This is a genomic window from Streptomyces sp. NPDC033180, assembly GCF_055577645.1.
In genome coordinates this window covers 334,091-537,446 of record NZ_JBVIPU010000001.1, presented here as the reverse complement: position 1 = coordinate 537,446, position 203,356 = coordinate 334,091, and the positions used below count along the sequence as shown (strand labels likewise).

Genomic DNA, 203,356 nt, shown 5'->3' with positions numbered 1-203,356 from the left:
GTATGTCTGCCCGGAGCACGGTTCCCGGCGCTCCGGAGCCGAAGCACCCCCGCGGCCACCGGACGATAGCGAGGACGGACATACCGGCGCGGCCCCGCACCCACACACGCAGCAACCCCGCAGCAACACACGACGCCCCGCAGTCGGCAGCGAGACGCGAGGGGACGTGCCGGTATGTCTGCCCGGAGCACGGTTCCCGGCGCTCCGGAGCCGAAGCACCCCCGCGGCCACCGGACGATAGCGAGGACGGACATACCGGCGCGGCCCCGCCCCCCCCGGAAGGCCAGCCCCGCTCCGGCACCGGAAACGGGGCCCCGCCTCCAGGACGGACCCGCACCGAACCCCGCTCCAGCCCCGCAGGGAACCCGCAGGGAACCCGCCCTCAAGACGGACCCGCACCGAACCCCGCCCCAGCCCCGCAGGGAACCCGCAGGGAACCCGCCCCCAAGACGGACCCGCACCGAACCCCGCCCCAGCCCCGCAGGGAACCCGCAGGGAACCCGCCCCCAAGACGGACCCGCACCGAACCCCGCTCCAGCCCCGCAGGGAACCCGCAGGGAACCCGCAGGGAACCCTCAGGACACCCCCCACCCGCTGAACTCCACCGTCCCCCGCCCCCCGTCGCCCCCATTGGTCGCGCTCATGAACAGCCCCACGTCCTGCGTCGCCGCAACCCCCGGCACCGGCACGCTCGCCACGACCCGCCAGTTGGCCCCGGCGTCCGTCGAGAACGAACCCGTGATCGCCTCGCCCTCCCGCGCCAAGCGCAACAGCACCGGCGCCTTGATCCCCGTGATGCGCTTGTACGTGTCCAGGGTTCCGTCGCCGTTCGTGTCGTACGACAGGACCACCCCGTTCGCCGGAGTGACCGCCAAGTTGACGAAGCCCGGGGACCCGGCCACCCCCATCGCGTTGCGTGCGACGAGTCCCGCCCTGGCCCAAGGGCCCGTCACCGCCTGGGAATCGACCCTGACCGTCACCGTGACCCCGTCCCGCAGCGCGCCCTCCCGGTACAGCGTTCCGAACTCCGTCGTGCCCTTCCACAGGTCCGCGCCCGCACCGTTGATCGCGTAGCGGCTGTCCAACTCCCCGAAGACCGCCGCGTTGTTGGTGTAGCGGCGCCAGCCCGCCCCCACCGGGCCCGCCTCGAACAGCACCCCCTCGTGGACGGTCTCGATCCTCCGCTCGCCCGCAGGGCCGTACCGCACCGCGATCTCGTACGGAAGCGGCCGCAACGGACGGTCCAGTGGCGTTCCCGGCGCGCTCGCACGCCACGCCACCTTCCCCGTGCCCGCGGGAGCGACCCGGGGCAGCGACACCGGGCCGGAAGGCTCCGCGTCGATCCCCGTCAGCCGGAAGTCGACGCGGCCCGTGGCCCGCAGCCCGTTGACGTTGCGGAAGACCGCCTCCAGACGTGCGTGCCCGCCGGGCGGCAGCGACGGCGGGTCGGCGACGACCTCCAGGGAGCCCTGGTAGGGCGCTCGGGCCAGCACGTCCCGTACCCGTGAAGCCGTTCGGTACGGGTCGCCGATTCCCCGCAGGGGGTAGTCCTTGCGCTCCCGGGTCCACGGCTCCTCCACCGCGAACCAGTCCACCGCCCGCGGCTCACGCCCCGCGGCCAACGCGTCGGCCAGTTCGTCGAGCCACTTCTGCCAGCGGGGCACGTAGAAGTCGGCCACCAGGCCGGACCACTCACGGTTCCCGTACTCGTGCAGCTTCCCGCCGTCGGACGTCGCCCGGTCGCCCCACACCGTGATCAGCACCTTGGCGGTCCGTTCGAACTCCGCCCGTTCGGCCTCACTGGTGCCCATCCGCCTCGCCGACTCCACCCAAGGGCCCAGCAGGAAGGCGGAGTTGGTCGCCGTCAGCTCGTCCGAGAGCCGCATCAGCCGCAGCCACAGTGTCGACAGCGCGCGGAACGTGCTCGCGTCCCCCCGCCCGTACGCCGCCCGAAGCTGCGGCAGCAGCTGTCTGCTCCGGTGGGCCAGCGCCTGCCGGGCCACGTCCACCAGGTCGTACCGGTACGCGGCACTGCCCCGCAGCGCCCCCCGCACCCCGAGCAGCCCGGCGAACGCCGCGTCGAAGCGGCCCGGGTCGTACGTCAGGGCGCTCGGCGCGTACTCGGCGGCGCGGTTGGCCGCCAGGTCGGGGCGGGCCGCGAAAAGGGAGTCGTGCGGGTCGCTCCGCTCGATGGCGGTGTGCCGATAGGCGGTGTCGTGCAACGCCCGCCACGCGCCGCGCGCGTCGGAGTCACGGCCGCCGTAGCGGAAGGTCGCATAGCCATCGAACCATGACTTCAGGTTCAACTTCTGCTCCGACCAGGCGAGTTCGGAGAAGAGCTCGAACGCCGCCGGGTCCCGGTCCGTCGCCTCCGGCATGAACGCCGTGCCCGAGAGCGCGCTGCCGCCCTTGTCCCGCCACGCGAAGAACTTCTCGTTCCAGATGTGCGCGCGGGCGCCGATCGTCGTACGGCCCCCGAAGTTCGGGATGGTCCCGAACGCGTAGGGCGTGCCGCCCCAGTCCTTCTCGCGGTCGGTGACGCTCGTGTACCGGTCGGAGACCCCGTCCACAATCAGCATCCGCCGCCGGTCGATCGCGTCGAGCAGCTCGGGCAGCGGATTCTCCTGCCAGCCGAGGATCACCCAGGTCGCACCGGGCCGCGCCTTGCGCAGGGCGGCTTCCACCCCGCGCGCCGCGTCCGGCACCGGGACGTCCCCCGCGGTGCCGCCCTCGTGCAGGAGGTCCATCTTGAAGTTGTCCGCCGCCCCGAAGAGCTGCTCCTGGTGCCGGTAGAAGGAAGCGGCGACCTTCGCGAAGGACGAGGTCCTCGGGTCGAGCCAGTCGGGCCGCTTGAACCCGTGCCAGGTGCCCTGCGGCACCACCCGCGCGTCCCCGCCGTTGCGCGCCACGAACCCGTCGGGCACGTGCCCGTAGTAGCCGGGGAGTACCGGTGCCATCCCCAGCGATCGCAGCCGGTTGATGATTTTGCGCCCCAACTCCGCCCGGTCGGCGATGACTTCGGGCGAGAGCGGCCCTCCGTAACCGGACAGGTTCTGCAGCAGCCACCACGCCTGGTGCGAGGGGGCGGGCAACCACGCACGCGCCTCCGCGTCGCTGTAGCCGAAGTCCTGGAGCACCCGGTGGTAGACGGCCTCCGCCCCCGCGATCACCAGGACCTCGTTGCAGCCGTGCAGGGCGAGAATGTCGATCATCCGCTCCCAGTACGCCCAGTCGGCGTGCGGCGCGGTGTACCCGTCGTTCGTGTCGTTCAGGGCGAACCGGTGCGGAAGCGAGGTGGACCGCTCCAGCGGGCGCGAGGGTGCGGGCAGCCTGCGCGGCAGATCCAACTGGCTGCCGTTCCACGCGACATGGGCCCCGCAGACGTACTTCAGATACCAGTGGACCCCGGTGAGCAGCACGGCGGGCGTCGTACCGGACACATCGACGCGCCCCGTCGAGCCCGAAACCCGGAAACGGTCCGCGCCGCCCTTCGCCGGGACGAGTCTGAGACGGAACTGTTCCGCGTGATGCGGCAGGAGTCTGTTGAGTGCTGAGCGCGCGGAATCCGTATCGAGGGCGAAGGCGGGGCCCTGGACGGGCCCCTCGGCGGCGTGGGACGGAACCGCCACCCCGCCGACGGCGGCACCGAGGCCGATGGCCCCGGCGGTGCCGAGCACGGAACGTCGGGACGGGTCGGTCATGTGTACCCCCTGGGTCGAATGGTGCGGCGCACGGTATCCGCGCGGCGTGCCGCGCTCAACGGTGCATACGGAGATGGCGAGTTCACCTCGCCTGAAGGGACTGGTGGGACGATGAAGACAGCGCGAAAGCCGCTTGCGGGCGCAGGCAGGGGCATGCGCGGGCGCAGGCCGGCGGGCAGGGGTGTGTGCGTGGGTGTGGGACTGCTGATGATGTTGGTGGGATGCGGCTCCGACGGCGACGACGCGCCGCCGGACACGGCGAGCGGCAGCCTGGAGCAGCTGGCGGCCAAGGCGCGATGCAAGCCGGACATCCAGACGGACGCGGCCGAACTGCGGCAGGCCACCTGTGACAAAGGTGCCCGCCGCTACGTCCTAGTAACCTTTACAAATGCCCGTGGCCAGGCCGAATGGTTCGACGAGGCGACCGATTACGGCGGTACGTACCTCGTCGGCAGGAAGTGGATCGCGGTCGGCGACGAGAAAGTGGTCATGCGGCTGCGCGGCCGGCTCGGTGGGACGGTGGAGAAGTCCTCGCACCACTCGGGGAGTAGCGGTGGTGGGGATCACGAGGACAAGAGCCCGGGGCACTCGGGCCACTCCGGTCACCACACGAGCTGACCGCGCAGCGGTACGGGGGTCAGCCGGCGTTCTGGTCGCGGGTTGCGTACTGGGTCGATCAGCTCGGCTCAGTTGCAGCGCTGACCGCTGTTGATGCACTTGGCCATGCGGTTCATCAGCCCTTCGTCGAAGACGTTGATGAAGTCACCGTGGTCGGTGATGGGCTTGTGCAGCTGCTCGGGGAACGAGTCGACGGCGAACCCCGGGCCCGGCGGCACGTCGTACACGATGCGCTGGACCAGCTGCGGAATGGCCCTGAACCCCTGCGGACAGGCGCCGGTTTCCTCGTCGGCGAAGGCCACATGCGTACGGTGGTTGGCGCTGTCGGTGTTCTGACCGTCCCAGCAGCTCTGGAAGTTGAACGTCCGGACGACCTGGCTGCCCTCGGGGCAGATCGGGTACTTGTCCTTCAGCTGCCGGTCCTCGAAGCCGGTGCAGCTCCAGGACGCGTTGGCGTTCGCGTCGCCGTTGGTCAGCGCCTTGGCGTCACCGGTGATGATGCGCAGGAAGCGCGGCATCGCGACGACCTTGCCCGTCGGGTTCCCGGCGAATTTCAGCGTGACCGACGACGGTGTCTGGATCTGGCCGACGTTCTGGTCCTTGCCGCCGCCGTCCGCGTCGGCGTCGTTCTCGTCCTCTCCGTTCTGCAGCCTCAGGACCGGCCAGTAATAGGTGGACTTGTCCCCCTGGTTCTGGCACGTGGTGTCGCCGTTCGCGAGATCGTCGTCACCGGAGAAAGCGTCCGTGGCCTGATTTCCGACGTAATCGTGCATATGGTGAGCGCCATTGCTCACGCCGGGCGCCGCGATGACATTGTCCGGATTGAACTTGCCGTTCTCGTTCGTCCCGCATTCCGTGGTGAAGCTGCCGCGCGAGGCGCCGCGCTGTTTGTCGGGGCGGTTGACGTTGGGCTGGACGGAGTTGATGTCGACGAAGTCACCGGCCTCGGGGCCGTTGCCGTTCTGCTGGCCAGGCGGCTGCTGCTGGTCGCCGCCGTCACCCGGAGGCTGCTCCTGGTCCCCGCCGTCACCCGGCTGCTGCTGGTCGCCCCCGTCCTGCGGAGGCTGCTGCCCGCCGTCCCCGTTCTGCCCGGGCTGCTGCCTGGCCGAGTCATCGGCCCGCATGGTGCACGGCGCCATGCCGTCGATCCCCTGGGGCGGCTGTCCGCCGGCCTGGTCGATCGACGAGCCGATGCCCTCGATGGTCGGCCGCCGCTGCTCCTCGAGGGGGTCGAGCACGGCCTCGGCCTGCTCGGTGTTCCGCGCGTCGGCGAACTTCTCGTACGCGGCGGTGATCTGGGTGTCCAGCTCCGCGAGCCGCCGGTCCACGTCCTCGCGGGCGCCGTCCGGCACGTCCGAAAGCTGGGTGCCGACATCCGGGCAACTGATGGTGGCCATTCCCACCCCCGGACCGCCGCCCTGCTCGCCGGCCTGGGTTCTGGCGGACGGCGAACCGGAGCTTTCCCCGGCGTTCGCGTAGACATTCACCGCGACCATTCCGCCGCCGCCCAGGATTAGCGCCGCCGAGGCGGCGATCGCGCGCCCGGCGAGTTTTGATCGTTTTCGTGATGTGCGTCGTGGTGTGCGTCCCATGAGACTACGTACGCAACAGGAGTCGGCCCCGTTCAATCACGCGCGGAATTCCCCGGCAATGTCTCCGGTGATCTTTCCGGTGATCTCGAGGGCGGTCTCTTCGACGATCTTCGGAGTTCCGCTCAGCGCCCCTGATCCAGATAGGCGAGTACGGCGAGAACGCGCCGGTTGTCGTCGTCCGAGACCGATAGGTCCAGTTTCCCGAAGATGTTGGACGTGTGCTTGGCGATCGCCCGCTCCGTCACGACGAGTTCCGCGGCGATCGCCGCGTTGGACCTTCCCTGCGCCATGAGTTCGAGCACCTCGCGCTCGCGCGGCGTCAGCTTGCCGAGCGGCTGGTCCGCCGAGCGCCGCGACAGGAGCTGCTGGATCACCTGCGGGTCCATCGCGGTGCCGCCCGCCGCGACCCGGCGTACGGCGTCGATGAACTGGTCGGCGTCGAAGACCCGGTCCTTCAGGAGATAGCCGACCCCGCCGTTCCCGTCGGCGAGCAGCTCGCGCGCGTACAGCTGCTCCACGTGCTGCGAGAGCACGAGCACGGGCAGTCCCGGCCGCGCCCGTCGCGCGGCCAGCGCGCACTGGAGTCCCTCGTCCGTGTGGGACGGCGGAAGCCGGACGTCCACGACGGCGACGTCCGGCTCCAACTCGGCCAGGGCCTTGGTGAGTTCGGGCCCGGTCTCGACCGCGGCGGCGATCTCGAAGTCGAATGCCTCCAGCATCCGGACCAGGCCGTCACGCAGCAGGAAGAGATCTTCGGCTAGGACAACTCGCAAGGGATCTCCATGGTCACCATGGTCGGGCCGCCCGCGGGACTGCTGACGGCCAGTACGCCGTCGAATGTACCGAGTCGGCGTTCGATCCCGCTCAGCCCGGACCCCGCCCCGATGGCCGCGCCGCCCTTGCCGTTGTCGGTGACCGCGATGCGCAGCATGCCCTCCGCGTGGTGGATGTCCACCCAGACGCGGTCCGCGCCCGCGTGCTTGATGGTGTTGGTCAGCGACTCGCTCACCGCGAAGTACGCCGCCGACTCCACCGGTTCGTCGGCCCGGCCGAACAGCTCCACGTCCACATCGGTCTGCACCGGAAGCCGCAGTGCCAGGGCCTTCACCGCGTCGCCGAGTCCGCGTTCGGCGAGCACCGGCGGGTGGATGCCGCGGACCAGGTCACGCAGCTCGGTCAGCGCCTCGCCGGAGTTCTGCCGGGCCTTGGCGATCATCTCCTTGGCCTTCGCCGGGTCCTTCTCGATCATCGCCTCGATGGTGCCGAGGTCCATGCCCATCGCGACCAGGCGGGCCTGCGCCCCGTCGTGCAGGTCGCGCTCGATGCGGCGCAGTTCGGCAGCGGAGGAGTCCACGGCGTCGTGCCGGGTCTCGGTCAACCGGTCGACGCGCTGGGTCAGTTCACGCTCCCGCATGGAGGCGGTGGGCGCGAGCAGCGTCCGGGCGAGGAGGAAGTGGCCGCGCACGATGGAGGGGTTGGCGAAGATGCCGATGACGCCGAGCGCGGTGCCGAGCAGGGCCGCCATGTTGGCGTCGCTCTGCGAGGTCACGTGGATGAAGCCGTACCACTCGCCGCCGCCCGCGTCGTAGATCGGCTTCCAGACGCCGAGCGCGAGGACGTAGCCGTACAGCGGGTAGAGCAGCAGCGCGGGCGCGAAGATCACCGTCACGTAGCCGGCGGTCATGTCGACGAGGAGCCACTGCAGATCCCGCCAGGTCGCCGGGTCCTTCAGCATCAGCGAGGTGCGCTCCACCTGCCCGGTGACACCACCGCGCAGGTCCGCGGGGAGGGGGCGGTAGGGACGCGGGATGTGTACGTCCGACCAGGCGCCGGCCTGGGCGCGGCGCAGGTCGGCCCACTTGCGTACGCCGGTCAGGACCACCGGGGTCGTGAAGACGCCGATGCCCAGCGTGATGAAGGCGATGGACAGGACCGACAGCACGAAGAGGGTGATCGAACCGGCGAGCATGATGACCGACAGGAAGAGCCCCCGGGCTCCCGCGATCACGGATTCACGGACCCTCGTCATTTTCTGTTCCCCATCTCTTGCAGCGGCATGAACACATTCTCGCCGCTGGGATCGGCGCCGGTCATTGGGTTCGGCACCCGAGCCGGGGGTGTACCTGACGACACCCCCGCACCTCGCCCTGTGCTTCGGACAGTGGGGGCTTCGGCGGCTGGGTGGGCGGGCGCCGGATTTCTAGCGTTGTCCACGTCATCAACCGGCTTATCCAACGCTTACTTATGGGGGCGAAGCGCCATGAGGCCAAACCTCGCGGCTCGACTCGGGGTGTGGAGCGCACACCACCGCAAGACGGCCATCCTCGGCTGGCTGCTGTTCGTCGTGCTCGCCACGACCATCGGCGGGGCCTCGGGCATGGTCACCGCGTCCGACGAAGAAATGGAGGTCGGCGACTCGGGCCGGGCCGCGACGATCCTCAAGGACGCGGGTGTCGAGGAACCCGCGGGCGAGCTGGTCATGGTCAGTTCCAAGTCGGCGGACGGCTGGCGGGACGCGGCGAGCGACCTCTCCAAGGCGCTGACCGCGACCGGCGAGACACGCGAGATGCAGGCGCCGCTGCCCTCCGAGGACGGCAAGGACGCGCTGCTCCGATTCGAGATGAAGGGCGCGTCCGACGACGCGGCCGACCGCGTTCAGCCGGTGCTCGACGCGGTGCAGAAGGCGAAGGACGAGGGTGCGGGGAAGGGCATCTCCGTCTACCAGTTCGGTGACGCGAGCTCCGAGAAGCACCTCAGCGACCTGCTCTCCGACGACCTCACCAGGGCCGAGTTCACCGCGGTGCCGCTGGCCCTCGGCATTCTCCTGGTCGCCTTCGGCGCCGTGGTCGCGGCGCTCCTTCCGGTCGGGCTCGCGCTGACCGCGTGCGTGGCGGCCTTCGGCCTGCTCTCGCTCGCCAGCCACCAGCTGCACCTCTTCGAGACGACGTACTCGGTGATGTTCCTGATGGGGCTCGCGGTCGGCGTCGACTACTGCCTGTTCTACCTGCGGCGCGAACGGGACGAGCGGGCGGCGGGACGCGACGCCGAGACCGCGCTGCGGATCGCGGCGGCCACCAGCGGACGGGCCGTCCTTGTCTCGGGCCTCACGGTGATGGTCGCGATGGCGGGCATGTTCCTGTCCGGGCTGCTGCTCTTCAAGGGCTTCGCGGTCGCCACGATCCTGGTGGTGTGCGTGGCGATGCTGGGCTCGGTGACCGTGCTTCCCGCGCTGCTCTCCGCGCTCGGCGACCGGATCAACGCGGGGCGCATCCCGTTCCTGAACCGCAAGGGCAAGAAGGGCGCGCACGCCAGCGGCGGCATCGCGGGCAAGCTGCTTCGCCCCGTGCTCGCCAGGCCGAAGTTCTTCGCCGTCGGCTCCGCCGTCCTGCTCCTCGCACTCGCGGCGCCCGCGCTCGGCATGAAGACCGAACAGCTGGGCCTGGAGAAGCAGTTCGGTTCGGACGCCCCGCTGTCGGTGTCGTTCCGGGAGATCACCCACGAGTTCCCGGGCGGCCCCGCGCCGGCCCAGGTGGTCGTCAAGACGGACGACGCGGACGACATCGAGTCGAAGGAGATGCGCGACGCGCTGGCCGCGGTGGTGCGGGACGCGGGCAAGGGCGCCGAACTCACCGTCCACAAGGGTGCGGGCGTGGCCGAGATCGACGTACCGCTGCCCGGGGACGGCAGTGACGCCGAGTCGAAGAAGGCGCTCGGCGAGCTCAGGGACGACGTGGTGCCCGCGGCCTTCGACGGCCTGGACGCGGACGCGTACGTCGGCGGAGACCTCGCGTCGTCCGAGGACTTCAGCGACCAGCTCAGCAAGGGCATCGTGCCGGTGTTCGCCTTCATCGCGGCGGTGACGTTCCTGCTGATGCTCTTCAGCTTCCGCTCGGTGGTCATCGCCGTGACGTCCATCGCCCTCAACCTCCTCTCGGTGGGCGCCGCTTACGGCGTGATGACCGCGGTCTTCCAGCACGGCTGGGGCGCGGAACTGATCGGCTCCGAGCAGGTGGGAGCGATCGAGAACTGGATGCCGCTGTTCGTCCTCGTGGTCCTCTTCGGCCTGTCGATGGACTACCACGTGTTCGTGGTCTCGCGGATCAGTGAGGCGCGGGAGCGTGGCCTGGACAACCGCGCGGCGATCCGCGAGGGCATCACGCGGACCGCGGGCGCGGTGACCGGCGCGGCCGTGATCATGGTGGCGGTCTTCGCTGTCTTCGGCACCCTGTCCATGCAGGACATGCAGCAGATGGGCGTGGGCCTCGGCGTGGCGGTCCTGCTGGACGCGACGGTCGTACGGATGGTGCTGCTGCCGTCCCTGATGACGCTCCTGGGCGAGCGGAACTGGCGTACGCCGCGGTATCTCTCTTGGCTGCCGGAGATCTCGCACGAGGGGCCTGCGGCGGCGGTTGCGGGTCCGGTGCCAGTGGCTTCCGGGCGCCGTTGATCACCGGCTTCGCCGAGTTCGCCCTCAAACGCCGGACGGGCTGGACATCCAGCCCGTCCGGCGTTTGAGGACATCTTGTACGGGGAGCGAGGGCCGTCAGGCCCCCACCACCTTCGCCTCCACCTCGGGGTCCAACCCCTTCGCCCCCCGCTCGGGCCGCTCGGGGGCCGCTCCGCCGAGTGACTGGATCCAGGCCCAGGTGTCGGCGACCGTCTCCGCCACGGGCCGCGCCCGGAGACCCGCGGCCACCGCCTTCTCCGTCGACGTGCGGTGCATCGTGTCGTGCAGTTCGCCCGGCGGGAGCCACACCGGGAGCTGCGACCACGGTTCGATGCCGTGCTCGGCGATCACCGAGGGGTCGGTCCACCGCAGCTCCGCGTCGGCCGCGCCCGCCACCGCCACGCATGCCTCAAGGAACTCCCCCATCGTGGTGTGCGCGATGGGGGAGACGATGTTGTACGGGCCGTGGAGACCCGCGAGGGCGGCGTCGATGACCCACTCCGCGAGGTCCCGCACGTCGATGTACTGAAGGTCCAACTCCTTCGGCCCCGGGGCCAGTACGGGCCCACCCCGCGCGACCCGGTTCAGCCACCACGGCAGCCGCCCGACGTTCTCGTACGGGCCGAGGATGAGACCCGCACGGGCGAGGACCGTACGCTCGGCCCCGAACTCCGCGACCGCCGCGAGCTCTCCGCCCCGCTTGTCCTCCGCGTACGCCACCGAATCCGCGTCGGGATCTCCCTCGACCAGGGGGAAGCTCTCGTCCGAGCCCGCCTCGCCGGGATACCGGTACACGGACCCGCTCGACACGTACACATAGCGCCCGGCCCGCCCCGCGAGCAGCCGCGCCGTCTCCCGCACGGCACGCGGCGCCCCCGACCAGGTGTCGACGACGACGTCCCACTCGCCGTCGTAGGAGGCGAGCGCGTCGAGACCGCCCTCCGCCGTCCGGTCACCGAGCAGCGAAACCGCACCGGCGGGTGCCTCACGGCTCCCGCGATGGAAGACGGTCACCTCCCAGCCACGCGCGAGCGCCGCCTCGACGACGCCCCGCCCCACGAACTGCGTACCACCCAGCATCAGAAGTCTCATGCCGACGACTCTGCATGCCGTGCCCCGCCGGGGGAACCGGGTTCTGCTACCGGCAGAGACCGGCCCCGGCCGGGAACCCGGAGGTCAGCGGGGCGCAGGAGGCCGGCGGACGCCTCAGGTCAGCGGACGCCTCAGGTCAGCGGGACGACGGCGGTGCGTACTTGTAGCCCACCCGCCGCACCGTCTGGATGGCCTGGCGGTGCTCGGCTCCCAGCTTGCGCCTGAGCCGTGCGATGTGGACGTCCACGGTGCGCCCGTCTCCCACGTGCCCGTACCCCCACACCGTCGTCACCAACTGGTCGCGCGTGTGCACCCGGTGAGGGTGGGCGACGAGATGCGCGAGCAGCTCGAACTCCAGATACGTGAGGTCCAGCGGGCGCCCGTCGACCTGCGCCGCGCGCTGCACGGTGTCGATCCGCACGGGCCCGGCGGAGGCCGGCGCGGGCGCGGGCTCGGGCTCGGGTGCGGCACTGGCCACCGGCTCCTGCCCGGCCGGTACGAGTACCAGGTAGCCGATCATCGGCGGCTGACCCGGCAGCGTGGGCAGCGTGTGCGGGGGCGCCGGCAGCCAGGTCGCGCCGGGCGGCAGGAAGTCGGTGAGCTGCGCCACTTCGTCGGGGGCGACGGCTCGCAGCCGCCCCCGGCCGGGCATGGCAGGCGGCGCCACGGTGGCGGTGGAAGCGGTGGATGCCGAGAAGGAACGGGAGTTCGCCATGAAAGTCAGCTCTTTCGCGCGGAGGAGTCGTCAGTCGTCGAGGACGTACGTACGTCGTGCGCGTCAGGCGAAGGCCGGGTGAACGGCTTTAGAGGGCCCGCGCGTTCATCGCGCGGCAACACACCCGGTCGAAGTCGTGGTGCTGACGGGAAGGCCAGAACGGCTCGAGGTCGTGGTGACGACCTGTCGCGGTGTTCCCGTAGCTGCTCATGACCATGACCCCATTGAAGCAGATGGGAGTGACCTCCGGGCGGGCAAGCCGAAGGGGGCGCCCACCGGTTCGGCGGGCGCCCCCTTCAGGGACGTGTCGATGCGCGGGATCAGACCTGGCCGGCCTTCTCCAGGGCGGCGCAGCAGGTGTCGACGATCAGCCGCGTCACGACGTACGGGTCGACGTTCGCGTTCGGGCGGCGGTCCTCGATGTAGCCCTTCTGCTCCACCTCGACCTGCCACGGGATGCGGACCGACGCGCCGCGGTCGGAGACGCCGTAGCTGTACTCGTTCCACGGGGCGGTCTCGTGCAGGCCGGTGAGGCGGTCGTCGATGCCCGCGCCGTAGTTCTTGACGTGGTCCATCGGCTTGGAGCCCTCACCGAGGGACTCGGCGGCGGTGATGATCGCGTCGTAGCCCTCGCGCATCGCCTTTGTCGAGAAGTTCGTGTGCGCGCCGGCGCCGTTCCAGTCGCCCTTCACCGGCTTCGGGTCGAGCGTGGCCGACACGTTGAAGTCCTCGGCGGTGCGGTAGAGCAGCCAACGGGCGATCCACAGCTGGTCGGAGACCTCGAGCGGCGCGAGCGGGCCGACCTGGAACTCCCACTGGCCCGGCATGACCTCGGCGTTGATGCCGGAGATCCCGAGGCCGGCCTTGAGGCAGTTCTCCAGGTGCGCCTCGACGACGTCGCGGCCGAAGATCTCGTCCGCGCCGACGCCGCAGTAGTAGCCGCCCTGCGCTGCGGGGAAGCCGCCGACGGGGAAGCCGAGCGGGCGGTCGCCCTCGAAGAAGGTGTACTCCTGCTCGATGCCGAAGATGGGCTCCTGCGAGCCGAAGCGCTCCTCGATCTCGGCCAGCGCGGCACGGGTGTTGGACTCGTGCGGCGTCATGTCCGTGTTGAGGACCTCGCACAGCACGAGTACGTCGTCGCCGCCGCGGATCGGGTCCGGGCAGGTGAAGACCGGCTTGAGTACGCGGTCGGATGCGTGACCCTTGGCCTGGTTGGTGCTGGATCCGTCGAAGCCCCAGTTCGGGAGCTCGGCGCCGTCCGTCATGATCTTCGTCTTCGAACGGAGCTTGGCGGTCGGCTCGGTGCCGTCGATCCAGATGTACTCAGCCTTGAAGGTCACGGGGGCCCATCCTTAAAACGCTCGGTACGGCGCAGAACGTGCGGGTGCTGCGGTGCCGTGGTGATGCCGCGCAGCTTGCCAACGCGCGATTTCCCATCCATTGCTCGAATGTGAACCCCGTGTTACCTGCGGTGTATGTGGCCCACTTCACGCTCCGGGGTTCTCACTTGATGACGGCGTTGGCGGCCGCGATGAGCAGCCCGATCGCCGCGTCCGCCAGGCCGAGCAGCACGGCCGAGCGCCGCCGGTAGCCGGCCCGGAGTGCGGCGAAGGTGCCCCAGCCGAGGAGGAGCGCCGCGTTCAGCAGGAGCGCGGAGTATGTGACGGGCGCCTCGGGCCAGCCGAAGGTGCCGGCGAGGACGAGCAGCGCCACGGTGGGCCAGCAGGCGACGATCACCGGCCACTCGTCCATGAGCTCCCAGGCCAGCTGCCGCCACCGGTGCAGGCCGGAACCCGGCCGGTGCGTGGACATGTGGTGCGCGTATCCGTGCGCGAGAGCAGCCGTGCCCGCGGTCACCATGATCCAGGCGGCGTCGTAGTAGGGCGTGTAGGCCTGCTGCTCCGAGTGCAGTGCCGCGACGAGCGCACTGGCGAGGATGGTGCCGTACACGCCTCCGAACATCAGGTTCCGCACGGGGCACTCCTTTCCGTTCCCCGGATCCTTCGTCCGGCCGGCGGTCCTGTGGAGTGCCCAACGCTATGGAGGCATATGTAACGTTTCGCCGGAGATAACCCATCGTTCGACCGTCATCTGAAGCGCCGCGCCCCGTACCTACCGGGACATCGCGTCCCGCACCGCCTCCTCCGTGCGCCCCACCACCGCGGTGCCGTCGTCGGCGGTGATGATGGGCCGCTGGATGAGTTTGGGGTGCTGGGCGAGCGCCGTGATCCAGCGGTCACGGCCGGAGGCATCGCGCGGCCAGGCCTCGCGGTCCTTCAGGCCCAGCTCCTTGGCGGCGTCCTCCTGGCTGCGCGTGATGTCCCACGGCTCGAGTCCGAGCCGCTCCAGGACGGCCCGGATCTCGTCCTCGGTGGGGACGTCCTCGAGGTAGCGGCGGACGGTGTAGTCGGCGCCCTCCGCATCGAGCAGCGTGAGCGCGCTGCGGCACTTCGAGCAGGCGGGATTGATCCAGATCTCCATACCGCACACGCTACCCGCGCCCCACCTCCCCACAGACTGCCTGACCAGCGGCGATTGCCCGCAGGTAGGCGCAGAGCGGCACCCGTACGAGGGATGCGGTCGTTCCCGCTCTGGCAGCCCCGTTCCGTGAATGAGTCTGTTCGAATATTCCTCCGTCCCACAGGTACCTCGCAGACCTGGCGTGACATGGCGACAACCCCCCTTCTCACCAGGCCATTTGGCGAGCGCTTCGGGCTCCCGGGATGTCAGTGCCGGGCAGTAAACTAGAAGCAGTGTTCGAGGGTTCCCGACGGGGGTTCCTGACCGCGACAGGAGGATGCCTGTGCCCGCTGCCGCACTCACATCGAAGTCGAAGCGCAACGCTTCCCGGCCCGTGTTCATCGACCCGACGTACGCACCACTGGAGAAGCGACCGCTCCCGGCCGGACGGCCGCGTGAGTGGTACATCACGCACAACCGGCGCCTGAAGGCCATGCGCCTGGCGATAGCCCTGCTCGACTCGGGCGTCTATCTGCCGAACCAAGCCAACAACACCAGGATCCGGAGCATGGCGGAGGACGTGGGCATTCATCCGCCGTCGGACATCACCTGCCATATGGTGCGCGCCCTGATGCGGTACAGCCGCTGAGCTGTCGCGCGGACGTGTACGGGTGGGGGCCCAGCGGCCTCCGCCCGTACGCGTGGTTCATGCTGGGCGCATGACTCAGCCGGAATCCGCCCCCGCCCAGCAGGAGCCCGCGGACGAGCTGCCGCTGCTCGTCACCGCCCAACTCCCGGACGGGGCAAGGTTTCCCGTGCGTGGGCTGAGGGGGAGCGAGGCCTCGCCCCGTCCCGCGCCGGCCTTCCTGATGCTTCCCGCCATGGGCACCCCCGCCCGCTACTACCGCGCGTTCGCACGCCAGTTGCACGCGGAGGGGCTCACCGCCCTGACCGTGGACCTGCGGGGGCAGGGGGAGAGCACCCCGCGGGTGACGGACGCGGACGCCGTCGACCACGGCTACCGCACCATCGTGGAGCAGGACCTCGTCGCGGTCATCGAGGCGATACGCACCGAACTGGGCCCGCAGGCCCCGCTGTACCTCATCGGCCACAGCCTGGGCGGCCAACTCGGTCTCGTGCACGCCTCTTTGGGTATCGGGCCCGGCGTCGACGGAGTCGTCCTCGTCGCCTCCGGCTCCGTCTGGTTCAGGGCGTACGGCCCCCTGCGCGGGCCCCTGCTGCTCATCGGCGAGCTGTTCGCCGCGGCCACGTCGACGCTGCTCGGCCGGTGGCCCGGCACCCGCCTCGGCTTCGGCGGCAACCAGCCCAGGGGCGTCATGCGGGACTGGGCACGCCAGGGCCGTACGGGTCGCTACTCGTCCCCCGGCTCCCCGCACGACTACGAGGCGACCCTGCGCACCCTCGGTCTGCCCGTTCTCGCGGTTTCCGTCGAGGGCGACACCTGGGCCCCGGCAGCCGCTCTCGACCACCTCGTCGGCAAGGTGCCCAAGGCCCGCGTCACCCGCCTGCGGTACTCCGTGCGGGAAGCGGGCGCCCGCCTCGACCACTTCGTGTGGACGCGGGCGGGCGGAGCGCTGGCCAAGAGGGTGGCGGCGTGGGCGGTGGCGGGCGGAAGCTGAGGTCCCCCGGCGCCACCGGTACGCCTCGTGCCGGGGAGCCGAGGGTCACCCGTTCGGCGTACCCGGCATGCGTACGCGCCAGCGGCGGCATTGGCTGCTCCTGAGGGGAGGCTGTTGCCGGGAGCCGCCGACGGAGAGGGGCGAGGGCGATGACCACTCCGGACGAGCGCGCCCGCCGCGGCAGGGACGCCCGCAAGCGCGCCTCCCGCTCCTCGCACGGCGCGTGGATACCCTCCGCCGACCGCGCCGATCCGGTGGCCGTCCTCGAGCGGCAGGGCACGGACCGCGTCCAGGAGCTGCTGCCCGTCCGGTACGCCCGCATGGCAGCCTCACCCTCGGCCTTCCTGCGGGGCGCCGCCGCCGTCATGGCGGGGGACCTCGCCGTCCAGTGGCACACCGGCCTCACCGTCCAACTCTGCGGCGACGCCCACCTGTTGAACTTCGTCCTGTTCGCCTCCCCGGAACGCGCCCCGCTCTTCGACCTGGACGACTTCGACGAGACCTGCCCCGGGCCCTTCGAATGGGACGTCAAACGCCTGGCCGCGAGCATCGCCGTGGCGTCCCGCGACAACGGCCACCCGGAGCGCGGGACACGCGAGGCGTGCCTCGCGGCGGTGGCGGCGTACCGCGCGTCGATGAGACGTCTGGCCGGCCGCGGTGAACTGGCCGTCTGGTACGAACGGACCGACGCGCACGACCTGTTGCCCCTCATCCGCTCCACCCGCCGCCGCAAGGGCGAGGCGACCGCCCTGGACCGCGCCCGCGGGCGTACGAGCCTGCGGGCGCTCGGCAAGCTGACAGAAGAAGTGGACGGCGTCCGCCGCATCATCCACGACCCGCCGCTCCTCGAACCCGCGGGCGCCCCGGACCTCGCGGCGGTGCGCAAGATCTTCGGCGACTACCGCTCCACGCTCTCCGAGGAACGCCGACTCCTCCTGGACCGCTACCACTTCGTGGACGCGGCGCGGAAAGTGGTGGGAGTGGGCGGCGTCGGCACCCGCTGCTTCATCGTGCTCCTCGCCGGGCGCGACGCCGACGACCCGCTCTTCCTCCAGATCAAGGAGGCGGTCCGCTCGGTCCTGGAGGAGCACCTCCCGGCAGGGCCGTACGTCCACCCCGGCCACCGTGTGGTCGCGGGGCAGCGCCTCCTCCAGGCGGCGAGCGACATCTTCCTCGGCTGGATGACGGGCCCCCAGGGCCGTGCCTACTACTGGCGCCAACTGCGCGACACGAAGGACTCCGCGGACGTGGAGGTCATGTCCCCCGCGGAGCTGTCCTCCTACGCCCGGCTCTGCGGCACGGCCCTGGCCCGCGCCCACGCCCGTTCGGGCGACCGCATAGCCATAGCCGCCTATCTGGGCGGCTCCGACACCTTCGACCGGGCGATCGCGGACTTCGCACTGCGCTACGCGGCGCAGAACGCCCGGGACCACGCGGCACTGACCGATGCGATCGCCTCGGGGCTCGTGAACGCCTCCGCCGGGAACGCCTCCGCCGGGACCGACTAGCGGATCTCGTCCGGGACCACCGTCAGCCACCGCTTGTCCGCGGTGACCTTCTGGCCGAGCTCCCGCTGCCGGTCGGCGTTCTTCTTCTTCATCCCGTCCAGCTGCTTCATGTAGTCGTCCTTGCGGTTGACCCAGACCCGCGCCCCGCCGTGCTCGACGTCCGCCGAGTGGAACAGCATCGGGCCGTCGCTCGCCGGAGTGTCGCCCGCCACCAGGATGGGCTTCTTCCACTCGTCGATGTACGTGCTGATGGCCGCGGGCTTGCCCTGGTACCAGGTCAACGGCGCCCACAGGTTCGGCGTCAGCTCATGCCCCGCGAGCTTCTTCTCGTCGAAGCGGCCCTCCGCGATCTCCTTGCGGGAGCTGGTGACCTCGCCCGTCTTGCGGTCCTTGAGCTGCAGGCCGACACCGATGACGTTCTCGGGCTTCACGTTGTAGCCGTACTTGGGGTCGGAGAGGACCATGCGTACGAGGTCCTCGCTGGCCGCGCTGACGACGTGGACCTCGATGCCGTGTGCCCGCAACGACTTGTGGAGCTCCTGCATGCCGGTGAAGAACTCGGGCGTCTTGACCTCGGTCTTGGTCAACTTCCCGTCCTCGTAGTACTCGGCGGGGATCGGCTTGTCGTGGGCGAGGAGTTCGTCGACGTACCCCTTGAGCTCCTTCAGCGTGAAGCCCGAGAAGATCTGCGCGGCCCACGGATAGCAGACCTGGTCGTCGACCTCGCAGAGCCGGTTGTAGTAGCTGTAGAGGCTCTCCTTGTGCTTCGCCGTGTCCTTGAAGGGGATGATCTTCAGGGACGGGTCCATCGACTTGCGGGTCAGCACCCCCTTCATCTCCAGGAAGGGCAGGAGGGACTCCTCCAGGTCGTTGCGGTACGTCGTGTTGTCCGCGTCGAAGACGGCGTACGCGCCCTTGTCCTCGTTCTTCGCGATGACCTTGCCCAGCTTCGCCGCGACCGGCTTGGGCCAGTGCTTCAGCTCGGCCGCGGCCTTGGCCGCCGTCCTGGCCGACCTCGCGGAGGCGTCCGCCGCCGTCGCGTCCGTGCTCGGCCAGAACGCCGTGCCCGCGAGTACGGCCGCGGTGAGCGCGCCCGCCGTGCCGATGACGGCCAGCTTGCCTTTTGCCTTTACTGCCATGGTTGTGTGCCCCCTGAGAGCGGTCTGCGCCCCGTCCGGAGCGGCGGGTCATCGTATGAGGTCAGGCGGCGGATTCCCATGATCGGCATCACTGGACGGAACGGGCATGGGACGCCCGTGCGCGGGTAGGCGAGTCGGACGCCCGGCAGGCTTTCGGGCCTGCCTTCGGACCTGCTTCGGAGCGGCGTCCATCGCATACTGGAAGGCATGGAGAGCGTCTCCCGGGAGTTCGTCCGGGCCGCACCGCGGCTCGACGGCATGGTGGTGTCCGCCGTCGGCTACCGCACGAAGGGCGAGCTGCCCGGCCTGCACCGCGGCCTGCCGTCCCCGTACCTGACGCTGATCTTCTCGCTGGACGGCCCCGTCGTCACCGGCCTCACCCCCGAGCAGGCGGGCGGCCGCGACGCCACCCGCACGGACATCGTCCTCGGCGGCCTGCACCAGTCCCCGGCGTACGTCGTCAGGCCCGAGCACGAGGCGGGCATCCAGCTCGCCGTGCACCCGCTCGCCGCCCGCGCCCTGTTCGGCGTACCGGCCGCGGAACTGGCCGGCGACCTGCTGACCCCCGGCGCGGAGGTGATGGGACGCCGCGCCGTCGACGTACGGGAGCTGTTGTGCGAGCAGGGCAGCTGGGAGGAGCGGTTCGCCTCCCTGTCCGCCTACTTGAGGCAGCGCGCGGCCGATGACCGGACCGCGGGATCCGTACGCCCCGAGGTCGCCGAGGCCTGGGCCTGGCTCGCCCGGCACCGGGGCGTCGGCACCCTGCGCGGACTCTCCCGGCACGTCGCGCTCAGCGAACGCCGCCTCACCACGCTCTTCCGCGCCGAGACGGGCCTGACCCCCAAGCAGGCAGGACGCCTGATGCGCTTCCAGCGCGCACGCAACGCCGTCGTACGCCCTGTCGCGGCGGGCGCAGCCCCCGACCTGGCCCGCGTCGCCGCGGACTGCGGTTACTACGACCACTCCCACCTGGTGCGGGACTTCCAGCAGTACACCGGCGTGAGCCCCAGCGGCTGGCTGGCCGAGGAGTGCCGGAATATCCAAGCCGGGAGCCATGGCGGGGGCGAAGAGTAGGTCCCATGAACACCACCGAGAACCAGCCGCAGCCCCAGCCGAGCACCACCTCAACCTCGACGTCCGCCTCCGCCTCCGCCGGGCGTGCCCCCGACGTCTGGCCGACGCTCCAGGCCCACGACGCCCCCGCCCTGATCGACTTCCTGGTCGGCACGGTCGGCTTCCTGCGCACCGCCGTCTACGAGGACGGCGACCGCGTGGCCCACGCCGAGCTCGACTGGCCCGAAGGCGGCGCCATCATGCTCGGCTCGTACGACGAGAAGTCCCAGGAGTGGTGCCTGCAGCCGGGCACCTTCGGCGCGTACGTCGTCACCGACCACGTGGACGACCTCTACCAGCGGCTCACCGCCGCGGGGGTGAAGATCATCCGTGAGATCGAGGACCAGCCCTACGGCAGCAGGGAGTTCGGGATCGCCGACCCCGAGGGCAACAAGTGGTCCTTCGGCACCTACCGCGGCGCACCGAGGCCCGAGAAGGCGTCCTGACCTCGCGTGATGGCAGGCGGCGTGACCCCGCGTGATAGCTTGCGAGCGCCAGTCAACCCACACCAGGGCCAGGGAATCCGGTGCGAATCCGGAACTGACGCGCAGCGGTGAGGGGGAACGGGCGGGGCCACGGCCACTGGGCGTCCACGGACGCCTGGGAAGGCGCCCCGCCCGGCCGATCCCCGAGTCCGAAGACCTGCTGGCACCTTCGCCCGCGCACCGGGCGGCGGAGGTGACGAAGCAGGCCAGGCTCCGCGTATGAGCCGTGAGACTCAAGGGATCGTGTGTCCTCCACCGCCCGTCGTGTACGTAGTTCGGCCCGTCGTGTACGAGTGCCCGTCCTCCTCGCCGCGGCCCTGGCCGTCACGCTGACCTCGTGCGGAGGCGGCTCTTCGACCACCTCCGGCGGGGGCGGGAAGGCCGAGGGCTACCCACTGACCCTCACCTCCTGCGGCAAGAAGGCGGAGATCAAGGCGCCGCCGCGGCGGGCGGTCTCCCTCGACCAGGGCTCCACGGAAATCCTGCTCTCGCTCGGCCTCGCGGACCGCATGGCCGGCACCGGCACCTGGACGGATCCGGTGCTCAAGGGTCTGGAGAAGGACAACGCCAAGGTCGACCGGCTCGCCGACAGCTACCCCTCCTTCGAGAAGGTCCTCGCCCAGGAACCGGACTTCGTGACCGCTTCCTTCCTGGCGACGGTCAGCAAGGGCGGCGTCGCCGACCGCGCCAAGTTCACCGAACTCGGCGTACCCGCCTATGTCTCGCCCTCGGACTGCGCGGGCAAGGACAACAGCGGCGACGGCGACGGCCGCCGCGTCGAGACGCTGACCATGGGCACGGTGTACGGCGAAGTGCGGGACCTGGCCAAGGCGTTCGGGGTCGAGAAGCGCGGGGAACGGCTGATCGCGGACCTGAAGGGCAGGGTGGCGAAGGCGAGTAGGGCGATCAAGAAGGCTGACGCGTCCGACACGACGCTCCTCTACTGGTTCGCCAACTCCGACGCGCCCTACATCGCGGGCTGCTGCGGAGCCCCGGGCATCATCACGCGTGAACTCGGCGTGAAGAACGTCTTCGACGACACCCGGGACGAGTGGCCCCAGATCAACTGGGAGACGGTGGCGGACCGCGACCCGGACGTCCTGGTCATCGGCGACCTCACCCGCAAGTCGCAGACGGCCGAGAGCGCGAAGAAGAAGATCGAGTTCCTGGAATCCAACCCGGTCACCAAGAACCTGACCGCCGTGAAGAAGAAGCGGTACGTGCTGCTGAGCGGCCAGGCCATGAACCCGACGATCCGCACGGTGGACGGCATGGAGCAAGTCGCCGACGCGTTGCGCGAGTTCGGTCTCGCCAAGTGACGGGTGCCGCGGGCGCCCCGGGCGGCATACGCCACAAGCTGCTCCGGCGTCGCGTGGTGCTCCGGCGTCGCGTGGTGCTCCGGCGTCACATGGTGCTCCGGCGTCACATGGTGTTCTGGCGTCACGTGGTGCTCTGGACGGCAGGCCTTGCCGCCCTCCCCCTCTCCGTGGCGGTGGCCGTCACCATCGGCCCCGCGGACATCTCCGTACCGGACGTGTGGTCGGCGGTCGCGGCCCACCTCGGCTGGGGAGAGGCGCGGCTGACGCCCATCCGGGACGGCATCGTCTGGAACCTGCGCATGCCGCGCACGCTCCTCGCGGCGGTCTGCGGCGCGGGCCTCGCCGTCTGCGGCACGGTCCTCCAGTCCGTCCTGCGCAATCCACTCGCCGATCCCTTCGTGCTCGGCGTCTCCTCGGGGGCGTCCACGGGCGCGGTCGCGATCGTCGTCCTGGGGGTGGGCGGGGGAGTGGTTTCGGTCTCGGCGGGCGCCTTCGTCGGAGCCGTCTGCTCCTTCGCACTGGTCCTGCTGCTCAGCCACACCCTGGGCGCGAGCGCCGACAGGGTGGTGCTGTCCGGTGTGGCGGCGATGCAGTTGTTCTCGGCGCTCACCTCGTTCGTGATCCTGACGTCGGGCGACGCGGAGACGACGCGGAGTGTCCTGTTCTGGCTGCTCGGTTCGTTGAGCGGGGTGGGCTGGACGGAGGTCTGGCTGTGCGCGGCGGTGCTCTTGATCGCCCTCGCGATCTGCCTGACGCAGGCCCGCACCCTGGATGCCTTTGTCTTCGGCCAGGACGCGGCGGCGACGCTGGGCGTCCACGTGGCCCGTATCCGGCTGATCCTCCTGTCCACCACGGCCCTGCTGACGGCGGCGCTGGTCAGCAGCGCGGGCGCCATCGGTTTCGTGGGCCTGGTCCTGCCGCACGCGGCCCGCGCCCTGGTCGGCTCCGGGCACGCGCGCCTGCTCCCGGTCACGGCGCTCGCGGGCGCCGTGTTCCTGGTGTGGGTGGACACGCTGGCCCGCACGGTCCTCGACCCCCAGGAGGTCCCCGTGGGGGTGGTGACGTCCCTGATCGGAGTCCCGGCATTCGTCCTGGTCCTCTACCGCACGAGGAAGACGACATGACCCCGCGCACCGAATCCGGTCTACGGGCGGACCGGGTCACCAGAACAACAGCGGGCCACCTCATCATCGACGGCGTGACCCTGGCCCCGCCCCCCGGAGCCACGGTCGGCCTGCTGGGCCCGAACGGCTCGGGCAAATCAACCCTCCTTCGCATCCTGGCGGGCGTCCTGGCCCCGACGTCGGGGGTGGTCACCCTGGACGGCAGCCCGCTGCGGGACATCGGCCGCCGCACGGTGGCACGCAGGGTGGCGGTGGTGGACCAGGACGCCACCACGCAGGTCGAGCTGTCGGTGGAGGAGGTGGTACGCCTCGGGCGCATCCCGCACCGCAGGGCGTGGTCAATCCCGACTCCCGAGGACGAGGAGTCGGTACGGGACGCACTGGCGCGCACAGGCCTGTCCGACCGGGCGGCCCAGTCCTGGCACACACTCTCCGGCGGCGAACGCCAACGGGTCCAGATAGCAAGGGCGTTGGCGCAAACGCCCCAAGAGCTCCTCCTGGACGAACCGACCAACCACCTGGACATCCACCACCAACTGGACCTCCTGTCCTTGGTGGCGAACCTCCCCCTGACCAGCGTGATAGCCCTCCACGACCTGAACCTGGCAGCCATGTTCTGCGACCAGGTCCTGGTCCTGCGAGAGGGAGTGGCCCACGCGTCGGGCACACCATCAGAGGTGATCACGGAGGAACTGATCGCGAAGGTGTACGGGGTGAGGGCGGTGGTGACGACGACGAAGGACGGTCCGGGGCCCCACCGCCCGTCGATCCGCTTCCTACGGGGGTGAGTCCGGGCTTCTACGGTGGTGAGTTCGCGTCTACGGGGGCGAGTTGGGGCTGAGTTCCCCCGTCAGGCCAGTCGCAGACGCTCGGCGAGGCCCGCGGCGGCGAAGGCGGAGACCAGATCGTCCCGCCCCTCCGTGAAGTGGGCCCAGCTGTCGAAGTGGACGGGAACGACCCTGCGCGCCCCGAGGATCTTCGCGGCCTCGGCGGCCCGGGTGCTGTCGAGGACGATCGGAGCGCCGTCGAACAGGAACGAGAAGCGCGGGGCGCCGGCGAAGAGGACGGCTGTGTCCACCGGACCGAACCGCGCGGCGGTCTCCTGGACCGCTTCGAGCGAGGCGTTGTCGCCGCTGACGTAGACCGTGGGAAGCCCGTCGCCGGTCAGGACGAAACCGACGACCTCGCCGAGGACCGGTTCGACGTCCTCGCGCCTGCCTGGACCGTGAACGGCCGGTACGCCTGTCACGGTCACCCGCCCGCCGCCGGGCCGGTCGAGCTCGACGGACTCCCAGTCCTCGAGGCCCTTCACCCTGTCACCCAGGCTGTCGCGCAGGCGGCGCCCGCCGCCGGGAGTGGTGAGGGTGAGCGGTATGCCGGCGAGCAGGGCGCGGCCGGAGGTGTCGAGGTTGTCGGGGTGTTCGTCGTGCGAGAGCAGGACGACGTCGACGGGGCCGAGTTCGGCGGGGGAGACGGAGGCGGCCGCGGTCTTGGTCAGGCCACCGCCGGGCGCCGGGTAGTCACCGGGTGCGTCGAAGGTGGGGTCGGTGAGGAACTTCAGACCGCCGTACTCGAAGAGGGCGGTCGGGCCGCCGAAGACGCGTACGGGGATCTGCTGGTCGGTCGTGCGGGAAGCAGCCATGAAAGAAGCACACACCTCACGGATGGAGTTTCACTTATCCGTGAGAGACGATACGCACTTCTCACGGATAAAGGCAAGGCGTACCATGAGACCTGTGAAGGAGCCCGCAACCGCCGCGACCGCGGCAGCCGCCGTGACCGCGACAACTTTCGTGACCGCGGCAACCGCCGCGACCGCGACAACTTTCGTGACCGCCGAGCCGGCACCACCCCCCGCACCGGGCTCGGAGCAGTACCCCGCCCTGGACTTCGCCAACAGCGCCATCTCCCTGCCCGGCGGTCAGTTCACCGACCTCCTGGGCACGCCGGCGGCCACGAACCAGTGGCTCACCGAGCGCGACCTGGCCCCGGCCGACGCGGACCTCCAGGAGATGTGCACCGCCCAACTGCGAACCCTGCGGGAGCAGATCCGGGCCCTGCTCGCCGCCCGACTCGGCGGTTGCGCACCCCCGGCCGGCGCACTGGCCGCCCTCAACGAAGCCCTGACCAGGGCACCCGCGGCCGCCCTCCTCCACTGGGACCCGGCCCGCGGCGGCCTGTACCGCGCCGCCTCCCACCCCACGACACAGATCGTCGAGCACGCCCTGGCCACCCTCGCCGCCGACGCCGCCGCCCTGCTCACCGGCCCCGACGCCGACCGCCTCACCGCCTGCGGCTCCCCACCCTGCAACCGCTACCTCCTGCGCCACGGCCGCCGCCACTGGTGCTCCACCCGCTGCGGCGACAGGGCCCGAGCGGCACGCGCGTACGCCCGGCGCACACAGCCGGAGCCGGAACAGGGCTGACCGGCACGGAGCGAAAACGAAACAGCGAGGGCCGCCACCTCCCAGGGGAGGCAGCGGCCCTCAAACTGCCCGAGTTCTCCGTCGTCCGAGATGCCGTTTCTCAGGGCCGTGGCTCGTCGAGGTACTGGTCGGCCCAGGCGCTGATGATGTGAGCGGCCCGTTGCGCTTGCCCTCGCGCGGTCAACAGATGGTCCGCGCCTTCGAGCGAGATGAAGCTGCGCGGATGCCGTGCCTCCTGGAAGATCTCCGCGGCATTGGAGATGTCGACGGTGGAGTCGGTGGGCGAATGCGCCACGAGGAGCGGAACGTCCACCTCGCTGATCCGGTCGCGCAGGTGAGCCCGGCGCACGTCCTCGACGAAGGCGCGCTTGAGGACCAGGGTCCGCCCGCCGACGAACCACTCGTGCGCCCCGTCACTGAGGACGCGATCCAGGACCGAGTCGTACTGCCGCTCGACATGACTGGGATCGACGGGCGCCGCGATGGTGGCCAGCGCGCGGAGGCCGTCGATCTCGCACGCGGCCGCGATGGCGGCGGCGCCTCCCCACGAGTGCCCCACCAGCAAATCCACCGGAGTCCCTCGCTCCGCCATGAAGGCCGCGGCGCGGACCGTGTCCTGCACCTTGACCGTGAAGGAACCGTCCCCCCAGTCGCCCTCGGAGTCCCCGATCCCGAGATTGTCGAAGCGCAGCGTGCCGATCCCCTCGCGCGCCAGCTGCTTGCTGACGCGCGCGGCGGCCGGCGATTCCTTGCCCAGGGTGAATCCATGCGCGAAGAGCCCCCAGCCTCGGACCTCGCCCTCCGGCAGGTCGATCACCCCGGCCAGTGCGGGGCCGACGACGCTCGGGAATGTCACTTTTTCGTTCATGTGGGGCGCTCACCTAGGCAGGGGCTGATCGTGGGGGGAGAGGAGGGAGACGAGAGCGACACTAGCCGGTGTCGGCGCGAGAACCGCCGAACAGACACAACAGTGGGCCGCCTCCCCGTTCCGAGAGACGGCCCACTGGCCCACTGTCCATGCTGACGCGGCGTCGGGCTCACCCGACCCCGGCGATTTAGATGTCGAAGTACAGCTCGAACTCGTGCGGGTGCGGCCGCAGCTGGATCGGGGCGATCTCGTTCGTGCGCTTGTAGTCGATCCACGTCTCGATCAGGTCGGACGTGAAGACGCCGCCCGCCTGCAGGTACTCGTTGTCCGCCTCGAGGGCGTCGAGGACCGCGGGGAGGGAGGTGGGGACCTGGGCGACGCCCGCGTGCTCCTCGGGGGCCAGCTCGTAGAGGTCCTTGTCGATCGGCTCCGGCGGCTCGATCTTGTTCTTGACGCCGTCCAGACCGGCCATCAGGAGCGCCGAGAACGCCAGGTACGGGTTCGAGGACGGGTCCGGCGCGCGGAACTCGACGCGCTTGGCCTTCGGGTTCGAGCCCGTGATCGGGATACGCATGGCCGCCGAGCGGTTGCGCTGCGAGTACACCATGTTGACCGGGGCCTCGAAGCCCGGGACCAGGCGGTGGTAGGAGTTCACCGTCGGGTTGGTGAAGGCGAGCAGCGACGGGGCGTGCTTGAGGATGCCGCCGATGTAGTAGCGAGCGATGTCCGAGAGGCCCGCGTAGCCCTGCTCGTCGTAGAACAGCGGGTCGCCGCCCGCCCACAGCGACTGGTGGACGTGCATGCCCGAGCCGTTGTCACCGAAGATCGGCTTCGGCATGAAGGTCGCGGTCTTCTGGTTGCGCCAGGCGACGTTCTTCACGATGTACTTGAAGAGCATCAGGTCGTCGGCCGCGGCGAGCAGCGTGTTGAACTTGTAGTTGATCTCCGCCTGTCCTGCCGTGCCGACCTCGTGGTGCTGGCGCTCGACCTGGAGGCCGTTCTTGTCCAGTTCCAGGGAGATCTCCGCGCGGAGGTCCGCGAAGTGGTCGACCGGCGGGGCGGGGAAGTAGCCGCCCTTGTAGCGGACCTTGTAGCCGCGGTTGTTCTCGACCGCACCGGTGTTCCAGGCGCCTGCCTCGGAGTCGATGTGGTAGAAGCTCTCGTTCGCCGACGTCTGGAAGCGGACGTTGTCGAAGACGTAGAACTCGGCCTCGGGACCGAAGTACGCGGTGTCCGCGATGCCGGTGGACGCGAGGTAGGCCTCGGCCTTCTTGGCGATGTTCCGCGGGTCACGGCTGTACTGCTCACCCGTGATCGGGTCGTGGATGAAGAAGTTGATGTTGATGGTCTTGTCGCGGCGGAAGGGGTCGACCCGGGCGGTCGACAGGTCCGCGCGCAGCGCCATGTCGGACTCGTGGATGGCCTGGAAGCCGCGGATCGACGAACCGTCGAAGGCGAGCTCCTCGTTCGGGTCGAACGCCGCTGCCGGGATCGTGAAGTGCTGCATCACTCCGGGCAGGTCGCAGAACCGGACATCTACGAACTTCACGTCCTCGTCCGCGATGAACTTCTTTGCGTCGTCGGCGTTCTGGAACATCCAACTCCTCCTACTCCCGACCCCCAGGCGGGGACGGGGTTGCAGCTCGTTGTGCGGCCAGTGCGGTGGCACACGCTGGGACCCGACCATAGGGACGGGGGATTTCTCAAGCATGACCCATTTGTTTCGCCGAAGTTAACCGAGCCGGGTTCGAGCGAGGTGTCATTCGCCCTACCCCGCCCGTCCTCGTACGAAATCGGGCGCAGTACCGTGGACGGGTGGACAACAGGCAAGCAATCGGATCGTGGCTCTCCGGCCCTCGTGCGGCGGCAGAGGAAGCGGGCGTCGACTTCGGGTACCGCGGCGAGCAGCTCGGCCTGCCGGAGGAGGGGCCGGGTTCGATCGCGCGGCCCGGGCGGCGCATGGGCGCCGTCGTCGTCGACTGGGCCCTGTGCATGCTCATCGCATACGGCCTGTTCGCTCGCGGTGACCAGCAGGCGATGGGCAACTGGGCGCTCGGCATCTTCTTCGTCATGACCGTCCTGACGGTCGGCACGGTCGGCTGCACCCCCGGCAAGGCCCTCTTCCGACTGCGCGTCATCGCCGAGGGCGGCGGCCGGCTCGGCATCGGCCGCGTCCTGGTCCGCAGCGTGCTGCTCTGCGTCGCCGTCCCGGCCCTCATCTGGGACCGCGACGGCCGCGGCCTGCACGACCGCCTCGGCCGCGCCGTCCAGGTGCGCATCTGAGATCTCCGATTCCCCGACGTACGTACGACGAAGGCCCCGGAACCGATCGGTTCCGGGGCCTTCGTCCATGTAGGAGTTCGCCCAGCGTAGGAAAGTTCGCTCAGCCTCGCGGCATGCGAGGCGTGCGACCGCGTCCCGCGCCCTTCGGCATCGGGCCCTTCGGCAGCGGCATGTTGCTCATCAGGTCGCCCATCGCGCGCAGCCGGTCGTTCGTCGACGTGACCTGCGGGCCCTGGAGGACGCGGGGCAGCTTCAGAAGCGTCGTACGCAGCTTCTTCAGCGGGACCTGGCCCTCGCCGGTGCCGACGATGACGTCATGGACCGGAACATCCGAGACGACGCGCGCCATCCGCCTCTTCTCGGCGGCCAGCAGGCTCTTCACCCGGTTCGGGTTGCCCTCGGCGACGAGCACGATGCCGGCCTTGCCGACCGTGCGGTGCACGACGTCCTGGCTGCGGTTCATCGCCACCGCCGGAGTCGTCGTCCAGCCGCGGCCGATCTTGTCGAGCACCGCGGCCGCCGCACCGGGCTGGCCCTCCATCTGCCCGAAGGCGGCACGCTCAGCCCTGCGCCCGAAGACGATCGCCATCGCGAGGAAGGCGAGCACAAAGCCGAGAATGCCGAGATAGATCGGGTGACCGATCAAGAAGCCGATCGCGAGGAAGACACCAAAGGTGACGATTCCCACAGCCGCGATGATGAGACCGATCCGCGGATCGGCCCTGCGGGTCATCTTGTAGGTCTGGGCAATCTGCTTGAGTCGCCCGGGGTTCGCGGCGTCCGCCGCGGTTTCCTTCCTCGCCATGCCGTGAAGTCTACGTGTCCCTGGAGGTGACTACGACGTGCGGGTTGTCATCGCCTCTTCGAGCACGCGCAGCGCCTCGGCCCGGTCCTTGGCGCGACGCCGGTCGTCGAGCACGGACGTCCAGGCGTTGCGGCGAGCGGTGCGCTGGCCGCTGCTCATGAGAAGCGACTCGACGGCGCGCAGTGCGTCGGTGACGGACGGGATGGCGGTGGCGCGAACGGGCGCGGCCTGCATGGTGGGGCCCTCCTGAGCGGCTATGGGTAGGGCTGTACGTGGGGTAGTTCCAGGGTCACTGATTGGTGTTACCAGGGCGTGACCGACCGGTCAAACACGGATGAAGCCTTTACGCCGACGCGCAAAACACTGACGCGGCCCTGACGGTCCCCCTCACCTGCGGGGACCGTCAGGGCCGCCCATCTCGGCCACTACTCGTCAGTAGTTACTTGTGCGCCGATTCACACAGTCGGGCGTCGGCGGAGGGCTCGGCAGAGAGCTCACACCGCCTGCGAGGCGACGTACGCCCCACGCTTCTCGACCGCCATCTGGAAGAGGCGCCCCGCGCGGTACGAGGAGCGGACCAGCGGCCCGGACATGACGCCGGAGAAGCCGATCTCCTCGGCCTCCTCCTTCAGCTCCACGAACTCCTGCGGCTTGGCCCAGCGCTCCACGGGGTGGTGGCGCGGCGTGGGGCGCAGGTACTGCGTGATCGTGATGAGCTCGCAGCCCGCGTCGTGCAGCGCGTGCAGCGCCTCGCTGATCTCCTCGCGCTCCTCGCCCATGCCGAGGATGAGGTTCGACTTGGTGACAAGACCGGCCTCGCGGGCCCGGGTGATGACCTCGAGCGAGCGCTCGAAACGGAAGCCGGGGCGGATCCGCTTGAAGATGCGCGGCACCGTCTCCACGTTGTGCCCGAGGACCTCGGGGCGCGAGGAGAAGACCTCGGCCAGCTGGTCGGGGTCGGCGTTGAAGTCGGGGATGAGCAGCTCGACCTTGGTCTTGCCCTCGGCGCGCTCCGCCGTCATCGCGTGGATCTGGCGCACGGTCTCCGCGTACAGCCAGGCGCCGCCGTCATCCAGGTCGTCGCGGGCGACGCCGGTGATCGTGGCGTAGTTCAGGTCCATCGTGACGACGGACTCACCCACGCGGCGCGGCTCGTCGCGGTCGAGTGCCTGCGGCTTGCCCGTGTCGATCTGGCAGAAGTCGCAGCGCCGGGTGCACTGGTCACCGCCGATGAGGAAGGTGGCCTCGCGGTCTTCCCAGCACTCGTAGATGTTGGGACAGCCCGCCTCCTGGCAGACCGTGTGCAGGCCCTCGCTCTTCACGAGGTTCTGCATCTTCGTGTACTCGGGGCCCATTTTCGCCCGGGTCTTGATCCACTCGGGCTTGCGCTCGATCGGGGTCTGGGCGTTCCGGACCTCAAGGCGCAGCATCTTGCGTCCGTCGGGTGCGACTGCGGACACATCGGCTCCCTGTAGCTTCGATTCTTCGGCGCACACCAGGGTACGCCCGTGATGTCGTTGGGCTTACGTTCGGGCAACCTCTGGCCGACGGGGTGCATTCCCGCAGCGACGCCGGCGGCTCCGGCAGCCCGAGCTCTCTAGGCGGTCGCCTTCTCGGCTTCCGGATTCTCAACGGTGCTGCCGGCCGTCTTCTCCACGGCCCGCGGCGCGAGTTCCGCGTTCTCGAGGATCTCCCGCAGGTGTTTCTCGGCGACCGGCAGGACGTCGGCGATCGTGATCTCGCGGCCCAGCTCGTACGAGAGGGAAGTCACGCCCGCGTCGCGGATGCCGCACGGGATGATCTTGTCGAACCAGGTGTTGTCCGGGTTCACGTTCAAGGCGAAGCCGTGCATCGTCACGCCCTTGGCGACGCGGATGCCGATGGCCGCGATCTTGCGGTCCTCGCGGCGCTGGCCCGCGTTGGACGGGGCGTACTCCGGGCCGTTGAAACGGGCGTCGAACTCGTCGTCCTGGGCCCGCGGGTCGAAGTCCAGGGTCAGGCCGCCAAGCGCCGGACGCTGCTCTGTTGCTTGTTGTGGGTCACCGAGGACCCATACGCCGCTGCGGCCCTCGACGCGGGACGTCTCCAGGCCGAATTCCGCACACGTACGGATAAGAGCCTCTTCCAGGCGGCGCACATGTGCTACGACGTCCACCGGGCGCGGCAGCTTCTGGATCGGGTAGCCCACGAGCTGTCCCGGACCGTGCCAGGTGATCTTGCCGCCCCGGTCCACGTCGACGACGGGGGTGCCGTCCAGCGGGCGCTCGCTGTCCTCGGTGCGGCGGCCCGCGGTGTACACCGGCGGGTGCTCGAGCAGCAGACATGTGTCCGGGAGTTCGTCGGCGAAGCGGGCGGCGTGCACGCGGCGCTGCTCGTCCCAGGCCTCCTGGTACTCGACCGAATCCGGGCCGAAGCCGAGACGGACGAACTGAAACTCACTCACGGCAAGTGCCTCCCTAGAACCTGCACCAGACCTGCGTCGCAGAACCTGCACCGTGCACATATCGCGCCCCCAGCCACTGTACGGGCAGCGCATTCTCGTCAGTCCTCCGGTCAATCCTCACACGATCGGATGAATGCGGGGCGAAGGTCGCGATGAGGGCGGTGGGGGCCGCTACATTCACGCCGTTCACAGAGCCATAAGGGCTGCTCAAGGCAACGCCCGAAAGGCAGGAGACCGCACAGCTGATGACGGAACGACCTCCGCAGCGCACCCCCAACCGCCAGCTAGCCGCGCTCATCTCAGAAGCCGGGTTCTCCAATGCGGGGCTCGCGCGCCGCGTCGATCAGCTGGGGCTCGAGCACGGTCTCGATCTGCGGTACGACAAGACGTCGGTGACCCGCTGGCTGCGCGGGCAGCAGCCGCGCGGCACCACCCCCGCCCTGATCGCCGAGGTCTTCACCCGGCGGTTAGGCCGCCGCCTGACCGCGCAGGATCTCGGGCTCGACGCGTGCGCGCCGGTGTACGCCGGTCTTGAGTTCGCGGCGAGCCCCGAAGAGGCGATCGACATCGTCGGCGGGCTCTGGCGCAAGGACTCCGGGAGCCACGCCGAGCTCCGGAAGATCGCGTTCACCCCGGCGGGCCTCGTCGTACCCAGCAGAGACTGGCTGATCGGCCGCGCCGACGAACGGGTGAGCCGCGGCGACTACCCGCCGAGCGGCGCCCGCGTGCCGACACAGGGCCGGCCCGCCATACCGCGCCAGCGCAAGGAGCCCGAGCGTGGCGTCGGTGCGAGGGTGACCAGCGGCGACATCTCGGCCCTGCGCTCCGTCGGCGAGCTCTTCCGCGCGCTCGACCACGCGTACGGCGGCGGGCACGCCAGACAGGCCCTCGTGCGCTACCTGGAGCACGAGGCCGAGCCGATGCTGCGCGGCACGTACGGCGAACAGGCCGGTCGGCGGCTCTTCGCGGCCGCCGCCGACCTCACCCGGCTCGCGGGCTGGACGTCGTACGACATCGCGGCGCACGGCCTCGCCCAGCGGTACTACGTGCAGGCGCTGCGGCTCTCGCAGGCGGCGGGCGACCGTGCCTACGGCTCGTACGTCCTGGTCACCATGAGCCGCCAGGCCGTCTACCTCGGGCACGGCAGAGAGGCCGTACAACTGGCGCGCGTGGCCCAGCAGGGGGTCGGGTCGTCGGCGCCGCCCGTCGTGCAGGCCCTGCTGCACTCGGTCGAGGCGCGTGGCCACGGAGTGCTCGGCGAGGTGCGGGCGTGCACGGCGTCGATGGTGCGGGCCGAGCGCGCCCTGGAGACGGCACGGCCGGGCGACGAAGTCCCCTACTGGGCGCGGTTCTTCGACGAGGCGCAGCTCGCGGACGAGTTCGGGCACTGCCACCGGGACCTCCAGCAGTACCGCGTGGCCGCCCAGCACGCGGAGCGCTCGCTCCAACTGCGCGCCCCCGGGTACGCCCGCAGCCGCCTGTTCTGCCGGATCGTGCTCGCCTCCTCGCGCCTGGGCCTCGGCGAGCTGGAGCAGGCGTGCCAGCTGGGCGCTGAGGCGGCGCAGGCGGCGGGTGAGATGCGGTCGGTGCGTGCGGTCGAGTACGTACGCGACTTCGAGCGGCGGCTCGAGCCGTACCGCGACGCGGCGGCGGTGCGGGGATACCGCGACCGGGTGTCGGCGCTGGGCTGACTCCGGGGCGGTGTGCAAGGGCGATGTGTAAGGGGCGGGGCTGCGCAGCCCCGCCCCTTACACGTGCGCTCGGTCGAGGCTCAGCGCAGGCGCGCGACCTCCTCGGGGGACAACGCCTCGTCCCACGTGGTGAGTTCGTCGAGGTCGCCCCGCAGGCTCGCCTTCTCCGTCCCGATGGACCGCAGCGGCAGCGGGATCGACGCCGCGACGGACCCGACCCGCTTACCCTCGGCGTACAAGGTGGTGTGCCCCGGAGTCGTCACCCAGGTCAGCCGCGTCCAGCGGTCCAGCGGCAGCGTGAAGTCGAAGCTGTGGTCGGCCTCGCCGTACCGCGTGAAGCCGACCTTCCCGGTGCCGTGCTGCATCAGCTTCAGCGCGCCCGCCTTGGAACTGAGCAGTACCTGGTCCCCGGTCCTGGCCGTCGGGCGGACCCGCACCGAAGCGGTCCACGGCTCGGCGACGTCGAGACCGCCGAAGCCGACGCCGTCCCGGTCGGAGTCGAAGCGCCAGGCCTGACCGCGCACACCCTCCACCGGGGTGGGGTTGTTGATGATGTACGACGTGCCGGGGAGGCCGCCCGCCACGTCCTCCGCGAGGATTGTGTTGCCGGGACTGCCCGCGTACGTCCAGCCGCTGGGGTAGGAGGCGTCGTCGAACGTCCAGTGATGGCTGGGCCGACCCTCCACCCTCGGTGGTACCGGCGCCGGCGTCGTGCCCGGTGGGTCGCCGACGCGGGTGGCGCGGGCCCTGAATTCGGTGAGTGTGTCCGGGGTGGCGGACTTGTTCCAGGCCCGGTCGGCGAGGATCGCGCGGGGGCCGGCCATGTGCTGCTCGAAGTAGCCGTCGTCGGCCCAGAAGTTGTAGTCGGCCCAGTTGGTGACGCCGGAGCCGAGCATGTCGGCGTCGGTGTTGGGCGCCCAGCTGTCGTACATCCAGGGCTCGTCCGGATACAGGTGGTGGTAGTTGTTCGGGGTGTCGTAGAAGGGGCCGATGGCGATCTCGTCGTGGCCGGGGATCTCGGGCTCGGCGCCCGTGCCCTCCCAGGTGAGGAAGACGACGGGGTCGTGGACCTTCTGCTGGGGCGCGGTGAGGTGCTCGGAGCCGTTGTAGACGGCCGTGCGCTTGCCGTGCGAAGCGACCACGTCGTCAAGGGTGTTGATGTAGCGGTTGAGGAGGTCGCCGAGGGTGGACACGTCGGGGGCGCTCGCCAGGTGGTTCTTCACGCGCGGGCATTCCGCGAGCTGCCCTGGGACCTCCTCCGCGCCGATCGAGAACAGCGGCGCGTCGAACCAGCCCGCGAACTCGTCCACGATCTCCTTCGACTTCGCGATCGCCTTGTCGCTGGTCATGTCGATGATCCAGTCGGGCGTGAGGTGGGAGTGCGTGTGCGCGCCCGTGCACGCGCCGGCGCCGGATCCGAAGCCGATACCGAAGGCCTCGCTGATCACGGTGGCGTGGCCGGGGAGTTCGAGGCCGGGCATCAACTGGACGTGATGGCGGGCCGCGAAGGCCTTCAGATGCTCGATGTCGGCGCGGTTGTAGCTGTGGTCGGGGTCGGCAAGGCCCGGGAACTTCGGGCTGTGGAGGCGGAAACCCTCGGACTCGGAGAGGTGCAGGAAGAGGGTGTTGAGCTTCTGGTCGCCCATCCTGCGGATCAGGTTCTCCAGGTAGGGGATCTTCCAGTACTTGCGGCCCGCGTCGAGATGGACCATGCGGATTGCCTGCGCGGGGCGGTCGGTGGAGCGGGCGCGGGGGACGGCACGGTGGTCGTCGGCCGTGGTGCGCAGGAGCTGGAGGAGCGTGCGGGTGCCGTAGTAGAGGCCGTGGGTGGACGCGGCTTCGATGCGGATGGGGCCGGAGCTGTCGAAGCCGTAGCCCTCGGCGCCGTGGTTCCCCTCGGCGGTGAGGCCGAGTGCGATGTCGCCGTGGGCGGGGCGGCCGCTGCCGATCCGGGGTGTGATGCCGGTGACCTGCTTGATCTCCGTGCGCAGCTGGTTGGCGAGTTTGCGTACGGACTGGTGTGCGGGGCCCGGGAATTCACTGCGGCCCGAGGGGAGCGCGGTGGCGGCTCCGGCGCGCGGGTCGATCAGGATGCGGGTGCGCTCGGTGAGCTTCGTACGGCCGTCGAGCGCGGTCCAGTCGGTGGGGCGGGGTACGACGGACGGCACTTCCGTCTCTGTGGCAGCTGCCGCAGCTGCCGTATCTGTCGCAGCTATGGCGGTTGTGGCGGTTGGTAAAGACAGACCTCCTATGAATAGGCCGAGGATGAGCGATATCACCGGCATGGTGCGACGCACGTGAGCCTCCTGCGGCTTGGCGATCCGGTGGGACCGTAGCCGTGAGGTACCTGTGTGGCAAGGGGAGTTACAGGGGTGTGTGAAGTTCGGTGGGTCTTACGAGGTGGGCGTGCGGGAAGGTGGAAGCCCTCGCGTGGGGGCGCGAGGGCTTCCCGGGGTGTGGCTGATAGGTCGGATGGATCGGCCCTAAGGGGCGGGTCCGAGCCGACGGGGGCTTCAGGCCGCCATCGGCAGCTGCCCCGTCCCGTGCGCCGGGTCCACGCCGAAGTCCGCGAGTGCGGCACGCGCCGCGCGGCGGCCCGAGTACAGGGCGCCCTGCACCGTGCTGGTGTCCCGGTGGTCCCCGCACACGTAGAGCCCCGACAGCAGTCGCACCGGGCGGCGCAGATCGTGCGGCGGTGGCATCGCGGGCACCGCGTCGCGGGTGTGGTGGACGGCGAGGGGTTCCCAGCGGGCGGTCGATGTGCCGTACAGATCGGCGAGATGGGCGAGGACGGCCCGTTCGTCGGGTGGCGGCCCGAGGACCGTTGACGAGATGAGCGCCCGGCCCGCGGGCGCGCGCGACGGGTCGACGTGGCTGATCACGGCAGTGTGCGCGACCGGGCCCGAACGGTCGGCGTCGAGCAGCAGCGCGGGCTCGGTGAGCGGCGCGTCGGGCGCCGCGTGGTGCAGCACGGTCACCTGGTGGAAGGACGGCACGCGCAGGCCGGGAAGTAGCTCGGCGGCGGCGCGGGCATCGGTGGCCAACAGGACGGCGCGACAGCTCACTTCGCCGTGTTCGGCGGTGGTGACGGAGGTCGTGGAGACGGCGGTGACGCGTACGCCGGTGCGGACCGTCCCCGGTGGCAGCGAGGCCGACAGGAGCTCGGGCAGCACCTCGGCGCCGCCCTCGGGCAAGCACAGGCGGCCGCGCGCGAAGGAGTGCAGGGCGAGGTCGGCGCACCGGCTCGACGTCGTCAGGTCCGGGTCGCACAGGAGCGCCGAGAGCAAGGGGCGCAGGAAGCCGGTGACGGTGCGCGCGGGCAGGCCTCGGGCGAAGAGGGCCTCGGACGCGGGAAGTTCGGGGCGGGCGAGGAGGCGCTTCGGATCCGTCGCGGCGAGCCTGGCGAGTGCGGCGCCGAGACGGGCCTGGTCGAGCGCGCCGCCGAGGGGGGTGGTGCGGGGGGCGGTCCGTGCCGGGGTCCGTGCTGTGCGCGAACCCCGGGGGGCGCTCGCGAGGGCGCGCGCGGCGGTGAGTGCGCCCCGTGTGCGCCGGGGGCTCGCGGGCTCGACGGCGCGGTGGTGCCGGCCGTCGCTGTGCACCAGGACGCCGGGCACGAAGGGCCGCAGCACCAGGGCGTCGAGCCCCGGCGTGTGGCGCAACTCGGGGTACGACGTGGTGAGCAGCTGCCCGATCCTGTCGAGCCGGAACCCGTCGACCTTCTCCGTCGACATACGCCCACCGACGTAAGGGGCGGCTTCCAGGACGACGGTCGTTACACCGGCCCTGGTCAGCTGATGGGCGGCCGACAGTCCCGCGACCCCCGCTCCCACGATGACGACATCCGCATGGTGCGCAGGCTCTAGCACGTGCCCCTCCCGGAGGTTGTGCGGCTGCTGGGGACGTCATGCCCTCAACAGGGCTTCGGAATCACCGAGTTCCGCACGAGGGTAGGAGTACGAACGGTCAGTGGCAGTCGCGCATCGACCGAGCACGGTCGCACGCCGGTCGCACACGATCGCAGAGCGAAGAACACGATCGTTTGCCGCAGGCCTTCTACCGCTGTCCCTCTTTTGCCGGCCCGCTACCGCCGGCCTTCTACCGCAACGCCGCCCGGATCGTCTCCTCGATGCCAGGGAACGCGAACGAGAACCCCGACTCCAGGAGCCGGGTCGGCAGAACTCGCTGGCTGCCGAGCACGTCACCGGCCATCTCGCCGAGCACGACGCGCAGCGCAGGCTCGGGTGCCGGGAAGAGCGTCGGGCGGTGCAGCACCCGCCCCATCGCGGCCGTTACCTCGCGGTTGGTCAGTGGATCGGGCGCCGTCAGATTGACCGGCCCCGCCAGCGACTCCGTGTCGAGCAGGTGCCGCAGCGCGGCCACCGCGTCGTGCAGCGAGATGTAGCTCCAGTACTGCCGGCCGTCACCGAGGCGCCCGCCGAGCCCTGCCTTGAAGAGCGGGAACATCCGCTGCCAGGCCCCGCCCTCGCGCGCCACCACCAGGCCGTTGCGCGAGAAGACCGTGCGGATGCCCGCCGCGTGCGCCGCGGCGGCCGCACCCTCCCACTCGACGCACAGGGACGGCAGGAAGCCCTCTCCGGAAGGGGCGCTTTCGTCCACCGCGCGCTGACCGGTGTCTCCGTAGTAGCCGATCGCGCTCGCGCACAGGAACACCCGGGGCGGCTCGTCCAGGGAGGCCGCCGCCTCGGCGAGCGTCGCGGTGCCGAGCACCCTGCTGTCGCGGATCTCCTGCTTGTAGGCGGCCGTCCAGCGGCGGTCGCCGATCCCGGCTCCCGCCAGGTTGACCAGCGCGTCGCAGCCCGCGAGCCCCGCTGTGTCGACGTAACCCCCCTTGGGGTCCCATCGCACCTCGTACTTCGTACGAGGTGCTCGGCGCACCAGTCGCACCACCTCGTGGCCGTCGTCGGCGAGGGCGCGTGTCAGCGCCGTTCCGATGAGGCCGGACGCGCCGGCCACGGCGATACGGGACCGCCGCGACGACGGGGCTGACGGCTCGGACTCGGAGGGCTCCATGAAGCCATCCTGCCCCGGAAACCCGGCGGGAGGCGTCAGGCGTCCGTCGTACAGTGACGCCCATGCCGGACACGCACATACGTACCGCCCTGCCGGACGACGAAGAAGCCCTCGCCCGCATCGACCGCGTCACCTGGTCCACCCTGCACGCGGTGCAACCGGCTCCGCAGCCTCCGTACCCGCCGTTCTTCAGTGAACGCTTCGGGCCTCACGACCACCTGGTCGCCGAGCTGCACGGCGCGGTCGTCGGCTACATACGGCTCGGTTACCCCACCTCCCTCCTCGCCCACGCCCACGTGCGGCAGATCCTGGGCTTCGCCGTCACGGACGAGGCGCGCGGCAGGGGTGTGGGCCGCGGTCTCGTCAGGGCCGCGGTGGAGGCGGCCCGCCGCCAGGGCGCGCGGCGCGTCACGCTGCGGGTGCTCGGCCACAACACTCCGGCCCGGACGCTCTACGCCTCCGAGGGCTTCGTGGTCGAGGGGGTGCTGCCGGGAGAGTTCCTCCTCGACGGCTCGTACGTGGACGACGTGCTGATGGGGCGGGTGCTCTGAGACTCCGGAGCCTGCCATGACCCCCGCCCGGCCTTCGCCACCCGTCGGACCGGCCCGGCGTGCGGCGGGCACGCGCGCGTAGGAGCGTGGGGAGGCCGACCGGAAGGAGCGAACCGATGTTCAGGGTCGCTGCTGCCAGCCGGCGGGACCGGGAGGAGCCCGGCTGGCTGCGCGGCGCACCACCGCCCACCTGGGTGCGCTGGCCCCCGCCCGTGCTCCTGGTCGTGATCTGCGTCATCCAGCTGGCCACCCCGGAGACGGTCGACCTCAGCTTCCTGCTCGCCGCGGTACCGCCGCTGGCCGCGCTGGCGTACGGCGCATCCGCCACGGCGCTCTTCGGCGGCACCGTGGTGCTGCTGCTCTACCTGCCCGGTTTCGGTCTCGGCCGTCCCGGGGACAGCGATGTGCTGACGGTCGCCTTCGTGGCGCTGCTGAGCATCCTGTTCGCCTGGGTCCGCAGCCGACGCGACGCCCAGCTCGTCACCGTCCGCACCGTCGCCGAGGCCGCCCAGTTCGCCGTGCTGCCACCACTGCCGGAGCGCGTGGGCCCGGTGCGCTGCGCGGGCCTCTACCGCGCCGCACAGGGCGGCACGCTGGTCGGCGGTGACCTCTTCGACGTGCGCAAGGGCCCCAGCGGCGTACGGGCGCTGGTCGGCGACGTGCAGGGGCACGGCCTCGCGGCCGTCGGCACGGTCGCCGCGCTGCTCGGTGCCTTCCGCGAGGCGGTGCTCGACCAACCCGACCTGGAGGGGGTCGCAGCCCGGCTCGACCGGCGCCTGGTGGTCGACTCCGAGGAGGCCGAGCACGCCGAACTCTTCGCAACCGCCGTGCTCCTGGAATTCCGGGCCGACGCCCCTGAGCTGCGGATCGTCTCCTGCGGCCACCCGCCTCCGCTGCTGGTCCGCGGTGGGGTCGTCGAGGAGCTTGCCGTGGCGCCTGGGGCTCCGCTGGGCCTGGGAATCGCGGGTGTCGCACCGCCCGAAGAGGTGACCGTGGGCCTGAAGCCCGGCGACCGGTTGCTCGTGGTGACCGACGGGGTGACCGAGGCGCGGGACAGGTCCGGCGCCTTCTACCCGCTGGCCGAGCGTCTTTCGGTGCTCTGCGCCGACCTGCGGGACGACCCGGCGGCGCTGACGTCCGCGGTCTGGAGGGACCTGATGCGGTTCTCCGGCGGGGTCGGCGACGACGTGGCCCTGCTGGCGTTCTCGCTGGACCTGGACCTGGACCTGGACCAGGAGCCGGACCCGGACCTGGAGCCGGAGGCGGGACCGGGCCCGCGGGTGGAACCGGAGCCGTAGTGGGACGCGGCGACGGGCGCCGGGCCTAAGACGTTCCCCTGTCGGGTTCAGGCGTTGCCCTGCCGTGCGGCCAGGAGCCGTAGTCCGCCCGTCAGTTCGCGCAGGCAGCGCACCGCCAGGACGGCGGGGGAGCCGGGGCCCTCGGTGGGCGCGTCCGTGGCGGCCCAGGTCTCCAGGGCCAGGCGAATGGCGTCGGTGGCGGCCGCGGCCGCCAGACGTACGTCCAGTGCGTCGGCGTCGTCCCCGGCCAGGCGGGCGAGCACCGGTACGAGCTGCTCCTCGGACTCCTGGTTCACGCGATACCAGACCGCGCGCAGCGCCGGGTCGTTCTGCGCGGCGCGCAACAGGCCGCGGGTCCACTCCAGGGACTCGGCCGCGCGGTCGTCGGCGGCGGTCAGCGCGTCCGCGATGGACCGCTCCAGGGCCGTCGGCATCCCGGCGGCCGGGTCGAGGTCCGCCAGGTGGGCCCGCCACTCGGCGGCCCCGCCCGCGAGGAGCGGCGCGACCGCGTCCTGCTTGTTGCGGAAGTACCGGTAGAAGGTGCGCAGCGCCACCCCGGCGCGGCCCGCGATCTCCTCGGCGGTGGTGCCGTCCGGGCCGCGCTCGGCGAAGAGCTCGGCCGCGGCGCGGGCGATGTCGAGCTGCGTGGCCGCTTTGCGGCGCTCGGTCAGCGACGGCTGCGCCGCCGGTGGCAGTGGCTGCGATGACTGCGATGGCTGCGACGAGTGGGTGCTCACCCTCGCAGCCTACGCGGGATTCTCACCCTGATACATGAATTGTCGGCATGGCAAAACGTGCCAGCCAGGCGTACATTGAAACCAGATCGGGAAAGCCGGATCCATGGACGGATCCGGGAGCCCGGACGTGAACGGAGGCATTCCATGAACCGCTACGCAGGCCGTCGTGCCCTCATCACCGGCGGAGGCTCGGGCATCGGGCAGGCCACCGTCCTGCGCATCCTCGAGGAGGGCGGCAGGGTCGTGGCCGCCGATGTCAGCGAGGCGGGTCTGAAGGACACCACCGAGAAGGCGGGTGCCGCGGCCGACCGACTCACCGCCCTCGTGGTGGACGTCTCGGACGAGACATCGGTGCGCGAGGGTGTCGCCGCCGCCGTCACCGCGCTCGGCGGCCTGGACGTGCTGGTGAACGCGGCGGGCGTGCTCCGCTCCTCGCACACGCACGAGACCAGCCTGGATTCCTTCAACCGCGTCATCCAGATCAACCTTGTGGGCACGTTCCTGGTGATCCGCGAGGCGATCCCGGCGCTGCTCGACGGCGAGGACGCCGCCGTCATCAACTTCAGCTCCACCTCGGCGATGTTCGCCCACCCGTACATGGCGGCCTACGCGGCCAGCAAGGGCGGCATCCAGTCCATGACGCACGCGCTGGCCAGTGAGTACGGCAAGCAGGGGATCCGCTTCAACTCCGTCCAGCCCGGCTCCATCTCCAGCGGCATGACCGACGGCAGCGGCTCCAGCAGGCAGAGCGTGGGCCCCGGCCTGCCGGAGGACGCCGACATGAGCCTGTTCATAAAGCTGGCCCCGGCCATCGGCCAGGGCTTCGCGGGACCGGAGTCGGTGGCCTCGGTCGTCGCCCTGCTCGGCTCCCAGGACGGCAAGTTCATCACCGGCACCGAGGTCAGGGTCGACGGCGGCACGCACTTCTGACGGGCCGGGCACGGTGCTCCTCCGGGCTCCGCAGGTTCATTCGAATGGCGGAGTGTGGATCGCGGGTGGAGCGGGTGGGCCGGAGAGTCGGACCATGCGTGTCTTCCGTGGTGTGTCCGCGGCGCGGGTGCTCGCGGCGCGTCGGCCCGGTGTGCGTGTGCTCGCGGCGCGTCGGCCCGGTGTGCGTGTGCCGCCGGCGGTGCGTGCGGTGCTGGGCTGTGTGCCCGGCGTCGCTGCCGTGGCGCTTCTGCTGTTGTGCGCGTTGTTCGTGGGGCCCGGGGTTTCGGGGGCGCCGGGGCGGGCGAGTGACGGTCCGGTGGCGTTGGCCGGGCTCGGGGAGCGGGCCGGGGCGACCGGGCGGTATTCCTTGATGCCGGCGGCCGCGGCCCCGGTACGCAGGGCGGTGGGGCATCCGGCGGCGCAGCCTCGCGTGGTGCCGCGCGCCGAGTGGCTGGACGGTGCGGTGGGGCAGACGCCGCCCGCCCGGTATGCAGGCCGGGCCGAGGCGGTGTTCGTGCACCACACGGACACACCGAACGGCTACGACTGCGCCGATGCCCCGCGCACCATCCGCTATCTGTACGCCGGTCAGACCGAAGGGAGACAGTGGGACGACATCGGTTACAACTTCCTCGTCGACCGGTGCGGGACCGTCTACGAGGGGCGTGCGGGCGGCATCGAGAGGGCCGTCGTCGGGGCGCACACGCAGGGCTTCAACCAGAAATCGGTGGGGATCGCGGCGATCGGGACGTTCACGGCGGGGAGCCCTGTGCCCCGGGCGATGACCGAGGCCCTGGCGGCGCTCGTCGCGTGGAAACTCGGGCTCTCGGACGTGGACCCGCGTTCCACGGTGCGGCTGGTGTCATCGAACAGCCTCAGCAAGTACCCGGCGGGGGCGAGCGAGTTGTTCAGCGCGGTGTCCGGTCACAACGACGGCTACTCCACGTCCTGCCCGGGAGCGGCGCTGACGGCCGCGCTCCCCGCGATAAGGGAGAGGGCCGCGAGGCTGCAGGACCGGTGACCCGGTGACCCGGTGACCCGGTGAGACGGTGGGCCCGACGGGAGCCGCGGGCCGGCCCGAGTTCGGAACGCGCCGAGTTCCCGAACGCGCCGAGTTCCCGAACGCGCCGAGTTGCCGAACGCGCCGAGTTCCCGAACGCGTCCGCCCCTCAGTCGACCTCGCCGAAGCGTTCCCACAGTTTCGGGTAGCGCTCGGCCATGGCCGCTTCGTTCTCGAAGTCGAGCGGTGTCCCCAGCGGCTCCGTAGGGGCGGGAGCGATGCCGAGGTCGGGGGTGACGACGCCGGTGAGCTGCTCGTAGGCCTCGTCGGCGGCGTAGCCGAGCTCCTCGCCGTCGCCGTCGATGTCCTCGTCGAAGTCGTCGAGGAGATCCGCGAGCGAGTCCGGGTCGTGCAGGGCCCCCTCGAACACCTCGCGGCCCTGGCCGATCAGCCAGCAGCGGAAGTAGTCGAAGGCGTCGTCACTGGCGCCGCCGAGGAGGACCCAGGAAGCTCCCCACAGATCCCAGCGGTAGGCACGGTTGTAGCGCGCCTCGAAGTGACGGGCGAAGTCGAGCACCATGTCCGGCTCGAGCTCGAGAAGCTTCTCGGTGAGCAGGTCGGCATGGTCCTCGGGGTCGCCCTCGGCGGCCACGCGGGTGCGGTCCACGATCTCCCAGAACTCCGTCTCGTCCATCACGGGACAAGCATCGGTCCTGAGGGGTGCGTACGCACGCGGAGTGCGGCGGATGCGACTGTGTCGTTATGTGTGCACATGCCCGTGGAAAACCCGACAGCAGGTGTCGGTATTCGGTGGCAGCCTCGAAGCCATGGAGAGCGAAGAGATGGACAGCACACACGCCCCCGCGCACCCACTGACCGGAAAGATCGCCCTCGTCGCCGGCGCCACCCGCGGCGCCGGCCGGGCCATGGCGGTGGAGCTCGGCCGCGCCGGGGCCACCGTGTACGCGACGGGGCGCACGACCCGCGAGCACACGAGCGAGGTCGGCCGCACCGCGGAGACCATCGAGGAGACCGCGGAGCTGATCACCGCCGCGGGCCGGGAGGCGGGCGGGCCGGGCACCGGGATCGCCGTACCCACCGATCATCTGGAGCCCGAGCAGGTCGAGGCCCTCGTCGACCGGATCGACCGTGAGCAGGGCCGTCTGGACATCCTGGTCAACGACATCTGGGGCGGCGACGTCCATGTCGAGTGGGACAAGAAGATGTGGGAGCACGACCTCGACAAGGGGCTGCGCCTGATGCGCCTCGGTATCGAGACCCACATCGTCACCAGCCGGTACGCGCTGCCGCTGCTCATCAAGAACCCCGGCGGCCTGGTCGTCGAGGTCACCGACGGGACCGCGGAGTACAACGGCCCCCACTACCGCAAACCCTTCTACTACGACCTCGCCAAGGCGGCCCCGCTGCGGATGACGAAGGGCCTGGCCGAGGAGGTCGAGGAGTACGGCTGCACGGCGCTCTGCCTGACTCCCGGCTGGCTGCGCTCCGAGGCGATGCTCGACACCTACTTCAAGGTGACCGAGGAGAACTGGCTCGACGGCCGCGAGCAGAACCCCCACTTCGCGATCTCCGAGACCCCCACCTTCGTCGGCCGAGCCCTGGTCGCGCTCGCCGCCGACCCCGAAGTGGCCCGCTGGAACGGCACGTCGCTCTCCAGCGGCGGTCTCGCCAAGGAGTACGGCTTCACGGACGTCGACGGTTCGGCGCCGGACGCCTGGCGCTACATCACGGAGGTCGACCAGGAGAGCAAGGAGGCGGACGTCACCGGCTACCGCTAGCCGACGGCATCATGGGGGCATGCGCGCTGCACGCCTCATCAAGATGGTGCTTCTGCTCCAGGCCCGCCCCTCCATGACCGCCGCCGAGCTCGCCGGTGAGCTCGAAGTGTCCGAGCGGACCATCACGCGTGACGCCCAGGCTCTGTCGGAGGCCGGCGTCCCGGTGTACGCGGACCGGGGGCGGGCCGGCGGCTACCGGCTCATCGGCGGCTACCGCACCCGGCTCACCGGGCTCGGACGCAGTGAGGCTGAGGCGCTGTTCCTGTCCGGAGTGCCGGGCGCGCTGCGGGAGATGGGCCTGGAGGACGCGGCATCGGCGGCCCGTCTGAAGGTGTCGGCGGCGCTGATGCCCTCGCTGCGGGACGCCTCGCAGAACGCCTCGCAGCGGTTCCACCTGGACGCGCCGGGCTGGTTCAAGGAGACGCCCGCGCCCGAACTGCTGCCCGCGCTGGCGGACGCGGTGTGGGACGACCGGCACGTCACCGCCCGCTACCGGCGCCAGGACACCGAGGTGGAAAGGGAGTTGGAGCCCTACGGCCTCGTGCTCAAGGCCGGCGTCTGGTATCTGTGCGCGAGGGTGCCCGACACGGGTTCGTTCCGGGTGTACCGCATCGACCGGTTCACCGCGATCGCCGCCGGCGAGGACCGCTTCGTACGCGACGAGGAGTTCGATCTGCCGGGCTTCTGGGAGGAACGGGCCGAGCAGTTCGCGCGGGCGATCCTGCGCTCCGAGGTCGTGCTCCGGCTCTCCGAGCGGGGCGTACGACAGCTTCCGTACGCCACCGACTCGGCGTCCACGCAAGAGGCACTGGCGACCGCGAGCCCCCCGGACGACGGGGGCTGGGTGACGCTGACCCTCCGGGTCGAGAACGAGGACGTCGCGTACACCCAGCTCATGGCGCTGGGCCCGGAGGTGGAGGTCCTGGAGCCGACGACGCTCAGGGAACGATTCAAGGAAGCGGCCCACAGAATGTCTGATCGCTACCGGTGATGGTTGGGCGGGCGGGAAAACAGCCGCCGCGAAGCGGCGGCTCAGAACCGCACCCGCACACGGGAGCGGGCCCCTGCCGAAGAGACAGGGACCCGCACCCGCATCAGGCCGAAGGCTACAGACCGTACTTCGCCCGAGCTTCCTTCACCGCGGAAGCGGGAACCTCACCGCGACGGGCAAGCTGGGCCAGCGCGGCGACGACGATCGACTCCGCGTCGATGCCGAAGTGGCGACGGGCCGCGTCACGCGTGTCCGACAGACCGAAGCCGTCCGCGCCGAGCGACGAGTAGTCCTGCTCGACCCACTGCGCGATCTGGTCGGGAACCTGCCGCATGTAGTCGGAGACGGCAAGCACGGGACCCTGCGCGCCCTCAAGTGCCGTACGCAGGTAAGGAGTCCGCTCCTCGCCGCGCAGGATCGCCTCGTCCGCCTCGAGTGCGTCGCGGCGCAGCTCGGTCCAGGAGGTCGCGGACCACACGTCGGCGGCCACACCCCACTCCTCGGCGAGCAGCTTCTGCGCCCTGAGCGTCCAGTGAATGGCCGTGCCCGACCCGATCAGCTGGATGCGCGAGGCGTTGGCGGCGGGGGAGTGCCCGGCGGACTCGGCCGTGTTGAAGCGGTAGAGACCGCGCACGATGCCCTCGTCCACACCCGCGGGCTTCGCGGGCTGCGGCATCGGCTCGTTGTAGACGGTGAGGTAGTAGAAGACGTTCTGGTCCTCACCGGGGGCGGCCTCGCCGTACATCCGGCGCAGACCGTCCTTGACGATCGCCGCGACCTCGTAGGCGAACGCCGGGTCGTACGACATGGCGGCGGGGTTCGTCGCGGCGATCACCGGCGAGTGGCCGTCCGCGTGCTGCAGACCCTCACCCGTCAGCGTCGTACGGCCCGCGGTGGCGCCGACGAGGAAGCCGCGGCCGAGCTGGTCGCCGAGCTGCCACATCTGGTCGGCCGTGCGCTGCCAGCCGAACATCGAGTAGAAGATGTAGAACGGGATCATGGCTTCGCCGTGCGTCGCGTACGACGACGACGCGGCGATGAAGTCCGCCATCGACCCGGCCTCGGTGATCCCCTCGTTGAGGATCTGCCCGTCCTTGGCCTCGCGGTAGTACATCAGCTGGTCGCGGTCGACCGGCTCGTAGTTCTGGCCCTTGGGCGAGTAGATGCCGAGCGACGGGAAGAGCGACTCCATGCCGAAGGTGCGCGCCTCGTCGGGGACGATCGGCACCCAGCGCTTGCCGGTCTCCTTGTCGCGGATCAGGTCCTTGACGAGCCGTACGAAGGCCATGGTCGTCGCGACCGACTGCGAGCCCGAGCCCTTGTCGAACGAGGCGAACGCCTTGTCGGCCGGGGCGGGCAGCGGCGCGAGCAGCTGCGTGCGGCGGGCCGGGGCCGGACCGCCGAGGGCGGCACGACGCTCCTGGAGGTAGCGGACCTCGGGGGAGTCGGCGCCGGGGTGGCCGTAGGGCACCACGCCGTCGACGAACTGGCTGTCCGGGATCGGCAGCTCGAGGAGGTCGCGCATGTCCTTGAACTCGTCCACCGTGAGCTTCTTCATCTGGTGGTTGGCGTTCTTGGACTCGAAGCCCTTGCCGAGCGTGAAGCCCTTGACCGTCTGCGCGAGGATCACGGTCGGCGCACCCTTGTGGGTGAGCGCCGCACGGTAGGCCGCGTAGACCTTGCGGGCCTCGTGGCCGCCGCGCGAGAGGTGGAAGCACTCGCTGATCTTGTCGTCGCTGAGCAGCTTGCCGAGCTCGACGAGCGCGGGCTCGGAGCCGAAGAAGTGCTCGCGGATGTAGGCGGCGTCACGCGTCGCGTACGTCTGGAACTGCGCGTCCGGTACCTCGCGCAGGCGGCGTACGAGTGCGCCGTTGGTGTCGAGCTGGAACAGCTCGTCCCAGGCGTTGCCCCAAAGGACCTTGATGACGTTCCAGCCGGCGCCGCGGAACTGGGCCTCCAGCTCCTGCACCACGCGGAAGTTGGCGCGGACCGGGCCGTCGAGGCGCTGCAGGTTGCAGTTGATGACGTACGTGAGGTTGTCGAGACCCTCACGCGCGGCGAGCGCGAGGGCTGCCGTCGACTCGGGCTCGTCCATCTCGCCGTCACCGAGGAACGCCCACACGTGCGAGGCGGAGACGTCCTTGATGTTGCGGTTGGTGAGGTAGCGGTTGAAGCGCGCCTGGTAGATCGCCGACAGCGGGCCGAGGCCCATCGATACGGTCGGGAACTCCCACAGCCAGGGCAGCCGGCGCGGGTGCGGGTAGGACGGCAGGCCGTTGCCACCCGCCTCCTGGCGGAAGTTGTCGAGCTGCGCCTCGTTCAGACGGCCGTCGAGGAAGGCGCGGGCGTAGATGCCGGGGGAGGCGTGGCCCTGGATGTAGAGCTGGTCGCCGGAGCCGGGAGACTCCTGGGATTCCTTGCCCTTGAAGAAGTGGTTGAAGCCGGTCTCGTACAGCCAGGCGGCGGAGGCGAAGGTGGCGATGTGGCCGCCGACGCCGTGTTTGCTGCCCCGGGTCACCATCGCGGCCGCGTTCCAGCGGTTCCACGCGGCGATCCGCTGCTCCATCGCCTCGTCGCCCTCGATCGCCGGCTCGGCGGAGGTGGGGATGGTGTTGACGTAATCGGTCTCAAGGAGCTTGGGCAGCGCCAGGCCCGCGCCCTCGGCGCGCTCCAGCGTGCGCCGCATCAGGTATGCGGCTCGGTGCGGCCCGGCCGCCTGGGTAACGGCGTCCAGGGAGGCCTGCCATTCGGCGGTCTCCTCGGGGTCGCGGTCCGGGAGCTGGTCGAGCTCGCTCGGCTGGATTGCGGAGGGGTCGGTCATGTCGCCGCCTTCCTGAGTCGGAGGGGGTCCCCTGTTCGGTAAGGGGTGGGGGTGCCCTAGGTCTTTGGCAGGACAGGGCGTGAGGCTCTGGTACGGATTCGTTTGTGCGTCTCCGCCAGAACCCCGTCGGAGACTCTAACTCCGTGATCGATGATCGATCAAAGGGTTGAAGGCGAAAACTCCTTCATATTCAGAAAGTAGGCATCCGGTGCCAATAAATCGGGCACGCGGTGCCTTCGATTTGAAGGATCGGCGCAGGTGGGAGCACGTATGAGCGCCCTCATGCTCCTACGGTGCCCGGCGCTCGGAGAGCGTCAGGCGCGCGGCGCGCAGCCCAGTACGTGGGCCTTCACCAGCTCCGCGATCGCGGGATCCCGCCGCTGGAAGGCCGAGACGAGAGCCTCGTGCTCCTCCGCGTACGACTGCTGCACCGTCCCGAGCCACCGGATCGAAAGTGCCGTGAAGACCTCGATACCGAGTCCCTCCCAGGTGTGCAGCAGCACGGAGTTGTCCGCGGCCCGCACCAACTCCCGGTGGAAACCGACCGTGTGCCGCACCTGGGCGGTGCCGTCCGATGCCCGGTCCGCCTCGTACAGGGCGGCGACATGGGGTTCGAGAGCCGAGCAGTCCTCGGCCAGACTCTGAGCCGCCAACTCGGCGGCGATGGCCTCGAGGCCCGCGCGGACGGGGTAGCTCTCCTCCAGGTCCGCCGCGGTCAAGTTCCGTACGCGAACACCCTTGTTGGGCGCCGACTCGATGAGCCGCAGCGTCTCCAGCTCCCGCAGCGCCTCCCGTACGGGGGTCTGCGAGACCTCGAGCTCCACGGCGATGCGCCGCTCCACGATCCGCTCGCCCGGCTGCCAGCGCCCGCTGACGATCCCCTCCACGATGTGCTCGCGGATCTGTTCGCGCAGCGAGTGAACAACGGGCGCGGTCATGTGGGCTCCTCCGGCGGGGGCAGCGCCCCAGGGCGTGGTGACCCCTAGACAATACGGCGACGCCCCCGCTCGGAAACCTCCGAACGGGGGCGTACGTGCTGATGAGACGAGTCTTACAGCCCTGGGGGCCGCAGCACCAGCGGCAGGACTACAGGCCGAGCTCGACCTCGAACTCGCCGGCCTCCAGGATCGCCTTGACCGTGGTCAGGTAACGGGCGGCGTCCGCGCCGTCCACCAGACGGTGGTCGTAGGAGAGCGAGAGGTACGTCATGTCACGGACGGCGATGGTCTCGCCGAGGTCCGGGTGGTTGATGACGACCGGACGCTTCACCGTGGCACCGATGCCGAGGATGGCGGCCTGGTTCGGCGGCACGATGACCGTGTCGAACAGGGCACCGCGCGAACCGGTGTTGGAGACCGTGAAGGTGGCGCCGGACATGTCGTCCGGGGTGAGGCCACCGCCACGGGCCTTGCCGGCCAGCTCGGCGGTCTTCTTGGAGATACCGGCGATGTTCAGGTCGCCCGCACCCTTGATGACCGGCGTCATCAGACCCTTCTCGGCGTCCACGGCGATGCCGATGTTCTCCGAGTCGAAGTACGTGATGGTGCCTTCGTCGTCGTTGATCCGGGCGTTGACGACCGGGTGGGCCTTCAGCGCCTGGGCGGCGGCCTTGACGAAGAACGGCATCGGGGAGAGCTTGACGCCCTCACGAGCCGCGAACGAGTCCTTCGCCTTGGCACGCAGCTTCATCAGCTTGGTGATGTCGACCTCGACGACCGAGGTCAGCTGGGCCTGCGAGTGCAGCGCCTTCATCATGTTGTCGCCGATGACCTTGCGCATGCGGGTCATCTTGACCGTCTGACCGCGCAGCGGGGACGCCTCGAGGGCCGGGGCCTTCGAAGCGGCCGGGGCGGCGGCGGCCGGAGCAGGGGCCGACTTCTTGGCCTCGGCGGCCGCGATGACGTCCTGCTTGCGGATGCGGCCACCGACGCCGGTGCCCTTGACGTCCCCGAGGCTCACTCCGTGCTCGTTCGCGAGCTTGCGGACCAGCGGCGTGACGTATGCGCCGTCGTCCGACGGGGAAGCCGGGGCGGCCGGAGCGGCGGGCGCGGCCGGAGCAGCCGCGGCGGGCTGGGCCGGAGCCGCGGGCTGAGCCGCGGGCTGAGCCGCGGGCTGCGCCGGGGCGGCGGGCTGCGCGGGGGCGGCAGGCTGAGCGGGAGCCGGGGCGGCCTCCTGCTTGGGAGCCTCCTGCTTCGGGGCCTCCTCCTTCGCGGGGGCGGCCGGGGCCTCCTCCTTCGCGGGGGCGGCCGGGGCCTCCTCCTTGGCCGGGGCCGGAGCGGCACCGGGAGCGCCGATGACGGCGAGCTTGGCGCCGACCTCAGCGGTCTCGTCCTCGCCCACGACGATCTCGAGCAGCACGCCCGCGGCCGGGGAGGGGATCTCGGTGTCGACCTTGTCCGTGGAGACCTCGAGCAGGGGCTCGTCCTCCGCGACCTCCTCGCCGACCTCCTTCAGCCAACGGGTGACGGTGCCCTCGGTGACCGACTCGCCCAGTGCGGGCAGCGTGACGTCGGTGCCCTCGGCGGAGCCGCCGGACGGGGCCGGGGCGGCGGGCGCCTCGGCCTGCGGGGCCTCCTGCTGGGGGGCCTCCTGAGCCGGGGCCTCCTCCTGGGCGGGGGCGGCCGGGGCCTCGGCCTGCGCCGGGGCGGCAGAGCCGCCCGCGTCGCCCGAGCCGTCGTCGATGACGGCAAGCTCGGCGCCGACCTCGACGGTCTCGTCCTCGGCGACCTTGATGGACGCCAGGATGCCGGCGGCCGGGGAGGGGATCTCGGTGTCGACCTTGTCGGTCGAGACCTCGAGCAACGGCTCGTCGGCCTCGACGCGCTCGCCCTCGGCCTTCAGCCAACGGGTGACAGTGCCCTCGGTGACGCTCTCGCCGAGCGCCGGAAGGGATACGGAAACCGCCATGGTTTCAGTTGCTCCTTACGAAAATTGCGGAAGTCTGGTCGTCGCGCCCGAGTGACTGAAGATCAGTCGTGGGAGTGGAGAGGCTTGCCTGCGAGGGCCAGGTGAGCCTCGCCCATCGCCTCGTTCTGAGTCGGGTGGGCGTGGATGAGCTGTGCGACCTCGGCCGGCAGCGCTTCCCAGTTGTAGATCAGCTGGGCCTCGCCGACCTGCTCGCCCATGCGGTCGCCGACCATGTGGACGCCGACCACGGCACCGTCCTTGACCTGGACGAGCTTGATCTCGCCCGCGGTCTTGAGGATCTTGCTCTTGCCGTTGCCCGCCAGGCTGTACTTGAGGGCGACGACCTTGTCCGCGCCGTAGATCTCCTTGGCCTTGGCCTCGGTGATGCCCACGGAGGCGACCTCGGGGTGGCAGTACGTCACCTTCGGCACGCCGTCGTAGTCGATCGGGACGGTCTTGAGGCCGGCCAGGCGCTCCGCCACCAGGATGCCCTCGGCGAAGCCGACGTGCGCGAGCTGGAGGGTCGGAACGAGGTCGCCGACGGCCGAGACCGTCGGGACGTTGGTCTGCATGTACTCGTCGACGAGGACGAAGCCGCGGTCCATCGCGACGCCCTGCTCCTCGTAGCCGAGGCCCTGGGAGACCGGGCCGCGGCCGATGGCGACCAGAAGCACCTCGGCCTCGAAGGTCTTGCCGTCGGCGAGGGTCACGCGGACGCCGTCCTGCGTGTACTCGGCCTTCTCGAAGAAGGTGCCGAGGTTGAACTTGATGCCGCGCTTGCGGAACGCGCGCTCAAGAAGCTTCGAGGAGTTCTCGTCCTCGACGGGCACGAGGTGCTTGAGGCCCTCGACCACGGTGACCTCGGCCCCGAAGGACTTCCACGCCGAGGCGAACTCGACGCCGATGACGCCGCCGCCCAGGATGATCGCGGACTTCGGCACGCGGTCCATGACCAGCGCGTGGTCCGAGGAGATGACGCGGTTGCCGTCGATCTCCAGGCCCGGCAGCGACTTCGGCACGGAGCCGGTCGCGAGCAGCACGTGGCGGCCCTGGACCCGCTGGCCGTTGACGTCCACGGAGGTGGGCGACGAAAGCTTGCCCTCGCCCTCGATGTACGTCACCTTGCGCGAGGCGATGAGTCCCTGCAGCCCCTTGTAGAGGCCGGAGATCACGTCGTCCTTGTACTTGTGGACGGCCGCCATGTCGATGCCCTCGAAGGTGGCCTTCACGCCGAACTGGTCGGCTTCGCGTGCCTGGTCGGCGATCTCGCCGGCGTGCAGCAGCGCCTTCGTCGGGATGCAGCCGTTGTGCAGGCAGGTGCCGCCGACCTTGCCCTTCTCGATCAGGGCGACGTCCAGGCCCAGCTGCGACGCGCGCAGTGCCGCGGCGTAACCGCCGCTACCGCCGCCGAGGATCACTAGGTCGAAAACGGTGCTGGCGTCGTTCGCCACGTCACGTCCTCCATGCATGTGCGCCGTACGCCGGACCCCTTGTTCTCGGGGGACGACCGGTCTGTCGGCTGGTATCGGCCGCTCTTGTTTCGGCCCTGTGGTGGGGGCCCTGTCCTGCCGAGAACCCATCTTCGCACTTGTCGGCGGGAGGTGGGACGGCGGGCCGGGCTGTGAGATGTCTGATTCGCCACGTGGGGGCGTTACCCAGGCGTATGAACGTACGGATTTCGTTGAGGGCGAAATCAGGCAGGGCCCGGACATCTGGACGTCCGGGCCCTGCCTGCGTACGACAGATCAGCCGGTCAGCCGAGGTCGCCCGCGGCCGTGCGCTCGGCGAGGCGGACCAGGGTGCGGACCGCGGTGCCGGTGCCGCCCTTGGGCGTGTAGCCGAACGGTCCGCCCTCGTTGAAGGCCGGGCCCGCGATGTCCAGGTGCGCCCAGGTGATGCCCTCGCCGATGAACTCCTGGAGGAAGAGACCGGCCACCAGACCGCCGCCCATGCGCTCGCCCATGTTGGCGATGTCGGCGGTGGGGGAGTCCATGCCCTTCTTCAGGTGCTCGGGCAGCGGCATCGGCCAGGAGGGCTCGCCCGCCTCCTCGGAGGCGTCGTGGATCGCGGCGCGGAACGCGTCGTCGTTGGCCATGATGCCGAAGGTGCGGCTGCCGAGCGCCATCATCATCGCGCCGGTCAGCGTCGCCACGTCGACGATGGCGTCGGGGTTGTCCTCGGAAGCCTTGGCGAGCGCGTCGGCCAGGACGAGGCGGCCCTCGGCGTCGGTGTTGAGCACCTCGACGGTCTTGCCGCTGTACATCCGCAGGACGTCGCCGGGGCGGGTCGCGGAGCCGGACGGCATGTTCTCGGCGAGCGCCAGCCAGCCGGTGACGTTCACCTCGAGGCCCAGACGCGCGGCCGTGACGACGGCGGCGAAGACGGCGGCGGCACCGGCCATGTCGCACTTCATGGTCTCGTTGTGACCGGCGGGCTTCAGCGAGATGCCGCCCGAGTCGTACGTGATGCCCTTGCCGACGAAGGCGAGGTGCTTCTTCGCCTTGGACGACGTGTACGAGAGCTTGACCAGGCGCGGCGGGGCGTCCGAGCCGACGCCGACGCCGAGGATGCCGCCGAAGCCGCCCTTGGTGAGCGCCTTCTCGTCCAGGACCTGGACCTTGATGCCGTGCTCCTTGGCGGCCGCGGTGGCGACCGCGGCGAACGCCTCGGGGTTCAGGTCGTTCGGCGGGGTGTTGATGAGGTCGCGGGCGCGGTTGAGCTCCTCGGACAGGGCGATGGCGCGCTCGACGGCGGCCTTGTACGCCTTGTCGCGGGGCTTGGCGCCGAGCAGGGCGACCTCGGCGAGCGGACCCTGGGCGTCCTTGCTGTTCTTGCCCTTGGCGGAACCATTTTCCTTGTACGCGTCGAAGGAGTACGCCCCGAGCAGTGCGCCCTCGGCGATCGCGCCGGTGTCCTCGGCGTCCTCGGCGGGCAGCGCGAACGCGGCCTTCTTCGAGCCGGACAGGGCGCGCGCGGCGGTACCGGCGGCGCGGCGCAGGGCGTCGGTGCCGTACGTCTCGTCCTTCTCCGGCACCGTGCCGAGGCCGACCGCGAGAACGACCGGCGCCTTGAAGCCGGAGGGCGCGGGCAGCTTGGTCACCTCGCCCTCGGCGCCCGAGGCGCCGAGGGTCTCCAGGACGGAGGCGAGCTTGCCTTCGTACGCCTTGTCCACGGCCTCGGCGCCCGGCGCGACGACCGGACCCTTGGCGCCCTTCGCGACGCCGACGACGATCGCGTCGGCGCGGAGGCCGGATGCGGCGGCAGTGCTGAGAGTCAGAGCAGTCACGGTGGTGAATTCTCGCTTCCGTTGAGTTCCTTGGCCGATGGGGTGGGTCGACCCGCCCGGCGCCAGCCTAGAACGGGCCGGAAAGGCACCGAACATGAGCCTACGCGCGTCGCGCCCATTCGATCGTGTCGGCGCAGATTCATCCGTACGTGGCGTCGCCTTTATGTTTCAAGGACGCGTACCAGGACGCGTACGGGGGTGTGGTTCAGCCGAGAGCCAGGACGACCAGGGCCGCCGTGGCCGCGGTCTCGGCGAGCGCGCCGAAGACGTCGCCGGTGATGCCCCCGAAGCGGCGGACGCAGTGCCTCAGCAGGAGCTCGGCGGCGCCCACCGCGAGCACAACGGCGACCGCGTACTGCACGGTCTCGTATGTCCCGAAGGGCAGGGCGGCGATCGCGGCCAGGGCGGTGACGAGTGCCGCCGCGAGCAGGGCCGCACCCCCGGGAACCGTTCCTGCCACCGCTGCCCCGAGCCCTTCCGGGCGGGCCGGCGGGATGCCTTGGCGGGCGGCCAGGGTGAGGGCGAGGCGGGCGGCGGCCGCCGAGACGACCGCGGCGAGTGCGCCCCGGGTCCAGGAGACCTCGTACAACTGGGCGAGTACGGCCACTTGGGCGAGCAGGGTGAAGAGCAGAGTGATGACGCCGAAGGGCCCGACGTCGGACTGCTTCATGATGCGGAGCGCCTGGTCCGCGGGTTTGGCGCTGCCGAGCCCGTCGGCGGTGTCGGCGAGGCCGTCGAGGTGGAGTCCGCGGGTGAGGACGGCGGGGGTTGCGACGGTCGCCGTGGCGGTGAGCAGCGGGCCCGCCCCGAGGGCCATGAGCGTGGCGCCGAGCGCGGCGGCGCAGAGCCCGACCACGAGCCCGGCGAGCGGGGCGCAGAGCATCCCGGCGCGGGCGGCTTCACGGTCCCACCGGGTGACTGTGACCGGGAGCGCGGTGAGGGTGCCGAAGGCGAAGCGGAGGCCGTCGGCGGGGGAGGTTCGGGACACCGCGGAAGCGTACCGGGGGCGGGGCCCGGGCCGGGCTTCTCCCGCATCCGCCCCTGGCCGCACGGGCTCTCCCGCCAGTCACCCTGCGTCCGCTCCTGGCCGGCTGTCCCGCCGGTCGCCCTGCGTCCGCCCCTGGCCGAATGGGCTTTCCCTCCCGCCCGCCGGTCACCCCGGGTTCGTTCCTGGCCGAATGGGCTTTCCCTCCCGCCCGCCCGTCACCTCGCGTCCGTCTCTGGCCGCACGGGCTCTCCCGCCCCCCCCGCCCGTCACCCGCACTTTGCGGCAGTTGGGGCCGGAGCAGCTGCGGGGCAATCGGGTCGGTGGGTGGGAAAGAATCGACGCGAAGCGGCGGCCGGGGAAGCACTCACGCGCCCGCAGCGAAATGCGGCAAGCAGCCCCCCGGCCGAGGATGGCCCCATGGCCGACTGGTGGTACCGGAATATCACGGAGCCGGGGAAGCTCCCGCTCCTCTTGGCGCTGCTCGCCTTCGTCGGCTGCTTCCTCGTCACGAGAACCATCACCCGCCTCATCCGCGCCGGCAAAGGCCCCTTCCGGAACATCAGCTCGGGAGACGTCCACATCCACCACGTCGTGCCCGGCATCTTCCTCCTGCTCGTGGGGGGATTCTGGGCCGTGGCGGCCGGCAGGCACAGCCTCGCCTCGATGTTCGCGGCCGTCACCTTCGGCATCGGCGCAGGTCTCGTACTGGACGAGTTCGCGCTGATCCTCTACCTCGACGACGTCTACTGGAGCGAGCAGGGCCGCAAGAGCCTCGAAGTGGTGATGCTGACCGCGGCCCTGGTGGTGCTCATCCTCACCGGGTTCACCCCGTTCGGCGTGGACGACCTGACACCCGAGGAACGCGGCAACCGCGCGGGCTTCGCCCTGAACATCGCCGTCAACTGCTGCTTCGCCCTGGTCGCCCTGGCCAAGGGAAAGCTGCGGACGGCCGTGATCGGCATGGTGATCCCGCTGGTCGCGATGGTCGGCGCGATCCGCCTCGCCCGCCCGGGGTCGGCATGGGCCAGGCGCTTCTACCGCAAGCGGCACCGCGCCCGCGCCCGAGCGGGCCTGCGTGCCTACCACCACGACCGCCGCTGGGCGGGCCCGCGCCGCAAGGTTCAGGACTGGATCGGCGGCAGGCCAGACCCGGAACTGCCCCGCCCGCCACGCCGCTGAAGCACCTCCGAGCAGGCGCACAGCACCAACACCGCCGCGATCGCCGCCAGATGCTCCCTGCCCGCGAGGTTGTTCTTGACGCACACCTCGGCGATCATCACGGCGGTCACGAGCCCCGCAGTGAACCAGGCGCGGTAACGCCAGCACACGTAGACCGCGAGCCCCACCACGGCGGCGGAAGGGCCGGTGTCGATGACCCGGGCGTCGGACGCGGGGAGCCCCAGCGGGCTGCCGGGACCCCACGCGATGCCCACGCGCGCGTAGAGCGTGCCGGCGAGGGTGGCCACGTAGCCGATGAGGAGCGTGCGCCACCAGCCGACGCAGATCTCCGCGATGCCGAACACCAGCAGGATCTGCGCGAGCGCACCCCAGACAGGCAGGTCGAGCGCGGGTACGAAGAGCGAGAGCGGGGTGCGCAGAAGGGCGAGCCAGAGCGGGTCATCGGCCCGCACGGAGCCGATGTTCTGCACGAACTGATAGCCCCAGGGCTGGTTCTGCGCGTACTGGAACAGGGCGGTGAGGCAGACGGCGGCCAGGGTCATGGGCGCCGCCCGCCACCGCCGCTCGGTGAGTCCGTCGCGTACCGCCGCGTACAGCGGCCCCCACTCGGTGCGCGCGAGACGGGTCAGACGGCCCGTGGCCGCCGCCGGGGAACTCATCGTCGGGACTCCAAGTGCTTGCGGTGCAGCCACTTCGGCAGGCCCGGCGCTTCCAGGAAGCCCTCCGCGCGGGCCGACGCGATGCCGATGCGCGGCAGGTCCGCGCTCTTCTCGAAGAGAAGGAAGCGGGGCTCCCAGATCGGGCGGTACTTCGCGTTGGCGCGGTACAGCGACTCGATCTGCCACCACCGTGAGAAGAAGGTGAGCAGCGAGCGCCACAGCCGCAGGACCGGGCCCGCGCCGAGCCGCGAGCCACGTTCGAAGACCGACCTGAACATCGCGAAGTTCAGCGAGACCTGAGTGATCTTGATCTCGGCGGCGCGCTGGAGCAGCTCGATGACCATGAACTCCATCAGGCCGTTCTCGGCGTCGCGGTCGCGCCGCATCAGGTCGAGGGAGAGCCCGCGCGGCCCCCACGGCACGAAGGAGAGCATCGCCCTCAACTCGCCATCGCCATCCGTGCACTCGAGCATCACGCACCGCCCGTCGGCCGGGTCGCCGAGTCTGCCGAGCGCCATCGAGAAGCCGCGCTCGGTGGCCCCGTCCCGCCAGTCGTCGGCCCGCTTGAGGAGGTACGCCATCTCGCCGGCCGGAATGTCCTCGTGACGGCGGATCCGCACCTCGTAACCGGCCCGCCTGACCCGGTTGTACGCCTGCCGGACGGTGCGCATGGCCCGCCCCTCCAGCGTGAACTCCTGGGTCTCGACGATGGCTTCGTCGCCCAGTTCGAGCGCGTCAAGGCCGTGCCGGGCGTAGATCGTGCCCGCCTCCTCGCTCGCGCCCATCACGGCGGGGATCCAGCCGTGCTCGCGGGCGTCGGCGAGCCACGGCTCGATCGCGCCCGGCCAGGCCTCCGGGTCGCCGATCGGATCACCGGAGGCCAGCGACACGCCCCCGATGACCCGGTAGGCGACCGCCGCCTTGGCGCTCGGCGACCACACGACGCTCTTCTCGCGGCGCAGCGCGAAGTAACCGAGCGAGTCGCGCTCGCCGTACTTGTCGAGCAGGTCGTGCAGCCCACGCTCGTCGTCCTCGGTGAGCGGGTCGACCGCCTTGCGCGAGCGGAACGCGGCGTACAGGACGGCCAGGAGGAGCAGCGTGCTGAGCACGTTGATGGAGACGTTGACCCAGCCGGGCGTGGCGATGCCATCGAACCGCCGGTCGTCGGCGGCCAGCGAGACCAGGCGCATCGTGCCGTAGCGCCAGCGGTCGAGGAACGTCGAACGGCTCTCGTCGTGCGCGTGGTTGGTGACCGTGACCAGGAGCGCGGCGATCAGCGAGGTCACGAGCAGCCCGCCGACGGCGACGGCCGCGGCGAGCTTCGGATTGGAGCGGTCGCCCTTGGCGTAGAACTCCCGGCGCCCGACGACCAGCGAGGCGACGAAGGCGGCGGTCAGGACGAGGGAGATCCAGTTCTGCGCGTGCCGGCGGATCTCCGGGAAGACCATCGCGAACGCGAAGAGCAGCAGAAAGAGCCCGCTGAGTACGAGGTTGAGAATCCATGCGGCGCGTTTGCGGCGGCGCATCGTGATGGCCAGGAACATCGTGAAGGCGCCAGAGGCGAAGCCCGCGGTGAGCAGATACGGCGTGAAGTAGTTCTCGGTGTTGTGCCGCCGCAGATCCTGCCCGAGGGAGACCCAGACCGCGCTCAGGAAGTTGATGAAGGTGACGGCGCGGAGGTACCAGACGCTGAAGGCCGCGGCGAGACGCTGACGGCGCCCGGCAGCAGATTGCTCATCTCCCATGAAAAGGGATCATATGGGGCATGCCGGGCCGCCTTCCGCTGTGACCAGCCGCGCCGCCTACTCCGCTTCGGGCGCCGCGGCCCCGAGCTTGTTCTCGGCCTCGGGGTCGCCCTCGGGGTCGGCCTCGGGCTCCGGCTCGGCCTCCGGCTCGGGCTTCCGCTCGGGCAGCTCCGCGGAGAGCGCCGCCGCGGCGCGCACCAGCGGCAGGGCGAGCAGCGCCCCCACGCCCTCGCCGAGCTGCACGCCCTGTTCGAGCACGGGGTCGAGCGCCATCCGGTCCAGGGCCTTGGCCTGCGCGGGCTCCCCGCTGTCGTGCCCCGCCAGCCACCAGTCCGGCGCCCGGAACGCGACCCGCTGGGCCACGAGGGCCGCGGCCGATGCCACCACGCCGTCCAGGACGACCGGCGTGCGGCGCACCGCACACTGCAGCAGGAACCCGGTCATGGCGGCGATGTCCGCACCGCCCACCGTCGCGAGCAGCTCCAGCTGATCCCCGAGTACGGGCCGGGCCCGCCGCAGCGCATCCCGCACCGCCGCGCACTTGCGCATCCACGCGAGGTCGTCGATCGGCGCCCCGCCCCGCCCGGTCACCACGGAGGCGTCGGTCCCGCACAGGGCGGCGACCAGCGTCGCCGCGGGCGTCGTACCGCCGACGCTCACGTCACCGAGCACGACCAGATCGGTCCCGGAGTCCGCCTCCTCGTCGGCGACGGCCATCCCGGCCCGCACCGCGGCCTCGGCCTCCTCCGACGTCAGCGCGTCCTCGATGTCGACGCGCCCCGAGCCGCGCCGCACCCGGTGCCCCGCCACCTGCGCGGGAAGCTCGGCCGGGTCGCAGTCCAGCGCCATGTCGACGACCCGGACGGGCACGTCGAGGCGGCGCGCGAGGATGGACACGGGGCTCGCGCCGGAGAGCACGGCGCGGACGAGGTCGGCCGCACTGCCCGCGGGCCTCGCGGACACATCGAGGCCCGCGACGCCGTGGTCACCGGCGAAGAGGATCACGCGCGGTCGCTCGATCGGCTTGACCGGCACCGATGACTGGGCCGCGGACAGCCACTCGGCAAGATCGTCCAGGCGGCCGAGCGCCCCGGGCGGCACGCTCTGCCGCTCCCTGCGCTCCTCGGCGTCGCGGCGCACCCCGCCGTCGGGCCGCTCGATCAGGTCGGTGAAGTCGTCGAGATTCAGCGAGCTCATTCGCCGAACAGTACCGGCAGGGTTTGGCGGCGAGTCAGACGGCCCGGCCCTCCCCGGTGTCGTTGCGCCGGCATGAATGATCCCTTACGTACCGTTTAGTGCAAATTGTCGAGCCACTCGCATCCGCATCGCCCGACGAAGGAGCCTGCCACGCCCATGGACGCCGCCCAGGCCGCCGCCGCTCAGGCCGAGAAGATCCTCACCGTCCCGTACTCCACCCGCCGCCACCGGGCACGTGCCCGCGCGATGGGCCGGTTCACCGAGCCGGAGAGCTGGCTGGACATCGAAACCGGGCACGGGTACTTCCCCGCCGCCGCTCAGGAGGTGCACCCGTACACCGCCTTCGACGGTCTCGACCTCACGGGGCGTGTGGAGGAGGGCCGCAGGGCGGGCCGCGTGGAGGAGGCCCACCGCGGGCTGCTCGCCGACCTGGCGCCGAAGCTCGCGGGACGCTACGACGCCCTGAGCATGTTCCACTACCTGGAGCGCAGCGCCGACCCGCGCATCGAACTCATCGCCGCCCGCACGGTGTTGCGCCCCGGCGGCCATCTGATGATCGAGGTCCCCCTGCCGCACAGCCGGTACGCCAAGGTCCTCGACAAAGGGTGGATCAGGCCCGAGCCCTATCACCGCATCCCGCTCGCCACCCTCCACCGTGAGCTCGAAAGCCTCGGCTACACCGTCGTGGCCACCGACCGGCGCGAGCCGCACATCCCCTTCGACCTGGCCGCGCACCTCGCCATCACCCTCGGCCGCATCCGCGCCGCGGCCCGCCTGGCGGTCCCGCTCCTGGCCGCCGCGGCCCTGATCGACCGGATCCTGGCCCCCTTGATCAGCCGCACCGGCTTCTCCAACGCCTACCGGGTCATCGCCCGACGCAGCCCCTAGGCGTGAGCGCCGCCTTCAGCCGCGCAGGGTGAGCGCCTGGCCCGCCACGACCATCAGCACGTGCTCGCACTCGGACGCGAACGCCGCGTTCAGACGGCCCAGTTCATCGCGGTAGCGGCGGCCAGACGCGGTCGCGGGGACGATGCCGGAGCCGACCTCGTTCGACACGGCGACGAGTGTGCGCCGGGTCGAGCGCACCGCGTCCGTGAGCTCCGAAACCCGCTTGCGCAGCGCCCGCTCGCCACCGCCCGCCCATTCGTCGTCGTCCCACGCGTTCACCTCGTCCATGGCGTACGTCAGCCACAGCGACAGGCAGTCGATGAGCAGCGGAGGGCCGTTCTGAGCGAGCAGCGGCACGAGGTCGCAGGTCTCGGCGGTGCTCCACGACCCGGGCCGCCGTTCACGGTGGGCGCTCACCCGGTCCGCCCATTCCGAGTCGCCGTTCCTGGTCCCGCCGGTGGCCACGTACAGCACATCGGGGAAGGCCTCCAGGCGGCGCTCCGCCTCCACCGACTTCCCGGACCGGGCGCCGCCGAGTACGAGGGTGCGGCGCGGCACGTCCGGTACCTCCTCGTAGGCGCCCACCACCAGCGTCGTCCCGTCCGGCACGGCCCGCGCACCGGCGGCGGCCAGCCTGCGGGTCAGCTCGGCGCCCGGCGGCACCTCGTGGCCCAGATGGACGGCGACGACATCCGTGGTCGGCCCGATCGCCCCCGTGGCCCGCAGCCGCGCGAGCCCGTCCGGACGCCCGACGACATCGGCGACGACCATCTCGTACGGAGCCTGCTCGTCCGGAAGCCCGGCGGGCGCACCCCCCGGCGGCAGATACAGCAGCCGCTCCCCGTCGGGGCCCGCGACCTCGTACCCCGTACCCGGGTGGTCCATCGCCACCGCGCGCACCCGGTGCCCGGTGAGCAGCGCGAGCTCCCGCCCGTCGGGCACCCGGCCAGGCTGCGGCAGTCCCGCCGGTACCTCCACCGAGGGGCCGTCGTGCGGGTGGGAGAGCAGAACCTGGCGCACACCGCCGAGCGAGTGCCCGGAGCGGGCGGCCGCGAAGGCGGCGCCAGGAGTGAGGTCGAGCAGCAGGACGCCGTCCACCAGAAGCGCGGTGGCGGCGCGCGCCGCGCCGCCGAGCGCGGTCGCACAGGCCGCGCAGGGGCAGCCGGGGCGGGGCAGGCCTTCGGGGGCGCCGGTGCCGAGCAGAGTCAGTTCCACAGGAAGATCCTCCCGCGTCGCCGCTGGCGCCGCTCGCCCGGCTAGGCTTCTAGCGGCTTCACACAGCTGTCGGACCATCGGGAGGCTGGCATGACGGCATGGACGTGGCGGTTCGAGAAGGCGGACGGGACTGAGGTCCAGCCCGCTCTGACGCCCGAGGAGTTCACGACTCAGGGGGACGCGGAGTCGTGGATCGGCGAGTACTGGAAAGAGCTCGTCGAAGGAGGCGCCGACCAGGTGTCCCTCTTCGAGGACGCGAACAAGATCTATGGGCCGATGAGCCTGCACGCGCAGGACGCGTCGCAGGAGTGAGTGACGCCTGAACGCCGAGGGGGTGGCCGCGACAGCGGCCACCCCCTCGGCGTCGTGTCGTCCTGGTTGAAAGCGGTGTCCTACATCTCGCCCAGCGTGACGTCGGCGGTCTTCTCGGCGCCGTCCCGTACGTACGTCACCTGCGCCTTGTCGCCCGGCTTCTCCCCGGCGAGCGCCTCGGAGAGCGAGGTGATCGTGATGATGTCGACGCCGCCCATCCTGGTGATGATGTCGCCGGCCTCGATGCCCGCCTCGGCCGCGGCACCGTCCTTCTGCGCGTCGACGACGGCGACGCCCGCGGGCTTGTAGTCGTCGCCGAGGACCGTGCGTCCCGTGATGCCGAGGGCGGCCCGGCCCGAGTCGGTGACCTTGCCGTCCTTGATGATCTGGTCGGCGATGGTCTTCACCATCGAGGACGGGATCGCGAACCCGATGCCGGGCGCCGCGCTGTCGCCCATCTGCGGATCGCTCGCGGCGAGGGTCGGAATGCCGATGACCTCGCTGTCGAGGGTGACGAGGGCACCGCCGCTGTTGCCCGGGTTGATCGCGGCGGACGTCTGCACCATGTTCGCGATCGTGGCCCCGGCGGCCCCCTCCGTGCGGGGCTCGCTGACGGTCCGTCCGGTGGCGGAGATGATGCCCTGCGTGACGCTGGACGACAGACCGAGCGGCGAACCCATGGCGAGCACGATCTGCCCGACCTCGGCCTTCGTGGAGTCCGCGAACTTCGCGGCCTTGAGCCCGTTCGGTGGGTTGTCGAGCTTGATGACGGCGAGATCCTGCTCGGGGTAGGAGGCGACGAGCTTCGCGGTGAGCGCCGTCTCCCCGGTGGCCGTCGTGACCTTGAACGTCCGTTCCTTGCCCACGACATGGGCGTTGGTGACGATGCGGCCCTTGTTGTCGTAGACGACGCCGGAGCCGAGGCTGTTGGAGGCGTCGATCTGGACGACGGACGGCAGGACGTCCTTGATCACCTGCTGGTAGTCGTCCTGCAGATCGCTCGCGGCCATGGGCGCGGCCTGCGTGGTGGACTCACCGGAGTCTGTGGAACCGGAGCTCGAGCAGCCGCTCACGAGAAGCCCGGCGGCGATGAAGGCGGCGACGGTGACGGCACGGGTACGCGAGACAGTCATGCCCCGAGTGTCGCGTTCACCCCAGTATGCCGCCTTGGGTGCGGGGCAATCGGGTGGGTGGGAAAGATCCGCCGCGAAGCGGCGGTTCAGTCAGTCCCGCACGCCGCAGACGTGCAGCAGAGCCGCGACCCGGCGATACGGGTCGGTCCGCCCGGCACGCTCCTCGGCGGCGAGCAACGCCGCCAACTCCGCTTCCTCCGGCGGCCGAGCCTCGTCCGACGCCCCGTCGGTGAAGACCCGCACCCCGTACCAGGCACGCAGTGGCGCCGCGATCCCCGCGAGCGAAGAGGAAACCGCATCGAGCCGATCGGCCCGCGCTTCAAGGCCGAGCCGATTGCGGTAGACGGTGGAGTCGAAGGCGGCCATCGCCCCCGCCCAGTCCCCGGCGAGCCCCGGCCGCATGGCCAGCGCGTCGGCGTTCCGTACGAGAAGGGAGAGCAGCCCGCCGGGGGCCAGCATCCGGGCCAGGCCCGCAAGCAGCGCGTCCGGCTCCTCGACGTACATCAGGACGCCGTGGCACAGCACGACGTCGAAGCTGCCCGGCAGGAAATGCACTCCGGTCTCGCGCCCGTCGCCCTCGACGATGCGCACCCGCCCCTGGATGCCCTCCGGCTCGGCGCCGAGCGCGGCACGCGCCGCGGCCACCATCGCCGGGTCCTGCTCGACGCCCGTCACCTTGTGCCCGGCACGGGCGAGGCGCAGCGCCTGCGTGCCCTGGCCCATGCCCACGTCGAGCACGCGCAGCCGCTGCCCCACGGGGAAGCGCCCGGCTATCTGCTCGTCGAGCTGCCGGGTCACCAGCTCCTGTCGTACGGCATTGCGCAGGCCGCCCAGCTTCTGAAGCCACGCGGCGGCCCCGCCGGCGAATCCGCTCAGGGCCGTTCTCCGCGCTTGACCTGCGGCTTCGGCAGCCGCAGCCGGCGCATCTGGAGCGTACGCATCAGGGCGTAGGCAACGGCGCCCTTCTTGCTCTCGCTCGGGAAACGCTCGGCCAGACGCTTCTTCAGGCGGAACGCCGTCGTCACCGAGTCCACGATGATCAGGACGATCACGAAGAGCCAGAGCAGCAGTGCGATGTTCTGCAGCTGCGGGATACGGACCATGCTCAGTACGAGGATGATCACCGCGAGCGGCAGGAAGAACTCGGCGATGCAGAACCGCGAGTCGACGAAGTCGCGCGCGAACTTGCGCACGGGCCCCTTGTCGCGGGCGGGCAGATAGCGCTCGTCACCGCTGGCGAGCGCCTGGCGCTGCTTGTCCATCTGGACGCGGCGTTCGTTGCGCTGCCGCTTCGCCGCCTCCTTGCGCGTCACAGGCGTGTTGGCCACGCTGCGGCGCTGGGTCTGGGCCTCACTGCGCTTGGGCGTGGGGCGGCCCTTCGGGGCCTCGGGGTCACGGGGCTGCTGGGAGTCGGTCACCGGGGCCTTGCTCGCCGGGGCCTTCTCGTCCTTGGATCGGCTACGGAACACAAAACCCAAGGGTACGGGGTGCGGACGCATGGACCCACGCCCGATGGGGAACGATCCGGCAACACCGGGCGTCTTGATTGTGTGGTTAGGGGGACGTTCCGTGTGGTTTACAAGCGGTTTTCGGGCCCTTCCCGGGGGTGCACCTACTCCCTACGCCTGAGCCCGGCCGGACACAGTCGTCCTTGGGGATGAGCGCATCCGCACGCGAACAGTGCGGTAATGGATGCAGGGCCCGTACTGTGGGTTCTGAGCAGTACCTGGAGCTGGAAGTCCGTCAGAAGGGGGCGCGCGAAGCCCATGAGCGGTGTCATGAAGCGTATGGGGATGATCTTCCGCGCGAAGGCGAACAAGGCCCTTGACCGGGCCGAGGACCCGCGCGAAACCCTCGATTACTCGTACCAGAAGCAGCTCGAGCTGCTGCAGAAGGTGCGCCGCGGTGTCGCCGATGTGGCGACCTCGCGCAAGCGCCTCGAACTGCAGCTGAGCCAGCTCCAGAAGCAGTCCTCCACCCTTGAGGACCAGGGCCGCAAGGCCCTCGCCCTCGGCCGTGAGGACCTCGCCCGCGAGGCGCTCTCGCGCCGTGCGGCGCTTCAGCAGCAGGTGACCGACCTGGAGACGCAGCACCAGACGCTCCAGGGCGAGGAGGAGAAGCTCACCCTCGCGGCGCAGCGCCTCCAGGCCAAGGTCGACGCCTTCCGCACGAAGAAGGAGACGATCAAGGCCACGTACACCGCCGCCCAGGCGCAGACCCGGATCGGCGAGGCCTTCTCCGGCATCTCCGAGGAGATGGGCGACGTCGGCATGGCCATCCAGCGGGCCGAGGACAAGACCGCGCAGCTCCAGGCGCGGGCGGGCGCGATCGACGAGCTCCTGGCCTCCGGAGCCCTCGACGACTCCTCCGGACTGGCCAAGGACGACATCCAGTCCGAGCTGGATCGCCTCTCCGGTGGTACTGATGTAGAGCTGGAACTGCAGCGCATGAAGGCGGAACTGGCGGGTGGCTCGTCGGCGTCGCCGAAGCAGGCCATCGAGCCGGGTCAGGGCCAGCCCCAGGCTCAGCAGCCGCAGGACACCCCGCGCTTCGACAAGCAGTAGACCCCTGCACAGCACACCGCTCACGTCCGAGGAGGGCGACATGATCGTACGGATCATGGGGGAGGGGCAGGTGAAGCTGGCCGACAGCCACTTCACCGAACTGAACAAGCTGGACGACGAGTTGCTCGCCGAGATGGAGAGCGGCGACGAGTCCGGCTTCCGCAGGACGCTGGGCGCGTTGCTGGACAAGGTCCGGGAGCTGGGCGAGCCCCTCCCGGACGACACCCTTGAACCCTCCGAGCTGATCCTCCCGGGCCCGGACGCGACCCTGGACGAGGTCCGCGAGATGCTGAGCGACGACGGCCTGATTCCTGGCTAGACGCGGGGCAATCGGTTGGGTGGGCGGGAAAGATCCGGCGCGAAGCGCCGGGCCAGGACAGCCAGGAAGACGGAGCTCAGCCACGACCCAGGGCATCGCCCCGCAGGGGCGGCCCGTCAGACGGCTCCCAGTAGCCCGCAGGGCCCCGTACCGTTCAGGGCGTGACCACTCTCGTGCGAGGCCGCTGTTGGGCCAAGGCGCATCCCCTGGCTGTGGACGCCGCCCTCGCGGCAGCCGTCCTCGTGTGCATGGTCATCGGCTCCTTCGTCGAGCCGTACGGCCATGACGGCGGCCCCACGTGGGGCACCAGGACCCCGGGCGCGCTCAGCCTCGTCCTGATGCTGCTCGGCGCCACCGCTCTGGTCTTCCGCCGCCGAGCCCCCTGGGTGGTGCTCGCGGCGACCTGCGCCGTCTCCGTCGTCGACCTGATCACCGGGGAGTTCCGCGGCGCCGTCGTGATGAGCGCGGTCATCGCCCTCTACACCGTCGCCGCCACCACCAACCGCCCCACCACCTGGCGCGTCGGCGTGGTCACCATCACCGGCCTCACCGGCGTCGCGATGCTGGCGGGACCGCTGCCCTGGTACGCCCAGGAGAACCTCGGCATCTTCGCCTGGACCGGCATGGCCGCGGCCGCCGGTGACGCCGTCCGCAGCCGCCGTGCCTTCGTGGACGCGATACGCGAGCGCGCCGAACGCGCGGAACGTACCCGCGAGGAGGAGGCACGGCGCCGCGTCGCCGAGGAGCGGCTGCGCATCGCCCGCGACCTGCACGACGTGGTCGCCCACCACATCGCCCTCGTCAACGTCCAGGCCGGGGTCGCCGCCCACGTCATGGACAAGCGGCCCGACCAGGCCAAGGAAGCCCTCTCCCACGTACGCGACGCGAGCCGCTCGGCGCTGAACGAACTGCGCGCCACCGTCGGCCTGTTGCGGCAGACCGGCGACCCCGAGGCGCCCACCGAGCCGGCCCCCGGCCTGGCCCGCCTCGACGACCTCGTCGAGACCTTCCGCCACGCGGGCCTCCCCGTGGAGGTCGCCCTCGGCGACACGGTGGCCGACCTGCCCGCGGGAGTCGACCTGGCCGCCTACCGCATCATCCAGGAGGCCCTCACGAACGTGCAGAAGCACGCCGGAGTCGGCGCCAAGGCCGAGGTCAGCGTCGTCCACGTAGGACCGAACATCGAGGTCACGGTCCTGGACGACGGCGGGGGCGAGAAGAAGGAACAGGGCGGCGAGAACGACGGCGGCGGACACGGCCTCCTCGGCATGCGCGAGCGCGTGAGCGCACTGGGCGGCCGCTGCACCGCGGGACCCCGCTACGGCGGAGGCTTCCGCGTCCATGCGATCCTGCCCGTCACGGCAACGCCGGTCAGCCCGGCAGAGGGAGGGACCGCGTGACGATCCGGGTGCTGCTCGCCGACGACCAGGCCTTGCTGCGCAGCGCGTTCAAGGTGCTCGTCGACTCCGAGCCCGACATGGAGGTCGTCGCCGAGGCGTCGGACGGCGCGGAGGCCGTCGAGCTCGCCAAGTCGCAGGCAGCCGACGTCGTCCTGATGGACATCCGCATGCCCGGCACGGACGGTCTCGCCGCCACCCGGCTGATCAGCGCCGACCCCGCCCTGACCCACGTACGCGTGGTCATGCTGACGACCTTCGAGGTCGACGAGTACGTGGTGCAGTCGCTGCGTGCCGGCGCCTCGGGCTTCCTCGGCAAGGGCGCGGAGCCGGACGAGCTGCTCGGCGCGATCCGGATCGCGGCCGCGGGCGATGCCCTGCTCTCCCCGGCGGCGACGAAAGGCCTGATCGCCAAGTTCCTCGCGCAGGGCGACAGTTCGGACGGTGACGGCGGGGCGCGCGGCGAGCGGCTCGACGCGCTCACCGGGCGCGAGCGGGAGGTCCTGGTCCAGGTCGCGGGCGGGCACTCGAACGACGAGATCGCCGAGCGCCTGGAAGTCAGCCCGCTCACCGTGAAGACCCACGTGAACCGTGCGATGGCGAAGCTGGGCGCCCGCGACCGGGCGCAACTCGTCGTCATTGCCTACGAATCGGGCCTGGTACGCCCAAGGGTGGAGTGATTGCGGACGCGACGTACTGCACCCGCAGTATGCGCGGCATAAGAACGGGTCCTCGGAGTGACGAATCATGCCCTGGACATGGCAGATCGTGTAGGGGGCACCGGCACGCCGGTGCCCGTTCCTGCGCAGTACGCCACAGAGAGAGACCACCATGTCCTGGCTGTCCCGGTTCAGCCTCGCCCAACGGGCCCTTGTCGGGCTGATATCGATCATCGCGCTTGTCTTCGGCGCGATCGCGATCCCTCAGCTCAAGCAGCAGCTGCTGCCCTCCATCGAACTCCCGATGGTGTCCGTCCTGGCCCCGTATCAGGGCGCGTCCCCCGATGTGGTCGAAAAGCAGGTCGTCGAACCCCTCGAGTCCTCCATCGACGCGGTCGACGGCATCACCGGCATCACCTCCACGGCGAGCGAGGGCAACGCCGTGATCATGGCCCAGTTCGACTACGGCAGCGGCTCCAAGCAGCTCGTCGCCGATGTCCAGCAGGCCGTGAACCGAGCCGGGGCCGAACTCCCCGACGACGTCGACCCGCAGGTCATCGCGGGTTCCACGGACGACATCCCGACCGTGGTCCTCTCCGTCACATCCGACAAGGACCAGCAGGCGCTCTCCGACCGGCTCGACCGCACCGTCGTCCCCGCTCTCGAGGACATCGACGGCGTCGGCCAGGTCACCGTCGACGGCGTGCGCGACCTCCAGGTCGACGTCACCCCCGACGACAGGAAGCTGGCGAAGGCGGGCCTGACCCCGGCCGCGCTCGGCCAGGCGCTGCAGGCCGGCGGCGCCACGCTCCCCGCGGGCTCCTTCGACGAGGACGGCAAGAACCGCACCGTCCAGGTCGGTGGCGGCTTCACCTCCCTGAAGCAGATCCAGGACCTGATGGTCGCCCCCGAGGCCAAGCCGGGCTCGTCGGCGGGCGCGGGCAAGCCGGTGCGCCTCGGTGACCTCGCCACGGTGAAGCAGCAGCCGTCGGACGCCACATCCATCACGCGTACGAACGGCAGGCCCAGCCTCGCCGTCGCGATCACGATGGACCAGGACGGCAGCGCCGTCGCCATCTCCGACGCGGTCAAGGACAAGCTGCCCGACCTGCGCAAGGACCTGGGCAAGGGCTCCGACCTGACGGTCGCGAGCGACCAGGGCCCCGCGGTCTCCAAGTCCATCGACGGCCTCACCACCGAGGGCGCCCTCGGACTGGTCTTCGCGGTCCTGGTCATCCTGGTCTTCCTCGCGTCGATCCGCTCGACGCTGGTCACCGCGGTCTCCATCCCGCTCTCGGTCGTTCTCGCCCTGATCGTGCTGTGGACGCGGGACCTCTCCCTCAACATGCTCACGCTCGGCGCGCTCACCATCGCCATCGGCCGCGTGGTCGACGACTCGATCGTGGTCCTGGAGAACATCAAGCGTCACCTCGGATACGGGGAGGAGCGCGAGGCCGCGATCATCACGGCGGTCAAGGAGGTCGCGGGCGCCGTGACGTCCTCGACCCTGACGACCGTCGCCGTCTTCCTGCCGATCGGCCTGGTCGGCGGCATGGTGGGCGAGCTCTTCGGATCCTTCTCGCTGACGGTCACGGCGGCGCTCCTGGCCTCCCTGCTCGTCTCGCTGACGGTCGTGCCCGTCCTCTCGTACTGGTTCCTGCGTCCCCCCAAGGACGTCCGCGGCGCCGACCCGGATGAGGCCCGCCGCAAGGCCGAGGAGAAGGAGGCGAAGAGCAGGCTCCAGCGCTTCTACGTCCCCGTGCTCCGCTTCGCGACCCGGCGCCGCTTCACCAGCCTCGTCATCGCGATCGTGGTCCTCGTGGGCACGTTCGGCATGGCTCCGCTGTTGAAGACCAACTTCTTCGACCAGGGCGAGCAGGAAGTCCTGACCATCAAGCAGGAGTTGAAGCCGGGTACCAGCCTGGCCGCGTCCGACGCCTCGGCCAAGAAGGTCGAGAAGATGCTGGACGGCCTGGACGAGATCAAGGACTACCAGGTCACGGTCGGATCCTCCGGATTCATGGCGGCCTTCGGCGGCTCCACGGACACCAACCAGGCCTCGTACACCCTGACGCTCAAGGACAAGTCCTCGTACGACAAGACGCAGGACAAGGTCGAGGAGGAGCTCGGCAAGCTCTCCGGCATCGGCCAGACGTCCATCGCGGCCGGTGACGGCTTCGGCAGCCAGGACCTGAGCGTGGTCGTCAAGGCCGCCGACGGCGACGTGCTGCGCGAGGCGTCCGACGAGGTGCGCGACGAGGTCGCGAAGATCGACGACGTCACGGACGTCCAGAGCGACCTGTCGCAGAGCATCCCGCGGATCTCGGTCAAGGCCAACGCCAAGGCCGCGGCGGCCGGTTTCAACGACACCACCCTCGGCCAGGCCGTCGCCCAGGCGGTCCGCGGCACCCAGAGCGGCAAGGCGATCCTGGACGACACCGAGCGCGATGTGGTGGTGAAGTCCGCGAAGCCGGCGAAGACCCTCGCCGAGCTGCGCGCGCTGAACCTCGGCTCCGCGAAGCTCGGGGACATCGCCTCGGTCAAGCTGGTCGACGGTCCGGTCTCGATGACCCGCATCGACGGCGCCCGCGCCGCGACGATCACCGCCAAGCCGACCGGTGAGAACACCGGCGCGGTCAGCGCCGACCTCACCAAGAAGCTCGACGCGCTGAAGCTGCCGGACGGCGCCACGGCGTCCATCGGCGGCGTCTCCGAGGACCAGGACGAGGCGTTCGCGTCGCTCGGCCTCGCGATGCTCGCGGCGATCGCGATCGTGTTCATGCTGCTCGTGGCGACGTTCCGCTCGCTCGTCCAGCCGCTGATCCTGCTGGTCTCGATTCCCTTCGCGGCCACGGGCGCCATCGGCCTCCTCATCGCGACGGACACCCCGATGGGTGTCCCGGCGATGATCGGCATGCTGATGCTGATCGGCATCGTGGTGACGAACGCGATCGTCCTGATCGACCTGATCAACCAGTACCGCAGGCAGGGCCACGGCGTGGTCGAGGCAGTCATCGAGGGCGGCCGCCACCGCCTCCGCCCGATCCTGATGACGGCCCTCGCGACGATCTTCGCCCTGCTCCCGATGGCCCTCGGCATCACGGGCGAGGGCGGCTTCATCGCCCAGCCGCTCGCGGTGGTGGTCATCGGCGGCCTGATCACGTCGACGCTCCTCACCCTCCTCCTCGTCCCGACGCTGTACGCGATGGTGGAACTCCGCAAGGAGCGTCGCCGCACGAAGCGCGAGGCGAAGAGGGCAAAGAAGGCGGGCGTACAGCCCGAGCAGCTGTCCGACGAATCGGAGCCCGCCCAGGTCTAAGACGATGTGCCCAGCCGTTCCGCAGGCGGAACGGCTGGGCACAACACCGAAGCCGCGGGGTAACTGCTAGCCAAGGCGCCCAGCACCACCACCGACGGGGTGCCCCTCAACCAGAGGGGCGCCCCGTCCGCGTACGCCCCACGCGAGTGCCAGCACGGCTAGTGCGCTGCACAGGGTCATTCCCAAGAACAGCGGCACCGCGGTGGCATCCCCACCGAGCCCCACCAGCGGCGCGACCACCGCGCCCAACGCGCTCTGGGCGGTGCCGAGCAAGGCGGACCCCACGCCGGAGGCACATGGCACCCGTTCCAGTGCGAGCGCCGCCGCGTTGGCCACGACGAGGCCGAGCCCACCACACACCAGAGCCATCAGCACCAGACACACCATCACCCCCAACAGCCCCGCCAGGGTGAGGGCGAGCAGCAGCGAAGCACCCGAGAGCATCGCGAGGAGCCCACCCCGCAGCAACGCCTCGGGAGCGACCCGCCCGACGAGGCGGGCCCCCACCGCACTGGAGAGCGTCGCGACCACCGCCCCGCCGGAGAAGGCGACGGACGATGCCCCGACCCCCATCCCCAGCACGTTCTGCAGCAGGAACGGCGACCCGGCTATGTAGCAGAACAGCATCCCGAACGCGAAGGTGAAGGCGAGCGTGTACGCCACGTACGCCCGATCGCCCACGACCTCGCGGACCGAGGCCGCCACCTCCCGCACCCCGCCCTCGTGCCGCCGCTCCCTGGGCAGGCTCTCCGGTACGCCGACCACGACCGTCAGCGTCACGAGCAGCGACACCCCGGCGAGCACCCAGAACACGCTCCGCCACCCCGCGGCCCCGATCACCGCGCCTCCGGCCAGTGGAGCGATGATCGGCGCGATCCCGGCCAGCGTCATGAGCACCCCGAACAGCCGTGCCGCCGCGGCCCCTTGGACCCGGTCGGCGACCACGGCCCGGCTGATCACCACCCCCGCGGCCCCGCTGAACCCGGTCACGAAGCGCAGCGCCACCAGCCATCCCAGCGAGGGCGCCACGGCGCACAGCGCGGTCCCCACGGTGCACACGGCCGCGCCCGCGAGCAGCGGGGCCCGTCTGCCGTACCGGTCGGAGAGCGGCCCGAAGACGAGATGCCCGAGCGTCATGCCGACCAGGAACGCGGTCAGCGTGAGCTGCACCCCGGAGGCGTCGGTGTGCAGTTCGTCGGCCATCCGCGGAAAGGCCGGGAGATACATGTCGGTCGAGAGCGGACCTATGAACGAGAGCAGCGCGAGCGCGGCGGTGAGCAAGGGCATGGCTGAGAGACCCCCCTGGGCAAATTAGAGATAGTTATATATCTATAGGTGACGCTAGCATGGGAGCGTGACAGAGCAGAGGAACGCGGAGAACGACGAGGCCGACCACCGGCTCTTCCGGCACGCCAGGGAGCTGACCCCCGCGCTGTACGCGCTCTCGCGGGTCCTGCGCTTCCAGGGCATGGAAGAGGCGGGACTGTGGCGACTGCCGCCGTCGGAGCTGGAGTTGATGCGCTACGTCCACGCGGAACCGGGCGTGACGGTGGGCGTCCTGGCCCGCGAACTGGGCCTGCACGCCAGCAATGTGAGCGCCACGGTCCGCGGCCTGGTCAACGCGGGTCATCTGGAGCGCGAGAAGGACCCGAACGACGGCCGGGTGGTGCGCCTGAAGCCGACCCTCAAGGCGGAGCAGGGCATGGCCCTGATCGAGAACGCCTGGGCGGAGATCTTCGCCGACGCGCTCGCCACCCTCTCCGAGGAGCAGTTGGCGGCGCTTGCCGCGTCCGTGCCGGCGCTGGAGGCGCTGGGCGGCGCGCTCAAGGAGCGTAGAACGCGGTAAGGGGCACCCGCAATAGCGGGCACCCCTTACCGCGGTACACGAACGAACCAGCGGGCAGTCCTACGGCAGCGCGAGCATCCGCTCGAGCGCCAGCTTCGCGAACTGCTCGGTCTCGCGGTCGACCTCGATCTGGTTGACCAGCTTGCCGTCGGCCAGGGACTCGAGCGCCCAGACCAGGTGGGGCAGGTCGATCCGGTTCATGGTCGAGCAGAAGCAGACCGTCTTGTCGAGGAAGACGATCTCCTTGTCCTCGGAGGCGAAACGGTTCGCCAGACGGCGTACGAGATTCAGCTCGGTTCCGATCGCCCACTTGGAACCGGCGGGAGCCGCCTGAAGGGTCTGGATGATGTGCTCCGTGGAGCCCACGTAGTCCGCCGCGGCCACGACCTCGTGCTTGCACTCGGGGTGCACCAGGACGTTCACACCGGGGATCCGCGCACGCACGTCCTCCACGGACTCCAGCGAGAAGCGCCCGTGCACCGAGCAGTGCCCGCGCCACAGGATCATCTTCGCGGCCCGCAGCTGCTCGACGGTCAGGCCGCCGTTCTTCTTGTGCGGGTTGTAGAGCACGCAGTCGTCGAGCGAGAGACCCATGTCGCGGACCGCGGTGTTGCGCCCGAGGTGCTGGTCGGGCAGGAACAGCACCTTCTCGCCCTCCTCATAGGCCCACTCCAGGGCCCGCTTGGCATTGGACGAGGTGCAGATCGTCCCGCCGTGCTTGCCGGTGAAGGCCTTGATGTCGGCCGATGAGTTCATGTACGAGACGGGCACGACCTGCTCGGATATCCCGGCCTCGGCCAGCACGTCCCAGCACTCGGCGACCTGCTCGGCGGTGGCCATGTCGGCCATCGAGCAGCCGGCGGCCAGGTCGGGCAGGACGACCTTCTGGTCGTCGGTGGTCAGGATGTCCGCGGACTCGGCCATGAAGTGCACGCCACAGAAGACGATGTACTCCGCCTCCGGCTTGGCAGCCGCGTCCTTGGCCAGCTTGAACGAGTCGCCGGTGACATCCGCGAACTGGATGACCTCGTCGCGTTGGTAGTGGTGGCCGAGCACGAAGACCTTGTCGCCGAGCTTCTCCTTGGCGGCGCGGGCGCGCTCCACCAGGTCCGGGTCGGAGGGTGAGGGCAGATCGCCGGGGCACTCCACACCGCGCTCGCTCTTGGGGTCGGCCTCGCGGCCGAGCAGCAGGAGGGCGAGCGGTGTGGGCTGTACATCGAGGTCCACGAGGTCCGCGGGGGACTGGGCGGTGGTCACGACACGCACCCTTTCTGTTCTGCAGACGAGCCTTTTCGTCTAATTGACGTTATCTATCATAACCGCTTCACGTCAGTTTGACGATGGCCATAGTGTCGATGTGACGCGTTCGCCTTCGACGGGCCGCTGCCCCCGGCGACGGCATGTGCGAGCATGAAGGGGAAGGCGGTCGCAAGACAGCCCGAAGACAGAGCGCTCGGCCCGGAATGAATCCGGGGCCCCGGCGGTTGCAACCGTCGGCAAGCAGTCTCCGTACAACCCGGGAGAGAAGCAGATGTCCGTATCGGACGAGACCACCACCGTGAGCGACGGCATCCTCCTGTCCGACGCCGCCGCGGCCAAGGTCAAGGGCCTTCTTGAGCAGGAGGGCCGGGACGACCTTGCACTGCGCGTCGCCGTTCAGCCCGGCGGCTGCTCGGGCCTTCGCTACCAGCTGTTCTTCGACGAGCGCTCGCTTGACGGCGACGTGGTCAAGGACTTCGACGGCGTGAAGGTCGTCACCGACCGGATGAGCGCTCCTTACCTGGGCGGTGCCTCCATCGACTTCGTCGACACCATCGAGAAGCAGGGCTTCACGATCGACAACCCGAACGCCACGGGTTCCTGCGCCTGCGGCGACTCGTTCAGCTAAATCTGCACGTGGACGTACGAAGGCGGCGGCCCCCGAAGCACTTCGGGGGCCGCCGCCTTCGTACGTCCACGTCCTCGTGAGAACCGTTACTTCCGCGGCACCGTCTCGCCGCCCGCCGCGTCCACGACCTTGCGGTCGCCGAGCGGCTTGTCCAGGGTCACGGTCTTGGTGAACTCCTTGGCCATCATCACGCAGACCTCGCCCTTCTTGTGGGTCTCGGTCACCTTCACGCGCACGTCGCCCTTGCTCTCGTCGGCCGCCGCCGAGTAGTCGCTGCAGACGCTGCCCCAGAAGTGCACCGTCAGGGACTTGCCGTCCGCGCGGTAGGACTCGACGTCCGTGGTCGGGTCCTGCTCGCCCTTGCCCGGCTTCTCGGTGGGCGTCGGGGTCGGCGACGGCGTGCTCGGCGAGGTGAGGAACTTCGGCTCCACGGCCGGGTGCGTCACCGTGAAGCTGTCCTTCGCGCCCTGCGGCCGCACATCGAACAGCCAGGAGGGCACGAGCGTCTGGCGCCCGTCCACGAAGTGCACCGCGAGCCCGAACGTGGCGTCCTTCACCGTGATCGGCTGCGGCTTCGGAGGCGCGGAGGAAGGCTCCTCGCACGGCGCCTTGGTCCGTTCCTCGACCGCCGGGTCGCCGCCGTCGGAGCCGTCCGCCGTGTCGCCCTTCGCGTTCGGCACCGCCGACGCGCAGCCGCCGATGCCGACGCGGCCATCGCCGGAGCCCGACTTGTTGAGCTGTTCCAGGGTCTCGCCCGCGCTGATCACCGGGTACGTCGCGCCCTTCTCCGGCGCCTTCAACTGGCCGCTGCCGCCGACCACTTGGCCGTCCGGGCCGACCTGGATGCCGGTCGACCAACCGTACGTGGGGAGCCCGCCCACCATCGGGTCGGCGTTCACCACCCGCACGCCGCCCATGAGTTGGCCCGCGTCCAGCTTCGCGTCGTCCTGGCCCACGGCCTTGAGGGCCGGCGCCGCGGCCTTCTTCGCCGCGCTCTCGCCGACCGCGTCACCCTCGCCGTTCGGCGCGGTTGACGACCCCGAATCCTCTGAACAGGGCTTGCCCTTCTGGCAGTTGTCGCTGCCGCCGGTGGCGTACTTCGTGAAGGTCCAGGTGCCGGGAGCCTGCTTGCTCACCTGGAGCGAGGGCCCTGAACCGTCCTTGGTGGGGCCGATCTTCCAGGCGCCGTCCTGCGAGGTGGGCCTGCCCGAGACGCCGAGGGCCTTGGCGAGCTCGGCGACCTGGTCCTGGCTGACGGTGCCCCGGGCCTGATACACGGCCGCCGCACCGGGGCCGCCGGGCAGCTTGCCCTCGGCGCGGTAGGCGGCGCCGTTCGGGTCGGGCTCTCCCGGGGCGATGCCCCCGGTGTCGCCGGTGCCGCCTTCCTGCCGGTCGCCGTCCGTGTGGCCGTCGAGGGCAAGGGGCGGGGGCGTGCCGCCGTCCGCGGCGGGAGAACTGCCGTTGCCGTCGCTGCCGCCTGACGCGGTCGCGGCGAAGTAGGCGCCGCCGCCACCGACGAGCAGCACCGTGGCAGCCACCGACGCGACGGCAAGGCGGGAACGCCGCCGGTGCTGCTCGGCCGTGTCATGGTCGGATCGCTCGGTGCTCACCGCATCGCTCCTTCGACTGCACTGCTGTCCCTGGAGACCCGTGTGCGGGCCTCGTTCGTATGTCGCGTCCCCTTTACGGGGGACAGCGGTGGGACGCAGCGGGGGAGCGCGCGGTTCCCTCGGCGCGCGCCGATGCCCCTGGGCTCAGTCGCCGTACTCGGACATGCCGTCGATCAGCCGCGCGGAGGCGGGCGGGACATCGATGCCATGGATCAGCGCGGGTGACACGGGGGCGGTCCGGGCGGCCGCCGGGGTCACCCAGTGCGGCGCCATGCGGGCGCAGTCGCCGCGCAATGTCTCCAGGGTCTCGGACGGCAGCTCGACGGGACGCTTGGTGACGGCATGCTTCGAGATAACGGCCATAACCGCACCGTACGCATCGCACACCTCGCGAAAAAAGACCTACTAACGGGTAGTTTGGCCTCTTCAGTGACGGTGGCCCCACCCGGTAGCGTGAAGTGTCAACCCCTCGCCTCTCCTCCACAGGAGCATGCCGTCGTGCGTATCGCAGTCACCGGCTCCATCGCCACCGACCACCTGATGACCTTCCCCGGCCGCTTCGCCGACCAACTGGTCGCGGATCAGTTGCACACGGTTTCCCTCTCTTTCCTGGTCGACGCCCTGGACGTACGCAGGGGAGGCGTCGCCGCCAACATCAGCTACGGCATGGGCCAGCTCGGCACCGGACCGATCCTGGTCGGTGCCGCGGGCTCGGACTTCGGCGAGTACCGCGCCTGGCTCGACCGGCACGGCGTGGACACGGCATCGGTCCGCATCTCCGAGACGCTGCACACGGCCCGCTTCGTGTGCACCACGGACGCCGACCACAACCAGATCGGTTCGTTCTACACCGGCGCCATGAGCGAGGCCCGCCTCATCGAACTGAAGGCCGTGGCCGACCGCGTGGGCGGTCTCGACCTGGTCCTCATCGGTGCGGACGACCCCGAGGCGATGATGCGCCACACCGACGAGTGCCGGACGCGGGGGATCCCCTTCGCCGCCGACTTCTCCCAGCAGATCGCGCGCATGGGGGGCGAGGAGATCCGGACGCTCATGGACGGCGCCACGTACCTCTTCTCGAACGAGTACGAGAAGGGGCTCATCGAGTCCAAGACCGGCTGGACCGACGCGGAGATCCTCTCGAGGGTCGGCCACCGCGTGACGACCCTCGGCCCGCGCGGCGTACGCATCGAGTCCGCGGGCCAGGACCCGATCGAGGTCGGTGTCCCGGAGGAGAAGGCGAAGGTCGAGCCGACCGGTGTCGGCGACGCCTTCCGCGCGGGCTTCCTCTCGGGCCTGTCCTGGGGTGTTTCCCTGCAGCGCTCGGCGCAGCTCGGCTGCATGCTCGCCACCCTGGTCATCGAGAACGTCGGCACCCAGGAGTACGAGCTGCACCGCAGCGACTTCATGGACCGCTTCACCAAGGCGTACGGCCATGAGGCGGCCTCCGAGGTCCAGGCCCGCCTGGTCTAGTCAGGAGCTCCGGCGGACCACATAAGCACTGCCGTGGTCCGCCGGCTCCTCGCCCACGTACTCCTGCCCCCGCATCTCGCACCACGCCGGGATGTCGAGCCGGGCCGCCTCGTCGTCGGCGAGGACCGTGACCGTGCCGCCCACCGGTACGTCCCCGATGACCTTCGCGAGCTCGATGACGGGGAGCGGGCAGCGCTTGCCGAGCGCGTCCACGACGAGGGAAGCCGATTCCGTACGCGGCGCCGGCGCCGAGGGCACGCCCAGTTGTTCGCGTACGCCGGCCACCACACCCGGCAGAACCTCCAGGAAACGCTCGACGTCAGCTTCCTGGGTCCCCCGTGGGAGTGACACCCGGACGTTGCCCTCGCTCAGTACGCCCATCGCCTTCAGGACGTGGCTGGGGGTCAGCGTCGAGCTGGTGCAGGAGGAGCCGGAGGAGACCGAGAAGCCTGCCCGGTCCAGCTCGTGCAGCACGGTCTCTCCATCGACATAGAGACACGAGAAGGTCACCAGATGGGGGAGGCGCCGCCGCGGATCGCCCACCACCTCCACGTCCGGCACAAGCCCCGGCACCCGCGCCCTGATCCGCTCCGTCAACTCCCGCAGCCGGGCGCCCTCATCGGCGGCCTCGGCCTGCACGGCACGGAGCGAGGCCGCGGCGGCGACCACGGCCGGGATGTTCTCGAAGCCGGGCGCACGCCCCGACTCCCGCTCGTCGGCGGGGCCTTGCGCGGCGAACCGCTCCCCCTTGCGCACGACGAGCAGCCCCACGCCCGGCGGCCCGCCCCACTTGTGGGCACTGGCGGCGAGCAGTGACCACTCCCCGCCCACCCGGCCCCACGGGAGCGACTGCGCCGCGTCCACCAGGAGCGGCACCCCGGCGGCGCGACACGTCGAGGCGACATCGGCCACCGGCTGCTCGGTGCCCACCTCGTGGTTGGCGGACTGGAGGCAGGCAAGGGCCGTGTCGGGGCGCAGGCCCGCGGCGTACGCGTCCGTGGACACCGCGCCGGACCGGTTCACCGGGATCTCCGTGACCGCGCCCCCGTCGGCTTCGAGGGCCGCCGCCGCATGGAGCACCGAAGAGTGTTCGACCGCCGACACGACCAGATGCCGCCCGACACGCCGACGCCCCGCGAGCGCCCCGGCAATTCCGGAGTGCACGGCCTGCGTACCCGAGGAGGTGAAGGAGAGCTCGTCCGGCCGGCAGCCCACCGCGTCGGCGGCGGCCTCACGGGCGGCATCGAGCAGCAGCCTGGCCCGCCGCCCCTCGCGATAGAGCCGAGCGGGATCGGCCCACCCCTCGTCGAGCGAGGCCTGCAGCGCCTGGCGGGCCACGGGGTGCAGGGGAGCGGAGGACGCGGCATCGAAGTAGGACACACGGCAACGCTAAAGCGTGCGCCCAGGGGGGGCGCCCCAGGGGAGCGCCCCGAAGGGGCGCGGGGAACTGCGCGACAAGCCACGACGCGCCCGCGGTCGCGACCCCAGGGGGCAGGCCCGGGCCGGTGGGCGTACCGACCCCCCGTCAGAAAGGGGTGGACGGCGGGGTGTCCCACCCTCCCGAGTGACCCGCGGCGCGTTAGGCACCCTCCCCGCGCGACCCCAAATAGCGTCCAGTAAGGTTTGGCCCGCATAAACATCCAAACCCCTGCCCGCCGCAGGGCGGCGACCGACGACCGAGAAGGCCGCACCCGACCGCGCGGGCCGAGACTCTCGGGAAGGCGCTACGTGAGTCCCAACGGCTCCGACCGCTCGTCGCGGCGCCCGATGCGGCGGAAGCTGCCGCAGGTGCTGACTGCGGGCCTGATCTTGGCAACCGCGACAGGTTGCACATACAAGGACTTTCCCCGCCTTGGTATGCCCACCCCCGTAACGGAAGAGGCTCCCCGGATCCTCTCCCTCTGGCAGGGCTCGTGGGCGGCAGCGCTCGCCACGGGCGTGCTGGTCTGGGGTCTGATCCTGTGGAGTGTGATCTTCCACCGGCGCAGCCGCACCAAGGTGGAGGTACCTCCGCAGACGCGTTACAACATGCCCATCGAGGCGCTCTACACGGTGGTGCCTCTCATCATCGTCTCGGTGCTCTTCTACTTCACGGCACGTGATGAGACGAAGCTCCTCCACCTGGACAAGAAGCCCACCCACACGGTCAACGTGGTCGGCTACCAGTGGAGCTGGGGCTTCAACTACATCGAGGACGTGCCGGGTTCCAACAAGGGTGACGCGAAGACGGCCAAGGAACTGGAGGCCATCCCGGACAAGTTCCGTGATGCGTTCCCGTCCAACGCCGGCGGCGTCTACGACGTCGGTACGCCCGGCCAGCGGAACCCGCAGAACGGCAACCCCGGTCCGACCCTCTGGCTCCCCAAGGGCGAGAAGGTCCGGTTCGTACTGACTTCGCGTGACGTCATCCACTCCTTCTGGGTGGTGCCGTTCCTCATGAAGCAGGACGTCATCCCGGGCCACACGAACGCCTTCGAGGTGACTCCCAACAAGGAGGGCACCTTCATGGGCAAGTGCGCCGAGCTCTGCGGTGTCGACCACTCCCGGATGCTCTTCAACGTCAAGGTCGTTTCCCCCGAGCGCTACCAGAAGCACCTCGAGGACCTGGCGAAGAAGAACCAGACCGGTTACATCCCGGCCGGCATCGAGCAGACGAAGCACGAGAAGAACCGGGAGACGAACAACCTGTGAGCATCCTCAACGAACCTCAGGGTGCCGCGGCAGCAGAAGACTCGTACGAGAACGAGCTGCCGGTACGGCGCAAGCAGCCGGGTAACGTCGTGATCAAGTGGTTGACGACCACCGACCACAAGACGATCGGCACGCTCTACCTGGTCACGTCGTTCGCGTTCTTCTGCATCGGCGGAGTGATGGCGCTCTTCATGCGCGCCGAACTCGCTCGTCCCGGCTCGCAGCTCATGTCGAACGAGCAGTTCAACCAGGCGTTCACGATGCACGGCACGATCATGCTGCTGATGTTCGCGACGCCGCTGTTCGCCGGGTTCGCCAACTGGATCATGCCGCTGCAGATCGGGGCGCCCGACGTGGCGTTCCCGCGGCTGAACATGTTCGCGTACTGGCTGTACCTCTTCGGCTCGCTCATCGCGGTGGCCGGCTTCCTCACCCCGCAGGGTGCGGCCGACTTCGGCTGGTTCGCCTACTCCCCGCTGTCGGACGCCGTCCGCTCGCCGGGCATCGGCGCCGACATGTGGATCATGGGTCTGGCCTTCTCCGGCTTCGGCACGATCCTCGGCTCGGTCAACTTCATCACCACGATCATCTGCATGCGCGCACCCGGCATGACGATGTTCCGGATGCCGATCTTCGTGTGGAACGTCCTGCTGACCGCTGTTCTGGTCCTGCTGGCCTTCCCGGTGCTCGCCGCCGCGCTGTTCGCCCTGGAGGCGGACCGTAAATTCGGCGCCCATATCTTCGACGCGTCCAACGGCGGCGCGCTGCTATGGCAACACCTCTTCTGGTTCTTCGGCCATCCAGAGGTGTACATCATCGCGTTGCCATTCTTCGGAATCATTTCCGAAGTCATCCCGGTCTTCTCCCGGAAGCCGATGTTCGGCTACATGGGTCTGATCGGCGCGACGATCGCCATCGCGGGTCTCTCCGTGACCGTGTGGGCGCACCACATGTACGTCACCGGTGGCGTGCTCCTACCGTTCTTCTCCTTCATGACGTTCCTGATCGCCGTGCCAACAGGCGTGAAGTTCTTCAACTGGATCGGAACGATGTGGAAGGGCTCACTGAGTTTCGAGACACCGATGCTCTGGGCCGTCGGCTTCCTGATCACCTTCACCTTCGGTGGTCTGACCGGCGTCATCCTGGCCTCGCCGCCGATGGACTTCCACGTATCCGACTCGTACTTCGTGGTCGCGCACTTCCACTACGTCGTCTTCGGCACCGTGGTCTTCGCGATGTTCTCCGGCTTCCACTTCTGGTGGCCGAAGTTCACCGGCAAGATGTTGGACGAGCGGCTCGGCAAGATCACCTTCTGGACGCTGTTCGTGGGCTTCCACGGCACGTTCCTGGTGCAGCACTGGCTGGGCGCCGAGGGCATGCCGCGACGTTACGCGGACTACCTCGCGGCCGACGGTTTCACCGCTCTGAACACGATCTCGACGATCTCCTCGTTCCTGCTCGGTCTGTCGATACTGCCGTTCTTCTACAACATCTGGAAGACCGCCAAGTACGGCAAGAAGATCGAGGTCGACGACCCGTGGGGCTACGGACGTTCGCTCGAGTGGGCGACATCCTGCCCGCCGCCGCGGCACAACTTCCTCACCCTGCCGCGGATCCGTTCCGAATCCCCGGCGTTCGACCTGCATCACCCTGAGATCGCTGCTCTCGACCAGCTCGAGAACACCGGTCATGGTGACAAGGCGCTCGCGGGCGGCAAGGAGGCCGGCAAGTGAAGGTCCAAGGCAAGATGTTCATCTGGCTGAGCGTCTTCGTGCTCGCCATGGCGATCGTCTACGGCTGGTGGTCGAAGGAGCCGGCCGGTACGACCGCGCTGTTCCTGGCCTTCGGCCTGTGCATCATGATCGGCTACTACCTGGCCTTCACGGCCCGGCGTGTCGACGCGGCCGCACAGGACAACAAGGAAGCCGACGTGGCGGACGAGGCCGGCGAGGTGGGCTTCTTCAGTCCGCACAGCTGGCAGCCGCTCTCGCTGGCCATCGGTGGCGCGCTCGCCTTCATGGGCGTCGTCTTCGGCTGGTGGCTGCTGTACTTCTCGTTCCCCATCCTGATGATCGGCCTCTTCGGCTGGGTCTTCGAGTACTACCGGGGCGAGAACCAGACCCAGTGAGTCAGTGACTCCCGCTTCACCGAGGGCCCGGACATTCCGTCAGGAGTGTCCGGGCCCTCGGCGTGTTGCGCTTGACACTCGTACGGGTCACCCGACGCGCCGGAGCCGATGAACCTTCATACCGTGAGTTTCATGAGCCACTCACCGCGAATCCGCACGGTACTGAGCTGCACCACGCTGGTGGCCGCCCTCGGGGTGGGAACCACGGCGTGCGGCAGCTCCGACGGCCACCCGCTCTCGGCGAAGCCGTACGACGCGGCGGGCCAGATCGCCTTCAACGGCCCGGTGGGCAGTCAGAAGGCGGATCCCGACAAGCCCCTGGAGGTCACCGCCCAAGGCGACGACGGGCGCATCACCGATGTGACGGCCACCGACGCGATGGGGCGGTACGTGGCGGGTGAACTCGCCGCGGACGGCGCCCGTTGGCAGAGCACGGCGCCGCTCGCCGCGGGGGCGCACTACACGGTTCAGGTCAGCACCGAGGACGACGAGGGCTCGCCGGGCCGCAAGGTCATGACGTTCGACACGAACGTGGCGGACAAGAAGAAGCGCCTGGATGTCACCTTCGGCCCCGAATCGGGGAAGTACGGCGTGGGCCAGCCGGTCACGGCCAAGCTCAGCGTCAAGGTGAAGGACAAGAAGGCCAGGGCCGTCGTGGAGCGCTCGCTGAAGGTCGACACGCAGCCCGCCACGGAAGGCGTGTGGCACTGGGTGGACAGCGAGACGCTGCACTACCGCCCCAAGGAGTACTGGCCCACGGGCACGATCATCAACGTCCGGAGCAACCTCGAGGGCATCAAGGTCCGCGACAGGCTCTGGGGCGGCGACGCCAAGCCGCTGAGGCTGACCATCGGCGACCGCATCGAGGCCGTGACGGACGCCGGGTCGCACTACATGACGGTCTACCGCAACGGCGAGGAGATCAACTCCATGCCGGTGACGACGGGCAAGCCCGGCTACTCCACACGCAACGGCGTCAAGGTCGTGCTGGGCAAGGAGTACTCCGTACGTATGACCAGTGCCAGCATCGGCGCATCGGACTTCTACGACAAGCAGGTCTACTACGCGACGCGGGTCACCGACTCCGGTGAGTACGTGCACGCCGCCCCGTGGTCGGCCGGCTCGCACGGGAACGCGAACACCAGCCACGGCTGCACGGGCATGAGCACCGACAACGCCGCCTGGTTCTACGAGACCGTCCGCCAGGGCGACATCGTGAGGGTCGTCAACAGCTACGGGGCGGACATGGACCCGTTCGGCAACGGCTTCGGTGACTGGAACGTCGACTGGAAGAACTGGCGGGACGGCAGCGCCCTGTTGGGCGGGGTCAAGAAGGGTCCGACGGTGCTCGACGCGGCCCGGCTGCGGCCGCAGGTCTAGCGGCGCCGCAGGACGGCACAGAAGGCCCCGTGCCGAGGCGCGGGGCCTTCTGCCGTGGCGTCAGGCCTGTACGGCCAGCTTCTCGCGCAGCAGGGCGGCCAGGGAGTCCGCGAACTCGACCGGATCGACCGGAAGGGTCACCGCGGCCTCCGCGCGGCTCCAGGTGGCCAGCCAGGCGTCCTGCGGGCGCCCCATGAGCAGGAGCACGGGCGGGCACCGGAAGATCTCGTCCTTGAGCTGGCGGCAGACCCCCATGCCGCCGATGGGGGTGGCCTCGCCGTCCAGTACGCAGACGTCGATGCCGCCCCGGTCGAGTTCCTTCAGCACGGCGGGCAGCGTCGCGCACTCGATGAACTCGACCGCGGGAACGTCCGCCGCCGGCCTGCGTCCGGTGGCCAACCGGACCTGCTCGCGGGTGCTCGCGTTGTCGCTGTAGACCAGCACCGTGGCGGTCGGCTGCATTGTTCCTCCGCTTCGTTGAGGGGCTCTCGGCCAGGGACCGATGCGCGGATGCTACTCCTCCGGACACCCCGTCAACAGCGGTTCGGACAGCCCTTCGATGGGCCATACGGGCAGGACACACCCCGCAGACACTCCGAACGGCACCCCCCGGGGTGAGGGCGGGATAAGCGACCGACATAATGTCGGTCGTGGCGACAGCAACGACAGTAGATACCGGGCACGCGCACCCGCCGGTCAATCGGCCGAACCTCACCAGCGTCGGAACCATCATTTGGCTGAGTTCCGAGCTGATGTTCTTCGCGGCCCTCTTCGCGATGTACTTCACCCTGCGATCGGTGACAGGTCCTGATCACTGGAAGGAAATGGCGTCCGCGCTGAACTTCCCGTTCTCAGCGACGAACACCACGATCCTGGTGCTCTCCTCCCTCACCTGCCAGCTAGGCGTGTTCGCCGCTGAGCGTGGTGACGTGAAGAAGCTCCGGATGTGGTTCATCGTCACCTTCATCATGGGTGCGGTCTTTATCGGTGGTCAGGTGTACGAGTACACCGAGCTGGTCAAGCACGAGGGCCTCTCGCTCTCGTCGGACCCGTACGGCTCGGTCTTCTACCTGACCACCGGCTTCCATGGCATGCACGTGACAGGCGGACTCATCGCCTTCCTGCTGGTCCTCGGCAGGACGTACGCGGCCAAGAGGTTCACCCATGAGCAGGCGACCGCAGCCATCGTCGTGTCCTACTACTGGCACTTCGTCGATGTTGTCTGGATCGGTCTCTTTGCCACGATCTACATGATCAAGTAAACGGGGCCGGGCTCAGACGGGCCCACGTTCCGACTCATTCCAGAAGCATCGACGCAGAAGATCCTGACACCGGGGTAATCCGTGAAAAAGCTCTCCGCACGACGACGCCACCCGCTGGCGGCGGTCGTCGTACTACTCCTCGCGCTGGCGGCCACCGGGGGGCTGTACGCCGCGTTCGCACCCGCGGACAAGGCGCAGGCCGACGACACCGCCCAGTCCCTCGCCATCGACGAGGGCAAGAAGTTGTACTCCGTGGGCTGCTCCAGCTGCCACGGAACCGGCGGTCAGGGGTCCTCCGACGGTCCTAGCCTGGTGGGCGTCGGCGCAGCCGCCGTCGACTTCCAGGTCAGCACCGGCCGCATGCCGCTCCAGCAGCCGGGCGCCCAGGCGCCGAAGAAGAAGGCCATCTACAACCAGGCCCAGATCGACCAGCTCGCGGCGTACATCGCCTCGCTGGGCGCGGGCCCGACCGTCCCCACCGAGAAGCAGTACAGCCCGGACGGGGCGGACATCGCCAAGGGCGGCGAGCTGTTCCGCACCAACTGCGCGCAGTGCCACAACTTCACCGGTGAGGGCGGCGCGTTGACGAAGGGCAAGTTCGCTCCTTCGTTGGAGGATGTCTCCCCGAAGCACATCTACGAGGCCATGCAGACCGGCCCGCAGAACATGCCGTCCTTCCCCGACACGATCATGCCGGAGAAGAACAAGAAGGACATCATCGCGTACCTCGACGCGGTCAACGGCGAACAGACCGAGAGCCCTGGCGGTCTGAAGCTGGGTGGCCTGGGTCCGGTCAGTGAAGGCCTGTTCGGCTGGATCTTCGGTCTCGGCTCGCTGATCGCGGTCGCCGTGTGGGTCGCCGCTCGGACCGCAAAGGCCAAGAAGTCATGAGTAGCCAAGAGAAATCAGAAGAGAACCTGCCCAGCACGCAGGAGACCGAGCACGGCTCGGTAGCGGTGAAGGACGAGAACCCGTTCGCCGACCCGGGGCTGCCGCCCCATGAGCACCGTGTCCAGGACATCGACGAGCGGGCCGCCAAGCGGTCCGAGCGTGCGGTCGCCTTCCTGTTCACCCTGTCGATGCTCGCCACGATCGGCTTCATCGCCTCGTTCGTGTCGTTCCCGGTCGACAAGCGCGTCTACATCTTCCCGATCGGCCACATCAGCGCGCTGAACTTCTCCCTGGGCATGACCCTGGGCCTGGCGCTCTTCTGCATCGGCGCGGGCGCGGTCCACTGGGCCCGCACCCTGATGTCCGATGTGGAGGTCGCCGACGAGCGGCACCCCATCGAGGCCGAGCCCGAGGTCAAGGCCAAGGTCATGGCCGACTTCAAGGCCGGTGCCACGGAGTCGCAGTTCGGCCGGCGCAAGCTGATCCGCAACACGATGTTCGGCGCGCTCGCCATGGTGCCGCTCTCCGGCGTCGTCCTGCTGCGCGACCTCGGTCCGCTGCCCGAGGACAAGCTGCGGCACACCCTGTGGGCCAAGGGCAAGCTGCTCGTGAACATGAACACGAACGAGCCGCTGCGCCCGTCGGACGTCCAGGTCGGTTCGCTGACCTTCGCCAAGCCCGAGGGCCTGGAGGAGCACGACCACGACTTCCAGAAGGAGATCGCCAAGGCGGCCCTGATGATCGTCCGTATCCAGCCGGACAACATCAAGGACAAGCAGGAGCTCGAGTGGTCGCACGACGGTGTCGTCGCGTACTCCAAGATCTGCACCCACGTCGGCTGCCCGATCTCCCTGTACGAGCAGCAGACGCACCACGTCCTCTGCCCGTGCCACCAGTCCACCTTCGACCTCTCCGACGGTGCCCGAGTGATCTTCGGCCCGGCCGGTCACGCGCTGCCGCAGCTGCGCATCGGCGTGAACGAAGAGGGCTACCTCGAGGCGCTCGGCGACTTCGCTGAGCCCGTCGGTCCTGCTTTCTGGGAGCGCGGATGAGCACTACGACGACGGATACGCGTAAGAAGGAGGCGCCCGCAGGTGAGCGGGTCGCCGACTGGGCCGACGGACGCCTGGGGATCTACTCCCTGGCCAAGGCCAACATGCGCAAGATCTTCCCGGACCACTGGTCCTTCATGCTCGGTGAGATCTGCCTGTACAGCTTCATCATCATCATCCTCACGGGTGTGTATCTGACCCTGTTCTTCCACCCGTCGATGAACGAGGTGGAGTACCACGGCAGTTACATCCCGCTGCAGGGCCAGCTGATGTCCGAGGCGTTCAACTCGACCATGCACATCAGCTTCGATGTGCGCGGTGGTCTGCTGATCCGGCAGATCCACCACTGGGCGGCGCTGATCTTCCTCGCGGCGATGTTCGTGCACATGATGCGCGTCTTCTTCACGGGTGCCTTCCGCAAGCCCCGTGAGGTCAACTGGGTCTTCGGCTTCCTGCTGTTCGTCCTCGGCATGTTCACCGGCTTCACCGGTTACTCGCTCCCGGACGACCTGCTCTCAGGTACCGGTGTGCGCTTCATGCAGGGCGCCATCCTGTCCGTGCCGATCGTGGGCACGTACCTGTCGATGTTCCTGTTCGGCGGGGAGTTCCCCGGCGGCGACTTCGTGGCGCGGTTCTACTCGGTGCACATCCTGCTGCTGCCGGGCATCATGCTCGGGCTCGTGGTGGCGCACCTGATCCTGGTCTTCTACCACAAGCACACGCAGTTCGCGGGTCCCGGCAAGACCAACAAGAACGTCGTCGGCATGCCGCTGCTCCCCGTCTACATGGCGAAGGCCGGAGGCTTCTTCTTCCTGGTCTTCGGTGTGATCGCGGCCATCTCGGCGATCGCCACGATCAACCCGATCTGGGCGCTCGGTCCCTACCGGCCCGACCAGGTGTCCACCGGAGCGCAGCCCGACTGGTACATGGGCTTCTCCGAGGGCCTGATCCGTGTCATGCCGGGCTGGGAGATCAACCTCTGGGGTCACACGCTCGTCCTGGGTGTGTTCATCCCGCTGATCATCTTCCCGCTGGTCCTGGTCGCCATCGCGGTCTACCCGTTCATCGAGTCCTGGGTCACCGGGGACAAGCGCGAGCACCACATCCTGGACCGCCCGCGCAACGTCCCGACCCGTACGGGCTTCGGCGTCGCGTGGATCACCTGGTACATGGTGCTGCTCGTCGGTGGTGGAAACGACCTGTGGGCCACGCACTTCCATCTGTCGATCAACTCGATCACCTGGTTCGTGCGCATCGCCTTCTTCGTGGCACCGGTCATCGCCTTCGTCATCACCAAGCGGATCTGCCTGGGTCTGCAGCGGCGTGACAAGGAGAAGGTCCTGCACGGCCGCGAGTCGGGCATCATCAAGCGCCTGCCGCACGGTGAGTTCATCGAGGTCCACGAGCCGCTGGGCCAGGAGCAGCTGCACACGCTCACCGCGCACGAGCAGTACGCGCCGGTCGAGATCGGCCCCGCGGTCGACGAGAACGGCGTCGAGCGCAAGGTGTCCGGTTCGCAGAAGCTCCGGGCCAAGCTCAGCAAGGGCTACTACGGGGAGGACAACCAGATCCCCAAGCCCACCACCGAGGAGTACAAGGAGATCACGAGCGGCCACGGCCACCACTGATCCTCCGGAGCTCTGAAGCTCTGACCAAAGGTCGCCACGGCGAGAGCCCCGTTCCATGCGTTCCAGTGCATGGACGGGGCTCTTTGCCGTCCCCGGAGCTGGATAAGGTGTTCCTGTCCCATGCCTAGACGAACCCAGGAGCGGCATATGAGCGCTGTGACCCCCGCAGGAGGCAACACCGCGGCGGCCCGTTCCTGGCCGGGTGTGCTGAACGGACTGCTCGAGGGACGTGACCAGAGCACCGAGGACACGGCCTGGGCCATGGACCGGATCATGCGCGGCGAGGCGACCGACGCGCAGATCGCGGGCTTCGTGGTCGCGCTGCGGGCCAAGGGCGAGACCGTGGACGAGATCTCCGGCCTCGTCCGCACGATGTACGAGCACGCCAACGTGATCGAGGTGCCGGGGCAGACCGTCGACATCGTCGGCACCGGCGGTGACGGCGCCAAGACCGTCAACATCTCCACGATGTCCGCGATCGTGGCCGCGGGCGCGGGCGCGAAGGTCGTCAAGCACGGCAACCGCGCGGCCTCCAGCGCCTCGGGCGCCTCGGACGTCCTGGAGAAGCTCGGCGTGAACCTGGAGCTGCCGCTGAATCGGGTCGTCGAGGTGGCCGAGGAAGCCGGGATCACCTTCTGTTTCGCCGTGAAGTTCCACCCGGCGCTGCGGCACGCCGGCGGGGCGCGCAGCCAGCTGGGCATCCGGACCGTCTTCAACGCCCTCGGGCCGCTCACCAACCCGGCCAAGGTGCGGGCCCAGGCGGTCGGGGTCGCCGACCCGCGGATGGCGTCGATCGTGGCCGGGGTCTTCGCCGAGCGCGGGAACTCCTCCCTCGTCTTCCGCGGCGACGACGGCCTCGACGAGCTGACGACCACCTCGACCTCCCGGGTCTGGGTCGTGCGCGACGGCGCCGTGCGCGAGGAGGCCTTCGACCCCCGGGACGTCGGCATCGACCTCGTCCCCGTGGAGGCGCTGCGGGGCGCTGACGCCTCGTACAACGCCGAGGTGGCGCTGCGCCTCCTCGACGGTGAGAAGGGACCGGTCCGGGACGCCGTACTGCTGAACACGGCGGCCGCCCTGGTGGCGCTGTCGCCGGGCGAGGGGACCCTCGTGGAGCAGATCGGCGCAGGGATCGCGAAGGCGGCGCAGGCCATCGACTCCGGAGCCGCGAAGAAGGCCCTGGAGCTGTGGGTGGCGGCCAGCAACAGGTGAGTGTGGTGCCCACCGCGGTCCGGATGCCGGACTGCGGTGGGCACCGAGAAGATCGTGTGGCAAGATGCTGCGCAGGTCATGAGTGACAGCGATTAGGCCCCGGCTCGCTGTCCGGCAACCCTCCGTCCGTGGCGGGGTGCCCCGGGTGAAGACCAGGCCGTGGACAGCAAGGTCCATGGCAAGCGCGGACCCCTGGACATCGGTGAATGTCCGCCCCTGGGGTCCTGGTCCTCAAGGGAGCAGTCTCGTGAGCAAGCGAATGCGATAGGGCTTCCCGGCCCCTTTTCCGCACCCCCTTTTTCTTTCGTCACTGCAGCGCCGTTCGAGCGCGCTCGCAGTGAACTCGCCTGCCTTCCCACGGGAGTTCGCCATGTCCGCACGCTCTGTCGCCACCACCACCGACGTCGCCTCCGCCGAGTCCGCCGACCCCTGCTGTGCCGCGCCGCTGCCCGTCCTCGGCCGTGACGTCACCGTGCCGCTCGTCACCGGCGGCGAGGTGACCTACGCGGCGCTGGACTACGCGGCGAGCGCCCCTGCGCTGCAGCGAGTGTGGGACGACGTGTCCGCGTACGCGCCGTACTACGGCAGCGTGCACCGCGGTGCCGGGTACCTCTCGCAGCTCTCCACCGACCTCTTCGAGAACAGCCGGGTCGCCGTCGCCGAGTTCCTCGACTGCCGCGAGGACGACCAGGTCGTCTTCACGCGCTCGACCACCGACTCGCTCAACCTCCTTGCCGCGGCCCTCCCGGTCGACTGCCAGGTCTTCGTCTTCGAGACCGAGCACCACGCCTCGCTGCTGCCCTGGCGCGACGCCCGCGTGACCTACCTGAACGCCCCGCGCACCGCCGATCAGGCCGTCGCCACCCTGGAGCGCGCCCTCGCCGACCGCGACCCCTACGGGCCCGCCCTGGTCTGCGTCACCGGTGCCTCGAACGTCACCGGTGAGCTGTGGCCGGTCAAGGAACTCGCCGCCGCCGCCCACGCGCACGGCGCCCGCATCGTCCTGGACGCCGCTCAGCTCGCGCCCCACCACCCCGTCTCCATCAGCGAGCTCGACGTCGACTGGGTCGCCTTCTCCGGCCACAAGCTGTACGCGCCCTTCGGCTCCGGCGTCCTCGCGGGTCGCTCCGACTGGCTGCGGGACGCCGAGCCCTACCTCGCGGGCGGCGGCGCCTCGCGCAAGGTCGCGCGGCGTACGGACGGCGGCGTGGACGTGGAGTGGCACGACACCGCCGCGCGCCACGAGGCCGGGTCGCCGAACGTCATCGGCGTGTACTCGATCGCCTCCGCCTGCAAGGCGCTGACGGAGGCCGGCTTCGACGAGCTCGTCGCCCGTGAGCGCCACCTCATCGCCAAGGTGCGCGAGGGCCTCGCCGAGGTGCCCGCGGTGAAGGTGCTCTCGCTCTTCGGCGACGACGCGCCGCGCGTCGGCGTCATCTCCTTCGTCGTCGACGGCTGGAACAGCTCACACTTCGCCGCCGCGCTCTCCGCCGAGTACGGCATCGGCGTACGCGACGGCCTGTTCTGCGCCCACCCGCTGGTGCGCACCCTGCTCGGCAGCGACCCGCAGACGCAGGGCGAGTGCGGCGCCCCCGAGGCGGCGCCCGGCGAGAAGTCCCTGAACGCCATCCGCGTCAGCTTCGGCGCGGGCACCCCCGACGAGCACGTGGAGCGTTTCGTGCGCGCCGTCAAGGAACTGGTGGCGGACGGCGCGCGCTGGAACTACCGCACGGAGGACGGGCGTTGCGTGCCCGACACCAACGCCGCCTGAGCCCTGGGTCGTCCCTTGAGGCGTGAGCCCAGGACGATCATCCGCAGGGCCCGCTCGGTCGCGTCGGTGAGGAACTCGCCGCCCCGGCCGAGCGCCTCGGTGAGTGAGACCGGCGCGGGCAGGATCGCGCTGTAGGCGTCCACACCGACCGCCCGTACGTGGTGTGCGCCCTGGCCGATCGTGCCCGCGAGGACCAGGACGGGCCGGCCGAACCGCTTCGCGCGCCGCGCCACTTCGGCGGGGACCTTGCCGCGCGGCGTCTGGTGGTCCAGGGCGCCCTCGGCGGTGACGACGAGGTCGGCGCGGGCCAGGCGCGCGTCCAGGTCCAGATGGTCGAGCAGGACGTCGAAGCGGGGCAGGAGCTGGGCGCCGAGGGCCGCGAGACCGGCTCCCAGGCCGCCGGAGGCGCCTGTTCCGGGGCCGAGGGCGAGGTCCGTCGTGACGTGCAGGTCGCGGGTCAGGACGTGTGCCCAGTGCTCCAGGGCCGCCGCCAGCTGTTCGACCTGCGTGGGGGTCGCGCCCTTCTGCGGGCCGAAGACCCGGGCGACGCCGCGCTCGCCGGTCAGGACGTTGAAGGGGTTGCAGGCGACGCGGATCTCGGTGTCCTTCAGGCGGGGGTCGAGGCCCGAGGGGTCGATGCGGCTCAGCCGGATCAACTCCCGTCCGCCGTGCGGAAGTTCCCAGCCGTCCGCATCCAGGAGCCGGGCGCCGAGGGCCTTCAGGGCCCCCGCGCCGCCGTCCGAGGTGCCGGAGTCGCCGCAGCCCACCAGGATGCGGCGGGCACCCGCGTCGAGCGCGGCGCTGATCAGCTCGCCGACGCCGTACGTCGTCGTGGCCCCCGGGTCGCGCAGATCGCGGGGGACGAGCGAGAGCCCGGCCACGGCTGCCATCTCCACGACCGCCGTGCCGTCCGGGAGGAGCGCGAAGTGGGTGCCGAGCCGTTGGCCGACGGGACCGGTGGCGGGCAGCGCGACCAGGCGGCCGCCACCCGTGCCGGCCAGGGCGCGAGCCGTGCCCTCGCCGCCGTCCACCAGGGGGATCAGATCGGTCTCGGCGTGCGGGACGACACGGCGTACTCCTTCGGCGATGGCCTCGGCCGCGGACTGCGCGGACAGGGACTCCTTGAAGCCGCTGGGGGCGATGGCGAAACGGGTCAGCATGAGGTCTCCAGTACGGGCGGGATCAGCGGACGGGTACGCCGAGCAGCGGCCAGAGCGCCACGGCGAAGAGCAGGACGAGGGCGGCGGTCAGCGGTGCCAGGACCGCGGAGAGGCGCAGCAGGTCGCGCGGGGTGTAGGTGGGGGTGCCGGGGATGTCGGCGAAGAGCGTGACGGGCTTCGCGGAGGCGGGCAGTGTGTGGCAGAAGCCGGCGGCCGCCGTGGAGGCCAGGGCGGCGGCGACCGGGTTGACGCCCGCGCCGACGGCCGCCGCGACGACCAGCGGGACCAGGACGGACGAGCGGGCCGAGCGGGACTGCAGGACCAGGTGCGCGGCCGTGCTGACCGCCACGACGAGGGCGAGGAAGAGCCAGGGCGACACGTCGAGCGGGACCCCGCCGACCAGCCACTTCGCCGCCCCCGACTCGGCCAGTGCCACGCCCATCGCCATCGTCGCCGCCATGAAGAGCAGCAGCGACCACGGCACCGTCTTCAGCGCGTCCTTCAGGCGTACGGTGCCGAGGGCGGGGGACGAGGCCACGACCGCGCCGATCAACGCGACCACGGCGGGCGGCACTTGGTGCAGCGGCTCGCTGCACCACAGTGCGACGACCGTGGCGAGCAGGAGGGCACAGCGGGTCTCGGCGGGCTCCCAGGGCCCGGAGACCGGCTGCTCGCTGTGCTCCTGGAGCTGCTCGACGGTGATGTGGACCGGGCCCTTGCGATCGGACCGCCGGGTCGTCGTCAACAGGACGGCCTCCGCCGCCAGATGGGACGAGGCGATGGCGAGCGGCAGGCCGAGCAGCAGCCACTGCGTGAAGCCGATCCGCTCCCCGGTGGCCTCCCAGAGCACGGACACCGTGATCAGATGCGCGCCGGCGCCGATCAGGGTCGCGACCGCGGAGAGCAGGATCACGGTCGGGAACAGCAGCGCGAGCATCACCACCAGGCGCCTGCGGTCGGCGAGGACCTTGGCGAGTGCGAGGAAGACCGGCAGCGCGAGCGCGGCGCGGCCGGACGTCGCCGGCACCGCGAAGGCCGTCACGACCAGGGCCGCCGTCGTCAGATGCGTCAACTGCCGTACGGTGCGTGCCCCGCTGACGAGAAAGGCCGCGGCCCGGCCCGCGAGACCGCTGCGGGCCACCGCGGCCGCCAGCACGAACGCGCAGATCAGCAGCCAGACCGTCTCGTCACCGAGGGTGCCGAAGAGTGTGTCGCTGCTGATCACCCCGGTCGCGGTGAGCGCGAGCCCGGCGCCCAGCGCGATGTACGTGTCGTCGATCGGCGTACCGATCCACGCGCAGGTCGCCAGGGCGAACACGGCGAGGGTGACCCGCGCGTCGCCGCTCAGGCCGGGGAAGTTTCCGGGCACCACCAGCAGCGCGCACAGGCTCAGCGCTGTGCAGAGGGTGATCGCTTGGCGGGGATTCAGGGTCACGCGTCGAGCCTCGGGCCCGGCCGTGAGCCCTCAATGAGCCGTGGATGAAAGGAATTTCACCCGCCGGCCCGCATGTCACCCCGGAAGGCGGTACCCCATCCCGCGCACCGTCTCCACCCGCTGGGCACCCAGCTTCTTGCGCAGCGCCCGTACGTACACGTCCACGATGTTGGAGCCGGGGTCGAAGTCGTATCCCCACACGTGCGACAGGATCTGCTCCCGCGAGAGCACCTGCCCCGGGTGGCGCAGGAACAGTTCGAGCAGCACGAACTCACGTGCCGTCAGGTCCACGGTCCGCTCGCCCGAACGCGCTCTGCGCGTGCGCAGATCCAGCGTCAGATCACCACCGCGCAGCACCGTCACCTCCGGGGCTCCCGCCGCCGTACGCAGCCTCAGGCGCACCCGCGCGAGCAGCTCCTCGAAGCGGAACGGCTTGGTCATCCAGTCGTCGGCTCCGCCCTCCAGGCCCGCCACGGTGTCCCGCACCGAGTCGCGCGCGGTCAGCACGATGACCGGTGTGGTCACGCGGGCCTCGCGCAGCTGCCGCAGGACCGTGAAGCCGTCCTTGCCGGGCAGGCCGATGTCCAGGACGACCAGGTCGAAGCCGCCGGTCAGGGCGTAGTCGTAGGCCGCTTCCCCGTCGCCGACGACGCTGGTGGTGAAGCCGTTGGCGCGCAGGCCCTTCTCGACGAAGGAGGCGATGCGGTCCTCGTCCTCGACGATGAGAATGCGGTTGTTCATGGCTGTCCTGCTTCCTGTTCTCGCAGGTCGAGTACGAAGGTGGCGCCGCCGCCTCGCGTGGGCCGCAGGTCGACCCGGCCGCCGTGCCCCTCGGCGATGGCCCGCACGATGGCGAGGCCGAGCCCGGCGCCGGTGGCGCGTGAGCCGCGGCGCGCGGTGCCGCGGCGGAACCGCTCGAAGATCACCGAGGCGTCCTGGGCCTGGACGCCGGGCCCGCTGTCGGCGACGTACAGCTCGATCCGGCCCGCCGAGCTGCGCGAGCCGATGCCGATGCGCTGGCCGGGGACGGTGTGCTGGACGGCGTTCTGGGCGAGCTGCACCATCGCCTGGGTGATGCGCTGCGGGTCCAGGGCGGCCTCGCCTTCGGCCACTTCGGCCAGCTTCCAGTCCCGTTCGCCGAGTGCCCGTGCCTTGACGAAGACGTCCGCGGTCAGCTCGGCGAGCTGTACGGGCTCGGGGGTGACGAAGTCGGGGCGCTCGGTCTTGGCGAGGAGCAGGAGGTCCTCGACGATGCGGCTCATCCGGTCGAGCTCCTCCATGACGATCCGCGTCGTCTCCTCGCGCTCGCCCGGGTCGTCGCCCATCAGCTCCAGATGGCCGCGGACGATGGTGATGGGCGTACGCAGCTCGTGGCCGGCGTCGTCGACGAACTCGCGCTGAGCGGCGAAGGCCCGCTCCAGGCGGTCGAGCATGCCGTTGAACGTCTCGGCCAGGGCCGCGATGTCGTCCCTGCCCTGCACCGGGATGCGCTGGGTCAGATCCTGCTCGGTGAGCTGCGCGGCGGTCGTGCGCACCAGGCGTACGGGCTTGAGGATGCGCCCCGCGACGGCCCAGCCGATGCCGGTCGTCATCAGGAGCGCGACCCCGGAGATGGCGAGCAGCATCGTGAACACGTCGCCCGCCTTGGCCTGTTCGCCCGCCGGATGGAAGGCGACGACGAACGCCGCAGCCGGGTGGCCGGCGCTCGGCGCGATCTCCACCTTCGCCCAGCGCACCTCGCCCCGCTCACGCTGCAGCGTGCCGGTCGCGTCGGGGGACTCGAAGACCGTTCGCAGCGCCGCGCTGTCCTCGGCTAGCGGATGGCCGATCCGCGGCTCGCGTGACTGCTCCTTCTTCGCGGGCGCCCTGCCGGGGCGGCCGACCAGACCAAGGAGCTCCTCGTCGGGGTCGGCGTACTGCCGGGAGAGGAAGAGCCGCAGGAGGGGATCGGGAGCTGCGAACTTCTCGCCCGTCTGCGGGTCGACCCCTTCGCGGGCGAGGTTGGTGAACTCCGCGGTCTCCTGGGCGAGCAGCCGGTCGATGCGGTGGTCGACGTCGCGCAGCAGGACGGAGCGGGTGGTGGCCGCGACCGCGGTGAGTGCGACGGCCATCACCACGAGCAGCCAGAGCAGGATCCGGACACGGGCGGATATCCTGCGGTGCGGGCGCTCAGCCGTCGTCACCGGGGCCGTCGTCGTCGTTGTCGCCCTGGCCGCCGCTTCCTTCGTTGCCGTCGTCGTCGTTGTCATCGCCCGAGGAATTCTCGCTCACCGGTGGTGGGGAGACCGTCTCGTCGCTCGGCGTCGGCCGGGGAGTGGTGGGCTTGGAGGAGGGCGAGGACGGCGAGGGCGGCGACGAGGACGGCGAGCCGCTCTCCAGCTCCACCTTGGGCGGGGCCTTGGGCGGCTCGGGGCTGTCGGTCAGGGCGTAGCTGGTCGCGGCGATGCCGAGGGGGATCGCCACGACGGCGGCCAAGGCGGCCATGCGGTGGGTGAAGACCATGGGTGCGAGCGTGCGGGGTGTACCCGGGCAGGAGCATGAGCCGCAGATGAGGAAACCTTCATCCGAGGCCCGGGGGCGAGGCGAGCCTAGGAGTCGAGGCCGATCGCGAACGCCGCTTCGAGGTCGTGCTGCGAGTACGTACGGAACGCGACGTGCGTGTCCGTCGCCTCCACGCCCGGAATCTTGCTGATCTTGCCGGGGATGACGTCGGCCAGGTCGTCGTGGCGCGCGACGCGCACCATGGCGATGAGGTCGTACGTGCCGGTCACGGAGAAGACCTCGCTGACGCAGTCGAGGGCGGCGATCGACTCGGCGATCTCCGGGATCCGGTCCACGCTGGTCTTGATGAGCACGATCGCGGTGATCACGGCTGACTGTCTCCCTCGGTAGCCGGTACTGGCTTATTCACTCTAGCTGTCCACCTACAGAGCCCCCACGCGTAGATGAAGCCCAGGGAGAACCCGACCAGGTGCGCCAGATACGCCACTCCGGGCCCCGCCACGCCCTGCCACGCCGCGAGCCACTGCAGCACCACCCAGAACGGCAGCACCACCCACGCCGGAAAGCGCAGCGGCAGGAAGAAGAGGAACGGAAAGAGGCTGGTGACCCGCGCCTTGGGGAAGAGTCGGAGAAAGGCGCCGAGCACCGCGGAGATCGCCCCCGACGCGCCCACCAGGGTCTGGTGGGAGCCCGCGTGCGCGACCGCGTAGGCGAACAGGGCGAGATAGCCGCAGCCGAGATAGAAGAGCGCGAACTGGAGGTGTCCCATCCGTTGCTCGGCCATCGCCCCGAAAACGAAGAGGAACAGCATGTTGCCGATCAGATGCAGCCAGCTGCCGTGCACGAACAACGCGGTGGCCGGGGCGAGCAGGGGCCGCATCGCCCCGCTGAACAGCTGCGAGGGGATCACGCCCCAGCGCTCGAAGTAGGCCTGCTGGGCGGCGATCAGCTCATCGCCGATGCCGTACGCGGGATTGAGCCCGGACACCGGCGAGATCAGGAAGACCAGACAGCAGACGGCGATCAGGCCGTACGTCACCGGGGCGGACTCCTCTTTGAGCATCCGGCCCACCGTCGTACCCCATGTCTTGATCATGGGACAGAGCATGACGTAAGTGCAGTAAACCGTACAGACCGCCCCGCCGCGTGGGAGGCCGCCGCATGGAGACCCTTACAGGCCTTAGGGTTACGGGCACCACGCACCATGGAATTCCGAAGGAAAGCGAACAGCCACGATGACGGTTCCTCTGCCGACCGACACCACCAGGTGGCGCTGCCAGCTCTGCGGCAACCTCACGCGGTTCGACGTGACCCGCAGTTCGAAGGTCGTCGAATACGTGCACCTCGACCTGGCCGGTGAGTCGAACATCGAGGAACGCGAGGTGGTCAGTGAGACCATCGAGTCGGTGCGCTGCCGTTGGTGCAACGCGGTGGACCAGGTGGAACTCGTGGACAGGCCGGGCGCCGGCTCCTGAGGGAGCGGGCCCCGCACAGCTAGTGGGGTGACGGATGGTGGAGAGCGCAAGCGGGGAGCCGGACGACGGCACCGCTGAGGTGCTCGACCGTCCGCTGCCCGACGGAGTGCGCCGACGGGTCGTCCAGATCGTCTCGGACGGCTTCGGCGGCCTCACGGTCGGCGAACTGCCCGCACAGCTGCGGCAGTACGCCCGCTTCACGCCGACCCGGCGCACGAAGTTCGCGGGCAACGCGATGGCGGCCGCCCTGGAGGGCGACGCGCTCTTCCGCCAGCGCATCGGCGAACGTCTCAGAGAGACGCAGCCCGAGCTCACCGGCGCCCTGGACGCGGGCTCACCGCCCCCGGCCGCGGACCCCCTCGATGTGGCGGCCGCGGCCTATGTGCTGCGTCCCACCGGCTGGGTGAAGCTGGTGACCGCCGCGGGCGAGGAGGCCCAGCGGGCGGACGCCGAGCGCGTGGACGACGAGACGCGTGCCGAGCTCGAACGGCTGCGCGAGGAACTTTCCGCGGCCCGCGGCCATACGAAGGCCGAGACCGAACGGCTGCGCGCGGAGCTCGAGTCGGCGAAGAAGGAAGCCGAATCGATGCATCGCAAGCTGCGCGGCGCCCTCAGCGACGTCAAGCGCGGCGAGGCGGCCCTGCGCAAGGCCGCCGCGGAGCACGACGCGGCACGGGCCGACGGCCAGGCGCAACTGTCCGCCGCCGAGAGCGAGACCCGGCGGCTCAAGGCACGGCTCAGCGAGACCGAGGCCGCCCTGGAGGCCAGCCGCAGGGCGGCGCGCGAGGGCCGCAGCGTCGAGGACATGCGGGTGCGGCTGCTGCTCGACACGGTCCTTGAGTCGGCGCAGGGGCTGCGCCGCGAACTGGCCCTGCCGCCCGTCTCCGTAAGGCCCGCCGAGACAGTGGACGCCGTCGAGCCCGGGCGGATGACGCCCAAGGACATCGCCGCCCGCGCCCTCTCCGAGAACGACCCGGCGATCCTGGACCAGCTGCTCGCGCTGCCGCAGGCCCACATGGTCGTGGACGGCTACAACGTCACCAAGACCGGCTATCCCACGATGCCCCTGGAGAAACAGCGGCTGCGGCTGCTCGGCTCGCTCTCGCAGCTCGCCGCACAGACCGGCGCCGAGATGACCTGTGTCTTCGACGGCGCCGAACTCGCCGCGCCCGTGCTGCTCGCGCCGCCGCGGGGTGTGCGGGTGCTGTTCTCCAAGCCGGGCGTCACCGCGGACGAACTGATCCGCCAACTGGTGCGCGCCGAGCCTCCCGGGCGCCCCGTGGTCGTCGTGTCGACCGACCGCGAGGTGGCCGACGGGATCGCGAAGGCGGGGGCGCGGCCCGTCGCTTCGGCCGTCCTCCTGAAGCGGCTCTCGCGAAGCTGACGTACGCCGCATTCGCGGGGCTAAGGGGTATGGAGTAACTCCTGTTCCCTATGCCCGAATTGGGATGCCGCCGGCGCGACGCAGTGTCAATTGATCATTACCGCCTGTGCGTTATCGGTAAAATATGCGTCCCGCAGTCCACTTTTTGTCGGTCAGGATTTGAACTGATCACAAGAAGGTCACTAGGGTCTCGCCTCGAACCTCCGCTCGGTTGATCACCCATCCGGGGTGACAGCGGTGGTACCCGCCGACCGGGTCTCGGTAGGCGGCTGGAGGAAGAAGGAGCCGCCTTCGTGGCGTCCCACCGTCGACCCAAGCAGCCGAGCCGCGCGCGCGTGACCGTGCTCACCGCCACCGCCGCCGCTGCCGTCGCACTCACCTCCCAGGCGGCCAACGCGACGCCGAGCGAGAAGCCGAGCAAGGACGAGGTCAAGTCCAAGGTCGACAAGCTCTACGAGGACGCGGGCCGGGCCACCGACCGTTACAACGGCGCCAAGGAGAAGCAGGAGAAGCTCGAGAAGGAGATCGGCGAGCTTCAGGACAAGGTCGCCCGCGGCCAGGAGGACCTCAACGACCTGCGCGGCGGCCTCGGTTCGATGGCCAGCGCGCAGTACCGCTCCGGCGGCATCGACCCCTCCGTCCAGCTCTTCCTCTCCGCCGACCCGGACGACTACCTCGACAAGGCGTCCACCATGGACCAGTTGAGCGGTCAGCAGGTCGAGGCGCTCAAGAAGGTCCAGGAGAAGCAGCGGGCCCTCGCGCAGGAGCGCAAGGAGGCTTCCGACAAGCTCAAGGACCTCGCGGACACGCGCAAGGAACTGGGCAAGAAGAAGAAGGAAGTCCAGGGCAAGCTCGGCGAGGCCCAGAAGCTGCTCAACACCCTCACCGCCAAGGAGAAGCAGGAGCTCGCCGCCAAGGAGACGCGCGCGAGCCGCGACGCCGGCGACCGCGTGGACCTCGGCAAGGAGGTCCCGGCATCGCAGCGCGGCCAGGCCGCCCTGAGCGCCGCGGCGACGCAGATCGGCAAGCCCTACGTCTCCGGTGGCAGCGGACCCAACTCCTACGACTGCTCCGGCCTCACGCAGTGGGCGTACAACCAGGCCGGTGTGCAGATCACCCGGACCACGTACACCCAGCAGAACGACGGCACGAAGATCGGCCGTGGCGAGCTCAAGCCCGGCGACCTGGTGTTCTTCAACAGCCTGGCGCACGTCGGCTTCTACGCGGGCAACGGCCAGGTGCTGCACGCCCCGAAGCCGGGCGCCGTCGTGCGCTACGAGTCGATGTCCACGATCGGCTCCTTCCAGTTCGGCGTCCGCATCTGAAACGACCGGCATGCCGTCCGAACGGGCGAATTCCGGCAACTCCAGCTGACCCCGCGCCCCGTCGGTGACCTGCGTCTCCGGCGGGGCGTCACGTTGTGTACACGGCCGGGTCTTTGGCCGTGACGTGATCCCACGGCTACTGTCGCGCGCATCCCCCGACGGATCGGGGGGACTTTCCCCCGGTTCGTCCTTCGTCCGGGGGTCCGTCAGCGAAGGGAGAGCGGCTTCCCGTGGGGTCCCATCGTCGTCTCGCGCCGTCCGGCCTGGACCGGAGCACGCGCGTAACCGTCCTGTCAGCCGCCGCGGCAACCGCCGCGGCCGCCTTCGCCGCACCGGCGGGCGCCGCGCCGCAGGACACTCCGGCCACCACCAAGGCCAAGGTGGACCGCCTCTTCGAGCAGGCCGAGAAGGCCACCGAGGCGTACAACAAGGCCGACGAGCGCGCGGACACACTGCGCGAGCAGGTCGAGCGGGCCAAGGACAGCGTCGCCCGCGGCCAGGAGCGCATCAACACCATGCGCGGCGCGCTCGGTTCGCTCGCCGGGGCGCAGTACCGCTCGGGCGGCATCGATCCCTCCCTCGCCCTGATGCTCTCCTCCGACCCGGACGGCTATCTGGACAAGGCGGCGGCGCTCGACCGCATCAGCGCCCGGCAGGCCGGTGAGCTGACCGATCTGCAGAGGGCCCAGCGCAGCCTCGCCCAGGAGCGCACGGAGGCCGGGCGCAAGCTCTCCGAGCTGGAGAAGAGCCGCACCGCTGTGGCCCGCCACAAGCGAAGCGTCGAGCACAAGCTCGCCAAGGCGCGTCAACTGCTCAACTCGCTGCCCTCGCAGGACCGGGACGAGTTTGACAGGGCCTCGCGCTCGGGCCGCGAGGAGATGCCGGACCTCGGGAGCGCCGGGCCGTCCTCGTCGCGGGCCGCCGCAGCGATGGCGGCGGCCAGGTCGGCCGTCGGCAAGCCCTACGTGTGGGGCGCCAACGGCCCCTCCGGGTTCGACTGCTCGGGCCTCACGCAGTGGTCGTACGCCCAGGCGGGAGTCGGTCTGCCGCGCACCTCGCAGGCCCAGCGGTACGCGGGGCGCCAGGTGCCGCTCGCCCAGGCGAAGCCCGGTGACCTCGTCGCCTATCGCGACGACGCCAGCCACATCGGGATGTACATGGGCAACGGCCAGGTCGTGCACGCGCCCTATCCCGGCGCCCCCGTGCGCTACGACCCGGTGGGCATGATGCCGGTGTCATCGGTGACGCGGATCTGACCGGCGGTCCGCGGCCCGCTGCCCTTACGATCTGAAACGTGGCTGGTCGCGGGCGTGGGTCGTGGGTCCTTGGGATGTGTGTCGCCCTGCTCGTCGGGTGCGGCGGTCCCTCGGCGCCCGATGCCGCGCCCGGTGACGTGCGCAGGCTGCTCGACCGGCGCGCTGAGGCGCTGCTCGACCGGGACGCGAAGGCCTACCGCGCGACGGGCCGCGATGCCGGGGCCGCCGAGGCCTACGACCACCTCCGCGAGGTCCCGCTCCAGTCCTGGCAGTACCGCCTGACCGCCTTCGAGCGCAGCGGCACGCGGGCCACGGCGACCGCCGACCTCCGGTACCGGATCAAGGGCTACGACAGCGAACCGCTCACCACCTCGCGCGCGCTCACGCTCCAGGAGCGCGACGGACGGTGGTACGTCACCGCTGAACGGCCCGCGAAGAAGGCCACGCAGCAACTCTGGGACCAGGGGCCCGTGACGTCCGTACGGGGCGCTCACAGCCTCGTGCTCGGCGTCGGGCGCGGCGAGCGGGACGAGTCGACGCTGCGCGAGTACGCGCACCTCGCCGACCGCGCGGTTCCCCTGGTGGGGGACGCCTGGCGGGGGAAGTGGCCCGGGCGGGTCGTCGTCATGGTGCCCAAGTCCCTGGACGGCATGGCCGGGCTGCTCGGGGCGCCCGCTTCCGGGTATCAGGGGATCGCGGCGGTGACCACAGGGGAGACGGGCGGCTCCGGGGCGGCGCCCGCCGACCGGATCATCGTCAACCCCGAGGCGTACGGCGTGCTCGGCGACTTCGGCAAGCAGGTCGTGCTCACCCATGAGACGACCCATGTCGCGACCCGCGCGGAGACCTCCCAGGCGACCCCGTTGTGGCTCTCCGAAGGATTCGCCGACTGGGTGGGCTACCGCGGCACGGGCCGCACCGCCGCGCAGGCCGCCCCCGAACTGCGCCGCGCCGTCCAGCGCGATGAACTGCCCGGCACGCTCCCCGAGGACGACGACTTCGGCTTCAGCGGGGACGTGGGGAGGCTCGCCCAGGCGTACGAGGGGTCGTGGCTGGCCTGCCGGATGATCGCGGACCAGTGGGGCGAGGAACCGCTGACGCGCTTCTACGAAGAGGTCGGCACGCACAAGAAGAAGCCGGGCGCGGTCCAGGACGCGCTGCGGGACGTCCTGGACATCACTCCGCAGGAGTTCACGGCGCGGTGGCGTACGTATCTGCGTGCGGAGCTCGGCTGACCTCTCCGGACGCCGAAGCGCGCTCACGGGCCCGCGGTTCGGACACCGTCTGCCGCCACAGGTTCCGGCAGGCGAGCAGCGCCGCCGCGACGAGCAGGCCGTTGCGCACGAGGAGCAGGGCGATGCCCAGCGGGTCGCTCGCCACCACGTGCGAGAACCAGATGGGGAACTCCAGGAACGTGACGAACGTGGCCGCGAGCACCAGGCGCGCGGGCGGCGCCATGCGGCTGCCGCGGAACGCCATGCACACGGCGGCGGCCCCGACCAGCCACAGGAGGTACTGCGGGCTGATCACCCGGCTCGTCGCCGTGAACAGCAGCACGGCGGCGAAGGCCGCGTCCGCGACCGTGCTCGCCGACCAGACGCGCGCGCGAATCCGCCACACCAGGAGCCAGCAGAAGGCCGCCACGGAGAGCCCCTGCGCCAGGGTGCTGACGAGCGTGACGTAGGGGCCGAGGAACTCCACCGAGCCGTAGTTGAGCTGCACGTCGCCCTGCCAGCCGAGGTGGCGCGCGACGTGGAAGACGAGCGCGCCGAGCGACTCGACCTCGGTGCCGCGGTCGCGCTGGAAGGTCAGGAAGGCGAGTGCGCCGGGCATCGTCACCAGGAAGGCGAGTGTCAGGCCGACGGCGGTGACGACCGCCGCGCCCCAGGAACTCCGGGTGGCACGCGCGCGTGGCATGCCGATGAGCAGTAGGGCGGGCCACACCTTGAGCAGGGCGCCGAACCCCGCGAGCGCCCCCATCGTGCGGGGGTGCCGGGCCCCGGCGAGCAGCGCGGCGACCGCGACGGCCGTCACCATCACGTCGTAGCGGGCGTACACGGTCGGCCCGAGCAGCGCCACTCCCACGACCCAGACCCAGGCCCCCCGGAGGGACTTGCCGGGGCGCCGGCCCGCGTACAGGAGCAGCCCGCAGACGAGCGCGTCGGCGAGGAGGGCGAGCACGAAGAACGCCGACGTGTAGTCCATGAAGGGCAGCAGGGCGGGGGAGAGGACCGCGAGGGCGGCGGCGGGCGGGTACTGCCAGGTGACGTCGTCGAGGGGGAAGGTGCCGGTGCGCAGGACCTCGTACCAGCCCTGGTAGATGACGGCGACGTCACTGGTCACGTCGGGGCCGGGGGCGGTGAGCACCTTGAGGACGCAGAGCAGCAGCACGGTCCTGGTCAGGACCCAGACGGTCAGGATCCGCACCACGCGCACCACGCCCCTTTTCGGATACTTCATTGTGGTTCGGGGGTCAATGATGCCGGGCGGGGCCGGGGCTGGGCCAAGAGGCGGGGCCGTCCGGGAGGCGAGGCCGTCCCACGCCCTCCGCGGCTTTCGGTACTGTCGGCGACGATGCACAAGACCCTGATCGTCACGAACGACTTCCCGCCCAGGCCCGGTGGCATCCAGGCGTTCCTGCACAACATGGCGCTGCGCCTGGACCCCGAACAGCTCGTCGTCTACGCCTCCACGTGGAAGCGGGGCCGTGAGGGCGCCGAGGCCACGGCCGCCTTCGACGCGGAGCAACCCTTCAAGGTCGTACGCGACCCCACGACGATGCTGCTTCCGACCCCGCGCGTCACGCGGCGCGCGGTCTCGCTCCTGCGGGAGCACGGCTGCGAGTCGGTGTGGTTCGGGGCCGCGGCGCCGCTGGGGCTCATGTCACCGGCGCTGCGCAAGGCGGGCGCGCGGCGCCTTGTCGCCACGACACACGGACACGAGGCGGGGTGGGCGCAGCTGCCCGCCTCACGCCAACTGCTGCGCCGCATCGGCGACTCGACGGACACGGTCACCTATCTGGGTGAGTACACGCGCTCGCGCATCGCCGCGGCGCTTTCGCCTGCGGCGGCCGGACGGATGGTCCAACTACCGCCCGGCGTCGACGAGAAGACCTTCCACCCGGGCTCGGGCGGGGACGCGGTGCGGGCCCGGCTCGGCCTGACGGACCGGCCGGTCGTGGTGTGCGTCTCGCGTCTTGTGCCGCGCAAGGGGCAGGACACGCTGATCCTCGCCATGCCGCGGATCCTGGCGGCGGAGCCGGAGGCCGTGCTGCTCGTCGTGGGCGGCGGGCCCTACGAGAAGGAGCTGCGGAAGCTGGCCGGCGAGACCCGGGTCTCGGACTCCGTGCGGTTCACCGGGGCGGTGCCGTGGGAGGAACTGCCCGCGCACTACGGCGCGGGTGACGTCTTCGCGATGCCGTGCAGGACCCGGCGGGGCGGCCTTGACGTGGAGGGCCTCGGGATCGTGTACCTGGAGGCTTCGGCCACGGGGCTCGCCGTGGTGGCCGGTGACTCCGGCGGGGCGCCGGACGCGGTGCTCGACGGGGAGACGGGCTGGGTCGTCCGGGGCGGCTCCCCGGAGGCGGCCGCCGACCGGATCATCCCCCTGCTCGGCGATGCGGAGCTGCGGGCGCGGATGGGGGAGCGGGGCCGGGAGTGGGTGGAGGAGCGGTGGCGCTGGGATCTCCTGGCGGAGAGGCTGAGGGAGCTGCTCTGAGCGCCTGCTGGGTTGCCGCCGGGGGTGGCTGGGCGACTGGGCTGGCCGCGCAGTTCCCCGCGCCCCTGAACGGGGCTGCGCCCGCCAGGAGCGCGAGGCGCACGGGGGTTGTGCCCCTTAAGGGGCGCGGGGAACTGCGCGAGCAACCAGCCACGACCGGAGGTCGCGAGAAAGCAGCGCCCCCCACGGCGAGTGGGCGCCCCCGCCAACGCTACCCGCGGTAAATCGCCTCGATCTCGTCCGCGTAGTCCTTGGCGACCACGTTCCGCTTCAGCTTCAGCGACGGAGTCAGGTGCCCCGACTCCTCCGTGAACTGGGAGGACAGAACGCGGAACTTGCGCACCGACTCCGCCTTGGAGACCGCCGCGTTGCCGTCGTCCACCGCGGTCTGGATCGCGGCGAGAAGGTCCGGGTCCTCCCGGAGCGACGCCGCCGTGGAGTCCGCGGGCTTCCCGTGGTCCAAGGCCCAGCGGCCGATGAACTCGTCGTCCACCGTGACCAGCGCCCCCACGAAGGGCCGCCCGTCGCCCACGACCATGCACTCCGCGACCAGCGCGTGCGCGCGGATGCGGTCCTCGATCACCGCGGGAGCGACGTTCTTGCCGCCCGCCGTCACGATGATCTCCTTCTTGCGGCCGGTGATCCGGAGGTACCCGTCCTCGTCGAGGGTGCCGATGTCACCGGTGTGGAACCAGCCGTCGGCCAGCGCCTCTTCGGTCGCGCCCTCGTTGTTCCAGTACTCCGTGAACAGGTGCTCGCCGTGCAGCAGCACCTCGCCGTCGTCGGCGATCCGGACGACCGATCCCGGCAGCGGCTGGCCGACCGTGCCGATCTTCTGGCGGTCCCACGGGTTGAAGGCGGTGGCCGCGCACGACTCCGTCAGGCCGTAGCCCTCCAGGACCGTGAAGCCGATGCCGCGGAAGAAGTGGCCCAGGCGCTCGCCGAGCGGTGCGCCGCCCGAGATCGCGTACTCGCCGCGCCCGCCGAGGACGGCCCGCAGCTTGCTGTAGACCAGCTTGTCGAACGTCTTGTACTTGATCTTCAGCCCGAGCGAAGGGCCGCTCGGGGTGTCGAGCGCGCGGCTGTACGCGATCGCCGTGTCCGCGGCCTTGTCGAAGATCTTGCCCTTGCCGTCGGCCTGGGCCTTGGCGCGCGCCGAGTTGTAGACCTTCTCGAAGACGCGCGGAACGCCCAGGATCATCGTCGGCCGGAACGACGCGAGCTCGTCCGTGAGGTTCTTGACGTCGGGCGCGTGGCCCAGCTTGATCGGCGCCATCAGGGCGGCGACCTCGACCAGGCGGCCGAAGACGTGGGCGACGGGCAGGAAGAGGAGCACCGAGCACTCGCCGGTGCGGAAGAGGGGCTTGAGGCGTTCCACCACGTTGCCGCACTCCGCGAAGAAGCTGCGGTGGGTGAGCACGCAGCCCTTGGGGCGGCCCGTGGTGCCCGAGGTGTAGACGATGGTGGCCGGGTCGTCGGCGCCCGCGACGGCGCCGCGCTCGTCGACGGTCTCCTCGGAGACGTCGGCGCCCGCGCGGTTCAGCTCGTCGACGCCGCCGCGGTCGATCTGCCAGATGTTGACCAGGTCGGGCAGGCGGTCGCGCACGGAGTCGACGGCGGCGCTGTGCGCGTCCAGCTCGACGATGATGGCGACGGTGCCGGAGTCGCCCAGGATCCACTGGATCTGCTCGGCCGAGCTGGTCTCGTACACCGGCACGGTGACCGCGCCCGCGCTCCAGATCGCGAAGTCCAGGAGCGTCCACTCGTAGCGGGTGCGGGACATCAGGGCGACGCGGTCACCGGGGCGCACCCCGGAGGCGATGAGCCCCTTGGCGGCGGCGCGCACCTCGGCGAGGAAGGTCTTGGCGTCGACGTCCTGCCAGCTGCCGTTCACCTTGCGGCCGATGACGGCGACATCCGGATGCTGCGCGGCATTTCTGCGGACGATGTCGGTCAGATTGCCGTCCGCAGGGACCTCGTACAGGGCCGGAAGGCTGAACTCGCGCAAGACTGCTGCTCCTACATAGGGCGCCGGCGCCACGACGTTGTGCGATGCGACGGTGCGGTCCAAGATCGGGCAGGTGCTCCGTGGAAATGGGGGGAAAGGCGGCTGGAGCACTACTGGACTGCCCGGACGTTACCCATGGGTATGGCTTGTTCGGTAGGGGGTCCGGGCCAGATGTTCGGTGCGTCACACGTCGTTGTGGTCTGAACCGCACAGTACGCCACGCCATTCCCGACTCGGAAGTAACCGCAGGTCCGCCCCCTTCTCCATGCCTCTACCCACGTTTGCCCGCTCGTTCTAGGGTGATCGGCATGTCAGGTTTCCGGGTCAACGTGGTCAGTGACGTGCACGGCAACACGGAGGACCTCGCCCGCGCGGGCGAGGGAGCCGATGCCCTCGTCTGTCTCGGTGACCTGGTCCTCTTCCTCGACTACGCCGACCACTCGCGCGGCATCTTCCCCGACCTCTTCGGCAAGGAGAACGCCGACCGCCTCGTCGAGCTGCGCACCGCCCGCCGCTTCGACGAGGCCAGGGAACTGGGCGCGCGGCTGTGGGCGGGCATGGACCGCGGGCCCGCCATCGAGAGCGCGGTGCGCAAGCAGTACGCCGAGATGTTCGCCGCCTTCCCCACACCGACGTACGCCACCTACGGCAATGTCGACATGCCGACCCTCTGGCCCGAGTACGCGGGCCCTGGCACCACCGTCCTCGACGGCGGGCGGGCCGAGATCGGCGGCCGGGTCTTCGGTTTCGTCGGCGGCGGCCTTCGCACGCCCATGCGAACGCCGTATGAGATCAGCGACGAGGAGTACGCGGCCAAGATCGAGGCCGTCGGCGAGGTCGACGTGCTCTGCACGCACATCCCGCCGGACGTGCCCGAGCTCCTGTACGACACCGTCGCGCGCCGCTTCGAGCGGGGCAGCCGCGCACTGCTCGCGGCCATTCACAGGACCCGCCCGCGGTACGCCCTTTTCGGCCACGTCCACCAGCCCCTGACCCGGCGGATGCGGATCGGGGCGACCGAGTGTGTGAACGTGGGGCACTTCGCGAGCTCGGGCAGGCCGTGGGCCCTGGAGTGGTGACAGGGGGCCACTTCGTGCGCGGTAGCCTTCACGCGTCACACACGTACACACCACCCCCCGTACCGGACCGCATCTGGAGGAGCCACAGCGATGGCGGAACACACCAGCTCGAGCATCACGATCGAGGCGGCACCGGCCGAGGTGATGGGGGTGATCGCCGACTTCGCGCGCTACCCGGACTGGACGGGTGAGGTGAAGGAGGCGGAGGTGCTCGACACCGACGACCAGGGCCGCGCCAAGCAGGTCCGCCTCGTCATGGACGCGGGCGCGATCAAGGACGACCAGACGCTCGGGTACACGTGGACCGGCGAGAACGAGGTCAGCTGGACCCTCGTCAAGTCGCAGATGCTGCGCTCGCTCGACGGGTCGTACCTCCTGAAGCCCGCGGGCGCGGGCACGGAGGTCACGTACAGGCTGACCGTCGACGTCAAGATCCCCATGCTCGGAATGATCAAGCGCAAGGCGGAGAAGGTCATCACCGACCGGGCGCTGGCGGGCCTGAAGAAGCGGGTGGAGTCGGGCCCCAAGGCCTGACACCGCGGGGCAGTCAGCCCCCGCCGGCTCCCGTAACGTTCACCCTTATGCGCACCCTCCTCGTCACCGGCCCCGGCGGCTCCGGCCGAACCACAGTCGCCGCGGCCACCGCGCTGTCCGCCGCCCGCGAGGGCGGTAGGACCCTCCTGATCACCGCCGACCGGGTCGACACCGGCGAAGTGCAGGGCCTCACCGTCCAGCGGCTCGCCCCCGGCGACGAGTTCCGGGACGACCTCCTGGCCCTGCAGAATCGTGCCGCCTCCGCGCTCGACCTGCTCGGCGCCGGACGCCTCGAAGGCGAGGAGCTCACCCCCCTGCCCGGCAGCGACGAGCTGGCCCTGCTGCGTGCCCTGCGCGACGCCGGACAGGCCGCGTACGACACCGTGGTCGTGGACCTGCCCCCGATGCCCCGCGCCCTCGCGGTCCTCGCGCTGCCCGAGCAGCTGCGCCGCTACCTCCGCAGGCTCCTTCCGCCCGAGCGGCAGGCGGCCCGGGCCCTGCGGCCCATGCTCGGCCGCATCGCGGGCGTCCCGATGCCCGCCGCCTGGCTGTACGAGACCGCGGCCCGCTGGGACACCGAACTCGCCGCCGCGCAGGCCGTGATCGAGGACCCGGGCACGACGGTCCGCCTGGTCGCCGAGCCGGGACCCGCGGGCGCCGACGCCGTGCGCGCTGCCGCCACCGGCCTCGCCCTGCAGGGACTGCGCACCGACGCCCTGCACGCCAACCGCGTCCTGCCCGATGACACCGCCGACACCTGGTTCGCCGCACTCATCGCCCAGCAGCGCAAGACCCTGAGCGAGTGGGAAGGGACGTACGGCGAGCGCCTCACCCCGCTCCCGCACCTGGGGCGCGACCCCCGCGGCGCCGACGACCTGACCGCCCTCGGCGTGCCCGCTCCCGCCCCGGCCCCTCAGGCCGTGCGGTGGCCCGTCGTCGACTCCCTCGCCGACGAGGGCGTACTGGTCTGGCGCATTCCGCTCCCCGGCGCCGTACGCGAAGGGCTCGGTCTGATCCGGCGCGGGGACGAAATCGTCGTCACCGCGGGTCCCTTCCGTCGCATGGTGACCCTGCCCTCCGCCCTGCGCCGCTGCTCGGTCGCGGGGGCCGGGCTGCGCGAGGGCGAGCTGCGGGTGCGGTTCGCGCCCGACCCCGATCTGTGGCCGCAGACACGGTGAACGGGCTACCGCCGTTCGGGTAACGTCGAGAGTACGAATTCATAGACCGCTCTCCGCAGGAGTCTGTCCGTCATGAGCGATGCCACCGAGCACGAAGTGCCCGAACCCGAAGCGGCCAGCGCCGACGCCGACGCGTGGGAGCAGGCGTGCGCCGAGGACCTCGCCGCGGAGAAGGCCCGGCGCCGTGCCCAGTACGGGACGCCGCCCGGATCGGCGGGCGAGGAGCTGCGCAAGCTCGTCGACGCCGTATCGGAGAAGCTGTCCGGGCTCCAGACGCCGCTGCTCGGCGCGGTCGCGCAGGGCGCCGTCGAGCAGACCGTGCGGCAGGTCGTCCAGCAGGCGAAGGCCGCCGTCGAACCGGTCATCGAGCGCAACCCCGACGTCTTCGACCACCTCGCCGCCGCCGGCGGTGAACTGCTCGCCGCCTACCGCTCCGCGGTCGAGGGCCAGGAGGGCCGCTGGACCCGCGGGAGCGACGCGGCGAAGGGCCCAGACCCGCGTGACGAGGGCCCCGGTCCCGCTGAACACATCGACCTGGACTGACTACCCCTCGGGTACGGTTGCCCATAGCGGGGCTCGACCGAAACTGAGGGACACATGGGACTCACCATCGGCGTCGATATCGGCGGCACGAAGATCGCGGCCGGAGTGGTCGACGAAGAGGGCACCATTCTCGACACCCACAAGGTGCCCACGCCGCCGACCGCCGAAGGCATCGTGGACGCGATCTGTGCCGCCGTGTCCGGGGCCGGCAAGGGGAACGACGTGGAGGCCGTCGGCATCGGTGCCGCCGGTTACGTGGACGACAAGCGCGCCACCGTTCTCTTCGCACCGAACATCGACTGGCGCCACGAGCCGCTCAAGGACAAGGTCGAGCAGCGGGTCGGACTGCCGGTCGTCGTCGAGAACGACGCGAACGCCGCGGCCTGGGGCGAGTACCGCTTCGGCGCGGGCGCGGGCCACGAGGACGTCATCGTCATCACGCTGGGCACGGGCCTCGGCGGCGGCATCATCATCGGCAACAAGCTGCGGCGCGGACGCTTCGGCGTGGCCGCCGAGTTCGGCCACATCCGGGTCGTGCCGGACGGGCTGCTGTGCGGCTGCGGGAGCCAGGGCTGCTGGGAGCAGTACGCGTCCGGGCGTGCCCTCGTCCGGTACGGACGCCAGCGGGCCAACGCCACCCCGGAGGCCGCGGAGCTGCTCCTCGGACTGGGCAACGGCACGGTCGAGGGCATCGAGGGCAAGCACATCAGCGAGGCGGCCCGGCAGGGCGACCCCGTCGCCGTCGACTCCTACCGCGAGCTGGCCCGCTGGGTCGGCGCGGGCCTGGCCGACCTGGCCTCGCTCTTCGACCCCTCCGCGTTCATCGTGGGCGGCGGCCTCTCCGACGAGGGCGAGCTGGTGCTCGACCCGATCCGCAAGTCGTTCCGCCGATGGCTCATCGGCGGGCAGTGGCGACCGCACGCGCAGGTGCTCGCCGCGCAGCTGGGCAACAAGGCGGGGCTCGTGGGCGCCGCCGACCTGGCACGCCAGGGCTAGTCCCCGCTGATCCCGCCTGTCGTACGAGGCCCGCTGTCCCCCGCCGGGGGCGGCGGGCCTCGTCGTGACGGCACCCCGCAGCGCGTATCTTGATCCCCATGGTGACGCTGCCCAACTCCCGGACCGACGACGACGGTTCAGCCGTGGTCCGGGTGCTCAGTTACAACATCCGGTCCATGCGGGACGACACCGACGCGCTGGCCAGGGTCATCGCCGCCTGCGCGCCCGACCTCGTACTGGTCCAGGAGGCGCCCCGCTTCTTCCGGTGGCGCAAGAAGCTGGCGCGGCTCGCCCGCGCCGCCGACCTGGTGGTGCTCTCGGGCGGCGCCACCGCGTCCGGGCCCGCGCTGCTCTGCTCGCTGCGGGCCACCGTCGAGCGGACCGAGGACGTGCTGCTCCCGCTGACGCCGGGACTGCACCGGCGCGGCTTCGCCACCGCCGTCGTGCGGTTCGGCGGCGCCCGGCTCGGCGTGCTGAGCTGCCATCTGAGCCTGCAGACCGACGAGCGGTACGAGCAGGGCGGGATGCTGCTCGACCGTCTTGCCGGGATGGGCGTGGAGCACGCCGTCGCGGGCGGTGACCTCAACGACAGGCCCAAGGGGCGTACGTTCCGCAGGCTCGCCTCGGAGCTGCGGGACTGCTGGGAGATTGCTCCCTGGGGCGGCGAGAACACCTCGACGCCGGGCGATCCGCATCAGCGCATCGACGCGATCTTCGCCACTGCGGGGGTCGAAGTCCTCGGCTGCGGCGTGCCGTTGGAGCTCGACGGGGTGAGCGAGGCGGACCTGCGGGCGGCCACCGACCACCTGCCGGTGCTCGCCGCCCTCAGGATTCCCGCCGCCAGGAAGACGGCGAGCGCCTAGACGACCGCCCCGCGGCCCGGCTCGTCGCCCTCCTCGTCGTCGTCGCCCTTCATCCGCGACACCAGGGTGCCGAAGCCGCCGAGGAAGCCGCCGATGCTGAGCGTCGCGAGCCACCACGTCATCTGCCAGCCGAGCAGCACGGTGAGCAGAAGCAGCAGCGGGCCGCCGAGCACCGCGAGCCAGGCGAACTTCGCCGTGACGTCCGCGGCGGGCAGCGGCGGCGGCTCCGGCGGGACGAAGTGGCCCTCGTCGTCCGCGCCGAGGTCGTCGTCCGATGCCTCGGGGGCGTCGTAGTCACGCGGGCCGGCGCCGATGCCGGGGGCGAAGGAGACGGAGCCGCCCAGCGTCTTCTTGGACCCGGAGTCGTCCGGGTCCTCGGGGGCCGTCAGGTTCTTCGCGCTCTCGTCGCCCGGCCCGGGCGTCCCGTTCGTCTCCGGTTCGAGCAGCGCCAGGTCCTCGATGGACTTGAACGGCTTGGCGCCCGGCGGGTCCGCGGGCTCCTGGCCGTACCCCGCGACGATCGCCTGCCAGGCCGCGTCCTCGTCGAGCGGCAGGCCCTGGCCCTCGGCGGGCTCCTGACGCTTCTCGGGCTCGCGGCTCTCGTCGCCGTCGGGTTCGATTCGGTCCTGCTCAGCCACCGGTGGCCGTCCCTTCCTTACCGACACTGGGGGCGAGCCGGCCGATGAACGCGTAGCTCTCCTCGAAGATCCGGTCCGCATCGTGGTCCAACGTCGCGACGTGGTAGCTCTGTTCCAGGATGGTCTCGGTGACGTCCGTGGACGACACCCGGCTGAGGATCCTGGCCGAGTCGGCCGGGGGCACCACATGGTCCTGCGGGCTGTGCAGCAGCAGCAACGGCTGCGTCACCTGGGGCAGTTCATGATCGAGCCGCTGGAAGAACCGGCGCAACGAGTGGGCGGCGTGCAGCGGCACCCGGCTGTACGCGAGTTCCTCCGAGCCCTCCAGGGCGATGTCGCTGGAGATGCCCGGCGTCGTGGGCACCAGATGCCGGGCGAACGGCAGAGCGTGCGCGGCCAGGCCGTGCACCTTGTTCGCCGGGTTCACCAGGACGAGGCCGCGCACCTCGTCGCCGTGCTTCGAGGCGAGCCGCAGCGCCAGCGCGCCACCCATGGACAGGCCGAAGACGAAGACCTCCGTGCACCGCTCGAGGAGCCCGCGCAGCTCGCGCTCCACCTCCGCGTACCAGTCCTGCCAGCCGGTGACCTGGAGGTCCTCCCAGCGCGTGCCGTGCCCGGGCAGCAGCGGGAGCGAGACGGTCAGGCCGCGATCCGCGAGGTACTCCGCCCAGGGGCGCAGGGACTGCGGGGTTCCGGTGAAGCCGTGACAGAGGAGGACGCCGACCTCGCCGCCCTCGTGGCGGTACGGCTCGGCTCCGGGGAGGACCGGCACTTCGGTCTCCTTCGTGAGATGTGGCTGCGGGGTGGGAGTACTTCACCGTACGCGACCGGACTGACACCGACCAGGGTCGTCGGGCCCTTTGGGCTTACTGCGGGTTAAGGTCTGATCCACACATAACAGGAGGCACACGGTTTGATCTACGGCGCAATGAAGGTCGCCATCGGAGGGCCGCTGAAGCTCGGCTTCAGGCCCTGGGTGGAAGGCCTTGAGAACGTACCCGCCGATGGACCGGCCATCCTGGCGAGCAACCATCTCTCCTTCTCGGACTCCTTCTTCCTGCCCGCGGTCCTGGACCGCAAGGTCACCTTCATCGCGAAGGCGGAGTACTTCACATCTCCGGGCGTGAAGGGCAAGCTCACGGCGGCCTTCTTCAAGGGCGTGGGCCAGCTGCCCGTGGACCGCTCCGGCGGCCGCGGCGCGGGCGAGGCGGCCATCAAGAGCGGCATCGAGGTCCTGGAGCGAGGGGAGCTCTTCGGTATCTACCCGGAAGGCACGCGTTCGCCCGACGGGAGGCTCTACCGTGGCAAGCCCGGCGGCCTCGCACGCGTGGCCCTCGCCACCGGGGCGCCCGTGCTCCCCGTGGCGATGATCGACACGGAGAAGATCCAGCCGCCCGGCAAGGTGATGCCGAAGCTGATGCGGCCCGGCATCAGGATCGGCAGACCGCTCGACTTCAGCCGCTACCACGGCATGGAGCACGACCGGTTCGTCCTGCGGGCGGTGACCGACGAGGTCATGTACGAGATCATGAAGCTTTCCGGCCAGGAGTACGTCGACGAGTACGCGACCGCTGCGAAGCGGCGGCTCACGGAGGCGGCGAAGGCCGAGAAGGAAGCGGAGAAGAAGGCGGAGAAAGCGGCCGCGGCGGCCGAGAAGGAACGGTCCGGCGCGTAATCGCGTCGCTGCAAAGGGGAGCCGGGCGCAGGGGAGCCGCCGGGCGGCCCAAGGGGTGGGGGAGATGACCAAGCGCGTACGCGTCATGAGGATGTCGGTCGAGCAGCCGCTGTGGCGTGCCCTGACCGGCTACCGCGTACTGACGATGCTGTACGCGATCGGCCTCTTCGTGGCCGCGCACGAGAAGTTCGACCGCCCCTGGGTGGCCATCGCGTACTACGTGGTGCTCGCGGGGTGGACCATCGGCACGCTGCCGAAGGTCGCCAACGCGGCGAGCTGCACCAAGCGGTTCCTGATCACCGACCTGACCATCGCGCTGGTCGGCATCCTGCTCACGCCGGTCGCCGACTCGCACCAGCGGATCGTCCACGACGGCCCGACGCTGCCGTCGATATGGACGGCGGGCGCGGTGCTCGCCTTCGCGATCAAGGGCGGCTGGCGGTGGGCGGCGTTCGCATCGGCCCTCGTCGGCGTCGCCAACATCGCGCAGCGCGGCAGGCCCACCCAGGACACGCTCCACAACGTCCTGCTCGTCTGTATCGCGTCCATCGCCATCGGATACGTCGTCGAGGTGGCCCGCGCCTCCGAGCGCACCCTCGCCCGCGCCCTGGAGATCGAGGCCGCGACCCGCGAGCGGGAGCGTCTGGCCCGGGACATCCACGACAGCGTGCTGCAGGTCCTCGCGATGGTGCAGCGGCGCGGCAGCGCGCTCGGCGGCGAGGCGGCGGAGCTCGGCAGGATGGCGGGGGAGCAGGAGGTCGCGCTGCGCACGCTGGTGGCGGGCGGCCTGGTCCGGACGTCGCACGAGTCGGAGGACGCCTCGATGGGGGCCGTGGTCCGCGTGGTGGAAGAGCCGGACGACGACGCCGACGACGGAGACAGCTGCGACCTGAGGTCCCTGCTCTTTCCGTACGCGGGCGCCCGGGTGACCGTCTCGGAGCCGGGCGCCCCGGTGGCCCTCGAGCCGGAGGCCGCCCGGGAGCTGGCCGCCGCGGTCGGCGCCGCCCTGGACAACGTCCACCGGCACGCGGGCCAGGACGCCGGAGCCTGGATCCTGGTCGAGGACGAGCCGGACGCGGTGATCGTGACGGTGCGGGACGACGGCCCCGGCATCCCCGAGGGCCGTCTCGCCGAGGCCGAGGGGGAGGGGCGGCTCGGTGTCGCCCTCTCGATCCGGGGCCGGCTGCGGGACATCGGCGGCACGGCCGAGCTGATCTCGGTGCCGGGCCAGGGCACGGAAGTAGAACTGAGAGTCCCACGGGGGAAGGCAGGAAAGGAACGATGAGCGAGCAGCAACTGCGGGATGCCGATGGCGGCAAGGACCCCGTCAAGGTCATGGTCGTCGACGACCACCCGATGTGGCGGGACGCGGTCGCCCGCGACCTCGCGGAGGCCGGGTTCGACGTGGTCGCCACGGCGGGTGACGGCGAGCAGGCCGTGCGCCGCGCACAGGCCGCGGCGCCCGACGTCCTCGTACTCGATCTGAACCTGCCCCTGAAGCCGGGCGTCCAGGTCTGCAAGGAACTCGTCGCCGCCAACCCCGCCCTGCGCGTCCTCGTCCTCTCCGCGAGCGGCGAACACGCGGACGTCCTGGAGGCGGTCAAGTCCGGCGCCACCGGCTATCTCCTGAAGTCGGCGTCCACCGCCGAGCTGACCGACGCGGTGCGCCGCACGGCCGTCGGCGACACGGTCTTCACCCCGGGGCTCGCGGGCCTCGTCCTCGGCGAGTACCGCCGCCTGGCGTCCGACCCGGCGCCCGGCACCCCGGACGAGCCGAAGGCGCCGCAGCTGACCGACCGCGAGACCGAGGTGCTGCGGCTCGTCGCCAAGGGGCTGAGCTACAAGCAGATCGCAGAGCGCCTGGTCATCTCGCACCGCACCGTGCAGAACCACGTGCAGAACACCCTGGGCAAGCTCCAGCTGCACAACCGCGTGGAACTCGTGCGGTACGCGATCGAGCGGGGTCTCGACGACGCGTGAACCCTCGGGCGACCCCTCATAAGGGTGAACTCGCGTGATCAACTCCCCTGTAACGGCCAGGAATTGACCATCCTGACCGTCCCTGAGTGACCTGTATCACCATTAGCGTGAGTCGCATACAGGTCACTGAGGCGAAGGGACGTTTCCATGGCGGCCAAGAAAATCGGAGTACTGACCGGTGGCGGCGACTGCCCCGGGCTCAACGCCGTCATCCGGGGCGTCGTCCGCAAGGGCGTGCAGGAGTACGGCTATGACTTCGTCGGCTTCCGGGACGGCTGGCGCGGTCCGCTGGAGGGCGACACCGTCCCGCTCGACATCCCGGCCGTGCGCGGCATCCTGCCCCGGGGCGGCACCATCCTCGGCTCCTCGCGCACCAACCCGCTCAAGGCGGAGAACGGCATCCGCCGGATCAAGGAGAACCTCGCCAAGTACGAGGTCGACTCCCTCATCGCGATCGGCGGCGAGGACACCCTCGGCGTCGCCGCGCGGCTCACCGACGAGTACGGCATCAACGTCGTCGGCGTACCGAAGACCATCGACAACGACCTGTCCGCCACGGACTACACCTTCGGCTTCGACACCGCCGTGGGTATCGCCACCGAGGCGATCGACCGGCTGCACACGACCGCCGAGTCGCACATGCGGGTCCTGGTGGTCGAGGTCATGGGACGGCACGCGGGCTGGATCGCGCTGCACTCCGGGCTCGCCGGGGGCGCGAACGTCATCCTCATCCCCGAGCAGCGCTTCGACGTCGAGCAGGTGTGTGCCTGGGTGACCTCGCGGTTCAAGGCGTCGTACGCGCCGATCGTCGTCGTCGCGGAAGGGGCCATGCCCAAGGACGGCGAGATGGTCCTCAAGGACGGGACGCAGGACTCCTTCGGGCATGTGCGGCTCTCGGGCGTGGGGGAGTGGCTGGCCAAGGAGATCGAGGGGCGGACCGGCAAGGAGGCGAGGACCACCGTCCTCGGGCACGTCCAGCGCGGCGGGACGCCCAGCGCCTTCGACCGGTGGCTTGCCACGCGCTTCGGGCTGCACGCGATCGAGGCCGTGCGGGACGGCGACTTCGGGAAGATGGTCGCGCTGCAGGGCACGGACATCGTGCGGGTGCCGATCGCTGACGCTACGTCGAAGCTGAAGACTGTTGACCCGGAGCTGTACTCCGAGGTGGGGGTCTTCTTCGGTTGATCTTCGGTTGATCTTCGGCTGGTCTTCGGTGGGCGGGTGGCCCTGTACCGCCGCTTCGCGGCGGATTTTCTCCCACCCGCCCACCCGCCCACCCGTTTCTCCGCGGTGCCGTATGACCCCGTAATACCTACACTCGCCGCATGGAGATTCTCGCGTTCGGGGTGCAGGCGGATGAGAAGCCGCTGATCGAGAAGGCCTTCGCCGGTCACCACGACGTCCGCTGCCTCGACGTCTTCCTCACCGAGGACACCGCCCCCATCGCCGCCGGCTACGAGATCGTCTCCACCAGCGTCAACGCCGATCTCGGCAACCGTGTCCTGCAGACCCTCGCGGCGGGCGGGACACAGATGATCGCCCAGCGTTCGACCGGGTTCAACAACATCGATCTCCAGGTCGCCGAGCGCCTCGGCCTCACCATCGCCCGCGTCTCGTACTACTCGCCGTACTCCGTCGCCGAGTTCGCCTGGACCCTCGCGATGGCCGTCAACCGCCGCATCGTCCGCGCCAGCAACCGCACCCGCGACTTCGACTTCAGGCTCGACGGTCTGATGGGCCGCGACGTGCGCGGCCGTACCGTCGGCGTGCTCGGCACCGGGAAGATCGGCGAGGCGTTCACCCGGATCGCGCACGGCTTCGGGACGAAGCTGCTCGGCTGGGACGTCGTGGAGAACCCCGCGTGCGTGGAGCTCGGCATGAAGTACGTCCCGAAGGAGGAACTCCTCGCGGAGGCCGACCTGATCAGCCTGCACGTCCCGCTGCTCCCCGCGACGCAGCACATCATCGGCGCCGACGCGCTGCGGATGATGAAGGACGACGCGATCCTGGTGAACTCCAGCCGCGGTGGCCTGATCGACACCGACGCCCTGGTCTCGGAGCTGCGGAGGGGGCGCTTCGCGGGCGTCGGGCTCGATGTGTACGAGGCGGAGGCCGGACTCTTCTTCCTCGACAAGTCGCTGGAGGCCATCGAGGACGACACCCTGGCCCGCCTGGTGACGTTCCCGAACGTCGTGGTCACCTCGCACCAGGCGTACTACACCGTGGACGCGGTCGGCCAGATCATCGACACCACGGTGCAGAACGTCCTGGACTACAGGGAGGGTCGCCGCAGCGAGAACGTGCTCGTCCCGGCGGCCCCGCCTCCTGGCCCGATCCCGGCCCGGTCCTAGACCAGCACCCCGGACAGCAGCTCCCGCACGATCGCCGTCCCCCGCAGCGAGAGCACCGACTCCGGATGGAACTGGACGCCCGCGAAGCCGGGCCCCCGCAGCGCGTGCACCTCTCCCGTGGCCGTGTCCCTGCTGACCTCGATGCCGTGCGCGGCCAGTTCCAGTGCCGTCTCCTCGTCGCAGCGGGCCACGAAGCTGTTGTAGAAGCCGACCGTCTCCGGCCGCCCGAACAGGTCGATCCGCGTCTGGGCGCCCTGGTACGGGACCTCCTTGCGGACGATCTCCAGACCCAGTTCGGCGGCCAGGAGCTCATGGCCGAGGCAGACACCGAGGACGCCGTGGCGGTGGCCGCTGATCACCTCGGCGGTCAGTGAGCGCAGGAAGGTCATCTTCGGGTCGGCGGGGTCCGACGGGTCGCCGGGTCCGGGGCCGAGGACCAGCGGACCCTCGTGCGTCAAGGCCGCTTCCCGCAGGCCCGGCTCGTCGTAGCGGCGCACGGAGACCGTGAGGCCCGATGAGCGAAGCAGATGCGCCAGCATCGCCGTGAACGTGTCCTCGCCGTCGATCACCAGGGCGTGCCCGGACAGCTGTGTGGTCGGCTCCTGCATCCGCAGCCAGAACGGCGCGAGCCCGGCCCGGCGGCTGTCGAGCGCCGTCCGTACGCGCGGGTCGTCGGCCAGGGCGGGGCGTACGCGTTCGTCGCGGGGCCGGCCCGGGCGCACCCCGAGGGCGGCAAGAACGCCCGCCGCCTTCGCGTGCGTCTCGGCCACCTCGCCCGCCGGGTCCGAGCCGCGCACCAGCGTCGCGCCGACCGGGACCCGCAGCTTTCCGTCGGCGGAGATGTCGGCGGTGCGGATCAGGATGGGGGAGTCGAGGGTCTGCGCGCCGCCCGCGTCGCGGCCGATGAGGGCGAGGGCGCCCGCGTAGTAGCCGCGCCCGCCCGCTTCGTGCCGCTCGATGACGCGGCAGGCGTTCTGCACGGGCGAGCCGGTGACGGTCGCCGCGAACATCGTCTCCTTCAGGACCTCGCGCGCGTCGAGCGACGACCTGCCCCGCAACTCGTACTCGGTGTGCGCGAGATGGGCCATCTCCTTGAGCCTCGGCCCGACGACGACACCACCCATGTCGCCGACGGTGCACATCATCTTGAGCTCCTCGTCGACGACCATCGACAGCTCCTCGGTCTCCTTGCCGTCGGCGAGGAAGCCGAGCAGATCGTCCGCGGTCGGCCCTTCGACCGGGTAGCGGTAGGTCCCGCTGATCGGGTTCATGACGACCGTCCCGCCGGACATCCGCACATGCACCTCGGGGCTCGCCCCGATCAGCGTCCGCTCCCCGGTGTGCACGACGTACGTCCAGTAGGCGCCCCGCTCGCCCACGAGCAGCCTGCGGAAGAGAGCCAGCGCGTCCGCCCTGCCGAAGCCGGGGATCTCACCCTCGTACGTACGCCGGATGACGAAGTTCGCGCCCTCGCCCCGCCCGATCTCCTCGCGCAGCACCCGCCCGACGATCTCCCCGTACGCGGCGTCGTCGACGTCGAAGGCCCCGCCCTCGACGCGCACGTCATGGGCGGGCAGCGCCGACAGGGCTTCGGAGAGCGGGATGTCGTACGTCTCGTCGGGAGTCAGGACCGCGAGCGGCGTGCCGTCGTCGCGCACGTCGAATCCGCGCTCCCTGATCTGCCGGAAGGGGATCAGGGCGAGGCCCTCGTCGGGGATGTCGGCGAGCCGGTCGTACGCGGCGACCGCGCCGATCAGGACCTCGACCGTGTCGTGGTCGTGGCCGGGTGTGCGGCGGCGGAGCACGGCGAACGGACGGTCGTCCGTCAGCAGTCCCGCGAGCTGGTTCGGGGTGTCCATCGGGTCTTGTTCCTTCTCACTCGGAGAGGAACGGCCGCGGTCCGGGGATCCTGGAGATCCTGGTCCGGAAAACACTGAAGGCCGCCCCTCGGGCGGCCTTCGCGAGTTCGATACGCGCAGAATCAGTGGGCCGCCGGATGAGCGGGCCACCACCAGTTACGAGTCGTCTGCGCGTGCATGTTCCGCACCCTAGCGCATCATCAGGATGTCCAGGGCCTCGTCGAGATAGGCGCCGAACTCGTCGACGGTGGGCAGCGCCGACGGCACCGCGTGCCCGAGCTGCACGTGCCCCAGATAGACCGTGTACGCCAGCAGCCCGCGCCGCCGGGCCTCCGGCTCGGGAAAGCCGAGCCCGGCGAAGAGCCTGGCCACGTACGCCACCCGGCGCTCGGTCACGCGGCGCAGGGCATCGGCGACCTGGGGGTGCCCGGGCGTCGCGAGTAGGGCGACCTCCAGTGAGCCGGAGGTGGCCGACGCGATGGCCTCGCCGAAGAGGAGGCGGACGCGCTGCCGGGGGTCGGGCTCGGCCTCGACCTCCTGGATCATCTCCTCGGTGCTGGTCTGTGCCCAGCGGTCCAGGGCGGCCTCGATGAGGGCGTCACGGTTGGCGAAGTGCCAGTAGAAGCTCCCCTTGGTGGTGCCGAGCCTGACGGCCAGGGGTTCCACGGCGACGGCGGCGATACCGCCCTCGCCGATCGCGGCGAGGGCGGCGTCCGCCCAGTCCTGAGCGGTGAGACGGGGCTTCCTTGTGGGCTTCTTCTGCTGCCGTTGCGCCATGACCGTACGGTACCGTATGGTCAACCATACGCCAGCGTATGGAGGTTCGACATGGGCACGGTACTCAACGAACACGAGCGCGTGATCAAGGCTCCGGCGGAGGCCGTGGGCACCCTGCTTGACCGGCTCTCCGCCGATGACGACCCGCTCTTCCCGACGCCGGCCTGGGCGGCGATGACCTTCGACCGCCCGCTAGGCGTGGGCGCGACCGGCGGCCACGGCCCGGTCCGCTACAGCGTCACGGAGTACGAGCCGGGGCGCCGTGTGCGCTTCGCCTTCACCCCGCCGGACAACGGCTTCCACGAGCTGACCGTCGAGCCGGCCGGGGAGGGGCGCTGCCGCGTCCGCCATGTCCTTCAGACCGAACTGCTCGGCAGGAACCGCCTGTTGTGGCCCGCAGTCGTCCGGCCCCTGCACGACACGATCATCGAAGAGGTCTTCGACAACATCGAGCGGGCCGCGACGGGCGGCTGCGCCCGCCCCGTCCGGTGGTCGCCCCTGGTGCGCCTCTACAACCGGCTCATGTGGAGCCGCCCCGAGACGGTCGGCATCCCGGAGGCCGCCCAGCTGATCCGTACCGCCGTCGACCGCCCCGGCTACGAGGACGCGTACCGGATGGAGCTGCTCCCGGGGCAGCCGCGCGACCCTGAGGCCTGGACCGGCATCCTGCGCGACGCCTTCCCGGTCATCGCCCGCGAGGGCGACGAGCTGCTCCTCGAAGTGGAGGCCCGGGGCCTGACGGCGCGCGCCTCGATCCTGGTCGACGAGCGGTACGTCACCCTGAGCTCCACCGTGCGGACCGACACCCTGCGCGGACGGATCTACTGGGCTGTGGTGAAGCAGGCCCACCCCTTCATGGCCCGTCTGATGCTGCGCCGCACGCACCGCAAGCTCGCCCTGGCGACGCCGGCCGCCGGTGAGCGGGATCTCGAGCGCCGGCGCTCGGCTGTGTCGGGTCCGTCTCACTTGGTGAGCGGGTGAATGGACGGCGGACATCACCCCGTAATGTTGTGGGGGTGACCGTGAACGCTAAGACCACCCCTACCGGTGGCAACACCTGGCGAGACCTTCCCGCGGCGCAGCAGCCCGAGTACCCCGATGCCGAGGCTCTGCGCGATGTGATCGCGGACCTCGAGTCGTATCCGCCGCTCGTCTTCGCGGGCGAGTGCGACCAGCTGCGCGCCCGACTGGCCTCCGTCGCCAAGGGAGAGGCGTTCCTGCTTCAGGGCGGCGACTGCGCCGAGGCCTTCGACGCGGTGTCGGCCGACCACATCCGCAACAAGCTGAAGACGCTGCTCCAGATGGGCGCCGTCCTGACGTACGCGGCCTCCGTGCCCGTCGTGAAGATCGGCCGCATCGCGGGCCAGTACTCGAAGCCGCGCTCCAAGGGCACCGAGACCCGCGACGGCGTGACCCTGCCGACCTACCGCGGCGACTCGGTCAACGGCTTCGACTTCGACGAGAAGTCCCGCGTCCCGGACCCCGAGCGCCTCAAGCGGATGTACAACGCCTCCGCCTCCACGCTCAACCTCGTGCGCGCCTTCACCACCGGCGGTTACGCCGACCTGCGCCAGGTGCACGCCTGGAACCAGGACTTCGTGAAGTCGTCTCCCTCCGGCCAGCGGTACGAACAGCTGGCGCGCGAGATCGACAACGCGCTCAACTTCATGCGCGCCTGCGGGACGGACCCGGAGGAGTTCAAGACCGTCGAGTTCTACGCCTCGCACGAGGCGCTGCTCCTCGACTACGAGTCGGCGCTCACCCGCGTGGACTCGCGCACCGGGCGGCTGTACGACACCTCGGGCCACATGGTCTGGATCGGCGAGCGCACCCGTCAACTGGACGGCGCGCACATCGAGTTCGCCTCCAAGGTGCGCAACCCGATCGGCATCAAGCTCGGCCCGACGACGACCCCGGAGGAGGCGCTGCAGTACATCGAGCGTCTCGACCCGGACCGCGAGCCCGGCCGGCTGACCTTCATCGTCCGCATGGGCGCCGACAAGGTCCGCGACAAGCTGCCCGAGCTCGTCGAGAAGGTCACCGCCTCCGGTGCGACCGTCGCCTGGATCACCGACCCGATGCACGGCAACACCTACGAGGCGGCCTCCGGCCACAAGACGCGCCGTTTCGACGACGTGCTGGATGAGGTCAAGGGCTTCTTCGAGGTCCACAAGGCGCTGGGCACCCACCCGGGCGGCATCCACGTCGAGCTCACCGGTGACGATGTCACCGAGTGCGTGGGCGGCGGCGACGAGATCTTCGTCGACGACCTGCACCAGCGCTACGAGACGGCCTGCGACCCGCGCCTGAACCGCAGCCAGTCCCTGGACCTGGCGTTCCTGGTCGCGGAGATGTACCGCGACCAGTAGGTATTCCCGAGAAACACGGCGGTGGGGCACGGATCCATGTGATCCGTGCCCCACCGGCGTATCGGGGCTTTTGTGGACCTGGGGACGTGGGTAAGGTTAGGTTAGCCTCACCGATTAATCGGGACGGCGCCGCCGATTAATCCTGCCCGGGAGGTGAACCGCGTGTACGTCTGCAACTGCTTCGGTGTAACCGAGGCGCAGGTGAAGCAGCACGCGGCGGACGGTGCCTGCACGCCCCGCCAGATAGCGTCCGCCAGCAAGGCGGGCACCGACTGCGGTTCGTGCGTACGGAGCATTCAGGCACTCCTGGGCCGGGGCACGTGCCCCCGCAGGGAGCTCGCCGACCAGGGCGAGCCCGTCCTCACCGGCCTGGATGAGGCCGCCTAGCTCTGTCGCCTAGCTCTCGGGCTGCTCGATGAGCTGCGAGATGTAGAGCGGTTCGCCCAGCTTCTCGACCAGTTCGAGCTGGGTGTCGAGATAGTCGATGTGGTGCTCCTCGTCCTCGAGGATCGACTCGAAGATGTTCGCGGAAGTGATGTCTCCCTTGCCGCGCATCACCTCGATGCCGCGCTTGAGACGGTCGATCGCCTCCGCCTCGATCTGCCGGTCGGCCTGGAACATCTCCGTGACGGTCTGGCCCACGCGCACGTGGAAGAGCCGCTGGTAGTTGGGCAGGCCGTCGAGGAACAGAATCCGGTCGGTCAGGATCTCCGCGTGCTTCATCTCGTCGATCGACTCGGACCGGGTGTATTTGGCGAGCTTGGGCCAGCCGAAGTTCTCCTGCATCTTGGCGTGGAGAAAGTACTGGTTGATCGCCGTGAGCTCGGCGGTCAGCTGCTCGTTGAGAAATTCGATGACCTCGGGGTCGCCCTGCATCGCAGAGGCTCCTTCCACGTGGTAACTGGGCAGGTTCCGCGCATCCTTGCACCGGTGCGAGAGGCCGTCCAGTAAGTGCACGCTTAGTAGGAGTTGCCCCAATCGGCGTCCGACCGGCCCCTGTCGGCGGCCTCCTGGTCACGTCCACCTACCCGGGTCTGTCAGGATGGACACATGGGTCAGTCGGCGGATCGCGCATCTCGGGAAGCAGTGGAGCCGGAGCTCCCACCGGGACAGCGACTGCAGCGGGGCTGGCCGGTCACCCACTACGGCCCGGTGCCGAAGTTCCGCCCGGAGCGCTGGGAGTTCAGGGTTTTCGGCGCCACCGCCGACGGAGCCAAGCACTGCTGGACGCACGAGGAGTTCTCGGCTCTTCCGTACGCCACCGTGGTCGGCGATCTGCACTGCGTCACGAAGTTCAGCATGCTCGGCGCCGAATGGGGCGGTGTCCCCGCGCGGGCCCTGGTCGAGATCGCCCCGCCCGCGCCCGACGCCACCCATGTGATGGTCTGGGCCGAGTACGGCTTCAGCTCGAATCTGCGCATGGCCGACTTCCTGGACGAGCGCACGATTTTCGCCACCCACAAAGGGGGCGAACTGCTGACCGCGGAGCACGGATTTCCACTGCGGCTCGTGGTGCCCCATCTGTACGCCTGGAAGGGCCCCAAGTGGGTCCGCGGCGTTGAGTACATGACCGCCGACCGTCGCGGCTTCTGGGAGGAGCGCGGCTATCACAACGTCGGCGACCCCTGGACCGAGCAGCGTTACTCGTACCAGGAAGAGCCCGGGGACGGCCCCGAGCTCTGATCTCCTGGCGGCCGCGCTCGGTGGTGCTGGCGCTGTGCCTCAGTGGTGGTACTGATGCACCACCGCGTGGCCCTTGCCGCGGCCGATCATCCACTTGTTGACCGGGGTGGTGATCACGAAGGCGGCGGCGAGCGCGATGGCGAGGATCCACCAGAACATGGGGTCCGACAGATGGGCGTCCATCGCTCCCGGCCAGAACGCGATCACGCCGTTGTCGATGAGCTCCATCACCGCGATGGACAGGGTGTCCGCGGCGAGCGCGACCCGGAACGCCGTCCTGAAATCGACGCCCGCCTTGAGGATGCCGCGCAGTGTCAGGGCGTATCCGAAGAAGAACGCCAGGGTGATCGCGAGGATCATCGTCTGCACGTTCCCCCAGCCGAGCGCGGTGCCGATGACCATGCCGAGGACCTCGCCGACGGCACACCCGGTGAGGCAGTGGAGGGTGGCCTGCGCCGCCATGCGCCAGCTGACCTTGCCGATGCCGTGGTGGCCCTCGTGGGCATGGTGCGCGTGCTCGGCGTGCGTGTCGTGACCGCCATGGGTGTCGTGACCGTGCTGCATGAGAATCCCCCAACGTCGGATAACGGTTCCTGCCGCCCGGCAAGAACCGTATACCCCTGGGGGGTATTCCTCAAGAGGTCTCGGGGGCCTCGGGGATCTCTAGCTGCTCCTGAGCTCCTTCAGTCGCGCCACGTCCGCCGCGTGCCCCTCCTTGCCGCCGGGCGTCTCGATGATCAGCGGTACGTTCTCGGTCGCGGCGTGGGCCATCAGCTCGCGGAAGGGCTCCTCGCCGATGTGGCCGGTGCCGATGTTCTCGTGGCGGTCCTTGTGGGCGCCGACCACGTCCTTGGAGTCGTTGGCGTGCACCAGCTTCAGACGGCCGGCGCCGACGGTGTCGACCAGGAGGTCCAGCGTCTGCTTCATGCCGCTCGGCCCGGTCAGATCGTGGCCCGCCGCGAAGATGTGGCAGGTGTCCAGGCAGACGCCCAGCTTCGGGTGGGCGTCGAGCGCGTCGAAGTACGGGCCGAAGTCCCAGGTGCGGGAGCAGAGCGAGAAGCCCTGGCCCGCGGTCGATTCCAGGAGGAGGAAAGGGTCGTCGTCATGCGTCAGCTCGTCGAGCAGCGGCAGCATCCGGTCGCGCACCTGCTTCAGCGCGACGGCGCGGTCCCGGCCGCCGGTCGCGGAGCCGGTGTGCACGACGACTCCGAGGGCGCCGATCTCGCGGGCCCGGCGCAGCGAGTGGCGCAGGGACTCCACGGACTTCTCGACGGTCGCCTCGGTGTGCGAGCCGAAGTTGATGAGGTAGGGCGCGTGTACGTACGCGGGTATCCGCTCGGCGGCGCAGGCCGCGCGGAACTCCTCGTCCTGCTTCGGGTTGCCGGGCGGCGTGGCCCAGCCCCGCGGGTTGGCCACGAAGACCTGGACGGCCTCGGCGCCCAGGTCACGGGCGTACGAAAGCCCCACGGACGCGAGGCCGCCGGCGACGGGGACATGGCCGCCGACGGGATTGCGCGGCGGGGCGCTGTGGGAGGCGATGCTGCTGGACTCGGTGCTGGGGGGCTTGTTGCTGCTCACACGCTCAAGGGTGGCATGAGCGTGTGAGCGTCCCGTCAACGGATCTCGATGGTGATCGTCGAGCCCTTGGGGGCCTCGTCGCCGCCCTCCACGGACTGGCCCTTGACCGTGTCCCCGAAGAGGCCGAGCAGACCGCGGTCCTTTTCGACCTCGAACCCGGCGTCCTCCAGCTCCTGGGTGGCGTCGTCGACGCTCATGCCCTCGACGTCCGGGACCTCGATCATCTCCGGGCCCTTGGACAGCGTCAGCGTGACCGTGTCGCCCTCCGCGAGCTGCCTCTGGCCCTCCCTCGGGGACTGGTCGACGACCGTGCCCTTGTCCTCATCGGAGTGCACCCGCTCCGTCGCGACCTCGACCTTCAGGCCCGCGTCCTCAAGCTCGGACGTCGCGTCGGACCGGGAGTCGCCCGTCACATCGGGGACATCGACCGCCCGGCCCTTGCTGACGGTGATCGCGATGGCGGAGCCCGCCTTGCGCTTGGTGCCGGACTTCGGGTCCGTGCTGATCACGGAGCCCTTGCGGATGTCGTCGTTGAACGCCTTGTTCGTCATCCCGGGCGCGAGGCCGGCGTCCTTGAGCTCGTCCTTCGCCTTGGCCAGGGGAGTGCCCGCGAGGCGCGGGACCTTCACGATCTCGGGGCCCATCGAGACGGTCAGCGTCACCTGGCCGTTGTCGCGGATGCGCTCTCCCGCCTCGGGGTCGGTGGCCATGACCGTGCCGCGCTTGTCGGTGTCGCTGTACGCGCGCTTGACGTCGTCGACCTCGAGCCCGGCTTCACCGAGGCGCTGCTTGGCCGCCGACTCGGACTTCGCCAGGAGCGGCGGGACCTTCGTGAACTGGCCGGAGTTGATGTACCAGACCCCGGCGCCGAGGCCGAGCGCGAGGAGGACCGCGGCGATCACCGCGAACGTGCGGCCGCGCGGATTGGGGCGCCTGCGGTCGGGGGCGGCGGGGGGTGGTGGTGCCGGCGACGCCAGGACGCTCGTGCGGTTGAGCTGGTCCTGCCGGCCTTCGTCGCCGTCCGTGGGGAGCGGCAGCTGTACGGAGCGTGCCGCGCGCGGGATCACGCTCGTACGGTCGTTCGCGTTGGCGTGTCCGTGCTCCGGGGTGTGCGCCTGCGGCGGTACCGCGTCCAGCTGTTCGAGCGAGAGCGCGGCCCGCGCGTCCCTGGCCTGCCCGAGGAGCGCCACCGCGTCGTGCGGGCGGACGTCGGGCGTGCGGGCGGTGGCGGAGGCCACAAGGTCGTCGAGCTCGACGGCGAGCCCCGGAACGGCCGCCGACGGGGGCGGTACGTCCTCGTGGAGGTGTTGGTAGAGCACCTGGGCGGGCGACTCACCGGAGTGCGGCTTGGCGCCGGTCAGCATTTCGTAGAGCACGACACCGCACGCGTACACGTCCACACGCGTGTCGGCCGTGCCGTGCTCTATCTGCTCGGGAGCGAGGTAGGAGACGGTGCCGAGGACCGTGCCGGTCGTGTTCGTGACGGTGTCCACCGCGCGCACGAGACCGAAGTCGGCGACCTTGACCCGGCCGTCATCGCCTATGAGGACGTTCTCCGGCTTCATGTCGCGGTGCACGAAGCCGGCGCGGTGCGCCGCGCCGAGCGCGGCGAGGACCGGCTCCAGGATGTCGAGGGCCGCGCGCGGCTGCAGGGCGCCGCGCTCGCGGAGCACGTCACGCAGGGTGCAGCCGGCGACGTACTCCATCGCGAGATAGACGTACGCACCGTCGGTTCCCTGGTCGTACACCCCCACCACATTCGGGTGGGAGAGCCGGGCCACCGACTTCGCCTCGCGGATGAAGCGGTCGACGAACGAGACGTCGGCGGCCAGCGTCGGGTGCATCACCTTGAGCGCGAGCACGCGGTCGAGGCGGGTGTCCACGGCCCGGTAGACCGTGGCCATCCCGCCGACCGCGATCCGCCCGTCCACGCGGTAGCGGCCGTCGAGCACCTGCCCGACGAGCGGGTCCTGAAGGGTCGTGTCCACGCAGGGAGTCTACGAGCCACCGCCGACACCGTTGCCCGCCCGGGTCTGCTCGGGCCTCTACTGCAGCCGAGCTGTAACAGGCGCGGGACGCTCAGAAGGCGGGCCGCTCCGGATCGAGCCGGGCCATTCCCTCCGCGGGCGACGACGCCTCGGCGAAGTGCCGCCGGGGAATGCGCCCGGCCCGGTACGCGAGCCGCCCCGCCTCCACCCCGTGCCGCATGCCCTCGGCCATGAGAACCGGCTCCTGGGCCCGGGTCACGGCGGAGGCGAGCATCACACCCGCGCACCCCAGCTCCATGGCGAGCGTCGCGTCGGACGCCGTCCCCGCGCCCGCGTCCAGGATCACCGGCACGCTCGCGCGTTCGACGATCAGCTGGAAGTTGTGCGGGTTGCGGATGCCGAGCCCGGAGCCGATGGGGGAGCCGAGCGGCATGATCGCCGCGCATCCCACGTCCTCCAGCTTCCGTGCGAGGACCGGGTCGTCGTTCGTGTACGGGAGGACCGTGAAGCCGTCGTCGACGAGGGTCTCGGCGGCGTCGATGAGCTCGATCGGGTCGGGCAGCAGGGTGCGCTCGTCCGCGATGACCTCCAGCTTGACCAGGTCGGTGCCGAGTGCCTCCCGCGCGAGCCGGGCGGTCAGGACGGCCTCGCCCGCGGTGAAGCAGCCCGCCGTGTTCGGCAGGACGCGGATGCCGAGCCGGTCGAGGACGGAGAGCACCGAGCCCTGCACACCGGGATCGAGGCGGCGCATCGCGACGGTCGTGAGCTCCGTCCCGGACGCGACGAGGGAGCGTTCGAGCACGTCCAGGCTCGGCGCACCACCCGTACCCATGATCAGGCGGGAGGAAAGGGTGAGCCCACCGATGACGAAGGGGTCGTCTGCCATGTCGGTTCAGCCTCCTTGGACGGCGGTGAGGATTTCGACGCGGTCACCGTCGGCGAGCGGGGTGGCGGACCACCGCGCGCGCGGGACGACGGTTTCGTTGAGCGCGGCGGCGACGCCGGACGATGCCGCGGTCAGGGTGGCGACGAGGGCTTCGAGCGTGGTGCCCGCGGCCACGTCGCGTGTTTCCCCGTTCACGGAGACGGCGGTAACGGCTGAGAGGGTCATGCTGGCTGCTCCATGAAGCGCTGCGTAAGGGGCGTGCGGAAGAAGCGCCGAGGGGAGAACCCCCGCGCCTCGTCGGGCAGTTCACCGGTGGCCAGGGCATGCGCCATCACGTCACCGGTGACGGGCGTCAGAAGTACGCCGTTGCGGTAGTGCCCGGTGGCCAGCTGGAGGCCCGGGAGTGCGGTCGGGCCGAGCATCGGCGCGTTGTCGGGGGACCCGGGGCGCAGGCCCGCGCGGGTCTCCGTCAGCGGCAGTTCCGTGATGCCCGGTACGAGCTCGTGGGCGTCCCGAAGGAGCTCGTACACGCCGCCGGCCGTGACCGTCGTGTCCCAGCCGAGTTCCTCGCTGGTCGCGCCGACGACGAGCTCGCCGTTCTCGCGCGGCACCAGGTAGACGTGGCTGCCGCGCACGACGGCTCGTACGGTGCGGCTCAGGAACGGCGCGTAGCGCTGGGGCACCGTGAGCCGCAGTACCTGCCCCTTCACGGGGCGCACGGGCGGCAGAACGCCCTCCGGGACCCCGGCGAGGCGCCCGCTGAGGCTGCCCCCGGCGAGCACGGTCTGACCGGCCTCCAGGGCGGTGCCGTCGGCGGTGACGACTCCGGTGGCCCGGTCACCCGTGACCGAGAGGCGCTCCGCCCACGCGTGGTGGAAGACCACGCCCGCCCGCTCGCAGGCCACCAGGAGCGCCGCGGCGAGCCTGCGCGGGTCGACCTGGTGATCGCCGTCGACGCGAAGCCCGCCCCGGACGCCCGGCGCGAGCATCGGCTCCAGGCGGCGGCACTCGCGCCCGCTCAGCCACTCCGACGCGAGCCCCGACTGCTCCTGCAGGGTGTGCAGCTCACGCAGGTGGGCACGGTCGTCGGAGTCGAGCGCGACGGCGAGCGTGCCGCACGCGCGGTAGCCGACATCACGGCCGCTCGCCTCCGCCAGCTCGGCGGCGAAGTCGGGATAGCGCTGCGCGGAGGTCACATTCAGGGCGAGCAGCGCCTGCTCCCCGTAGTGCAGCTCGGTGACGGCGGCCAGCATGCCCGCGGCGACCTGCGCCGCGCCGCCGCCGGGCTCGGGGTCGACGACCGCTGTGGACAGGCCGCGCTGCGCCGCCCGCCAGGCCGTGACCAGGCCGATGATGCCACCCCCGACGACAAGGACGTCGGGGGTCTCTTGGGGTGGTGTACGTGGATGCATGGGTGTCCAGCCCCTCCCTTCGCCGGCATGACCCGGATCAGGTTCGTACGGTCGGAGGCCGTCCAGCCTCCCTCTCAGCCCGGTGCGTCCGGGCTCCCGCGAGTGCTCTGCACGGCAACCTTAGCCTTTGGTGCCCCGGCGTAGTAGGGCAGCTGTGCGGTCAGGGGCAGTGACGGTGTGTCAGAGATCTCCTCGCCGCGCCCTGAGGCGCGCGTCGCCCGCCGTCCTACAGTGATCGGGTGAGTGAGCAGCGGAGGCAGGAAGAGCGCCGGGTCGTCATCGCGGGCGCGGGGATGGCCGGGGTGCAGACCGCCGTGGCTCTGCGCGAGCAAGGGTTCGCCGGTGCGGTCACCCTGATCGGCGCGGAACCCCACCAGCCGTACGACAGGCCGCCGCTGTCCAAGGCCGTGCTGCTCGGCAAGGCGGAGGGCTCCGCCTTCGACATCGACTTCGAGGAGCTCGGTATCGAGCTGAGCCTGGGCCACGAGGTCACGGGCGTCCGTCCCGCGGACCACGAACTGGACACCGAGCGGGGCCCGGTCCCGTACGACGCCCTCGTCATCGCCACCGGCGCCGAGCCGGTCCTGCTGCCCGGCGCCTCCGGAGTCCCCGGTGTCCATCTGCTGCGCACCCTGGACGACGCCGAGCGGCTGCGGCCCGTGCTCGCCGAACAGCACCGCATCGTGGTCGTCGGCGCGGGCTGGATCGGCGCCGAGTTCGCGACCGCCGCACGCGAGGCGGGCTGCTCGGTGACCGTCGTCGAGGCCGCGGCACGACCGCTCGCCGGGGCGCTGCCCGCGGAGGTCGCGGCGCCCATGACGGCCTGGTACGCCGACGCCGGAGCCGAACTGCGCACCCACGCGCGCGTGGACCGCGTCGAGCCCGGCAGCGTCTTCCTTGCCGACGGCACCCGGCTGCCCGCGGACGCGGTCGTCGTCGGCATCGGCGCCCGCCCCGCCACGGGCTGGCTCGCGGACTCCGGCATCACCCTGGGCGCCCACCGGGAGATCGTCGCCGACGACCACCTGCGGACGTCCGAAGCCGATGTGTACGCGGTCGGCGACTGCTCCTCCTTCCCTTCGGGAAGGTATGGCGAGCGCCTCCTCGTCCACCACTGGGACAACGCCCTCCAGGGCCCGCGCACGGTGGCGGCCGACATCATCGGCGATACCCCTTCGGCGTACGACCCCGTCCCTTACTTCTGGTCCGAGCAGTTCGGCCGCTTCGTCCAGTACGCCGGGCACCACGCCTCCGCCGACGAGCTGGTGTGGCGCGGCGACCCCTCGGGCGCTGCCTGGACCGTGTGCTGGCTCCGGCGGGGCGCCCTGGTGGCCGTCCTCGCGGTGGGCCGCCCCAGGGACCTGGCACAGGGCCGCAAGCTGATCGAGGCGGGCGCCCACCTCTCCGCCGAGCTGGCCTCGGACCCCGCGGTGCCTCTGAAGAAGGCCGTGCTGCCGTAGCGGAGGGGGCGCTGCCCGGCCGCTGTCGGTGCCCGGAGATACGCTTGACCCCGTGACCGAGATTGACGCAAAGACTGATGCTCTCGTCCCCGAGTGGCTGCACCTTCCCGACATCGCAGAAATGCTCGACGTCGAGGTGACGCGTGTGCGCCAGCTGGTCAAGGAGGGCCAGCTGATCGCCGTACGCCGTGGTGAGAACCGCGCGCTCCAGGTGCCGGCCGCCTTCATCGACGGCGACAAGATCGTCAAGGGCCTCACCGGCACCCTGACGCTCCTGAGGGACGACGGCTTCAACGACGAAGAGATGCTGGAGTGGCTCTTCACTCCCGACCCGACCCTGCCCGGCACCCCCGCGCAGGCCCTGAGCGAGAATCGCGGCACGGAGGTGAAGCGCCGCGCCCAGGCGCTCGCCGTCTGACCGACACGGAAAACCGTTGTGCACGGCCGCGCGTCCCTCAGGGTTCGCGCGGCCCGTGTACCACCGACGACGACCGGGGGGACCTCTTCATGGCCACCAAGCCTGCCCGCGAGCAGCTCGCCGACGCCCGCCTCTACCTGTGTGTGGACGCCCGCAAGCGCCAGGGAGACCTCCCCGAGTTCCTCGACGCCGTCCTCGGCGGCGGCGTCGACATCGTGCAGCTGCGGGACAAGGGCATGGAGGCGGCCGAGGAGCTCGAACACCTCCAGGTCTTCGCCGACGCCGCCCGCCGGCACGGCAAGCTCCTCGCGGTGAACGACCGCGCGGACATCGCGCACGCCATCGGCGCCGACGTGCTGCACCTGGGCCAGGGCGACCTGCCCGTGCCCGCCGCCCGCGCGATCCTCGGCGGCCGTGACGACGTCCTCATCGGCCGGTCCACGCACGCCGACACCGAGGCGGCCGCGGCGGCGACGCAGGACGGCGTGGACTACTTCTGCACGGGTCCCTGCTGGCCGACCCCCACCAAGCCGGGCCGGCACGCCCCCGGTCTCGACCTCGTCCGGTACACGGCCTCGCTCGGCACGGACCGCCCGTGGTTCGCCATCGGCGGCATCGACGCGGGCAACCTCGACGAGGTGCTCGAAGCGGGCGCCCGCCGCGTCGTCGTCGTACGGGCGATCACGGAGGCGGACGACCCGGCCGCCGCGGCGGCCGACTTCGCGAAGCGGCTGCGTACGGCCTGATCGGCGATCTTCGGCCAACCTTCGGGGAGGCTGTCCGCAGGGTGGACGGGGATTGGCCGGTAGCGGTGCCCCCTGGCTAACCTGCCCGTATGGCCCTAGGCACTGCTTCCACCAGAACTGATCGTGCACGCACCGTGCGCGACATGCTCGCGACCGGCAAGACGACGTACTCGTTCGAGTTCTCGGCGCCGAAGACCCCGAAGGGCGAGCGGAACCTGTGGAACGCCCTGCGCCGGGTCGAGGCGGTGGCCCCCAGCTTCGTCTCCGTGACGTACGGAGCGGGCGGCTCCACGCGGGCGGGCACGGTCAAGGAGACGCAGCAGATCGTCGCCGACTCGACGCTCACGCCGGTCGCCCACCTGACCGCGGTCGACCACTCCGTGGCCGAGCTGCGCAACATCATCGGGCAGTACGCGGACGCCGGCATCAGGAACATGCTCGCGGTCCGCGGCGACCCGCCCGGCGACCCCCTCGCCGACTGGGTCAAGCACCCCGAGGGCCTCACCTACACCGCCGAACTGGTCCAGCTGATCAAGGAGTCGGGCGACTTCTGCGTGGGCGTCGCGGCCTTCCCCGCGATGCATCCCCGCTCGGAGGACTGGGACACCGACGTCCGGCACTTCGTGGACAAGTGCCGCGCCGGCGCCGACTACGCGATCACACAGATGTTCTTCTACCCGGAGGAGTATCTGCGCCTTCGCGACCGGGTCGAGGCCGCGGGCTGTTCGACGCCGATCATCCCGGAGATCATGCCGGTCACGAACGTGCGCATGCTGGAGCGGCTGCCCCAGCTCAGCAACGCTTCCTTCCCGCCGGCGCTCAAAGAGCGCATCCTCACAGCCAAAGACGATCCGGCGGCTGTACGCTCCATTGGCATCGAGTTCGCGACGGAGTTCTGCGCACGTCTCCTTGCCGAGGGTGTGCCGGGGTTGCACTTCATCACGCTCAACAACTCCACGGCGACGCTGGAAATCTACGAGAATCTGGGTCTGCATCACCCGCAGGCCTGACCGGCTGTACCCCTCGGGCAGCGGCCGGGGGGAGAGGGGCGTACATGGGCTGGACGGTCCTCTACATCGCGTTCGGATGCGTCGCGCTGTGGCTGCTCGGCGAGGTGCTGCTGCAGTACAAGGCGCGGCTGCGCTGGCGGCTGCTCGCCTTCGGCGGCTTCCTCGGCGTGGTCATCGGCGTGCTGCTGCCGTCGGTGGTGGTCATCGGCGCCGGAGCGATCGCCTTCGCCACGGGCCAGACGTACGTGACGCTGTCCTTCCGCCGCGGCTTCTCGACCGGCTGGGCGCTCGGCGGCCAGCCCGGCCTCAGCAAGCGCCGCAAGACGACGCCGCGGGGCGCCGAGGCCTCTCAGGACCCGACGCTCCAGGTCTCCGACCTCGAGTACGAGGATGCGGGCCCGGCAGGGCCGCCGCCCGAGGCCCCGCCCGGCGTCGGGGTCTACGCGCCGGAGCCGCTGCCCGACGACACCGGGCAGTACGGCATCTACAGCGACGCGGCGTACGCACAGCAGCAGTCGGCCTCCGAGGACAGCGGCTACGGCTACGACACGTACGCCGCCGCGGGTTACGACCCCCAGCAGCCGTACGCGTACGGCGAGACGGGGCAGCAGCAGTACGCCGCGTACTCCGACCCGTACATCGGGACGCAGACGTACGGCGGCCAGCAGAGCTACGACACCTACGGCGACCAGCAGCAGTACGCGCCCTACCCCGCGGCCGATCCCTACGGCAGCGGGGCCGGGGCGTACAACGAGACGCCGCCCGGCGGAGTCTGGGTGCCCCAGCAGCGCAGCGTCGATGATCCCTACGGCCAGTACGGCGGCGAACTCCCGCCGGAGCAGCCGTACCCCTACCAGGGCGAGCAGGCCCAGGGGTACGGATACGACGCGGGGTACAACGAGCAGTACCGCTACTGATCCAGAGGCTCGCTCACTGCGAGCCCCGGAACTCCGGTCCCTCCACGATCAGTCCGGCGACCAGCGTGCCGGACATGCCCGCGTGCGGAAGACCGCCGCCGGGATGCGACCAGCCGCCGACCGCGAACAGCCCCGGCAGACGTGTGCTGTTGGCCGGGTGGAGCAGGCGGCCCTCTCCCGCGGCGAGGGACGGGGGCGGGACCGCGCCACCGTCCGCGCCGGTGGCCTCCGCGATGTCGGCGGGGGTGCGGACCTCGTGCCACAGGAGCCGGTCCCGGAGGCCGGGCAGCACGGCCTCGGCACGGTCGAGCAACCGCTCCACGTCCGCTTCGGAGACCTCCGTGTGCGCGGGCACGGTCACCGTCAGCGTGGCCGCCTCGTGCCCGGCGTCGGGGGTGAGCGCCGGGTCGTCGGGGCGCAGCACCGTGAGGGTGGGCGCGGTGGGCACCCCGGGGCGGTCGCCGAAGAGCCGGTCGAGCTCGTCCTGGCGGTCGGGGGTGTGCAGGACCGTCCGATGAGGTGTGCCGTCCGGTCGCGTGCCGCTCAGGGCGAGGAAGACCATCAGACGGCTCGGCAGTCCGGAACGGGGCTGCACCTCACCCTCCGACCGTATGTTCAGACCGGAGCCGCCGGGTATGCCGGACACACCGGACAGCAAGCCGTCGAGTGCGCCGGGCGTGACACCGGCGACCACGAAGTCCGCCTCCCGCGCCGTCCCGTCGGCGAGTTCGACACCCGCCGCGCGTCCGTCCTTCTCGACGATCCGGGTGACGGGGGAGTCGAACGCGAACTCGACCCGCCGGGCGAGGCACCGCTCGTACACGGCCCGGGCGAGCGCGCGCATCCCGCCGCGCACGGACCACGCGCCGAAGGTGTGCTCGAGGTAGGGCAGGACGGCCGCGCTCGCCGGCGTCGCCCGGGGGTCGAGGCCGCACGCGAGGGCGTACTGCTCCAGGAGCGCCAGGAGCCGTGCGTCGCCGCCCAGTTCGAGTTCACCGACTTCGGTGAGGGTCCTCGCGCGCCGCTCGCGCCGCAGGAGGCGCTTGTGCGGCACCGAGGGGTAGGGCTCGCGCTCGGCGAGGACCTGCCAGTTCGGCCAGAGCGGCTCTTCCAGGAGCGGGCGCCGGGTGCGGTCCCAGGCCTCACGGGCGCGGTTCATGTACGCCGACCAGAGGGCGCCCGCGCCGCTGCCGAGCGCCGCGTCGAGGGCATCGCCGACGCCCGCGCGCGAGGCGTTCGGCAGATCGGCGGTCGTGCCGTCCGCGAAGACGTGCCGCACGGCGGGCTCCACCTGGGACAGCTCGACGCACTTCTCCAGCGGTTCCTTGCCCGTCTTGACGAACAGGTCGCGATAGACGGCGGGGAGCTGGAGGAGGGTCGGCCCCGTGTCGAAGGCGAAGCCGTCCCGCTCGACGCTGCCGAGAGCGCCGCCGTACGTCCCCGACCGCTCGTGGACCACCACCCGGTGGCCCGCGACGGCCAGCCGGGCCGCGGCCGCCATCGCGCCCATCCCGGCGCCGATCACCACAATCCGTGCCATGCCAGGGACTTTATCGGCCACCACTGACAGTCACGCCGGGAGCCCTCAGTCCGGCGGCCGTCCCGCGTGCGCCGCCAGCCGTTTCTCCTCGCGCCGCTGCGCCCTGCGCCGCAGGAACCGCCGGATCCGCGAGATGAGGAAGTACAACAGGATCAGGCCGAGCACCAGCAGCACGGCCGCGATGATCGCCGCCGCCTCCGGATGGAACATCGCGAAGGTGACGATCCCGCCGACGCCGAGATCCTCCGCCGTGCTCACGATGACGTTGCTGAACGGCTCCGGCGATGTGTTGATCGCCATCCGCGTCCCGGCCTTCACGAAGTGGCTCGCCAGCGCCGTCGATCCGCCCACCGCGCCCGCCGCCAGGTCGGGCAGCGAACCGCTCTGCCCGGCGAGCAGCGCACCCACCACCGCGCCGGACACCGGCCGGATCACGGTGTGCGCCGTGTCCCACACCGAATCGACGTAAGGGATCTTGTCGGCGACGGCCTCGCAGGCGAAGAGGACCCCGGCGACGATCAGCACATCAGGACGCTGCAGCGACTCGGGCACCTCGTCGGAGATCCCGGTCGCGCCGAAGACACCGAGCAGCAGGACCACCGCGTACGCGTTGATCCCGCTCGCCCAGCCGCTGGTGAAGACCAGGGGGAGTACGGACACGGACGCGATCGTAACCAGTCGGGAACGTCATGGCCTGGGGTTGAGCACCCAGGTCTGAGTATCCGTACCTAGTAATGGAGATGAGTACCAGCACGGATGGGTCCCGACCTGCGAAGACGGAAGAGTGAGGGACACGGAGAAGGGCGCAGCGCCCGTACCGCCGACACGGGGCGGCGGAACGGCGCGGCGCCCTTGGCCGCTCCTCCCACCCCGCCGAAGGTGGGAGTGAGACACGGGGAGACGGGCGGCCGCTCGGGAATGACCACCCGAGGGGCCGAACGGGGGGCTGCGGGGGAACGCAAGAAGGCGCCGGGCCGGTGCCACCTGGAGATCAGGTGGCACCGGCCCGGCGCTTCTTGCGTGTGGGGCTCGTGGGCGGATCAGCGGCCGCCGCTCACCCGGCCCTGCAGCAGGCGCGAGAGCGCGGAGTGCACGTCATCGAGGGAGCGCTCCGGCTGGAAGGCCTGCCAGTCGAGCGCTGCCACCAGGACCATCCCGACGAGCGCGGCGGCCGTCAGGGGGATGTCGATCTCCTCGCTGAGCTCGCCGTTCTCCACGCCCGCGCGCAGGACGTCCTCGACGACGGCGACCGCCTGCTGCCTGACCACCATCAGGGTGGACTGCCAGGCGCGGTTGGTGCGCCACAGCTCGGCGACGTACAGCTGGGTGAAGGCCGGATAGCGGTCGATGAAGACCAGGCCCGCCCGGATCATCGCGTCCAGCGCGTCGACCTGGCTGCCGCCGCCCCCCGCCGCCTTCTCGGACGCCTCCTTCAGGGAGGCGGTCAGCAGGCCCACGCCGTGCCGCAGCAGCTCTTCGAAGAGGACCGACTTGCTTGCGAAGTTGTAGTAGACCGTGCCCTTCGCGACCCCGGCCCGCTCGGCGATCTCGTCGACCGTGGTGGCCGAGAAGCCCTGCTCCGCGATGAGGGTGACGGCCGCTTCGTAGAGCTTCTGCCGGGTGGCCTCACGCCGGGTGCTGGTTGCGCTGCTGTCCATGGGCCTGATTCTCACAGGTCTCGGCGCCCGCACAGGCGCGGTTGCGGGTCTCACAGGGTCAGCTCCGGGTGCAGACGGTCCAGGGTCCACACCTGCTTCTGGCGCGCGGAGAGCGCGGTGAGCGCCAGGGCGCCCGCCGTGAAGGCCGTGAGGACCACGCACGCCTGCCAGACGGGGCCGAGCCCGCCGCCCGTGATGAGCCTCCGTAGGGCGTCGACGACGTAACTCATCGGCAAGAAGGGGTGGATCCAGCTGAAGAAGGACGGACTCGTCTGGACGGGGTACGTGCCGCCGGCCGAGGTCAGCTGGAGCATCAGGGCCGCGAGGACGAGGATCCGCCCGGCCGCCCCGAAGCGCGCGTTCAGCCACTGCACGATCGCCGCGAAGCAGCACGTCACCAGGGAGAGGAAGCCCAGCGTCCCGGCGGCCCGCGCCATCTGCAGGCCAAGTCCCCAGTGCAGGACCGACATCAGGGCCGCCGTCTGGAGCACCCCGAGTGCGGCGACCGGCAGCCAGCCCGCGAACGCGATCCGCCAGGCGGAGGCGCCCGCGGCGAGCGCGCGCCGGTTGAGCGGCTGGATCAGCATGTACGCCACCATCGCGCCGACCCACAGGGACAGCGGGATGAAGTACGGGGCGAAGCCCGTGCCGTAGTTGGGCGCCTTGTGCATCGACTGGGAGGCGAGCTGCACCGGGTCGGCCATGACGTCGGTGCGCTGGTCGCGGTCCTGCTCGTCGTAGTCGGGGATCTTCTTGACGCCGTCGTGCAGCCCGCCGGACAGCTTCTCGGAGCCGTCGGCCAGCTTGAACAGGCCGCCCTTGAGGTCGGTCGCACCCGTCGTGAGCTTGCCGACGCCCGTGTCGAGGTCCGTGGCGCCGGTCTTGGCGGTGCCCAGACCCGTGTGCAGCTTCTTGGCGCCGTCGGCGACCTTGCCCGCGCCCGTGTTGAGGTCGTTGATCTGGGTGACGGCCTTGTCCAGGTCCTCGTCGAGGTGTGGTGCGCGTTCGGCGAGTGCCCGGGACTGCTTCTGCAGCGAGGCGAGGTGCTTGTCGAGCTTCTTGACGTCGCTGTTCTGGTCCGTGACCACGGTGTTGATGTCGTCCGCGATGGTCGACACGTTCTCCGCGGCCGTCTTGGCCTTCTTGATCTGCGGGCAGGCCGGGTCGGGGACCGGGAGGTTCTCGCAGCGCTGCGTGTAGAGGCCGCCGATGGTCTCGGACGCCTTCTTGGCGCCGACGGCCGCCCCCGGGGCGCGCTCGACCCAGGTGTCCAGGTTGCCGCGCAGGGCCTTGGAGGAGTCGGCGACGAGCTGGGCCGTGTCCCCGATGGTCTTGCCGTTGTCCTTCAGGTAGGGCCGCACCGTGTCCGCGGTGCCGTTGACCTTGTCGGCCAGCTTCTGGGTGCCGTCCGAGACCTTCTTCGAGCCGGTCTCCAGCTTGCCGGCGGCCTTGTCGAGCTTCTTGACGCCGCCGGCCAGGTCACTGCTGCCGTTCTTGGCGTCCTTGAGGCCGGTCGCGAGCTTCTTCGAGCCCTTCTTGGCCTCGCCGATGCCGCTGTCGAGCTTGTCGGCGCCCTTGGCGGCCTTCTCGGTCTCCCCGTGGATGTCGGAGAACGAGATGAAGATCTTGTCGAGGAAGGAGCGCGAGGCCTTGGTGGAGGCCGCGGTGCGCACTTCGGAGAAGACCGTCCGGGAGATCTGCCCGACGATGTAGTTGTTGGCGTCGTTCGTCCGGACCTGCAGAGCGCTCGTCCGCGGGGAGTCGCCCGAACTCGACGCGACACGCTTGCTGAAGTCGGACGGCATCGTCAGGGAGAGGTAGTACGTCCCGTCCTCGACGCCCTTGCGCGCCTCGGCGGAGTTCACCTCGTGCCAGTCGAAGGTCTTGCTGTCCTCGAGCTTGTCGACGATGCCGTCGCCCACCGCGAGCTTCTTGCCCGCGGCCGTGGCGCCCTTGTCGTCGTTGACGAGCGCCACGGGTATGCGGTCGAGACGGCCGTACGGGTCCCAGAACGAGCAGAGGTACAGCGCGCCGTACAGCAGGGGCAGCAACAGGAGAGCGACCAGCGCCATGCGCGGCAGTTTCCCCCTGCCGAAGCGCCTGAGCTCAAGCGCGGCCAGCTTCGGCGAGCGCATCCGCCGTCTCCTTGTCGTTGTCGTTGCTGCGGTCGGTGGACACGGCGATCGCGTCCTCGGGTGCTTCGTTGCACACGGCCACGACGGTCGTGCCGCTCTTGGTGAGGGACCTCAACAGGGCCCAGGCCTCGCCGCGTTCGGCGTCCGACAGCTTGAGGTCGACGTCGTCGACGCCGAGCAGCCGGGGCCGCCCCATCAGGGCCAGGGCCACGGAGAGCCGCAGCACCTCGAGGCGCTCCAGATCGCGTACGGAGGTGCGGCGGCCCTTGGGCAGTGACTCCACGTCGAGCCCGGCGGCGGCCAGCGCCGTGTCGATCCGCTGCCGGGCCTCGGTCGCCCGCTCGGCGCGCGGCCTCAGCAGCCCCCGCAGCGAGCCACCGAACCGCCGCTCCAGAAGCGCCCGTTCGTGCAGATGCTCGGCCACGGTCAGCGCCGGATCGAGGTCCGTCACTCCGGGTACGGGCCCGAGCGCGCTGATCCGGCGGACCGCCGCGAGCTGTTTGGGCAGCCGGAAGCCCCCCACGGCGGCCTCGCCCTCCGTGGGGCGCATCCGTCCGGTGAGTGCGAGCAGCAGACAGGTCCGGCCCGACCCGGAAGCCCCCTCGATCGCGATCAGCGACCCCGGCCCGGCCTCGACTCCGGCCCCGCGGAACGCCCAGCCCCGCGGTCCCTTGAGCCCGAACTCCCGCGCTGTGACGGCGGCTCCCCGCGCGCCGTCGTTCGGCCCGTCCACAGTTCCCCCTCGCACCCACCTTTTGAACTGACTGGTCAGTGCAAAAACTAACGCGAACCGGCGTTCGAGGCAAAAGCGCAGGTCAGAGCCGATTGTCAGTGGCGTACTACACGATGTGCACATACGGCCACATAGCCGTTACGCGACGACAGGAGGTTCGTCATGGCCAGCACGTCCGCAGCAGCCGCACGTCGGCACCGCCCCGTCGGCCCTGCCCCCGTAGCGACCGGCCCCGCGAGCGACGTCCACCCCGTCCTGCGCAGGGCCACGGCCCCGCCCGCCGCACTCGAACTGCTCGCCCAGGCCCGCGCCGGCATCGACGAGGCCGCGCACCTGGAGACTCCGAACGAGCGCTACTCCACCGCCCACCTCGCCGCCCTGCGCACCGCGGCCGCCGTCCTCGCCGCCCGCGGGCGGCCCGAGACGACGGCGCGACGCAGGCAGCGGATCCGGAGCGCCTGGGAAGTGCTCCCCGAGATAGCGCCCGAACTGACCGAGTGGAGCGCCCTGTTCGCCTCCGGCGCGGCACGCAGGGCGCGCGCCGAGGCGGGCATACAGGGCGCCGCCACCGTCCGGGACGCGGATGACTTGCTGCGTGACGTAGCGATGTTCCTACGCCTCGTCGAGCGGATGCTGGTGCTCCAGCCCGTGCTGCCCCAGCCCAGGCAGGAGCCGCCGGACGCCGGCCGAGACGGGTGACGGGGCAGTCGGCCGAAGGCAATAGGGTGGGAGCGCCCGCACCCTCCTGACTGCCGCACGAGCAGGCGGAGGGAACCCCCCTAGCTCCGCCGCGGACCTGCGGCGGACGCGCCGAGGAGTCAACTGCCGTGTCGGACCCGATGCGCCCCCGCGCTTCTCTCCGTACCGCCGTGGTCTGGGAGGTCCTCAAGGACGCTCTCGACCGCCGGGTCAAGGCCACGGGCCGGGAGTCACACTCCCTCGACGTGCTCGACACCGGAGGCGGCAGCGGAAACTTCGCCGTGCCCGTCGCCCGCCTCGGACACCGCGTCACCGTCGTCGACCCCAGCCCGAACGCCCTCTTCGCGCTCGAGCGCCGGGCCGCCGAGGCGGGCGTCGCCGACCGGGTGCGGGGCGTCCAGGGCGACGTACACGGCCTCTTCGACGTCGTGGAGCGCGCCGGGTTCGACGCCGTCCTGTGCCACGGCGTCCTGGAGTACGTGGACGACCCCGCCGAGGGCGTGCGCAACGCGGTCAGCGCGCTGCGCCCCTCCGGCACCCTCAGCCTGCTCGCCGCGGGACTCGGCGGCGCCGTGCTCGCCAGGGCGCTCGCCGGGCACTTCACCGAGGCCAGGCAGGCGCTGGGCGACCCGGCGGGACGCTGGGGCGACGGTGACCCCGTGCCCCGGCGCTTCACCGCCGAGCAGCTCACGGAGCTGGTCGAGGCCGCGGGCGTCAAGGTCGACGCCGTGCACGGGGTGCGGGTCTTCGCCGACCTGGTTCCCGGGGTTCTGGTGGACACCGAGCCCGGCGCCCTCGAGGCCCTGCTCAAGCTGGAAGCGGCCGCCGCCGAGCTCGCCGCCTTCCACTCGGTGGCCACCCAGCTGCATGTGCTCGGTGAGACCCGGGATGCCGACGAGACCTGATGTCCGGCCCCGCTGCCCGCTGATCAGCGACGCAGCGGCACATGGAGTACGGCACATACCCCCCGAACGGGCTATGGGCGCCGTATGATCGAGGCAGACCGTCCGGCATGCCGGACCGGCCGCTGGGGAATGCACGCTTCAGCGAGCCGGAGCGGCAGGGTGGTCCGGTTTGGCGAAGTTGGCGCAGAGGGGCGGGTTTCACGGGGGCGATTCCCTGCCTATCCTGAAGGGGACCCCCGGTCGCCCCGGCGACTGCACGATGAGGAGGACTCCGTGCCGCTCTCGGAGCACGAGCAGCGCATGCTCGAGCAGATGGAGCGAGCGCTGTACGCCGAAGATCCCAAGTTCGCGACAGCGCTCGAGGGAAGCGGGCTGCGTACGTACACCCGGCGACGGGTCTACCAAGCGGTCGCGGGCTTCCTTGTGGGTATCGCCCTTCTCATGGCCGGAATGGTCGCCCAGCAGATCTGGGTGAGCGTGGTGGGATTCCTCGTCATGCTGGGATGTGCGGTGCTCGCCGTCACCGGATGGCGCAAAGCGCCCAAGCCGGGTGAACAGCCGGCCGCCGGCACGCCCACGGCACCGGGCGGCGCCCCGGCTGCCCGTCGGCAGACCCGGCAGCGAAAGTCGATGATGGACCGGATCGAGCAGCGGTGGCAGCGCCGCCGTGACGAACAGGGCCAATGAGTTCTTGGCTTTTCCGCAGCGCTTGGCCTCTCAGCAGTTCTTGGCTTTTCCGCAGTGCTTGCTCTTCAGCAATGTGTAAGGGGCGACCGCCCAGGCGGTCGCCCCTTACACATGCGCTCTAGCCCTGCTGCTGCGAAGGCCTCCGCAGTGCCGTCCACCGCTTGGTGATCCGCTCGGACCACCGCTCCTTGGCCGCCGTCCAGCGGTCCGAGACCGCCCACACCACTCGGGCGGCCGAACGCGGCGCGAGCGTCGCCCGCAGCCGGGCCGGACGGCTCACGCCGGCCCGCAGACCGTCGGACACCCGGTGCACGTCGTCGGTCAGGCCGGCCACCGGCTGCGGCCGTGGCGCGTAGAGCACCTGCTCGACCGCGGCCGCCAGGCGATGGACGGACTGGGCGGGCGCCGCGGCGAGCTGCCCGATACGTACGATCCGGGCCGCCGCCTTGCGCGGGGTCTGCGAATCGTCCGGCGTGATCCCGTGGTCCCAGGCCGTGTCGGTCACCTCAAGCCACGCGGCGAGAGTCCGCGCGGCCGCGTCCGCATCCGTACGGCCCGTCGAGCCGAGGCGGACCGCCCGGATCCGCTTGCGCCACAGCATCGGCAGCAAGGGCAGCCCGAGGACCGCCAGCGCTCCCAGCGCCACGGCCACGATCAAGCCGATCGGCGGTCCATCGCCACCCGAACCGCCCGCGATCGCCGGCGCCGTGCTCGCGCAGCCGCCCTGCTTCTGCTGGTCGGGCGGGCAACTCGCGGAGGCCGATGGCTCGTCGGGCGGCGCCGCCGACGAGCTCGACTCGGGCGCCGCCGGGTCGCTCGCACCGTCGGACGGGGTGTCCGGGCGCGTGTAGTCCGGCACCGTGCCGCGGTTCGGGGTCGGTTCGAAGCGGGTCCAGCCCACGCCCTCGAAGTACAGCTCGGGCCAGGCGTGCGCGTCCCGCAGACCGACCGACATCGAACCGTCCGCCTGCGCGGCGCCGGGCGTGAAGCCCACCGCGACGCGCGCCGGGATGTCCAGCGTCCGCGCCATGGAGGCCATCGCGAACGAGAAGTGGACGCAGAAGCCTTCCTTCTGCTCCAGGAAGCGGGCGATCGCCGCCGGGCCGCTGCCCGCCCGCACCTGCGTGTTGTACGTGAAGCCGCCCTCCGAGGCGAACCAGTCCTGGAGCTCGACCGCCTTCTCGTAGTCGTTCGACGAACCCTTGGTGATCTTGCGGGCCTCGGAGGCCACCACGGGCGGCAGGGAGCCGGGCACCTTGGTGAACTCGTCCGCGATCTGCTTGGGCGGCTCGGAGGCGTTCGCCAACTGCTCGGCCGTGGGCTCCACGATGAGGCTCTTGACCCCGTACTGCGCGCCGCGCGTCGTCTGCCCGCGATCACCCACCAGAGCGCGCCCCACCGGCTCGTACCGCCAGCGGCCGTTGATCTTCACTTCGCTCGCCGGGTAGGGCATCGGCAGCCAGTTCTGCGCGTAGCTGTCGGCGGCCGAGATGTTCGTCTGGATCTCGCTCCTGCGGACGTCGGGGTAGAGCCCCGGCGGGTCCTCCAGACGCGGCGGTACGTCCTCGATGCTCCGGACCGTGGTCTTCCAGGTGGTGCCGTCGAACTGGTCGAGGGAGACGATCCGCAGATAGAGGTTCTCGGTCTCCTTGGCGTTCGTCTTGTACGAGATGACCTCGCGGTCGTCCGGTTCGTTCAGGCTGTCCTGGAGGGCGACCAGCGGATTCACCGCGGAGATCGTGCCGCCACCGCCGGTACCGGAGCCTCCGCCGCCGCCGGTACCGTCCAGGAGCCCGCCGTCCAGGGCGGGCAGCGCGAGCGGCACCACCAGGGCGATGCCCAGGGCCACCGCGCCGATGCGCCGCCCCGTGCGGACCGGCGCGATCGCACCGCTGTCGGTCTCCAGGCCCCCGGAGATCCGGCCGGGAGCGCGCGCCGCACCCCCGAAGACCCGCCCCCACTGGGAGAGCCTGTCCCGGCCCTCGGCCAGGAGCAGCAGCAGATAGCCGGCGGCCGCGAGCAGGAACCACAGCCAGCCTGCCCCGTCCCCGGAGAGCCCCGCGGCGACCGAGTACAGCGCGAGCAGCGGCAACCCCGCGGGCGCCGCCGTACGGAACGTCACCGCGAGCGCGTCCACCGCGAGGCCGATCACCAGGACGCCGCCGACCAGCATGAGTCGGATGCCGTCACTGAGCGGCGCCGGAATCGCGTACTGCCCGACGTCGTTGCCGCCCGCCTCGAGCAGCAGCCCGAACTCCCGGAACACGTCGGGGCCCGGAAGCACCCCGCCGATCGCCTGCTCACGGGCGAACACCAGGGTCAGCAACAGCAGCGTCACCAGGGCCTGCACCGCGACCGTGACCGGCCGGGCCAGCGGGACCCTTCGGGTGAGCGCGCCCACGCCGCTCTGCAGCGCCAGCAGGATCGCCGCCTGGACGAACCACGTCGCCGGATCGACGAGCGGCAGCAGCGCCCCCGATGCCATCAGCGTGGCCGCCGTGGCACAGAGCGCGAGTCGCGCGCGCCCACTCATGAACGTCCCCCTGTTGTCGTGCCTGTGGTCCTGCCGGACGGGCCGCCGCTCATCCCCGGCCCCCGGTTCATCCCCAGCCCCCGGTGGTCGTCCCCGCGGCGGGAGCCGGTCCCGTGCTCGCCCGCAGATGGTCCGCCTGGCGCCACAGGTCCACCAGAGCGACCCCGGGAGGCACCGCCACGGCCGTCCAACCGGCCTCGCGCAGCATCCGGATCCGCTCGTCGCCGGGGCCCGGAGGAGCGCCTCCGGGGCCCTGCGCCCAGGCCGTGCTGTCCAGGACGAAGGCGACGGCTGCGCCGCTGCGCTGCCGCATCTTGGCGGCCACCGTCGCCTGCTCCTCGTCGAGGTCGCCGAGGAAGGCGATCAGCAGGCCCTCGTTGCCGCCCCGCAGCACGTCGTACGCGGGCGACAGCCCCGGGCCGTCCGAGTGGTCGATCACCGCGAGGGTGTCCATCATCAGTCCCGCCGCGTCCGCCGACTCCTGGCTCGCGCCCGCGAAACCGTCCGAGCCCTCACCGGGCACGGAGTTTCCGGTATCGGTCAACAGCCGTACCGAAAACCCCCGTTCGAGCATGTGCACCAGGGCGGACGCCGTGCCCGACACCGCCCACTCGAAGGCCGAGTCGGGCCCCGCGCCCCGGAAGGCGTGCGCCCGGGTGTCCAGGAGGACCGTGCAGCGGGCCCGCTGCGGCTGCTCCTCGCGGCGCACCATCAGCTCGCCGTAGCGGGCCGTGGAGCGCCAGTGGACGCGGCGCAGGTCGTCGCCGTGGCGGTAGCCCCGCGGGATCACGTCGTCCTCGCCCGCGAGGGCCAGCGAGCGGTGCCGCCCGTCGCCGTACCCCTTGGCCTCACCGGTGAGACGTACCGGAGGCAGCGCCTCCACCCGCGGGATGACCGTCAGGGTGTCGTACGTGGAGAAGGAGCGGGTCAGTTCGCACATCCCGAACGGGTCCGTCAGGCGGAGTTGCAGCGGGCCCAGCGGATAGCGCCCCCGCAGGTCCGAGCGGACGCGGTAGGACACCTCGCGGCGCCCCCCGGCCTCCACCCGGTCGAGCACGAACCGGGGCCGCGGCCCCAGGACGTAGGGCACCCGGTCCTGGAGCATCAGGAGGCCCGTGGGCAGCCTGGAGACGTTGTCCATCCGCAGATGGACGCGGGCCTCCGAACTGGCGGGCACGCGCGCGGGGGAGAGCCTACGGCTGCCCGCGACGCGGTAGCGGGTGCGGTAGAGCACCGTGGCGCACACCAGCGGCAGGACGGCGAGCAGCAGCCCGACCCGGAGCAGATCACTCTGTCCCAGGACGTACGCGCAGACGGCGGCGGCGACCCCGGCCGCCAGGAACGAACGCCCGCGCGTGGTCAGTCCCGCGAGCGCGGTCCGCAGCGCGCCCTTGCCCTCCTCGTCCTGCGCCGGCTGCGGCCCCCCGGCCGCCATCACAGCCTCCGTGCGCCGGGCGGCTGCTGGTTGAAGTAGCCGCTGTTCGGCTGGACGGCGGCCGGGACGGGTGTGCGCTGGAGGATCTCCAGGACGACCGATTCGGCCGTACGCCGGTTCAACTGGGCCTGGGCCGTGGGCAGCAGCCGGTGCGCGAGCACCGCGACGGCGAGGGCCTGGATGTCGTCCGGCAGGGCGAACTCCCGGCCGCTGAGCGCCGCGGACGCCTTGGCCGCGCGGAGCAGGTGCAGCGTCGCGCGCGGGGATGCCCCGAGTCTCAGGTCCGGGTGGTTGCGGGTAGCTCCCACCAGGTCCACGGCGTACCGCCGTACGGAGTCGGCGACGTGGACCGTGCGGACCGCGTCGATGAGCTTCACGATGTCGTGCGCGTGCGCCACCGGCTGGAGGTCGTCCAGCGGCGAGACGCCGCCGTGCACGTCCAGCATCTGCAGCTCGGCCTCCGCGTTCGGATAGCCGATCGAGACGCGCGCCATGAACCGGTCGCGCTGCGCCTCGGGCAGGGGGTAGGTCCCCTCCATCTCGACGGGGTTCTGCGTCGCCACCACCATGAAGGGGCTCGGCAGTTCGTAGGTCTGCCCGTCGATGGTGACCTGGCGCTCCTCCATGGACTCAAGGAGCGCGGACTGCGTCTTGGGGGACGCGCGGTTGATCTCGTCGCCGATCACGATCTGCGCGAAGATCGCGCCGGGCTTGAACTCGAAGTCCCGGCGCTGCTGGTCGAAGATGGACACACCTGTGATGTCCGACGGCAGCAGGTCGGGCGTGAACTGGATGCGCCGCACGGAGCAGTCGATGGACCGCGCCAGCGCCTTGGCGAGCATGGTCTTGCCCACGCCCGGTACATCCTCGATCAGCAGATGCCCCTCGGCGAGGAGCACGGTCAGCGAAAGCCGTACGACCTCTGGCTTGCCCTCGATCACACCCTCGACCGACCCGCGGACACGCTCCGCTGTGGCGGTCAGATCTGTGAGGCTCGCTCGATCGTCATAGGTCGTCACCCGGCCCTCCTCGGACACGTTCTCCGGGCCGACGCGTTTGTGTGCGGCCCGGCCCACCCCGAATCACGGACACCACGCGTGAATGGTTCAGCGTGGTGCCCCACCCCGCATTCTTGTTGGGCATACCGGGTTGTGTCACTCGCCCGTGGATAACTGGCGGCGATATGTCGGGTCTTACGGCCTTTTGGTAGCCGAGCCGAGCCGAGCCGGTCCGGAAAGGTCCGGTCCGGACTCCGTCACGCAGGGTCGATCTCCCGCAGCAGACCTGTGGTCACATCGAAGACGAATCCCCGCACATCGTCGGTGTGCAGAAGGAACGGCGAGGTCCGCACCCGCTGCATCGACTGCCGTACGTCCTGATCGACGTCGCGGAAGGACTCCACCGCCCAGGCGGGCCGCTGGCCGACCTCGAGCTCCAGCTCGTGCCGGAACTCCTCGGTGAGGCTCTCCAGGCCGCAGCTGGTGTGGTGGATCAGTACGACGCTGCGGGTGCCGAGGGCGCGCTGGCTGATCGTCAGGGAACGCATGACGTCGTCGGTGACCACGCCGCCCGCGTTGCGGATCGTGTGGCAGTCGCCCAGTTCGAGGCCGAGCGCGGCGTGGAGATCGATGCGGGCGTCCATGCAGGCGACCACGGCCACACCGAGGACGGGGCGTGCGTCCATGCCCGGGTCGGTGAAGGCCTTCGCGTACCGCTTGTTCGCCTCGACGAGGCGATCGGTGACGGTGCCGTCGACGGCGGCTATGCCACCGTTCGGCTCTGCGGGGGAGTGGCCCGTGGAGGATGCGGAAGTCGACATGGCTAAGACGTTAGTCGGCACTGATCGCCCGGGCTCGCTGTGAGAAGGGACAAAGAACGTCAACGAGTCTTGTTGTGAGCTAACCCACAGGAGTGGAGCCTCTACCCCCGATCGGGTGACGGAGCGGGTTTCACGGCTCATCGACGACCCGTCCGCGACGCGCATGCCGGTTGATTGACCGGGCGACAGGGTGGACTAAAGTGACGCGAAGTGGGAGGGCCGTGACCTGCTCCCCGCTGGAATGTTCACCCCGGGGATTCACTGAATCCCCCCGCGTGCGCGGCGCGTACGTACGGCTCGGCCTCCTCCCGCTCCCGGTCGGCTGACGCCACTTCCCCGGCGCCAGCAGGCCATTCCCCTTCTCGAGCGGGCGGGGACCCGGCCGTGCGCACGTCTCGCCGCGCCGGACCTGAGAGGGCCCTTTGAGCCAGACCCGACACGTCCCGGTGATGCTCCAGCGATGCCTGGACCTGTTGGCCCCCGCGCTCGCCCAGCCGGGCGCGGTCGTCGTCGACTGCACCCTTGGACTCGGCGGCCACAGCGAGGCGCTGCTGTCCACCTTCCCGTCGGCCCGCCTCATCGGCCTCGACCGCGACAAGGAAGCGCTGCGGCTCTCCGGAGAGCGGCTCGCCCCCTTCGGCGACCGGGCCGAGCTCGTGCACGCGGTCTACGACGAACTGCCCGATGTGCTCGACCGGCTCGGCATCGCGAAGGTCCAGGGCGTCCTCTTCGACCTCGGCGTCTCCTCGATGCAACTCGACGAGGCGGACCGGGGCTTCGCCTACGCGCAGGACGCGCCCCTGGACATGCGCATGGACCAGACGACCGGCATGAGCGCCGCCGAGGTCCTCAACACGTACGCACCGGGCGAACTGGTGCGGATCCTGCGCCAGTACGGCGAGGAGAAGCAGGCCAAGCGGATCGTGAGCGCCGTCGTCCGCGAGCGTGAGAAGGAGCCGTTCAGCAACAGCGCACGGCTCGTCGAGCTGATCCGTGACTCCCTGCCGCAGGCCGCCAAGCGCACCGGCGGCAACCCCGCCAAGCGGACCTTCCAGGCCCTGCGCATCGAGGTCAACGGCGAACTGAGCGTCCTGGAGGCGGCCATTCCGGCGGCCGTCAAGGCCCTCGCCGTCGACGGCCGCATCGCCGTCCTGTCGTACCACTCGCTCGAGGACCGGCTGGTCAAGCAGGTGTTCGCGGCAGGCGCCGCGACGACCGCGCCGCCCGGCCTGCCCGTCGTCCCCGAGCGCTACCAGCCCCGGCTCAAGCTGCTCACGCGCGGCGCCGAACTCCCCACCGAGGAAGAGGTCGCCGAGAACCGCCGGGCGGCCCCGGCACGGCTGCGGGGTGCGCAGCGCATCCGCGAGGAGACTGCGTGAAGCGCGCCCGCCGGGAGGACCCGTGAACGGCGTCCCTGAGGAGGCCCCATGAGCAAGAAGCCCGAACTGCGGGGGAGGGCCGCCCGGCTCGCGCGGCTGCTGCCGTCGGGGCCGAGCCAGGCGGCGCGCACGCCGTTCGTGCTGCTGGTCGTGCTGCTGCTCGGCGGCGGTCTGATCATGCTGCTCATCCTGAACTCCTCGCTCAACGAAGGCTCGTTCCAGCTGAGCGAGCTCAAGAAGCAGACGACGGAGCTCACCGACCAGGAGCAGGAGCTCCAGCGGGACGTGGACGCCTACGCCGCCCCCGACGCCCTCCAGCGCCGCGCCCGTGAACTCGGCATGGTGCCGGGCGGCGACCCGGCCTTCCTGAACCCGGACGGCACCGTACGCGGCGTTCCCGGAGCCGCCGAGCAGTCCGCGCTGGAGCCCGACCCGCGGCCCCAGGAGGTGGCGTCCCCGGCGCCCTCCGTCTCGATCCCGGCGCTGCTGCCGCCCGTGGAGCCCGTAGAGCCCGTAGAGCCCGCAGAGCCCGCAGAGCCCACGCTGCCCCAGACATCCCCGGCGCCCTCCGCCACGGCCTCGGACGCCCCGCCCACGCCCGACCTCCCCGCGACGCCCGGCCCCACGACCTCCGGCAGGTGACGTAAGTGACGGACCGCCAACCCCCGCGACGCAGGGTCCCGGGTCCCGCGCGGCCCTCGCGCCCCGCCCGCCCCGGCGAACAGCGCCGCCCCGGAGGGGGGCCCCGCCCCGCCGCCCGCCGGCCACGCCCCGCCACCAAGGCCCGCACCATCCGGCTCGGCAGCCCGCGGCCCCGGCTGCGCATGGTGAGCCTCGGGCTGACCCTGGTGATGCTGGCCTTCGTCGTACGCCTCCTCCAGGTGCAGGCGGTCGACGCGAGCGTGTACACCTCCAAGGCCGAGAAGAACCGCTACTTCAGCCATGTCCTGACCGCGGAGCGCGGTGGCATCACCGACCGCCGCGGCGTCGAACTGGCCGCGAGCGTCGACGCGTACGACATCACGGCCGACCCCACGATGTTCACCGCGAAGGAGATGGGCATCAAGGACGCGCCCGAGCAGGCCGCAGCCCTCCTCGCCCCGATCCTCGACAAGGACGTCGCCCGGCTCACCGAGCAGCTCAAGAAGCCCAAGACGCGCTACGTCCTGCTCGCCCGCAGGCAGACCCCGCAGGTCTGGAAGCAGATCAAGGACCTGCGCGGCGCGCTCGACGAGAAGGCGCGCGCCGACGAGAAGAGCGCCAACGTCCTGGCGGGCGTCTTCCAGGACCCCAGCAGCAAGCGCGTGTACCCGAACGACAACCTGGCCGCCGGGATACTGGGCTGGGTCAACGCCGAGGGCAAGGGCGCGGGCGGCCTGGAGCAGCAGCTCAACAAGGAGCTCGCGGGCAAGGACGGCAAGATCAGGTACGCCCAGTCCGGCGGCCACCAGGTGCCGACCGCCGGCAGCACGGAGACGCCCGCCGTGCCCGGCTCCGACGTCGAGCTCACCATCGACCGCGACATCCAGTGGGCCGCGCAGAGCGCCATCACCCGGCAGGTGGAGAAGTCCGAGGCGGACCGCGGCTACGTGATAGTGCAGGACACCAGGACCGGCGAGATCCTCGCGATGGCCAACTCCCCGGGCTTCGACCCGAACGACCTCTCGCAGGCCGACGGCACGGCCATGGGCAACGCCTCGCTGCAGGACGCCTTCGAGCCGGGTTCGACCGCCAAGGTCATGTCGATGGCCGCCGTCCTGGAGGAGAACGCGGCCACGCCCGCCACGCGTGTGACGGTCCCCAACCGGTTGCACCGCGGCGACCGGCTCTTCCAGGACGACATCGACCACCCGACCTGGCACCTCACGCTCAACGGCGTGCTCGCCAAGTCCTCCAACATCGGCACGATCCTGGCCACCGGCGAACTGGGCAAGACCCAGAAGGAGGCCAACCGGTCGCTCTACTCGTACCTGCGCAAGTTCGGCATCGGCAGGGAGACCGGGCTCGGTTTCCCCGGCGAGACGTCCGGCATCTTCGCGCCCGCCGACAAGTGGTCCACCTCGCAGCAGTACACGATCCCGTTCGGTCAGGGCTTCTCGATCAACGCGATGCAGGCGGCCTCCGTCTACTCGACCATCGCCAACGACGGCGTACGGATCGAGCCCACGCTGGTGCGCGGCACGAAGGGCCCCGACGGCCGCTTCACGCCCGCGCCGGGTCCCAGGAAGACCCGCGTGGTGAGCGCCAAGACCGCCAAGACGGTGTCGCGGATGCTCGAGTCCGTCGTCGACGACGAAGAGGGCACGGGAACCAAGGCCCGCATCTCCGGCTACCGGGTGGCGGGCAAGACGGGTACGGCCAACCGGGTCGATCCGGAGACCGGCAGGTACAAGGGCTACACCTCGTCGTTCGCCGGGTTCGCGCCCGCCGACAAGCCGCGCGTCACCGTCTACTGCGCGATCCAGAACGCCACCAAGGGCAGCTACTTCGGCGGCCAGATCTGCGGTCCCATCTACAAGGAAGTCATGCAGTTCGCCCTCAAGACGCTCCAGGTCCCGCCCACCGGCAAGGGCCCGGCCCGGCTGCCCGTCACCTTCGAACCCTGAGCCCCACCAGGACGTACCCCGTGACAACGATCACCCCGAACCCGGGGAACCAGCCCCCGCCACACCGCCCGCTTCGCCCTGAGCAGGGTGCGCCCGGTACGCTCACCGCCGTGCCACACGCTGATCAGTCCCAAACCACCCAGAAGGGCGTTCCCGTGACATATCCGGGGCCGCCGCGGCCGGTCCAGGTCTCCGCGACGCCGCTCGCAAGGATCGCCGATCAGCTGGGCGTCGCCGCCCCGGGCACGGGGGAGGTCAGCGGCATCACGCACGACTCCCGCGCGGTCCGCCCCGGCGACATCTACGCCGCCCTGCCCGGCGCCCGGCTGCACGGCGCCGACTTCGTCGCCCAGGCCGCCGACCTCGGCGCCGCCGCGATCCTCACCGACCCGACGGGCGCCGAACGCGCGGCCGTCACGGGCCTGCCGGTCCTGGTCGTCGACGATCCGCGCGGCTCCATGGGGGAGCTGGCGGCCACGGTCTACGGCCATCCGGGCCGCGATCTGCTGCAGATCGGCATCACCGGTACGTCCGGCAAGACCACCACGGCGTACCTCGTCGAGGGCGGCCTCAAGGGCATCAAGTCGACCGGCCTCATCGGCACGGTCGAGATGCGCATCGGCGAAGAGCGGATCAAGTCCGAACGTACGACCCCTGAAGCGACCGACCTGCAGGCGCTGTTCGCGGTGATGCGCGAGCGCGGCGTCGAGGCCGTCGCCATGGAGGTCTCATCCCACGCCCTCGTGCTCGGCCGGGTGGACGGCTGCGTCTTCGACGTCGCCGTCTTCAACAACCTCAGCCCGGAGCACATGGAGTTCCACTCCGACATGGAGGACTACTTCCAGGCCAAGGCGCAGCTGTTCAGCAAACAGCGCTCCAAGGTCGGAGTGGTCAACTTCGACGACGAGTACGGGCGCCGGCTCATCGACGAGTCCGAGGTCCCCGTCACCACGTTCTCCGCCGAGGGCCACCCCGACGCCGACTGGCGCGCGGAGGACGTGGACGTCAGGCTGTTCGACTCCACGTTCGTGGCGGTCGGCCCGCGAGGGGAGCGGATCACCGCCAAGTCCCCGCTGGCCGGTCCTTTCAACGTCGCCAACACGCTCGCGGCGATCGTCTCGCTGGCCGTCGCCGGGATCGACCCGCAGCAGGCCGCCGACGGCGTCGCGGCGGTGCCGGGCGTCCCCGGCCGCCTTGAGCGCATCGACGAGGGCCAGCCCTACCTCGCGGTCGTCGACTACGCCCACAAGACGGACGCCGTCGAATCGGTCCTGCGCGCCCTGCGCAAGGTCACCGAGAACAAGCTGCACATCGTGCTCGGCTGCGGCGGCGACCGGGACAAGACCAAGCGGATGCCGATGGGCGCCGCGGCGGCCAGGCTCGCCGACACCGCCGTACTGACTTCCGACAACCCCCGTGGCGAGGACCCCCTCGCGATCCTCGCCACGATGCTCGCCGGCGCCGCCGACGTGCCGTCCCACGAGCGCGGTGACGTCGCCGTGTTCGAGGACCGCGCCACCGCCATCCGCGCTGCCGTCGCCCGGGCCGAACCGGGAGACACGGTGCTCGTCGCGGGCAAGGGCCACGAGCAGGGACAGGACATCGCCGGGGTGGTGCGTCCCTTCGACGACCGCCAGGTACTTCGCGAAGCTATCCAGCAAACCCAGGGATGAATCTGTGATCGCCCTCTCCCTCGCCGAGATCGCCACTGTCGTCGGCGGGCAGACGTACGACATACCGGATCCGTCCGTCCAGGTCACCGGACCGGTCGTCAGGGACTCCCGTGAAGTGGAGCCAGGCAGCCTCTTCGTCGCCTTCGCGGGCGAACGCGTCGACGGCCACGACTACGCGTCCGCCGTGGTCGAGGCGGGCGCCGCCGCCGTCCTCGCCTCGCGCCCCGTCGGCGTGCCCGCCATCGTCGTCGACGATGTGCAGGCGGCGCTCGGCGCCCTCGCGCAGCACGTCGTGGAGCGGCTCGGCGCGACCCTCGTGGCGCTCACCGGCTCCGTCGGCAAGACGAGCTCCAAGGACCTGCTCGCCCAGGTGCTGCGGAGCAAGGCGCCCACGGTCTTCACGCCGGGCTCGCTCAACAACGAGATCGGCCTGCCGCTCACCGCCCTCAGCGCCACCGACGAGACACGGTTCCTCGTCCTGGAGATGGGCGCGCGCGGCATCGGCCACATCCGCTACCTCACCGGCCTCACCCCACCGAAGATCGGCCTCGTGCTCAACGTCGGCACCGCCCACATCGGCGAGTTCGGCGGACGCGAGCAGATCGCAGTGGCGAAGGGTGAACTCGTCGAGAGCCTCCCCGCCGACGGCACCGCCGTCCTCAACGCCGACGACCCCCTCGTCCGCGCCATGGCTTCGCGCACGAAGGCGCGCGTCCTGCTCTTCGGAGAGGCCGCCGACGCCGACGTACGTGCCGAGAATGTCCGGCTCACAGACGTCGGACAGCCTGCCTTTACGCTGCACACACCCTCCGGGTGCAGCGACGTGACCTTGCGGCTGTACGGTGAGCACCACGTGTCGAACGCGCTTGCCGCGGCCGCCGTCGCCCATGAGCTGGGCATGTCCGCAGACGAGATCGCCCGCGCGCTCTCCGAGGCGGGCACGCTGTCCCGCTGGCGGATGGAGGTCACCGAGCGCCCGGACGGCGTGACGGTCGTCAACGACGCCTACAACGCGAACCCCGAGTCCATGCGAGCCGCCCTGCGCGCGCTCGCGTCCATGGCCAAGGGACGTCGTACGTGGGCGGTGCTCGGTCATATGGCCGAGCTCGGTGACGAGGGGCTCGCCGAACACGACGCGGTCGGACGGCTCGCTGTCCGGCTGAACGTGAGCAAGCTCGTGGCAGTCGGGGGCAGGGAAGCGTCCTGGCTTCAACTGGGCGCATACAACGAGGGTTCGTGGGGTGAGGAGTCGGTGCACGTGTCCGACGCACAGGCGGCGATCGACCTGCTGCGCAGCGAGCTGCGCCCGGGAGACGTCGTGCTGGTGAAGGCTTCCAGATCGGTCGGTCTCGAGCGGGTCGCCACGGCGCTGCTCGATGACTCCGCGTCGTCCGAGGGGCAGGTCGCCGGCCGATGAGGCAGATCCTCTTCGCGGGTGTGATCGGGCTCTTCCTGACCCTGGTCGGAACCCCGCTCCTTATCAAGTTCCTGGCCCGCAAGGGCTATGGGCAGTTCATCCGGGACGACGGCCCGCGCGAGCACCACAGCAAGCGCGGTACGCCGACCATGGGTGGCATCGCCTTCATCCTCGCCACGCTCATCGCGTACTTCCTCACGAAGATCATCACGGGTACGGAGACCACGCTCTCCGGGCTCCTCGTGCTCTTCCTGATGGCGGGCATGGGCCTCGTCGGCTTCCTCGACGACTACATCAAGATCGTCAAGCAGCGTTCGCTCGGTCTGCGGGCCAAGGCGAAGATGGCCGGCCAGTTGATCGTCGGCATCGGCTTCGCCGTGCTCGCGCTGAACTGGCCCGACAACCGCAACCAGACCCCGGCCTCCACCAAGCTGTCGTTCGTCACGGACTTCGGCTGGTCGATCGGCCCGGTGCTCTTCGTGGTCTGGGCGCTGTTCATGATCCTCGCGATGTCGAACGGCGTGAACCTCACCGACGGCCTCGACGGTCTCGCCACAGGCGCATCCGTGATGGTCTTCGGCGCGTACACCTTCATCGGTGTCTGGCAGTACCAGGAGTCCTGCGCCAACGCGGTCACGCTGACCAACCCACAGGCGTGTTTCGAGGTCAGAGACCCACTCGACCTCGCCGTGGTGGCCTCCGCGCTGATGGGCGCCTGCTTCGGCTTCCTGTGGTGGAACACCTCGCCCGCCAAGATCTTCATGGGTGACACCGGCTCGCTCGCCCTCGGCGGCGCGCTCGCCGGACTCGCGATCTGCTCGCGCACGGAGATGCTCCTCGCCCTGCTCGGCGGCCTCTTCGTCCTGATCACGATGTCCGTCGTCATCCAGGTCGGCTCGTTCCGCATGACCGGCAAGCGCGTCTTCCGCATGGCGCCACTGCAGCACCACTTCGAACTCAAGGGGTGGTCCGAAGTCCTTGTGGTGGTCCGCTTCTGGATCATCCAGGGCATGTGCGTGATCGTCGGACTCGGCCTCTTCTACGCGGGATGGGCAGCCAAGAAGTGACCAGCTGGCAGGGGAAGAACGTCACCGTCGCCGGGCTCGGCGTCTCCGGGATCCCGGCGGCCCGCGTGCTGCACGGCCTGGGCGCGGCCGTCACGGTCGTCAACGACGGCGACGACGAGCGCTCCCGTACGCAGGCGGACGAGCTGAGGTCGGAGGGCATCAGTGTCCGCCTCGGCGACGGGGCCACCCTGCCCGAAGGCACCGAACTCATCGTCACCACGCCGGGCTGGCAGCCGGACAAGCCGCTCTTCGCGGCAGCCGCCGCTGCCGGCGTCGAGGTGTGGGGCGACGTCGAGCTCGCCTGGCGTCTGCGCGGCCCCGACGCGGCCCCCTGGCTCGCGGTCACCGGCACGAACGGCAAGACCACGACCGTGCGGATGCTGGCCTCGATCCTGGAGGCGGCCGGTCTGCGCACCGCCGCCGTCGGCAACATCGGGGTCTCACTGCTCGACGTCGTCACCGGCGACGAGCCGTACGACGTGCTCGCCGTCGAGCTCTCCAGCTACCAGCTGCACTGGGCGCCCTCGCTGCGCGCCCACTCCGCGACCGTCCTGAACCTCGCGCCCGACCACCTGGACTGGCACGGCTCCATGGAGGCGTACGCCGCCGACAAGGGCCGGATCTACGAGGGCAATCAGGTCGCCTGCGTCTACAACGTCGATGCCACCGACAAACCGTCGACCGAGGACCTCGTCCGTGAGGCCGACGTCGAAGAGGGCTGCCGCGCCATCGGTTTCACGCTGAACGCGCCCGCGCCCTCGCAACTGGGCGTCGTGGACGGCATTCTGGTCGACCGTGCCTTCGTGCCGGACCGTCAGAAGCAGGCGCAGGAGATCGCCGAGATCGCCGACGTGCAGCCGCCCGCGCCGCACAACATCGCCAACGCCCTGGCCGCGGCCGCTCTCGCGCGCGCCTACGGGGTGCCCGCGACGGCCGTACGCGACGGTCTGCGCGCCTTCCGTCCGGACGCCCACCGCATCGAACACGTCGCCGACGTGGCCGATGTGGCGTACGTCGACGACTCCAAGGCCACCAACACCCACGCCGCCGAAGCCTCGTTGGCCGCGTACGAATCGATCGTCTGGATCGCGGGAGGGCTCGCCAAGGGCGCCACCTTCGACGAACTCGTCACCAAGTCGGCCAAGCGGCTGCGGGGTGTTGTCCTGATCGGCGCCGACCGCGCGCTGATCCGCGAAGCCCTCGCGCGACACGCCCCCGAGGTCCCGGTCGTCGACCTCGAACGGACCGACACTGGGGCGATGTCCGAGGCGGTACGGCAGGCGGCACGGCTCGCCGAGCCGGGGGACACCGTACTGATGGCTCCGGCCTGTGCGTCGATGGACATGTTCACCAACTACAACAAGCGTGGTGACGCGTTCGCGGACGCGGTCCGCGAACTCGGCGCGAGCGCCTGACGCGGACCCCGGTGGTCCGGGGGCGCCCGGCACCCTTAGGAGGGCACGTGGCAGCGTCGTGGTGGCCGGTCGGGAGTCCTGATGGCCGGCAGTAGCGGGCGCGCGCCCACGCGCCTCGCCAAGCGGCCCGCGCCGGTCCGCTCCCCGCGGGCTCCGCGCCCGCCGCGGGAGAACCCGGTACGGCGGTCCTACACCCGCGCCAAGCGGGCCTGGGACCGGCCGCTGACCGCGTACTACCTCATCTTCGGCAGCAGCCTGCTGATCACCGTGCTCGGCCTGGTGATGGTCTACTCGGCGTCGATGATCCAGGCACTGCAGCTGGATCTGCCGGCCGCGTACTTCTTCCGCAAGCAGTTCGTCGCGGCCGTACTGGGCTCGATCCTGCTGCTCGTGGCCATGCGGATGCCCATCAAGCTGCACCGGGCGCTCGCCTATCCCATCCTCGCGGTGACCGTCTTCCTGATGGTGCTCGTGCAGATCCCCGGGATAGGGCGCAGCGTCAACGGAAACCAGAACTGGATCTATCTCGGCGGCCCGTTCCAGCTCCAGCCCAGTGAGTTCGCCAAGCTCGCCCTCGTCCTGTGGGGTGCCGACCTGCTCGCCCGCAAACACGACAAGCGGCTCCTCACCCAGTGGAAGCACATGCTGGTGCCGCTCGTCCCGGTCGCCTTCATGCTGCTCGGCCTGATCATGCTGGGCGGCGACATGGGCACGGCGATCATCCTCACGGCGATCCTTTTCGGCCTGCTCTGGCTCGCGGGGGCGCCCACCCGGCTCTTCGCGGGGGTCCTCTCGGTCGCGGCCCTGCTCGGCGTGATCCTCATCAAGACCAGCCCCAACCGCATGGCGCGGCTCGCCTGCATCGGCGCCACGGATCCGGGCCCCGGCGACCAGTGCTGGCAGGCCGTGCACGGTATCTACGCCCTCGCCTCCGGCGGATTCTTCGGTTCCGGCCTCGGCGCGAGTGTGGAAAAATGGGGTCAACTTCCGGAACCGCACACCGACTTCATCTTCGCCATCACCGGGGAGGAACTCGGCCTTGCGGGGACACTGTCGGTGCTCGCCCTGTTCGCGGCTCTAGGCTATGCGGGTATCCGCGTGGCCGGACGCACGGAGGACCCCTTCGTGAGGTATGCCGCGGGAGGCGTGACCACCTGGATCACGGCGCAGGCCGTGATCAACGTCGGTGCGGTGCTCGGTCTGCTGCCGATCGCCGGTGTCCCGCTCCCGCTGTTCTCCTACGGGGGCTCAGCCCTGCTGCCGACCATGTTCGCCATCGGACTCCTCATCGCCTTCGCGCGGGAGGACCCGGCGGCAAAGGCGGCCCTGGCCATGCGGCAACCTCGGGTGAGATGGAACACGATGAGACGGCGCGTCAAGGCGCGTTCGTCCGGAGAGCGGTGAATTTCGGTGCATGTCGTACTCGCCGGTGGGGGGACCGCCGGCCACATCGAGCCCGCGCTCGCCCTCGCGGACGCCCTGCGGAGGCAGGACCCGACCGTGGGCATCACGGCCCTGGGCACGGAGCGTGGACTCGAAACGCGGCTGGTACCCGAGCGGGGCTACGAACTCGCGCTGATCCCGGCCGTTCCGCTGCCGCGCAAGCCCACCCCTGAGCTGATCACCGTCCCGGGGCGGCTGCGCGGCACGATCAAGGCGGCCGAGCAGATCCTGGAGCGGACGAAGGCGGACTGCGTGGTCGGCTTCGGCGGCTATGTCGCGCTGCCGGGGTACCTCGCGGCCAAGCGGACCGGGACGCCGATCGTCGTGCACGAGGCCAACGCGCGTCCGGGCCTCGCCAACAAGATCGGTTCGCGGTACGCCGCCGGGGTGGCCGTCGCCACGCCGGACAGCAAGCTGCGCAACTCCCGCTACATCGGCATCCCGCTGCGCCACACCATCGCCACGCTCGACCGGGCCCGGGTCCGCCCGGAGGCGCGCGCCGCCTTCGGCCTCGACCCGAACCTGCCGACGCTGCTCGTCTCCGGCGGTTCACAGGGCGCCCGGCGCCTCAACGAGGTCGTCCAGCAGGTCGCCCCGGTCCTGCAGCGCGCCGGGATCCAGATCCTGCACGCGGTCGGTCCGAAGAACGAAATGCCGTACGTCGAGAACATGCCCGGTATGCCGCCCTACATCCCGGTACCGTACGTGGACCGGATGGACCTCGCGTACGCCGCGGCGGACATGATGCTCTGCCGTGCGGGCGCGATGACCGTCGCCGAACTCTCCGCCGTCGGGCTTCCGGCCGCCTACGTACCGCTGCCCATCGGCAACGGCGAACAGCGGCTGAACGCCCAGCCGGTGGTGAAGGCGGGCGGTGGACTCCTCGTGGACGACGCCGAACTGACGCCCGAGTGGGTGCAGGGCAACGTACTCCCCGTGCTCGCCGATCCGCACCGGCTGTACGAGATGTCCCGCGCGGCCTCGGAGTTCGGGCGCAGGGACGCCGACGACCTCCTCGTCGGCATGGTGTACGAGGCGATCGCCTCGCGCCGCAACGGGTGAGACGGCACTAGAGGCAACAGAAGGCACAAGAAGGCAGGGGACCGTGGCCGGATCGACCACCGCCGAACGGCAGAAGCTCGACTCCGGCCCGCCCCGCCCTCCGCGCCCCCGCGTACGCATGCCGCGGGCGCGCAACCTGATCCTCTCGCTGATCGCGCTCGTGCTGATCGGATCGGGAGCAGTCTGGCTGCTCTACGGCTCGCCGTGGCTGCGTCTGGAGCGCGTGACGACTTCCGGAACACGGATTCTGACGCCCGACGCGGTGCGCGAAGCTGCCGCGGCCCCGATCGACGCGCCCCTGATTTCGGTCGACACCGGCACTCTTGAGGACCGCCTGCGCAAGAAACTGCCGCGTATCGACTCGGTCGACGTCGTCCGTTCCTGGCCGCACGGAATCGGTCTGAATGTGACCGAACGCAAGCCGGTTCTCCTTATCGAAAAGGGCGGAAAGTTCGTCGAAGTGGACGCCAAGGGCATGCGATTCGCCACGGTCGGACAGGCGCCGAAGGGCGTTCCGCTGCTGGAATTGCGGCCGGACCAGGAGAACGCGGAGGCGAGTCTGCGCCGTTTCGACTCCCACCGGCTGCGGCGCGAGGCGGTACAGGTCGCGGGTGCGCTGCCCGCCGCCGTGGCGCGCGATACACGGGCCGTCAAGGTCCGTTCGTACGACTCGATCTCGCTGGAGTTGAGCGGTGGACGCACCGTAGCGTGGGGCAGCAGCGAGAGGGGTTCTACGAAGGCAAGCACACTCACCGCCCTGATGAAAGCCGCCCCCAGGGCACGGCACTTCGATGTGAGTGTCCCCACCGCCCCTGCGTCGTCGGCGAGTTGACGCATATCGTCGCAGGCCAGCACCCTGGTTCGGCAGGGCTACGGCTGATCACATAGGGTGAAAAGAAAAACGGGAGGTTCGGCGTGTTCGTTGAACGTGCGCCACTTGTCGACTTAGTGTCCTGTTCGGAAGAGTCCAAGGAACAGACACACTGGTAACCCTAAACTTCAACGTTAGGGTTCGGGTCGGCGTTCGGACCGTCCCATTCGGCATCAGTCGTCGCGGCGCTTGACCGCGAGGCGGCGACACGTAACTCGAGGCGAGAGGCCTTCGACGTGGCAGCACCGCAGAACTACCTCGCAGTCATCAAAGTCATCGGTGTCGGCGGCGGTGGTGTCAATGCCATCAACCGGATGATCGAGGTCGGTCTCAAGGGCGTCGAGTTCATCGCCATCAACACCGACGCGCAAGCCCTGTTGATGAGCGACGCCGACGTCAAGCTCGACGTCGGCCGTGAACTCACCCGTGGCCTCGGCGCCGGAGCCAACCCGGCAGTCGGCCGCAAGGCGGCCGAGGACCACCGCGAGGAGATCGAGGAGGTCCTCAAGGGGGCCGACATGGTCTTCGTCACCGCCGGCGAAGGCGGTGGCACCGGCACGGGCGGCGCACCTGTCGTCGCCAACATCGCCCGCTCCCTGGGCGCCCTGACCATCGGTGTCGTGACCCGGCCGTTCACCTTCGAGGGCCGTCGTCGCGCCAACCAGGCCGAGGACGGGATCGCGGAGCTGCGCGAAGAGGTCGACACCCTCATCGTCATCCCCAACGACCGGCTCCTGTCCATCTCGGACCGCCAGGTCAGCGTTCTGGACGCCTTCAAGTCGGCGGACCAGGTCCTGCTCTCCGGTGTCCAGGGCATCACCGACCTCATCACCACCCCGGGTCTGATCAACCTCGACTTCGCCGACGTCAAGTCGGTCATGTCCGAGGCCGGTTCGGCTCTCATGGGCATCGGTTCGGCGCGCGGCGACGACCGCGCGGTGGCCGCCGCCGAGATGGCGATCTCCTCGCCGCTGCTCGAGGCGTCCATCGACGGAGCGCGGGGAGTCCTGCTCTCCATCTCCGGCGGCTCCGACCTCGGCCTCTTCGAGATCAACGAAGCGGCCCAACTCGTCAGCGAGGCGGCCCACCCCGAGGCCAACATCATCTTCGGCGCCGTCATCGACGACGCCCTGGGCGACGAGGTCCGGGTCACCGTCATCGCGGCGGGCTTCGACGGCGGACAGCCGCCGTCCAAGCGGGACACCGTCCTGAGCGCGTCCTCGGGCAAGCAGCGTGACGAGCAGCCGGCGGCCACGAGCCGCCCTGCCGAGTCCCGTTCGTCGTACGGCGGCCTGGGCAGCGTCACGTCGCACGACGAGGCAAAGGCTCCGGAGCCCGTCGAGGCGCCTGTGGTCAACGAAGCCCCGTCCGCGCCCGTGGCCCCGCCGCAGGTTCCGCCGGCCCGTCCCTACTCGGACAGCCAGGCCGAAGAGCTGGACGTGCCGGACTTCCTGAAGTGATAAGCCTGCACAGCACCACGAGCGGCGCGCACTTCGCCTTCACCGACAGGTGGGGCGGGGTGAGCGCCGTTCCGTACGAAGAGCTCAATCTCGGCGGCGCGGTCGGCGACGACCCGCAGGCCGTGCGGAACAACCGCGCGCTGGCCGCCACGTCGCTCGGCATCGACCCGGCGCGGGTCGTCTGGATGAACCAGGTGCACGGCCCCGATGTCGTCGTGGTCGACGGACCCTGGGGTTCCGAGGCCGAGATTCCGGCGGTCGACGCCGTGGTCACCGCCCGTCGCGGCCTCGCCCTGGCGGTCCTGACCGCGGACTGCACGCCCGTCCTGCTCGCCGACCCGGTCGCCAAGGTCGCGGCTGCGGCTCACGCGGGGCGCCCGGGCATGCTGGCGGGGGTCGTCCCCGCAGCCGTCGAGGCGATGGTGAAGCTGGGCGCCGACCCGGCCCGCATCGTCGCCCGCACCGGGCCCGCCGTCTGCGGCCGCTGCTACGAAGTTCCGGAGGCGATGCGCGCGGACGCCGCCGCGATCGAGCCCGCGGCGTACGCCGAGACGAGCTGGGGCACTCCGGCGGTTGACGTGACCGCGGGGGCGCATGCCCAGCTGGAGCGGCTCGGGGTGCGCGACCGCGAGCAGTCGCCGGTGTGCACCCTGGAATCCGGTGACCACTTCTCGTACCGCCGCGACCGGACCACCGGTCGTCTCGCGGGCTATGTCTGGCTGGACTGATAGGGCATGACGGACCGTAAGTCTCAACTCGCCGCGAACCTGGCGGAGGTCGAAGAGCGCATCGCCGCGGCGTGCGCGGCGGCCGGGCGCAAGCGGGAGGAGGTGACCCTGATCGTGGTCACCAAGACCTATCCCGCGAGCGATGTGCGGATTCTCTCGGAACTCGGTGTGCGCCATGTCGCCGACAACCGCGACCAGGACGCGGCCCCGAAGGCCGCCGACTGCTCGGATCTTCCCCTTACTTGGCACTTTGTCGGTCAATTGCAGACCAACAAGGTCCGTTCTGTGGTCGGTTATGCCGATGTGGTCCAGTCCGTGGACCGCCCCAAGCTCGTCACGGCCCTGTCGGCGGGCGCCGAGCGAGCCGAGCGGGAGCTCGGCTGTCTGATCCAGGTCGCCCTCGACGCCGAGGAGAACGGGCGGGGCGAGCGCGGGGGCGTGGGCCCCGGCGGGATCGAGGAGTTGGCCGGGCTCGTGGCGGATGCCCCGGGGCTCCGTCTCGACGGCCTGATGACCGTGGCGCCGCTCACCGGTCCGTACGCGGGGCGGCAACAGGCGGCGTTCGAGCGGCTGATGGAATTCTCAACCCTCATGCGCGCGACTCATCCGGCTGCGAACATGGTGTCGGCAGGGATGAGTGCGGACCTCGAACAGGCCGTGGCGGCCGGAGCGACACATGTGCGCGTCGGTACGGCGGTACTCGGAGTCCGACCCGGGCTCGGGTAACGTCGCCAAGAAGTCGGACCACAGCAGAAAATATGGTCATTCTCGCTGTTGGGCGGGGAGACCTCGTGGATCGCGGGCAGTTGGTGACGACAGCCGATCCACCACAGAGCGGAGGACTCAGAGCATGGCCGGCGCGATGCGCAAGATGGCGGTCTACCTCGGCCTCGTGGAGGACGATGGGTACGACGGTCCGGGGTTCGACCCCGATGACGAGTTCGAACCCGAGCCGGAGCCCGAGCGGGACCGCAGGCGGCATGAACCGCCACACCAGTCGCACCAGTCCCGTCAGGCTCACGTGTCTGATCGGGACGAATCGGTACGAGTGGTGCAGCCCCCCGCACAGCGTGAGCCGGTCGCCCATTCCGCTTCGCTAGCCGCGGAATCCGGACGTCCGGCACGTATCGCCCCCGTGGCATCCATCACACCTGAACGTCAGAGCCTGGAGAAGAACGCACCGGTGATCATGCCCAAGGTCGTGTCCGAGCGGGAGCCCTACCGCATCACCACGCTGCACCCGCGGACGTACAACGAGGCCCGTACCATCGGGGAACACTTCCGCGAGGGCACTCCGGTGATCATGAATCTGACCGAGATGGACGACACGGATGCGAAGCGACTTGTCGACTTTGCCGCCGGTCTGGTCTTCGGTCTGCATGGCAGCATTGAGCGAGTGACGCAGAAGGTGTTCCTGTTGTCGCCTGCTAACGTCGATGTAACGGCGGAGGACAAGGCTCGCATCGCAGAGGGCGGGTTCTTCAACCAGAGCTGAGACGTAAGTGAAGCAGTAACGCAGAACCGGCAAACGCAGTACGAGTAACAGGGGAGAGGGAACCGCGAACATGAGCGTGGTCTGGCAGGTGCTTTACATCGCGCTGATGTGCTTCCTCATCGTGCTGATCTTCCGGTTGGTCATGGACTACGTCTTCCAGTTCGCCCGCTCATGGCAACCCGGCAAGGCGATGGTGGTCATTTTGGAGGCCACCTACACTGTCACTGATCCACCGCTCAAGCTTCTGCGGCGGTTCATCCCGCCGTTGCGTCTCGGGGGCGTGGCGCTCGACCTGTCCTTCTTCGTACTGATGATCATCGTCTACATCCTGATCACCGTCGTCAGGTCGGTGTCTGTGTGAACGATACGGTCTTGCCGAATGCCGACGACTACGTTGAGGTGAAGAGATGCCGTTGACCCCCGAGGACGTGCGGAACAAGCAGTTCACGACCGTCCGCCTCCGAGAAGGCTATGACGAGGACGAGGTCGATGCCTTCCTCGATGAGGTCGAAGCCGAACTGACTCGCTTGCTCCGCGAGAACGAGGACCTGCGCGCCAAACTGGCCGCTGCCACCCGCGCCGCCGCGCAGAACCAGCAACAGGGCGGCATGCGCAAGCCTCCGGAACCGCAGGACCAGCGCGGTCCCGGCGCCCCGGTGCCCGCCGCAATATCGGGTCCGCAGCCGGTGCCGCCGCAGCAGCAGCACCCGCAGCACCAGCAGATGGGCGGCCCGCCGCAGCTGCCCGGTGGTGCGCCGCAGCTGCCCGCCGGCCCCAGTGGGCACGGCCCGCAGGGTGGTCCGCAGGGTCCGGGCCCGATGGGCCAGGGTGGCCCGATGGGCGGCCCCATGGGTGGTCCCATGGGCGGCCACGGTCCGCAGATGCCCCAGCCCGGTCAGGGCCCCGGTGGCGACAGCGCCGCGCGCGTGCTCTCCCTTGCCCAGCAGACCGCTGACCAGGCGATCGCGGAGGCCCGTTCCGAGGCCAACAAGATCGTCGGCGAGGCCCGTTCGCGCGCCGAGGGCCTCGAGCGTGACGCCCGTGCCAAGGCCGACGCCCTGGAGCGGGACGCGCAGGAGAAGCACCGCGTCGCGATGGGCTCCCTGGAGTCCGCCCGCGCCACGCTGGAGCGCAAGGTCGAGGACCTGCGCGGCTTCGAGCGCGAGTACCGCACGCGTCTGAAGTCCTACCTGGAGTCGCAGCTCCGTCAGCTGGAGACCCAGGCCGACGACTCGCTGGCCCCGCCGCGGACCCCGGCGACGGCTTCCCTTCCGCCGTCCCCGGCGCCTTCCATGGCACCGGCCGGCGCGGGCGCCCCCTCGTACGGCGGTCAGCAGTCGATGGGCGGCAACCAGCAGAACGCCGGTCCGTCCTACGGCGGCCAGCAGCAGATGTCGCCGGCGATGACCCAGCCGATGGCGCCGGTGCGGCCGCAGGCCCCGCAGCCCATGCAGCAGGCTCCGTCGCCGATGCGTGGCTTCCTCATCGACGAGGACGACAACTGACGGCCGTTTCCACGCCTTAGGCGTCGGCAGCGTTCAGGGCGAGGCCCCCAGAACTTCTGGGGGCCTCGCCCTTTGTGTGCCCGCTTGCCAAGGGGTGCTCGCCGAGGGGATGGGTGCAGAAACGTTCATCTGTACGTGGGTACGCAACGCCGAAGGCCCGGTCCCGCCAAGATCTTCGGCGGGACCGGGCCTTCGCCGGTTCTCGTGCTGCCCTGGCAACTACGCCTTGCGGAGGCGGAACGTCAGGGACAGGGGCTCGTCCGTGAACGTCTCGCCGTACGCGTCGTCGGCCTCGCCCTGGGAGAAGTCCGTGGCGAGGACCTCGTCCGCGATGAGGTCGGCGTGGTCGGACAGGGCCGTGGACACGGCCGGGTCCGTGGAGGTCCAGCGCAGGGCGATCCGGTCCGCGACGTCCAGACCGCTGTTCTTGCGGGCCTCCTGGATCAGACGGATCGCGTCACGGGCCAGACCGGCCCGCCGCAGCTCCTCAGTGATCTCCAGGTCCAGGGCGACCGTGGCACCGGAGTCGGACGCCACCGACCAGCCCTCGCGCGGGGTCTCCGTGATGATGACCTCGTCCGGGGCCAGCGTCACCGTCTCGCCCTCGACCTCGACCGATGCCGTGCCCTCGCGCAGGGCCAGGGACAGCGCGGCCGCGTCGGCGTCGGCGACGGCCTTGGCGACCGCCTGGACGCCCTTGCCGAACCGCTTGCCGAGCGCGCGGAAGTTGGCCTTCGCGGTCGTGTCGACCAGTGAGCCGCCGACCTCGGAGAGCGACGCGAGCGAGGAGACGTTGAGCTCCTCGGTGATCTGGGCGTGCAGCTCCGGGTTGAGCGACTCGAAGCCCGTGGCCGCGACCAGGGCGCGGGACAGCGGCTGGCGGGTCTTGACGCCCGACTCGGCGCGCGTGGCGCGGCCCAGCTCCACCAGGCGACGCACCAGCACCATCTGCTTCGACAGGTCAGGGTCGATCGCCGTCAGGTCGGCCTCGGGCCAGGACGTCAGGTGGACCGACTCCGGGGCGTCCGGGGTGACCGGCACCACCAGGTCCTGCCAGACGCGCTCGGCGATGAACGGCGTCAGCGGGGCCATCAGGCGGGTGACCGTCTCCAGGACCTCGTGCAGGGTGCGCAGGGCCGCCTTGTCGCCCTGCCAGAAGCGGCGGCGGGAACGGCGTACGTACCAGTTCGAGAGGTTGTCGACGAACGTGGACAGGAGCTTGCCCGCGCGCTGGGTGTCATAGCCCTCAAGGGCCTGGGTGGCCTGGTCCGTGAGCGCGTGCAGCTCGCTGAGCAGCCAGCGGTCCAGGAGCGGGCGATCGGCGGGCGCCGGGTCGGCGTCGCTGGGGGCCCACTTCGACGTACGGGCGTACAGGGCCTGGAAGGCGACCGTGTTCCAGTACGTGAGGAGCGTCTTGCGGACGACCTCCTGGATGGTGCCGTGGCCCACGCGGCGTGCCGCCCACGGGGAGCCGCCTGCCGCCATGAACCAGCGCACCGCGTCGGCGCCGTGCTGGTCCATGAGCGGGATGGGGTCGAGGGTGTTGCCCAGGTGCTTGGACATCTTGCGGCCGTCCTCGGCGAGGATGTGGCCGAGGCAGACGACGTTCTCGTAACTCGACTTGTCGAAGACGAGGGTGCCCACCGCCATCAGTGTGTAGAACCAGCCGCGGGTCTGGTCGATGGCCTCCGAGATGAACTGCGCGGGGTAGCGGCTCTCGAAGAGCTCCTTGTTCTTGTGGGGGTATCCCCACTGCGCGAACGGCATCGAACCGGAGTCGTACCAGGCGTCGATGACCTCGGGGACGCGCGTCGCGGTCCCCTGGCAGGTCGGGCAGGGGAAGGTGACCGCGTCGATGAACGGGCGGTGCGGATCGAGGTCCGACTGGTCGGTGCCTGTCAGGTCGGAGAGCTCGGCGCGCGAGCCCACACAGGTCAAGTGGCCTTCCTCGCAGCGCCAGATGGGCAGCGGGGTGCCCCAGTAGCGGTTGCGGGACAGCGCCCAGTCGACGTTGTTGGTGAGCCAGTCGCCGAAGCGGCCGTGCTTGACCGAGTCCGGGAACCAGTTGGTCTTCTCGTTCTCCTGAAGGAGGCGGTCCTTGACGGCCGTCGTGCGGATGTACCAGGACGGCTGCGCGTAGTAGAGGAGCGCGGTGTGGCAGCGCCAGCAGTGCGGGTAGCTGTGCTCGTACGGGATGTGCTGGAAGAGCAGACCGCGGTCCTGGAGGTCCTCGGTGAGCTTTTCGTCGGCCTTCTTGAAGAAGACACCGCCTACCAGCGGGAGGTCCTCCTCGAAGGTGCCGTCGGGGCGCACCGGGTTCACGACCGGGAGGCCGTACGCGCGGCAGACCTTGAGGTCGTCCTCACCGAAGGCGGGGGACTGGTGGACCAGACCGGTGCCGTCCTCGGTGGTCACGTAGTCGGCGTTGACCACGTAGTGCGCGGGCGCGGGGAACTCGACAAGCTCGAAGGGGCGTTGGTAGGTCCAGCGCTCCATCTCGGCGCCGGTGAACGTCTGACCCGTGGTCTCCCAGTCCTCGCCGAGGGCCTTCTCGACGAGCGGCTCGGCGACCACGAGCTTCTCTTCGCCATTGGTCGCGACGACGTACGTGACGTCCGGGTGCGCGGCGACCGCGGTGTTGGAGACGAGGGTCCACGGGGTGGTCGTCCACACCAGGAGGGCCGCATCGCCCGCCAGCGGGCCGCCGGTGAGCGGGAAGCGGACGAAGACGGAGGGGTCGACGACCGTCTCGTACCCCTGCGCCAGCTCGTGGTCGGAGAGGCCGGTGCCGCAGCGCGGGCACCAGGGGGCGACGCGGTGGTCCTGGACCAGGAGGTCCTTGTTGAAGATCTCCTTCAGGGACCACCAGACCGAGTCGACGTACTCGGGGTTCATCGTCCGGTACGCGTCGTCGAGGTCGACCCAGTAGCCCATGCGGGTCGTGAGGTCGGCGAAGGCGTCGGTGTGCCGGGTCACGGACTCACGGCACTTGGCGTTGAACTCGGCGATGCCGTACGCCTCGATGTCCTTCTTGCCGTTGAAGCCGAGCTCCTTCTCGACCGCGAGCTCGACCGGCAGGCCGTGGCAGTCCCAGCCGGCCTTGCGGGCGACGTGGTAGCCCCGCATGGTGCGAAAGCGCGGGAAGACGTCCTTGAAGACGCGGGCCTCGATGTGGTGGGCGCCCGGCATGCCGTTGGCGGTGGGCGGACCTTCGTAGAACACCCACTCGGGGCGGCCCTCGGACTGCTCCAGGCTCTTGGCGAAGATCTTCTGCTCGCGCCAGAAGTCGAGCACGGCGTGCTCAAGGGCGGGCAGGTCGACCTGGGCGGGCACCTGGCGGTACTGCGGCTGCGTATGCAACGGCTGCGTGTTCAACGCGCTTCCTCCGGCGGACGATTCCGTTCCGTCGGAGGGACGAGAGCCGCTTGTCGCGCTCCCGCGGTACCACCCTCCTTGGCCTTCCCAGCGCGTGTGGCGCACGGGAACGCCCCCTCATTGGGGTCGCGATGCCGGGTCTAGTGGCCTCTGCGTGTGCTTCGGCTTTCTTCCGGCGGCTCCGGGGTGATCTTCGCGTCGCGCCTGCCCCCGGGCTCACACCGTCCCCGGGTCGCTCATGGCCGCGTACGCCGCTACTCGTCCCCATCCACGCTTCTCGCTCCGCTCAGTGTACGGGGCCGGGCCGGGCACGGCCGACCGGTTATTCGGGGCGGCGGGGGCTTCAGGCGTGCTGGGGGGCCTCGTCCCGGAGGGAGTCGCGGACCATCTTCCGCAGCTCCGCGCTGTCGGTGTGACCGTGGACCGACACGGCGTGCTCGCTGGCGGCGCGGACCACTTCTTCCTCTTCGCCGGAGATGGCGAGGGTGCAGTTGGTCTCGCTCGGGAACTCTCGGCAGTCGGCTGTCTTGCGCATGGCGCACCTTCTTTGGTCATGCACCAGTTTATGCCCGTTTGAGGCCTTGAAGCGGGCTGGGGTCCGACGCCGTCGCGACCGGCGGGACTGACCCGAATGGCGACATGCGGAGCGCCCGGCTCCCGGTCCGTCATGCCGGGCGGATTACCCGGCTGGGAGCTGGGCACAACGCATGCATGCTCGCCGCACGGCACCCGTGGGGCGGGCGTATCGGGCGGCGTGCCCCGTTGCCGCGGACCCTGAGTCGATTTATCGTCCCAGCACGATTGCGCGAGCAAGATCACAATATGTGAAGGGGCCGCGGCCATGGTGGCGAAAAAGACCGCCGTACAGCATTCGGCGTCGGGCAGATCCACGGGCGCGGCCACGAAGAAGACCGCCACGAAGAAGACCGTCGCCAAGAAGACCGTGGCGAAGAAGGCAGCCGCGAAGAAAGCCGTCGCCAAGAAGGCGGTCGCCAAGGTCGCCGACATCGGCAAGAAGACGGCGGCCGGTGCCGGGGAGGACGCGGCCAAGGAGCCCTCCGCGGCGAAGAAGGCGCCTGCGGCAAAGAAGGCCGCCGCAGGCAAGAAGACAGCAGCCAAGAAGACAGCTGCCAAGAAAAGCACGGCCAAGAAGAGCACGGCCAAGAAGACGGCTGCGACAGTGGCCGAGGGTGCGGCTCAGGCCGCGGAGACGACGGGAGCCACGACAGTGGTCACGAAGAAGACTCCGGGCACGGCGACGGCAGCCAAGAAGCCGACGGCGGTGCCCAAGGCGCGAATCGCGGCGGCGGAGCCCGGTGAGCTCGCGGTCCGCCCCGGCGAGGACCCCTGGACCCCGGAGGAGGTCGCGGAGGCCCGTGCCGAGCTCCAGAGCGAGGCCCTGCGGCTCAGCAGCGAGATCACCTCGTCCGAGGACGCTCTGGCGGGTCTGATGCGTGACTCCGGGGACGGCGCCGGCGACGACGACGCGGACACCGGCACGAAGAACATCACGCGGGAACATGAGATGTCCCTGGCCGCCAACGCGCGCGAGATGCTCGAACAGACGGAGCGCGCCCTGGAGCGTCTCGACGCCGGGACGTACGGCATCTGCGAGAACTGCGGCAATCCCGTCGGCAAGGCGCGGATGCAGGCCTTCCCGCGCGCGACTCTGTGCATGGACTGCAAGCAGAAGCAGGAACGCCGCTACTGAACACGGCCTGACCATCTGGTGCCGTACGTGTGTGCCGTACCCTCGTCCCCAGTCAGGTACCTAGGTTGAGGGACTCACGTGGCAGAGGCGGAGCGCATCATCGGTACGCCGGATATCCCTGAGGCTGCTGAGCCCGAGCCGGAGCAGTCCGCCTCGGGCTCCGGCGAGGCGACGGGGCAGGACGAGCAGGCCTCGGCCTCGAAGGGCGAGCAGGTTTCGCCGGACGAGGAGCGGCCCAAGGGCAAGCGCAGGATCCTCGTCCTGTTCGCGGTGGCCGTGCTGGCGTACGCCCTGGATCTCATCAGCAAGATGATCGTCGTCGCGAAGCTCGAGCACCACGAGCCGATCGAGATCATCGGCGACTGGCTCCAGTTCAACGCCATCCGGAACGCGGGCGCCGCCTTCGGGATCGGCGAGGCCTTCACCGTGATCTTCACCTGCATCGCGGCGGCCGTGATCGTGGTGATCGCCCGTCTGGCCCGCAAGCTCTACAGCCTGCCGTGGGCGATCGCTCTCGGCATGCTGCTCGGCGGCGCCCTGGGGAACCTCACCGACCGCATCTTCCGTGCCCCCGGTGTGTTCGAGGGAGCGGTGGTCGACTTCATCGCGCCGAAGGGCTTCGCGGTGTTCAATCTCGCGGACTCGGCGATCGTGTGCGGTGGCTTCCTGATCGTGATCCTTTCCTTCCGCGGCCTGGACCCGGACGGGACCGTCCACAAGGACTGAGCCCTCGGCGGGGACTCGTGGTGCGGGAGTGTCAGTGCGCTCCTGCATACTCAATGGGTGAGCACGATTCCCGAGATCCGTACCCTGCCCGTGCCGGACGGCCTGGAGGGCGAGCGCGTCGACGCCGCCATCTCTCGCATGTTCGGTTTTTCCCGCACGAAGGCCGCAGAGCTCGCGGCGGCAGGCAAGGTGATGGTCGACGGCAGCGTGGTCGGCAAGTCCGAGCGTGTGCACGGCGGCGCCTGGCTGGAGGTGGAGATGCCGCAGGCGCCCGCACCGGTGCAGATCGTCGCCGAGCCCGTCGAGGGCATGGAGATCATCCATGACGACGACGACATCCTCGTGATCGTCAAGCCGGTGGGTGTGGCCGCGCATCCGAGCCCTGGCTGGACCGGCACCACGGTGATCGGCGGCCTCGCGGCCGCCGGATATCGCATCTCGACCTCCGGTGCCGCCGAGCGCCAGGGCATCGTGCACCGCCTCGACGTGGGCACCTCCGGCCTCATGGTGGTCGCCAAGTCGGAGCGCGCGTACACCTCCCTGAAGCGGCAGTTCAAGGAGCGCACGGTCGACAAGCGCTACAACGCCCTGGTGCAGGGCCACCCCGACCCGATGAGCGGCACGATCGACGCCCCCATCGGCCGCCACCCGAACCACGACTACAAGTGGGCGGTCACGGCCGAGGGCAAGCCCTCCGTCACGCACTACGACCTCATCGAGGCGTTCCGGGCGGCCTCGCTGCTCGACATCAAGCTGGAGACGGGCCGCACGCACCAGATCCGCGTGCACATGTCGGCCCACCGCCACCCGTGCGTGGGCGACCTGACGTACGGCGCGGACCCCACCCTCGGCAAGCGTCTCGGCCTCACGCGCCAGTGGCTGCACGCGGTGCGGCTCGGCTTCGAGCACCCCGGGGACGGGCAGTGGGTGGAGTTCGAGAGCACCTACCCCGACGACCTCCAGCAGGCGCTCGACCGGGTCCGGGCCGAGAGCTCATGAGCGCCGGGGTGACCTGCCGGGTAGCGGTCGAGAGCGACGACCTGGAGGCCTGCTTCGCGGTCCGCAAGGAAGTCTTCGTCGTGGAGCAGCAGGTTCCCGAGGACCTCGAGTACGACGCGTACGACGCCGACGCGGTGCACGTCATCGCGGTCCGCGACGACGGTCTTCCGCTGGGCACGGGCCGGCTGCTCACCGGCGAGGCGGCCGCGGCCAAGAACGGCGGCGACGCCGAGGTGGGCGCGCTCGGCCGCCTCGCGGTGACCAGGGCCGCGCGCGGCCTCGGTGTGGGAGCCGCCCTGGTGCGGGCGATCGAGGACGCGGCACGCGCGCGTGGCCTCACCGCCGTGGACCTGCACGCGCAGACGCATGCGCTGGGGTTCTACGAACGGCTGGGATACGAGGTCTACGGCCCCGAGTTCCCGGACGCGGGGATCGCGCACCGGGCGATGCGGAAGGCCCTGGACTAGCGGCACCACCGGCGTTGGCCCGGTTCGGGGGGAACGCGTGGCAGGGTTGAGGTCTTGATCGTTCGAGCCTCGAACTCCTTCGCCCCGCCTCCAACCGCCTCGAACCCCCGGAGGGCGCACCGTGGACCAGCTGGCGCTGCTGCTCATTCTGTTGCTCGGTGCCGTGGTGACGGTTCCGCTGGGGGAGCGGCTCGGGCTGCCCGCGCCCGTCCTCATGACGCTGGCCGGGATCGTCCTCGCCTTCGTCAGCTGGGTACCGAACGTCGAGATCCCGCCCGACATCCTTCCGCTGGTCCTTCCGCCCTTGCTGTACGCGGCCGTCCAGCGCACCTCCTGGCGGCAGTTCACGGCCAACAGACGCCCCATCTTCCTGCTCGCCGTGGCCCTGGTCTTCGTGACCACCGCGGCGGTCGCAGCGATCGCCAACTCGGTCGTCCCCGGCCTTCCGATCGCCGCGGCCGTGGCGCTCGGCGCCCTCGTCGCTCCGCCAGACCCGGTCGCGGCGACCGCCGTCGCCGGGTCGCTCGGGCTGCCGCGACGGCTCGTGTCGATCCTGGAGGGGGAGGGCCTCTTCAACGACGTCACGGCGATCGTGCTCTACCACGTGGCGATCGCGGCGGCGATCAGCGGGACGTTCTCGTGGCCGTCGGCGGTGGGGCAGCTGGTGCTCTCCGGAGTGGTCGCCGTCGCCGTCGGCTTCGCGCTCGGCTGGCTCACCAACAAGCTGATGGGACTGCTCGGCGAGGCCACCCTGCAGACCGGCCTGACACTGCTCGTGCCCTTCGTGAGCTATGTGCTGGCCGAGGAGCTGCTCGGCTCCGGTGTGCTCGCCGTACTGACCACCGCGCTCTATCTGGCGGAGCACGGCGCCGACGCCGACGACGTGCTCGGCCGGATCACCGGGCAGACGTTCTGGCAGATCGTGGACACGCTGGTCACCGGTGTCGCCTTCGGGCTCATCGGGCTCGAACTGCACAACGTCTTCGGTACGGCGAACGGCCGTGAGCTGCAGATGATCGGCTGGGGCGCGGCGGTCGTCGCGGTCGTCGTCGGCGTACGACTGCTGTGGCTGCTGCCCGCCACCTGGCTGGCCAAGCGGCTGCACAAGCTGCGGGACTACGACGAGGACATCCCGACGACCTGGCGCGAGACCGTCGTCATGTGGTGGTCCGGGATGCGCGGCGTGGCATCGGTAGCCCTCGCCCTCGCCATTCCGCTCAAGACGGAGAACGGCGATCCCTTCCCGGCCCGCGACGAGATCATCTTCATCGCCTTCTGCGTGATCATGGCCACCCTCGTCGTCCAGGGGCTCACCCTGCCCTGGCTGGTGAAGAAGCTCGGGGTGCGGGCCGACACCGACGCCGAGCGGGCCGTCGAGCGGGACCTCGCCGTCCGGGCGGCCAAGGCGGCCAAGCGCCGCCTCAAGGAGATCGAGGAGGTCGAGGAGCTGCCGGAGGACCTCTCCGAGCGGCTGCTGCGCGGGGCCTTCGACATCGGGGCCAGGATCAGCCCCGACATCGTCGACGACGAGCGGCGCGAGCGGTACTCCAAGCGCGCCGACCGTCTCAAGGCGGTCCAGCGCATCCAGCGCGACATGATGTCGGCCGCCCGCCACGAGATCCTCGCCGCGCGCAGCGAACCCGGCGCCGATCCGGAGATCGTCGACCGGGTCCTGCACCAGCTGGACGTACGCAGCCTGCGGTCCTGAGGCGAGCCTCTGGGGTCGTCCCTCGGTGGGGCTCAGCCCCGGCCCGTGCGCGGCACGATCGGCGGGGGCGGATGCGGGCGGTCGCCGTCCGGCGGCGGTTCGGCCCAGGCCGTGTTGACCCGCGGCAACGCGTACGCGTGGTGGTCGGTCAGCCAGCGGACCAGGTGCTCGCGCACCGTCACCCGCACCGTCCAGATGTCGTCCGCGTCCTTGGCGGTGACCAGGGCGCGGACCTGGATCGTGTTCGGCGTCGTGTCCGTGACCGCGAGGCCCCAGTCCCTGCCGTCCCAGGCCGCGCACTCGCGCAGGATGTCCTGGAGCTTCTCGCGCATCTCGGTGATGGGTGCCGAGTGGTCCAGCTGGAAGAAGACCGTGCCGGTCATCTGGGAGCCGCCGCGCGACCAGTTCTCGAAGGGCTTCGACACGAAGTACGACACCGGCATCGTGATCCGGCGCTCGTCCCAGGTCCGCACGGCCAGGAAAGTCAGCGTGATCTCGTCGATCGTGCCCCACTCGCCGTCCACGACGACCGTGTCGCCGATCCGCACCATGTCGCCGAAGGCGATCTGCAGCCCCGCGAAGAGATTGGCGAGCGTGGACTGGGCTGCGACGCCCGCGACGATGCCGAGTACGCCGGCCGATGCGAGCAGGGACGTCCCTGCCGTCTGCATGGCCGGGAACGTGAGGAGCATCGCCCCGACGGCCACGACACCGACGATCGCGGTGACCACCCGCTGGATGAGTGTGACCTGCGTACGCACCCTGCGGACCCGGGCCGGATCGCGGTGGGCGTTGGCGTACTGGGCGTAGGTGGCCTCGACGATGGCGGTCGCGATGCGGACCAGGAGCCAGGCCACCGAGCCGATGAGCACCAGCGTCAGGGTCTGGCCGATGCCCGCCGAATGATCCTCGGCGATCTTGGCCTGCTCGAAGGAGCCGCGCAACAAGGTGGCGCACATGACGAGTTGGAGCGGCAGCCTGCAGCGGCGCAGCAGGCCCCACAGGGGGTTGTCGGGGTGACGGTCGTCGGCCCGGCGCAGCAGCACATCGGCCAGCCATCCCACGGCCAGCGTGAGCACGACCGAGCCGCCGACCACGATCAACGGACGCAGTACGTTCTCCATGCCCCCGAGGGTAGGTGGCACGATGGCCTCATGAACATCATGCTTTTCCACTCGACGTACGGGCTGCGGCCCGCGGTGCACGCGGCGGCCGACCGGCTGCGCGCGGAGGGACACGAGGTGTGGACGCCCGACCTCTTCGACGGGCGCACCTTCGACACCGTCGAGGAAGGCATGGCCTTCAAGGACGAGCTCGGGAAGGACGAGCTCCTGAAGCGGGCGATTCTGGCCTCCGCGCCCTACTCCGAGCGGGGTCTGGTCTACGCCGGGTTCTCGTTCGGCGCCGCCACCGCGCAGACCCTCGCCCTCGGCGACGACAAGGCGCGCGGCCTTCTGCTCCTGCACGGCACGTCCGACATCGCGGAGAACACCACGGTGGACGAGCTTCCGGTGCAGCTGCACGTGGCCGAGCCGGACCCGTTCGAGACGGACGACTGGCTGAGCGCGTGGTACCTCCAGATGGGGCGCGCGGGCGCCGACGTCGAGGTCTACCGCTATGCCGGCGCCGGACACATCTACACCGACCCCGACCTCGACGACTACGACGCGGAGGCGGCCGAGGCGACGTGGCGGACGGCGATCGGTTTCCTGGAATCCCTGTAACCCGTCACCCGGTGGCCCTCACGCGCGCGTGCAGCGGCCCACCGGGGCGCTCGCGGGCGGCTTGCACTGCAGGCCGTAGTCGCCGCCGCTGGAGCTGAGATACCGCCCGACGCATTCGTTGCCGGTGGTCCTGCCGCGCTCCTGGCAGAACCGCAGGGCGGCCCGGCCGTCCGTGAACGGCCCGGGTGCGTAGATCACCCAGAAGCCCGGCCGCAGCGAGGCGTAGTCGTCGCTGCGCAGGTACTCCGCCTCGGGGACGTCCTTGCGCACGGCCGAGAGCCGGCGGTCGCGGGCGTCCGCGCCCGTGCCGACGGGCTCGGAGAAGAGCTGTGCGATCCAGCTGCCCGACGCGGGCGGCGTCGCCGACGCCGATGCCGATGCCGATACGGATGCCGATGCCGACGGCGATGCCGACACCGACGGCGTGGTCGCATCGGGGCTTTGGCTCCGGTCAGGGCTTTCGCTCCGGTCAGGGCTTTCGCTCTGGGCGGGGCTCTTGGACTCCTCCCCGCCCGCACCGTCCCCGTCCCGCAGCGCGAGCACCAGCGCGGCACCGGCCACCAGGGCGAGCGCCACGGCAATGACCGCGACGATCACCGGCGTACGTCTTCGGGGCCCGGCGGGCGGCGGTCCCACCGTGACAGCGGGCTCCACCGGGGGAGCGGGCCCCACCGGGGGAGCGGGCCCCACCGGGGCAGCGGGGCGCTCCGCGGTCTCCGTCGGCTGCCAGGCGATGCCGTTCGCCACCGCGGCGAGCATCGCGTCCAGGCGCTCCGCGTCAGGGCGCAGCGCAGGGTCCCGCACGAGAAGGGCGCTCAGGACCGGGGCGAGGGGTCCGGAGCGCACCGGCGGCGGCACGGAGTCGTCCAGCACGGCGGCGAGTGTGGCCAGCGTCGAGGAGCGGCGCAGCGGGCTCACGCCCTCCACGGCGACGTACAGGACGAGGCCGAGCGACCAGAGGTCGGCCGCCGGGCCCTCGTCCGTGCCGCGGATGCGCTCGGGCGCGATGTACTCCGGCGAGCCGATCAGGTCGCCGGTCGCCGTGAGCTGCGTGGAACCCCGCAGCGATGCGATGCCGAAGTCCGTGAGCACCACGGAGGGGCCTGTGGAGCCGGGGGCCTCGCCTCGCAGCAGGACGTTGGCGGGCTTCACATCCCGGTGCAGGATGCCCGCCGCGTGGGCGACGCGCAGCGCCGAGAGCAGCTCACGGCCGATGCGCGCGGCCTCGTGCGGCGGCAACGTGCCCTGCTCCAGGAGATCCTGGAGCGTGCGCCCCGGCAGCAGCTCCATCACCAGCCAGGGGTGCGGGCCGGTGTCCACGATGTGATGGATCGTCACCACATGCGGGTGGTTGAGCCGGGCGAGTGCTCTGGCCTCGCGCAGCACCCGCTCCCGCAGGACGCGCGACTCCTCGCCCGTCAGCTCCCGCTCCGCGGGCCGCACTTCCTTGACGGCCACCTCGCGATGCAGCACGGTGTCGCGCGCCCGCCACACCGTGCCCATGCCGCCGCTGCCGAGCCGCTCGAGGAGCTCGAAGCGTCCGTCCACCATGTCCCCCTGGCCGCTCATGTCCCCAGCGTAGAGGGCACCACCGACACGCGTGACCCGGTCAGCGCACCGGGGATGAGGCCCGCTCGACCTTCTGGGTGCCGCTGCGGGTGCGGTACGAACGGGCCCACGAGGACGTCGCCCCGGGGTCCTTGCGGTCGGACAGGACGTAGTAGTCCATCTGGGAGCGCTCGGCGGTGACGTCGAGGACGCCGTAGCCGTGCGAGTCCATGTCCAGCCACTTCACGTGGCGGTTGGCCGCCTTGACCGCGCCCACCGCGACCAGCGAGAGGGTGTGCGGGGCGACGTGCAGCATGTCGTCCACGTTGTCGGAGGTCACGGACGTGACGACGAACTCCGTGGCCGCGGAGGGCGATCCGGGATACGTGGCGGCCCTGACCGGGACGTCGTTCGCCCAGGCCATGTGGATGTCCCCGGTGAGGAAGACCGTGTTCCGGATGGCCTTGTCGACCAGGTGGGAGATGAGCTCCTTGCGGTCGTCCGTGTAGCCGTCCCACTGGTCGCCGTTGACGGCGAGGCCCTCCTTGGGCAGGCCGAGCAACTCCGCGATGGGTTCGAGCAGGTGAGCCGGTACGGAACCGAAGGCGACCGGCGAGATCATCACCGAGGTGCCGACCAGCTTCCAGGAGGCGTCCGACGCGGCGAGGCCCGCCTTCAGCCAGTCGAGCTGGGCGCGGCCCGTGATCGTACGCTCCGGATCGTCCACGTCGCCGCTGCCGAAGCCCGCCTGCTCGGAGCGGAAGGAGCGCAGGTCGAGCAGGTGCAGGTCGGCCAGCTTGCCGAAGCGCAGGCGGCGGTAGACGGTTCCCTCAGTAGAAGGGCGTACGGGCATCCACTCGAAGTACGCCTGTTTCGCTGCCGCCATGCGCTGCGCCCAGTCGCCCTCGGTCTGAGGGGAGTGGTTCACCGCGCCGCCCGACCAGGTGTTGTCGGCGAACTCGTGGTCGTCCCAGATCGCGATCACAGGGTGGGCCGCGTGCATCGCCCGCGCGTCCAAATCGGTCTTGTGGGCGCCGTGCCGGGCGCGGTAGTCGGCGAGGCTGACGATCTCGTGCAGTGGCTGGTGCTGACGCACCCCGTACCCGGCGGCCGGGTACTCGCCGCTGGGGTACTCGTAGAGGTAGTCGCCGAGGTGCAGGACCGCGTCGAGCTCGGTGCGGGCCGCGAGGTGGCGGTACGCGGAGAAGTAGCCGGCCTCCCAGTTGGCGCAGGACACCACGCCGAACCGGACACCGGGGGCCGCCGCTTCGTGCGCGGGGGTGGTGCGGGTGCGGCCCACGGGGGAGTGGACCGGGGTGCCGCCGTCGCCGGAGCCGCCCACGGAGAAGCGGAAGTAATAGGTGGTGGCAGGGCTCAAGCCCCTTACGTCGGCCTTGACCGTGTGGTCGGCCGTGGCCCGCGCGGTCGTGCTGCCGTGGCCGACGACCTGGGTGAAGCCCTTGTCCCTGGCTATCTGCCAACTCACCTCGGTGTCGGGCCCCTTGCCGGAGCCCGGAGTGGCCTCGGGCGTCGGCGTCACGCGGGTCCACAGCAGGACGCCGTCGGGCAGGGGATCGCCGGACGCGACTCCGTGGTGGAACGCGGGCCCTTCGGCGGCGTGGGCGAGGGGTGCCGCGGCGAGCGGCGCGAGGGCCGCGGTGGCGGCAGCGGCCTTGACGACCGTACGGCGGCGCGGGGCCGGGGAGTTGAGCGGTCTGTGGGCGCTGTTTCGACTGGTCACGGGCGATCACCATACTGATCGGTAATCGCCGAGAGCGGGCGAACGACCAAACGTTCGCCCGCTCTTCCGCTGTGTGCCGCCCAGTGAGCGGATCTCAGTGAGCGGCCCTCAGTGAGCGGACTTCCGGTCCGCTCGGCCTCAGGCCTTGAGCGCCGCGTCGACGGCCTTCTTGTAGTCCTCGACCGTCGAGGGAGCGTTCTTCTTGTCGGGGCCGGTCAGCTTCTTGCCGTCCATGACGAAGGAGGGCGTGCCGTCGACGCCGTCCTTGTTGTCGTCGAACTTCTTCGCCATCTCCAGGGCCCAGCGGTCGTACGTGCCGTCCTTGACGTCCTTCGCGAAGGTCTTGCTCTTCTTGAGCTCCGGGACCTGATTCGCGATCTTGGTGAGATACGCGTCGTCCTTGAACTTGTCCTCCGTCTCGGAGGGGTGGTTCTCCTTGGAGAACAGCGCCTTCTTGTAGTCGAGGAAGGCCTGGTCGCTCACGTTCAGGGCGGCACCCATCGCACTGAGCGCGTTCTTGGAACCCTCACCCGTGAGGTTGCGGTCGAGGAACGAGGCGCCGATGAACTGGATCTTGTACTTGCCGTCCTTCAGGTCCTTGTCGACCGTCGGGCCGACCGCCTGCTCGAAGCTGGCGCAGACCGGGCAGCGCGGGTCCTCGTAGACCTTGAGGGTCTTCTTGGCGCTGTCCTTGCCGAGGACGACGGTGGTGCCGTCCGTGCCCGAGGAGTTCGCCGGCTTGACCAGCTTCTCGTCCTTGGCGGCTTCCCAGTGGCCGGGCTTGTTGGCCTGCATGACGGCGTAGCCGACGCCGCCCGCGATCGCCAGGACCGCGACGACGGAGACGCCGACGACCATCGTCCGCTTCCGCTTCTGCCGCTTGCGCTCGGCTTCCTGCTGGGCACGGATCCGCTCGCGGGCCGCCGACTTGGCCGCCTGGCTGTTGCGCTTGCTCATGATGATGTTCTCCGTAGGGGTGACATGCGTGGGGACGGTGGTGCTCAGGCGAAGACGGCCGAGCACGGCGGTCCACGCCGTCCCACGAAGTGCACGAGAAGTCGTGTACGCGCGGTCCGCACCCGGCTCGCGGGCCGCGAGGCACGCCGTACGGGCCGCGAGCGGATGCTCACGGCGGCGACCGCGATGAGCAGCGGCCGGAAGGTGGCGGCGCCCACCGCGCGCAGGACCTGGGCCAGGGCGCGCTCGCCGCGCCGCAGCCAGGCCGCCGCGAGCAGGCCCACCGCGATGTGCGCGCCGAGCAGCAGCCAGGCGGAGCCCGGATCGGCGTCGGCGAGCAGCGCGGCGGCACGGTGTCCGTCACCGCCGGTCATCTGGGCCAGCGGGGTGCCCACGCTCGCGCCGCCGCACAGCACGTCGAAGCCGACGGAGCGCAGCGGGCCCGCGACGGGACCGCCCGCCTGGCCGTAACAGACGTGCTGCCCCGTGGTGAACACCGTGTCGGCGGCCAGTTCCAGCGGGATGAGCAGGGCGGCGATCCGGGCGTACCCGCGCTCGCGCCCCGCCAGCGCGTACGCGATGACGAAGACCGTCGCGGTGATCACCGCGACGGTGGTCAGCGGCAGCGGGGCCCGGGACAGCAGGACGTGCGACGCGGCGGAGAGCGTCACGACCAGCGTCGTGAAGAGCGCCGCGCGCAGGGCTCTGAGCTGGGTCCCGGATATGTCCATAGCGCAGCCGAGTGTGCCATGTGCTCCCGTAAGGCAGCCCTAAAGGGTGCCTATGAGTTACACGGCGTCGTCTTCGTGCCTACAGACCCGGAATCCGACCGTTACGGAACAGGTCGACGAAGATCTGGTGGTCCTTGCGGGCCGTTGCGCCGTACTCGTGCGCGAAGTCCACGAGCAGGTCACCGAAGCCCTCTTCGTCCGCCGCGATGGCGGCGTCGATCGCGCGCTCCGTGGAGAACGGCACCAGGTCCGAGTGGCCGCTCTCGTCGTCCGCGGCGGAGTGCATCGTGGCGGTGGCGCGGCCCAGGTCGGCGATGACCGCGGCGATCTCGTCCCAGTCGTCGATGTCCGACCAGTCCAGGTCCACGGCGTACGGGGAGACCTCGGCGACCAGTTGTCCGGCGCCGTCCAGCTCGGTCCAGCCGAGCCACGGGTCGGCGTGCGCCTGGAGCGCGCGCTGCGAGATGACCGTGCGGTGCCCCTCGTGCTGGAAGTAGTCGCGCACCGCGCCGTCGGTGATGTGCCGGGAGACGGCCGGGGTCTGCGCCTGCTTGAGGTAGATCACGACGTCGTTCTCCAGGGCGTCGCTGTTGCCCTCGAGAAGGATGTTGTACGACGGCAGTCCCGCGGAGCCGATGCCGATGCCGCGGCGCCCCACGACGTCCTTCACGCGGTACGAGTCGGGGCGGGTGAGCGAGGACTCGGGCAGCGTCTCCAGATATCCGTCGAAGGCGGCAAGCACCTTGTACCGCGTGGCCGCGTCGAGCTCGATGGAGCCGCCACCCGGGGCGAAGCGGCGCTCGAAGTCGCGGATCTCCGTCATGGAGTCCAGGAGACCGAAGCGGGTCAGCGAGCGCGCGTCGCGCAGCGCGTCCAGGAGCGGTCCCTGGGCGGTGTCCAGGGTGAAGGGCGGCACCTCGTCGCTCTTGGCGCCGGTCGCCAGGTCGTGGATCCGCTCGCGGTACGCCGCAGCGTAGATCCGGACCAGGTCGGTGATCTGCTCGTCGCTGAGCGCCTTCGTGTACCCGATCAGGGCCACGGAGGCGGCGAAGCGCTTCAGGTCCCAGGTGAAGGGGCCCACGTACGCCTCGTCGAAGTCGTTCACGTTGAAGATCAGGCGGCCCTGGGAGTCCATGTACGTGCCGAAGTTCTCCGCGTGCAGGTCGCCGTGGATCCACACCCGTCCCGTGCGCTCGTCCAGGTACGGGCCGCCGTGCTGCTCGCGCTCCAGGTCCCCGTAGAAGAGGCAGGCCGTGCCGCGGTAGAACGCGAACGCGGAGGCGGCCATCTTCCGGAACTTCACCCGGAACGCGGCGGGGTCCGCGGCGAGGAGATCGCCGAACGCGGTGTCGAAGACGGAGAGGATCTGCTCGCCGCGCTGCTCAGCGGTGGGCTGCGGGTCCGACATCGCGGGGTGCCTCCTGGTACAGGGCGTGCATGACATTTGGGACAGGTGTTCCGACCTGTCCAATGGACGACGGTACCCCCGAGTGCCCGCCGGTTGTCACTGCCGCGGATTAGACTTCCACGCTGTCCCCCCAGACTGCCCGCAGCCTGTCGCCAAGAGTTCCCCGGAGGCCTCCCGCCGTGACCAAGCCGCCCTTTACGCACCTCCACGTCCACACCCAGTACTCGCTGCTGGACGGTGCCGCGCGGCTCAAGGACATGTTCAATGCCTGTAATGAGATGGGCATGACGCATGTCGCCATGTCCGACCACGGCAACCTGCACGGGGCGTACGACTTCTTCCACTCGGCGCAGAAGGCGGGCGTGACGCCGATCATCGGCATCGAGGCGTATGTGGCGCCGGAGTCCCGCCGCAACAAGCGGAAGGTCAAGTGGGGTCAGCCGCATCAGAAGCGCGATGACGTGTCGGGTTCGGGTGGGTACACGCACAAGACGATCTGGGCGTCGAACAGCACCGGTCTGCACAACCTCTTCCGGCTGTCGTCGGACGCGTACGCCGAGGGCTGGCTGCAGAAGTGGCCGCGCATGGACAAAGAGACGATCTCCCAGTGGTCCGAGGGCCTGATCGCCTCCACGGGCTGCCCCTCCGGAGAGCTCCAGACCCGGCTGCGCCTGGGACAGTTCGACGAGGCGGTGAAGGCCGCCGCCGAGTACCAGGACATCTTCGGCAAGGACCGCTACTTCCTGGAGCTGATGGACCACGGCATCGACATCGAGCGCCGGGTCCGCGACGACCTGCTCCGGGTCGGCAAGAAGCTCGGCATCCCGCCGCTGGTGACGAACGACTCGCACTACACGTACGCGCACGAGTCCGTCGCCCACGATGCCCTTCTCTGCATCCAGACGGGCAAGAACCTCTCGGATCCGGACCGCTTCCGCTTCGACGGCACCGGCTATTACCTGAAGTCGACGGACGAGATGTACGCCATCGACTCGTCGGACGCGTGGCAGGAAGGCTGCCGCAACACGCTCCTGGTCGCCGAGCAGATCGACACCACCGGGATGTTCGAGAAGCGCGACCTCATGCCCAAGTTTGAGATCCCGGAGGGCTTCACCGAAGTCACCTGGTTCCAGGAGGAGGTCCGGGTCGGCATGGGCCGCCGCTACCCGGGCGGTGTCCCCGAGGACCGGCAGCAGCAGGCCGAGTACGAGATGGACATCATCATCCAGATGGGCTTCCCGGGGTACTTCCTCGTGGTCGCCGACTTCATCATGTGGGCGAAGAACAACGGCATCGCGGTGGGCCCGGGCCGTGGCTCCGCGGCCGGATCGATCGTCGCGTACGCGATGGGCATCACCGACCTCGACCCCATCACGCACGGCCTGATCTTCGAGCGGTTCCTCAACCCCGAGCGCGTGTCCATGCCCGATGTCGACATCGACTTCGACGAGCGCAGGCGCGTCGAGGTGATCCGGTACGTGACGGAGAAGTACGGCGCCGACAAGGTCGCCATGATCGGTACGTACGGAAAGATCAAGGCGAAGAACGCCATCAAGGACTCCGCGCGCGTGCTCGGATATCCGTACGCGATGGGCGACCGCCTCACCAAGGCCATGCCCGCCGACGTCCTCGGCAAGGGCATCGACCTCTCCGGCATCACGGACCCCAAGCACCCGCGCTACAGCGAGGCGGGCGAGATCCGGGGGATGTACGAGAACGAGCCCGACGTGAAGAAGGTCATCGACACCGCGAAGGGTGTCGAGGGCCTGGTCCGGCAGATGGGCGTGCACGCCGCGGGCGTCATCATGTCCAGCGAGCCGATCGTGGACCACGCGCCGATCTGGGTGCGGCACACGGACGGCGTGACGATCACGCAGTGGGACTACCCCCAGTGCGAGTCGCTCGGCCTGCTCAAGATGGACTTCCTGGGCCTGCGCAACCTCACCATCATGGACGACGCCGTCAAGATGGTGCGCAACGACAAGGGCGTCGACCTGGAGATGCTCTCGCTCCCGCTCGACGACCCGAAGACCTTCGAGCTGCTCTGCCGTGGTGACACGCTCGGCGTCTTCCAGTTCGACGGCGGACCCATGCGTTCGCTGCTCCGCCAGATGCAGCCCGACAACTTCGAGGACATTTCCGCCGTATCGGCCCTGTACCGGCCGGGCCCGATGGGCATGAACTCGCACATCAACTACGCGGAGCGCAAGAACGGCCGCCAGGAGATCACGCCGATCCACCCGGAGCTCGAAGAGCCCCTGAAGGAGACGCTCGGTCTGACCTACGGCCTCATCGTGTACCAGGAGCAGGTGCAGAAGGCCGCGCAGATCATCGCCGGGTACTCCCTCGGCGAAGCCGACATCCTGCGCCGCGTGATGGGCAAGAAGAAGCCCGACGAGCTGGCGAAGAACTTCGTCCTCTTCCAGGAGGGGGCGAAGAAGAACGGCTACTCGGACGCCGCGATCCAGGCCCTGTGGGACGTCCTGGTCCCCTTCGCCGGATACGCCTTCAACAAGGCGCACTCCTCCGCGTACGGCCTCGTCACGTACTGGACCGCCTACCTCAAGGCGAACTACCCGGCCGAGTACATGGCGGCGCTGCTCACCTCGGTGAAGGACGACAAGGACAAGTCGGCCATTTACCTGAACGAGTGCCGGCGCATGGGCATCAAGGTGCTTCCGCCCAATGTGAACGAGTCCGTGCACAACTTCGCCGCCCAGGGCGACGACGTGATCCTCTTCGGCCTTGAGGCCGTCCGGAACGTCGGTACGAACGTGGTCGAGTCGATCGTCCGCTCGCGCAAGGCCAAGGGGAAGTTCGCCTCCTTCCCCGACTACCTCGACAAGGTCGAGGCCGCCGCCTGCAACAAGCGGACCACGGAGTCGCTGATCAAGGCGGGCGCCTTCGACACCATGGGGCACACCCGCAAGGGCCTGACCGCGCAGTACGAACCCATGATCGACAACGTGGTGCAGGTCAAACGCAAGGAAGCGGAAGGGCAGTTCGACCTCTTCGGAGGGGGCGAGGAGGCAGGCGGCGAGCCGGGCTTCGGGCTCGACGTGGAGTTCTCCACCGACGAGTGGGAGAAGACGTATCTCCTCGCCCAGGAGCGGGAGATGCTCGGTCTGTACGTCTCCGACCACCCGCTGTTCGGCCTGGAGCACGTGCTGTCCGACAAGGCCGACGCGGGTATCGGACAGCTCACCGGCGGTGACTACTCGGACGGCTCGATCGTCACCATCGGCGGCATCATCTCCGGCCTCCAGCGCAAGATGACCAAGCAGGGCAACGCCTGGGCGATCGCGACCGTCGAGGACCTCGCCGGCTCCATCGAGTGCATGTTCTTCCCGGCGACGTATCAGCTCGTCTCGACCCAACTCGTCGAGGACGCCGTGGTGTTCGTCAAGGGCCGCCTCGACAAGCGCGAGGACGTGCCGCGTCTGGTCGCGATGGAGCTCCAGGTCCCCGACCTGTCGAACGCGGGTACCAACGCGCCCGTCCTGATCACCATTCCGACGGTGAAGGTGACGCCGCCGATGGTCAGCCGCCTCGGCGAGATCCTCAGTCACCACCGCGGCAACAGCGAGGTGCGGATCAAGCTCCAGGGTGCGCAGAAGACGACGGTGCTGCGGCTCGACCGCCACCGGGTGCAGCCGGATCCCGCCCTTTTCGGTGACCTGAAGGTGCTGCTCGGCCCGTCCTGTCTGGCCGGGTAAGTCCCGCCGGGCACGTCGGTTCGTGGGAAGGGGCGCACCCGGAAGTCCGGGTGCGCCCCTTCACGCATATGCGCCTGTATGGGCGTCAGTTGTGGCCGAAGCGACGCTGGTGCTTGCGGGCCACCTCGGCAGGGCTGCCCTGCGACTGCACGGCGTCCTTCATCCTCGACTCGGCCTGCTCCGCCGACGACTTGGCCTGCTCCTGCGCCTGCTCCGCGGCCGAAGCGCGGTTCTGATCGCCGCCCTGCTTGCGGTTCTTGTTCTTGCCCATGGTGATCTTCCTCCTGAGGGGGATCTGGGGGCCAGGACGCGACCAGATTCACATATGGCGACAACCTGCGCATTTCAGAGAATTACCGTGCGTAATAAGCCCTGTCGGAGAGTGAAGTCGGGATACGCCACGCCGAAGATCGAGTTCCGGCCGTTAACCTCCGCAGGGTCGGGCAGACTCGAAGGAAACCCGAACCATTACTTCCAGGGAACCTCCAGGGAAAGAGGGTGGATCGCGTGGACCGCTGCATCGTCCTGGTGGACGCCGGGTATCTGCTGGGTGCCGCCGCGAGTCTCCTCGCGGGTGAACCGTCCCGGTCCCGGATCACCGTCGATCACACCGCCCTGATCCAGGGCATCCGTGAGCGCGCCGAATCCGACACCGAGCGCCCCCTGCTCCGGATCTACTGGTTCGACGGAGCCCCCGACCGCGTACCGCAGCCCGAGCACCGCAGGCTGCGTGTCATGCCGCGCGTGACGGTCCGGCTCGGCGCCCTGACCCGCAGCGACGGCCGGTGGGCCCAGAAGGGCGTCGACGCCGCCATGCACGCCGAGCTGACGGAGCTGGCCCGCAACCGCGCCTGCTCGGACATCGTGCTCATCACCGGCGACGGGGATCTGCTGCCCGGCATGATGGCCGCCAAGGAGCACGGCGTCGCCGTCCACCTGTGGGCCGTCCAGGCCGCCGACGGGGACTACAACCAGTCCGAGGACCTCGTGGCAGAGGCCGACGAGCGCCGCGTCCTGGACCGGGCCTGGATCACCAAGGCCGTACGCCCCAAGGAGCTCACCGGCGTCTGCGCGCCCCCTCCCGTACCCCGCCCCGAGATCGCCGCCATCCTCTCCGCGCCCCTGCCGGAGTCCGCGCTCGCGGCCAGCGCCCAGCGGGCCGCCGACGAGGCCGCAGGGGTCCAGCACGGCCAGCACGGGCAGCACGCCGAAGCCGGGGCCAACGGCGACAGCGGCGGCCCGCACCACATCCCGCCGGGCAAGGGCGTGCCCACCCCCAAGGACCTCGCCGCCCTGCGCGGCCCCGGCACCCAGGCCGCACAGCACCCCACCAACGCCACGCTGCGCTGGTCGTCCGACAAGGGCTGGGTCGAGCGCCCCGGCGGCGCCGCGGAGAGCCCGGAGGCCGCCGCCCTGCCGACGCTCGCCCAGCTCACCACGGCCGAGCAGCGCTGGGCCGACCGTGAGGAGGACATCACCACCGTCGGCGGTGACCCCTTCGAGGTCGGGCAGGTCTTCGCGCGCCGCTGGATGGCCCGCCTGCCGGAACAGCACAACCTCCACAAGCTCTCGACGATGTACCCGCGCATCCCGCACCGCGTCGACGGCGAGCTCCTGCGGTACGCGGCCCGCTTCGGTCTGCTCGCCCACAAGGACGACCAGATCGACGAACACGACCGGTACGCGATCCGGGCGGGCTTCTGGCGCGAGATCGACGTCCACACGGCGGTGGAGCACGCGCCGGTGGGCGACCGCTCCGGCGAGTGACCGAACAGGCACGCGAACGGGTGAGGGAACGCGTCCGCAGATGAGTGACGGAACACGTCCGCAGATGACCGATACGGGGCGTACGGGGCGCCCCGGGCGTCGCGGCGGGCACGGGACCCCGTACCCTCGTCCTTCGTGAGTACGCGCTCGGCACAGGCAGTCCGACAGGGACTCCGACAGGGTCACGGCCGCGATGCCGTCTGCGCGGTGCGCGACCTCGTCAAGACGTATCCCGCCGCCCGTGGCAGGCGCGGCACGCCCGCGACACCCGAGGTGCGCGCCACCGACGGCATCAGCCTGGAGGTCAGGCGCGGCGAGATCTTCGGCCTTCTCGGGCCCAACGGCGCCGGCAAGTCCACCCTCGTACGCCAGTTGACCGGCCTGATGCGGCCCGACAGCGGGAGCGTCGAGATCCTCGGGCACGACATCCTGCGCCACCCCGAACGGGCCGCGCGGATCCTCGCGTACCTGGGGCAGGAGTCCACCGCGCTCGACGAACTGACCGTCTCGCTCGCCGTCGAGACGACCGCGCGGCTGCGCGGCCTCGACGTCCGCGCGGCACGGGCCGAGCGGGACGGCGTACTCGACGAACTCGCGTTGACCGGCCTCGCCTCGCGTCCCCTCAAGAAGCTTTCCGGCGGGCAGCGCAGACTCGCCTGCTTCGCCACCGCCCTGGTGGGGGAGCGGCCGCTGCTCGTCCTCGACGAGCCGACGACCGGCATGGACCCCATCGCGCGGCGCGCGGTGTGGGGCGCGGTCGACCGGCGCAGGGCCGAGCGCGGCACGACGGTGCTGCTCGTCACCCACAACGTCATCGAGGCCGAGACGGTTCTCGACCGCGTCGCCGTACTCGACCACGGCAAGGTCATCGCCTGCGACAGCCCTCTGGGGCTCAAGGAACAGGTCGCGGGCGAGGTGCGGGTGGAGCTCGTCTGGCGGGAGCGGGCGCCGCTGGACGTCCCCGAAGTGCTGGCGCTTCGCTCGTCCGCGGTCGAGTCGGGGCGCCGGTGGTCCCTGCGGCTCGCGCCCGACGAGGCTCGGGCCGCTGTCGCCGCGGTCACCGGCGGGGACGCCTTTGCCTCGCTGGACGATTTCACCCTGGCCACGCCGAGCCTGGAGGACGTGTATCTCGCGCTGGGCGGGAACGGGGAGGGGCTGGTCAAGGCATGACCTTCGCCGGGCGGATGAACAGCGACAGGAAGGTTGTTCGGTGAGTGCCGTTCCCCTGGAAGCGGCCGTGCGGGCCGACGACCGCGAGTGGCAGGCCGACGCCGCCGAGCCCCTTGGGCCCCGCGCGCGGTTCTTCCCCGCGCTCGCGGCCGTCTACCGGGCGCAGCTGTCCCGGGCGCGGGTCGCCCGCATTCCGCTGCTCTTCGTGGCGACCTTCCAGTCCGTCGGGATCATGATCCTGATGCGGGGCGTCGTCGACGGGGGAGACGAGGCGCGTGCCGTGGTCGCCGGGTCCTCCGTGCTCGTCGTCGCGTTCGTCGCGCTCAACCTTCTCGCGCAGTACTTCGGGCAGTTGCGGGCCGACGGCGGCCTCGACCACTACGCCACGCTGCCCGTGCCGCCCGCATCGGTGGTCCTCGGCGCCGCGGCGGCCTACGCCTCGTTCACCGTGCCCGGCACCCTTGTCACCGCGGTCGTCGGTTGCGGTCTCTTCGGGCTTCCGCTGGCCCACCTGTGGGTGCTCGCCGCGGTGATCCCGCTGGCCGGCGCCGCGCTCGCCGGTCTCGGCGCCGCCCTCGGGCTGCTCGCGCCCCGGCCCGAACTGGCCACGTTGCTCGGGCAGTTGGGCATGTCCGCAGCGCTGCTCCTCGGTGTGCTCCCGGCCGAGCGGATGCCCGGCTTCCTGCAGTACGCCCGTGACCTGCTGCCCTCGACGTACGGAGTCGAGGCGTTCGCCCGTACCTTCGGGCCGCATCCGGACTGGGCGGCCGTGGCGCTCGATCTCGCGGTCTGCGCGGGGGTGGGCGTCGCCTCGCTGGCGATCGCCACCTGGGCGTACCGCCGTGCGGCCGTGCGCTGACGCGGTCTTCGCCGTGGCCCCGCGGGGTCCTCGCCGTGCGGTGAAGCGGTCATCGGGCAGTACTGGCACCATGTGTGGGTGACTGCACCGCTGACGCCCTCCCAGCCGCCCCACGACCAGCCCGCGCACGACCCCTGGCAGCAAGCCGCTCAGCCGTCCGGAGCCGTTCCCTCTTCGGCGTACGAGGAGGACGGTCCTGATATGAAGACCGAAGTGCGGCAGGCCGCCGTGATCGCGGTCGCGGTGGCAGTGTGCGGCGTCCTGCTCGGGCTGCTGTGGCTGTGGCTCGCGCCCCGCGTGCCGTTGATCGCGGACAGCGAGGCGGTGTTCCTCAAGGACACCGAGGGCGAGCAGGCGATCGGGGTCGACGGAACGTTCACTCTGCTCGCGCTCGCGTTCGGCGCGGTCAGCGGCGCCGTGGTGTTCCTGCTGCGCAGGCGGGGCGGCATTCCGCTGGTCGTCGGGCTGACGGCCGGGAGCCTGCTGGGGGCCGTGATCGCCTGGCGTGTGGGGATCTTCCTCGGGCCCGAGACGGATGTCGTCGCCCATGCGAAGTCCGTGGGCAAGGGCGTCGCGTTCGACGCCCCCATGGAGCTCAAGGCCAAGGGCGCGCTGCTCGCCTGGCCCGTGGCCGCGCTGCTCGTGCACCTGGGACTTACGGGCCTCTTCGGGCCGCGGGACCCTGAGCCGTACCCCATGGCGTACGGCGACGACTCAGGGCGGACCGACGGCAACCCGGCCTGAGAGATCTCAGGCCGGACGCCTACCGTGATTCGCCTTGCCTTTGCGGACCCGCCACTTCCTCTTGCGCGTCTTCTTCGACATGAGAGTGGTACTAGTCGACCCCGCGGCCCCCGTCGAGGGCCTATTCACGCCCGATCGGGGCCAGTACCGCGCCCGTGAGACGCGCCAGGTCGCCGGGGGCCAGCTCCACTTCCAGGCCCCTGCGGCCCGCCGAGACGCAGACCGTGGCGTGCGCCGACGCAGAGTCGTCCAGGACCGTGCGGAGCTTCTTGCGCTGGCCAAGGGGCGAGATGCCGCCCCGCACGTACCCCGTGGTGCGTTCGGCGGCCGCGGGGTCCGCCATCACCGCGCGCTTGCCGGAGACCGCCGTGGCCAGAGCCTTGAGGTTCAGGGTGCCCGCCACGGGGACCACGGCCACCGTCAGCTCGCCGTCGACCTCCGCGACCAGGGTCTTGAAGACCCGGTCGGGGGAGACGCCCATGGCCTGAGCGGCCTCCTCGCCGTACGAGGGGTGCGCGGGGTCGTGTTCGTAGGCATGGACCGTGTAGTCGGCGCCCGCCGAGGTGAGGGCCACCGTCGCCGGGGTGCCGCCGGCACCCGACTGCTGTTTCTTCTGCTTCTTCGCCAAAGCGCTCGCGCCTTACGTCAGTTGAGGCTCGTGTCAGTTGAGGCTCGTGGTGCCGCGCGTGAGGTCCGTCGCGGGCAACGACGGCAGATTACGGATGATGGCGGTCTCGGCGCGAAGGACTTTCAGCTCGTCGTACAGGCGCGACGCCGTGTCCGGCGCCGCCAGGAGCCGCTGCTTCGTGGGGGTGTCGAGGACGGCCGCGGCCGCGACCAGATACGACACCACGGACGGGTCGTCCGGCAGTTCGGCGCCCGTGGACAGGGACCGCTCGCGCGCCCCCGCGAGCCGCTTCTGATAGGCGCGGAAGGCCCGCAGGACGCCCTCCGAGAGCGCGCCCGCCTCCTCGCCGGGCTCCTCGGGCAGCTCCTCGACCTCCGCGGTCAAGAACGCGCCCGACGCGTCGATCGAGTGCAGGCGCACGCGCGAGGTGCCGGTGGCCAGGACCTCGAAACCGCCGTCGGCGCGCTCCCTGATCGTCGCCGCGTCCGCGATGCAGCCCACCGCGTGGAAGGCCTTGAGCGGGTCGTCGCCGAAGCCGGCGGTCGGGCCCTGCTCGGGCTGCGACGTGGGGTCCGGGAGACCCGGGGCGCTCGGCGCCACCTCGAGGCCGTCGCGGATCGCGACGACCGCGAAGAGGCGCGGCTCCTCGTCGGGAGTCTTGAGCAGGTCGCGCATCATGGCGCGATAACGCTCCTCGAACACGTTCAGCGGGAGCACGAGCCCCGGGAACAGCACCGAGTTGAGCGGGAAGAGCGGAAGCCGGACGGTGGTCACGAGCTGCAAGCCTAATGGTCGTCGGAGCCCGGACGTCCGCCGCCGGTGCGCAGCGGGGTCCCGGAGGCCACTTCGATGCGTATGCCGTCGCGCAGTTCCAGGAACTGGCCGAGCGGATCGTCGGACATGCGGTCCCAGGGAAAGGACGTCGCGTAGGGCCCGATGAGGCGCAGTTGTTCGAGGGCGTCGCTCCACCGCTCCAGACGTACGAGGACGAAAGCTAGGACGTTGCGGACCTCCGCGGGCCAGGCATCCCCGGCCTCGTACTCCTGGGACACGGCGATCCCGAGGTCGGCCGCGGCGTCCAGGCGATCGCGCGGCACGCTCCCCGAAGCGCTGGTGAGATACGCGAAAGCGGCACGCGCGGGCAGCGCCTGGATCAGCGAGCCCGGCAGCGCGTCCCGGGCGGCGCGCTCGGCGAAGTCGAAGCACTGGCGGTGCGAGCCGTACCAGGCGGCCGACAGGTACTGGAGGGCCGAGGCGTGGCAGCCGTAGTGGTGCGAGGAGCGGTGCACCGCCTCGGCCCGCAGCGCGTCGAAGACCGACTGCGGGGCCTGGGTGCCGCGCGCGTGGTCCAGGGCGATCCGCCACGGCACGGGGTCGCGCGGGTCGGCCTCGGCGGCGGCGGTGATCAGGGGCGCCGTCTCGCGCAGCAGCTCGGCGCGGGCGGGCGACTCCCAGCCGCGGACGACGGCGAGCTCGGCCTTGACGAGCAGCACGTCAGGGTCGTGCGGCGCGGCGGCCTGCCAGTCGTCGAACCACTCGGAGCGGGAGCGGGCGAAGGCGGCAAGACGCGTCGTGTAGCGGTCGCGGTTCTCCCACTCGTTGCCCTCGCGCGTCATGGCGAGCAGCTTGGCGGCAGGACCGTAGTCGCCCCGGCCCGCGGCGACGAGCGCGGGGCCGAGGCGTTCGTCGGGCGCGTCGAGGAGCACCTCGTCGTCGGGGGTCAGACCGGCGGAGAGGAGCGGGGTGTTCCTGACCATGCGTGCGGTGCGGATCAGGGCGCGCAGGAATGCCATCGTGTGGGTATTGAAAGCCGCAGGTCGGGGCTGTGCCAGGGGGTGGCCGGTGAAGCTTTCGCATCGGTCGTTCGGTTGCCTGACACATGGTCAAGGAAGGGCAAAATATCTGTCCCTCCGGCCACGCGAGACCCGCTCAGTTCCTCCGCAGCAGCCTTGTCGCCCCCGCCGCGACCGTCGTCGCGAGGACCCAGCCGAGCAGGATCAGGATCGCCGCGAACCACTGCCAGCCGCCGCGCAGCTGCCAGTAGCCGTCCTGACCGAGGTTGATGACCGGCAGCAGCAGATCTAGGGAGTACAGCGCCGGGTTCCAGTTCGGATGCTCCCCGTCCTTGATCGCCGGGTGGTCCGCGCGCGTGAAGGCCACCGCGCTCACCGCCCAGAGCACCGCCATCCAGAGGGCGGCACGTCCCGGCCGGTAGCCGTAGGCCACCGTCCAGTCCTGGGCGAAGCCCCAGAGTTTCGCCGCGAGCGGCAGGGTCTCGCGGCGGCGGCGCTGCTTGGCGAGCAGGACCTCGCGGGCGTCGGCGTCCTCGCCGCTGTCGCGCAGGACGGTCGCCAGCTTCTCGTACGGCTCGGGGCTGTACTCGGCGGTCGCGGCCGCCACCCAGCTCAGCCGCCGGGAGAGCGGGAAGCTGCCCTGCGGGACGAGGCTCTCGTAACTGAAGCCGCCCATCTGGAGGCCGCCGGGCCCCGGCCAGCTGATCGACTTGTCGATGAGCGTGACGACCTTCGCGCCGGACAGAATGATCTTGCCGCGCTGCGGGGCCTCGCTGAGGAAGCGCAGCTCGGGGGTCTGGACGCGGCGCAGCGAGACCTCCTGGTCGTTCTCCAGGGTGAAGCGCGCCTGGGCCAGGTCGACGGCGTCCCCGAAGCGGCCGTCGTCGAGCCGGATGCCGCCCTGGCACTCGAAACGCTGGACGCGGGTGCCTCGCGGGGGCGTGGTGCCGCTGGTCATGGGGGGATCGCCGAGCGCGGCGGGCGTCATGTACAGCGTGCGTTCCACGGTCATCTGCGGGGCGTTGAGCGCCCGCGGTCCGTAGGGATTGGCGAGCTTGCTGCCGCGCAGGCTGAAGGAGACGCCGACCTTCGCGCCGCGCAGGCTCAGCTGGCCGTGCGACTCCATCATCTCGGCCTGGAGGTCCTGCCCGACCGAGAGCCCGTCGCCCATGATCGAGTTGCCGCGCCGGTCGCGGTAGATCACGGCCTGGTTGATCAGCAGGTCGGTGCCGATCTGGGCGTCCGTGAGCCGCATGCCGTTGTGGATCCGGCAGCGCGGCAGATGCAGATCGCCCTCCGTGTGCACGCGGGCCGCCTCCACGCGCGGGATCGAGCAGTTGACCAGGCGCAGGGTGGTGAACTTGGCCTCGGGTACGAGCACTTCCTTCTCGAAGCGGCAGTGCTTCAGCTCGGCGTAGGGAAGGATCTCGCCGCCCGCCAGATCGAGTACGTCCGTGATCTGGAGGCCCGACAGCTTCAGTGACGAGACCCGGCCCGAGAGCGCGGGCGGCCCGTCGAGGAGCAGCCAGCACACGATGCGCGCGCGCACGCTGCGTTCCGGACCCCAGGGGTGGCCGCCGTGCGGATCGTCCGCCATCGCGTCCCCGGAGCGGAGGTCATAGACGCTGCCGTTGCGGAAGGCCTGCCACATGCCGATCTCGGCGGCGGTCAGTCCGTCCGGCGGGTCCCCGGTGCCGGTGTCGTCGACCACTGCTGTTGTCCTCCCCGTACTGCCATCCCGTACGCGTTCTCGTACCGCGATGCGCCTATGTCTCGTACACCTGTTTCATGCCCGCTCGGTGACGGGCTGAACGCTAGTGGTGAACGTCGTCTCCCGGGATCTATATCAGCCAGTGATACGGCGTCCGGACCGGAATCAGGGTCTGAGAGAATTGGCCATGTGATCTCCCGAATCGATCTGCGCGGCGACGCCCTCCCTGAGGGCCCCGCCCTGCGCGCCCTGCTGCCCCGTGCCGACTTCGACGTCGCGGCCGCCCTGGAGAAGGTGCGGCCCATCTGCGAGGACGTGCATCATCGTGGCGACGCGGCGCTGATCGAATACGCGGAGAAGTTCGACGGGGTACGGCTGACGCAGGTCCGCGTCCCCGCGACCGCCATCGCCGATGCCCTGGCCGGTCTCGACCCGCTCGTGCGCGAGGCGCTCGAGGAGTCGATCCGCCGCGCCCGCATCGTCCACCGCGAGCAGCGCCGCGCCCCGCACACCACCCAGGTCGTCCCCGGCGGCTCGGTCACCGAGAAGTGGGTGCCCGTCGAGCGCGTCGGTCTGTACGCGCCCGGTGGCCGCTCGGTCTACCCGTCCTCCGTGATCATGAACGCCGTCCCTGCCCAGGAGGCGGGCGTCGAGTCGATGGCGCTCGCGTCCCCGCCGCAGAGCGACTTCGACGGCCTTCCGCACCCGACGATCCTCGCGGCCTGCGCCCTCCTCGGCATCGACGAGGTGTACGCGGTCGGCGGCGCCCAGGCCGTCGCGATGTTCGCGTACGGCACCGAGACCTGCGCCCCGGCCAACATGGTCACCGGACCCGGCAACATCTGGGTCGCCGCCGCCAAGCGCTACTTCACCGGACGCATCGGCATCGACACCGAAGCCGGCCCGACCGAGATCGCGGTCCTCGCCGACGACACGGCCGACGCCGTGCACGTCGCGTCCGACCTGATCAGCCAGGCCGAGCACGACCCGCTCGCCGCCGCCGTCCTCGTCACCGACTCCGTGGCCCTGGCCGACGCGGTCGCCAAGGAGCTGGAACCGCAGGTCGCGGCGACCAAGCACGTCGAGGACCGGATCGTCCCCGCCCTGGCGGGCAGGCAGTCCGCGATCGTCCTGGTCGACGGCCTGAAGGAGGGCCTGCGCGTCGTCGACGCGTACGGCGCCGAGCACCTGGAGATCCAGACCGCGGACGCCGCCGCCGTCGCGGAGCGCGTCAAGAACGCGGGCGCGATCTTCGTCGGCCCCTGGGCCCCCGTCTCCCTCGGCGACTACTGCGCGGGCTCCAACCACGTCCTGCCGACGGGCGGCTGCGCCTGCCACTCCTCGGGCCTGTCCGTCCAGTCGTTCCTGCGCGGCATCCACATCGTCGACTACACCCGCGACGCGCTCGCCGACGTGGCCCAGCACGTGGTGACGCTCGCCGAGGCCGAGGATCTGCCGGCGCACGGTGCGGCCGTCAAGGCGCGCTTCGGATGGAAGGTGCCGACCAAGTGACGACAACCCGGATCGACGACCTTCCCGTACGCGACGAACTGCGCGGCAAGTCCCCCTACGGCGCCCCCCAGCTCGACGTCCCCGTACGCCTGAACACGAACGAGAACCCGTACCCGCTCCCCGAGCCGCTCGTCGAGCGCATCGCCGAGCGCGTCCGCGAGGCGGCCCGCGACCTCAACCGCTACCCCGACCGCGACGCGGTCGAGCTGCGCACCGAGCTCGCCCGCTACCTCACGAACACCGGCGGCCACGAGGTCACCCTGGCCAACGTCTGGGCGGCCAACGGCTCGAACGAAGTCATCCAGCAGCTCCTGCAGACCTTCGGCGGGCCCGGACGCACCGCCATCGGCTTCGAGCCCTCGTACTCGATGCACGGCCTCATCGCGCGCGGCACCGGCACGGGCTGGATCTCGGGCCCCCGCGGCGAGGGCTTCACCATCGACGCCGACGCGGCGGCGAAGGCCATCGCCGAGAACCAGCCGGACGTCGTCTTCATCACCACGCCCAACAACCCCACGGGCAACGCCGTCTCGGCCGACACGGTGATCGCGCTCTACGAAGCCGCGCAGGCCGCCAAGCCGTCGATGGTGGTCGTGGACGAGGCGTACGTGGAGTTCAGCCACAAAGACTCGCTGCTCCCGCTCCTCGCGGGTCGGCAGAACCTCGTCATCTCGCGCACCATGTCGAAGGCCTTCGGCGCGGCCGGGCTCCGCCTCGGCTACCTCGCAGCCGACCCGGCGGTCGTCGACGCCGTACAGCTCGTGCGCCTGCCGTATCACTTGTCGGCCGTCACACAGGCCACCGCGCTCGCCGCCCTGGAGCACACCGACACGCTCCTGAAGTACGTCGAGCAGCTGAAGCAGGAGCGCGACCGGCTGGTGAGCGAGCTGCGCGCGATCGGCTACGAAGTGACCGACTCCGACGCCAACTTCGTCCAGTTCGGGCGGTTCGAGGGCGAAGGGGCCGCCCACGCGGTCTGGCAGCGGATCCTCGACCGGGGCGTCCTGGTCCGGGACAACGGGGTGCCCGGCTGGCTGCGGGTCAGCGCCGGAACCCCCGAAGAGAACGACGCGTTCCTCGATGCGGTACGCGAACTGAAGAAGGAGCAGCAGGCATGAGCCGGGTTGGACGGGTCGAACGGACCACGAAGGAGACGTCGGTCCTCGTCGAGATCGATCTCGACGGCACCGGCAAGGTCGAGGTGTCGACGGGTGTCGGTTTCTACGACCACATGCTCGACCAGCTCGGCCGCCACGGCCTCTTCGACCTCACGGTCAAGACCGAGGGCGACCTGCACATCGACACGCACCACACCATCGAGGACACCGCCCTCGCCCTGGGCGCCGCCTTCAAGCAGGCGCTCGGCGACAAGGTCGGCATCTACCGCTTCGGCAACTGCACGGTCCCGCTGGACGAGTCGCTGGCCCAGGTGACCGTCGACCTGAGCGGCCGCCCGTACCTCGTGCACACCGAGCCCGAGACGATGGCGCCGATGATCGGCACGTACGACACGACGATGACCCGGCACATCCTGGAGTCCTTCGTCGCGCAGGCCCAGATCGCCCTGCACGTGCACGTGCCCTACGGCCGCAACGCCCACCACATCGTGGAGTGCCAGTTCAAGGCCCTGGCCCGCGCGCTGCGTTACGCCTCCGAGCGTGACCCGCG

General features: G+C 70.5%; 184 protein-coding genes and 3 riboswitches (1 of these 187 only partly in view). Of the genes, 99 read left to right on the top strand and 85 right to left on the bottom strand.

Annotated features, from left to right (window positions below):
- Positions 1-575 precede the first annotated feature (575 nt).
- Positions 576-3,701, bottom strand: a complete 3,126-nt coding sequence (locus tag ACZ5WE_RS02505; RefSeq protein ID WP_467690576.1) for an alpha-N-acetylglucosaminidase — start codon at positions 3,699-3,701, stop codon at positions 576-578.
- Between the two features lie 153 nt (positions 3,702-3,854).
- Here ACZ5WE_RS02505 and ACZ5WE_RS02500 point away from each other — a divergent pair, with 153 nt between their 5' ends.
- A complete protein-coding gene (locus ACZ5WE_RS02500) occupies positions 3,855-4,319 on the top strand; it encodes a hypothetical protein (protein WP_467690913.1) in 465 nt (154 codons plus the stop codon).
- Positions 4,320-4,387: 68 nt separating this feature from the next.
- On the opposite strand, the gene ACZ5WE_RS02495 is transcribed toward ACZ5WE_RS02500, so the two are convergent.
- The 3 genes from ACZ5WE_RS02495 to ACZ5WE_RS02485 all read right to left on the bottom strand — a co-directional run bounded on the left by ACZ5WE_RS02495 (position 4,388) and on the right by ACZ5WE_RS02485 (position 7,940).
- Positions 4,388-5,911, bottom strand: coding sequence for a DUF1996 domain-containing protein (locus tag ACZ5WE_RS02495; RefSeq protein ID WP_467690574.1), 1,524 nt, complete (start codon positions 5,909-5,911; stop codon positions 4,388-4,390).
- A gap of 122 nt (positions 5,912-6,033) precedes the next feature.
- The gene (locus ACZ5WE_RS02490) at positions 6,034-6,684 is read right to left on the bottom strand and encodes a LuxR C-terminal-related transcriptional regulator (RefSeq protein WP_399386211.1); all 651 of its coding nucleotides are present in this window, start codon (positions 6,682-6,684) and stop codon (positions 6,034-6,036) included.
- Complete coding sequence (locus ACZ5WE_RS02485; RefSeq protein WP_467690572.1) at positions 6,669-7,940, bottom strand: sensor histidine kinase; 1,272 nt, start codon at positions 7,938-7,940, stop codon at positions 6,669-6,671. Before ACZ5WE_RS02485 ends, ACZ5WE_RS02490 begins: the two co-directional genes overlap by 16 nt.
- Before the next feature lie 231 nt (positions 7,941-8,171).
- On the opposite strand from ACZ5WE_RS02485, the gene ACZ5WE_RS02480 reads away from it, so the two are divergent.
- Entirely contained in the window at positions 8,172-10,358 is a 2,187-nt protein-coding gene (locus ACZ5WE_RS02480; RefSeq protein ID WP_467690570.1) for an MMPL family transporter, read from the top strand.
- Between the two features lie 96 nt (positions 10,359-10,454).
- Here ACZ5WE_RS02480 and ACZ5WE_RS02475 read toward each other — a convergent pair whose 3' ends face one another.
- From ACZ5WE_RS02475 to ACZ5WE_RS02455, 5 genes are all read right to left on the bottom strand, one after another.
- Positions 10,455-11,450 (bottom strand): NAD-dependent epimerase/dehydratase family protein, encoded by a 996-nt coding sequence (locus ACZ5WE_RS02475; protein WP_467690568.1) that lies wholly within the window; start codon positions 11,448-11,450, stop codon positions 10,455-10,457.
- A gap of 136 nt (positions 11,451-11,586) precedes the next feature.
- Positions 11,587-12,165 carry a winged helix-turn-helix domain-containing protein gene (locus ACZ5WE_RS02470; RefSeq protein WP_467690566.1) on the bottom strand — a complete coding sequence of 193 codons (579 nt, stop codon included), beginning with the start codon at positions 12,163-12,165 and terminating at the stop codon, positions 11,587-11,589.
- A 320-nt stretch (positions 12,166-12,485) separates the two neighbouring features.
- Positions 12,486-13,505: a glutamine synthetase gene (glnII, locus tag ACZ5WE_RS02465; RefSeq protein ID WP_467690565.1), complete on the bottom strand. Its 1,020-nt coding sequence runs from the start codon at positions 13,503-13,505 to the stop codon at positions 12,486-12,488.
- A gap of 163 nt (positions 13,506-13,668) precedes the next feature.
- A complete protein-coding gene (locus tag ACZ5WE_RS02460; protein WP_467690564.1) occupies positions 13,669-14,139 on the bottom strand; it encodes a hypothetical protein in 471 nt (156 codons plus the stop codon).
- Positions 14,140-14,277: 138 nt separating this feature from the next.
- The gene (locus ACZ5WE_RS02455; RefSeq protein ID WP_467690562.1) at positions 14,278-14,646 is read right to left on the bottom strand and encodes an arsenate reductase family protein; all 369 of its coding nucleotides are present in this window, start codon (positions 14,644-14,646) and stop codon (positions 14,278-14,280) included.
- Positions 14,647-14,968: 322 nt separating this feature from the next.
- Here ACZ5WE_RS02455 and ACZ5WE_RS02450 point away from each other — a divergent pair, with 322 nt between their 5' ends.
- From ACZ5WE_RS02450 to ACZ5WE_RS02440, 3 genes are all read left to right on the top strand, one after another.
- On the top strand, positions 14,969-15,274 hold the full coding sequence (locus ACZ5WE_RS02450; RefSeq protein ID WP_467690560.1) for a hypothetical protein: 306 nt from the start codon (positions 14,969-14,971) through the stop codon (positions 15,272-15,274).
- 70 nt (positions 15,275-15,344) lie between these two features.
- Positions 15,345-16,265 carry an alpha/beta hydrolase family protein gene (locus tag ACZ5WE_RS02445; protein WP_467690558.1) on the top strand — a complete coding sequence of 307 codons (921 nt, stop codon included), beginning with the start codon at positions 15,345-15,347 and terminating at the stop codon, positions 16,263-16,265.
- Positions 16,266-16,414: 149 nt separating this feature from the next.
- Complete coding sequence (locus ACZ5WE_RS02440) at positions 16,415-17,773, top strand: DUF2252 domain-containing protein (protein ID WP_467690557.1); 1,359 nt, start codon at positions 16,415-16,417, stop codon at positions 17,771-17,773.
- On the opposite strand, the gene ACZ5WE_RS02435 is transcribed toward ACZ5WE_RS02440, so the two are convergent.
- Complete coding sequence (locus tag ACZ5WE_RS02435) at positions 17,770-18,912, bottom strand: HAD family hydrolase (RefSeq protein WP_467690555.1); 1,143 nt, start codon at positions 18,910-18,912, stop codon at positions 17,770-17,772. The two genes, ACZ5WE_RS02440 and ACZ5WE_RS02435, sit on opposite strands and share 4 nt — an antisense overlap.
- 207 nt (positions 18,913-19,119) lie before the next feature.
- Here ACZ5WE_RS02435 and ACZ5WE_RS02430 point away from each other — a divergent pair, with 207 nt between their 5' ends.
- The 5 genes from ACZ5WE_RS02430 to ACZ5WE_RS02410 all read left to right on the top strand — a co-directional run bounded on the left by ACZ5WE_RS02430 (position 19,120) and on the right by ACZ5WE_RS02410 (position 23,741).
- Positions 19,120-19,986: a helix-turn-helix transcriptional regulator gene (locus tag ACZ5WE_RS02430; protein ID WP_467690554.1), complete on the top strand. Its 867-nt coding sequence runs from the start codon at positions 19,120-19,122 to the stop codon at positions 19,984-19,986.
- A 5-nt stretch (positions 19,987-19,991) separates the two neighbouring features.
- Entirely contained in the window at positions 19,992-20,471 is a 480-nt protein-coding gene (locus tag ACZ5WE_RS02425; protein WP_467690552.1) for a VOC family protein, read from the top strand.
- Between the two features lie 32 nt (positions 20,472-20,503).
- Positions 20,504-20,689, top strand: a riboswitch (cobalamin riboswitch).
- Between the two features lie 114 nt (positions 20,690-20,803).
- Entirely contained in the window at positions 20,804-21,829 is a 1,026-nt protein-coding gene (locus ACZ5WE_RS02420) for an ABC transporter substrate-binding protein (protein ID WP_467690551.1), read from the top strand.
- Positions 21,830-21,936: 107 nt separating this feature from the next.
- Positions 21,937-22,953, top strand: coding sequence for a FecCD family ABC transporter permease (locus ACZ5WE_RS02415; RefSeq protein WP_467690549.1), 1,017 nt, complete (start codon positions 21,937-21,939; stop codon positions 22,951-22,953).
- A complete protein-coding gene (locus ACZ5WE_RS02410) occupies positions 22,950-23,741 on the top strand; it encodes an ABC transporter ATP-binding protein (protein ID WP_467690548.1) in 792 nt (263 codons plus the stop codon). The genes ACZ5WE_RS02415 and ACZ5WE_RS02410 overlap by 4 nt, the downstream gene beginning before the upstream one ends.
- Before the next feature lie 62 nt (positions 23,742-23,803).
- Here ACZ5WE_RS02410 and ACZ5WE_RS02405 read toward each other — a convergent pair whose 3' ends face one another.
- Positions 23,804-24,595: an MBL fold metallo-hydrolase gene (locus ACZ5WE_RS02405; RefSeq protein WP_467690546.1), complete on the bottom strand. Its 792-nt coding sequence runs from the start codon at positions 24,593-24,595 to the stop codon at positions 23,804-23,806.
- A gap of 187 nt (positions 24,596-24,782) precedes the next feature.
- On the opposite strand from ACZ5WE_RS02405, the gene ACZ5WE_RS02400 reads away from it, so the two are divergent.
- Complete coding sequence (locus ACZ5WE_RS02400; protein ID WP_467690911.1) at positions 24,783-25,379, top strand: CGNR zinc finger domain-containing protein; 597 nt, start codon at positions 24,783-24,785, stop codon at positions 25,377-25,379.
- A gap of 100 nt (positions 25,380-25,479) precedes the next feature.
- Here the strand turns inward: ACZ5WE_RS02400 and ACZ5WE_RS02395 are convergent, their stop codons facing one another.
- Positions 25,480-26,247, bottom strand: a complete 768-nt coding sequence (locus ACZ5WE_RS02395; protein ID WP_467690544.1) for an alpha/beta hydrolase family protein — start codon at positions 26,245-26,247, stop codon at positions 25,480-25,482.
- A 187-nt stretch (positions 26,248-26,434) separates the two neighbouring features.
- Positions 26,435-27,844 (bottom strand): type I glutamate--ammonia ligase, encoded by a 1,410-nt coding sequence (gene glnA / locus ACZ5WE_RS02390; RefSeq protein WP_467690542.1) that lies wholly within the window; start codon positions 27,842-27,844, stop codon positions 26,435-26,437.
- 218 nt (positions 27,845-28,062) lie between these two features.
- Here glnA and ACZ5WE_RS02385 point away from each other — a divergent pair, with 218 nt between their 5' ends.
- Positions 28,063-28,530, top strand: coding sequence for an RDD family protein (locus ACZ5WE_RS02385; protein WP_467690540.1), 468 nt, complete (start codon positions 28,063-28,065; stop codon positions 28,528-28,530).
- Between the two features lie 100 nt (positions 28,531-28,630).
- On the opposite strand, the gene ACZ5WE_RS02380 is transcribed toward ACZ5WE_RS02385, so the two are convergent.
- The 4 genes from ACZ5WE_RS02380 to lipB all read right to left on the bottom strand — a co-directional run bounded on the left by ACZ5WE_RS02380 (position 28,631) and on the right by lipB (position 31,778).
- Complete coding sequence (locus ACZ5WE_RS02380) at positions 28,631-29,335, bottom strand: DUF4191 domain-containing protein (RefSeq protein WP_467690538.1); 705 nt, start codon at positions 29,333-29,335, stop codon at positions 28,631-28,633.
- 30 nt (positions 29,336-29,365) lie between these two features.
- Entirely contained in the window at positions 29,366-29,569 is a 204-nt protein-coding gene (locus ACZ5WE_RS02375) for an SCO2195 family GlnR-regulated protein (RefSeq protein ID WP_160504648.1), read from the bottom strand.
- 260 nt (positions 29,570-29,829) lie between these two features.
- Positions 29,830-30,795 carry a lipoyl synthase gene (locus tag ACZ5WE_RS02370; protein ID WP_467690536.1) on the bottom strand — a complete coding sequence of 322 codons (966 nt, stop codon included), beginning with the start codon at positions 30,793-30,795 and terminating at the stop codon, positions 29,830-29,832.
- 137 nt (positions 30,796-30,932) lie between these two features.
- Positions 30,933-31,778 carry a lipoyl(octanoyl) transferase LipB gene (gene lipB / locus ACZ5WE_RS02365; RefSeq protein WP_467690534.1) on the bottom strand — a complete coding sequence of 282 codons (846 nt, stop codon included), beginning with the start codon at positions 31,776-31,778 and terminating at the stop codon, positions 30,933-30,935.
- A 245-nt stretch (positions 31,779-32,023) separates the two neighbouring features.
- On the opposite strand from lipB, the gene ACZ5WE_RS02360 reads away from it, so the two are divergent.
- Positions 32,024-33,469 (top strand): regulator, encoded by a 1,446-nt coding sequence (locus tag ACZ5WE_RS02360; RefSeq protein ID WP_467690532.1) that lies wholly within the window; start codon positions 32,024-32,026, stop codon positions 33,467-33,469.
- 80 nt (positions 33,470-33,549) lie between these two features.
- On the opposite strand, the gene ACZ5WE_RS02355 is transcribed toward ACZ5WE_RS02360, so the two are convergent.
- The 3 genes from ACZ5WE_RS02355 to ACZ5WE_RS02345 form a co-directional block, all read right to left on the bottom strand.
- A complete protein-coding gene (locus ACZ5WE_RS02355) occupies positions 33,550-35,637 on the bottom strand; it encodes a family 20 glycosylhydrolase (RefSeq protein WP_467690531.1) in 2,088 nt (695 codons plus the stop codon).
- 345 nt (positions 35,638-35,982) lie between these two features.
- Positions 35,983-37,335, bottom strand: coding sequence for an NAD(P)/FAD-dependent oxidoreductase (locus tag ACZ5WE_RS02350; RefSeq protein ID WP_467690529.1), 1,353 nt, complete (start codon positions 37,333-37,335; stop codon positions 35,983-35,985).
- A gap of 229 nt (positions 37,336-37,564) precedes the next feature.
- Complete coding sequence (locus ACZ5WE_RS02345) at positions 37,565-38,500, bottom strand: TIGR01777 family oxidoreductase (protein ID WP_467690527.1); 936 nt, start codon at positions 38,498-38,500, stop codon at positions 37,565-37,567.
- A 62-nt stretch (positions 38,501-38,562) separates the two neighbouring features.
- On the opposite strand from ACZ5WE_RS02345, the gene ACZ5WE_RS02340 reads away from it, so the two are divergent.
- Positions 38,563-39,051 carry a GNAT family N-acetyltransferase gene (locus ACZ5WE_RS02340; RefSeq protein ID WP_467690525.1) on the top strand — a complete coding sequence of 163 codons (489 nt, stop codon included), beginning with the start codon at positions 38,563-38,565 and terminating at the stop codon, positions 39,049-39,051.
- Positions 39,052-39,167: 116 nt separating this feature from the next.
- Complete coding sequence (locus ACZ5WE_RS02335) at positions 39,168-40,349, top strand: PP2C family protein-serine/threonine phosphatase (RefSeq protein ID WP_467690523.1); 1,182 nt, start codon at positions 39,168-39,170, stop codon at positions 40,347-40,349.
- A gap of 47 nt (positions 40,350-40,396) precedes the next feature.
- Here the strand turns inward: ACZ5WE_RS02335 and ACZ5WE_RS02330 are convergent, their stop codons facing one another.
- On the bottom strand, positions 40,397-41,086 hold the full coding sequence (locus ACZ5WE_RS02330) for a TetR family transcriptional regulator (protein ID WP_467690521.1): 690 nt from the start codon (positions 41,084-41,086) through the stop codon (positions 40,397-40,399).
- A 144-nt stretch (positions 41,087-41,230) separates the two neighbouring features.
- Here ACZ5WE_RS02330 and ACZ5WE_RS02325 point away from each other — a divergent pair, with 144 nt between their 5' ends.
- Both ACZ5WE_RS02325 and ACZ5WE_RS02320 read left to right on the top strand, forming a co-directional pair.
- Positions 41,231-42,016 (top strand): SDR family NAD(P)-dependent oxidoreductase, encoded by a 786-nt coding sequence (locus tag ACZ5WE_RS02325; protein ID WP_467690519.1) that lies wholly within the window; start codon positions 41,231-41,233, stop codon positions 42,014-42,016.
- A gap of 94 nt (positions 42,017-42,110) precedes the next feature.
- The gene (locus tag ACZ5WE_RS02320; RefSeq protein WP_467690517.1) at positions 42,111-43,037 is read left to right on the top strand and encodes a peptidoglycan recognition protein family protein; all 927 of its coding nucleotides are present in this window, start codon (positions 42,111-42,113) and stop codon (positions 43,035-43,037) included.
- A gap of 148 nt (positions 43,038-43,185) precedes the next feature.
- On the opposite strand, the gene ACZ5WE_RS02315 is transcribed toward ACZ5WE_RS02320, so the two are convergent.
- A complete protein-coding gene (locus ACZ5WE_RS02315; protein ID WP_467690909.1) occupies positions 43,186-43,710 on the bottom strand; it encodes a DUF4240 domain-containing protein in 525 nt (174 codons plus the stop codon).
- Positions 43,711-43,843: 133 nt separating this feature from the next.
- On the opposite strand from ACZ5WE_RS02315, the gene ACZ5WE_RS02310 reads away from it, so the two are divergent.
- A complete protein-coding gene (locus ACZ5WE_RS02310) occupies positions 43,844-44,815 on the top strand; it encodes an SDR family oxidoreductase (RefSeq protein ID WP_467690515.1) in 972 nt (323 codons plus the stop codon).
- Positions 44,816-44,834: 19 nt separating this feature from the next.
- A complete protein-coding gene (locus ACZ5WE_RS02305; RefSeq protein ID WP_467690513.1) occupies positions 44,835-45,806 on the top strand; it encodes a helix-turn-helix transcriptional regulator in 972 nt (323 codons plus the stop codon).
- 115 nt (positions 45,807-45,921) lie between these two features.
- Here the strand turns inward: ACZ5WE_RS02305 and aceE are convergent, their stop codons facing one another.
- The 6 genes from aceE to ACZ5WE_RS02275 form a co-directional block, all read right to left on the bottom strand.
- The gene (gene aceE, locus ACZ5WE_RS02300) at positions 45,922-48,627 is read right to left on the bottom strand and encodes a pyruvate dehydrogenase (acetyl-transferring), homodimeric type (RefSeq protein ID WP_467690511.1); all 2,706 of its coding nucleotides are present in this window, start codon (positions 48,625-48,627) and stop codon (positions 45,922-45,924) included.
- 314 nt (positions 48,628-48,941) lie between these two features.
- Entirely contained in the window at positions 48,942-49,565 is a 624-nt protein-coding gene (locus ACZ5WE_RS02295; RefSeq protein ID WP_467690509.1) for a GntR family transcriptional regulator, read from the bottom strand.
- Between the two features lie 148 nt (positions 49,566-49,713).
- Complete coding sequence (gene sucB, locus ACZ5WE_RS02290; protein WP_467690507.1) at positions 49,714-51,534, bottom strand: 2-oxoglutarate dehydrogenase, E2 component, dihydrolipoamide succinyltransferase; 1,821 nt, start codon at positions 51,532-51,534, stop codon at positions 49,714-49,716.
- Positions 51,535-51,596: 62 nt separating this feature from the next.
- A complete protein-coding gene (gene lpdA, locus ACZ5WE_RS02285) occupies positions 51,597-52,985 on the bottom strand; it encodes a dihydrolipoyl dehydrogenase (protein WP_467690505.1) in 1,389 nt (462 codons plus the stop codon).
- 302 nt (positions 52,986-53,287) lie between these two features.
- Positions 53,288-54,820 carry a leucyl aminopeptidase gene (locus tag ACZ5WE_RS02280; protein ID WP_467690503.1) on the bottom strand — a complete coding sequence of 511 codons (1,533 nt, stop codon included), beginning with the start codon at positions 54,818-54,820 and terminating at the stop codon, positions 53,288-53,290.
- A 205-nt stretch (positions 54,821-55,025) separates the two neighbouring features.
- Positions 55,026-55,808 (bottom strand): adenosylcobinamide-GDP ribazoletransferase, encoded by a 783-nt coding sequence (locus tag ACZ5WE_RS02275; protein WP_467690501.1) that lies wholly within the window; start codon positions 55,806-55,808, stop codon positions 55,026-55,028.
- Between the two features lie 417 nt (positions 55,809-56,225).
- Here ACZ5WE_RS02275 and ACZ5WE_RS02270 point away from each other — a divergent pair, with 417 nt between their 5' ends.
- Positions 56,226-56,987, top strand: a complete 762-nt coding sequence (locus ACZ5WE_RS02270) for a hypothetical protein (RefSeq protein WP_467690499.1) — start codon at positions 56,226-56,228, stop codon at positions 56,985-56,987.
- Here ACZ5WE_RS02270 and ACZ5WE_RS02265 read toward each other — a convergent pair.
- From ACZ5WE_RS02265 to cobT, 3 genes are read right to left on the bottom strand one after another with little or no spacing between them, the layout of a single operon-like run.
- Positions 56,930-57,646 (bottom strand): hypothetical protein, encoded by a 717-nt coding sequence (locus ACZ5WE_RS02265; RefSeq protein WP_467690498.1) that lies wholly within the window; start codon positions 57,644-57,646, stop codon positions 56,930-56,932. The two genes, ACZ5WE_RS02270 and ACZ5WE_RS02265, sit on opposite strands and share 58 nt — an antisense overlap.
- Positions 57,643-59,391 (bottom strand): phosphatidylglycerol lysyltransferase domain-containing protein, encoded by a 1,749-nt coding sequence (locus ACZ5WE_RS02260; protein WP_467690496.1) that lies wholly within the window; start codon positions 59,389-59,391, stop codon positions 57,643-57,645. Before ACZ5WE_RS02260 ends, ACZ5WE_RS02265 begins: the two co-directional genes overlap by 4 nt.
- A gap of 57 nt (positions 59,392-59,448) precedes the next feature.
- Positions 59,449-60,588, bottom strand: a complete 1,140-nt coding sequence (cobT, locus tag ACZ5WE_RS02255) for a nicotinate-nucleotide--dimethylbenzimidazole phosphoribosyltransferase (RefSeq protein ID WP_467690494.1) — start codon at positions 60,586-60,588, stop codon at positions 59,449-59,451.
- 156 nt (positions 60,589-60,744) lie between these two features.
- Here cobT and ACZ5WE_RS02250 point away from each other — a divergent pair, with 156 nt between their 5' ends.
- Entirely contained in the window at positions 60,745-61,476 is a 732-nt protein-coding gene (locus tag ACZ5WE_RS02250) for a class I SAM-dependent methyltransferase (RefSeq protein ID WP_467690492.1), read from the top strand.
- Between the two features lie 15 nt (positions 61,477-61,491).
- Here ACZ5WE_RS02250 and ACZ5WE_RS02245 read toward each other — a convergent pair whose 3' ends face one another.
- Entirely contained in the window at positions 61,492-62,691 is a 1,200-nt protein-coding gene (locus ACZ5WE_RS02245; protein WP_467690490.1) for a bifunctional adenosylcobinamide kinase/adenosylcobinamide-phosphate guanylyltransferase, read from the bottom strand.
- Between the two features lie 90 nt (positions 62,692-62,781).
- Here ACZ5WE_RS02245 and ACZ5WE_RS02240 point away from each other — a divergent pair, with 90 nt between their 5' ends.
- Positions 62,782-63,003: a hypothetical protein gene (locus tag ACZ5WE_RS02240; protein WP_467690488.1), complete on the top strand. Its 222-nt coding sequence runs from the start codon at positions 62,782-62,784 to the stop codon at positions 63,001-63,003.
- A gap of 80 nt (positions 63,004-63,083) precedes the next feature.
- On the opposite strand, the gene ACZ5WE_RS02235 is transcribed toward ACZ5WE_RS02240, so the two are convergent.
- The 3 genes from ACZ5WE_RS02235 to ACZ5WE_RS02225 form a co-directional block, all read right to left on the bottom strand.
- On the bottom strand, positions 63,084-64,136 hold the full coding sequence (locus ACZ5WE_RS02235; RefSeq protein ID WP_467690487.1) for a S1C family serine protease: 1,053 nt from the start codon (positions 64,134-64,136) through the stop codon (positions 63,084-63,086).
- A 90-nt stretch (positions 64,137-64,226) separates the two neighbouring features.
- Positions 64,227-64,934, bottom strand: a complete 708-nt coding sequence (locus tag ACZ5WE_RS02230; RefSeq protein ID WP_467690486.1) for a class I SAM-dependent methyltransferase — start codon at positions 64,932-64,934, stop codon at positions 64,227-64,229.
- Between the two features lie 74 nt (positions 64,935-65,008).
- A complete protein-coding gene (locus tag ACZ5WE_RS02225; protein WP_467690484.1) occupies positions 65,009-65,635 on the bottom strand; it encodes a DUF3043 domain-containing protein in 627 nt (208 codons plus the stop codon).
- A 267-nt stretch (positions 65,636-65,902) separates the two neighbouring features.
- On the opposite strand from ACZ5WE_RS02225, the gene ACZ5WE_RS02220 reads away from it, so the two are divergent.
- From ACZ5WE_RS02220 to ACZ5WE_RS02200, 5 genes are all read left to right on the top strand, one after another.
- Positions 65,903-66,700 (top strand): PspA/IM30 family protein, encoded by a 798-nt coding sequence (locus tag ACZ5WE_RS02220; protein ID WP_467690483.1) that lies wholly within the window; start codon positions 65,903-65,905, stop codon positions 66,698-66,700.
- 40 nt (positions 66,701-66,740) lie between these two features.
- The gene (pspAA, locus tag ACZ5WE_RS02215; protein ID WP_467690482.1) at positions 66,741-67,019 is read left to right on the top strand and encodes a PspA-associated protein PspAA; all 279 of its coding nucleotides are present in this window, start codon (positions 66,741-66,743) and stop codon (positions 67,017-67,019) included.
- Between the two features lie 161 nt (positions 67,020-67,180).
- Positions 67,181-68,419: a sensor histidine kinase gene (locus tag ACZ5WE_RS02210; protein WP_467690480.1), complete on the top strand. Its 1,239-nt coding sequence runs from the start codon at positions 67,181-67,183 to the stop codon at positions 68,417-68,419.
- Positions 68,416-69,096: a response regulator gene (locus ACZ5WE_RS02205; RefSeq protein WP_467690479.1), complete on the top strand. Its 681-nt coding sequence runs from the start codon at positions 68,416-68,418 to the stop codon at positions 69,094-69,096. The genes ACZ5WE_RS02210 and ACZ5WE_RS02205 overlap by 4 nt, the downstream gene beginning before the upstream one ends.
- Positions 69,097-69,247: 151 nt before the next feature.
- Positions 69,248-72,394 carry an efflux RND transporter permease subunit gene (locus tag ACZ5WE_RS02200; protein WP_467690477.1) on the top strand — a complete coding sequence of 1,049 codons (3,147 nt, stop codon included), beginning with the start codon at positions 69,248-69,250 and terminating at the stop codon, positions 72,392-72,394.
- 66 nt (positions 72,395-72,460) lie between these two features.
- Here ACZ5WE_RS02200 and ACZ5WE_RS02195 read toward each other — a convergent pair whose 3' ends face one another.
- Positions 72,461-73,681 (bottom strand): multidrug effflux MFS transporter, encoded by a 1,221-nt coding sequence (locus tag ACZ5WE_RS02195; RefSeq protein ID WP_467690475.1) that lies wholly within the window; start codon positions 73,679-73,681, stop codon positions 72,461-72,463.
- Positions 73,682-73,748: 67 nt separating this feature from the next.
- On the opposite strand from ACZ5WE_RS02195, the gene ACZ5WE_RS02190 reads away from it, so the two are divergent.
- Complete coding sequence (locus ACZ5WE_RS02190) at positions 73,749-74,240, top strand: MarR family winged helix-turn-helix transcriptional regulator (RefSeq protein ID WP_467690474.1); 492 nt, start codon at positions 73,749-73,751, stop codon at positions 74,238-74,240.
- Positions 74,241-74,300: 60 nt separating this feature from the next.
- Here the strand turns inward: ACZ5WE_RS02190 and nadA are convergent, their stop codons facing one another.
- Positions 74,301-75,506, bottom strand: a complete 1,206-nt coding sequence (gene nadA, locus ACZ5WE_RS02185; RefSeq protein WP_467690473.1) for a quinolinate synthase NadA — start codon at positions 75,504-75,506, stop codon at positions 74,301-74,303.
- A 265-nt stretch (positions 75,507-75,771) separates the two neighbouring features.
- Here nadA and ACZ5WE_RS02180 point away from each other — a divergent pair, with 265 nt between their 5' ends.
- On the top strand, positions 75,772-76,128 hold the full coding sequence (locus ACZ5WE_RS02180; RefSeq protein ID WP_030933606.1) for a HesB/IscA family protein: 357 nt from the start codon (positions 75,772-75,774) through the stop codon (positions 76,126-76,128).
- 86 nt (positions 76,129-76,214) lie between these two features.
- On the opposite strand, the gene ACZ5WE_RS02175 is transcribed toward ACZ5WE_RS02180, so the two are convergent.
- On the bottom strand, positions 76,215-77,738 hold the full coding sequence (locus ACZ5WE_RS02175; protein ID WP_467690472.1) for a hypothetical protein: 1,524 nt from the start codon (positions 77,736-77,738) through the stop codon (positions 76,215-76,217).
- A gap of 144 nt (positions 77,739-77,882) precedes the next feature.
- A complete protein-coding gene (locus ACZ5WE_RS02170; RefSeq protein ID WP_467690471.1) occupies positions 77,883-78,101 on the bottom strand; it encodes a hypothetical protein in 219 nt (72 codons plus the stop codon).
- 135 nt (positions 78,102-78,236) lie between these two features.
- On the opposite strand from ACZ5WE_RS02170, the gene ACZ5WE_RS02165 reads away from it, so the two are divergent.
- On the top strand, positions 78,237-79,211 hold the full coding sequence (locus tag ACZ5WE_RS02165) for a carbohydrate kinase family protein (protein ID WP_467690470.1): 975 nt from the start codon (positions 78,237-78,239) through the stop codon (positions 79,209-79,211).
- Here ACZ5WE_RS02165 and ACZ5WE_RS02160 read toward each other — a convergent pair whose 3' ends face one another.
- A complete protein-coding gene (locus ACZ5WE_RS02160) occupies positions 79,212-80,591 on the bottom strand; it encodes an aminotransferase class V-fold PLP-dependent enzyme (protein ID WP_467690468.1) in 1,380 nt (459 codons plus the stop codon). It lies immediately after the preceding gene.
- A 348-nt stretch (positions 80,592-80,939) separates the two neighbouring features.
- On the opposite strand from ACZ5WE_RS02160, the gene ctaC reads away from it, so the two are divergent.
- The 4 genes from ctaC (at position 80,940) to ACZ5WE_RS02140 (ending at position 85,410) form a co-directional block, all read left to right on the top strand.
- Positions 80,940-81,902, top strand: coding sequence for an aa3-type cytochrome oxidase subunit II (gene ctaC / locus ACZ5WE_RS02155; protein WP_467690467.1), 963 nt, complete (start codon positions 80,940-80,942; stop codon positions 81,900-81,902).
- Positions 81,899-83,635: an aa3-type cytochrome oxidase subunit I gene (gene ctaD, locus ACZ5WE_RS02150; protein WP_467690465.1), complete on the top strand. Its 1,737-nt coding sequence runs from the start codon at positions 81,899-81,901 to the stop codon at positions 83,633-83,635. Before ctaC ends, ctaD begins: the two co-directional genes overlap by 4 nt.
- Positions 83,632-84,030 (top strand): cytochrome c oxidase subunit 4, encoded by a 399-nt coding sequence (locus ACZ5WE_RS02145; RefSeq protein WP_249590363.1) that lies wholly within the window; start codon positions 83,632-83,634, stop codon positions 84,028-84,030. The genes ctaD and ACZ5WE_RS02145 overlap by 4 nt, the downstream gene beginning before the upstream one ends.
- Positions 84,031-84,162: 132 nt before the next feature.
- Positions 84,163-85,410 carry a L,D-transpeptidase gene (locus tag ACZ5WE_RS02140; RefSeq protein ID WP_467690464.1) on the top strand — a complete coding sequence of 416 codons (1,248 nt, stop codon included), beginning with the start codon at positions 84,163-84,165 and terminating at the stop codon, positions 85,408-85,410.
- 60 nt (positions 85,411-85,470) lie between these two features.
- On the opposite strand, the gene ACZ5WE_RS02135 is transcribed toward ACZ5WE_RS02140, so the two are convergent.
- Positions 85,471-85,872 carry a DNA-binding transcriptional response regulator gene (locus ACZ5WE_RS02135; RefSeq protein ID WP_160504602.1) on the bottom strand — a complete coding sequence of 134 codons (402 nt, stop codon included), beginning with the start codon at positions 85,870-85,872 and terminating at the stop codon, positions 85,471-85,473.
- A gap of 179 nt (positions 85,873-86,051) precedes the next feature.
- Between ACZ5WE_RS02135 and ctaE the strand changes: the two genes are divergently transcribed.
- The 6 genes from ctaE (at position 86,052) to ACZ5WE_RS02105 (ending at position 93,226) form a co-directional block, all read left to right on the top strand.
- Complete coding sequence (gene ctaE, locus ACZ5WE_RS02130) at positions 86,052-86,672, top strand: aa3-type cytochrome oxidase subunit III (protein ID WP_365495515.1); 621 nt, start codon at positions 86,052-86,054, stop codon at positions 86,670-86,672.
- Positions 86,673-86,753: 81 nt separating this feature from the next.
- Positions 86,754-87,563, top strand: coding sequence for a cytochrome bc1 complex diheme cytochrome c subunit (gene qcrC, locus ACZ5WE_RS02125; protein ID WP_467690461.1), 810 nt, complete (start codon positions 86,754-86,756; stop codon positions 87,561-87,563).
- Positions 87,560-88,615 (top strand): cytochrome bc1 complex Rieske iron-sulfur subunit, encoded by a 1,056-nt coding sequence (qcrA, locus tag ACZ5WE_RS02120; RefSeq protein WP_467690460.1) that lies wholly within the window; start codon positions 87,560-87,562, stop codon positions 88,613-88,615. The genes qcrC and qcrA overlap by 4 nt, the downstream gene beginning before the upstream one ends.
- Complete coding sequence (qcrB, locus tag ACZ5WE_RS02115; RefSeq protein WP_467690458.1) at positions 88,612-90,243, top strand: cytochrome bc1 complex cytochrome b subunit; 1,632 nt, start codon at positions 88,612-88,614, stop codon at positions 90,241-90,243. Before qcrA ends, qcrB begins: the two co-directional genes overlap by 4 nt.
- Before the next feature lie 147 nt (positions 90,244-90,390).
- Positions 90,391-91,455 carry an anthranilate phosphoribosyltransferase gene (trpD, locus tag ACZ5WE_RS02110; RefSeq protein WP_467690456.1) on the top strand — a complete coding sequence of 355 codons (1,065 nt, stop codon included), beginning with the start codon at positions 90,391-90,393 and terminating at the stop codon, positions 91,453-91,455.
- Positions 91,456-91,529: 74 nt separating this feature from the next.
- Positions 91,530-91,646: riboswitch (SAM riboswitch) on the top strand.
- 179 nt (positions 91,647-91,825) lie between these two features.
- Positions 91,826-93,226, top strand: a complete 1,401-nt coding sequence (locus ACZ5WE_RS02105) for an aminotransferase class V-fold PLP-dependent enzyme (protein WP_467690454.1) — start codon at positions 91,826-91,828, stop codon at positions 93,224-93,226.
- Here ACZ5WE_RS02105 and ACZ5WE_RS02100 read toward each other — a convergent pair.
- The 7 genes from ACZ5WE_RS02100 to ACZ5WE_RS02070 form a co-directional block, all read right to left on the bottom strand.
- The gene (locus ACZ5WE_RS02100; RefSeq protein ID WP_467690452.1) at positions 93,178-94,386 is read right to left on the bottom strand and encodes a glycerate kinase family protein; all 1,209 of its coding nucleotides are present in this window, start codon (positions 94,384-94,386) and stop codon (positions 93,178-93,180) included. The two genes, ACZ5WE_RS02105 and ACZ5WE_RS02100, sit on opposite strands and share 49 nt — an antisense overlap.
- Positions 94,387-94,408: 22 nt before the next feature.
- Entirely contained in the window at positions 94,409-95,821 is a 1,413-nt protein-coding gene (locus ACZ5WE_RS02095) for an SLC13 family permease (protein ID WP_467690451.1), read from the bottom strand.
- 75 nt (positions 95,822-95,896) lie between these two features.
- The gene (locus ACZ5WE_RS02090; protein ID WP_467690449.1) at positions 95,897-96,562 is read right to left on the bottom strand and encodes a response regulator transcription factor; all 666 of its coding nucleotides are present in this window, start codon (positions 96,560-96,562) and stop codon (positions 95,897-95,899) included.
- Positions 96,559-98,070, bottom strand: coding sequence for a sensor histidine kinase (locus ACZ5WE_RS02085; RefSeq protein ID WP_469157273.1), 1,512 nt, complete (start codon positions 98,068-98,070; stop codon positions 96,559-96,561). The genes ACZ5WE_RS02090 and ACZ5WE_RS02085 overlap by 4 nt, the downstream gene beginning before the upstream one ends.
- Positions 97,991-98,323, bottom strand: coding sequence for a small secreted hydrophilic protein (locus ACZ5WE_RS02080; RefSeq protein ID WP_467690447.1), 333 nt, complete (start codon positions 98,321-98,323; stop codon positions 97,991-97,993). Before ACZ5WE_RS02080 ends, ACZ5WE_RS02085 begins: the two co-directional genes overlap by 80 nt.
- Before the next feature lie 86 nt (positions 98,324-98,409).
- Positions 98,410-98,691, bottom strand: coding sequence for an Lrp/AsnC ligand binding domain-containing protein (locus tag ACZ5WE_RS02075; RefSeq protein ID WP_160504590.1), 282 nt, complete (start codon positions 98,689-98,691; stop codon positions 98,410-98,412).
- Positions 98,688-99,419, bottom strand: a complete 732-nt coding sequence (locus tag ACZ5WE_RS02070; RefSeq protein WP_467690445.1) for a rhomboid family intramembrane serine protease — start codon at positions 99,417-99,419, stop codon at positions 98,688-98,690. The genes ACZ5WE_RS02075 and ACZ5WE_RS02070 overlap by 4 nt, the downstream gene beginning before the upstream one ends.
- 139 nt (positions 99,420-99,558) lie before the next feature.
- On the opposite strand from ACZ5WE_RS02070, the gene ACZ5WE_RS02065 reads away from it, so the two are divergent.
- From ACZ5WE_RS02065 to ACZ5WE_RS02045, 5 genes are all read left to right on the top strand, one after another.
- On the top strand, positions 99,559-99,798 hold the full coding sequence (locus tag ACZ5WE_RS02065; RefSeq protein ID WP_363208279.1) for a hypothetical protein: 240 nt from the start codon (positions 99,559-99,561) through the stop codon (positions 99,796-99,798).
- A gap of 34 nt (positions 99,799-99,832) precedes the next feature.
- A complete protein-coding gene (locus tag ACZ5WE_RS02060) occupies positions 99,833-101,182 on the top strand; it encodes an NYN domain-containing protein (RefSeq protein WP_467690443.1) in 1,350 nt (449 codons plus the stop codon).
- Between the two features lie 293 nt (positions 101,183-101,475).
- Positions 101,476-102,507 carry a C40 family peptidase gene (locus ACZ5WE_RS02055; protein WP_467690441.1) on the top strand — a complete coding sequence of 344 codons (1,032 nt, stop codon included), beginning with the start codon at positions 101,476-101,478 and terminating at the stop codon, positions 102,505-102,507.
- A 230-nt stretch (positions 102,508-102,737) separates the two neighbouring features.
- Positions 102,738-103,763: a C40 family peptidase gene (locus tag ACZ5WE_RS02050; RefSeq protein WP_467690439.1), complete on the top strand. Its 1,026-nt coding sequence runs from the start codon at positions 102,738-102,740 to the stop codon at positions 103,761-103,763.
- Between the two features lie 74 nt (positions 103,764-103,837).
- Positions 103,838-104,998, top strand: a complete 1,161-nt coding sequence (locus tag ACZ5WE_RS02045; RefSeq protein ID WP_467690905.1) for a hypothetical protein — start codon at positions 103,838-103,840, stop codon at positions 104,996-104,998.
- Here the strand turns inward: ACZ5WE_RS02045 and ACZ5WE_RS02040 are convergent.
- The gene (locus ACZ5WE_RS02040; RefSeq protein ID WP_467690437.1) at positions 104,955-106,223 is read right to left on the bottom strand and encodes a glycosyltransferase 87 family protein; all 1,269 of its coding nucleotides are present in this window, start codon (positions 106,221-106,223) and stop codon (positions 104,955-104,957) included. The genes ACZ5WE_RS02045 and ACZ5WE_RS02040 overlap by 44 nt on opposite strands.
- 114 nt (positions 106,224-106,337) lie before the next feature.
- On the opposite strand from ACZ5WE_RS02040, the gene ACZ5WE_RS02035 reads away from it, so the two are divergent.
- Entirely contained in the window at positions 106,338-107,480 is a 1,143-nt protein-coding gene (locus ACZ5WE_RS02035; RefSeq protein WP_467690435.1) for a glycosyltransferase family 4 protein, read from the top strand.
- A 211-nt stretch (positions 107,481-107,691) separates the two neighbouring features.
- Here ACZ5WE_RS02035 and ACZ5WE_RS02030 read toward each other — a convergent pair whose 3' ends face one another.
- Positions 107,692-109,488, bottom strand: coding sequence for an AMP-dependent synthetase/ligase (locus ACZ5WE_RS02030; RefSeq protein WP_467690433.1), 1,797 nt, complete (start codon positions 109,486-109,488; stop codon positions 107,692-107,694).
- A 329-nt stretch (positions 109,489-109,817) separates the two neighbouring features.
- On the opposite strand from ACZ5WE_RS02030, the gene ACZ5WE_RS02025 reads away from it, so the two are divergent.
- From ACZ5WE_RS02025 to ACZ5WE_RS02000, 6 genes are all read left to right on the top strand, one after another.
- A complete protein-coding gene (locus tag ACZ5WE_RS02025) occupies positions 109,818-110,567 on the top strand; it encodes a metallophosphoesterase family protein (protein ID WP_467690904.1) in 750 nt (249 codons plus the stop codon).
- Positions 110,568-110,657: 90 nt separating this feature from the next.
- Positions 110,658-111,101 (top strand): SRPBCC family protein, encoded by a 444-nt coding sequence (locus ACZ5WE_RS02020; RefSeq protein ID WP_467690432.1) that lies wholly within the window; start codon positions 110,658-110,660, stop codon positions 111,099-111,101.
- A gap of 47 nt (positions 111,102-111,148) precedes the next feature.
- On the top strand, positions 111,149-112,279 hold the full coding sequence (locus ACZ5WE_RS02015; protein ID WP_467690431.1) for an ArsA family ATPase: 1,131 nt from the start codon (positions 111,149-111,151) through the stop codon (positions 112,277-112,279).
- A gap of 72 nt (positions 112,280-112,351) precedes the next feature.
- Complete coding sequence (locus tag ACZ5WE_RS02010; protein ID WP_467690429.1) at positions 112,352-112,822, top strand: DUF5304 domain-containing protein; 471 nt, start codon at positions 112,352-112,354, stop codon at positions 112,820-112,822.
- A gap of 54 nt (positions 112,823-112,876) precedes the next feature.
- Complete coding sequence (locus ACZ5WE_RS02005; protein WP_467690428.1) at positions 112,877-113,818, top strand: ROK family glucokinase; 942 nt, start codon at positions 112,877-112,879, stop codon at positions 113,816-113,818.
- Positions 113,819-113,916: 98 nt separating this feature from the next.
- The gene (locus ACZ5WE_RS02000; protein ID WP_467690426.1) at positions 113,917-114,681 is read left to right on the top strand and encodes an endonuclease/exonuclease/phosphatase family protein; all 765 of its coding nucleotides are present in this window, start codon (positions 113,917-113,919) and stop codon (positions 114,679-114,681) included.
- On the opposite strand, the gene ACZ5WE_RS01995 is transcribed toward ACZ5WE_RS02000, so the two are convergent.
- Both ACZ5WE_RS01995 and ACZ5WE_RS01990 read right to left on the bottom strand, forming a co-directional pair.
- A complete protein-coding gene (locus tag ACZ5WE_RS01995) occupies positions 114,678-115,400 on the bottom strand; it encodes a hypothetical protein (RefSeq protein WP_467690424.1) in 723 nt (240 codons plus the stop codon). The genes ACZ5WE_RS02000 and ACZ5WE_RS01995 overlap by 4 nt on opposite strands.
- On the bottom strand, positions 115,312-116,091 hold the full coding sequence (locus tag ACZ5WE_RS01990; protein ID WP_467690422.1) for an alpha/beta hydrolase: 780 nt from the start codon (positions 116,089-116,091) through the stop codon (positions 115,312-115,314). The genes ACZ5WE_RS01995 and ACZ5WE_RS01990 overlap by 89 nt, the downstream gene beginning before the upstream one ends.
- 156 nt (positions 116,092-116,247) lie before the next feature.
- Between ACZ5WE_RS01990 and ACZ5WE_RS01985 the strand changes: the two genes are divergently transcribed.
- The 5 genes from ACZ5WE_RS01985 (at position 116,248) to ACZ5WE_RS01965 (ending at position 121,325) form a co-directional block, all read left to right on the top strand.
- Positions 116,248-116,994, top strand: coding sequence for a lysophospholipid acyltransferase family protein (locus ACZ5WE_RS01985; protein ID WP_467690903.1), 747 nt, complete (start codon positions 116,248-116,250; stop codon positions 116,992-116,994).
- A 64-nt stretch (positions 116,995-117,058) separates the two neighbouring features.
- Positions 117,059-118,279, top strand: a complete 1,221-nt coding sequence (gene macS, locus ACZ5WE_RS01980; RefSeq protein WP_467690420.1) for a MacS family sensor histidine kinase — start codon at positions 117,059-117,061, stop codon at positions 118,277-118,279.
- Positions 118,276-118,974, top strand: a complete 699-nt coding sequence (locus tag ACZ5WE_RS01975; protein ID WP_467690418.1) for a response regulator — start codon at positions 118,276-118,278, stop codon at positions 118,972-118,974. The genes macS and ACZ5WE_RS01975 overlap by 4 nt, the downstream gene beginning before the upstream one ends.
- Positions 118,975-119,121: 147 nt before the next feature.
- Entirely contained in the window at positions 119,122-120,159 is a 1,038-nt protein-coding gene (locus ACZ5WE_RS01970; protein WP_467690416.1) for a 6-phosphofructokinase, read from the top strand.
- A gap of 140 nt (positions 120,160-120,299) precedes the next feature.
- Entirely contained in the window at positions 120,300-121,325 is a 1,026-nt protein-coding gene (locus ACZ5WE_RS01965; RefSeq protein ID WP_467690414.1) for a 2-hydroxyacid dehydrogenase, read from the top strand.
- Here the strand turns inward: ACZ5WE_RS01965 and ACZ5WE_RS01960 are convergent.
- The 3 genes from ACZ5WE_RS01960 to ACZ5WE_RS01950 all read right to left on the bottom strand — a co-directional run bounded on the left by ACZ5WE_RS01960 (position 121,322) and on the right by ACZ5WE_RS01950 (position 123,961).
- Positions 121,322-123,184: an anthranilate synthase family protein gene (locus ACZ5WE_RS01960; RefSeq protein ID WP_467690412.1), complete on the bottom strand. Its 1,863-nt coding sequence runs from the start codon at positions 123,182-123,184 to the stop codon at positions 121,322-121,324. The genes ACZ5WE_RS01965 and ACZ5WE_RS01960 overlap by 4 nt on opposite strands.
- A gap of 122 nt (positions 123,185-123,306) precedes the next feature.
- Positions 123,307-123,363: a trp operon leader peptide gene (locus ACZ5WE_RS01955; protein ID WP_351162541.1), complete on the bottom strand. Its 57-nt coding sequence runs from the start codon at positions 123,361-123,363 to the stop codon at positions 123,307-123,309.
- Positions 123,364-123,373: 10 nt separating this feature from the next.
- Positions 123,374-123,961 (bottom strand): TetR/AcrR family transcriptional regulator, encoded by a 588-nt coding sequence (locus ACZ5WE_RS01950; protein ID WP_467690410.1) that lies wholly within the window; start codon positions 123,959-123,961, stop codon positions 123,374-123,376.
- A 51-nt stretch (positions 123,962-124,012) separates the two neighbouring features.
- Here ACZ5WE_RS01950 and ACZ5WE_RS01945 point away from each other — a divergent pair, with 51 nt between their 5' ends.
- From ACZ5WE_RS01945 to ACZ5WE_RS01935, 3 genes are all read left to right on the top strand, one after another.
- Entirely contained in the window at positions 124,013-124,942 is a 930-nt protein-coding gene (locus tag ACZ5WE_RS01945; RefSeq protein WP_467690408.1) for a DUF2867 domain-containing protein, read from the top strand.
- Positions 124,943-124,977: 35 nt separating this feature from the next.
- A complete protein-coding gene (locus ACZ5WE_RS01940; RefSeq protein WP_467690406.1) occupies positions 124,978-126,330 on the top strand; it encodes a class II 3-deoxy-7-phosphoheptulonate synthase in 1,353 nt (450 codons plus the stop codon).
- A 153-nt stretch (positions 126,331-126,483) separates the two neighbouring features.
- Positions 126,484-126,717, top strand: coding sequence for a (2Fe-2S)-binding protein (locus tag ACZ5WE_RS01935; RefSeq protein ID WP_467690404.1), 234 nt, complete (start codon positions 126,484-126,486; stop codon positions 126,715-126,717).
- A 9-nt stretch (positions 126,718-126,726) separates the two neighbouring features.
- On the opposite strand, the gene bfr is transcribed toward ACZ5WE_RS01935, so the two are convergent.
- Complete coding sequence (gene bfr / locus ACZ5WE_RS01930; protein ID WP_160504564.1) at positions 126,727-127,206, bottom strand: bacterioferritin; 480 nt, start codon at positions 127,204-127,206, stop codon at positions 126,727-126,729.
- 174 nt (positions 127,207-127,380) lie between these two features.
- On the opposite strand from bfr, the gene ACZ5WE_RS01925 reads away from it, so the two are divergent.
- The gene (locus ACZ5WE_RS01925; RefSeq protein WP_467690402.1) at positions 127,381-128,013 is read left to right on the top strand and encodes a sulfite oxidase-like oxidoreductase; all 633 of its coding nucleotides are present in this window, start codon (positions 127,381-127,383) and stop codon (positions 128,011-128,013) included.
- 39 nt (positions 128,014-128,052) lie between these two features.
- On the opposite strand, the gene ACZ5WE_RS01920 is transcribed toward ACZ5WE_RS01925, so the two are convergent.
- The 6 genes from ACZ5WE_RS01920 to thiO form a co-directional block, all read right to left on the bottom strand.
- Positions 128,053-128,577: a DUF4396 domain-containing protein gene (locus tag ACZ5WE_RS01920; RefSeq protein WP_467690400.1), complete on the bottom strand. Its 525-nt coding sequence runs from the start codon at positions 128,575-128,577 to the stop codon at positions 128,053-128,055.
- 99 nt (positions 128,578-128,676) lie between these two features.
- Entirely contained in the window at positions 128,677-129,552 is an 876-nt protein-coding gene (locus ACZ5WE_RS01915; RefSeq protein WP_467690901.1) for a deoxyribonuclease IV, read from the bottom strand.
- 74 nt (positions 129,553-129,626) lie between these two features.
- Positions 129,627-131,579: a Stk1 family PASTA domain-containing Ser/Thr kinase gene (gene pknB, locus ACZ5WE_RS01910; protein ID WP_467690398.1), complete on the bottom strand. Its 1,953-nt coding sequence runs from the start codon at positions 131,577-131,579 to the stop codon at positions 129,627-129,629.
- A gap of 91 nt (positions 131,580-131,670) precedes the next feature.
- Positions 131,671-132,465 (bottom strand): thiazole synthase, encoded by a 795-nt coding sequence (locus ACZ5WE_RS01905; RefSeq protein WP_467690396.1) that lies wholly within the window; start codon positions 132,463-132,465, stop codon positions 131,671-131,673.
- Between the two features lie 6 nt (positions 132,466-132,471).
- A complete protein-coding gene (gene thiS / locus ACZ5WE_RS01900) occupies positions 132,472-132,690 on the bottom strand; it encodes a sulfur carrier protein ThiS (RefSeq protein ID WP_467690394.1) in 219 nt (72 codons plus the stop codon).
- Positions 132,687-133,877 (bottom strand): glycine oxidase ThiO, encoded by a 1,191-nt coding sequence (thiO, locus tag ACZ5WE_RS01895; RefSeq protein ID WP_467690392.1) that lies wholly within the window; start codon positions 133,875-133,877, stop codon positions 132,687-132,689. Before thiO ends, thiS begins: the two co-directional genes overlap by 4 nt.
- A riboswitch (TPP riboswitch) is annotated at positions 133,875-133,987 on the bottom strand. Its footprint overlaps the gene before it by 3 nt.
- A 183-nt stretch (positions 133,988-134,170) precedes the next feature.
- Here thiO and ACZ5WE_RS01890 point away from each other — a divergent pair.
- From ACZ5WE_RS01890 to ACZ5WE_RS01870, 5 genes are all read left to right on the top strand, one after another.
- The gene (locus tag ACZ5WE_RS01890) at positions 134,171-135,337 is read left to right on the top strand and encodes an NAD(P)/FAD-dependent oxidoreductase (RefSeq protein WP_467690900.1); all 1,167 of its coding nucleotides are present in this window, start codon (positions 134,171-134,173) and stop codon (positions 135,335-135,337) included.
- Between the two features lie 52 nt (positions 135,338-135,389).
- Positions 135,390-135,755 (top strand): Rv2175c family DNA-binding protein, encoded by a 366-nt coding sequence (locus ACZ5WE_RS01885; protein WP_160504555.1) that lies wholly within the window; start codon positions 135,390-135,392, stop codon positions 135,753-135,755.
- Positions 135,756-135,844: 89 nt separating this feature from the next.
- Positions 135,845-136,501 carry a thiamine phosphate synthase gene (thiE, locus tag ACZ5WE_RS01880; protein ID WP_467690390.1) on the top strand — a complete coding sequence of 219 codons (657 nt, stop codon included), beginning with the start codon at positions 135,845-135,847 and terminating at the stop codon, positions 136,499-136,501.
- 89 nt (positions 136,502-136,590) lie between these two features.
- Complete coding sequence (gene metF, locus ACZ5WE_RS01875; RefSeq protein ID WP_467690388.1) at positions 136,591-137,511, top strand: methylenetetrahydrofolate reductase [NAD(P)H]; 921 nt, start codon at positions 136,591-136,593, stop codon at positions 137,509-137,511.
- 44 nt (positions 137,512-137,555) lie between these two features.
- Complete coding sequence (locus ACZ5WE_RS01870; RefSeq protein WP_467690387.1) at positions 137,556-138,428, top strand: hypothetical protein; 873 nt, start codon at positions 137,556-137,558, stop codon at positions 138,426-138,428.
- Positions 138,429-138,441: 13 nt separating this feature from the next.
- Here ACZ5WE_RS01870 and ACZ5WE_RS01865 read toward each other — a convergent pair whose 3' ends face one another.
- The 5 genes from ACZ5WE_RS01865 to ACZ5WE_RS01845 form a co-directional block, all read right to left on the bottom strand.
- On the bottom strand, positions 138,442-139,968 hold the full coding sequence (locus tag ACZ5WE_RS01865) for a phytoene desaturase family protein (protein ID WP_467690385.1): 1,527 nt from the start codon (positions 139,966-139,968) through the stop codon (positions 138,442-138,444).
- 45 nt (positions 139,969-140,013) lie between these two features.
- Positions 140,014-140,628: a DUF4126 domain-containing protein gene (locus ACZ5WE_RS01860; protein WP_467690384.1), complete on the bottom strand. Its 615-nt coding sequence runs from the start codon at positions 140,626-140,628 to the stop codon at positions 140,014-140,016.
- 380 nt (positions 140,629-141,008) lie between these two features.
- Positions 141,009-141,626, bottom strand: a complete 618-nt coding sequence (locus tag ACZ5WE_RS01855) for a TetR/AcrR family transcriptional regulator (protein ID WP_409057242.1) — start codon at positions 141,624-141,626, stop codon at positions 141,009-141,011.
- Between the two features lie 50 nt (positions 141,627-141,676).
- Positions 141,677-143,761, bottom strand: coding sequence for a YhgE/Pip family protein (locus ACZ5WE_RS01850; RefSeq protein ID WP_467689834.1), 2,085 nt, complete (start codon positions 143,759-143,761; stop codon positions 141,677-141,679).
- Positions 143,733-144,494: an ATP-binding cassette domain-containing protein gene (locus ACZ5WE_RS01845; protein ID WP_467689836.1), complete on the bottom strand. Its 762-nt coding sequence runs from the start codon at positions 144,492-144,494 to the stop codon at positions 143,733-143,735. Before ACZ5WE_RS01845 ends, ACZ5WE_RS01850 begins: the two co-directional genes overlap by 29 nt.
- Before the next feature lie 162 nt (positions 144,495-144,656).
- Here ACZ5WE_RS01845 and ACZ5WE_RS01840 point away from each other — a divergent pair, with 162 nt between their 5' ends.
- The 3 genes from ACZ5WE_RS01840 (at position 144,657) to ACZ5WE_RS01830 (ending at position 146,785) form a co-directional block, all read left to right on the top strand.
- A complete protein-coding gene (locus ACZ5WE_RS01840) occupies positions 144,657-145,193 on the top strand; it encodes an SAV_6107 family HEPN domain-containing protein (protein WP_467689838.1) in 537 nt (178 codons plus the stop codon).
- Positions 145,194-145,321: 128 nt separating this feature from the next.
- Positions 145,322-146,098: a methyltransferase gene (locus tag ACZ5WE_RS01835; protein ID WP_467689840.1), complete on the top strand. Its 777-nt coding sequence runs from the start codon at positions 145,322-145,324 to the stop codon at positions 146,096-146,098.
- Between the two features lie 273 nt (positions 146,099-146,371).
- A complete protein-coding gene (locus ACZ5WE_RS01830) occupies positions 146,372-146,785 on the top strand; it encodes a DUF3040 domain-containing protein (protein WP_467689842.1) in 414 nt (137 codons plus the stop codon).
- Between the two features lie 118 nt (positions 146,786-146,903).
- Here the strand turns inward: ACZ5WE_RS01830 and ACZ5WE_RS01825 are convergent, their stop codons facing one another.
- The 4 genes from ACZ5WE_RS01825 to ACZ5WE_RS01810 form a co-directional block, all read right to left on the bottom strand.
- Positions 146,904-149,318: a transglutaminase TgpA family protein gene (locus tag ACZ5WE_RS01825; protein ID WP_467689844.1), complete on the bottom strand. Its 2,415-nt coding sequence runs from the start codon at positions 149,316-149,318 to the stop codon at positions 146,904-146,906.
- A 67-nt stretch (positions 149,319-149,385) separates the two neighbouring features.
- A complete protein-coding gene (locus tag ACZ5WE_RS01820) occupies positions 149,386-150,753 on the bottom strand; it encodes a DUF58 domain-containing protein (protein ID WP_467689846.1) in 1,368 nt (455 codons plus the stop codon).
- Entirely contained in the window at positions 150,753-151,772 is a 1,020-nt protein-coding gene (locus ACZ5WE_RS01815; RefSeq protein ID WP_467689847.1) for an AAA family ATPase, read from the bottom strand. Before ACZ5WE_RS01815 ends, ACZ5WE_RS01820 begins: the two co-directional genes overlap by 1 nt.
- A gap of 236 nt (positions 151,773-152,008) precedes the next feature.
- Positions 152,009-152,635: a beta-class carbonic anhydrase gene (locus ACZ5WE_RS01810; RefSeq protein WP_467689849.1), complete on the bottom strand. Its 627-nt coding sequence runs from the start codon at positions 152,633-152,635 to the stop codon at positions 152,009-152,011.
- 359 nt (positions 152,636-152,994) lie between these two features.
- Here ACZ5WE_RS01810 and rsmH point away from each other — a divergent pair, with 359 nt between their 5' ends.
- From rsmH to ACZ5WE_RS01730, 16 genes are all read left to right on the top strand, one after another.
- Positions 152,995-153,951: a 16S rRNA (cytosine(1402)-N(4))-methyltransferase RsmH gene (gene rsmH, locus ACZ5WE_RS01805; RefSeq protein ID WP_467689851.1), complete on the top strand. Its 957-nt coding sequence runs from the start codon at positions 152,995-152,997 to the stop codon at positions 153,949-153,951.
- A gap of 48 nt (positions 153,952-153,999) precedes the next feature.
- Positions 154,000-154,593, top strand: a complete 594-nt coding sequence (ftsL, locus tag ACZ5WE_RS01800; RefSeq protein ID WP_467689853.1) for a cell division protein FtsL — start codon at positions 154,000-154,002, stop codon at positions 154,591-154,593.
- Between the two features lie 5 nt (positions 154,594-154,598).
- The gene (locus ACZ5WE_RS01795) at positions 154,599-156,557 is read left to right on the top strand and encodes a peptidoglycan D,D-transpeptidase FtsI family protein (RefSeq protein ID WP_467689855.1); all 1,959 of its coding nucleotides are present in this window, start codon (positions 154,599-154,601) and stop codon (positions 156,555-156,557) included.
- Positions 156,558-156,577: 20 nt separating this feature from the next.
- Positions 156,578-158,230 (top strand): UDP-N-acetylmuramoyl-L-alanyl-D-glutamate--2,6-diaminopimelate ligase, encoded by a 1,653-nt coding sequence (locus ACZ5WE_RS01790; protein ID WP_467689857.1) that lies wholly within the window; start codon positions 156,578-156,580, stop codon positions 158,228-158,230.
- 4 nt (positions 158,231-158,234) lie between these two features.
- On the top strand, positions 158,235-159,647 hold the full coding sequence (locus ACZ5WE_RS01785) for a UDP-N-acetylmuramoyl-tripeptide--D-alanyl-D-alanine ligase (protein WP_467689859.1): 1,413 nt from the start codon (positions 158,235-158,237) through the stop codon (positions 159,645-159,647).
- Entirely contained in the window at positions 159,644-160,714 is a 1,071-nt protein-coding gene (gene mraY / locus ACZ5WE_RS01780; RefSeq protein ID WP_160504534.1) for a phospho-N-acetylmuramoyl-pentapeptide-transferase, read from the top strand. Before ACZ5WE_RS01785 ends, mraY begins: the two co-directional genes overlap by 4 nt.
- On the top strand, positions 160,696-162,129 hold the full coding sequence (gene murD, locus ACZ5WE_RS01775; protein ID WP_467689861.1) for a UDP-N-acetylmuramoyl-L-alanine--D-glutamate ligase: 1,434 nt from the start codon (positions 160,696-160,698) through the stop codon (positions 162,127-162,129). Before mraY ends, murD begins: the two co-directional genes overlap by 19 nt.
- A gap of 81 nt (positions 162,130-162,210) precedes the next feature.
- Positions 162,211-163,533 (top strand): putative lipid II flippase FtsW, encoded by a 1,323-nt coding sequence (gene ftsW, locus ACZ5WE_RS01770; RefSeq protein ID WP_467689862.1) that lies wholly within the window; start codon positions 162,211-162,213, stop codon positions 163,531-163,533.
- 6 nt (positions 163,534-163,539) lie between these two features.
- Positions 163,540-164,634, top strand: coding sequence for an undecaprenyldiphospho-muramoylpentapeptide beta-N-acetylglucosaminyltransferase (gene murG / locus ACZ5WE_RS01765; protein ID WP_361188817.1), 1,095 nt, complete (start codon positions 163,540-163,542; stop codon positions 164,632-164,634).
- Between the two features lie 43 nt (positions 164,635-164,677).
- Positions 164,678-165,466: a cell division protein FtsQ/DivIB gene (locus tag ACZ5WE_RS01760; protein WP_467689864.1), complete on the top strand. Its 789-nt coding sequence runs from the start codon at positions 164,678-164,680 to the stop codon at positions 165,464-165,466.
- Positions 165,467-165,741: 275 nt separating this feature from the next.
- On the top strand, positions 165,742-166,965 hold the full coding sequence (ftsZ, locus tag ACZ5WE_RS01755) for a cell division protein FtsZ (RefSeq protein ID WP_467689866.1): 1,224 nt from the start codon (positions 165,742-165,744) through the stop codon (positions 166,963-166,965).
- Entirely contained in the window at positions 166,962-167,693 is a 732-nt protein-coding gene (pgeF, locus tag ACZ5WE_RS01750) for a peptidoglycan editing factor PgeF (RefSeq protein WP_467689868.1), read from the top strand. Before ftsZ ends, pgeF begins: the two co-directional genes overlap by 4 nt.
- 6 nt (positions 167,694-167,699) lie before the next feature.
- Positions 167,700-168,419: a YggS family pyridoxal phosphate-dependent enzyme gene (locus ACZ5WE_RS01745; protein ID WP_467689870.1), complete on the top strand. Its 720-nt coding sequence runs from the start codon at positions 167,700-167,702 to the stop codon at positions 168,417-168,419.
- A gap of 124 nt (positions 168,420-168,543) precedes the next feature.
- A complete protein-coding gene (locus ACZ5WE_RS01740; RefSeq protein ID WP_367040961.1) occupies positions 168,544-169,188 on the top strand; it encodes a cell division protein SepF in 645 nt (214 codons plus the stop codon).
- A gap of 70 nt (positions 169,189-169,258) precedes the next feature.
- Complete coding sequence (locus ACZ5WE_RS01735) at positions 169,259-169,549, top strand: YggT family protein (protein ID WP_160504525.1); 291 nt, start codon at positions 169,259-169,261, stop codon at positions 169,547-169,549.
- 46 nt (positions 169,550-169,595) lie between these two features.
- Positions 169,596-170,693, top strand: coding sequence for a DivIVA domain-containing protein (locus ACZ5WE_RS01730; RefSeq protein WP_453395048.1), 1,098 nt, complete (start codon positions 169,596-169,598; stop codon positions 170,691-170,693).
- 219 nt (positions 170,694-170,912) lie between these two features.
- Here the strand turns inward: ACZ5WE_RS01730 and ileS are convergent, their stop codons facing one another.
- Both ileS and ACZ5WE_RS01720 read right to left on the bottom strand, forming a co-directional pair.
- Entirely contained in the window at positions 170,913-174,053 is a 3,141-nt protein-coding gene (gene ileS / locus ACZ5WE_RS01725) for an isoleucine--tRNA ligase (protein WP_467690355.1), read from the bottom strand.
- A gap of 358 nt (positions 174,054-174,411) precedes the next feature.
- A complete protein-coding gene (locus ACZ5WE_RS01720) occupies positions 174,412-174,603 on the bottom strand; it encodes a DUF1059 domain-containing protein (protein ID WP_467689873.1) in 192 nt (63 codons plus the stop codon).
- A gap of 306 nt (positions 174,604-174,909) precedes the next feature.
- On the opposite strand from ACZ5WE_RS01720, the gene ACZ5WE_RS01715 reads away from it, so the two are divergent.
- From ACZ5WE_RS01715 to ACZ5WE_RS01695, 5 genes are all read left to right on the top strand, one after another.
- On the top strand, positions 174,910-175,779 hold the full coding sequence (locus ACZ5WE_RS01715; RefSeq protein WP_467689875.1) for a TraR/DksA family transcriptional regulator: 870 nt from the start codon (positions 174,910-174,912) through the stop codon (positions 175,777-175,779).
- A 78-nt stretch (positions 175,780-175,857) separates the two neighbouring features.
- The gene (gene lspA, locus ACZ5WE_RS01710) at positions 175,858-176,505 is read left to right on the top strand and encodes a signal peptidase II (protein WP_467689877.1); all 648 of its coding nucleotides are present in this window, start codon (positions 175,858-175,860) and stop codon (positions 176,503-176,505) included.
- 57 nt (positions 176,506-176,562) lie between these two features.
- Entirely contained in the window at positions 176,563-177,504 is a 942-nt protein-coding gene (locus ACZ5WE_RS01705) for an RluA family pseudouridine synthase (RefSeq protein ID WP_467689879.1), read from the top strand.
- Entirely contained in the window at positions 177,501-177,971 is a 471-nt protein-coding gene (locus ACZ5WE_RS01700; protein ID WP_467689881.1) for a GNAT family N-acetyltransferase, read from the top strand. The genes ACZ5WE_RS01705 and ACZ5WE_RS01700 overlap by 4 nt, the downstream gene beginning before the upstream one ends.
- A gap of 121 nt (positions 177,972-178,092) precedes the next feature.
- Positions 178,093-179,679, top strand: coding sequence for a Na+/H+ antiporter (locus tag ACZ5WE_RS01695; protein WP_467689882.1), 1,587 nt, complete (start codon positions 178,093-178,095; stop codon positions 179,677-179,679).
- A 32-nt stretch (positions 179,680-179,711) separates the two neighbouring features.
- Here ACZ5WE_RS01695 and ACZ5WE_RS01690 read toward each other — a convergent pair whose 3' ends face one another.
- Positions 179,712-180,803, bottom strand: coding sequence for a mechanosensitive ion channel family protein (locus ACZ5WE_RS01690; RefSeq protein WP_453640631.1), 1,092 nt, complete (start codon positions 180,801-180,803; stop codon positions 179,712-179,714).
- Between the two features lie 30 nt (positions 180,804-180,833).
- Here ACZ5WE_RS01690 and ACZ5WE_RS01685 point away from each other — a divergent pair, with 30 nt between their 5' ends.
- A complete protein-coding gene (locus ACZ5WE_RS01685) occupies positions 180,834-181,403 on the top strand; it encodes a dienelactone hydrolase family protein (RefSeq protein WP_467689884.1) in 570 nt (189 codons plus the stop codon).
- Between the two features lie 18 nt (positions 181,404-181,421).
- Here the strand turns inward: ACZ5WE_RS01685 and ACZ5WE_RS01680 are convergent, their stop codons facing one another.
- From ACZ5WE_RS01680 to ACZ5WE_RS01660, 5 genes are all read right to left on the bottom strand, one after another.
- Positions 181,422-182,972, bottom strand: a complete 1,551-nt coding sequence (locus ACZ5WE_RS01680; protein ID WP_467689886.1) for a serine/threonine-protein kinase — start codon at positions 182,970-182,972, stop codon at positions 181,422-181,424.
- Between the two features lie 40 nt (positions 182,973-183,012).
- Positions 183,013-184,692: an alkaline phosphatase D family protein gene (locus ACZ5WE_RS01675; RefSeq protein ID WP_467689888.1), complete on the bottom strand. Its 1,680-nt coding sequence runs from the start codon at positions 184,690-184,692 to the stop codon at positions 183,013-183,015.
- Positions 184,693-184,830: 138 nt separating this feature from the next.
- Positions 184,831-185,649, bottom strand: coding sequence for a thioredoxin domain-containing protein (locus ACZ5WE_RS01670; RefSeq protein ID WP_467689890.1), 819 nt, complete (start codon positions 185,647-185,649; stop codon positions 184,831-184,833).
- 44 nt (positions 185,650-185,693) lie between these two features.
- Positions 185,694-186,380 (bottom strand): hypothetical protein, encoded by a 687-nt coding sequence (locus ACZ5WE_RS01665; protein ID WP_467689891.1) that lies wholly within the window; start codon positions 186,378-186,380, stop codon positions 185,694-185,696.
- 79 nt (positions 186,381-186,459) lie between these two features.
- Entirely contained in the window at positions 186,460-187,788 is a 1,329-nt protein-coding gene (locus tag ACZ5WE_RS01660) for a DUF2252 domain-containing protein (protein ID WP_467689892.1), read from the bottom strand.
- A gap of 179 nt (positions 187,789-187,967) precedes the next feature.
- Here ACZ5WE_RS01660 and dnaE point away from each other — a divergent pair, with 179 nt between their 5' ends.
- Complete coding sequence (gene dnaE / locus ACZ5WE_RS01655; protein ID WP_467689894.1) at positions 187,968-191,504, top strand: DNA polymerase III subunit alpha; 3,537 nt, start codon at positions 187,968-187,970, stop codon at positions 191,502-191,504.
- A gap of 85 nt (positions 191,505-191,589) precedes the next feature.
- Here the strand turns inward: dnaE and ACZ5WE_RS01650 are convergent, their stop codons facing one another.
- A complete protein-coding gene (locus ACZ5WE_RS01650; protein WP_367040930.1) occupies positions 191,590-191,775 on the bottom strand; it encodes a hypothetical protein in 186 nt (61 codons plus the stop codon).
- A gap of 236 nt (positions 191,776-192,011) precedes the next feature.
- Between ACZ5WE_RS01650 and ACZ5WE_RS01645 the strand changes: the two genes are divergently transcribed.
- The 4 genes from ACZ5WE_RS01645 (at position 192,012) to ACZ5WE_RS01630 (ending at position 196,044) form a co-directional block, all read left to right on the top strand.
- Positions 192,012-193,271 carry an NYN domain-containing protein gene (locus ACZ5WE_RS01645; RefSeq protein ID WP_467689896.1) on the top strand — a complete coding sequence of 420 codons (1,260 nt, stop codon included), beginning with the start codon at positions 192,012-192,014 and terminating at the stop codon, positions 193,269-193,271.
- Between the two features lie 135 nt (positions 193,272-193,406).
- Positions 193,407-194,441 (top strand): ABC transporter ATP-binding protein, encoded by a 1,035-nt coding sequence (locus tag ACZ5WE_RS01640; protein WP_467689898.1) that lies wholly within the window; start codon positions 193,407-193,409, stop codon positions 194,439-194,441.
- Positions 194,442-194,481: 40 nt separating this feature from the next.
- Positions 194,482-195,300, top strand: coding sequence for an ABC transporter permease (locus ACZ5WE_RS01635; RefSeq protein ID WP_399386079.1), 819 nt, complete (start codon positions 194,482-194,484; stop codon positions 195,298-195,300).
- 78 nt (positions 195,301-195,378) lie between these two features.
- Positions 195,379-196,044: a DUF2567 domain-containing protein gene (locus ACZ5WE_RS01630; RefSeq protein WP_467689900.1), complete on the top strand. Its 666-nt coding sequence runs from the start codon at positions 195,379-195,381 to the stop codon at positions 196,042-196,044.
- 6 nt (positions 196,045-196,050) lie between these two features.
- Here ACZ5WE_RS01630 and ACZ5WE_RS01625 read toward each other — a convergent pair whose 3' ends face one another.
- From ACZ5WE_RS01625 to ACZ5WE_RS01605, 5 genes are all read right to left on the bottom strand, one after another.
- Complete coding sequence (locus ACZ5WE_RS01625) at positions 196,051-196,125, bottom strand: hypothetical protein (protein ID WP_467690357.1); 75 nt, start codon at positions 196,123-196,125, stop codon at positions 196,051-196,053.
- Positions 196,126-196,165: 40 nt separating this feature from the next.
- Complete coding sequence (gene ybaK, locus ACZ5WE_RS01620) at positions 196,166-196,672, bottom strand: Cys-tRNA(Pro) deacylase (protein ID WP_467689902.1); 507 nt, start codon at positions 196,670-196,672, stop codon at positions 196,166-196,168.
- A 33-nt stretch (positions 196,673-196,705) separates the two neighbouring features.
- Entirely contained in the window at positions 196,706-197,446 is a 741-nt protein-coding gene (locus tag ACZ5WE_RS01615; RefSeq protein ID WP_467689904.1) for an LON peptidase substrate-binding domain-containing protein, read from the bottom strand.
- An 11-nt stretch (positions 197,447-197,457) separates the two neighbouring features.
- Positions 197,458-198,465: a hypothetical protein gene (locus tag ACZ5WE_RS01610; RefSeq protein WP_467689905.1), complete on the bottom strand. Its 1,008-nt coding sequence runs from the start codon at positions 198,463-198,465 to the stop codon at positions 197,458-197,460.
- 136 nt (positions 198,466-198,601) lie between these two features.
- Positions 198,602-200,116, bottom strand: a complete 1,515-nt coding sequence (locus ACZ5WE_RS01605; protein ID WP_467690359.1) for an oxidoreductase — start codon at positions 200,114-200,116, stop codon at positions 198,602-198,604.
- Positions 200,117-200,365: 249 nt separating this feature from the next.
- Here ACZ5WE_RS01605 and hisD point away from each other — a divergent pair, with 249 nt between their 5' ends.
- The 3 genes in view from hisD to hisB are tightly spaced (each overlapping or abutting the next) and all read left to right on the top strand, a layout consistent with a single transcriptional unit that may run on beyond the window.
- Complete coding sequence (gene hisD, locus ACZ5WE_RS01600) at positions 200,366-201,688, top strand: histidinol dehydrogenase (RefSeq protein ID WP_467689907.1); 1,323 nt, start codon at positions 200,366-200,368, stop codon at positions 201,686-201,688.
- Entirely contained in the window at positions 201,685-202,806 is a 1,122-nt protein-coding gene (locus ACZ5WE_RS01595) for a histidinol-phosphate transaminase (protein ID WP_469157272.1), read from the top strand. Before hisD ends, ACZ5WE_RS01595 begins: the two co-directional genes overlap by 4 nt.
- Positions 202,803-203,356, top strand: partial view of an imidazoleglycerol-phosphate dehydratase HisB gene (gene hisB / locus ACZ5WE_RS01590; RefSeq protein WP_135330188.1) — the 5' portion only. The gene runs 40 nt beyond the window's last position; 554 of the gene's 594 nt are visible here — the first part of the coding sequence; the start codon lies at positions 202,803-202,805; its stop codon lies beyond the right edge, outside the window. Before ACZ5WE_RS01595 ends, hisB begins: the two co-directional genes overlap by 4 nt.

Coding starts and splice junctions, on each gene's coding strand:
- ACZ5WE_RS01965 (WP_467690414.1), top strand. CDS start 120,300: ATGGAGATTCTCGCGTTCGGGGTGCAGGCGGATGAGAAGCCGCTGATC.
- ACZ5WE_RS02500 (WP_467690913.1), top strand. CDS start 3,855: ATGCGCGGGCGCAGGCCGGCGGGCAGGGGTGTGTGCGTGGGTGTGGGA.
- ACZ5WE_RS01605 (WP_467690359.1), bottom strand. CDS start 200,116: ATGTGGCAGGCCTTCCGCAACGGCAGCGTCTATGACCTCCGCTCCGGG.
- aceE (WP_467690511.1), bottom strand. CDS start 48,627: ATGACCGACCCCTCCGCAATCCAGCCGAGCGAGCTCGACCAGCTCCCG.
- mraY (WP_160504534.1), top strand. CDS start 159,644: ATGAGGCAGATCCTCTTCGCGGGTGTGATCGGGCTCTTCCTGACCCTG.
- ACZ5WE_RS02405 (WP_467690546.1), bottom strand. CDS start 24,595: ATGGCTGCTTCCCGCACGACCGACCAGCAGATCCCCGTACGCGTCTTC.
- ACZ5WE_RS01890 (WP_467690900.1), top strand. CDS start 134,171: ATGGCCGGGGTGCAGACCGCCGTGGCTCTGCGCGAGCAAGGGTTCGCC.
- ACZ5WE_RS02260 (WP_467690496.1), bottom strand. CDS start 59,391: ATGGGAGATGAGCAATCTGCTGCCGGGCGCCGTCAGCGTCTCGCCGCG.
- ACZ5WE_RS01685 (WP_467689884.1), top strand. CDS start 180,834: ATGAACATCATGCTTTTCCACTCGACGTACGGGCTGCGGCCCGCGGTG.
- qcrB (WP_467690458.1), top strand. CDS start 88,612: ATGAGCACTACGACGACGGATACGCGTAAGAAGGAGGCGCCCGCAGGT.
- ACZ5WE_RS02085 (WP_469157273.1), bottom strand. CDS start 98,070: ATGACAACGACGACGACGGCAACGAAGGAAGCGGCGGCCAGGGCGACA.
- ACZ5WE_RS01730 (WP_453395048.1), top strand. CDS start 169,596: ATGCCGTTGACCCCCGAGGACGTGCGGAACAAGCAGTTCACGACCGTC.
- ACZ5WE_RS02005 (WP_467690428.1), top strand. CDS start 112,877: ATGGGACTCACCATCGGCGTCGATATCGGCGGCACGAAGATCGCGGCC.
- ACZ5WE_RS02200 (WP_467690477.1), top strand. CDS start 69,248: ATGTCCTGGCTGTCCCGGTTCAGCCTCGCCCAACGGGCCCTTGTCGGG.
- ACZ5WE_RS01945 (WP_467690408.1), top strand. CDS start 124,013: ATGGGCACGGTACTCAACGAACACGAGCGCGTGATCAAGGCTCCGGCG.
- ACZ5WE_RS02495 (WP_467690574.1), bottom strand. CDS start 5,911: ATGGGACGCACACCACGACGCACATCACGAAAACGATCAAAACTCGCC.
- ACZ5WE_RS01840 (WP_467689838.1), top strand. CDS start 144,657: ATGGCCAGCACGTCCGCAGCAGCCGCACGTCGGCACCGCCCCGTCGGC.
- ACZ5WE_RS02070 (WP_467690445.1), bottom strand. CDS start 99,419: ATGATCAAGACATGGGGTACGACGGTGGGCCGGATGCTCAAAGAGGAG.
- ACZ5WE_RS02170 (WP_467690471.1), bottom strand. CDS start 78,101: ATGGCCGTTATCTCGAAGCATGCCGTCACCAAGCGTCCCGTCGAGCTG.
- ACZ5WE_RS02240 (WP_467690488.1), top strand. CDS start 62,782: ATGACGGCATGGACGTGGCGGTTCGAGAAGGCGGACGGGACTGAGGTC.
- ACZ5WE_RS02140 (WP_467690464.1), top strand. CDS start 84,163: ATGAGCCACTCACCGCGAATCCGCACGGTACTGAGCTGCACCACGCTG.
- ACZ5WE_RS02090 (WP_467690449.1), bottom strand. CDS start 96,562: ATGAACAACCGCATTCTCATCGTCGAGGACGAGGACCGCATCGCCTCC.
- ACZ5WE_RS01715 (WP_467689875.1), top strand. CDS start 174,910: ATGGTGGCGAAAAAGACCGCCGTACAGCATTCGGCGTCGGGCAGATCC.
- ACZ5WE_RS02505 (WP_467690576.1), bottom strand. CDS start 3,701: ATGACCGACCCGTCCCGACGTTCCGTGCTCGGCACCGCCGGGGCCATC.
- ACZ5WE_RS02035 (WP_467690435.1), top strand. CDS start 106,338: ATGCACAAGACCCTGATCGTCACGAACGACTTCCCGCCCAGGCCCGGT.
- ACZ5WE_RS01850 (WP_467689834.1), bottom strand. CDS start 143,761: ATGCGCTCGCCGAAGCTGGCCGCGCTTGAGCTCAGGCGCTTCGGCAGG.
- ACZ5WE_RS02010 (WP_467690429.1), top strand. CDS start 112,352: ATGAGCGATGCCACCGAGCACGAAGTGCCCGAACCCGAAGCGGCCAGC.
- ACZ5WE_RS02305 (WP_467690513.1), top strand. CDS start 44,835: ATGCGCGCTGCACGCCTCATCAAGATGGTGCTTCTGCTCCAGGCCCGC.
- sucB (WP_467690507.1), bottom strand. CDS start 51,534: ATGGCGGTTTCCGTATCCCTTCCGGCGCTCGGCGAGAGCGTCACCGAG.
- ACZ5WE_RS01865 (WP_467690385.1), bottom strand. CDS start 139,968: ATGGCACGGATTGTGGTGATCGGCGCCGGGATGGGCGCGATGGCGGCC.
- ACZ5WE_RS02250 (WP_467690492.1), top strand. CDS start 60,745: ATGGACGCCGCCCAGGCCGCCGCCGCTCAGGCCGAGAAGATCCTCACC.
- ACZ5WE_RS02195 (WP_467690475.1), bottom strand. CDS start 73,681: ATGCCCTTGCTCACCGCCGCGCTCGCGCTGCTCTCGTTCATAGGTCCG.
- ACZ5WE_RS02395 (WP_467690544.1), bottom strand. CDS start 26,247: ATGAACGAAAAAGTGACATTCCCGAGCGTCGTCGGCCCCGCACTGGCC.
- thiS (WP_467690394.1), bottom strand. CDS start 132,690: ATGACCCTCTCAGCCGTTACCGCCGTCTCCGTGAACGGGGAAACACGC.
- ACZ5WE_RS02270 (WP_467690499.1), top strand. CDS start 56,226: ATGGCCGACTGGTGGTACCGGAATATCACGGAGCCGGGGAAGCTCCCG.
- macS (WP_467690420.1), top strand. CDS start 117,059: ATGACCAAGCGCGTACGCGTCATGAGGATGTCGGTCGAGCAGCCGCTG.
- pspAA (WP_467690482.1), top strand. CDS start 66,741: ATGATCGTACGGATCATGGGGGAGGGGCAGGTGAAGCTGGCCGACAGC.
- ACZ5WE_RS02325 (WP_467690519.1), top strand. CDS start 41,231: ATGAACCGCTACGCAGGCCGTCGTGCCCTCATCACCGGCGGAGGCTCG.
- ACZ5WE_RS02180 (WP_030933606.1), top strand. CDS start 75,772: ATGTCCGTATCGGACGAGACCACCACCGTGAGCGACGGCATCCTCCTG.
- ACZ5WE_RS01650 (WP_367040930.1), bottom strand. CDS start 191,775: ATGGGCAAGAACAAGAACCGCAAGCAGGGCGGCGATCAGAACCGCGCT.
- ACZ5WE_RS01745 (WP_467689870.1), top strand. CDS start 167,700: ATGACGGACCGTAAGTCTCAACTCGCCGCGAACCTGGCGGAGGTCGAA.
- ACZ5WE_RS01610 (WP_467689905.1), bottom strand. CDS start 198,465: ATGGCATTCCTGCGCGCCCTGATCCGCACCGCACGCATGGTCAGGAAC.
- trpD (WP_467690456.1), top strand. CDS start 90,391: ATGAGCGCTGTGACCCCCGCAGGAGGCAACACCGCGGCGGCCCGTTCC.
- bfr (WP_160504564.1), bottom strand. CDS start 127,206: ATGCAGGGCGACCCCGAGGTCATCGAATTTCTCAACGAGCAGCTGACC.
- ACZ5WE_RS01665 (WP_467689891.1), bottom strand. CDS start 186,380: ATGGACATATCCGGGACCCAGCTCAGAGCCCTGCGCGCGGCGCTCTTC.
- ACZ5WE_RS02135 (WP_160504602.1), bottom strand. CDS start 85,872: ATGCAGCCGACCGCCACGGTGCTGGTCTACAGCGACAACGCGAGCACC.
- ACZ5WE_RS01660 (WP_467689892.1), bottom strand. CDS start 187,788: ATGTCGGACCCGCAGCCCACCGCTGAGCAGCGCGGCGAGCAGATCCTC.
- ACZ5WE_RS01670 (WP_467689890.1), bottom strand. CDS start 185,649: ATGAGCAAGCGCAACAGCCAGGCGGCCAAGTCGGCGGCCCGCGAGCGG.
- glnA (WP_467690542.1), bottom strand. CDS start 27,844: ATGTTCCAGAACGCCGACGACGCAAAGAAGTTCATCGCGGACGAGGAC.
- ACZ5WE_RS02470 (WP_467690566.1), bottom strand. CDS start 12,165: ATGGCGAACTCCCGTTCCTTCTCGGCATCCACCGCTTCCACCGCCACC.
- ACZ5WE_RS02440 (WP_467690557.1), top strand. CDS start 16,415: ATGACCACTCCGGACGAGCGCGCCCGCCGCGGCAGGGACGCCCGCAAG.
- ACZ5WE_RS01905 (WP_467690396.1), bottom strand. CDS start 132,465: ATGGCAGACGACCCCTTCGTCATCGGTGGGCTCACCCTTTCCTCCCGC.
- ACZ5WE_RS01700 (WP_467689881.1), top strand. CDS start 177,501: ATGAGCGCCGGGGTGACCTGCCGGGTAGCGGTCGAGAGCGACGACCTG.
- ACZ5WE_RS02235 (WP_467690487.1), bottom strand. CDS start 64,136: ATGACTGTCTCGCGTACCCGTGCCGTCACCGTCGCCGCCTTCATCGCC.
- ACZ5WE_RS02000 (WP_467690426.1), top strand. CDS start 113,917: ATGGTGACGCTGCCCAACTCCCGGACCGACGACGACGGTTCAGCCGTG.
- cobT (WP_467690494.1), bottom strand. CDS start 60,588: ATGAGCTCGCTGAATCTCGACGACTTCACCGACCTGATCGAGCGGCCC.
- ACZ5WE_RS02475 (WP_467690568.1), bottom strand. CDS start 11,450: ATGAGACTTCTGATGCTGGGTGGTACGCAGTTCGTGGGGCGGGGCGTC.
- ACZ5WE_RS02430 (WP_467690554.1), top strand. CDS start 19,120: ATGGAGAGCGTCTCCCGGGAGTTCGTCCGGGCCGCACCGCGGCTCGAC.
- ctaE (WP_365495515.1), top strand. CDS start 86,052: ATGTCGGTCGTGGCGACAGCAACGACAGTAGATACCGGGCACGCGCAC.
- ACZ5WE_RS02435 (WP_467690555.1), bottom strand. CDS start 18,912: ATGGCAGTAAAGGCAAAAGGCAAGCTGGCCGTCATCGGCACGGCGGGC.
- ACZ5WE_RS01680 (WP_467689886.1), bottom strand. CDS start 182,972: ATGAGCGGCCAGGGGGACATGGTGGACGGACGCTTCGAGCTCCTCGAG.
- ACZ5WE_RS01720 (WP_467689873.1), bottom strand. CDS start 174,603: ATGCGCAAGACAGCCGACTGCCGAGAGTTCCCGAGCGAGACCAACTGC.
- ACZ5WE_RS02310 (WP_467690515.1), top strand. CDS start 43,844: ATGGAGAGCGAAGAGATGGACAGCACACACGCCCCCGCGCACCCACTG.
- ACZ5WE_RS02360 (WP_467690532.1), top strand. CDS start 32,024: ATGACGGAACGACCTCCGCAGCGCACCCCCAACCGCCAGCTAGCCGCG.
- ACZ5WE_RS01950 (WP_467690410.1), bottom strand. CDS start 123,961: ATGGCGCAACGGCAGCAGAAGAAGCCCACAAGGAAGCCCCGTCTCACC.
- ACZ5WE_RS02040 (WP_467690437.1), bottom strand. CDS start 106,223: ATGAAGTATCCGAAAAGGGGCGTGGTGCGCGTGGTGCGGATCCTGACC.
- ftsL (WP_467689853.1), top strand. CDS start 154,000: ATGAGCAAGAAGCCCGAACTGCGGGGGAGGGCCGCCCGGCTCGCGCGG.
- ACZ5WE_RS01920 (WP_467690400.1), bottom strand. CDS start 128,577: ATGCAGCACGGTCACGACACCCATGGCGGTCACGACACGCACGCCGAG.
- ACZ5WE_RS02485 (WP_467690572.1), bottom strand. CDS start 7,940: ATGACGAGGGTCCGTGAATCCGTGATCGCGGGAGCCCGGGGGCTCTTC.
- ftsW (WP_467689862.1), top strand. CDS start 162,211: ATGGCCGGCAGTAGCGGGCGCGCGCCCACGCGCCTCGCCAAGCGGCCC.
- ACZ5WE_RS02015 (WP_467690431.1), top strand. CDS start 111,149: ATGCGCACCCTCCTCGTCACCGGCCCCGGCGGCTCCGGCCGAACCACA.
- ACZ5WE_RS02065 (WP_363208279.1), top strand. CDS start 99,559: ATGACGGTTCCTCTGCCGACCGACACCACCAGGTGGCGCTGCCAGCTC.
- ACZ5WE_RS01855 (WP_409057242.1), bottom strand. CDS start 141,626: ATGGACAGCAGCGCAACCAGCACCCGGCGTGAGGCCACCCGGCAGAAG.
- ACZ5WE_RS02335 (WP_467690523.1), top strand. CDS start 39,168: ATGTTCAGGGTCGCTGCTGCCAGCCGGCGGGACCGGGAGGAGCCCGGC.
- ACZ5WE_RS01925 (WP_467690402.1), top strand. CDS start 127,381: ATGGGTCAGTCGGCGGATCGCGCATCTCGGGAAGCAGTGGAGCCGGAG.
- ACZ5WE_RS01960 (WP_467690412.1), bottom strand. CDS start 123,184: ATGGACACCCCGAACCAGCTCGCGGGACTGCTGACGGACGACCGTCCG.
- ACZ5WE_RS01820 (WP_467689846.1), bottom strand. CDS start 150,753: ATGGCGGCCGGGGGGCCGCAGCCGGCGCAGGACGAGGAGGGCAAGGGC.
- ACZ5WE_RS02380 (WP_467690538.1), bottom strand. CDS start 29,335: ATGGCGAGGAAGGAAACCGCGGCGGACGCCGCGAACCCCGGGCGACTC.
- ACZ5WE_RS02225 (WP_467690484.1), bottom strand. CDS start 65,635: ATGCGTCCGCACCCCGTACCCTTGGGTTTTGTGTTCCGTAGCCGATCC.
- ACZ5WE_RS02445 (WP_467690558.1), top strand. CDS start 15,345: ATGACTCAGCCGGAATCCGCCCCCGCCCAGCAGGAGCCCGCGGACGAG.
- ACZ5WE_RS02410 (WP_467690548.1), top strand. CDS start 22,950: ATGACCCCGCGCACCGAATCCGGTCTACGGGCGGACCGGGTCACCAGA.
- ACZ5WE_RS02415 (WP_467690549.1), top strand. CDS start 21,937: ATGGTGTTCTGGCGTCACGTGGTGCTCTGGACGGCAGGCCTTGCCGCC.
- ACZ5WE_RS01995 (WP_467690424.1), bottom strand. CDS start 115,400: ATGCGGACCGGATCTTCGAGGAGAGCTACGCGTTCATCGGCCGGCTCG.
- ACZ5WE_RS02060 (WP_467690443.1), top strand. CDS start 99,833: ATGGTGGAGAGCGCAAGCGGGGAGCCGGACGACGGCACCGCTGAGGTG.
- thiE (WP_467690390.1), top strand. CDS start 135,845: ATGGCCACCAAGCCTGCCCGCGAGCAGCTCGCCGACGCCCGCCTCTAC.
- ACZ5WE_RS02020 (WP_467690432.1), top strand. CDS start 110,658: ATGGCGGAACACACCAGCTCGAGCATCACGATCGAGGCGGCACCGGCC.
- ACZ5WE_RS02320 (WP_467690517.1), top strand. CDS start 42,111: ATGCGTGTCTTCCGTGGTGTGTCCGCGGCGCGGGTGCTCGCGGCGCGT.
- ACZ5WE_RS02425 (WP_467690552.1), top strand. CDS start 19,992: ATGAACACCACCGAGAACCAGCCGCAGCCCCAGCCGAGCACCACCTCA.
- ACZ5WE_RS02375 (WP_160504648.1), bottom strand. CDS start 29,569: ATGCAGGCCGCGCCCGTTCGCGCCACCGCCATCCCGTCCGTCACCGAC.
- qcrA (WP_467690460.1), top strand. CDS start 87,560: ATGAGTAGCCAAGAGAAATCAGAAGAGAACCTGCCCAGCACGCAGGAG.
- ACZ5WE_RS01985 (WP_467690903.1), top strand. CDS start 116,248: ATGAAGGTCGCCATCGGAGGGCCGCTGAAGCTCGGCTTCAGGCCCTGG.
- ACZ5WE_RS02265 (WP_467690498.1), bottom strand. CDS start 57,646: ATGAGTTCCCCGGCGGCGGCCACGGGCCGTCTGACCCGTCTCGCGCGC.
- ACZ5WE_RS02455 (WP_467690562.1), bottom strand. CDS start 14,646: ATGGAGATCTGGATCAATCCCGCCTGCTCGAAGTGCCGCAGCGCGCTC.
- ACZ5WE_RS01825 (WP_467689844.1), bottom strand. CDS start 149,318: ATGAGTGGGCGCGCGCGACTCGCGCTCTGTGCCACGGCGGCCACGCTG.
- ACZ5WE_RS02080 (WP_467690447.1), bottom strand. CDS start 98,323: ATGGTCTTCACCCACCGCATGGCCGCCTTGGCCGCCGTCGTGGCGATC.
- ACZ5WE_RS02105 (WP_467690454.1), top strand. CDS start 91,826: ATGTCCGCACGCTCTGTCGCCACCACCACCGACGTCGCCTCCGCCGAG.
- ACZ5WE_RS02340 (WP_467690525.1), top strand. CDS start 38,563: ATGCCGGACACGCACATACGTACCGCCCTGCCGGACGACGAAGAAGCC.
- ACZ5WE_RS01970 (WP_467690416.1), top strand. CDS start 119,122: ATGGCGGCCAAGAAAATCGGAGTACTGACCGGTGGCGGCGACTGCCCC.
- metF (WP_467690388.1), top strand. CDS start 136,591: ATGGCCCTAGGCACTGCTTCCACCAGAACTGATCGTGCACGCACCGTG.
- ACZ5WE_RS01735 (WP_160504525.1), top strand. CDS start 169,259: ATGAGCGTGGTCTGGCAGGTGCTTTACATCGCGCTGATGTGCTTCCTC.
- ACZ5WE_RS01975 (WP_467690418.1), top strand. CDS start 118,276: ATGAGCGAGCAGCAACTGCGGGATGCCGATGGCGGCAAGGACCCCGTC.
- ACZ5WE_RS02100 (WP_467690452.1), bottom strand. CDS start 94,386: ATGCTGACCCGTTTCGCCATCGCCCCCAGCGGCTTCAAGGAGTCCCTG.
- murD (WP_467689861.1), top strand. CDS start 160,696: ATGGGCAGCCAAGAAGTGACCAGCTGGCAGGGGAAGAACGTCACCGTC.
- ACZ5WE_RS02295 (WP_467690509.1), bottom strand. CDS start 49,565: ATGACCGCGCCCGTTGTTCACTCGCTGCGCGAACAGATCCGCGAGCAC.
- ACZ5WE_RS01690 (WP_453640631.1), bottom strand. CDS start 180,803: ATGGAGAACGTACTGCGTCCGTTGATCGTGGTCGGCGGCTCGGTCGTG.
- ACZ5WE_RS02480 (WP_467690570.1), top strand. CDS start 8,172: ATGAGGCCAAACCTCGCGGCTCGACTCGGGGTGTGGAGCGCACACCAC.
- ACZ5WE_RS01740 (WP_367040961.1), top strand. CDS start 168,544: ATGGCCGGCGCGATGCGCAAGATGGCGGTCTACCTCGGCCTCGTGGAG.
- ACZ5WE_RS01870 (WP_467690387.1), top strand. CDS start 137,556: ATGGGCTGGACGGTCCTCTACATCGCGTTCGGATGCGTCGCGCTGTGG.
- ACZ5WE_RS02345 (WP_467690527.1), bottom strand. CDS start 38,500: ATGGAGCCCTCCGAGTCCGAGCCGTCAGCCCCGTCGTCGCGGCGGTCC.
- ACZ5WE_RS02045 (WP_467690905.1), top strand. CDS start 103,838: ATGTGTGTCGCCCTGCTCGTCGGGTGCGGCGGTCCCTCGGCGCCCGAT.
- ACZ5WE_RS02220 (WP_467690483.1), top strand. CDS start 65,903: ATGAGCGGTGTCATGAAGCGTATGGGGATGATCTTCCGCGCGAAGGCG.
- ACZ5WE_RS02315 (WP_467690909.1), bottom strand. CDS start 43,710: ATGGACGAGACGGAGTTCTGGGAGATCGTGGACCGCACCCGCGTGGCC.
- thiO (WP_467690392.1), bottom strand. CDS start 133,877: ATGCATCCACGTACACCACCCCAAGAGACCCCCGACGTCCTTGTCGTC.